Here is a 207942-nt window from a genome sequence, read left to right as displayed (position 1 = left end):
CGGCGTCGTGGCCAAGATCGTCGAGTAATCGATCGGTCTCAGCGACTAGCTGACTAAGCGAAGGCCCCGGAGAGCGATCTCCGGGGCCTTTTGCTATTGGTGGCCGGAGGGGGCAGGTCCCCGGCATTACCACACCTTAAGGTGACCCCATCGGCGCCAGCCCGTAGCCTGCTCGTGGCCTCGACCGGAGGCTTGCGGGCGGACCTTCCATGCTGCATCGACGCGACCTCTTGCTGGCCGGCGCCGGTCTGGCCCTGGCGCCCGGCGCGGCCCTGGCCGCCAAGCCCCTGGGCGCCGCCAACCCGATCGTCGACGCCTTCGTCAAGGACCAGGGCTTCAACGGCGTGGTGATGCTGGGCAAGGCCGGTAAGCCGACCTATGCCCGAGCGTTCGGCATGGCCGACCTCGAGGCGGCGCGGCCGGCGACCGTGGACACGGTCTACGGGATCGCCTCGATCTCCAAATGGCTGACCTCGACCACGGTGCTGAAGCTGGTCGAGGCCGGCAAGCTGTCGCTGGACGCACCGATCACGACCTATCTGGTGGACTATCGCGCCGACACCGGCGCCAAGGTCACGCTGCGCCGGCTGCTGTCCAATTCCAGCGGCGTGCCCAATGGCTTCATCGCCGCCGCCAAGACCGATCCCGGCGTGCTGACCCGCGACCTGCCGGCCGCCGAGGCGGTCAGGCGATATTGCCAGGGCGACCTGGCCTTCGAGCCCGGCGCCCGTTTCGACTACGCGATGACCAACTGGATCATGGTGGTGGCGGCGATCGAGGCGGTGACCGGCCAAACCTACCAGGACGCCATGCGGGCGACTGCCCTGGACCCGCTGGGCCTGAAGACCACCGACGCCAGCCAGGCGACGGCGACCTCGCCGCGCCTGGCGGCCGGCTACGCCAGCGTCGCCCCGCCCGTCCGGCGGCCCAATACGCGCCTGTCGTTCACCAACGCCGGCGGCGGTTACTTCAGCACGGCCTCGGACCTGCTGAAGGCCGCGCACCAGATCTTCGACACCAACTTCCTGGCCCCGGCTTCGCAAACGGCGCTGCGAACCATCGAGGTCGCCAGCGACAGCTACGCCCTGGGCGGGCGCATCCGCACCCTGTGGGTGGACGGCAAGCCCTGTCCGGCCGGCTGGGAGACGGGCAACACCGCCGGCTACCGTTCGGTGCTGGGCCACCGCTTCGACGCCCGGACCAGCGTGGTGATCCTCAATAACACCAGCCTGTCGCAGAAGACCCTGGACCTGTTCGCTGACCAGCTGTTCGGCGCGGTCACACCGGCCTAGGCCGGTTCCCGGCCTGGCGAGAACACGTTATCCTGAGCGCGAAATCGGGGGTGACCTGTTGATCCGCGCAAAGCCTATCGTCCTGTCCCTGGCGGTCGCCACGCTCGCGGCCTGCCAGCGCACGCCCGACCCGCCGGCGTCGATCAGCCCGCCGCCGGGCCTGGGCGACCGTGTTCGGGTGCTGAGCGCCGACGCCATGGTGATCGACGGCCAGCACGTGCGCCTGGCCAACGCCTATGCGCCGCAGGGCATTCCCGACGCCCGCTGCTGGGCCGAGGCCACCGCGGCCCAGACCACCCTGGCCTGGGTGCGGGCCAAGGTCAAAGACGCCCGCGACATCGCCGTCGAGCCCGGGACTGGCTTCGACGAGTTCCACCGCCAGCTGGCGGTCGTCAAGCTGGACGGCGTCGACCTGGGCCAGGAGATGTACGAGAACGGCCTGGCCGCGCGCCGCACCGACGGCCTGAACGGCCGCTTCGCCTGGTGCGAGCCGATCAGCGGCAAGGCCCCCGGCGCGCCGACGGTCAATTCGTTGCTGGATTAGGGGCGGGGCTCCATCATCGGAACGCCCCGCCGATCCTTTCGCCCTGAAATCCGTTGTCATCCCGGAAGCCTCGCAGAGGCTGTCCGGGATCCAGGGGCCGGCGCAATGCGGTGGTCCTGGGTCCCGGCCTTCCGCTTCGCTACAGCCGGGATGACACCGAAGGAGGGGGCATCAACTCAGGTGCGGCCGCCCCTACAGCCGGTCCACCGGCGACAGCGTCGCTCCTTTCGCCTCGCGCGGGGTGGTCATGCGCGAGAGCTTGGGGGTCAACCAGCGCTCGATGTCGTCGACGATCTCGTAGACCACCGGCACCAGCACCAGCGACAGCACCGTCGAGGTGATCAGGCCGCCGATCACCGCCACGGCCATCGGCTGGCGGAATTCCGAGCCGGTGCCGATGCCCAGGGCCGTGGGCAGCATGCCGGCCATCATCGCCAGGGTGGTCATGATGATCGGCCGGGCCCGCTCGTGACAGGCATCGAGGATGGCGTCGCGCTGGCTCATGCCGGCCCGTTCCTGCTCGATCGCGTACTCGACCAGCAGGATCGAGTTCTTGGCCGCCAGGCCCATCAGCATCAGGAAGCCGATCAGCGACGGCATCGACAGCGACTGGCCGGTGACCAGCAGGGCGAAGAACGCCCCGCCGATCGCCAGCGGCAGGGCCGACAGGATGGTGATCGGCTTGAAGAAGCTGCGAAACAGCAGCACCAGCACGCCGAACACCAGGCCGACCGCCGAGAGCAGGGCGACGGCGAAGCCGGTGAACAGCTCGACGAACGCCTCCTGGTCGCCGGCCGTGGCCGGGCCGACGCCGGGCGGCAGGGCCTTCATGGTCGGTAGCTTGGCCACGTCGCTCATCGCCTGGCCCAGCTGGGCGCCGTTGGCCAGGTCGGCCTCGATGGTCACCTGCCGCTTGCGGGCGAAGCGGTCGATCTTGGCTGGACCGGCCTGGAACGACAGGTCCGCGACCGTGTCGAGTCGGGTCGTGCCGCCGCTGACCGTGGGGACGCGCAGGGCGCCCAGGGCGTCGAGGTCGGCGCGGGTCTCGGCCGGCAGGCGCACGCGGATCGGGATCCGTCGCTCGCCCTGGGTCATCTTGGCGACGTTGGCGTCGATGTCGCCGACCGTGGCCACGCGGGCGATGGCGGCGATGTCGGCGGCGCTGACGCCCAGGCGGGCGGCCTCGTCGGGCTTGGGTCGGATGACGATCTCCGGACCGCTGGGCGGCGAGGAGGGGCGCGGGTCGGCCACCGTGTCCAGTTTCTGCATCTCCCGCTCGATGCGGGCGGCGGTGCGCTCCAGCAGCGGGCCATTGTCGGAGATCAGGATGGTCTGGACCTCGGACGTGCCCCAGTCCCCCAGCAGGTTCACGCGGGCGTCGGGGATGTCGTGCAGGTCGTTGCGCACCGCCTGCTTGATCTCGGTCACGGTCAGGTCGCGCTTGCCGTTCAGCACGATGGTGATGGTGGCGTCACGCAGGTCCGCCCCGCTCTGGCCGCCCCAGCCGCTGCCGATGTTCGAGCCCACCTGGGCGAAGACGTGGGCGGTTTCGGGGCGCTTGCGGAACATGGCGGTCACCGACTGGACGGTGCGCTCCATGTCGGCCGTGGTCGCCCCGGGCGGACCCTGGACCTTCAGGTAGTAGTAGTTGGCGTTGCCGGCCGGTTGGAAGGCCGTGGGAATGAACTTCGCCAGGGCGAACGAGCCGATCAGGATCAGGGTGCCGATGACGATGCTGAGGAACCGGTGATCCAGCGACCAGTCCAGCACGCCGCGATAGAAGCCCTTGAAATCGCGCCGCGGGTGCGGGTCCTTGGACGGCTTGAGGAAATAGGCGGCCAGCAGCGGCGTCAGCAGGCGGGCGACCACCAGCGAGAACAGCACGGCCACGGCGACGGTCAGGCCGAATTCCTTGAAGAACTGGCCGGGCGTGCCGGGCATGTAGGACACCGGCACGAACACCGCCACGATGGTGAAGGTGGTGGCCACGACCGCCAGGCCGATGGAGTCCGCGCCCTCCATCGCCGCATGGAACGGTCTTTGCCCCCGCGAGACGCGTTTCTCGATGTTCTCGATCTCGACCACGGCGTCGTCGACCAGGATGCCGATGACCAGGGTCAGGGCCAGCAGGGTCACGACGTTCAGCGAGAAGCCCATGACCGCCATGAAGGCGAAGGTGGGGATCAGCGACACGGGCATGGCGATGGCGGTGATCAGGGTGGCGCGCCATTCGCGCAGGAACAGGAACACCACCAGCGAGGCCAGCAGCATGCCTTCCAGCAGGGTGTGCTCGGTGGCCGCGAAGCTGGCGCGGGTCTCGTCGACGGTCGAGAAGATCTTCACGAAGGTCACGCCCGGCTGCTTGGCCTGCAGGGCGTCGACGGCTTTCTTGACGTTGTCCTCGACGGCGACGTCGCTGGAGTCGCGGGTCTTCATCACCTGGAAGGCGACCACGGGCTTGCCGTCCAGACGGGCGAAGCCGCGCTCTTCCTCGGCGCCCTGGCCGACCTGGGCCACGTCGGTCAGCTTGACGTAGCGGCCGCCGGCCATCGGGATGGTGATGGCGCGCAACTGCTCGACCGTGGTGGCCGCGCCCAGCACGCGCAGGGTCTGCTCGCGGCCGCCGATCTTGGCGCGGCCGCCGGGAGCGTCGACGCTGAAGCTGGCCAGGGCCTGGTTCAGCTGCGGGGCGGTGACGCCGAAGCTGGCCATGCGGTCGGGGTCGATGATGACGTTGATCTCGCGGTCGACGCCGCCGACCCGGGCCACCTGGGCCACGCCCTTCTCGCCCTGCAGGGCGCGGGTGACCGTGTCGTCGATGAACCACGACAGCTCGGTGGCGCTCATGTTGGGGGCCGAGACGGCGTAGGTGATGATCGGGGCGCTGGTGATCTCCAGGCGCTGGACGATCGGCTCGTCGACCTCGCGGGGCAGGATGGCGCGGGTCTGGTCGACCTTGGAGCGCACCTCGTCGGTGACCTTCTGCAGGTCCTCGCCGAGGTTGAACTCGATCGTGGTGGTCGAGGCGCCCTGGACCACTGACGAGCGGATGGTCTTGACGTTGGAGATGCTGGCCACCGCGTCCTCGATCGGGCGGGTGACCTGGGTCTCCATCTCGCCGGGCGCGGCGCCGCTCTGGGTGACCGTCACGGTCACGGCGGGGAATTCGACATTGGGGAACTGCTTGATGGGCAGGCCCATGTAGCAGCCGATGCCGGCGATGATCAGGGCGATGAACAGGACCGCGACGGGGATCGGGTTCTTGATCGCCCAGGCGGAGATGCGCAGTTCGCCAGTCTTGTGTTCGCCAGTCTTGTGTTCACTAGCCATCAGCGGGCCGCCTGCTGGGTCGTGGCGGCGGGGCGGATCACGTCACCGTCGGTGACGAACGAGGCGCCGCCCAGCACGACGCGGGTTCCGGCCGGCGGACCCTGGACCAGCTGGGCCCAGCCGCCGCCCTTCTGGCCGATCTTCACCGGCGTCTGGTGGGCGCGGTTGTTGCTGTCGACGGTCATCACATACAGGCCGTCGGCCTCGTAGCGGATGGCGGTTTCCGGAATGGCGGTCACCGCCGCGCCCGAGGCGCCGAAGGTGGCGCGGCCAAAGCCGCCGGGGCGCAGGTCCGGGCGGACCGGCAGGCGCACCCGCACCCGGCCCAGGCGGCTGTTGCTGTCGACCCGCGGGCTGACCAGGCGCACCACGCCCGACACCGACTGGCCGCCGGGCAGGCTGACCTGGACCGGTTGGCCGGCGCGGACGCCGGCCAAGTCGGCCTCGTTGACCTCGGCGTCCAGCTCGACCAGGCCGTCGCGGGCGATGGTGAACCAGGGCGTGGTCCCGCCGCCGGCGATCTGGCCAGGCTGGACGCCGCGCTGCAGCACTCGGCCGCTGACCGGGGCGGTGATGGTCATCCGCGAGACCCGGGTGCGCAGCTCGTTCAGCGCCGCCTCCTGGGCCTTGGCCTGGTAGCGGCGGGTCTCGATCTGCTCCTGGCTGAGCACGCCCTGGCCGTCCAGGCCGGCGACCCGCTTGGCCTCGGCCTGGGCCTGGGCGGTCAGGGCCGCCTGCTGCTCGACCTGGGCCCGCAGCAGGGTGGAGTCCAGCTGGGCCAGGGGCTGGCCGGCCCGCACCCAGTCGCCCTCGTCGGCATAGAGCCGGGCCACGCGGTAGCCGCTGAGCTCGGAGCCGACGGCGGCCTCCTCGCGCGAGACCAGCTGGCCCGAGGCCTCGACCCCGCCGCCCAGCGGCCGGGTCTCGACGGAGCCGACGCTGACGGCGCGGGCCTGGGCGGCGGCCGGGGCCTTCTCTGCGGGCTTGTCCTTCTTGTCGCCGCAGCCGGCCAGGCCGGTCGAGGCGATCAGGATCATGGCGGCGAGCGCGGTGCGGGTCGTCATGGGGGAGGGTCTCATTTCGAGGAAACTTGCGTCGGGGTCATGGACGTCGGCGACCAGCCGCCGCCCAGCGCCTTGTAGGTCTGTACCGCGTGCAGCAGGGCGTCGGTCCGGGCGCCGGTCAGGGCCGAGCGCGAGGCGCGCCAGGACTGCTCGGCCTGCAGGGTGGTGGTCAGGTCGATCAGGCCCAGGCCATAGCCCTTGCGGTTGGCCTCGTAGGCCCGCTGGGCCCGGGCCTCGCCGGCGGTCAGCAGGTCGACGCGGCGCTGGTCGGCGGCCAGCTGCAGCATGGCGTTCTCGGCCTCGCCATAGGCGGTCTGCACCGTCTTCTCCAGGGCGATGGCGGCCTGGCGGGTGCGGGCGTCCTGGGCGTCGATGTCGGCCAGCAGGGCCGGGATGTTCAGCACCGGGATCGAGACGTTGGCCCCGAGCGTCCAGGTGGACGTGCTGGTCGAACTCTTGCCGCTGCCGCCGCCGAAGCTGGGCGACACGCTCTTGGACAACCCCACGCCCGGCGTGATGTTGAAGGTCGGCAGCAGGGCCAGCTCATTGACCTTGAGCGTCTTGGAGGCCGAGGCCAGGCGGGCCTGGGCCTCGCGCACGTCCGGTCGCCGGCCCAGCAGGTCGCCGGGGATGGTGGCCGGCACGGGCGGGGCCAGGTCCAGCCGGGCGTCGACCGGCAGGGCGGCCAGCGGATCCACGCCGCGTCCGACCAGGATCAGCAGGCTGCGGCGCGCCGCGCCCAACTGGGCTTCCAGGTTGGCGGCGCGAGCCTGGGTGTCGGCCAGGTCGGCCTCGGCGCGGTCGGCCTCGGAGGTGGCGATCAGGCCGGCGTTGGCCTTCTTGACCGCGAAGTCGCGCAACGACGTGTTGATGCGCTCGGTCTGGCGGGCGTCGTCCAGCTGCACGGCCAGGCCGCGCGCCTCGAAATAGGACTGGGCGACATTGGCGGCCAGCGAGGCGCGGGCCCCCTCATAGGCGAAGCGGGCGGCGGCGAAGTCGTTGTTGACCACGCCCAGGCCGGCGCGCTTGCGGCCGAACAGGTCCAGCTCCCAGCTGACGTCGAAGTTGGCGTTGTAGCTGTCGCTGTCGCCGCCTCGGGTGAAGGGAATGCCGCCCGGCGGAACGGTCTGGCTGAGGATTTCCGTGTGGGTGCGGCCGGCGTTGCCGGTCAGGGGCGTGTTCGGGATCCAGATCTGGCGTATCTGGCCGCGGCGGACGGCGCGGGCCTCGTCCAGCACCGCGGCGGCGGTGCGGGCGTCGGGCGCCTTTTCCAGCGCCGTCTCGATCAGGCTGGTCAGCTGCGGGTCGTTGAAGCTGGCCCACCAGCGGTCGAGGTCGGCCTGGGCCGCGCCGGCGGGCGCCTCGTAGGCGGCGGGCAGGCGGGTGTCGGGCGTCGGGCGCGGGGTGTTCATGCAGCCGGCCGCGGCCAGGCCAGCCAGGCCCAGGGCCAGGCCCAGCGCCGGGGTTGAGGCCCCGGATCGGAATGGCCGAGGGCGCCTGCGCTCTCCGGTCATGATTTCACTCATCAACAATCACCTGCGGGCGCGACCGGGGGAGGCGGTCGGAACTATTTCAACAATGGGGTGGAGGCGGCGAGGCCGTCGGAAGGCCGGCGACGGTCGCGTAGACCTCGACGACCTGGTCCAGAAAGCGTTCGATGACTTGGCGCTCGGCCGGCGACAGGTCGGCGATGACCCCGTCCAGCCCGTTCATCATTGGCGCCAGTTGCGTGAAGGCCCGATCGAGCGAGGCCGCCACCGGCACCACGCAGATCTTGCGCCGGTCGTTGGTCCGCCGCTCCCGGGCGACATGTCCGGCCCGCTCCAGGCGGTCGACGATCTGGGTGGCGGCGGCGGTCGTCACCTTCAGATGGCCGGCCAGCTGGCCCGGCGTCATCGGCCCGTTGACCAGCAGGTGCTCCAGCGCCGCCATGTCGGTGACGTTCACGCCCAGGTTCTCGCCGATCTTGCGGCCGATCTGGCGGGTCAGCATCGAGATGGTCTTCAGGCGCTGGCCGATCGGATCGCGGGGCGTGTGCGATCCGCGCCAGGGTCCTTGTCTGGGTGGGGGATCGCTGTCCGTCATGGTTGTAGGTCATATTGCTAAGATATTTAATAGTCAAATTGCTTAGCGATATCGGCGAGACTTTTGCTACGCCTGTCCGGCGCTCGCTCGTCAGGACCCTCATCGCCCAACCCCCAAGACCGAAGGCCGTCCACCTTCGCGAGTGACCGGCGTTCGCTCAATTGGGGACGAGGGCGGCGGAATTAAAGGGCGGGACGTCATCGCGATTTTTCCTCCCGCCAGCGATTGAGGGCGCGAGCTTCCAGACGCCCGCGCTTCGGCCTTCCTGAGGATGACGAACCAGGATCGGGCTTTGCGACATGGGCGCGGCGATTATTTCGCCGGCACTAGAAGAAGGATGAGTCGGCGACCGCTTGCCCCCTACGGACCGCTTCGCGGTCGTCTTCCCCCATAGGGGGAAGAGCGCTCCGCCCCCTGTGGGGGCGGACAGACCGCGTAGCGGTCAGGTGGGGGCAAGTGTTAGCCGCCCTAGCTCGAAAACAACCCCGTCAGCAGCGGCCGGGCGAACAGCCTGGCGGCGTCCTCGCGTTCCAGGCCGGGAACCCAGACGCCCAGCGAGGCGGCGGCGTTGAGCATCGAATTGATCATATGCGCGGCGATCATCGGGTCCACCGCCCGGACCGAGCCCTCGGCCACGCCGTCGGAGATGATCGCTGCGAAGCGCTCGGAACCGCGGTTGTAGCCCTGGGCCATCTCGTGGCGGATCTCGATCGGCAGGGCCCCCATCGACGAGGCGCGCAGCAGCGGGCCGTGGTCCGACAGCTGGTAGGCGACCAGGGCGGCCGTCGCCGCCGACAGCTGCTCCCAGCTGTTCCCGGTCAGGGCGCGGGCGTCGGCCTGGGCCTTGCGGGTGACGGCGAAGGTGCGCTCAAAGCACTCGACCACCAGGGCGTCCTTGTCCTCGTGGTGGTGGTAGAACGAGCCCTTGGTGACGTTCAGCTGGGCCGAGATGTCCTCGACCGAGGCGCCGCGATAGCCGCGCTGATTGATCAGCCGGGTGGCGGCGACCAGGAAGGTCTCGCGCCATTCCTGGCCGTCGGGCGACCGCGGCGTCGGGTCGGGCAGAGCCAGCGGCGCCCAGGCGTCGGCCCCCGCGCCCTTCGGGGCCAGGCCGTTGACCAGGATGTCGTACATCTTGTCGCGCACACGGCCGTAGTCATCGACGTCGTAGCGGCGCAGCCACGAGCCCGACCAGAACACCTGCTCCAGCAGCAGGTGGGTGCGGGCGTTGCGGTCGCGCTTGTCCAGGTGGTCGAACTCGGGGCCTTCGAAGAAGCCCCGCACCCGGCGGAACAGGTCGTTGAACGCGCCCTGCACCGAACCGCGCAGGGGCTCCTTCAGGGCCCGCATCTCGGTGAAGCTGGTCAGGGGCGCGGCCTCGCCCAGGCGCACCCGGCGGTTCAGGTCCAGGTGGAGATCGAGGAACGCCAGCAGGCGGCTGGATGCGTCCGGCGCCTTGGCCGCCTCGCCGACCAGGGCGTCGAAGCGCTCCACGCCGCGCATGAAGCAGGCGGCCGCCAGGTCGTCCTTCTTGCGGTAATAGTAGGTGACGCTGGTGGTGATCAGCCCCACCTTGGCGGCGACGTCGGCCAGGGTCATGCCCTTGACGCCCTGGCGGTTCAGGATGGCCGTGGCCGCGGCGAGGATCGCCTCCTTCTTCCTGGCGTACCGCTCGGTGGCGGGGCTCGCGATCCGGCCGTCGTCCATGTGTCGCCCCCTTGTTCGCGGCCGCGCACGGTTCTCTTGGACCCGTGGGTCCAGATTTAGGAAGCCCGGCCTTGACCACAAGGCGCGCGACCCGCTTCGGCGCCGCTTTGGTGAACCTGGAATCTTGCAGTCGTGTTGCGGGATTGAGGCGACGAGGTGGTTCGAAGCCCCGGGACGCCCGGGCGGTGGCATTGTCCTCGACGTCGCGCGTTCCCGCCGGCTCGCCGCGCAAGGGCTTGCCCATCCCTGTTCCCTAGTTTTCAATCGATATGCGCTGATCGGCCAAGGGATGCGTCGCGTCCCTTCGGTCAGCGCCAAGAACAGCACGCCGGCCCGCGGAGAGGCCGCAGGAGGGATACCGTCTTGAGCACGCCTGAAGCCGTGGGTCTGTCGTCCGAGCGCCTGAAGCGCATCGACGCCTTCATCCAGGACCGCTACGTCGCGCCCGGCAGGCTGCCCTGCGCCCTGGTGCAGGTGTGGCGTCGCGGCCAATTGGCCCACACGACGGTCCTGGGCGCGGCGGACAAGGAACGCGGGCTGCCGCTGCAGGCCGACAGCCTGTTTCGCATCTATTCGATGACCAAGCCGATCACCTCGATCGCCTTCATGATGCTGGTCGAGGAGGGCAAGGTCGCGCTGGACGATCCGGTGCACCGGTTCATCCCGTCGTGGAAGACGCTGGGCGTGTTCCAGGCCGGCGTGGCGGGCGCCTTCCTGACCCAGCCGGTCGACCAGCCGATGCGGGTGATCGATCTGCTGCGCCATACCGCCGGCCTGACCTACGGCTTCCAGCAGCGCAGCAATGTCGACGCCGCCTATCGCAAGCTGAAGCTGGACGGGGTCGATAGCGACGGCGGGCTGGAAGCCTTCGTCGAGACCCTGGGGACCGTGCCGCTGGAGTTCTCGCCGGGCGAGGCCTGGAACTATTCGGTGGCCACCGACGTGCTGGGCTACCTGGTGCAGGTGATCTCGGGCCAGCCGTTCGACGCGTTCCTGAAGGCGCGGATCTTCGACCCGCTGAAGATGGTCGACACCGGCTTCTTCGTGCCCGAGGGCCAGCACCATCGCTTCACGGCCTGCTACACCCTGAACCCCAAGGGCGAGGTGGTGCTGCAGGACGATCCGGCCGCCAGCCCCTACCTGTCCGACCCGTCGGTGAAGTCCGGCGGCGGCGGCCTGGTCTCGACCGCCGACGACTACATGCGGTTCTGCCGCATGCTGCTGAACGGAGGCGAGCTGGACGGGGCGCGGATCGTCAGCCCCAAGACCCTGAAGCTGATGACCATGAACCATCTGCCGGGCGGGCGGGAGCTGACGGAGATGTCCCGGTCGCTGTTCAGCGAGACGGTGTTCGAGGGCTTGGGCTTCGGTCTGGGCTTCGCCATGACCGTGGACCAGGCGCGGACCCGGAACCTGGGGTCGCTGGGCGAATACTTCTGGGGCGGCATGGCCTCGACCGCCTTCTGGGTCGATCCGGTCGAGGACCTGGCGGTGGTGTTCATGACCCAGCTGATCCCGTCCTCGGCCTATCCGATCCGGCGCGAGCTGCGGACTCTGGTCTATGCGGCGCTGACGGAGAGCGCGGCCTAGGAGCGGGTTAGGCGGCGAGATCCGCCGGCGTGACGGATAGCCGGAGGCCAAGCGCGGTCAGGACCTTCAGCACCGTTTCGAACTGCGGGTTCGCCTCTTCCCTAAGGGCCTTGTAGAGGCTCTCCCGTCCGAGCCCGGACGCCTCGGCGATGTCGGTCATGCCCCTCGCACGCGCCAAAACGCCGAGTGCATGTTGAATATAGCCGGCGTTGCCGGTCTCAAGGGCGTCGCCCAGGAACGCCGCCGCGCCTTCAGGGCCCTCGATATAGGCGGCGGCGTCAAATGGCTTGGTTCGGGTTTTCATGAGGATATCTCCGGTTGGAAGACGGCTGGCGTCCGCCGGCATTCGCGTTACAGGCAAGCGCTAGAGGCCCCTTGCCAAGGCCTTGGCCTTTTCGATGTCCCGCGACTGCGAACCCTTGTCGCCGTCGTATCCCGCAGGATACGGGCGATCGCAAGCGAGATGTATCTGGTTGGATACGTTTCTAGTTTCGCGACGCGGTTTTCGAATTTCGATGGAGCCGGCGCCAATCGCGGGGTCTGGACTTCAGCGCCGGCTCGTGCAGGTTTTACTTCAAACAACCGTTCAAACGCCACATCGGCAAAAGAAACAGGGATGGAAGCGCCATGGCCGCGATCAACACCGTCACGGACTTCTCGGTCGAAGGCGACATCGGCGTCGTCACGCTGAACTCGCCGCCGGTCAACGCCCTTTCGGCGGCCGTGCGCGAGGGGCTGAAGGGCGCCTTCGAGCAGGCGATCGCCGACCCGGCGGTCAAGGCCATCGTGCTGATCTGCGAAGGCAAGACCTTCATCGCCGGCGCCGACATCACCGAGTTCGGCAAGGCCATGACCGGGCCCTCGCTGCAGGACGTGCAGAACACCATCGAAAATTCCCCCAAGCCGGTGGTCGCCGCGATCCACGGCACGGTGCTGGGCGGCGGGCTGGAGGTGGCGCTGGTGGCGCACTATCGCGTCGCCGTCCCGTCGGCCAAGGCCGGCCTGCCGGAGGTGAACATCGGCCTGCTGCCCGGGGCCGGCGGCACCCAGCGCCTGCCGCGCGTCGTCGGCGTCGAGAAGGCACTGGAAATGGTCACCACCGGCCAGCACGTGCCGGCCAAGGCCGCCCTGGCCATGGGCCTGTTCGACAGCCTGGTCGAGGAGGGCGCCCTGCGCGACGGGGCCATCGCCTTCGCCCGCGTGGTGCTGGCCGACGACAAGCCCCTGACCCGCATCCGAGACCAGAACGCCAAGGTAGAGGCCGCGCGCGGCAAGCCCGAGATCTTCGCCGAATTCCGCAAGGCCAACGCCCGCAAGTTCCGCGGCTTCCTGGCTCCCGAGAACAACATCCAGTGCATCGAGGCGGCGGTGAACCTGCCGTTCGACGAGGGGCTGAAGGAAGAGCGGCGGCTGTTCATGGAGCTGATGACCGGCAGCCAGTCGGCCGCCCAGCGCCATGTGTTCTTCGCCGAGCGCCAAGCCGCCAAGATCCCCGACGTGCCCGACGACACCCCGATCCTGCCGGTCAGGAAGGTGGGCGTCATCGGGGCCGGCACCATGGGCGGCGGCATCGCGATGAACTTCCTCAACGCCGGCGTGCCGGTGACGATCATCGAGGCCAAGCAGGAGAACCTGGAGCGCGGCGTCGGGGTGATCCGCAAGAACTACGAGAACACCGCCAAGAAGGGCCGCCTGACCCAGGACGACCTCGAAAAGCGCATGGCGCTGCTGACCCCGTCGATGAACCTGGAGGACCTGGCCGACTGCGACCTGATCATCGAGGCGGTGTTCGAACTGATGGAGATCAAGCAGGAGGTGTTCGGCAAGCTGGACAAGATCGCCAAGCCCGGCGCGATCCTGGCCTCCAACACCTCGTATCTCGACATCGACGTGATCGCCGCCTCGACCTCGCGGCCGGAAAGCGTGATCGGCCTGCACTTCTTCTCGCCGGCCAATGTGATGAAGCTGCTGGAGATCGTGCGCGGCGAGAAGACCGACAAGTCGGTGATCGCCACCTCGATGCAGATCGGCAAGAAGATCGGCAAGGTCGCGGTGCTGGTCGGCAACTGCCACGGCTTCGTCGGCAACCGCATGCTGGCCCAGCGCCAGCGCGAGGCCCAGAAGCTGATCCTGGAAGGCGCCATGCCCTGGGACGTCGATCGCGTGCTCTACGACTTCGGCCTGCCGATGGGGCCGTTCGCGATGAGCGACTTGGCGGGTCTCGACATCGGCTGGGACCCGGCCAAGGCCGCCTCGTCCACCATCCGTGAAGTGCTGTGCGAGATGGACCGCCGCGGCCAGAAGAACGGCAAGGGCTTCTACGACTACGACGAGAACCGCGTCGCCAAGCCCTCGGCCGAGGTGGAGAAGGTCATTCTCGACTTCGCCGAGAAGCGCCAGATCCAGCGGCGCCAGATCAGCGACCAGGAGATCCTGGAGCGTTGCCTGTACCCGATGGTCAACGAGGGGGCCAGGATCCTGGAGGAGGGCAAGGCGATCCGGGCGTCGGACATCGATACGGTGTGGATCAACGGCTATGGTTGGCCGGTCTATACCGGCGGCCCGATGTTCTGGGGCGAACTGGTGGGGCTGGACAAGATCCTGGCCCGGATGAAGGAATTCCAGGCCGACCTCGGCGAGGACTTCAAGCCCTCGGCCCTGCTGGAGCGGCTGGTGGCCGAGGGCAAGGGGTTCAAGGACGCTTGATCGCGCCCTGGGCTTTTCCCGTTGTCATCCCGGGCGAAGCGTAGCGAAGACCCGGGATCCAGGGGCCGTGCGCACCGCCCCTGGATCCCGGACAGCCTCTGCGAGGCTTCCGGGATGACAATTTTTGCGTGATGCGGAAGTAATCGCCATGACCTCGATCCAATCCATGATGACCGCCGACTACGGCGTGATGGGCGACATCCTGCGGCTGCGGGCGGCGGAATCCCCCGACCAACCCGCCGTGATCATGGAAACCGGCGAGGCGGTGACCTACGCCCAGTTCGACGCCCTGGCCGACCGGGTCGCCGCCGCCCTGCAGCGCGACGGGATCAAGCCGGGCGAGGCCGTCGCGGTCTGCGCCCTGTCGTCGATCCCCTACGCGGCGTTGTTCCTGGGCGCCCTGCGGGCCGGCGTCGCCGTCGCGCCCCTGGCCCCGTCGTCAACGCCCGAGGCCATCGCCGGCATGGTCGCCGACTGCGGAGCGCGGCTGGTCTTCATGGACGCCGGTGTGGCCGAGGCCCAGAAGGCCGCACCGATCGCCGTGCGCGGCATCGCCCTGGACGGCGCCGACTTCGCCGAGGCCTTCGACGCCTGGCTGGCCCCGGTCGGCGCGATCCCGACCGCCGTGGCGATCGCCCCCGACGACCCGTTCAACATCATCTATTCCAGCGGCACCACCGGCGCGCCCAAGGGCATCGTCCAGTCGCACGGCATGCGCTGGAAGCACGTGTTCCGCGGCGACGCGGTCGGCTACGGCCCCGAGGCCGTCACCCTGCTGTCGACCCCGCTCTATTCCAACACCACCCTGGTCTGCTTCTTCCCCACCCTGGCCGGCGGCGGGACCGTGGTGCTGATGAAGAAGTTCGACGCCGGCAAGTATCTCGAGCTGGCCCAGAAGCACCGCATGACCCACACCATGCTGGTGCCGGTGCAGTACCGCCGGCTGATGGACCGGCCCGACTTCGGCGACTTCGACCTGTCGTCGACCCAGCTGAAGTTCTGCACCAGCGCCCCGTTCGCCGCCGAGCTGAAGGCCCAGGTGCTGGCGCGCTGGCCCGGCGGGCTGGTCGAGTATTTCGGCATGACCGAGGGCGGCGGGACCTGCATCCTGATGGCCCACGAGCATCCGGACAAGCTGCACACGGTGGGCCGCCCCGCGCCCGGCCACGACATCCGGCTGATCGACGAGGACGGCGTGCAGGTCGGTCCCGGCGTGGTCGGCGAGATCGTCGGCCGCTCGGCGGGCATGATGAACGGCTATCACGGCCAGCCGGGGAAGACCGCCGAGGCGACCTGGATCTCGCCCGAGGGCCTGAGCTTCATCCGCACCGGTGACGTCGGCCGGTTCGACGAGGACGGCTTCCTGACCCTGATGGATCGCAAGAAGGACATGATCATCAGCGGCGGCTTCAACATCTATCCCAGCGACATCGAGGCCCAGATCGTCCAGCACCCCGACGTGGTCGAGGCGGCGGTGGTCGGCGTGCCGTCCGACGCCTGGGGCGAATCGCCGGTGGCCTTCGTGGCGGTGAAGCCCGCAAGCGCCGGAGACGGGCGAATTGACGCGGACGAGTTGAGGATGTGGGTCAATGCTCGCCTTGGTAAGACCCAGCGGCTGGTCGACCTGAAACTGGTGGAATCCCTGCCCCGCAGCCATATCGGCAAGGTCCTGAAGCGCGAGCTGCGCGACGGTTGGACGGCTTCTGCCTAGGTCGAAGATTCCGGCCACATTTTTGCCGCGACGGCGCGCCGCATCCAGGGCCCCCGAGTCACTCGATACGTTTGCTTAACCATAACGGCGCCGTTGCGTGACGGGGCCGGATTGTTCGGAAGCGACGTCTGATGCAAGCCCTCCCCAAAGTGTCGCCGGAAGTCCGCAAGCAGGCCACGGTCGAGGCGGCCCTGGCCGCGGCCGGCGTTCCCCTGGACTTCGCCGCCGTGGAGAAGGTGCTGCGACAGGGCCTGGCCTCGGGCCTGGACGCCCGGCTGGCCGACCGCTTCGACCGCCCCACCGCCGTCCGCGCCGTCTCCACCCGCGTCGCCGCCCTGACCGCCGCCCTGCTCGCCTCCGGCGTCCGCCGCGGCGGCGTCTGCATCGTCCCGGCCCTGGCCTCGGCCGCCACCCTGGAAGCCATCGCCGCCGCCGGCCTGCGGCCCTGGCTGGTCGACGTGGATCCCTGCAGCTGGATGTTCGACCCGGCCCACCTGCGCGAGCGGCTCGGCGAGGCTCCGCCGCCGATCGAGGCCATCGTCCCCACCTGCGCCTTCGGCCGCGCCCCGGACATGACCGCCTGGGCCGCCTTCCAGCGCGAGACCGGCCTGCCGATCGTGGTCGACGCCACCGACGGCTTCGACGTGATCATGGAGGCCCCGGTCCCGGTGATCGTCGGCCTGCCCAGCGGGCGTGGGGTGTTCGTGGCCAGCCAGGACGCCGACTTCATCGCCCGATTGGACGCTCCGGCCTTCGTCGGCGACGCCGGGCTCGAGGGCTGGTCGGGCCAGCGCCTGCGCCTGGCCACCGCGGCCCAGCGCCTGCGCATGCTGCTGCTGGGCGCCCGGATCGGCTTCCAGCCGGGCTGGGGGATGAGCTGGGTGTCCGACGCCTGGGTCGTCAGCTTGCCGCAAGGATCCGCCCCGCTCGTCGCCGCGCGTCTGGCCGAGATGGGCTACGCCACCAACCCGGTCGGCCCGGGAATCGTCATCCGCGACCAGACCCCGGTCGCCGATCGCCTGGCTCAGTCGGTGCTGAGCTTGCCGTTCCATGCCGATCTCGGCATCGCCGAACTGGACGAGCTGGCGGAAGCGGTGAGGAAAGCGCTGTAATCACCTTCTCCCAGAGGGAGAAGGAGGGGCCCGCCGCGAAGCGGTGGGAGGATGAGGGGTTACACCCTACCCAATTTCACTCAGCGCCCTGCCGGCGCGCCGGCGGACGTCCAAACCCCTCACCCTCCCATCGCGATGCGATGGGCCCCTCCCTCTCCCTTTGGGAGAGGGTTCAAGCATGGTCAGTGCGCCGCCACATAGGCGTCGATCGCCGCCACCCGCCGGGCCTTCTCCGCCTCGTCCAGGAACGAGCCGTTGAAGCTGTTCCTGGCCAGGACGGCCAGCTCGTCGCGGGACAGGTCCAGGGCCTGGGCCGTCTGGACGTAGTTCTCCAGCAGGTAGCCGCCGAAATAGGCCGGGTCGTCGGAATTGACCGTGGCCTTCAGGCCCAGCTTCAGCATGCGCTTCAGCGGATGGTCCTTCAGGTCGGACACGCCGCACAGCTTCAGGTTCGACAGCGGGCAGACGGTCAGGGTCGTGCCGTCCTGCACCAGGCGGGCGGTCAGGCAGTCGTCCTCCAGGGCCCGGTTGCCGTGGTCGATGCGGTCGACGGCCAGGATGTCGACCGCCTCCCAGACATAGGCCGGCGGACCTTCCTCGCCGGCATGGGCCACGATCTTCAGGCCCAGGTCGCGCGCGGCCTGCATCACCCGGGCGAACTTGGCGGGCGGGTGGCCGACCTCCGAGGAGTCCAGGCCCACCCCGGCGATCCGGTCGAGATAGGGCTTGGCCTGCTCCAGGGTGGCGAAGGCCGACGCCTCGTCCAGGTGGCGCAGGAAGCAGAGGATCAGCTTGGACGTCACGCCCAGGGTGGCTTGCGCCTCTTCCATGCCCGCCGTCAGCCCGTCGATCACCGTGCCGAACGCCACGCCGCGGTCGGTGTGGGTCTGGGGGTCGAAGAAGATCTCGGCGTGGGTCCCGCCGTCGGCGGCCAGGCGGCGGAAATAGGCCAGGGCCAGGTCCTTGAAGTCGGCCGCCGTCTGCAGCACGCCCGCGCCCTGGTAATAGATGTCCAGGAAGTCCTGCAGGTTGGAGAAGGCGTAGGCGGCGCGGATCTCGTCGACCGTCTTGAACGGCAGGGTCACGCCGTTGCGCGCGGCCAGCTCGAACATCAGCTCGGGCTCGAGGCTGCCCTCGATGTGCATATGCAGCTCGGCCTTGGGCAGGCCGCGGACGAAGGTTTCGAGGGCGGTGTCGGTCATGATGACGTTATGAGCGCTGAGGGTGGTGGGATTCAACAGGGATCGTGCGGTGAACACTTGCCCCCACCTGACCGCTCCGCGGTCTGTCCGCCCCCATAGAGGGCGGAGCGCTCTTCCCCCTCTGGGGGAAGACGACCGCGAAGCGGTCCGTAGGGGGCAGGTGAGCGCGCATCGAACATGCTAGAAGCCGCTCCGTGACGTCCGAAAACCCGCCCATCCCCATCGAAGACCTTGGCCCCGACATCGGCTTCGCCGAGGCCCAGGCCGCCGCCCTGTATGGCCGCGACTACCGCCAGGCGCTGGCCAGCGACGACGGCTTCCAGCGGCTGGACGCTGTGGAGCGGCTGGCCCGCGCCCGCGCGGCGCTGTCGGTCCAGGAAGTCGCGGTGATGGACATGGCCGCCGGCCGGGGCCACGCCCTGGCCGAGATCGTCCGGCTAACCGGTCGCGAGACGGCCTTCGTCGAAGCCCTGGTCCTGGGCGCCTGCGCCAAGCTGGCGGCGCACTACGAGGCGGGTGAGGCCGACGACGAGGTCGGGCCGGGACCGCTACGGCTGCCGGGGCCTTTTCTGTAGGCGCCAGCGCGAGAGGCGGGGACACACACTCACTCCCCTCGCTTTACCAGTACGGTTGAAGCATGGGGTGAGTGTGTGTCCCCATCGTTACCCCGAACCGCTCACGACATCGGCGGGGCCGGCGGCGGGGGTTCGGGCAGGGGGGTGAATTCCTGGTCGTCCAGGTCGGGCAGCTTCATGCGCTGGGCCCACCAGTCGGCCTTGGCCTGTTCGATGCGGTCCTTGGACGAATGGACGAAATTCCACTCGATGAAGCGCGGCCCGACCGGCTCGCCGCCCAGCAGCATGACGGTCGAGGGCTCCAGCGCCTCGAAGGTGATCGTCTCGCCCGGCTTGAACACCGCCATCTGGCCGGCGTGCAGCACCTGGCCGGCGGCCTCGACCTTGCCGACCGCAACATAGGCGGCGCGCTCGGGATATTCGGCCGGCAAGCCGGCCTTGGCCCCCGCCGCCATCTCCCAGTGCACGTAGAACAGCGGCGAGAACACCGGCACCTTGGCCGAGGCGCCGAACGCCTTGCCCGCCACCAGGGCGGCCTTCAACCCCCCGTCCTCATAGACCGGCATCTCGTCGCGCGAATGATGAGAGAAGCTGGGGGCGATCTCCTCCTGGCCGTCGGGCAGGGCCACCCAGGCCTGGATGCCGTGCATGGGGCCGCCATATTCGCGCAGGTGCTCGAAGCGTTCGGAGTGGGTGATGCCGCTGCCGGCGGTCATCCAGTTGACCTCGCCGGGGCGGATCTCGACCTGCGAGCCGACGCTGTCGCGGTGGGTGATCTCGCCCTCGAACAGGTAGGTCAGGGTCGACAGGCCGATGTGCGGGTGCGGGCGCACGTCGACCGTGCGCGGGAAGCCGGGCTCGAACGCCACGGGCCCCATGTGGTCGAAGAAGGTGAAGGGCCCCACCATCCGCCGGCTGTGGAACGGCAGCACGCGGCCCACCTCGAAACCGCCGAGATCCTTGCGGCGCTGGTCGATGACGAGGTCGATCATGGGGAGGGCTCCGGGAGGCTGGAGCCCTTAGTGTGCAGGGGTTGGCGAGCGGATTCTAGAACAAATGCCTCCCCCCGTGGGGCAGGGGTATCGCATATGGATTCGTCCTATCGAGAGCCCGCGTTGGATCGAGGCAAGCTCTACCAAAAGGCGAACAAAACGAATCCAAACAGACTCACGAGCCTGCCTTTTTGGTCTCGATTGGACGCACGGCTCAGGCCGTCCACCTTTCGTTCTTCATATGCGATAGCCCTGCCCACAGGGGGAGGCTCTAGAAAAGATCTAGCCCAGCGGGCTCACATACGGGCTGACCAGGCCCAGCGGCACGGCCGTGGAGTTCTTGACGCCGCGGATGACGATGCGGCTCTCGATATTGCTGACCAGGCCCAACGACAGCAGCTTGTCGCGCAGGAACTCGTCGAAGGCGCGCATGTCGCGGGTGACGATTCGCAGCTCGTAGTCGGCCGCGCCGGTTACTGTGGCGCACTGCACGACCTCGGCCCACTTGGCGACCGCCTGCTCGAAGACCTCAAGGTTTTCCTTGGTTGGCAGCGACAGCTTGGCGGTGCAGTAGACCTCGAAGCCCAGGCCCAGCTTTTCGCGGTCCAGGATCGTGACGCGGCGCTGGATGACGCCCGCGTCTTCCAGCCGTTTGATCCGCCGCCAGCACGGGCTGGACGACAGGCCGACTCGCTCGGCGATCTCGGCGACGGACAGTCCGGCGTCGTGTTGGATGAGATCGAGGATCTTGGCATCCACAGCGTCGAGTTGTTCGGACAAGAATTCCTCCCCCCAGAGGGTGATTGGCGCGTTGATCGTGCGCAAAGCGGCCTTGAGTCGGGCACACCTTGGGCAAACAATTTCCCCGTTTCTATAAGATATTGCTGAGCGGGCGAGAAGACCCGGGAGGAATTTTTTTGCTATGCGGCACTCGGAAGTCACGCTCGACGACAAATATCTACTCGAAAATGGTCGCGCGTTCATCACCGGCGTGCAGGCGCTGATCCGCGTCCTCCTTGATCGAAAGCGCCTGGACACCCGGGCCGGGCTCAATACGGCGGGCTTCCTGTCCGGCTACCGCGGCTCGCCCCTGGGGGGGCTGGACCAGCAGGCCGCGCGCCTGTCCAAGCTGCTCACCGCCCATGACGTGGTTTTCAAGGAAGGCCTGAACGAGGACCTGGCCGCCACCGCCGTCTGGGGCAGCCAGCAGGCCAACCTGTTCCCGGGCGCGACCCACGACGGGGTGTTCGGCATGTGGTACGGCAAGGCGCCGGGCGTGGATCGTACCGGCGACGTCTTCAAGCACGCCAATTTCGCCGGCAGCTTCCCGACCGGCGGCGTGCTGGCGGTGGCCGGCGACGACCACGCCTGCAAGAGCTCGACCCTGCCGTCGCAGTCCGAATTCGCCTTCCAGGACTTCGAGATGCCCGTGCTGTCGCCGGCCGATGTGCAGGAAGTGCTCGACTACGGCCTGATGGGCATTTCGATGTCGCGGTTCAGCGGCCTGTGGACCGGCATGATCGCCCTGGCCGACACCATGGACAGCGGCGTGACCATCGACGTCTCGCTCGACCGCCACAGGATCGTCGTCCCCGACAACTTCCCCATGCCGCCCGGCGGCTTGGGCATCCGGCTGAAGGACCAGCCGATGGAGAAGGAGCGCCGGCTCCGTCTGCACAAGATCCCCGCCGCCCTGGCCTTCGCCCGGGCCAATGGCATCGACCGGGTGGTGCTGGGCGCCCACTCGGTGCGGGTCGGCAAGGCGCGCCTGGGCATCGTCTGCCAGGGCCAGGCCTACAAGGACGTGCTGGAAGCCTTCACCGCCATGGGCATGAGCCTGGAGGAGGCCGCCGACCTGGGGGTGTCGATCTATAAGGTCGGCATGCCCTGGCCGCTGGAGCCCCTGGGCATCCGCGCCTTCGCCGCGGGCCTGGAGACCCTGATGGTCATCGAGCACAAGCGCGGGCTGATCGAGCCTCAGGCGCGCGCGGCGCTCTATGACCTTCCCGCCCACGCCAGGCCCCGGATCATCGGCAAGCTGGACGAGCACGGCCATCCGCTGCTGTCGGAACTGGGCTCGCTGTCGGTGGCCGAGATCGCCCTGGCCATCTACGACCGCCTGCCGGACGGCCCGCACATGGAACGGGCCCAGGCCTATCTGAACCGCGTCTCGGCCGCCGGCGTCGCCGCCGTCAGCCTGGCCGCCGACCAGCAGCGCAAGCCGTTCTTCTGCTCGGGCTGCCCGCACAACACCTCGACCAAGCTGCCCGAGGGCAGCCGGGCCCTGGCCGGCATCGGCTGCCACTACATGGCCGGCTTCAACGACCCGATGACCGACCTCAACACCCACATGGGCGGCGAGGGCCTGACCTGGGTGGGCGCGGCGCCGTTCACCACCGAGAAGCACGTCTTCCAGAACCTGGGCGACGGCACCTACAATCACTCCGGCTCGCTGGCGATCCGGGCCGCCATCGCGGCCGGGGCCAACATCACCTACAAGCTGCTGTTCAACGACGCCGTAGCCATGACCGGTGGTCAGCGGGCCGAGAGCGGCTTCACCCCGGCCCAGATCACCCGCCAGCTGGCCAGCGAAGGCGTCGCCCGCACGGTGATCGTCGTCGACGAGCTGGAGCGCTACCAGGGCGTCACCGACCTGGCCCCCGGCGTCGACGTCTTCCCGCGCTCGGAACTGATGAGCGTGCAGAAGATGCTGCGCGACACCCCCGGCACGACGGTGCTGCTCTATGACCAGACCTGCGCCACCGAAAAGCGCCGCCGCCGCAAGCGCGGGACCCTGGCCAAGGCGACCAAGCGGGTGTTCATCAACCCGCTGGTCTGCGAGGGCTGCGGCGACTGCTCGATCAAGTCCAACTGCGTGTCGGTCGAGCCGCTGAACACCGAGTTCGGCCGCAAGCGCAAGATCAACCAGTCGACCTGCAACCAGGATTACAGCTGCGTCGACGGCTTCTGCCCGTCGTTCATCACCCTGGAGGGCGCGGAGAACACGAAGGCCAAGAAGGCCCCGGCCCTAACCGCCGACTCCACGCCCCTGCCGATGTTCGACGACTTCCACGGCGTGCGCCGGATCATCTTCACCGGGGTCGGCGGCACCGGGGTGACCACCGTAGCCTCGATCTTGGCCATGGCCGCCCATGTCGATGGCCGGGCCGGCAGCGTGGTCGACATGACCGGCCTGGCCCAGAAGGGCGGGGCGGTGTTCAGTCACGTCAAGATCGGCGAGACCGAGGAGACGGTGGTCGGCGGCCGCGTGCCCGCCGCCAGCGCCGACGTTCTGATCGCCTGCGACATGCTGGTGGCTGCTTCGCCGGAAGGCCTGTCGCTGTACGCCAAGGACCGCACCGCCGCGTTCGGCAACAGCGACTTCGCCCCGACCGCCGACTTCGTCACCAGCCGCGACATCCGCTTCGACAGCGGGGCCATGGCCCGGCGGATCAAGGGCGCGACCAAGTCGTTCGACGCCTGCCCGGCCCAGCACCTGGCCGAGAGCCAGTTCGGCGACGCCATCTTCGCCAACATGATCATGGTCGGCTTCGCATGGCAGCGCGGGGTGATCCCACTGTCCAGCCGCGCGGTCTATCGGGCCATCAAGCTGAACGGCGTCGACTACGAGTCCAACCTGGCCGCCTTCGAGCTGGGCCGCCGGGTGGCGCACGATCCAGCCTCGATGGGGCCGCGCGACGTGGACGTGCCGACGCCCGAGACCATGCCGCTGGCCGACCTGATCGCCAAGCGCACCGCCGACCTGGTCGCCTACCAGAACGAGGCCTACGCCAAGCGTTACGCGGCCAGGATCGAGAAGGTCGCCCTGGCCGAGGCGGCGAACGGCGGCGGGGAGACCCTGACCCGCGCGGCGGCGGTGAACCTCTACAAGCTGATGGCCTACAAGGACGAGTACGAGGTCGCCCGACTCTATACCGACGGACGGTTCGCGGCCGAGCTGGCTGGGACCTTCAAGGGCGGCAAGGCCAAGGTCTGGCTGGCCCCGCCGATCCTCGCCCCCAAGGACAAGGACGGCCGGCCGCGCAAGATGGCGTTTGGCGGCTGGATGCTGGACTACGCCTTCCCGCTGATGGCGAAGATGAAGGGCCTGCGCGGCGGCCCGCTGGACGTGTTCGGACGCACCGAGGAGCGCCGCATGGAGCGCGGCCTGGTCGCCGACTACGAGATCACCCTGGACCGCCTGGCCGGCGGCCTGACGCCCGAGCGCCTGGCCCTGGCGGCGCGCATCGCGTCGATCCCGCAGGAGATCCGCGGCTACGGCCACGTCAAGGACGCCTCGGTGGTCAAGGCCAAGGCCGAGGCCGCGACCCTGTGGAGCCAATGGGCGGGGTGAAGACTGGCGCGCCCTGGGCTTCGTGATAGGCTCTGGGCATGAACAAGCCGGTCCATCCAGCCCCGGTCGCCGTGACCCTTTCGCCCGAAGACGCCTTCGATCTTCAGGCGCGGGTCGAGCGCGGCGAATTCTCGTCGTTGGAGGAGGCTGTCGCCGCTGAATTGGCCGAACTGAACTACCGGCGCGCCTCTGAGATCATGGGCGGTTCTGAAAAGCTGGAAAGCTTTCTCGATGAGCTGGAAGCCGAGGCGATCGATCCCGAAGACTGCGTCGATGCGGAGACGTTCTTCGCGGAGATGCTGGCGGACCTCAAGGCGCGCGCCGAGGCCGCCGGAGAGTGAGTCGAAAGCTGGTCGTGACACCGCGCGCGGTGCGCGACCTGAACGGCATCCGCGATCATATCGCGGCGGACAGTCCACGCGCGGCCGAGCGGTTCGTATCGGCCTTGCGAGCCGATCTGGACAAGCTGGTTCCGTTTCCTTTCATGGCCCAGGCGGTAGGCAGCCATCCGCGCTTTCGTCGTCTGCCCTATGGAGCCTATGTCATCTTCTATGAGGTGACCGACAGCGAGATTCTGATCCGCGCGGTCGAGCATTCGGCGACCCTCAAATGACTCAAGAGTTCGATTTCGACGCGGTCGTGGTCGGGGCCGGAGCCGTGGGCCTGGCCTGCGGCTACGCCCTGTCCCGGCGCGGTCTGATCGTCGCCGTGCTGGAGGGCGAGGGCCATATCGGCCAGGGCGTGTCGTCGCGCAATTCCGAGGTGATCCACGGCGGGCTCTATTACCCGACCGGCTCGCTGAAGGCGCGGTTCTGCGTCCGGGGCCGGCGGCTGCTGTATGCGTTCCTCGACAAGCACCACGTCGACTACAAGAAGTGCGGCAAGCTGGTCGTGGCCACCAACGTGGGTGAGATCCCGCAGCTGGAGGCTATCTACGAACAAGCCCTGGCCAACGAGGTCGAGCGCATGGAGCACCTGACCGGGGCCCAGGCCCGGGCGCTGGAGCCCGGCCTCAACGCCCACACCGCCCTGCTGTCGCCGGAAAGCGGCGTGTTCGCCAGCCACGACTACATGCTGGCCCTGCAGGGCGAGATCGAGGCGGCCGGCGGGGCGGTGGTGGTCGACACCCCGTTCGAGGGCGCCACGCCCCGGACCGGCGGCGGCTTCACGGTGCGGATCGGCGGGGTCGAGCCCGCCAGCCTCTCGAGCCGCCTGCTGGTCACCGCGCCCGGCCTGTCGGCCCAGGCCGTGGCTGCGACCATCGACGGCTTCCCCGCCGACCAGATCCCCGCCGCCCACTATGGCAAGGGCGTCTATTTCCGGCTGGCGGCCAAGGCGCCGTTCCAGCGCCTGATCTATCCGCCGCCGATCCATGGGGCCCTGGGCACCCACTATCGCAACGATCTGGGCGGCCAGGCGGTGTTCGGCCCCGACCTGGAATATGTCCCGGCCCCCGACTATTCGGTCGACCCGGCCAAGGCCGCCGCCTTCGCCGACTATATCCGCAAGTTCTGGCCGGACGTGCCGGCCGACCGGCTGGTTCCCGACTATGCCGGGATCCGCCCCAAGATCCACGGTCCGGACGAGCCGCAGCCCGACTTCCAGCTGCGCGGCGCCGACAGCCACGACCTGGAGGGGCTGATGGCGCTGTTCGGCATCGAGAGCCCGGGCCTGACCAGCTCGCTGGCGATCGGCGAAGATGTCGCGCGGCGCCTGACCGCGTAAGGGCTTGCCACCAACTTGCCACCAACTGGCGTCTCGCGCGTTGCCGTCTTGGCTTTTCAGGAGGGCGCCATGCTGGACGACTTCATCGACAGACTGATTTCGCGGTTGATGGCCGGGGCGGGCCTGATCATGGCCGCGGCGATCGCCGCCGTGGCCGGGGCGATGGCGGTGTTCGCCTTCCTGGCCCAGTGGGTCGGCTCGGCCTGGGCCTACGCCATCGTCGCGGTCGTGGCCGCGGTGGTCGTGGCCGTCTGGGCCCTGCTGCAGAAGCAGCACCTGGCCCGCACCCGCCAGCCGCCGCTGGACAAGCGCGTGCTGGCCCTGATGCAGGAGCATCCCACCGCCTCGTTCATGGCCGGCATGGCCGCCGCCACCCTGCTGAAGGGCAAGCCCTCGCTGGCAGCGAGCCTGTGGGAGGCTAGGAAGGGCAAGCCGAAGTAGCGGTTTTCTACTCTTGCCCCCACCTGACCGCTTCGCGGTCTGTCCGCCCCCATAGGGGGCGGAGCCTTCGCTTTAGGCTCTTCCCCCTCTGGGGGAAGACGGCCGAAGGCCCGTAGGGGGCAAGTTCCCCGGACTATCCCTTTTTCGGCGTCAGCTTCAGCACCCGCCCGTCATCCTCGTCGGTCACCAGGTACAGCGCCCCGTCCGGGCCGACCTTCACGTCGCGGATGCGGAAGCCCAGCTCCGACAGCAGGCGCTCCTCGCCGACCACCTGGTGGTCCTTGACGGTCAGCCGCACCAGGTAGCCCTTGAGGCCGCCGACGAACAGGCTGCCCTTCCAGGCCGGGAACAGGCCGCCGTCATAGAACGCCAGGCCCGAGGGGGCGATCACCGGGTCCCAGTAGTAGATCGGCTGCTCCAGGCCCTGACGCTGGGTGATCCCCTCGCCGATCGGCTTGCCCGAATATTCCTCGCCATAGGTGATGGTCGGCCAGCCATAGTCCTTGCCGGCCTTGGGGGTGTTGATCTCGTCGCCGCCCTTGGCGCCGTGCTCGACGGTCCACAGCTCGCCGGTCCAGGGATTGATCGTCGCGCCCTGGACGTTGCGGTGGCCCTTGGACCAGATCTCCGGCTTGGCCTGCGGATTGCCGACATAGGGATTGTCGGCCGGGATCGAGCCGTCGGGCCTGATCCGGATCACCTTGCCCAGGGCCGCGTCCAGGTTCTGGGCCTGCATCCGGCCAGGAAGGATCGAGCGCTCGCCGGTGGTGACGAACAGCGCCCCGTCACGCGCGAAGGCCAGGCGGCCGCCGAAGTGCAGGGGCGAATCCATCGTCGGCATCTGCCGCCAGATCACCTGGACGTTCTCCAGCCGGGGCGCCGCGCCCAGCACCAACTTGCCGCGCGCCGCGGTGGTGCCGTTGCCGCCGTCGCGCGGCTCGGCATAGGTCCAGTAGACCAGGCCGTTCTTGGCGTAGTCGGGGTCCAGCGCCACGTCCAGCAGGCCGCCCTGACCCTCGGCGAACACCGGCGGCAGGCCGGCGACGGCGGGCGACAGCTTGCCGTCGGCCCCCAGGATCCGCAGCCGGCCGGCCCGCTCGGTGACCAGCTTGGCCCCGCCCGGCAGGAAGGCCAGGCTCCAGGGGTGGTCCAGGCCCGTGGCCAGGGTCTCGACCTGGTAGGCCACGCCCAGCTTCTCCTCCGGAGCCCGGGTCTGCAGCGGGAAGGCCGGCTTCTGGTCGGGGGCGTTGGGCGGGCCGGTCTCGACCGGCGGGTTCGGCAGGGCCTGCACGGTGTTGGCGGGACCGCACGCCGACAGGACCAGCGCGGCGAGGGCGAGAGGACGAAGACGCATGGGGGACTGTCCGATTGGGGGAGGGGGACTGGCGTCGAGGTTGTCATCGCAACGCCCCGTTGTCATCCGCCCTTCGGCCGCGCCGGATGACGGCGAAGGGCGAGCGTTGACTTGCGCAGCGCCCCAAACCAAGGTCCGCCCTCGCCAGCCCCGGCGTCTTTCGCGGAGCCCGCCTTGACCGCCATCCTGCACGCCATGTTGGGCAAGGGCCTGGGCGGCCTGGAGCAGGTGTTCCTCGACTACCAGCCGATCCTGGAAGCCTACGCCGCCACGCGGGGCGGGGCGGCCACGGGCCTGGTGCGGGCCGGCGGCCAGGTCGCGGTCCAGCAGGCCGGCCGCGTCCCGCCGCTGGCGACCATGCCGGCCTTTACCGACTGGGATCCGCTCACCCTGGGCGCCGCCCGGGCGATCGTCCGGACCACGGCGCCCGACCTGATCCTCAGCCACGGCCAGCGACCGGCCCGCCTGCTGGCCAGGGTCGCCCCGCCGGGGGCCTTGCTGGCGGTCTGCGTGCACAAGCCGGCCTTCGACGTCGAGACGACACGCACCCATTTTGGTCGCACCCACTATGTCTGCGTCGGCCAGCACCTGGCCGAACTGGCGGCGGCGCGCGGCGTCCCGGCCGAGCGGGTGCACTTCGTGCCCAACGCCGTGAAGCCGCCGACGGTTCTGGCGACGCCGTTCTCCAGGACCGGCCTTCCGCCGCGCATCGTCGCCGCCGGCCGCCTGCATCCCAAGAAGGGCTTCGACGTCCTGGTCGCCGCCCTGGCCCTGCTGCGCGACGGGTGGGAGGGTTTCGGGGGCCAGGCCTTCGATTGCGAGATCGCCGGCGAGGGCGACGAGCGCGGCCGGCTGGAAGGGCTGATCGCCCAGCACGGCCTACAGGATCGCGTGCGCCTGGCCGGCTGGCGCGACGACGTCCCGGCCTTCCTGGCGACCGGCGACGTCTTCGCCTTCCCTTCGTACCAGGAGGGCTTTCCGCTGGTGCTGCTGGAGGCCATGGCCGTCGGCCTGCCGGTGGTGTCCAGCGCAATCGCCGGGCCGGTGGAGCTGATCGCCGACGGCGTCGATGGCGCCCTGGTCCCGCCCGGCGACCCCGCCGCCCTGGCCCGGGCGCTGGCCGGCCTGGTCGCGACGCCGCAAAAGGCGGTGGCCCTGGGCGTCGCCGCCCGCGCCAAGGTGCTGGCCGAATACGGCCCCGCCAGCCTGCAGCGGCGTCTGGACGCGGTGCTCGATCGGATGCTCGGACGGGCTTGAAGCCGCCCCCGCTTTGCGCTTATAAGCCCGCCTCCGCTTCGTGCGGCTGGGTAGCTCAGATGGTTAGAGCGGTGGATTCATAACCCACAGGTCGGCGGTTCGATCCCGCCCCCAGCCACCACCTCGGTCCCCACATCGGGAACCGGCGATGTCCTTGCCTTCCATGAACTGGGTCAAGCGACCATGCAGGGGCAGGCTAGAGCGGATATCCTGGCGATGCCGATGGTTCATCTCGCCATATTCCAGCGAGCTGCGGTGACGGTGAAGGGGCTCTTCAAAGAGCGCCCACATGGCCCGGCAATATGGGGTTCCTCAAGAGCGGCTCGATCAACAACAGGGTCGATCTGATCGCCAGAAATGCGCGCCATGGGTTCATTGTCCCTTCTTACTCAACCATATAGATTGCTCACGCAAGCGGCGCCGCTGCCCGCTCTTTTCGGGATTTCAGATGAAACGCCTGAATTTAATTCTCGGCCTTGCGTTCGTCCTCCCGACTTCCGTTTTTGCGACGCCGAGTGAAAGTCTTCCGGCTAAGTCGCATGAATTGGTGACGCCAATTCGGTTTCAGTTGGAATGCGATGCAAGTTCATATGGAGAAGGTTCTTGCCCTACGCCTAGAAATAGGTGCCGCAGGACCTGCGAAGTAATTTATTATATTGATACAGATCTTTGTAACGCTAAAGAAGGCGCCGCTGTAAAGGCAGTTTGCTGGGCAAGAGCGGCGACGCACCTTGGAAATTGTTACGCTGACTGCAACCAATATCCTTACTGATTTTTCTTTGGTGTTTCGATGACAAGTAATGCCTTGCGATTTGAATTTGTCGCCGTACGCAAGGATGGCGGTGGTCGCGAAGCCATGGTCGTGAAAATCGAGGCGCCGCTTATAAACGAGCGGGGCGCTTTCGAATCTCTGGTGACGCTGGAGGGGTGCGGCGACTGGTCGATCAAGGCCTATGGCGTGCATGCCTTTCAATGTATCGAAAATGCGATTGCGGTCGCCAAGGTGGGCCTGCTCGCCCGCGAGGATACTTGGCGGTTCGAGGACGCCGATGGCAACGAAATGCCCTTTTCCTACGAAGGGTAGAGGTTCCGGACCTCACTGCCCCGTCAGGGCCGTTTGCCAAGGCCTGGCCCATGGCCCTGGCGCCAGGCTGACGCCAGGGCGCGCCGATTTTTCCCAGCCCCCTGTCGGATCCCCCCGCCCTCGATCGTCCTCCGTACGATCAAGGCGCCCATCCCATGCTCTATGCCATTCTCTGCTACAATTTCGAGGACGTGGTCGGCGCCTGGAGTCCGGCCGAGGACGCCGCGGTGATGGCCCGGCTGGGGGCGGTCGAGGCCGGCCTGGCCGCCGCCGAGCGGATGGGGGCGGCGGCTCGCCTGCTGCCGACCACAGCCGCCGTCACCCTGCGCAAGGGCCGTGAGCTGATGGTGATCGACGGTCCCTTCGCCGAGACCAAGGAGCAGCTGCTGGGCTTCTATGTCGTCGACTGCGCGGACCTGGAGGCGGCCATCGCCGTGGCCCGCGACCTGGCCGTGGCCAATCCCGACCGGGGCGCCTATGAAATCCGGCCGCTGGCCGTCTATCGTCCGGGCAGCCTGGCCGGCGCGCCGAGTCAGGTTCGCGGGCGCCAAGCCCATGTCAGGGGAGCCGGGGCATGACCATCGCCAATATCGACGCGGCCTGGATCGACGCCGCCCTGACCGCCGCGCGGCCCCAGGCCGTGGCGGCCCTGCTGCGCTATTTCCGCGACCTGGACACCGCCGAGGAGGCGTTCCAGGACGCCTGCCTGCGGGCCCTGAAGGCCTGGCCCAAGAACGGCCCGCCGCGCGACCCGACCGCCTGGCTGATCCTGGTCGGCCGCAACGCCGCCCTGGACGGGGTGCGCAAGCAGAGCAAGTCCTCGCCCCTGCCGCCGGAGGAGCTGATCTCCGACCTGGAGGACGCCGAGGCGACCCTGGTCGACCGGCTGGACGGCGAGCACTATCGCGACGACGTGCTGCGGCTGCTGTTCATCTGCTGCCATCCGGACCTGCCGGCCACCCAGCAGGTGGCCGTGGCCCTGCGCATCGTCTCAGGTCTCTCGGTGCGCCAGATCGCCCGCGCCTTCCTGGTCGGCGAGTCGGCGATGGAGCAGCGGATCACCCGCGCCAAGGCCCGGATCGGGGCGGCCGACGTGCCGTTCGGCGCGCCCGGCGTCGAGGAGCGCGCCGAGCGCCTGAACGCCGTGGCGGCCATGGTCTATCTGGTCTTCAACGAGGGCTATTCGGCCGGCGGCCAGGAACTGCTGACCCGCGGCGCTCTGTGCGACGAGGCCATTCGCCTGGCCCGCCTGCTGCTGCGCCTGTTCCCCGGCGAGCCGGAGGTCATGGGCCTAACCGCCCTGCTGTTGCTGCAGCACGCCCGCGCCCCGGCCCGGTTCGACGCCGAGGGGGCGGTGGTGCTGCTGGAAGACCAGGACCGCTCGCTCTGGAACGGCCGGATGATCGCCGAGGGCCTGGCCCTGATCGACAAGGCCGTGCGCCACCGCCGACCCGGCCCCTACCTGGTCCAGGCCGCCATCGCCGCCGAGCACGACCGCGCCGAGCGTCCCGAGGACACCAACTGGGCGCGGATCGACCTGCTGTACGGCGACCTGGAACAGCTGGCGCCGTCGCCGGTGGTCACCCTGAACCGCGCTGTGGCGGTGGCGAAGGTCGCCGGGCCCGAGGCGGCCCTGGAGATGATCGAGCCCCTGGCCCCCAAGCTGTCGGGCTATTTCCACTTCTTCGGCCTGCGCGGCGGGCTGTTGCTGCAGCTGGGGCGGCGGGACGAGGCGCGCGTCGCCTTCGACCAGGCTATCGCCCTGGCCAACACCGCCGCCGAAGCCGCCCACATCCGCCTGCACCTGGACCGGCTGATGAAGGAGAGCGTCGGCGGCTGATTTCCGCGAAAAAAGTTCGCGGCCCGTGTCGGGAAGGCGATGCGACGTTCGTCCTTTGGGCTGAAGAGGAGAGAACGACCATGACCGACGCTCAACAACAGATGCCTCCGCTGCCCGCCGTCTCTGGCGGTATCGCGCCCTACCTAGTTCCGCCCAACGCCACCCAGGCGGCGGACTTCTACCTCAAGGCGTTCGGCGCCGAGGACGTCTATCGCATCCCGCCGGACGAGCAGGGCCGGACGATGCACATCCACCTGCGGATCAACGGCAACTCGCTGATGCTGTGCGACGCCTATCCCGAGCACGGCTACGCCTACGAGAAGCCCGCCGGCTTCACCCTGCACCTGCAGGTCGACGACGTGGACAAATGGTTCGAGCGGGCCGTGGCGGCCGGCTGCGAGGTGGTGCTGCCCGTGCAGCTGATGTTCTGGGGCGACCGCTACGGCCAGGTTCGCGACCCCTACGGCTTCCTGTGGTCGATCGCCACCACGCCCAAGGCCTGAACCGGAGGACGGGCCGCTCGGCCGGCCCGTCCCTATCGAGAGAGGGGACAACCATGCTCAAGATCGTCGCCATCATCGCCGTGGTCGTCGTCGTCGCGATCGTCGCCCTGCTGGGCTACGCCGCGACCAAGCCCGACCATTTCCGCATCGCACGCTCCACCGTGATCAAGGCGCCGCCGGAGCGGATCTACGCCCTGCTCGACGACTTCCATGCCTGGGGCGCCTGGTCGCCCTACGAGAAGCTGGACCCCGCCATGACCCGTACCTATGGCGGTCCGGCCAGCGGCCTGGGGTCGACCTACGCCTGGAGCGGCGACGGCAAGGCCGGGGCCGGACGCATGGAGATCGTCGAAGCCGCCGCGCCGTCGAAGCTAGTGATCGACCTGAACTTCACCAAGCCGTTCCAGTCGCGCAGCAAGACGATCTTCACCCTGGTCCCCGAAGGCGGCGCCACCCGCGTCACCTGGGCCATGGAAGGGCCTTCGCCCTTCCTGTTCAGGGTGATGGACGTGATCTTCAACATGGACAAGACGGCCGGCAAGGACTTCGAAACCGGCCTGGCCAGCCTGAAGGCGCAGGCCGAGAAATAAGGGCTCCCTGGCGGAGGCTCAGGCCTCCGCCAGGATCAGCACCATCACCCCGTCGGCCGCGCCGTCGCGCAGGATCGGGGCCAAGGACAACTCGATCGGGCGTTCGTCGCCGGCCCGGACCAGCAGGGCCGTCTCGACCCGCGTCGGCGGGCCGCCCTGCAGGACCTTTTCCAGCGCCTGGGTCAGGGCGCGGCGGTCGGACGGTCGGACGATGTCGGTCAGCCGGCAGTCCAGCAGTTCGGCGCTGGAAAATCCCGCCAGGCGCAGGAAGTCCTCGTCCATCTCGGCCAGCACGCCGCGGACGTTCAGCCGCGCCACCGCCAGGCGGGGCAGGGCGGTGGTCGCCGTCTGCATGGCCCGCGCGTGGCGCAGGCGGCTGCGCAGGCTGTGCTCCTCGGTGCGGTTGGCGAACAGGGCCGCGACGCCACCCGGATAGGGAAAGACGCGCACCCCGTAACAGCGACCGGGCTGAACCGTGGAATCGGCCTCGAACTCGACAGCCTCGCCGGTGCGCAGCACCCGCCGCATCTGCTCGGCGATCACCGCCTGGGTGGGCAAGGGGAACAGGTCGCTCCAGGCGGCCCCGACCAGCTGGCCGGCGCTGCGGCCGGCCAGGGCCTCGAACACCGGATTGACCTTGGTGACGCGCAGCGTCGGATCCAGCGCGATGAAGCCCTCGGCCATCTGTTCGAGCAGGGCCTCGCGGCTGGTCTCGGCGACATGGCCTTCCAGGCTTCCGCCCGTCGTCGGCAGGTTGTTCCAGCTGGCGTAGCGGTCCGCCGACAGCAACACCACGCGCGGGCGGCCGTGGTGGGTGATGATGACGGGACCGGTCAGGGCGACGTCCTGCCACTGGCCGAAATTGCGGCTGACTTCGCCGGCCGTGGCGTGCGTGGCGGGAGAGTCGTTGGTCATGGCCGCCCCAGAAAATACGGAGAATCAGTCATCTCCGTCTTGCCCGTGAATCCGCTTGACCGAGATGCTCTAGTCCTTGCCAAGCTACCATCGTGGCGGTTGAGCGACAATCGATGGCGACATCCTTCAGGCGAGACAGGCTGTCGCCGTAAAATACGTATTTTACGTACTATGCGGATAAACCTGGCTGCATCCAAGCCGGGACGATCCTACTCGCGCAATCTTCGCGAGAAGGAATCGAGCGATGAGGAAGACTAGCGAAACGATCGTGAGCGTTCGGCGCCTAGGACGCGACCAGTCCGGCGCGACCGCAGTGGAGTTCGCCTTCCTGGCCCCCGTGCTGATCTTCATCCTGATGGGGATCATCAGCTATGGCGGCTATTTCTGGATATCGCACTCGGTTCAGCAACTGGCCAACGACGCCGCCCGGGCGGCGATCCCGGGAACCACGACCGTCGAACGGATCAGCCTGGCCAAGGCCGCCGTCGCCGCCAGCGCCAGCGACGCCGAACTGATCCCGGCCAAGGTGTCGACCGAGGTGATCGACAGCGGCGGCCGCTTGACCGTGGCGGTGTCCTACGACGCCGCCCAGTCCATCGCCTTCGCGGTGCGCGGGGTGACCCCCATGCCGTCGGACCAGATCCGCCGCCGCGCGTCGGTGCAGCTCGGAGGCTATTGAAGTCCGATGGGCGGGTTTCGAGCTCGACGTCCGGTCATGCGCGGGGGCGGCGGCGCCTTCGGCCGGGATCGCCGGGGCGGAGTCGCGGTGATCACCGCCATGTTCCTGCCCGTGGCGCTGGCCCTGGCCGCCCTGGCCGTCGACATGGGCTGGATCTATCTGCAGACCCGACGGTTGCAGGGCGTCGCCGACCTGGCGGCGATCTCGGCGGCCAACGACATCGCCCGCGCCCAGCTCGCCGCCAACGCGACCGTGGCGGCCAACGGCGAGGGCTGGCGCACGCCGCCCCAGGCGACCCTGACCCTGGGACGCTACACCGCCGACGCGGCGATCCCGGTAAAGCAGCGCTTCCAGCCGACCGCCCTTGATCCGGACGCCGTCCGGGTCTCGGTCGCCAGCGAAGCCGAGCTGTTCTTCGGCGCCGCGATACTGGGCCGGCCATCGGTCCCGATCCGTCGCGAGGCCACGGCCGCCCGGGCCGACCTGGCCAGTTTCTCGATCGGCTCGCGTCTGGCCAGCCTGCACGGCGGCGTGGCCAATACCCTGCTCGGCGACCTGACCGGCAGCCAGGTCAACCTGTCGGTGATGGACTACGACGCCCTGGCCGACGCCGACGTCAGCCTGTTCAGCTATCTCGACGCGGTCTCCACGCGCCTGCACCTGACCGGGCCGACCTACGACCAGGTCTTGCAGACCAAACTGACGACCGGACAGGCGCTGCAGGCCCTGGCCGACGTGCTGTCGACCAAGGGCGACACCAAGGCCGCCTCGGCGACACGGACGCTGGCCATCTCGGCCGGCGACCGGACGTCCGCCCATCTGGAGGCCGTGGCCGCGCTGGGACCGTACGGCGGTCAAGACCACGTGTCCGGCGGCTCGGCGGCCACCGTGGCGGTGAGCGCCATGGATCTGGCCCAGATGGTGCTCCAGGCCGGCCAGGGCCATCGGCAGGTCAAGCTGGACCTCGGCGCCAGCGTGCCGGGCCTGGCCGACACCGACGTCTGGCTGGCGATCGGCGAGCCGATGAACAACGCGCCCTACATGACCGTCACCCGCGATCAGACGGTGATCGTGCGCACCAGCCAGGCGCGGCTCTATGTCGACGCCAAGCTGCTCGGATCGGGCGTGCTGGGCGGCGTGGCCCAGGTGCATCTGCCGGTGCTGGTCGAGCTGGCGTCCGGCGAGGCGCGGCTCAAGGAGATCGACTGCGGGCGCAAGGCCGCCACGCTGGAGGTCAAGCCCAGCATCGGGTCGCTGAAGATCGGCGACATCGACCTGGCCGCGCTGGACGACTTCAAGCGGCCGCTGACCGTGGCCTCCTCGCAGCTGGTCAAGGCCCCCCTGTTCGGGGTGAGCGGCAAGTCCGACGTCGCGCTTGGCGGCGCGTCCTGGCAGGCGGTGTCGTTCACCGACGCGGAGATCAAGGCCGGCGCGGTCAAGACCGTGAAGACCAACGACACCCTGGCCGCGGCGACCGCTTCGCTGCTGGCCAATCTCGCCCTGGACGTCAACTTCGTCGGCCTGATCCATATCGGACTGAGCGACGTGGTGATCCTGGCCGCCCTGAAGCCGCTGCTGGCGGCGGCGGCCGCTCCGCTGGACGGGGTGATCACCTCCGTTACCGATGTCCTGGGGATCGGCCTCGGCGAGGCCGACGTCCGGGTCAACGGCCTGAGATGCGGCGTCGCCGCCCTGGTCGCCTGATGGCTCCTCCCAACGGATTCAACGCACATGTCTGGAGTGAAAAGATGAGCGCCCTCGACTGGCCCGGCCTGGAATCGCTGGAGTTCGACGCCCCCCAGCGCGCGTTCGGCCGCAAGGGCGAGGCGCCGGCCCAGCTGCCGGAGAACCCGTTGCTGCACGCCCCGGCGCCGCCGCTGGACATCCGCGCGCGGCTGCACGCGATCTGCGCCCTCTACGCCCACACCCGCACCCAGGCCCAGCGCCTGGCCCTGCTGGAGCAGCTGGAGGACATGGCCCTGGAGGCCGCCCACCTGCTGGCCGTGGACCTGCTGCGCAACGGCTGGCGGCCGGATTGAGGCTCAGCAGTCGAGGAACTTCACGTCCGAGGCGGCGTAGCGCATGTCGCTAGGGGTGAAGAGGCTGGACAGGCCCAGCAGGGCGGGCCGGCCAGGCATGCTGAACACCGGCAGGTTGGCCAGATAATAGCTCATCCGTCCCTTGGCCCGGTAGCGGCGCACGAAGGCCTCGCGGTCCAGCAGGTCGCCGATGGTCTCGAGCAGGGGGCTGTTGAGGAACACCCCGCCGCGCGCCGCGAACAGCAGGGCCATGTCGCCGGCGAAGCCGCCCAGCAGGCCGCTGAAGATCGAGATCGCCTCGCGCGCCTTGGCCTCGCCAGCCCGCGCCAGGTCTATGATAACGTTGTCATTTTCCGGCACGACAAGAGGGTCCCCGTCGCCGACCAGGGCGCAGTGGATGTCGCTGAGGCCTTCCTTGGACAGCAGACGCTCGGCCGAGACCTCGCCGTGGCGAGCGCGAACGGCCGAGAAGATCGGGGCCTCGCGGGCCTCCACGGGGCAGAAATCCATGTGGCCGCCTTCGCTGGGCACGGCCAGCCAGCCTTCGCCGCGCAGCGGGGCCAGGCCGGCCACGCCCAGGCCGATGTCGGGACCGAGCACGGCGATGGCTCCGGTGCGGGCGGCCTTGCCGGGGTGGATCACCCCCAGTTGCGCCTCCGGGACCTTGGGCGCGCCCATGGCGCAGGCGGTGAAGTCGTTGACCAGATAGACCCGGGGCGTGCGCAGCACGTGTCGCAACCAGGTCAGCGACAGGGTCATGCCGGTGCTGGTCAGGGTGACGGCGCCGTCGATCTCCGGGCCGGCGGCGCTGACCGCCGCGCCCACCAGCTCGTCCGCGCCCAGCTCGGCCAGCACGGACTTGAGGCCGGCCTCCAGTTCCAGCGGGGTGGAGCTGGGCAGGACGCGGTGCTCGCCGGGCGCATCGCCAGGGCGGGCCAGGGCGATGATCAGGTCGCGTCCCGTCACGTCGGCCAACAGCGCCACGCCATGGGTCATCGGGCAGTCCTTTTCGTTTCCTCGGTCGGCCGGTCTTCGCCAGCCGCGCGGATCGTAAGATCAAGCGGTTACCGGCTAAATAACCGTGTCCGCCCAAGGTTCCCCGCGAGGCGGGGGATAAGTCGGGCCCGGGACGTGGTCAGCGGCAAATAAACCTTTCCATTGCACCGCCGATTAACGTCGCCGCGCGTTGTTACGGTCATGTCCAAGTTTGGTTCGGGCGGACCTTTGGACCGGCGCGCCGGTCCCCGTGTCGCGATGCAAAATCCCGGGAAGGTGCTCTGCGGCGCCTTCGCGTGGGACTGCATCGTGCGCGACCAGTCCGATGCGGGTCTGCGCATCCAGATGCTGTCCAGCGCCACGCCGCCAAGCAGCGTCCAACTGGTCGATCTGGCCAGCGGCTACGCCCATGACGCGCGGGTGGTCTGGCAGAAGGACCGCGAGTTCGGCCTGAAGATCATCCGGAGCCACGACCTGCGCGGCCTGGCCCCGGCCGCCCTCCAGACGGCCAAGCGCATCTGGCAGGCCGGCCAGGGTCGGGTGTCGGCCGGCTAGGCGCGGCTCGCGAAGGCGAGATGCACCTATAGGTGTGTTATCAAATATTCTTCCGTTAGTTGACTCGCGCCATTGGGCTGAGCAACCTTCGAGACGACCATTTCTGGTCGCGCCGATGTCGCGCGTGGGTCGCGGTCGGTTTGGAAGTGCGCGCCGGGAGGACAAGCCATGTCTACGCCGCAGACCACCCAGATCTACGTCACCAACACCACCGACGGGACCGCGTCGATCTCCCTGTGGCACGAGAACTCCGACTATGGGACCGAGACCGCGTCGTGGACCGCCGCGCCGGGCCAGACCGTCGGGCCGCTGACCGCGCACTTCAACACCGGCTTCGAATCGTGGACCGTCCTCGATTACTGGGCCTGCGAGATCAATGTGACCAGCGGCTCGACGCCGGGCCTCTACGAGAGCAGCGGCGTGCTGGAATACAGCGACTGGAAGGAATGCCAGCTGCAGGGCGCCGACGCCGGCCAGGACCTGACCTTCACGGTCAACACCCAGACCTTCGTCATCAACCTGGATTCCGGCGGGACTTCCACGCCGATGAACCCGGTCGATCGGGTGAGCGCCCAGGCCTATGTGACCAACAACACCGACGGCAATGCGATCATCACCCTGTGGCACGAGAACAGCACCGACGGGACCCAGTGCAGTCAGCCCCTGGCCGCCGCGCCAGGCCAGACCGTCGGGCCGCTGACCGTCTATTTCCGCCTGGGCCTCGACGTGGCGATGGTGCTCGACTACTGGGCCGTGAAACTGGTCGTGCAGGACGGCTCCAACCCCGGCGTCTACCAGAACCAGGGCTCGACGCTGTATCCCCTGTGGAAAGAGTGCCAGCTGCAGTCGGCGGACGCGGCCCAGACCCTGACCTTCGCGGTCGACACCAACATGTTCAGGATCAATCTGCCGTCGGGCGGAACCACCGCCGGCATGACCCGGACGGGCCCCTATGCGGCGGTCGACAACGTCTTCGTGCTGATGCTGGAGAACCACTCGTTCGACAACATGTTCGCGCTGTCGGGCATTCCCGGCATCACGGCGGCCACCACCGCCGACACCAACAGCTATGGCGGCACGCCCCACGCCGTCGGCTCGCCGGCTCCGGCGGCCATGCCGACCGATCCCGGTCACGAGTTCGCCGACGTGGTCGAGCAGCTGTGCGGCCAAGGCGCGACCCACACGCCCTGGCAGCCCTACAACACGCCGATCACCAACAGCGGCTTCGTCGCCAACTACGCCACGACGACGACCGAGATCACCTCCGGCAACCCCAGCCTGCCGACGGCGCCGGAGTATGGCGACGTCATGCTGTGCTTCGACACGCCGATCCAGCTGCCGGTGATCTACCAGCTGGCCACCACCTTCGCCCTCTGCGACCACTGGCACGCCTCGATCCCCGGCCCGACCTGGCCCAACCGGTTCTTCGTCCACGGGGCCTCGTCGGCGGGCTGGGCGGACTCGCCCGGCGGCGGCCAGATCGGCAAGTGGATCGCGCCGTTGGGCGGCGGCTTCGCCTATCCCAGCGGCTACTCGCTCTTCGACAAGGTCGCGGCCAACGGCCAGCAGTGGCGCATCTATGTCGACTCGAACGGCCCGGTGGCCGGCGGCGTGCCCCAGGTCGGAGCGCTGAAAGGCATCGTCTGGAAGGTCGACACCCACGGGTTCGGATCCCTCGCCGCCGACGTCCAGGGGCCCTATCCCTACGCCTACACCTTCATCGAGCCCAACTACGGCGACGTGCTGAGCGGCAATTACGAGGGCGGGTCCTCGCAGCACCCGATGGACTCGATGGCCGGCGGCGAGGCCCTGATCAAGGCCACGTACGAGGCGATCCGCAATTCGCCGCTCTGGGACCGCAGCCTGCTGATCGTCACCTATGACGAGCACGGCGGCTTCTACGACTCCGTCGCGCCCACGGCCGCCCCGCCACCGGACGACGGCAGCCCCCAGGACCTGTCGATCAACGCCGGCGGCTTCCTGTTCGACATCTACGGCGCTCGGGTGCCGGCGGTGATCGTCTCGCCGCTGATCCCGCAGGGCGTGGTCGACAGCACGACCTACGACCACGCCTCGGTCTCGGCCACCCTGCAGGCGCTGTTCGGCACCTCGTGGATGACCCAGCGCGACAGGACCGCCGCCAACGTCCTGCCGCTGCTGTCGCTGGCCAGCCCACGCACGGACTGTCCGACGGTGCTGAACAATCCCGCCAGCCTGGCCGCGTCCGCCGCTGTCGCCGCGGTGTCGCCGGACACGCCCCTGCCGCGGACCGGCAACGCCCAGGGCGCCTTGCAGATCCTGGCCAAGACCGACATGCAGTTGACGCGCGGCGATCCGGCCGAGACCGCGGCGATCCAGGCCCGGGTCGCGGCGATCACCACCGTGGGCCAGGCCCAGGCCTATGCGAACGAGGTGACGGCCAGGGCCAAGGTGGCTGGGGCCAGCCGCAACGCGCCGCCGCCGCGTCCGTCGACCTGAGAAGGCGGCGCTTCAAAAACGTTCGGGCCCCGGCGAAGGATCACCGGGGCCCGAGCGGACACGTTACTAGGGCTCGTCGCCGGATCAGGCGGCGGCGCTCTCCGCGCGAGAGGCTTCTTCAGCCATGGCGCGGACCAGGTCGAGAACCTGGCGGCGGACACGGCCGCGACCGATCTTGGGGAACACCTCGGCCAGTTCCAGGCCCTCGGGCGTGGTCAGGAACTCCTGCACGATGCGCTCGGCCTGCAGGCCGACCTCGTCGCCGTCCGAACCGTCCATCGGGTCGGCCAGGCCGTCGAAGAAGAACGATACCGGGACTTGCAGGGTCTTGGCGATCTCGTAGAGCTTGGACGCGCTGACGCGATTGGCGCCACGCTCGTACTTCTGCACCTGCTGGAACGTCAGGCCCAGGGAGTCGGCCAGTTGTTCCTGGCTGACACCCAGCAGCTTGCGACGCATCCGGACACGGCCACCGACGTGGAGATCGACGGGGTTAGGGCGTCGGCCCTCGGTTTCTTCGCTCAAGTTTCGCCTCCAAAGGTTGTCCAGTCACTATGCCACGTCCGAGGCGTTCGTGGAACGCTGCGGCGGCGAAGCGCGGCGTTAGGTCGCTGAGGTTTAGCTTGTTAACCTCAGCTGGCGCTAACGCAGGGACGTACACGCCTAGATCACGGCGATTTCCAGGCGAAAATATTTCGGCAACGCTTCATTTTTCGGACGCGAATCGTTCCGGAGACGGAATGGAATCGGCGCCGGCCTGGATCCGGCGGACCCCGCGGGCGGCGTTCTACCTTAACCAAGGCGCGATCGATCGCGTCCGACGGCCCATCGCCTTGCCACCGGGCCCCGTTGGGCGGAACATCGCCCCATGACAGCGCATGATCGGACCGCCAAGGACCCGGACGGACGCTACCGCAGCTTTGCGGCGTTCTACCCGTTCTACCTGACCGAGCACGTCAACCGCACCAGCCGGCGGCTGCACGTGATCGGCACGACCCTGGTCATCGCGGCCGTGGCCTGTGGCTTCCTGGTCGACTGGCGGTTCCTCGTCGCCGCGCCGCTGGTCGGCTACGGCTTCGCCTGGGTGGGGCATTTCGTGTTCGAGAAGAACCGGCCGGCCACGTTCAAGTACCCGCTCTACAGCCTGGCGGGCGATTTTCGGCTGTGGTTCGAGGTAGTGACGGGCAAGCGGCCGTTCTGAGGTTCGGCGGCTTCGCTTTTGCGATGTTGCGCCGCAGCAAAGCCCGGTTCATGATCGTTGGTAATTAAGAACGACAGGACGGGAAGCGCAGGATGACCTCCAAGCCGTTCCAGCACGCGCCCGACGCGCCCTGGATCTTCCGCACCTATGCGGGTCATTCCACGGCGCAGAAGTCCAACGCGCTCTACCGGGCCAACCTGGCCAAGGGCCAGACCGGCCTATCCGTCGCCTTCGACCTGCCCACCCAGACCGGCTACGACGCCGACCACATCCTGGCGCGCGGCGAGGTCGGCAAGGTCGGCGTGCCGATCGCCCACCTGGGCGACATGCGTCAGCTGTTCGACCATATCTCGCTGGAGCAGTCCAACACCTCGATGACCATCAACGCCCCGGCCGCCTGGCTGCTGGCGCTGTACGTGGCCCTGGCCGACGAGCAGGGGGCCGACCGCAAGCTCTTGCAAGGCACCACCCAGAACGATCTGATCAAGGAGTATCTGAGCCGCGGCACCTACATCTTCCCGCCCGGCCCCAGCCTGCGGCTGATCGGCGACATGATCGCCTGGTGCTACATCGAGGTTCCTAAATGGAACCCGATGAACGTCTGCAGCTACCACCTGCAGGAGGCCGGGGCGACGCCCGAGCAGGAGCTGGCCTTCGCCCTGGCCACGGCGATCAGCGTGCTCGACACCGTCAAGGCTGGCGGCCAGGTTCCCGACCAGGACTTCGAGATCGTCGCCTCGCGGATCAGCTTCTTCGTCAACGCCGGCGTGCGGTTCGTCACCGAGCTGTGCAAGATGCGCAGCTTTACGCGCCTGTGGGACCAGATCCTGCTGGAGCGCTACGGCGTCCAGGACGCGAAGGCCCGCCGCTTCCGCTACGGCGTGCAGGTCAACAGCCTGGGCCTGACCGAGCAGCAGCCCGAGAACAACGTCTACCGCATCCTGATCGAGGCCCTGGCGGTCACCCTCAGCAAGGACGCCCGCTGCCGGGCCCTGCAGCTGCCAGCCTGGAACGAGGCCCTGGGCCTGCCCCGCCCGTTCGACCAGCAGTGGTCGCTGCGGCTGCAGCAGGTGCTGGCCTACGAGACCGACCTGCTGGAATACGAAGACCTGTTCGACGGCTCGCACGTGGTCGAGGCCAAGGTCGCCGAGCTGTCGAAGGGGGCGCTGGAGCAACTGGCCCTGATCGACGCGATGGGCGGGGCTCCGAACGCCATCGACTACATGAAGGGCGAACTGGTCGGCTCCAACGCCCGGCGAGTGCGCTCGGTCGAGACCGGCGACCTGACCGTGGTCGGGGTCAACCGCTGGACCGACAGCGAGGATTCGCCGCTGGCGGCCGGCGGCAAGGCGATCGAGACGGTCGACCCGCTGCTGGAGGCCGGCGTCGTCGAGCGGCTGAAGGCCTGGCGCGCGGCCCGCGACCCCGCCGCCGCCGAGGCCGCCCTGGCGGATCTGAAGGCGGCCGCCGCCGATGGCCGAAATATTATGGAACCCTCGATTACAGCCGCCAAGGCGGGCGTCACCACCGGCGAGTGGGCCGGCGCCCTACGCGCGGTGTTCGGCGAATATCGCGGCCCGACCGGCGTGGCTGTCGTGGTCTCGACCGGCGAGGCCGAGGATGTCGAGGCGGTGAAGAAGGAGGTCGAGCGGGTCTCGGAAATGCTGGGCCGCACCCTGACCTACCTCGTCGGCAAGCCGGGCCTGGACGGCCACTCCAACGGCGCCGAGCAGATCGCCACCCGGGCCCGGGCCTGCGGCATGGACGTGATCTACGACGGCATCCGCTCGACCCCCGAGGAGATCGTCCGCCGCGCCAAGGAGGGCCGGGCTCACGTCGTGGGCCTGTCGATCCTGTCGGGCTCGCACCTGGACCTGGTGCAGGACGTCATCCGCGTGATGCGCGCCGAAGGCCTGGGCCACATCCCGGTCGTGGCCGGCGGCATCATCCCCGACGGCGACGCCTTGATCCTCAAGCAGATGGGCGTGGCGCGGATCTATACGCCCAAGGATTTCAGGATCACCGAGATCATGGGGGATGTGGTGAGGTTAGTGGAGCAGGCGGTGGTGGCGGGCCGCGAACAGGACGTTCGCGGACTTCGCGACCAGTTGGAATGGGAGGGCGACCTCGACAGATGAGTGGCTGGCGCTGACTATGCGCCAGCGCCGTTAAGCTCTTTGAGGCGAGACTCGATGTGTTCGCTTAACTGATAAATATGCGTCAGTTCTGGTAGCAGATGGCGTTGCTCATCTTTACCAACGAAGGTGCCCAAATATTTCGTGGTGATGCCGTTAAAATGCATGCGGGCAATGGTCTTACGGTTGTTGTCGTCGAGCAATATCGCGCAATAGGATTTCGCATCGCGAATGATCACCCGTTTTGGATCAACGAATTTTGACGCTATCGCCTGAATGATGTGGAAACCGGAGATCTCTTCAGGCGTGGTGATTACACCATCTTCATTCGGTTCCTCCTCCGAGCCATCAGGCTCGAGAGTTGACGGGTTTGACGCATTCAGCGCGGATGAGAGGCGATCGTTGACGAGCTCGCGAATAATCGTCGAGATCGACGACGCGATCATCTTGGTAAAGCTATCTTTGATCGCTGGCGTGAGTCGGCCTTCGTGAACGCGACTGGCAAGCATTCTTACGAAGTCCTCCGAAGGCTCGGCGAACTCCTTTTCGATTTCCTTGCGAAGTAGGGACTGGAGCTTGAGGTTACCTGCTTCCTGAACAATTTTGTCGATATCGAATGTGGCCTTCGCAAATTTCTCCAGCGTCTTGACGTCTGTTCCTTTCACACCATCGAGGCTGAAAGTGAAGAACGGCTTGTCGTCCATCTTGTTGGGGCGCTCGACGTCGGAATAGAACTGATAGACGACGCCATTCGTCAGGACAGCCAGTCGAGCGTCGGTGACGCTGAAATAGCGAAACAACTGGCCGGCGTGGTTGATATTGAGCTCGACCGTTGACGGCTTGCATTCAATCAGGATCGACACCTTGCCTTCGCTGCAGATGGCGTAATCGACCTTTTCGCCCTTCTTGGTCCCAACGTCGGCGGTGAATTCGGGAACGACTTCGCTCGGATTGAAAACGTCATAGCCGAGCGATTGGAGGAACGGCATCACGAGGGCGGTCTTTGCCGCCTCTTCCGTCAAAAGCACTTCGCGATGTTCCAGCGCGCGCTTCTGTAGCTCCAAGATGCGGGTCGCAAGATCCATGGAACGGTCCCCCTTGTTTTATGGCCAAGCTATCTAAACCCGAGGGTCGTCACGGATGCAACCTTCCGCGCGAGTGATTGTCCGCAAAACAATTATAAGGGGCGGTGCTCCGCCTGCGCGGCCTTCGTGCTATAGTCTATCTCATGACCCTCGACGAAGCCCTCGCCAAGCTGCGCGCGGCCAAGCCGCTGTTGGACCGCTACGGCGTCCGGCGGGTCGGCGTGTTCGGCTCGACGGCGCGGGGCGAGGCGGGGCCCGATAGCGACGTGGACGTGCTGGTGGAGTTTGACCCGGCGCGCGTTCCCGGTTGGGAATATTTTGCGCTGGGCGATGAACTGGCCCTGGTTATGCAGCGGGCGGTCGATGTCGTGACGCCCAAATCGCTGCCGCGTCTGATGCGCGAGACGGTCCTTCGGGAAGTCGTCTATGCCTAAGGCTCAGCGCGAGGCCGCGCTGCTGCTGGCGGATATCGACAAGGCTATTGGCCGCATTCGGCTTTACATCGCGGGAATGGACGCCCGGGCGTTCGAAGCCTCGTTCATCACGTTCGATGCGACCGTGATGAACCTACAGGTCATCGGCGAATCGGTCGCTAAGTTGCCTGAGACGTTGAAGACGGCCGTGGCCGAACCGCCGCCCTGGGGCCAGATTGTGGCCGTGCGAAATCTCGTTTCGCACGGCTATCCCGACATTGATCCAGACGTGATCTGGACGATCGTCACGACCCGGCTGGAAGAATTGGAACTCGCCATTGGCAAGATGACGGCTGCTCTGGAAGCGGGAAGCGTTTAAAGTATCGCCCGGAAAAGTGGACGCCGGTTTTCCGCAAAAGGGATGCGAAAACAAAAGTCTATAGCAAGGGCGCCATTCCTATATCGCGCGGCTTGCCCTCAGCCCCGCCCCAGCCGCCACGCCGCCACCAGGCCCGCCAGCGCCAGCGGGATGAACGCTGCGAACAGCCACAGGCCGTGCGCCAGGCCGCCGGCCGGTGTGACGCCGTGCGCGAAGCCCAGGGCGTTGGCCAGGGCGCCGGCCGCCGCCGCGCCGGTGGCGCCGCCGATCAACTGGGTGGTGGGCACGGCGGCCGAGGCCAGGGGCTGCTCCTCAAGCGGCGCGCCGCCGATCACCCGCTTGGCCAGGAACGCCCAACAGATCCCAAAGCCGCCGCCCAGCAGCACCATCGACAGGGTGATCCCGACCAGGCCGCCGCGCACCATCTCATAGGCCCCCCACGTCACGCCGGCCGCGATGACCAGGGCGCCGACGCGGATCGCCAAGCCCTCATGCCGGGGCTTCAGCCCCGCGACCACGAACGATAAGGCGGTCCAGCCGGCCGCGATGCCGCCGATCACATAGCCGCTGAGCAGGGGGTCAGCGCCGTGCAGCACCTGGATGAAGGTCGGGCCGTAGACCGAGAAGCCGACCGTGGCGGCCTCGCAGAAGAAGATCACCATCAGGCCAAGGCCGGTGGCGGTGGCCAGGTCGCCGGCGGCGCGCGGCAGCAGGCGGTCGCCGGTGCGGGCGTTGACCGCCAGCATGGCGGCCATGGCCAAGGTCCCGAACGCCGCGCACAGGGCCGCCGCCAGTCCGCCCGGCACGACGCCGGCGGCGGCGATCAGGGTCACGCCCACGGTCAGCAGGGCCAGCTGCCGTCCGGGGATGCGCCCGCCCTCGGGCGCCTTCGGCGCGGCCGGCACCATGACCAGCACCGCGCCGACGAAGATCACGGCCTGAACCACGAAGAACCAGAACGCCCCGCGCCAGAAGCCCGCTTCGGCGAACAGCCCGCCGCACAGCGGGCCCAGCAAGGTGGCCGCGCCCCAGACCCCGGCGATCGCGCCATAGACCCGCGGCCACAGGCTTTCCGGGAACATGGCGCTGATCGCCACGTAGCACAGCGAGACGATCGCCCCCGCGCCCAGGCCCTGGACCAGCCGTCCGGCCACGAAGACCAGGAAGTCCGGCGCCGCCGCGCCCATGGCGCAGCCAATGGCGTAGACCACGCCGGCCAAGGCGGTGGCGCGTCGCAGGCCGAAGCGGATCGACAGCTTGCCCGCGCAGGCCCCCGCCAGGATCGAGCCCAGCAGGAAGGCGGCGATCGACCAGCCGAAATACTGCCAGCCGCCGATCTCGCGCGCCACGCTGGGCATGATCGTCACGGTCACCAGGGTGTCGGCGGCGTTCAGCCAGATGCCCAGGCACAGCAGGGCGAAGCGCGGGGCCAGTTCGGCGTTCAGCAGGCCGCGCCAGCTGTTCGAGGGGGTCATGGGCGTCTCCAGCGACGCGCTAGATGCCCGCTCGCGCCGAACAAGCCAAGCTTTGCGGCTGAACTTCGTCGCCGCCGCGCCGTTGGGTGAGGGTGAAACTGGTCCTGCGCGCGCTCTCTCCCGAAGTCCTGTCGCTGGCTGGCCTGGCCGGCTTCCTGCTGGACCTGCTGCTGGCCGGTTTGCTGGTCTTCGCCCTGGTCGATCGCCTGGCGCCGCCGCAGGACCTGCCGTGGAAGCCGTTCTCGCTGGACCAGCCGATCGGCCTGGCCACGGCCGGCAAGCTGGCGCGGATCGGCGCCGACCCCGTCGCCTGCCGCGCCGCCCTACGCGAGGGCGGGGTGCGATTCGCCGAGGGCGAGACACGCGAGACCGGCTTCTGCTCGACGCGAAACACCGTGCGGTCGGCTGGCCGTCTGGTCCCCGCCGCGCCGGTCATGACCTGTCCGCTGGCCCTGGGCTACGCGCTGTGGGAGCGCCAGGTGCTGGTCCCGGCGGCGCGCGAGATCATGCGCAGCCGGCTGACGCGGGTCGACCACTACGGAACCTATGCCTGCCGCACGATCTATGGCCGGCCGGGCGAGCGGCCCAGCGCCCATGCCCGCGCCGCCGCCCTGGACGTGGCCGGCTTCCGCTTCGCGGACGGCCGGCGGGCCACGGTGGCGGCGGACTTCCGCGCCGACGACGCCGAGGGCCGCTTCGTCCAGGCGGCGCGCCACGGCGCCTGCCGGGTGTTCGGGACGGTCCTCGGTCCGGACTACAACGCCGCCCACCGCGACCATTTCCACCTGGAAGAGGGTGGTTGGAACAAGTGCGCGTAGGACGGGGACAGGCGCATGCGCCTGTCCCCAGTCGATGCTCAGAACGTCTTGGCGACCTCGGCCAACTGGTCGGTGGCGATGCCCCAGCCTTGGTGGAAGCCCATCTGCTCGTGGGTTTGGCGGTCCTCGACCGTCCAGTGGCGGACGGTGGCGGTGTAGCGGGTCGTGCCGTCGCCCAGATCCTCGAACTCGATAGTCACGACCATGAACGGCTTCTGCGATGGGACCCAGGCCGAGGTGAAGGCGTCGGTGAACACCAGTCGCTTGTTCGGCACGACCTCGAGATAGACGCCGGTGTTAGGCATCTCCTCGCCGTTGGGGCCCTTCATGACGATCAGGCTGGAACCGCCGGGCCGGGTGTCCATCTCGGCGTGGGAGACGGTCCAGGGCTTGGGGCAGAACCATTCGTGCAGCCGCTCGGGCGTGGTCCAGCACTTGAACAGCTTGTCGGCCGGCGCGTCGATGATGCGGGTCAGGACCAGGTCGCGGTCGGCGAGGGAAGCGGGGGCGGTCATGGCGTTTGTCTCCGGTTTCGGTTCGTTGCCCCGAGGACGGCCCCGCGAGGGGCGATCCGACAACGCCGGAGAAATTTTGTCGGCGCGGAGGCCGCGTCGGCGAAAGTCTCGCCGCAAGGGATCAGGCCTGGCCCGTCCCTGGCCGGTGGGAGCAGGATTGCGCCGCTGGCCCGCACTTGGCGCGTCGGAGGGCGGCGTCGACATGGTGGACGAGTACGCCGGGGCGCAGCTCGGTGTTCGCGCTGGTCGCCATGCCGACCGCCGCTCCCGCGATCCTGAGCGCCAGGTCATCGATCTCGAACGGCGCTTCCAGGGCGCGGACCAGTCGCTGGGCGGGATATCTGGCGGCCTGGGCGCAGTCGAGGCGGGGCAGCACGACGGCGAACTCGTCGCCGCCCAGGCGGGCGACCATCTCGTCCTCTCGCGCCACCGATCGCAGGCGTTCGGCGACCATGCACAGCAGCCGATCGCCGACCGCACGGCCGTGGGTTTCGTTGATCGGCGTGAACCGCTTCAGGTCGATCAGCAGCAGGCCGGTGACCTCGTCGCCGGTCTTGCGCGTCTGCAGGGACTGGCCCAGGAATTCAAGCATCCGATCGCGGTTGGCCAGGCCGGTCAGCGGGTCTCGCGTCTCCAGCTGGGCGAGGCGCTGCTCGGCCGCTTGCCGCCGATCCGACTCGGCGCGCAGTTCGAAGGCCTTGAGGATCGCGAGCCCGGCCAGGACGACAACCGCCAGCAGCGACGCCGCGGCGTCAATTCGCCAGCCCGCGAGGCCGTGGCTGAAAGCTCTCTCGACCACCCCGAACTGGATGCAGACCTCGAGAGTCAGAAAGCTGGCGCAGACCACGACACCCGCGGTCTGAAGGCGATTAAATAAATTGTCCTTACCTAAAGTTCTCATCATGGCTATCATTTACCATTGTCGCGAATGTGCGATGGCAGGGATAATGAATATCCGTCTGTACTTAACATTACATGGCCTATCCGCAGCGACTAGTGTGGTGCAGCAATAGGTCGCAGAGCGCGCCCCGGCTTGACGCGCGCGCGTGGCGACAGCACTGTGCCGCAAATTCAAACAAATGTTTTATGGAGCGCGCCATGACCACCCTCTTCGACCTCGCCGGCAAGGTGGCGATCATCACCGGCAGCTCGCGCGGCATCGGCAAGGCCATCGCCCAGCGTCTGGCCGAGCACGGCGCCAAGGTGGTGATCTCCTCGCGCAAGGCCGCGCCCTGCGACGAGGTCGCCGCGGAGATCAACGCCCGCCATGGCGAGGGGGCGGCCATCGCGGTCCCGGCCAACATCGCCTCCAAGGAGGACCTGCAGCGCCTGGTCGACGAGACGCGCAAGGCGTTCGGCAAGGTCGACATCTGCGTCTGCAACGCCGCGTCCAACCCCTATTACGGCCCGCTGGCCGGCATCGCCGACGACCAGTTCCGCAAGATCCTGGACAACAACATCATCAGCAATCACTGGCTGATCGGCATGGTCGCGCCGGAGATGCGCGCGCGGAAGGACGGCTCGATCATCATCGTCAGCTCGATCGGCGGCCTGCGCGGCAACGCCGTGATCGGAGCCTACAACATCTCCAAGGCCGCCGACTTCCAGCTGGCCCGCAACCTGGCCCACGAGTTCGGCCCCGACAACGTGCGGGTCAACTGCATCGCGCCGGGCCTGATCAAGACCGACTTCGCCAAGGCGCTGTGGGACGATCCCGAGACCCTGGAGCGCTCGACCCGGGGGGTGCCGCTGCGCCGGATCGGCGAGCCCGACGAACTGGCCGGGGCGGCGGTCTACCTGGCCTCGCGGGCGGGCAGCTTCATGACCGGACAAGCCCTGGTGGTGGACGGCGGCGCCACCATCTAGGCGGCGGTGAAAAGTCGGCGGGACGACCTGAAAAGTAGGATGATTTTCCCCAACGCTGCTCTTTCGCGACGGAACGTCGCGTCACGCCGATCTTAACTTTGAATACAGGCCCTTTCCCGTACCGTACCGATGTTCACCGGGAAACCACGGCTTGCGGCGCTACGTCCTGTTCCTCGCGGCGATCGCGACCCTGTTGGCCGGTCCCGGCGGCGCAGCCTTCGCGCGCTCGCCGCAGTCGGCCAAGCTGGATGCCCTCTATCGCGAGATCCGGCGCGACGAGATCCAGCCGCCGGCGCGCGAGAACGACGACATCGAGCGGGTCGGGCGGCGGGCGCTGAAGCAGCACGGCGACAAGCGCCTCTACGGCCTGTGGTCGGTGCTCTATGCCTACAAGAGCAACCAGGTCCAGCCGCAGTTCGACGACTGGTCCCGCCGCGTGCGCCGCCTGGCCGAGGAAGATCACGACGCTGAGCTGGCGACCCTGGTGGACCTGCTGCAGATGGCCTACCGCCACGAGTCCGGCGGCTTTCGCACCTTCACCGACGCCGACTGGAGCCGGTTCCTCGACCGGTCGGGCCCCGATATCCGGATGATGGCGGCGGTCGAGCGCATCCGCAGCCTGGGCCGCTCGGGCCAGTGGGCGGACGCCTCGCGCCTGGCCGCCGAGGCCACGGGCCAGCTGGAGCGCCGCGGCGCCATCGCCCGGCCATTGCTGGCCGAGCTCCATCAGGTCCACTCCTACACCCTGTCCTACATCGGCGATAAGGAAGGCGCGCTGGATCACATGAGCCAGGCCGCCCGCCTGGACGAGGGCAACGCCTTCTACATGCGCAAGGTCGAGCGCATCTACGACATCGCCTACACCGCCGCCGAGGTGGGCGAACTGGACGCCGCCGAGCACTTCGCCAGCGTGCACCACAACATGACCCAGGCGGCCGGCGACCCTGACCTGAAGACCTGGGACCGCTATCTGTGCGCCCGCATCGCCAGCGACCGGCACGCCCCCGACCGGGTGTTGCGCTGCCTGGCGGACGGCGACTTCGAGATCGCCCATCCGACCAACCGCCTGACCGGCCTCAGCCTGCGCCTGCGCGCCCAGGCCCGCGCCGAGCTGGGCGACGCCGCCGCCGCCCGGGCCGACCTGGAAGCGCTGCGCGCCGTGCCGGTCGACAGGCTGGAGCGCGACCCCCAGGCCGAACTGCTGCTCAGCGCCTATATCGCCCTGGCCGAGCATCGCGGCGAGGACGCCTTCCGCATGCTCGACCAGTGGCGCCGGCAGGACCACGAGAAGACCCAGGCGGCCCTGTCGCGCAACGGCGCCCAGATGGCCTCGGCGCTGGAGACCGAGCTGAAGTCCAAGCGCGACGAAAGCAAGCGTCTGACCGCCGAGGTCGAGCTGAACCGTCGCCTGGCCCACGCCTCGATCGTCATCGCCATGCTGCTGGGCGTGCTGGTGCTGGGCGGGGTGGCCTGGGGGGTCTATCTGCGCCGGGCCTCGGAGCGGCTGAAGGAGGCCCGCGGCCGCGCCGAGGCGGCCAACGAGGCCAAGTCCGCCTTCCTGGCCGTGATGAGTCACGAGCTGCGCACGCCGCTGAACGGCATGCTGGGCATGGCCCAGGCCCTGCGCACGGAGCGCCTCGATACCCGCCAGCGCGAGCAGGTCGAGCTGATGATCGACAGCGGCGACACCCTGCTGGTGCTGCTCAACGACATCCTGGACCTGTCGAAGATCGAGGCCGGCAAGCTGGAGATCGCCCCGACCGCCGGCGACCTGGTCGGTGTCTGCGCTCGCCTGGTGGGCGGCTATCAGCCCACGGCCCGGGAGAAGGGGGTCGAGCTGACCTTCACCGTGGCCGGCGAGCCGCCGCCGATGCTGCTGTTCGACGCCGTGCGCGTGCGCCAGTGCCTGGCCAACCTGCTGTCCAACGCCCTGAAGTTCACAGTGGTCGGCCGGGTCGACGTGACCCTGGCCTGGCGGCCCGACCCGCAGACCGGACGCACGGCGGTGAGCCTGACGGTGCGGGACACCGGCATCGGCATGAGCCAGGCCACCCTGTCCAAGCTGTTCGGCGCCTTCACCCAGGCCGACGCCTCGACCACCCGCACCTTCGGCGGCACCGGCCTGGGCCTGAACATCACCCGTCGCCTGGCCGAGCTGATGGACGGCGAGATCCTGGTCGACAGCCGTGAGGGCCGGGGCTCGACCTTCACCCTCGGCTTCCAGGTCGATGTCGCAGCCGCCTCGGCGACCGACGGCGCGACCCCGGCCTTCGGCTCCGCCAACGAGGACGAGCCGACGCTCTCGCCCCTGCAGGGCCGCCGCGTGCTGGTCGTCGACGACCACCCGGTCAATCGCAGGGTCATCAAGCTGTTCCTGGCCCCGTTCGACTGCGACCTGGTCGAGGTCGAGAACGGCCGCGAGGCCCTGGACGCGCTGGAGGCCGAGCCCTTCGACCTGGTGCTGATGGACGTCAACATGCCGGTGATGGACGGGCTGGAGGCCACGCGCCGCCTGCGCCGCGATCCGCGCTGGGCCAACCTGCCGGTGATCGCCCTGACCGCCGACGTCATGCGCACCCAGATCGACACCTGCCTTGAAGCGGGCATGGACGCCCACATCGCCAAGCCGATCGACCTGCGCGACCTGCTGTCGGTGCTGGTCCAGGTGTTGGACAAACGGGGCCCGGCGCCGGCGGCGGGCGAGAGCGTCCAGGCGCTCTAAGCCGGCAGCTCCGCCTTTTCCGTGATCCCGAACAGCGCCCGCATCTGGTGGCGCCGGTCCAGCAGGTCCTCCAGCGTGTATTTGTCGAGCACCGCGATGAACGCCGCCGTCGCCTCGTTCAGTGCGCGGGGCAGGGTGCAGGCCGGGGCGATCACGCAGCCGGCGCAATCGACCAACTGGAAACCCTCCTCGGTCTGGCGCACCACCTGGCCGACGACGATCTGGTCGGCGGGGCGGGCCAGGGCGACGCCGCCGCCCCGGCCGCGCACGGTGCGCACGAAGCCGGCCTTGCCCAGGTCCTGCACCACCTTCATCAGGTGGTTCTGCGAGATCCCGTACAGGATCGCGATCTCGCCGATCGAGGCCAGGCCGTCGTCGCCGCGCGCCGCTAGGTGCAGCAGCACGCGCATCGCATAGTCGGTGTAGCGCGTCAGGCGCATCGATCTTCCGGGCCGGTCTTAAGGGTGACTACGTAAAACCAGCATTCTGATTGCATGTTTTGGTGGCGGCTTATAGATGCATTTTCAACGCATCAATTAGGCCTTCGCCATGGACCCGAGCCAAACCGCCGAGATCGAAGCCGCCTTGCCGGCCCTGCTGGAACGCTTCTACGCCCGGGTGCGGGCCGACGCCGAGCTCGGCCCGGTGTTTAACGAGGCGGTCGGGGACTGGGACCACCATCTGGGCACGTTGGCCGACTTCTGGTCGTCGGTGATGCTGACCAGCGGCCGCTACAAGGGCGATCCGATGGCCGTCCATCTCAGGCACGCCGCCCGCATCCCGTCCGAGATGTTCGGCCGCTGGCTGGCGCTCTGGACCGAGACGACCGCCGAGATGATGTCGCCGCCGGTCGCCGCGGTCATGCAAGCCAAGGCCGCGCGGATTGCCCAGAGCCTGGACGCGGCCCTCCACTTCCACCTGCCCGAAGTGGCGACCCCTCGACCGACGACGTCCTAGCGCCCTCCGAACCAGACCGACAAACCCAAACAAGGAGAGAGACAATGGCGACTGTGCTCAGCGCGGAAACGATCGCGCGCGTCAAGGCCACGGTTCCGGCCCTGGCCGAACACGGCGAGAAGATCACCCTGGCGATGTACGCCCGGCTGTTCCAGGACGCCCACATCAAGGCCTTGTTCAACCACGCCAACCAGAGCACCGGCGCCCAGCCCAAGGCCCTGGCCGGCGCGGTGCTGGCCTACGCCCAGAACATCGACAACCTGGGCGCCGTGCTGCCGGTGGTCGAGCGCATCGCCCAGAAGCATGTCGGCTACCACATCCTGGCCGAGCATTATCCGTTCGTGGCCAACGCCCTGCTGGGCGCGATCAAGGAGGTGCTGGGCGAGGCGGCGACCGACGAGATCCTGGCCGCCTGGGGCGAGGCCTACTGGTTCCTCGCCGACATCCTGATCGGCCGCGAGGCGGCGGTCCGCGCCGAGATCGAAGCCGTCGACGGCGGCTGGACCGGCTGGCGCGACTTCGTGGTCGCCGAGAAGATCCGCGAGAGCGCGGTGATCACCTCGTTCGTGCTGCGTCCCCGGGACGGCGGGCCGGTGATCCCGCACAAGCCAGGCCAGTACCTGACCTTCCGCCTCGACCTGCCCGGCCAGCCTGGTGAAAAGCGCAACTACACCATCTCGGCCGGTCCGAACGGCCAGAGCTACCGCATCTCGGTCAAGCGCGAGGACCTGGGCGCGGCCTCGCGGTTCCTGCACGACCAGATCCAGGTCGGCGACATGCTGCAAGCCACCCCGCCGGCCGGCGACTTCTTCCTGGCCGACCAGCCCGCCCGGCCCGTCGTGCTGCTCAGCGGCGGCGTCGGCCTGACGCCGATGGTCAGCATGCTCGAGCACATCGCCCAGGCCCACCCGGAACTGGAGGCCCACTTCGTGCACGGCGCGCTCAACAGCGATGTCCACGCGCTGGACGGCCATGTCCGGACCCTGGCCAAGGACCATGGCGGGGTGAGCGTCACCACCTTCTACAGCGCGCCGCTGGCGGGCGACCAAGCCGGCCGGACCCACGATATCGACGGGTTCGTCTCGATCGACTGGCTGAAAGCCAACACGCCGTTCGCCCAGGCCGACTTCTACCTGTGCGGCCCGACGCCGTTCCTGAAGGTCTTCGTCCAGGGCCTGGCCGCCGCGGGCGTGCCGGCCGACCGGATCCACTACGAAGTGTTTGGCCCGACGGCGGAGGCGCTGGCGGCCTGAAAGATCCTCCCCCTGTGGGGGAGGTGTCGCCCGGAGGGCGACGGAGGGGGGAGTGATCGGCAGGTCGCCAGATCCTGGATCGGCGATCCAACACCTCCCCCCACCGATCGCTACGCGATCACCTCCCCCACAGGGGGAGGAGGTCTATGGACGACCGATTCCCCGCGCCTACCCCCGCGCCCGGGCCAGCCGCGCCACCGCCTCGTCCAGCGTCTCGTCCGCCTTGGCGAAGCACAGGCGCAGGATGTGGCGCACCGGGTCTTCGGCGTAGAACGCCGAGACCGGGATGCTGGCCACGCCGTGGTCGCGCACGGCGCGCAGGGCGAAGGTCCGGTCGTCCTCGTCGACGCCCGAGGCCGCCAGGTCGACATTGAGGAAATAGGTGCCGCCGCTGTCGAGCACCACGAAGCCGGCCTGGCGCAGACCCGCCGCCAGCCGGTCGCGGGAGCGCTGCAGGCCCGCGGGCATGGCCTCGAACCAGTCGCCGGGCTGCTCCAGTCCGTAGGCCACCGCCTCCTGCAGGTTGGGCGGGGTGGTGAAGGTCAGGAACTGGTGGGCGCCGGCCAGGGCCTTGGTCAGGGCGGGGGCGGCGCAAAGGAAGCCGACCTTCCACCCCGTCATGCCGAACATCTTCCCCGCCGAGCCGATCTTGACCGTGCGCTCGCGCATGCCGGGATAGCCGATCAGCGGCCGATGCTTCCGGCCGTCGAACACCACGGCCTCCCAGACCTCGTCGCAGACGGCGATCGCGTCGTGCTTGACGCAGAACTGCGCGAGCAGGGCCAGGTCCTCGTCGGGCGTGACGACGCCGGCCGGATTGAGCGGGGTGTTCAGCACCACCATCCGCGTCCGGTCGCTGAACGCCGCCTCCAGCATGGCGCGGTCGAACCGCCAGTGCGGCGGCGCCAGGCGCACCAGCTTCGGCACGCCGCCGGCTCGCTTCACCATCGGCAGGTAGGCGTCGTACAGCGGCTGGAACAGCACCACCTCGTCGCCCGGCGAGATCAGGCTGAGGAAGGCCGCCGCCAGGGCCTCGGTGGCGCCGGAGGTGACGACAATCTCGCTTTCCCAGTCCAGGTCCAGGCCCTGGGTGCGCGCATAGTGCGCCGCCGCGGCCTGGCGCAGGGCGGGCAGGCCGCGCATCGGCGGATACTGGTTCGTGCCGGTGATCAGCGCCTCGCCGGCCTTGCGACGCAGGGCCATCGGTCCGGCGTCGTCGGGAAAGCCCTGGCCCAGGTTGATCGCCCCGGCCTGGCGCGCCAGGCCGCTCATCTCCTCGAAGATCGTGGTGGGCAGGTCGGCATAGACCGGGTGAACCATGGCGCGGGGACTCCTCCAGGCCTTGCCTAGCATAGGTCGCGTGGTGATAGCTTCGGGTCATGCCGATCGTCGACGCGGAACGATTTCTGAAGGCGGAGCTTCCTCTGAAGTGACCGACAGCGCCGTCCCCGCTCCGCCGCCTTCGCCGCCCTGGACGTGGTCGCACGGGCTGGCCTACGGCGCGGTGTCGATGCTGCTGGGCCTGACCCAGGGGCTGGGCGCCAACCTGATCAACAACAACCTGCCCTGGATCCAGGGCTCGCTTGGCGCCTACACCAACGAGTCGGCCTGGCTGTCGATCGCCTACACCGCCGCCAACGCCACGATCGGCCTGCTGGCGGTGAAGTTCCGCTTCCAGTACGGGCTGCGGCTGTTCGCCGACATCGGGCTGGGGTTGTTCATCGTGATCGGCCTGGCCCACCTGCTGAGCAACGACCTGCGCTCGGCCGTCGCCGTGCGGGCCGCCGCCGGCATGGCGGCCTCGGCCCTCTCGACCCTGACCCTGCTCTACATGGTCGAGGCCGCGCCGCCCGAACGACGCATCGTCGGCCTCGCCCTGGGCATAGGCTGGGCCCAGCTGGCCCTGCCTCTGTCACGGCTGGTGTCCTCGGACCTGCTCGACACCGGCCAGTGGCACGGACTGTACCTGGCCGAGATCGGGCTCAGCATCGTCTGCCTGTCGGCCGTCAACCTGCTGCGCCTGCCGCCGATCCCGCGCGTGCAGATGTTCGAGTGGCGCGATTTTCTAACCTTCGCCCTGTTCGCGCCGGGCATCGCCCTGCTGTGCGTGGTGCTGGGGCAGGGGCGCTATGCGTGGTGGTTCGACACGGCCTGGATCGGGTGGTGCCTGGCCGCCGCCATCGTGCTGCTGGTCGCCGCGGCCCTGGTCGAGCTGCATCGCAAAAAGCCGCTGATACACCTGCGCTGGCTGACCAGCGCCGACCTGCTGCGCCTGCTGGTCATCATCCTGCTGTTCCGCATCGTGCTGTCCGAGCAGGGCGTGGGCGCGTTCGGCCTGCTGCAGACCCTGGGGATGAACAACGACCAGCTTGTGGGGCTGTCGTGGGTGATGTTCTTCGCCACTTTGGCCGGCATGGTCATCGTCGCCTTCACGATCAATCCCGAACACGTCAGCACCCCGGCCCTGATCGCCCTGCTGATGGTCGCCGCCGCCGCCTGGCTGGACAGCCGGTCGACCAGCCTGACCCGGCCCGAGCAGATGTATCTGAGCCAGGGGATGATCGCCTTCGCCGGGGCGCTGTTCCTGCCCGCCGCCCTGCTGGCCGGATTCCCGCGCGCCATCCGGATGGGCCAGGAATATATCGTCAGCTTCATCGTGCTGTTCTCGACCGGCCAGGTGATCGGGGCCCTGGGCGGCTCGGCCTTTCTCGGCACGCTGATGACCATCCGCGAGCGGGTGCATTCCGACGCCATCGTCAGCCGGCTGAGCCTGACCGATCCGCAGGTGGCCCTGCGCGTCAGGCAACTGTCGGGTTCGTACGCCGGGGTGCTCACCGATCCGGCCTTGCGCGGCGGCGAGGGCGCGGCCCTGCTGGCCCAGCAGGCAACGCGCGAGGCCACGGTGCTGGCCTATGACGACGTGTTCGCCACTGTGGCCGTGATGGCGCTGCTGGTCTTCGCCTACCTGTTGTTCCTGCGCGTCCGGACCGACCTGCGCCAGCGGCGCGCGGTCCGCCTGACGCCCGTGGAGGCCGCCTGATGTCCGATCCCCAAGCCCCGCCGCCGCCTCAAGCCCCTCCGGCGCCGCCAAAGCGCCTGTGGTCGCGCGCCGCCATTCCGGTGATCGTCGCCGGGATCGGCGGGGTGTTGCTGGTGCTGTACGCCTGGAAGCTGCCGCCGTTCACCGGCACGGTGCAGAGCACCGAGAACGCCTATGTCCGCGGCTACGTCACCCTGCTGGCCCCCAAGGTCGACGGCTATGTGACGGCGGTGGCGGTCAAGGACTTCCAGGCCGTGAAAGCCGGCCAGGCGCTGGTCCAGATCGACGACCGCATCTATCGCCAGAGGCTGGCCCAGGCGCAGGCCAGCGTGCAATCGGCCCAGGCGGCGCTCGACGCCAACCTCCAGGCCCAGACCAGCAACGCCGCCCAGATCCGCTTGGCGCAGGCCCAGGCCAGCAGCAGCCAGGCGGCCCTGGCCAAGACCCAGGTCGACCTGCGGCGGGCCGAGCCGCTGCTGGCCCAGGGCTGGCTGGCCCCGAGCCAGCGCGACGTGCTGCAGGTGGCCCAGCGCCAGGCCACGGCCGGCGTCGCCCAGGCCCATGCCAATATCGACATCGCCCGTCAGGCCCTGGCCACGACCAAGGTCAACCGCGAGGGGCTGGAGGCGACCCTGGCCAACGCCCGAGCCGCTGTCGAGCTGGCCCGCATCGACCTGGCCAACACCACCATCCGCGCGCCGGAGGACGGGGTGGTGGGCGAGGTTGGGGTAAAGCTGGGCCAATACGTCGCCGTCGGGACCCAGCTGATGGGCATCGTGCCGCGCCAGACCTGGGTGACGGCCAACTTCAAGGAGACCCAGACCGCCCGGATCCGCGTTGGCCAGCCGGCGGTGGTCCAGGTCGACGCCCTGGGCGGGCTGAAGCTGCGCGGCCATGTCGAGCGGCTGGGACCGGCCACCGGCTCGGAGTTCGCGGTGATCAAGCCCGACAACGCCACGGGCAACTTCACCAAGGTGGTCCAGCGCCTGCCGACCCGCATCGCGCTGGATCCAAACCAGGACGGCGTCGCCCGCCTGCGCCCGGGCATGAGCGTGGTGGCCCGGGTCGACACCGCGCGCTAGCTGGCAACCAACCGCGTTCTGGTGCATTTTCCACAACAACCTTGGCTGTCAGGAAACAACGACATGAACGGTGTGGGCTTCATCGGCGCGATCATCATCGGCATCTTCGCCGGCTGGATCGCCGAACAGATCATGGGCCGCAACCACGGCCTGATCACCAACCTGATCGTCGGCCTGGTCGGCGCGCTGATCGGCGCGTTCCTGGCCAGCATGCTAGGCATCCACTTCATGGGCTGGATCGGCAGCCTGATCATCTCGACGATCGGCGCGATCGTGCTGCTGTTCCTTCTCGGCCTGTTCAAGGGCCGCAACCGGGTTTGAAGAAGCCCTTTTAGTCTGTCATCCCGGGCGTAGCGAAGCGAAGACCCGGGACCGCCGGAAGCTCTGAGTTCACGCCTCGGTCCCGGATCGGCGCGCTGCGCGCTTGTCCGGGATGACAATCGCTTGTGTATGCCTGGCCTCAGCCCGTCGCCGCGGAGCCTTCCACCGCCCCGTCCGCCGGCCCGCGTCGCAGCCGTTGGGCGGTGTTCTCCAGCAGGTAGCCGGGAATGTCGGCGATCGGCATGGGCCGGCCGAACAGATAGCCTTGGAAGTGGTCGCAGCGCATGTCCTCGAGGATCGAGGCCTGCTCGGCGGTCTCCACGCCTTCGGCGGTGACTTCCAGGTTCAGCGTGCGGCCCAGCAGGGTGATGGTGCGCAGGATGTCGGCGATGGCCGGGTTGCCCGACATCTCGGCCACGAAGGTGCGGTCGATCTTGATCTTGTCGAACGGGAACCGCCACAGATAGGCCAGGCTGGAATAGCCGGTGCCGAAGTCGTCCATGGCGATGCGCACCCCCAGGTCCTTCAGGGCCCGTAGCTGGTCCAGGGTGCCGGCGGTGTCGCGCAGCAGCAGGCCCTCGGTGATCTCCAGCTCCAGCCGAGAGGGCGCCAGGCCCGACTCGCGCAGGGCCGCCCGGACCTGGTCGACCAGGTCGCCAGCGGCGAACTGGTTGGGCGACAGGTTCACCGCCACCTTCAGCGGCGCGGGCCAGGCGGCGGCCTGGCGGCAGGCCTCGTGCAGCACCCACTCGCCGATCTTGCAGATCAGGCCCCATTGCTCGGCGCATTCGATGAAGTCGTCGGGCCCGACCACACCGCGGCGCGGATGTTGCCAGCGCAGCAGGGCCTCGAAGCCGGTGATCTCGTGGCCCTTGGCGCCGATCAGCGGCTGGAAGAACAGCTTCAGCTCGTCGTTCTTCAGGGCCGAGCGCAGGTCGATCTCCAGGGCCCGGCGCTCCTGGGCCCAGACGTCCATGGTCGCCTCGAAGAACCGGTAGGCGCCGCGCCCGTCGCCCTTGGCGCGGTAGAGGGCCAGGTCGGCGTTCTTCAGCAGGGTGTCGGCGTCGGCGTCGGCGGCGTCGGCGGGGGCGACGGCGATGCCGACGCTGGCCCCGATCGACACGTGGTGGTCGTTCAGGGCGTAGGGCAGGGACAGGGCGTCGACGATGGCCTGAGCCAGGGCGCCCAGGGCGGACGCTTCCAGGTCGCCTTGGACGACCACGGCGAACTCGTCGCCGCCCAGGCGGGTGACGATTCCGGCCTCGCCGACGCAGGCGCGCAGGCGGCGGGCCGCCTCGACCAGCAGGGCGTCGCCGATCGGATGGCCCAGGCTGTCGTTGACGCCCTTGAAGTGGTCCAGGTCCAGGCACAGGACCGCGCAGCCGTCCGTCCGGCCCTTGGCGTCCCAGGCGCCGCCCAGGGCCTGCAGGAACGACAGGCGGTTGGGCAGGCCGGTCAGCACGTCGTAGTGGGCCAGGCGGGTGATGCGTTCCTGATCCCTGCGGGCCTGGGTGATGTCGGCGCCGACGCCGCGGAAGCCGGCGAAGACCCCGTCCAGGTCGTGGATCGGCTTGGCGGTCAGCGCCCACCAGTGGACCTCGCCGGCGACCGTCACCGAAACCACCACGTCGCGGAAGGCCTTCTGGTCGGCCAGCAGGCCCGGGAGGGTGGCGGCCAGGCCTTCGGGCGCCTCGGCCATCCTGGCGTCCAGCCCGCCGACCACCCGGCCGAGCAGGTCTTCGCGCGAAACCCCCGCCGCCTCGGCCATGCGCTCGGAGACATAGGTCAGGGCGCCGTTCGCGTCGACTTCCCACAGCCAGTCGCTGGAGCCTTCCTCGAAGTCGCTGAGCAGCAGGCTGACGACCTGCTTCTGGCGCTCCAGCTCGTCGCCGGCCACCAGGCGGTCGACGAACACCTTGGCGTGCGACAGGCACGACAGGCCCACGACCAGGTAGCAGAAGATCAGGAGCCCGGCCAAGGCCAGCAGGATGGGGTCGTGGCTGGTCAGCAGCACCAGCAGCGAGCCGACGACCAGCGGCGTGGTGTAGGCCAGGGCGGCCATCGGCAGGGTCAGCAGGGCGAAGCTGCCGGTGCCGATCATGCCGGCCGTCAGGGCGACGATCAGCATGCTCATCTGGGTGCTGGCGTCGCGCAGGGCCAGGTAGGGCAGCACGCCCCAGAGGGCGCCCAGCAGGCCGGTCTGCATCGCCACGCGCCGCGCGCCGCGGGCCGAGACGGTGTTCTTGGCGCTCTTGCGACGGCGAGCCGACAGCCAGCCGTACAGGCCCAGCACGGCGTAGGCGGTCACCACGCCGGCCCAGACCAGCAGGGTGAACCGGTGCGGACCGCCCAGGCCGGCCAGGAACACCAGCTGGGCGTTGACGATATTGGCGGCCATCATCACCGGCGTCAGGCGCTGGATGCTGGCCAGTTGCTCGAAACGGACGCGGCCGGCGATGGCCTCGGGCGCGGCGGGCAGGTGGCGCGACAGCAGCGCGGCGGCTCGCGACGAGATCCTCGAAAAGGCGGAAGTCTGGCGCACGGCGCGATCCTGCAGTCCCAGGACGCTCGGCATCCCCCGCGCGCAAGATACCGCTGGTTCCTGAAACGCCGGTTAATCCCAGGTGCGGGGAAAGGCATGAAAAAGCCCGCCATCCGGGAAGGATGGCGGGCCCTTGATCGTCCGACCGCGGATGGCTCCGAGCCGACTATTCTTCCTTGACGCGACGCTTGCGGAACGACGGGTTCAGGATCTGCTTGCGCAGGCGGATGCTCTTCGGAGTCACCTCGACCAGCTCGTCTTCCTCGATATAGGCGATGGCCTGTTCGAGGGTCATGCGACGCGGCGGGGTCAGGCGGATCGACTCGTCCTTGCCCGAGGCGCGGACGTTGGTCAGCTGCTTGGCCTTCATCGGATTGACGTCGAGGTCGTCCTGACGGGCGTTCTCGCCGATGATCATGCCCAGATAGCACTTCTCGTTGGCGCCGACGAACATGGTGCCGCGCTCTTCCAGGTTCCACAGCGCGTAGGCCGCGGTTTCACCGTCGGAGTTGCTGATCAGCACGCCCTTGCGCTGCTGGTCGATCGCGCCCTTGTAGGGCTCGTAGTGGCTGAACACGCGGTTCAGCACGCCCGAACCGCGGGTGTCGGTCAGGAACTCGCCCTGATAGCCGATCAGCGAGCGCGAGGGGGCGACCAGCTGGAGACGGGTCTTGCCCGCGCCCGACGGGCCCATGTCCTTCAGCTCGGCCTTCCGGAGCGACAGCTTCTCGATGACGATGCCCGAATATTCGTCGTCGACGTCGATCATGACGTCTTCCATCGGCTCCAGGCGCTTGCCGGTTTCCGGGTCGGTCTGGAACACCACGCGCGGACGGCTGATCGACACCTCGAAGCCTTCGCGGCGCATGTTCTCGATCAGCACGCCCAGCTGCAGTTCGCCGCGGCCCGACACTTCATAGGCGTCGCCCTCGCTGGTCTCGGTGACCTTGATGGCCACGTTCGATTCGGCTTCCTTCAGCAGGCGGTCGCGGATCACGCGGCTCTGGACCTTGTCGCCTTCCTTGCCGGCCAGCGGGCTGTCGTTGACCGAGACGGTCATCGAGATGGTCGGCGGATCGATCGGCTGGGCCGGCAGGGCCTCGGTCACGTCCAGGGCGCACAGGGTGTCGGCCACGGTGGCCTTGGACATGCCGGCGATGGCGACGATGTCACCGGCCTCGGCGCCTTCGTCGACCGGCGAACGCTTCAGGCCGCGGAAGGCCAGCACCTTGGTGATGCGGCCGCGCTCGATTTCCTTGCCGTCGCGGTCCAGGGCGTGGATGGCCATGCCGGGAACGGCCTTGCCGCTCTCGATGCGGCCGGTCAGCAGGCGGCCCAGGAACGGATCGCTTTCGATCAGCACGTTCAGGATCTGGAACGGCTCGTCCTTCTTGGCGATCTGCTTGGGTTCCGGCACGTGGCGGACGATCAGGTCGAACAGTGGGGCCAGATTGTCGTTGGGCACGTTCATGTCCAACGTCGCCCAACCGGCGCGGCCCGAGGCGTAGATGTGCGGGAAGTCCAGCTGCTCGTCCGTGGCGCCGATGGCGGCGAACAGGTCGAAGGCGGCGTTGTGGACCTTGTCCGGGTCGGCGTGGGCGCGGTCGACCTTGTTGATGCAGAGGATCGGCTTGAGGCCCATCTTCAGCGCCTTGGTCAGCACGAACTTGGTTTGCGGCATGACGCCTTCCTCGGCGTCGACCAGCAGGACACAGCCGTCCACCATGCCCAGGATGCGTTCGACCTCGCCGCCGAAATCGGCGTGGCCGGGGGTGTCGATGATGTTGATGCGGGTTTCGCCCGCCTCACCGTGCCACAGCACGCTGGTGCACTTGGCCAGGATGGTGATCCCGCGCTCGCGCTCCTGGTCGTTGGAGTCCATGGCGCGCTCGGTGGTCGCCTCGTTGGCGCGGAACACGCCCGACTGGGCCAGCAGCTGATCGACGAGGGTGGTCTTGCCATGATCGACGTGCGCGATGATGGCGATGTTTCGCATGGACATGGAGAAGGCGAACTTTCGGGAGGAACAGATGAGGTTTGACGCTGCGCGCGTCAGGCGCGCGGCTTTTACGCGACTGCGCGACGTTTATCCACCCCACCCTTAAGCGACAGATCGGCCCGGAAACCGGTGTCAGCTCCAAACCCCTTAATTTTATGGGGTTTGCGAAAGTTGCGGATGGATGTCGTTTCTTCGGCAACTAATTGTGCACTGCAGCATTGATCGATAAATCGGCCAAGCTTGGAGAGCGGCGTTCTCTGGCCCTTGTGTTACAAAGGGTTTCAGTCGGTGAGCGCAAAAAAAAGACAGCGGTGTCTGTCGATTTTGCTTGATGCATTTCGCAGTGCACCCTATAAACGACCTGTGAGGCGGCGCTGCCGCCTCTGCCCTTCCTGGGCGTTTCCTCCCTAATGAACTGCCCGGCTTTCGAGCCGGGCTTTTTTTTGGCCCGCGCGCGGGGCATGATTTCCGGCGACCCTTCCACAAGCGTCCATTATCCCCGGACTTGTTCCGAGGACCCCTGTTTCGCGGGCGAAGAAGGCTGATCCGTGGCGCGGCGAGCGGGTGGGGGCTAGAGCAGTTCGGCCCAATCCGTCTCGACCAGTCGCGCCGTCGTCGATTCGACGTCCGCCTTCAGCCGCGCCAGGCCCTCGGTCGGCTCGCGGGTCGTCTCGTTCATGTAGAGCGCCCGGTTGATCTCGACCTGGATGGCATGGGTCCGCCGCGCCGGGCGGCCATAGTGCTCTGTGGTGTAGCCGCCGGCGTAGGGGGCGTTGCGGGCCACGCGATAGCCCAGCCCCTCCAGGGTCTTTTCCATCAGCGCGGTCAGCTTGGGGCCGCAGGCCGCGCCGAAGCGGTCGCCCAGGACGATGTCGCACGGACCGCCGCCACGGGCCCGATGGCCGCGGGCCGCGGCGGCCGGCATCGAGTGCCAGTCGACCAGGATGGCCAGGCCATGGGCGTTGCGGGCCTGGGCCAGCAGGCGGTCCAGGGCGTCGTGATAGGGCCGGTGCGCGCTGTCGATTCGGACCTTGGCCTCGGCGAAGGTCAGCTTGCGGGCGTAGATCGGCCGGCCCTCGCCGGCCACCCGGGCGATGGCGCCCAGCCCCGCCGCCACCCGCGCCGTGCGGCCCTGGGCGAAGTCGGGCAGGGCGTCCTCGAACATCGCCGGGTCCAGCTCCCAGGCGTCGCGGTTGAGGTCGATATAGGCCCGGGCCAACCGGGCGCGGATCACGCTGACGCCCAGGGCGGGCGCGCCGCCGATCAGGTCGTCGACGAACGCGTCCTCCGAGCCGCGCAGGTCCTGGGCGGTCAGCCGGGCGGCGGCCATCATGTCGGGCGGATAGAGGCGTCCGGAATGGGGCGAGGCGAACACCAGCGGCGTCGGCGGCGGTTCGCCTTCCGCCTGGGCGCGCGCCACCTCGAAGGCCGGCGAGAAGCCGTGCTCCGCCGTCGCCGGCGTTTCCGAAGCGATCGGCTCCCATGCGGTCATGGGCTTATTGTCGCGGCCTGGCGGTTCCGGGTCAAACGCTGACGGTCCAGGTTATAATGAGGATCGGGCGAGCGCGGGACTTTAGCTGTGGACAGCGCGGGTCCGGTTCATCCGCGATTTACCGTCTTTCACTAGATTCTCACTTTCCAATTCCGCCTGTCGCCTGGAAACTGACCGCATGGCCCGCATCCTCCTCGCCGAAGACGACGACTCCCTCCGCGGGTTCCTGGCTCGGGCGCTCGAGCGCGCCGGCTTCGAGGTTACGGCCTGCGCCGACGGCGAAGAGGCCGTCCAGCATCTGGACACACCCTGGGACCTGCTGCTGACCGACATCGTCATGCCCGGCATGGACGGCATCGAGGTGGCCCGCCAGGCCGCCGCTCGCGACCCCTCCCTGCGGATCATGTTCATCACCGGCTTCGCCGCCGTGGCCCTGTCGGCCCAGGACCGCGCGCCGGCCGGCGCCAAGGTGCTGTCCAAGCCGGTGCACCTGCGCGACCTCGTCTCCGAGGTCGAGAAGATGATGGCCGCCTAATTTTTTCGAAGGCCCCCGAAAGGCGGGTTGCGCGACGGCCAAGCCGCCGCTATACCCCCACACCTTCCCGCCCGGGACGCTTTTCGAAGCGCTTCCAGGCCGCTTTGGCGGACGCGTAGCTCAGCGGGAGAGCACTACGTTGACATCGTAGGGGTCACAGGTTCAATCCCTGTCGCGTCCACCATTCCTTTTCAAAGACTTAGTCAGACCAGAAATCCGAAATCGGCGGATTTCCTCCGGATTGATGGATTTCGACCGCCGCATTCCGCAGCGCTCCCCCCTTGGATAGATCATTCCCAGGCCGCCGGACGGGCCCCGTACACCTGATCGATTGTCAGGGACGAGGCCGACCGCCGGCGGCCGGGGCAGGCGGGTTCAGCGGAAGACTGGGGTTGAGCCCGACGGGGTTCGGCGATCGCCCGCCTCGGCCAAGGCGCGGCCCAGCTCGTCGATCCGGCTTTCACCACGCATCAGGGCTTCGGCCGAGGTGTGGACCGAGTAGTAGCCCATGTGCAGCTCATGCGGATGGGGCGCGGCCGAGCCCAGGACGAAGACCGCGTCGTCGTTCCCCAGCGCCGAGAGGGTGATCGCGTCCTGCGAAGGGGCGAACACGGCCATGTCGCCGGCGGACAGCGCCTGGGACGCCTGCAGCCCGCCGCTGGCCATGGCCAGCCAGGCGGCCTGGTGCCCGGCCGGCGGCGTGTACGACCAGGTCTCGCCCGGCGCCAGCCTGACGAGCAGGTAGTTGACGCCATCCGGCGCCCGGACAGGGCTGCTGACGCCCTCGTACTGGCCAAGGATCACATGGGCCGGTCCGGCGGCGGCCATGCCTTCGGCCTGGATGTATTGGCTCTCGGGCGGCGCGTTCTCCGTCTCGGGCGGAAGCGCGATCCACAGCTGAAAGCCCTGGATCCGCGCGGAGGCGCCGGCCGACAGTTCCTTGCCATGCCAGACCCCGCCGCCGGCCCGCATCCATTCGACGCCGCCGTAGCCGATCGTCCCTTGCCCGGCGTCCGGGTCGTCGAAACGAAGGTCGCCCTGAGTGAGGACCGTGATGGTGGCGATGCCCGAATGGGGATGGATGCCCATGCCTTCGGCCATCATCCGGGGATCGGCTTCGAACAGGTCGAGGAAGACGAACGGCTTGAGCGTCTGGCCAAGGTCGCCGGGGCTCATCAGCCGGGTGATCGGTCCGTGCCCCTGTCCCCGCGTCCGATGCTGGATCGGACGCGGGCGAGCCGGAGTCGCCGTCAGGGTTTGGGAAGCTGTTGCGAATGACATGCTCATCTCCATTCAATGAGGTTCGACGGGTCTTAGCGTCCGGCCCAGGCGACGAGGTTGCCTGCATAGTCCTTGAGAATGGTCCGGGCCTTGTCGGCGACCGGCGACTCCCAGTCCCGGAACAGCTCGGTGACGATAGCGATCGCCGTATTTGGGGCCGCGCCCGCGTTCGTCAGCCGTTCGACGGCGGTGCGATGCGCCAGCTGGGACATCCCGCCCACGGCGTCCACGACGAAGGTGGCGTCGTAGCCGTCCGCCATCGCCTCGAGCACGGGGAAGGCCAGGCAGATTTCCGTGTAGAGCGCGCCGAAGATCAGCTTCTTGCGACCGGTTGCTTCCACGGCCGCCCGGAAGGCGTCGTCTTCCCAGGCGTTCATGGACGTGCGGTCGATGGCGGTGACGCCCGGCAGCTCGTCGACGATCGATTGGCGCGTCGGATGGTTGACCCCGTACTTCACGCCGACCGTCGACAGGATCACCGGAATGTCGAACGCCTTGGCCGCCTTGATCAGGAGGCGAACGTTCAAATCGATCAGATCCGAAGAGGTCTCGGAACGGATGTTGGCGAACATTTCAGGCTGATAGTCGATCAGAACGAGGGCGACGTCTTCGTGCTTGAAGAGTCCTTGGGGCTTGCTCATCAGAGTTCTCCTTGTGTGCGGAGCCTGATTGCCCCGACCGATGGAGAGAACTTGTCGTTGCGCAGGATGACACGATAGTCTCGCGAACGAGGTATCACTGTCGCGAAAAGTGGAACGCCAGCCATGTTCGACCTGGAAGATCTCGTCACCTTCGTCGAAGTGGCCGACGCGGGCGGCGTGACGGCTGGGGCCAGGCGGCTGGGCCTTCCGAAGTCGATCGTCAGCCGCCGCCTGAAGCGGCTGGAGGCCGCCCTCGACGCGGAGCTTCTCACGCGGACGACGCGCGGCGCGGCGCTGACGGAGGCCGGCGCGACCTTTCGCCAGCACGCCGCCCGCGTCGTCGCCGAGATCGAGGCGGCCAGGGACGCGGTCGCGCCGGAAGGCCAGTTGGCGGGGCGTTTGCGGATCGCCGCGCCGCTCACCCTGGGACCCACGCACTTCGCGCCGGTGCTGGCCCAGCTCGCAAGCCGGCATCCCAAGCTTCATGTGCACACATCCTACAGCGACCGCTTCGTGGATCTGGTCGGCGAGGGGTTCGACGCGGCGATTCGGGTCGGCTACCTGACCGACTCCAACCTGCTTGCCCGCCGCATCGCCCCGCTGCGGGGACGCTGTGTCGCCAGTCCGGACTACATCGCCCGCCATGGCGCGCCCGAAACGCCTGACGCCCTGGCCGACCACGAATGCCTGATGCAGGGCACGGAGGCGTGGCGGTTCGTGAGCGGCGGACAGATCCTTTCCATTCGTCCCCAGGGACGTTTCAAGGCCGACAACGGCGTCGCCCTGGCCGCCGCCGCGCTCGAGGGCCTGGGCGTCGCGGCCCTGCCGGATTTCCTGATCACGGACGCGATCGCCTCGGGCGCCCTCGTCACGGTGCTGGAGGCCTTCCCCTCGCCGCCGGCCGGCATCTACCTTGTTCGACCGCCGAGCGATTTCCAGACCCGCAAGGTGCGCATGCTGGGGGATGTCCTGACCGAGTGCTTCCAGAGCCAGGCGCGGGACGCGTCGGATCCCTCCGAAAGCATTCGACCCTAGGCAAGAACACCGCCTCCACGCCCTCGTCCGCCTATGGCGACGACCGAGGTTGGACAGCGTCTGCGTCAGACGCTAGCTTTCGACAACCCTGGGGAGGCGGCCTGATGCGGTACACGGACCTCGTCGTCGGCATGAACGATTTCGACGAAGGGATCGCCCTATGAAGACCTGGCTCGCGCAAGCGGCGACCGCGTCCTGCCTGGCGGTCTTTCTCCTGGCCCATCCCGCGCCAAGCTTCGGACAGGCGGCGCCCGCGGCGATCCCGCAGTCGCGCGACGGAAGCCATGACTTCGATTGGGAGATCGGAAGCTGGACAACCCAACTTCGGTATCTTCCCGAACCGCTGACCGGATCGACGCGGTGGGTCGACTATAGCGGCGTCAGCGAGGTCCGGGCGGTCCTGGGCGGGCGCGCCAACCTCGTCGAGCTTTCGGTCAAGGGCGCCTCCGGCCAGATCGAGGGCGTGTCGCTGCGGCTCTACAATCCCAAGGCGCGGCAGTGGACGCTCAACTTCGCGAGCGTCCGTAGCGGGCTCCTGACGCCACCGGTCAGCGGCGGGTTCGACGAGAAGGGGCGGGGAACCTTCTATGGCGTCGATACCGTCAACGACCGCACGGTGCTTGTCCGCTTCCTGATCCTGGACGTGACGCCGAACTCCGCGCGCTTCGAACAGGCCTTTTCGGCCGATGGCGGCGCCACCTGGGAAACCAACTGGATCGCCACCGACACCCGGCGCTGACGGACGGGTCTCGAGTCTGGCCTGCTCAGGTCAGCCAGTACCGGCCGCCGCGGGCCATGAAACCCTCGCGGACCAGGCGCCAGAGGCCGACGGCCAGCTTCCAAAGCATGATCTCGACCTCGCTTCGAGACGCCACGCTGCGGGGCGCAACAGACGGGGACAAACCTTGGCGTGGCGTTGGGTCCGAGGGACGCCTGAACGGCGCGCGATGCGGCGCCTGCGGGGCGAAGGGCCTGGTTTTTCGGCAGTTCGACCTTGGCTGGGCGGGCTGGCCGCCCATTGTCAGTATTACGATTGCGGCAACTCGTAATATGCAGAACGCTCGTCTCAGCGAATTCGGAGGGAGCCGCTGATGAGTGTCCTGTTCACCCGCAAGCGTTTCATGGCGGCCATGGTCGCATCCTGCCTGGCCCTGGCCTCGTGCGGACCCAAGCCCGCCGAGAAGGCGCCCGCCGCGCCGGCCGCCGCGGCCAAGACCAGCTACAAGATCGGCTGGACCATCTATGCCGGCTGGATGCCCTGGGCCTACGCCCAGCAGTCGGGGATCGTGAAGAAGTGGGCCGACAAGTACGGCGTCGACATCCAGCTGGTGCAGATCAACGACTACGTCGAGTCCCTGAACCAGTTCTCGGCCGGCAAGCTGGACGGCGTCACCGCCACCAACATGGACGCCCTGACCGTGCCCGCCGCCGCGGGCAAGGACACCACGGTCCTGATGATCGGCGACTACTCCAACGGCAATGACGGGGTGATCCTGAAGAACGGCGCGACCCTGGCCGACATCAAGGGCCGGCCGGTCAACCTGGTCGAGCTGTCGGTCTCGCACTACCTGCTGGCCCGCGCCCTGGAGACCGCCGGCCTGAAGATGGCCGACGTCAAGACGGTCAACACCTCCGACGCCGACATCGTCGCCGCCTACAACGCGGCAGACACCAAGGCGCTGGTGACCTGGAACCCGCAGCTGTCCGAAGTGAAGAAGGCGCCGGGCGCGACCGAGGTGTTCGACAGCTCCAAGATCCCCGGCGAGATCCTCGACGGCCTGATGGTCAGCACCGACGCCCTGAAGGCCAATCCCAACCTGGGCAAGGCCCTGACCGGCATCTGGTACGAGACCCTGGCCCTGACCGTCGCCCAGACGCCCGAGGGCAAGGCGGCGCGCGAGGCGATGGCCAAGCTGTCGGGCTCGGATCTGGCCAGCTTCGAGAGCCAGCTGAAGACGACCTACCTCTATGCCGACCCCAAGGCGGCCCTGGCGGCGACGGTTAGCCCGGGCCTGGTCACGGCCAACGACCGTGTCCGCAAGTTCAGCTTCAGCATGGGCCTGTTCGGCCAGAGCGCGAAATCGGTGGACGACATCGGCATCAGCTTCCCGGGCGGCAAGACCCTGGGCGACCCGGCCAATGTGAAGCTACGCTTCGACCCGACCTATGTGCAGCAGGCCGCCGACGGCAAGCTGTAGGCCGTATCGACCCTAGGCCGCGCGTGGTCCTCGTCCTTCGACAAGCTCAGGATGAGGACCATTTGCAGCCCCGCAGTAAATCTCATCCTGAGCTTGTCGAAGGACGAGGTTTTCGACCCGGAACTTCAGGGACAAGGACCCGATCTCCCCCATGCGCCGCCTGCTGAACGTCAGACCAAGAGGCGGGCTTAGCGCGCTGCTGGGCCTGCTGCCCCTGTTGGCGGTGGCGCTGGTCTATCTGATGGCCTCGCAGGCCCGCCACGCCGAGAACCCCCGCGACAAGCTGCTGCCGACCCCGACCGCCATGGTCGAAGCCGTGCAGCTGATGGCCAGGGTCGACCCGCTGACTGGCGACGCGCCGCTGGTGGTCGACACCGTCGCCAGCCTGAAGCGCATCGGCGTCGCCCTGGTGATCGCGACTGGAACGACCCTGGTCCTGGGGCTGGGGTTGGGCCTGCTGCCGCTGCTCAGGGCCAAGTTCGGGCCCCTGGTGGCGGCTATCGCGGTGGTGCCGCCGATCGCCGTGCTGCCGATCCTGTTCATCGCCTTCGGCCTGGGCGAAACCGCCAAGATCGCCCTGATCGTCATCGGCGTCACGCCGGTGATGGTCCGCGACCTGGCCGCCCACGTGGCCGCAATCCCCGAGGAGCAACTGGTCAAGGCCCAGACCTTGGGCTCCAGCACCTGGCAGTTGGCCCTGCGCGTGGCGCTGCCCCAGGCCATGCCTCGGCTGATCGACAGCCTGCGCCTGTCGCTGTGCCCGGCCTGGGTCTACCTGATCTCGGCCGAGGCGATCGCCGCCGATGTCGGCCTGGGCTACCGGATCTTCCTGGTCCGCCGGTACATGTCGATGGACATCATCCTGCCCTACGTCCTCTGGATCTCGATCCTGGCCGTGGCGATGGACGTGGCGCTGAAGCTCGTCAGCCGCCGGGCCTATCCCTGGGCCCATCCGGCGAAAGGGCGCTGAGATGGACCTCCTGACCTTCCGCAACGTGTGGGTGGAGTATGGCGACAAGGTCGTGCTCGAGAACGTCGACCTGTCGATCAAGCAGGGCAGCTTCGTCTCCATCGTCGGCCCGTCCGGGGCGGGCAAGAGCACCTTCCTGCGCCTGGCCCTGGGCCAGGAGGCGCCGACCAAGGGCGCGATCGACCTGGACGGCCGCAAGCTGCGCGCCGAGCCAGGACCGGACCGCGGCGTGGTATTCCAGAAATATTCGGTGTTCCCGCACCTGAGCGCCCGCGACAACGTGATCTTCGGTCTCGACTGCGAAGGCTCGCCGTTGCTGGGACGACTGTCGGGCGCCAGGCGCCGCGCGGCGGCCGAGCAGGCCGACCGGATGCTGGCCGCCGTCGGCCTGGGCGACAGCGGCGACGTCTATCCAGCCCAGATGTCGGGCGGCATGCAGCAGCGCCTGGCCATCGCCCAAGCCCTGGTCAAGAAGCCGCGCATCCTGCTGCTGGACGAGCCGTTCGGCGCCCTGGATCCCGGCGTGCGCCTGGACATGCACGAGCTGATCACCGGCCTTTGGCGCGAGCATGGCCTGACCATCATGATGGTCACCCACGACATCAAGGAGGCCTTCAAGCTGGGCACCCGCGTCCTGGCCTTCGACAAGCGCCGGCGCGACCCGCAGGCCCCGCACCGCTACGGCTCGACGGCGGTCTACGACTTCCCACTGGACAAGCCCGGGGCGGTGGGGCCGGAGGCGCTGGCGGGGTTGGGCGGCTAGAGCATCGCGCGGAAAAGTGGATGCCGGTTTTCCGCGAAAGCGATGCGAAAACAAAAATCTAGAGCAAACCGCGCGATTTTTATATCACGCGGTTTGCTCTAGGCGACCTGAGCGCTGGCCGCGGCCATCTGGGCCTCGAATTCCGGATTGGCCGGAAGCTTCAAGAGTTCATGGGGTTCGTTGCGGTCGTTGGCCGTCTTCAGATAACGGGCGCCCGTGCGGCTGGTCAGGGCCTCGACCTTCACCTCGACCCCGTCGCGCATCACGAAGAACCGGCGCTGACCCGCCTCGGCCAGCTTGACCGCCTGCCGGATCGTCAGCGACCAGGGCTCCGGCGTATCGCCGCCGACATGGGAAATCCGCTCGTAGGTGGTGTGGCGTCCGTTCTGGGCGATCCAGGTGATTTCGGCGTGCTTGGGCATCGTAGTTTCCGGGTCCGGGCAGGGCGCGCGGCGAGACCCGGCTACGCGACGGTCGCGTGGTCGGAACGTCGAGACGATTGTCTGCTGTGCATGGGCGCCAAGTTCGGCGCGTGGGCAATCCTAGCAGGTTTCCCGCGATTCCGGGGAAAAATGCTTGGAAGTCCCGTCCGTTAGCCCGCCAGCGAGGCGATATAGGCCCGCCAGCCGCCCAGCTCGGTGATGTCCGTCGCGCCGTTCAGGGCGCGGGGCTCGGCGACGAAACCCTTTACCGAGGTCCCGTCCTCCAGGGTCACCGTGCCGATGGCAAGGGGGGCGGGAACCTCGGCGGTGAAGCTGCCGAAGGCCTCGAAGTCCAGCTCATAGACCTCGACCAGGATCGCGCTTCCGCCGTCTCCGACATGGACCAGGGCGGGCTTGGGCGGGGTGGTCTCGGCCATGGCGTAGAGCCTGTAGGCCGGCGCGGTCCGGGTCGCGGCGACCAGCCGGGCCTCGCGCGAGGTCAACTGCCAGTGCAGCGGCATGCCGGCCAGGTGGGCGCCGACCACGGCCAGCTTCACGCCGGACTTGCGGGGCGTCAGGTCGAGCGGGGGCATGTCGGCCATGGGGAAGGTCTCCAGGTAACGCTCGGCCAGGGCCAGCAGCGCGCGGTCGGCGAAGGCCGGCCCGATCAGGGTGACGCCGAAGCCCGTGCCGCTCTCGCGGAAGCCGGCCGGGACTGCGAGGGCGCTCATGTCGAGCAGGTTCACGAAATTGGTGTAGAGGCCGAGATTGGCGTTCAGCGCGATCGGCTCGGCCAGCACCTCCTTCAGGCGATAGATGGTCGGGGCGGTGGGCAGCAGCATCACCTCCACCGCCTCCCAGATCGGCTCGGCCGACCGGCGATAGGCCTCCAGGGCGTAGAGGCCGTTGAAGGTCTCGACGCCGGTCACCGCCAGGCCGCCCTGGACAATGGCCCGCACGGTCGGATGGATCGCGCCGGGCGCATCGCGCAGCAGGGCCTCGACGGCCGCCGTGCGCTCGGCCACCCACGGGCCGCTGTAGAGCAGCTTGGCGCAGTCCAGCAGGGGGGCGATGTCGATCTCGACGGGCGTTCCGCCGGCCGCGGTCATGCGGTCGATGGCGGCGGCGTAGAGGGCGGCCGATTGTTCGTCGCCGAGGAACAGGCGCTGGTCGGGAAACGGGATCCCGAAGCGAACCCCCCTCCGGCCCTCCAGGCCACCTCCCCCAGAGGGGGAGGATCTAGCGCCGCCCAGATGCTCCCCCTCTGGGGGAGCTGTCGCGAAGCGACTGAGGGGGTTTTCCGATGCTCGCCGCGAATAGTCGTCCTCCGCGTCAAACCCCGTCAGCACCTCGTCCACCAGCGCCGCTCCGGCCAGGTCGGCGGCGAACACGCTGACGCAGTCCAGCGAGCGGCAGGCGGGGACCACGCCGCGCGTGCTCCAGCGGCCCTTGCTGGGCTTGAGCCCGATCAGGTGGTTGAAGGCGGCCGGCACCCGGCCCGAGCCGGCGGTGTCGGTGCCCAGGGCGAACGCCACGAGGCCCGCCGCCACGGCCACCGCCGAGCCGGAGCTGGAGCCGCCGCTGACATAGGCCTGGTTGAACACGCACAGCGGCGCGCCATAGGGGCTGCGGACTCCGACCAGGCCGGTGGCGAACTGGTCGAGGTTGGTCTTGCCGATCAGCACCGCCCCGGCCTCGACCAGCCGCTCGACCACGGTCGCCGACCGATCGGGCGTGTAGGCGAAGGCCGGGCAGGCGGCGCTGGTCGGCAGGTCGACGACGTCGATATTGTCCTTCACCGCGAACGGGACCCCGGCCAGGGGCAGGAGCTCGCCGGCCGCGACCCTGGCCTCGACGGCCCGGGCTTGGGCCAGCACCGCCTCGGGCGGCAGGCGCAGGATCCAGGCTTGGGGCTGGACCAGGTCGTAGGCGGCGACGGCGTCGAGCGCCCCTTGCGCGACGGCGACCGCGCTGGCTCCGTCGTTGACGGCCTCGGCGATGGCGGTGACCGACAGGCGCTGGAAATCGCTCATGCGGCAGCGTCCCCAAGACTGGGCAGGTCCGGGGCGATGGCCACGATCGGCGCGCCGGCGGCGATGGCCTGGCCGGGCTGGGCGTAGACGGCGATGACGAGCCCGGCCGTCGGGCTGTTGACGTCGCACTCGGCCTTCATGGCCTCGATCACCGCGATCACCGCGCCGGCCGCGACCCGTTGGCCGGGCTCGACCAGCACCTTCCAGACATTGCCGCCCAGCGGGGCCTCGACCAGGTCGCTGCCCTCGGGCGCGACGATCGCGACGGTCTCGCCGGCGTCGCCGGCGACGCTGGACAGGGCCTCGACCCGGGCGAATTCGCCCTTGGCCTCCCAGTCGGCGCGCTCGGCGTCGAAGGCGGCCTGGCGGGTGGACTGGAAGGCCTCGATGCTGTCGGCGTTGTCGGCCAGCATCTTGCGATAGTCCGAGAGCCGGAAGGTCTCCTGGTCGATGCGGATCTGGCGACGGCCCAGCGGGAAGTCGCGACGCCATTCGACCAGTTCATCGGCGCTGACCGGGAAGAAGCGGATCTGGTCGAAGAACCTTAAGAGCCAGGGCTTGCCATCGGTGAAGGCCTCGGTCTGCCGCCAGGTGTTCCACACCTGGATGGTGCGCCCGAACAGTTGGTAGCCGCCAGGCCCCTCCATGCCGTAGATGCACATATAGGCGCCGCCGATGCCGACCACGTTGGGCGGAGTCCAGGTGCGGGCCGGATTATATTTGGTGGTGACCAGCCGGTGGCGCGGATCGACCGGCGTGGCGACCGGCGCGCCCAGATAGACGTCGCCCAGGCCCATCACCAGGTAGCGGGCGTCGAAGACGATCCGCTGGACGTCGTCGATGCTGGCCAGGCCGTTGACCCGACGGATGAACTCGATGTTGTCGGGGCACCAGGGCGCGTCGTCGCGGACCGCCTGCATGTACTTGTCGATGGTCTGTCTGATTGCCGGGTCGTTCCAGCTCAGCGGCAGGTGGATCACGCGCGAGGGGATCTCGAAGTCGTCCAGCCCGCCCAGCCGTTCCTCGGCCGCGACCAGCACGGCCAGCAGGTCGGCCTGGGTGAGGCGGCGGCTGTCATAGTGGACCTGCAGCGAGCGGATGCCGGGCGTCAGGTCGATGACGCCGGGCAGGGCCAGGGCTTGAAGATCGAGCAGCAGGGCGTGGATGCGCAGCCGCAGCTCCAGGTCCAGCACGATCGGGCCGTACTCGACCAGCAGGTGCTGGTCGCCCTGGCGGCGGTAGGTGACGCGGGGGCGGTGGCCGTCGGCGGGGAGTTCGGCCAGGATGGGGCCGTCCCCCTCCATCGGCTTCGCCGCCACCTCCCCCAGAGGGGGAGGATCTTGCCGGGCCGTCAGTTGCTCCCCCTCTGGGGGAGCTGTCGCGGAGCGACTGAGGGGGCTCACCGCGCCGAGCAAAGCTTCCTGTTTGGAAAGAGCCAAGGCCGCCGCCGCGTCGTCCACGACCGCGAACCGCACGGTGTCCCCCGGCGCCAGCTGTCCGGCCTTCCAGAGGTCGGCCTGGATGATCACGAACGGGCAGACGAAGCCGCCCAGGGACGGGCCGTCCGGGCCCAGGATGATCGGCATGTCGCCGGTGAAGTCGACCGCCCCGACGGCGTAGGCGTTGTCGTGGATGTTGGACGGGTGCAGCCCCGCCTCGCCGCCGTCGCGGCGGGCCCATTGCGGCTTGGGGCCCACCAGGCGCACGCCGGTGCGATTGGAGTTGTAGTGGACCTTCCAGTCCGTCCCGCCGATCATCGCGACATCGGCGGAGGTGAAGAAGTCGGGCGCGCCGTGCGGGCCGGGCAGGACGCGGATGGTCCAGGCCTTGGTCGTGGCCGGGCGAAGGGCAGAGGGCAGGGGCGCGGTCGGGGACAGGCACATGTGCCTGTCCCCATCGGAGGCCAACCGCAGCACGTCGCCGGCCGTCAGGTTGCGGCCGGCATGACCGCCGAAGCCGCCGAGGGTGAAGGTCGAGCGGCTGCCCAGATAGGCCGGCACGTCCAGTCCGCCCTGGAACAGCAGATAGCCGCGCAGGCCGGCCCCGACCACGCGGCCGATCTTCAGCACCTGGCCCGGCGCGACGGCGAACGGCGCGTAGGCCGGGGCCGCAACGCCATCGAGCTTGGCGTCGAAGGTCGCTCCGGTCAGGCAGACCACGGCGGCGCGGTTGAACTTCAGCGTCGGGCCGAGGGCTGTGATCTCAAGCCCGGCCGCGTCGTCGCCATTGCCCAGCAGGCGGTTGCCCAGCCGGAAGGCCAGGTCGTCCATCGGCCCCGACGGCGGCACCCCGACGTCCCAGTAGCCTTGCCGCCCCGGCCAGTCCTGGACGGTGGTGGCAGGGCCGCCGCTGAGTACCTGAATGGTGTCCGGCGTCCAGGCCACGGTCTCGAGGGCCCGGGTCGAGACCTGGCCGGTGACGAAGGGCGGGCTGCGGACCACGGCCCGCAGCCAGTCGAGATTGGTCTCGATCCCCGCCAGGCGGGTGTCGTCCAGCGCCGCCTGCAGGGCCGTCACCGCCGCCGGGCGGTCCGGCGCGGTGACGATCAGCTTGGCCAGCAGCGGGTCGTAGAAGGCGCTGACCTCGGTCCCGTCGACCACCCAGCCGTCGGCGCGGACGCCTTCAGGGAAGCGCACCTGGGTCAGCACGCCGGAACTGGGCCGATAGTCTTGGGCCGGGTCCTCGGCATAGAGCCGCACCTGGATCGAGGCGCCCTTGGGCTCGGGCGGCGGGGTGTCGAGGAAGGCGAAGTCGCCGGCCGCCCCGCGCACCATCCATTCGACCAGGTCGACGCCCGTCACCTGCTCGGTGACGCCGTGCTCGACCTGCAGGCGGGTGTTGACCTCCAGGAAGAAGAAGTCGTCGCGCTCGGCGTCGTAGAGGAACTCCACCGTGCCGGCCGAGCGGTAGTTGGCGGCCGAGGCCAGGCGCGTGGCCGCCTCCAGCAGGGCCGTACGGGTGGCGGCGGGCAGGCCGGGGGCGGGGGTTTCCTCGACGACCTTCTGGTTGCGCCGCTGCAGCGAGCAGTCGCGTTCGCCCAGGGCCACGACCCTGCCGGCCCCGTCGCCGAACACCTGCACCTCGACATGGCGGGCCTGGCGCACATAGCGCTCCAGGAACACGCCGCCGTCGCTGAAATTGCCCGTCGCCAACCGCTGGACGGCGGCGAAGGCCTCGGCCACGGCTTCGGCGGTCTCGCAGACCCGCATGCCGATGCCGCCGCCGCCGGCCGTGGCCTTCAGGATGACCGGAAAGCCGATGCGCTCGGCCGCTTCCAAGGCGGCGGCCGGATCGACCAGCAGATCGGTGCCCGGCGCCAGCGGCACGCCATGGCCCTGGGCCAGGTCTCGCGCGGTGTGCTTGAGGCCGAAGGCGCGGATGTTGTCGGCGGTCGGGCCGATGAAGGCGACGCCGGCCGCTTCGCAAGCCTCGGCGAAGCTCGCGTTCTCGCTGAGGAAGCCATAGCCCGGATGGATCGCCTGGGCGCCCGTCGCCTTGGCCGCGGCCAGGATCAGGTCGCCGCGCAGATAGCTGTCGGCGGCCGGGGCCGGACCGATCCGCACCGCCTCGTCGGCCAGGCTGACGTGCAGCGAACCGGCGTCGGCGTCGCTGAACACCGCCACGGACTTCACGCCCATCGCCTTCAGCGTGCGGATGATCCGGCAGGCGATGGCGCCGCGGTTGGCGATCAGGACCTTGTCGAAAGGGACCTTGTCGAGCATGGGGGCGGCCCTATTCCGTAACGATCATGCGCACGGGCGTCGGGTTGAAGCCGTTGCAGGGGTTGTTGATCTGCGGGCAGTTGGACACCACCACCACCACGTCCATCTCGGCCCGCAGGTCGACGTGGAGGCCGGGCGCCGAGATGCCGTCGACGATGCCCAGGGCCCCGTCGGCCTCGACCGGCACGTTCATGAACCAGTTGACGTTGCCGACCATGTCGCGCTTGCCGCGGCCGTGGCGGGCGTTGGCGATCAGGAAGTTCTCGACGCAGGCGTGCTGGGCCTTGGTGTGGTGGCCATAGCGCAGGGTGTTGCTCTCGCACGAGCAGGCCCCGCCGATGGTGTCGTGATAGGCGACGGCGGTGGCGGTCACGGTCATCATGGCCGCGCCCTCGTTGGACAACAGCACCGAGCCCTCGCGCAGGAAGATGTTGCCCTGGGCCGCGATGGTGTCCTGGGCGCTGTAGCGCTCGGCGTCGTCGGCGGCGCTGTAGGCCAGGAAGTCGACGGCCTGGTTGCCCTCCAGGTCGACGATCCGCAGGGTCTGGCCGGCGTTGATCCTATGCAGCCAGGGCGCGCGGGCTGGCACGACCTCGTCATGGACGACGGTTCCGGCCAACGGGGGCGGGGCGTGGGTCATGGCGCTCACCGACGGTAATAGTCTTCGACGTTGAGGAAGGCGCGCAGGCCCTCCGGCGTCGCGTTGCGGATCGGGTCGGCCTCCGGCGTGACGGGCCCGCGCCAGGCGGTGGCCCGCAGCGGGGTGACGGCGTAGGCCGGGCGCGGGTCGAGCACGTGCGGGCAGTTGGCCAGCACGACGATCAGGTCCATCTCGGCCCGCAGGGTGACGAACCGGCCGGGCGGATAGGGACCGACATCGAGCACCGTCTCGCCGCCCTGGGCGATCCGCACGTCCTTGAACAGGTTCAAGCAGGGATGGATGTCCTTGCGGCCCAGGCCGAACTTGGCCGCGCCCAGCGAGAAGCGGTCACGGGCGTTGGGATGGGCGCCGTGATTGAAGCCGTCGCCGTACTTGCGGGCGTTGCTGGCCTGGTTGGAGGCGCCGCAGAAGGCGTCGTGGGTTCCGGCCGTGTCCTCGACCAGGCTGGCCAGCACCCGGCCCATGTCCGACAACAAGAGCCGGCCTTGGCCCAGATAGCCGTTCCACTGCACCTTCAGGGTGTCGGCGATGTTCAGTCGCTCGACCGGGCGCTCGGCGTTGAACAGCAGCAGCGACGGGCTCGCGTCGCCGTCCAGGTCGGTCAGGCGCAACCGGGTCCCACGCGCGATCTGGCGGCTGGCGTAGCCGCCCGGCGCGATGGTCTCGTCCCAGACCACGTCCTGCGCCGCGACGCCAGCCGGCAGGTCGACCGCCGCCGTGGCCGGGACGGTCGGCATGGCTTCGGCCCGAGTTCCGGCCTGGGCCCGGGCGTGGGCCTGGGCGGCGTAGGGATCGGCGGTCTGGCTCATCAGGCCGGTTCTCCGTCTTCGCCATGGAAGTGCAGCGGCGGCAGCAGGGCGGTGGTGGTGACCAGCTTGATCTGCTGCACGCCCCGCACCTTGCGCAGGTCGTCGCACAGCTGCTGCAGGCGCTCGAACGGACCCTGGACCAGAAGCACCTCCATGGCCTGGTCGTCCTCCAGGAAGACGTTCTGGGCCGAGATCACTTCCTTGACGTAGCCGAGCTGGGTCTGGGCCAGGGCGTGGCGCACCCGTCCGCTTTCGGCGCGATAGATCAGGGTGATGGTGCCGGCCAAAACGGCTTCCGGACGCTCGGCGCTGTGCTCGGCCAGCTCGTGGCGGATCAGTTCGGCGATCATCTGCGAGCGGCTGGGCAGGCCGCGTTCGGCGACCATGGCGTCGAGCTGCGCCATCAGCTCGGCCGGCAGGCTGATGCTCAGGCGGGCAAGGGTGGAGGGGAGCGTATCCATGAAGACCATCCCATCGTCGATATTACGAAGGATGCAATGTGTAATACTGGGCGCGGCGCGGGTCGATGCGAGGCGCCTCTGTTTTGGGCGCGGTGCGACCGATCGTTGCGCACCCGGGGGCGCGATGATTCCCAGGATCGGAGTTTCCCGCTTTCGCGAGGCGTCGGGGGTTGAAGATCTGCCGACGACTTGGGAGAACGCTGCTATTCTTCCGCGGACGACGCCGGGTTCCCGGGCGTTGCGTCGCTTTTCCGACGAAATGGCGCGAATGTGGCGCCTTAGCCACACCTGATTTTGCTACTGGCGCGTTTGTCGTCGTGAGGTCACTCCCAAGCTGGCTTCAAGACATTCACGTAGAGGGTTACATCATGAAAATCCGGTTGCTGGCTGGTGTCGCGACGTTGGCGCTCTGCGCCGCGTCAGGCGCCTCCGCCCAAAGCGCATTGAGCGGATGGTACGTCGCCGGCGACGTCGGGTACCATACGACCGACGGCGTCAAGGCTTCGTCGTCCACGGGGGCTTCGGACTGGACGTTCTCCGCCAAGGACGACTGGGCCGCCTTTGGCCGTATCGGCTACAAGCTGACCCCGAACTGGCGCGTCGAGGGTGAATACGGCTATCGCTCGGGCGACATCGAAAGCGTCCGGGGTTCGGGCGGCGATCCCCAGCCGATCGGCCTCTGCACCGCCGGCATCGAGCGCACCGCCGCGGCCCCGACCTGCGGCAAGCCGAACGGCGACCTGAAGGCCACGACCCTGATGGCCAACGTCATCTATGACTTCATGCCCGATTCCAGCTGGCGTCCATTCATCGGCGCCGGCGTCGGTACGGCCTGGGTCCACAACAAGGTCTATGGCCAGCTGTCGGGCGTCCCGGCCGGCGCCGCCCAGTTCCAGAACACCAGCTTCGACGACGTCGACCAGGCCCTGGCCTACCAGGGCATCCTGGGCATCGCCTGGGACTTCGCCCCGAACTGGTCGCTGGACCTGACGGGCCGCTACCTGCAGACCGACGACCTGCAGTGGGGTTCGGTGACGACCAATGTCGGCGGCCCGGGCCACTTCGGCGCGGTGACCGACGTCGGCACCTACGAAGGCAAGTACAAGGACACGTCGCTGACGCTGGGCGTCCGCTACACCTTCGGCTCGCCGCCGCCTCCGCCGCCCCCGCCGCCTCCGCCGCCCCCGCCGCCGCCGCCGCCGGAACCGCCGCCCCCGCCGCCCCCGCCGCCAGCGGCTCCGGCCTACGAGGCGCGTGAGTTCGTGGTCTACTTCCCGTTCGATCAGTACGTGCTGACGCCGGAAGCCCAGTCCGTGGTCTCGCAAGCGGCCGACTACGCCAAGGGCGGCAATGCGACGAAGATCACCGTGGTCGGCCACACCGACACCTCGGGGTCTCCGAAGTATAACGCCAAGCTGTCCGAGCGCCGCGCCAAGGCCGTCGCCGACGCTCTGGTCGGCGCCGGCGTCCAGGCCACCACCCTGGCGGTGGACTGGAAGGGCGAAAGCGAACCGGCCGTCGCCACCGGCGATGGTGTGAAGGAACCGCTGAACCGCCGTTCCACGATCTCGATCAACTTCTAAAGATCGCGATCACGACGAAGATGGAGGGCCCGGCGGCGACGCCGGGCCCTTTTTCTTTCGCTTCCCGCGCAGACAGGGGAAGCGGCGCGCCATCGTCCCAAAAGAAAGACGCCCCCGACGGTGTCGAGAGCGTCATCGTCCGGAAAGCCCGAGAGGGCGTCGGGCGCCGGTCAGGCCGACATTCTGCGGCGTCGGCTCCAGTGGCGAAAGTTCGCGGCGAGCCTTGGATCTGCGGCGAAGACCTCGCGGGTTGGGAGCGCTCCAACTCGGCCGACTATACCGCCCCGGAGCCCTCGGCGCGCGACGAAAATCGTGAGGGCTCGACCAGGTCCGACAAGGGGCGAGGCAAGGGAGACGGCAGGGCGAGGATCCGCGCCGCCAAGTGCTCGGCCAGCAGCGGCGCCAGGCAGAAGCCGCGTCCGCCCAGGCCGCCCAGCACGAACAGCCCGCCCGGAACGCCCGGGACCGCGCCGGCCAGCGGCAGGTGGTCGGCCGTGGCGGCGCGCACGGCGGCCCGGCCCCGCAACGGCGCGTCGGCCAGTCGGGCGGCCAGGGCGGGCAGCCCCTTCGCCAGGGCCTGCAGGTTGCGGCGATCGCCGGTCTTCCGGGTGTCGGTCTCGACCACGCCGCGATCATGGGTGGCCCCGAACAGCACGCCGTCCCGCGTGGGAATGGCGTAGGCGCCGAAGACGGCGGGAGCGGGCGCCGGGCGCTCGGTCCAGGTCGCCTGGCCGCGCACCGGGCGGACCGGGGCGGCGGGCCACAGCCGGGCCTGGTCCGCCCCGCCGGCCAGCACCACGGCGTCGACCTGGGCCAGCAGGCGGTCGTCCGGATCGTACAGCCGCCAGCTTCCGTCCTCGCGCGCCAGCCGGGCGACCCGCGCGAGGGTCGCCGGACCGCGCCAGGCCTCGATCACGCGCTCGGGCTCCACGATCAGGGCGTCGACCATGTCCAGGGCGGGAGCGGCGACCGGTTCGTCGAGTCGGGCGGCGGCGAGATCGGCGTCGCGCAAGGTCATCGCACCCGGCTCGAACAGGTCCTGGGCGGCGACGGCGGCATGGCGCTCGCCATCGCGCGGCGCGACCGCCAGCTTCAGCACGCCGCGGGCGATCACCGCCTCGGGCAGGCCGGCATAGAGGGCGACGGCGCGGGCGAACGTCTGGGCGGCCAGGGCGGCGCGTGGGCCGCCGCCGGCGTCCAGGGCCGGGGTGACCAGGGCGGCGGGGTTGCCCGAGGCCGGCGCGACGCCCTCGTCGAACACCGCCACGTCCAGGCCCTCGGCCCGGGCGGCCCGGGCCATGGCGGCGCCGGCGATTCCGCCGCCGATCACCGCCAGGCGGCGCGGGCGAACGGACGCGGGAGGCTCGCCCGGAAGGATCGCCTCCAATCGCTCCTTCTTGCGACCGAAGCCGGGGCGCTTGTCGACCTGGAAGCCGGCGGCGGCCAGGCCGCGCCGCACCGCGCCGGCCACGGTGAAGGTGGCGGCGCGCGCGCCCGGGGCGCTGCGGGCGGCCACGGCGGCCAGGACCTCCTCGCGCCACATGGCCGGGTTCAGGGCCGGCGAGAAGCCGTCCAGGAACCAGGCGTCGGCCGCGCCGTCCCAGGCGGCCAGGGCGTCCTCGACCTCCATCACCGCCAGGTCGAGGGTCGCGTCGAAGCCGGGCAGGTCGACCCGGTGAAAGCCGCGCGCCCGGCCGGGCCAGTGGTCGAGCAGCACGCCGGCCGCCTCGCCCAACTCCGGCCAGACGGCCAGGGCCCGCGCCGCCTCGTCGCGGGTGATCGGATGGGCCTCGATCGAGAAGACGTGCAGGCGCTGGCCGGGGCTCTTCTCGCGCCGCCACAGGTCCAGCAGGGCGGCGATGTTCAGGCCGGTGCCGAAGCCGAGCTCGCCGACCACGAAGCGGTCGCGCCCCCGCCAGGCGGTGGGCAGGTCGCAGCCGGCCAGGAACACCGCGCGGGTCTCGGCCAGGCCGTCGGCGCTGGAGAAATAGACGTCGCCGTACAGCGCCGACTGCGGCAGGCCGTCGTCGCGCCAGACGAGGGGCGAGATCGAAGAGCCGGGGGACGGGGCGGGATCGCTCATGCGCCGCTTATAGGACCGCGACGTCCCATAGAAGAAGGGCCGCCCTCGCGGACGGCCCTTCCGATCGCTTCGAGGCGAGCAGCCTTAGTGGGCGGCCGGCTCGGTCTTCTTTTCGGTGGTGGTCGTGGTGGTGGTCGTACCGGGCGCCTCGGCGGCGGTCGTCGCATCCTGGGCGGCCGGGGCCGCGGCGGCGTCGGCGGCGGCCTTGTTGGCGTCGGTGGCGGCGGTGGCGGCGTTCGCCGCCGCGTCCGTGGCCGTGCTGGCCGAGGCGGCGGCTTCCTGGGCCTTCTGGGCCGAGGCGTCCGCCGACTCTTCGGCCTTCTTGCCGCAGGCGGCCAGCGACAGGGCCGAGACGGCCATGCCTGCGATCAGGATCGAGCGGAGAATCTTGGTGGTCATAGGGACTTCCCTTGCGACTGCTTGTCTGGCGACTACGGTCCGGCTGGGCCGTGTCACCCGGTCACAGAACATCAGTTCCATGGCAGGGGCAAGACAATTGTTCACGGATCCGTGATCACTCCGTGATCGTCCGTGTCAGCCTTCGGCGGGGATGGCCTGCAGGGCTTCTTCCAGCTCAAGGAAGCTGGGCTGGGCCTCGCTCGGCACGTTGCCGCGGCCGATCTCGACGCTGATCTGGGCGGCGTTGCCGTGCAGGTGGGCGACCAGCACCGACTGGATGATCTTGTAGAACGAGCCCTCCTCGTCGACCACGGCCGTCAGGCGCGTGGAGAACGGGCCGACCAGGCCATAGGCCAGGAACACCCCGAGGAAGGTGCCGACCAGCGCCCCGCCGATCATCGCCCCCAGCACGGCCGGCGGCTCGGTGATCGAGCCCATGGTCTTGATGACCCCGAGCACGGCGGCGACGATGCCCAGGGCGGGCAGGGCGTCGGCCAGGCTCTGCAGGGCGTGGGCCGGGGCCAGGCCTTCGTGATGGTGCTTTTCGAGCTGCTTCTCCATCGCGTCCTCGACCTGGTGGGGATCCTCCAGGTTCATGGTCATCATCCGCAGGGTGTCGCAGATGAAGTCGACGGCGAAGTGATCCTTGGTGATCTTCGGGTAGCGCTGGAAGATCGAGCTGTCGTTGGGCTTTTCGATATGGCTTTCCAGCGCGATGACGCCCTTGGACTTCATGGTCTTGGTCAGCAGGAACAGCAGGCTGAGCAGGTCGCGGTAGTCGGAGGTCTTCCATTTGGGGCCGGCGAAGATCTTGCCGAAGCCGGCGCCGGTGGCCTTGATCACCGTCATCGAGTTGGAGATCAGGAACGAGGCGATGCCCGCGCCCAGGATGCACATCAGCTCGTGCGGGGCGGCCTCGATGATCACGTCCATCTTGCCGCCGGACATGATGAAGCTGCCGAACACGAGGCCGAACAGCAGGACGATGCCGATGATCTGGAACATGACGTGGAGAGCCCCGGGTAACTTGCGTCGCGATCATCGCGGTTAATGCTTAATCCAAGGTGAGCGCGGGTTTGCGGCCCTGTTGCGCCTTTCGCCGCACCCGCCTAACAGATGTTTGACGCCGAAGGCCGGAACCAACCGGCCAAGCGCGCCGGAGGGGAAGCATGAGCGCCGCCAGCCCGGATGTCCGCCTGGACGACAAGGCCAAGGGCCGGGCCTTCGCCATCCTGTTCGCCGTCCTGCTGTCCAGCGCCGCGGGCAACACCGCCCTGCAGACCGTGCTGCCGGCCATCGGTCGCCAGGTCGGCATCCCCGACGTGCTGATCAGCTCGATCTTCTCGCTGTCGGCCCTGCTGTGGGGCGTGATGTCGCCAGTCTGGGCGCGGATGTCCGACAAGCGCGGCCGCAAGCCGATGGTGGTCCTGGGCATGGCGGGCTTCGCGGTGTCGATGCTGGGCTTCGGCTTCTTCATCCTGATGGGGCTGAAGGGGCTGATGGTCCCGCTGGCGGTGTTCGCTGGGGCGGCCCTGTCGCGGGCCATCTTCGGCCTGGTCGGCAGCGCCTCGAACCCCGCGGCCCAGGCCTATGTCGCCGACCGCACGGCGCCGGCCGACCGCACCAACGCCCTGGCCACCATGGCCTCGGCCAGCGGCCTGGGCACGATCCTGGGTCCGGCGGTCGCGCCGTTCCTGGTCTTTCCGCTGCTGACCCTGTCGGGGCCGATGTTCTCGTTCGCATTGATCGCCGGCGTGGTGCTGGTGCTGGTGCTGCGCGGCCTGCCCGAGCGTCCCGAGGAGATTCCCGACCGCGAGGCCGGCGCCTCCGCCAGGCCCAGGGCCCGGGTGCGCTGGAACGACCGGCGGATCATGCCCTTCGTCGTCTACGGCTTCCTGCTGGCCAGCGCCCAGACGGTGAACCAGCAGACCCTGGGCTTCATGGTCATCGACAAGCTGAACATCTCGCCAGCCAAGGCGGCCGCCTTCGCCGGGGTGGCGATGATGGCCGGGGCGGTGGCCAGCCTGCTGGCCCAGTGGGGCCTGATCCGCATGCTGCGCCTGGCGCCGCGCCAGCTGCTGTGGCTGGGCGCGGGCTGCGCGGTGCTGGGCAACCTGATCGTCGCCTTCTCGCCCGACTACCACACCCTGGTGGTCGGCTTCGCCCTCTGCAGCCTGGGCTACGGCTTCGCCCGGCCCGGCTTCACGGCCGGCGCCTCGCTGTCGGTGGGCCACGAGGAGCAGGGGGCGGTGGCCGGCGCGATCAGCGCCATCAACGGCGCCTCGGTGATCATCGCCCCGGTGCTGGGCGTGGCGCTCTACAAGTGGGCCCATCCGTCGCCCTACCTGATGAACGTCGCGGTGCTGGCCGGCCTGGTGGCCTACGCCCTGATCGACCCGGTCATGCGCCGGGTCGGCGAGGCCGCGGCCCCTCGCGAGGCCCGCGACGAGGCCCAGGTGGTGGACGCCAGCTCGATCGACGCCACGGGGCCGCATTGAGGGCAGGCCTGCCGCGGGCTATACCGGCCACGACCGGATGGCGCCGCAGGGTTCCAGCCCCGACGCCGTCCGTCGGATCGCGGTGGACGTCACCGTCCGCTAGCTGATCCCCGCCTGGGCTTTCAGCCGGGCCACCATGTCGGACGACAGGTAGCCGTCGGCGGGCAGCTTGCGGTCGGCCTGCCAGGCGCGCAGGGCCTTGCGCGTGCCGGCCCCGACCACCCCGTCCGCCGGGCCAGGGTCAAAGCCCAAACGACCAAGAGCGATCTGGGCGGCCATGCGGTCGGCCAGGCTCAGCGGGGTCTCGACCGGCCAGGCGGCGACCAGCGGCCCGCCGCCCGCGAACCGGTCGGCCAGCAGGCCGATCCCCAGGGCGTAGGACGTGGAGTTGTTGTAGGTGCGGATCGCGAAGTGATTGGGCAGGGCCAGGAAGGCCGGGCCCGACCAGCCGGCCGGCAGGATCAGGCCGGCGGGCGAGGCGGCGTCGGCCGGGGTCCAGGGCAGGCCGTCGGCCCGCTTGACGCCCTTGGCTTCCCACCAAGAGGGGACCTCGCGCGGGCCCTCGGCCAGACCGTAGTCGAAGCCGGCCGGCAGGATCACCTCCTTGGCCCAGCCGACGCCGGGCTTCCAGCCGCCCTTCTTCAGCAGGTTGGCGGCCGAAGCCAGGCTGTCGCTGTCGCTGCCCCAGATGTCGCGCCGGCCGTCGCCGTCGAAGTCGACGGCGGTCGACAGGTAGTTGGACGGCAGGAACTGGGTCTGGCCCATGGCCCCCGCCCATGAGCCCTTGAGCTGGGCGCGGGTGTCCTCGCCCGAGGCGATGATCTTCAGGGCGGCGATCAGCTCGCCCTCGGCCCAGGCCCGGCGCCGGCCGTCGGCGGCCAGGCTGGCCATCGAGCGCACGACGTCGAAATTGCCCTGGATCTTGCCGAACGCCGATTCCATGGCCCAGACGGCCAGCAGGATGTCGCGCGGCACGCCGTAGCGGGCCTCGATGGCCGGCAGGAAGGTCAGGCTCTGGCGCTTGTCGCGGCCCACGGCCACGCGGTCGTCGCTGATCACGCCCTTGATATAGTCGCCGACCGGCTTGGAGAATTCGGGCTGGCGGCCGTCCAGCGAGATCACCTTGGGGTCGGGCGTCACGCCATCCAACTCGCGGTCAAGCAACTGCTGGGTCAGGCCGGCGGCCAGGGCCTTCTGCTTGAAGGCGGCCAGCCAGGCGTCGAAGCCGACGGCCTGGCCCGAGGCGGCCGGGTCGGCGCTGGGCGCGGCCGGGACGGGCGGCGGCACGCGCGGCGGAGCAGGCGGAGCGACCGACGGCGCCAAGGGGGCGTTGGTCGAGGTGTCGGCGCAACCGGCCAGCAGCAGAACGAGGAAAACGCGTCTATCCATGAGAGCAGGCTACCGGGGTTCGTGACGGGGCTGCAATCACAAGGGCGACAGAGCGGTTAAGTTCCGCCGGGCCACGCTTGAGCTGTGGAGCTTTCCTGCCGTTCCGACGCGCGGAGGCGTCTTGAGGCCAAGCCGCGCATTGACTCCGGCGGTTGTCCTGCTTATACGCACGCCCTCCGAAACATCCCGGATGTTCCTTTCGCCCTCATGGCGGCCGCGAACCTCTCCGCTGAGTATAGAGACGGTCATGAAGGTTCGTAGCTCGCTGAAGTCGCTGAAGTCGCGTCACCGCGACTGCAAGATGGTCCGCCGCAAGGGCGTCATCTACATCATCAACAAGACCGACCCGCGCTTCAAAGCCAAGCAAGGCTGATGACGCCCGCACGGCCTCCCAGGGCGCTGCTCTGGGACGTCGGCAACGTCATCGTGCGCTGGAACCCGCGCACGCTCTACGCGAAGATCTTCAAGGAACCGGCCGATCTCGACCGGTTCCTTTCGCATGTCGGGACCATGGACTGGCACGCGGCGACGGATCGCGGCGTAACCTTCGCCGACAACATCGCCGCCCTGAGCGCGAAGCATCCCCACCACGCCGAGCACATCGCCGCCTGGTGGGACCGCTGGGATGAGATGTTCTCCGGAACGATCGCCGAGACCGAATCGGTCATCGAGGACCTGGCCGCGCGCGGCGTCCCGCAGTTCGGCCTGACCAACATGTCCCACGAGACCTGGGACGGCGTACGGGCCAGGAGCCCGGCCTTTCGCCATTTCCGCGACACGGTCGTCTCGGGCCACGAGCGGGTGATCAAGCCCGAGGCGCGGATCTACCAGATCGCCCTGGAGCGCACCGGCCTGGAGCCGGCCGACCTGCTGTTCGTCGACGACAGCCTGGCCAATGTCGAGGCCGCGGCCGCCCTGGGCTTCCATGTGCACCATTTCACCGACCCGGCGGCGTTGCGGCCGGTGATCGAGAAGCACGGCTTGCTCTAGGCGCGCCGACGCCTAAGTAGCCCTCATCCTGAGCGTGTCGAAGGACGAGGGCGCCTGGCGCGGTGCGTCCGCCTCGTCCTTCGACAAGCTCAGGATGGGGCGGAGGATTGGCTCCGCGTGAGCCTTTTCGGAGTCACCCCATGCACATCGGTTTCATCGGCCTGGGCGCCATGGGCAAGGCCATGGTCGGGAACCTGCTGGAGAAGGGCCATGCCGTGACGGTCTGGAACCGCTCGCCAGGACCGGCCGCCGAACTGGCGGCCCAGGGCGCCAGGGTCGCCGCCACCGTCGAGGAAACCCTCAAGGCCGACATCGTCCTGTCGATCCTGGCCCATGACCAGGCGATCCGCGACGTCCTGCTGGAGGCCCTGCCGAGGGCCCGGCCGGGCCTGGTCCACGTCAATCTCGCCACCATCTCCACCGCCTTCGCGCGCGAATTGGCGGACCGGCACGCGGAGCTTGGCCTGGGTTATGTGGCCGCGCCGGTGTTCGGTCGGCCGCCGGTGGCGCGGGCGGGCGGGCTGAACCTGCTGGCGGCCGGCACGCCCGACGCCGTCGCCGCGGCCCTGCCGGTGCTGGAGGCGCTGGCCGCCAAGGTCTGGCCGATGGGCGAGGACCCGGTCCGCGCCAATGCCGTCAAGATCGCCGGCAACCTGATGATCGTCGCGGCCGTCGAGGCCATGGGCGAGGCCACGGCCCTGGGCGCGGCCCACGGCGTGCCGGCGGCCGACCTGCTGGAGGTGCTGACCAGCACCATCTTCGCCGCCCCGATCTACAAGATCTACGGCGGCATGATCGCCGAGGGGCGCTACCACCCGCCGGGCTTCGCCGCAGACCTGGCGCTGAAGGACGTCCGGCTGGCCCAGGCGGCTGGCGACGAGAAGGGCCTGGCCCTGCCGCTGGCCGACCTGGTCGAGAACGGCCTTGAGGCGCTGCTGGCGGGCGAGGGCGAAACCCCCGACCTGGCCGCCCTGGCCGAAGTGTCGCGCGGACGTGTGGAAGGGCGCTGAATCCAGCTTCCACTCGCGGCCCGTTGCCACTAGGTTCCGCGCCTCCCGTTTCCCGCCTCGCGAGACATTTCATGGCCGACGACGCCGCCCCGCACGCCGACGTGCTCAACTCCACCGCCCAAGGCCAGCTGAAGAGCATCATCGACCGGGTCGAACGCCTGGAAGTCGAGAAGACCGAGATCGCCGAGCAGATCAAGGAGGTCTACGCCGAGGCCAAGGGCAACGGCTTCGACGTCAAGATCCTGCGCAAGGTGGTCCGCCTGCGCAAGACCGACCGCGCCAAGCGCCAGGAAGAGGACGCGATCCTGGACCTGTACCTGTCGGCCATCGGCGAGATCTGATTACCGGCTGGGGACGCTCGCATGCGAGCGTCCCCAATCGTTGAACCTGGCGTTTTTCCGCGTGCGTCCCGCCGCCGACGCCCGCTAGTCTGCGGCCATGCGCGCCAAGAAGCCGCCCGATCCCAGAGCCCAGGCCCGCAAGGCCGCTCTCAACGCGCTCAAGCGCGCCCAGCGCACGGCCGACAAGGCCGGGATCCAGTTGTCGGAGTGGGAAGGCGAGTTCCTGGGCTCGGTCGCTCAGCGCATCGAGACCTACGGCCGCGCGTTCGGCGACCCCGAAAAGGGCGGCGCCGGTCAGGCCATGTCGGTCAACCAGACCATCAAGCTCAAGGAGATCGCCGCCAAGGCCAAGGGCGAGCGCAAGCCGATGTCGCGCGGCAAGGGCTTCGGGCGGCGCGGACGGGCGCCTGAAGTCGTGGCCGAAGACGACGACTAAAGACGGCTGTCATCCCGGACAAGGCCGAAGGCCGCCGATCCGGGACCGCCGGAAGCGCCGAGTTCACGCGTCGGTCCCGGATCTTCGCGCTGCGCGCTCGTCCGGGATGACAGACCCGTTTGGGGGCAGGCGCCCCTACGACGCTTCCTTCAGATCCACATCGATGCCCTGTTCGCGGACCTTGCGGTAAAGGGTCGAGCGGCCGATGCCCAGGCGGCGGGCCACCTCCGACATGTGGCCGGCATAGACCTCGATGGCGTGCTGGATCAGGTCGCGCTCGATCTCCTCCAGCGTCCGCAGGTGGCCGCGGTCGTCGAGGATGCGGACCGGCGACTCCGGGGCCGGCGTACGGGCCATGGCCGCGTGGGCGGCCTGCAGCACGGTCGGCAGGTCGGGCTGGACGGCGGCCGGGGTCATGGCTTCCGGAGGCGGCGCGACGATCCCCGAAATGGCCGGAAAGTCGTAGGGCTGCAGATAGGGCGCGTCGGCCAGGATGATGGCGCGATAGACCGCGTTCTCCAGCTGGCGGACGTTGCCCGGCCAGTCGAAGCCGGCGAGAATCTTCAGGGTCTCCGGCGCGGCGCCGACCACCCGCTTGCCTTCCTCGACGTTGAAGCGACGGACGAAGGCCTCGACCAGGGCCGGAATGTCCTCGCGGCGCTCGCGCAGGGACGGGGCCTCGATCGGGAAGACGTTCAGGCGGTAATAGAGGTCCTCGCGGAACCGGCCCTGCGACACGGCGTGGGCGACGTCGCGGTTGGTGGCCGAGACGATGCGCACGTCCACCTTCTGCGAGCGCTTGGAGCCGATCGGGTCGATCTCGCCTTCCTGCAGGGCGCGCAGCAGCTTGACCTGCATGTCCAACGGCAGTTCGCCGACCTCGTCCAGGAACAGGGTGCCGCCGTCGGCCTCCTTGAACTTGCCCAGGTGCTTGTCGGTGGCGCCGGTGAAGCTGCCCTTCTCGTGGCCGAACAGGATCGACTCGACCAGGTTTTCCGGAATGGCCCCGCAGTTGACCGCCACGAAGGGCTTTCCGGCCCGCTCGGAGCCGCCGTGCACGGCGCGGGCGATCAGCTCCTTGCCGACCCCGCTCTCGCCGGTGATCAGGATGGGAATGGAGCTCTTGGCCGCCCGCTCGCCCATGCGCTTGACCAGGCTCATGGCCGGCGAGGTTCCGATCAGGTCGGCGAAGGTGGTGCGGTTGCCGGCACGCTTGGTCAGGCGCTCGACCTCGCCCTTCAGGTCGCCCATCGACAGGGCGTTGCGGATCGAGACGGTGATCCGCTCGGGGGAAGCCGGCTTGATGAAGAAATCGGTGGCGCCGGCCTGCATGGCCTTGACCACGGTGTCGACGCCGCCGCTCGCCGTCAGGACGATCACGGGCTGCGCATAGCCGCGCGCCCGCATCTCCTTCAGGGTGTCCTGGCCCGACAGGCCCGGCATCACCAGGTCCAGCAGCACGACGTCCACGGGCGCGCCGCTGGCCAGGTGGGCCATGGCCGCGTCGCCGTTCTCGGCGTGCGAGACCGAGAAGCCTTCGCGCTCGAGGACGGCCTGGATCAGCCGCCGTTGAGTCGGGTCGTCGTCGACGACGAGAACCGTCTTGGTCATTTGCAGACACCCGTTAGAACCGGCCGCGTCCGACATGGGACAAGGCTCTTGTTGGTTCAGAGTGATACAGGCGCGGGGTAAAGACCGGGTTTCGGAGACGTGAGTCAGGGGTTAACGATCGCCCTTAACGGGGTGTGACGATCCGTCGTCTCAGCCCGCGATCCTGCCTGGCGGGACGCGGCGAACTGCGCCGCCGTTCTGACTGACCAGGCGCGCGTCGATCCGGGTCTCGCCCTCGCGACCGACATGGCAGACGCCGACGAAGCGGCTCTTGCGCTGGGTCTTCTTCTCGATCGTGACGGCCTCGAACCTGACGTCCATGACGCCGGCCGGGTCGCCGTCGGAATCCATGTGGGTGATGTCGATGCCGTCCAACGGTCCGATGTTGAACTTCTCCTTCAGCCGCTCGGTGCAACTGTGGAACACCACGGCGCTGCGGAGCGTCTGGGCCAGCCAGCCCATCGGCTGGGGCTTGTCGGTCGCCATCGCGGATGGCGCGGCGACCAGGCTCACGGCCAGGGCGACGGAAGCGGCGATCCTGATCATCGATGCGCCCCTCGTCCCCGGTTCCTCTACGGCGGCCCTCGCCGACCGGCGGTATCCTAAGGCGCGACTCGCCGCCGCGCCCTTTAAATCGCGGTAATGCGGCGAGCCGCCCTCGCGACGGAAAGCCCACGGCGACGATTGCGCGCGTCTTTCGGCGGGGCCATATCCCTTGGCCATGAACGCGCCCTTCAAGACCGAAACCCTGCCCGAGTGGAACCTCGCCGACCTCTATGCCGGTCGCGACGATCCGAGGATCGAGACCGACTTGGCCGCCGCCAAGGCCGCCAATGACGAACTGGCCTCGCTGGAGGGGCTGTTCCTCCAGGCCCGCGGCGAGCCCGAGCGCCTAGGCGTGCTGCTGGATCGCGGAATCCGGCTGTACGAGCAGGCGACCAATGGCCTGTGGGGCGTGGGGGCCTATGCGGGCCTGGCCGCCTCGACCGCCCGCGACGACCCGGCCTGGGCCAAGTTCGAGGCCGACCTTCGGGCCCGCTCGTCCGCCATCGCCGCCGAGAGCCTGTTCTTCTCGCTGGAGCTGAACCAGCTTGAGGACGGCGAGCTGGAGGCGGCGCTGAAGGCCTACCCGGCCGCGGCCCGCTGGGTTCCCTGGCTGCGCCGCCTGCGCCTGTCGCGTCCGCACGAACTGACGCCCGACCTGGAGCGCTACATCGTCGACCGCGGTCCGGCCGTCAGCAACTGGGTGCGGCTGTATGACGAGACGCTGGCCAAGCTCCAAGCCAAGGTCGGCGATGAGACCCTGACCCTGCCCGAGGCCCTGAACCGCCTGTCCGACCCCGACGGCAAGCGCCGCAAGGCCGCCGCCGACGGCCTGGCCAAGGCGCTGGAGGACCGCGCCTCGACCCAAGGGCTGGTGCTCAACACCCTGGCCTTCGAAAAGCAGGTCGAGGATCGCTGGCGTCGGTTCGACAGCCCCGCCCAGTCGCGCCACCTGGCCAACGAGGTCGACGCCGACGCGGTCGACGTCCTGGAACAGGCGGTGGTCGAGGCCTATCCGCGCCTGTCGCACCGCTACTACGCCCTGAAGGCCAAGGTCATGGGCCGCGAGACCCTCGACTACTGGGACCGCAACGCTCCGCTGACCGCCGCTGCGCCGCGCACCTATGACTGGACCCAGGCCAAGGCCGTGGTGCTGGACAGCTTCCAGGCCCTGGCCCCGAAGTTCGCCGATACCGCCCGGACCTTCTTCGACCGGCCGTGGATCGACGCCCGTCCTCGGGCCGGCAAGCAGTCGGGCGCCTATTCGCATCCGGTCACCGCCGAGCGGCACCCCTATGTGTTCATGAACTACATGGGCGAGCGGCGCGACGTGCTGACCCTGGCCCATGAGCTGGGCCACGCCGTGCACCAGACCCTGTGCGCGCCGCTGGGCACTTTGCTGGCCGACACTCCCCTGACCCTGGCGGAGACCGCCTCGATCTTCGGCGAAGGCCTGGTGTTCGACCGCCTGCTGGCCGAGGCGACGCCCAAGGATCGCATGGGGCTGCTGGCCGGCAAGATCGAGGACGGGCTCAACACCGTGGTTCGCCAGATCGCCTTCCACCGGTTCGAGCGACGCTTCCACGAGGCCCGCAAGGACGGCGAGCTTTCGCCCGACCAGATCGGCCGGCTGTGGGTCGAGGTGATGGCCGAGAGCCTGGGTCCGGCCGTGACCCTGAACGAAGGCTACGAGCACTACTGGGCCTATGTCAGCCACTTCGTGCACGCGCCGTTCTATGTCTACGCCTACGCGTTCGGCGACCTGCTGGTGCGGGGTCTGATGGAGAAGCGCCGCGAGGACCCGGAGACCTTCGCCCCGCTCTACGAGGACCTGCTGGCGGCCGGCGGAACCCGCACCTATGTCGAGGCCCTCAAGCCCTTCGGCCTGAACCCGCGCGAAAAGGCGTTCTGGGCCGCGGGCTGCGCCCAGCTGGAGCGCCTGGTGGACGAATTCGAAGCCCTCGTGTGATCGGAACCTAAATGCCCACCAAGGAACGTCTGGCGGAGTTCATCGCCACCGTCGAACGCAACGAGCATGTCGAGGCGATCGAGCGTTTCTACGCGCCGCACGCCTCGATGCAGGAGAACAACGCCCCGCCGCGCGTGGGTCGCGACGTCCTGGTCGCGCACGAGGCGGCCGCCCTGGCGCGGTTGTCGAAGATGGACACCCAGCCGGCGGTCATGGTGCTGCATGACGGCGACACTGTCGTCATCCAGTGGGTGTTCCTGATGACCAACAAGGCCGGCGAGACGCTTCGGTTCGAGGAGCTGACCCACCAGGTCTGGGAGGGCGACAGGATCGTTCGTGAGCGCTTCTTCTACGACTCCCGGCAGTTCGGCTAGGCGATGGCTGACGATCCGCGCGATCCCTCGAAAGACCCCGAACGCAATCGCCTGGCCGGCCGCATGTCGCGCTTCGCCAGGGTCGGGGCGGGCCTGTCCGGCGCGGCGGTCAGCTACGGCGCCAACAGCCTGTTCGGCGGCGACAGCGCCGACGCCCGCAACGCCAAGGCGCTGAAGGCGGCCCTGGGCGGCCTGAAGGGTCCGCTGATGAAGGCGGCCCAGATGTTCGCCACGGTGCCGGACCTATTGCCGCCGGAGTTCGCCGCCGAACTGGCCGAACTGCAGACCAACGCCCCGGCCATGGGCTGGCCGTTCGTCCGCCGTCGGATGGCCGCCGAGCTGGGGCCGGACTGGGCCGGCCGGTTCCGGAGCTTCGAGCACGAGGCCGCCGCCGCCGCCTCCCTGGGCCAGGTGCACCGCGCCGTCGCCCCGGACGGCCGCGCCCTGGCGGTCAAGCTGCAGTATCCGGACATGCAGAGCGCGGTCGAAAGCGACCTGGGCCAGCTGCGCGCCCTGATCGGCCTGTTCAAGCGAATGGACGGCTCGATTGACCCGACCGAGATGATCGTCGAGGTCGGCGACCGGCTGCGCGAGGAGCTGGACTACGAGCGCGAGGCCAGGCTGATGGCCGTCTATGGCGGCTTCTTCACCGGCCGCGACGACATCCGTGTGCCCGAGCCGGTCGCGGCGCTGTCGACCCGGCGCCTGCTCAGCATGACCTGGCTGGAGGGGCGGGGCCTGCTGGCTTTCAAGGACGCGCCCCAGGAGACCCGCGACCGCATCGCCGCCCTGCTGTTCGAGGCCTGGTGGAGCCCGATGACGCACCTGGGGATCATCCACGGCGATCCGCACCTGGGCAACTACACCTTCGGCGGCCCCGAGGGTAGCGACGGCGCGTCGCATCTGAACCTGCTGGATTTCGGCTGCATCCGCATCTTCCCGCCGAAGTTCGTAGGCGGCGTGGTGCGGCTGTATCGCGCGCTCTCGAACGATGACCGGGCCGAGCAGGTCGAGGCCTATCGCAGTTGGGGCTTCGCCAACCTCAATGACGACCTTGTCGACGTGCTGAACGTCTGGGCCAGGTTCATCTACGGTCCCTTGCTTGACGACCGGGTGCGCAGCGTCGCCGACGATGTGCCGCCTGGCGAATACGGCCGCCGCGAAGCCCTCAAGGTGCGCCAGGCCCTGAAGGCGAAGGGCCCGGTGCTGATCCCCCGCGAGTTCGTGTTCATGGACCGCGCCGCCATCGGCCTGGGCGCGGCCTTCCTGCACCTGGGCGCCCGGCATAACTGGAGGGCGCTGTTCGAGCGCTCGCTGGAGGGGTTCTCGGAAGAGGGCCTGGCCCAGCGGCAGGCGGCGGTGCTCAGCGCGGCGGGGGTGGCGTGATCTCCTCCCCCGTGAAACGGGGGAGGTGGCCGCGAAGCGGTCGGAGGGGGCGTCCGGCCGCCGCACGACGCTCCCTCAATCACCACGACGCCCCCTCCGTCACGATGCGTATTCGCATCGCGCCACCTCCCCCGCTTTGCGGGTGAGGAGAAGGAACCCGGACATGACCCCTCGCACCCTCAAGCGCCTCCATCCCGCCCAGCGCGACGACATCGGCGACTTGACCACCCGGCGGCCATTACCCGGGCCGGCGATCGCGCAGCTGGATCCGTTCCTGTTCCTCAACCACCACGGCCCTCAGGTCTATCCGCCCGACAATCGCGGCCTGCCGTTCGGACCGCACCCGCATCGCGGCTTCGAGACCGTGACCTTCATCCTGGAGGGCGAGCTTTCGCACCTCGACAGCGGCGGCCACGAAAGCGTCATCGGGCCGGGCGGCGTGCAGTGGATGACCGCCGGCCGCGGCCTGGTGCATGCCGAGCTGTCGCCGGCCAGTTTCAAGCAGGCGGGCGGACCGCTGGAGATCCTGCAGCTGTGGGTCAACCTGCCGGGTCGGCTGAAGATGACCGATCCGAACTATCTGGGCCTGCAAGCTGACGCGATCCCCAAGGTCGAGGCCGATGGCGCGACAATCGAGGTGATCTCCGGCGCGGTCGACGGCGTGGTCGGGCCGTTCCCGTCGCTGATCGGCATCGAGATGAGCGTCGTGCGCCTGGCGCCGGGCGGGGCGGTGACCCTGCCGGTGGCCACAGGGCGGGCGGTGTTCCTGTATGTGGTGTCCGGCGAGATCGTCGTCGGCGGCCAGGCGGCCCCGCGCTGGAACCTGGTCGAGCTAAACGACGACGGCGACGCGGTGGCGTTCGACTCGCTCGCCGGGGCGGTGGCCCTGCTGGGTCACGCCCAGCCGATCGGCGAGCCGGTCTTCGCCCACGGCCCGTTCGTGATGAACACCCGCGAGGAGATCGTCCAGGCGATCGACGACTACAACGCGGGGAAGTTCGGGGCGGTGGCGGGGTAGGGGGACGCCCCCTCCGTCACGATGCGTATTCGCATCGCGCCACCTCCCCCGCGTTGCGGGGGAGGAGAGTCCGGCGCAACCTTCTCCTCCCCCGTGAAACGGGGGAGGTGGCGGCGAAGCCGACGGAGGGGGCGTCCCCGCGACCTACTCCCGATACTCCGCTAGCAAACCCTCCAGCCGCCGCTGTTCCGGCTTCAGCACCCGGAAGAACCTCAGCGCGTTCCAGCCGACGCTGGCGCCCAGGGCGACGCCGAACGCCAGCAGCATCTGGCCCATGTCGCGGTCGGTGGTCTTGCCGACCTGGTTCAGCTGGACCACGGCGACCAGCAGGGGGACCAGGAACACCGGCAGGCTCATCCAGAAGATCCGGTAGTTGACCCGCGCCCGGCGGTTGGCGGCCAGCAGGGCCTCCAGCGCCTGGCGCACCGGCGACCCGTCGCCCGGGGGGCGCCGGGCTCGCAAGGCGGCGACCGCCACCGCCGCCAGCATCGCCCAGCAGACGCCCAGCATGGCCAGGGCGCCCCACTCGCGGCCAAGATCGGTCTGGCCGATCAGGATCGAGCGCGCGGCGATGGCGGTGAACAGGGTCATGGCCGCGACGGGGATGGCGAACAGCAGGATCTCGCCGCGGCGGCGGGCTTTCAGCGCGTGCATCAGTTGCTCCATCAGATAGGCCTGGGCCTGTTGGTCGGGGGTGTTGGCCTGGGACCGCCAGGCCTGTTCGAGACGCTCAAACTCCATCGGCGCGCTCCTCCACGAGGTCCGAGAGCCGTCGGCGGATTCGGCTGAGCCGGGCGCCGACATTGGTTTCGCTGAGACCGTGCACGCACGCGATCTCGGCGTAGAGCTGGCCGTCCAGCGACAGCAGGACCAGCGAGCGGTCCAGCGGCGGCAGGGTGCGGATGGCGTCGTAGAGCCGGTCCAGCAGGCCGGCCTCCGGCGTATCGTCCGCCTCCAGCCGCAGGGCCATCTCGGCCTCGATCGCCTCGCGCCGCCGGCGACGACGGGTCTCGCCGCGCTTCCAGGTCAGGGCGGTGTTGTGGGCGACGCGGTAGACGAAGGTGGTGTCGGCGCTGTCGCCGCGAAAGCGCGGGCGGGCCCGCCAGACCGCCAGCATCAGCTCCTGCATCAGGTCGTGCTGGTCGGCCGGCTCGGCGAAGGCGCGGGCCGTTCGGCGCAGCGCGCCCAGGTGCGGCGCCAGCCACGCCGCGAAAGCCTCGTCCTCCTGTCGTCCAGCGCCCATGGTCCGCCCCGTTTTCGAAAGGTTAGACGCCGGCGGCCGCCCCGTCCTTACACGGACTGCGGCGACGTCGTCCCAGGCTTCCCCAGCGTCGCGCTTGCCAGGCTTCAAACGCTCGTTAGACTTTGCCCATGTCCGACGATCTCACCGACGCCCAGGCCGCGGCCCTTCCCGAGGGCTACAGCCTGCTCAACTGGTCGCGCGGCTTTGGCCGGCAGATCGGGCCGCTGTACGAGCAGCGCGCCGGGCCGGGCGAGGCGACCCTGGGCTTCCGGGTCGAGGAGCACCACACCAACGGCCTGGGCAATTGCCACGGCGGCATGCTGATGAGCTTCGCCGACATGGCCTGGGGACGGATCATCTCGCTGCGGAAGTCCTACAGTTGGGTCACGGTGCGGCTGAACTGCGATTTCCTGTCGGGAGCCCAGCTCGGCGATTTCGTCGAGGGAGAGGGTGAACTGATCGTCGAGCAGGACCTGGTGTTCACCGTGCGCGGCCGCATCTGGACCGGCGAGCGGACCCTGATGACCGGCACGGGGATCTTCAAGGCCCTGGCCCCGCGCGCGCCGCGTCCAGGCGAGACCGCCTACACGGAAAAGGCCTGAGCCATGGCCGACGACCAACCCGCGCCCGCCTCGCTGCTCGGCCCGTTCCTGGGCGAGCGACCGCCGGCTCCGGCCTGGTTCGAGGCGGGGATCGCCATCGCCCCCGAGCGCTCGCGCATCCTCGTCGAGGGCGCGGAGATCGAGCTGCTGACCTGGGGCGAGGTCGGCAAGCCGGGCCTGCTGTTCCTGCACGGCAACGGCGCCCACGCCGACTGGTGGAGCTTCATCGCGCCGTTCTTCGCGAACGACTGGCGGGTGGCGGCGATCTCGTGGTCGGGCATGGGAGAGTCGGACTGGCGGCCGGCCTATTCGGCCCAGCTGTTCGCGGCCGAGGTCTTCGCCGCCGTCGAGGCCGCGCAGCTGGACGCGGGCGGGGTGAAGCCGATCCTGGTCGGCCACTCGTTCGGCGGCTTTCCCACCCTCTACTGCGGCGTCGAGCACGCCGACCGGCTGCGCGGGATCGTCATGGTCGACAGTAGCATCCAGCCGCCGGAAAAGCGCTGGCGCGGCCCGCCCCCGCGCCCAGACGCCGCCAATCGGGTCTATCCGACCCTGGAGGCGGCGCTGAGCCGCTTCCGCCTGGCTCCGCCGCAGGGCTGCGAGAACCTCTACATCGCCGACCACATCGCCCGGGGCTCGCTGAAAGAGGTCGAGGGCGGCTGGACCTGGAAGTTCGATCCTGCCATCTGGCAGCGGTTTTCGATGCCGGACCTGGGCCTGTTGCTGCCGCGCATCGCCTGTCCCGCGGCCCTGATGTGGGGCGAGCGCTCGGCCCTGATGCATGCCGAGACCCTGGACTACATGGTCGGCGAGATGCCCGACGACGTCCTGCGCGTGCCGATCCCCGATGCCGACCACCACGTGATGGTCGACCAGCCGCTGGCCTTCGTGGCGGGGCTGAGGGAGCTGCTGGCGGGGTGGGGGTAGGGAGCCTCTGCGGTTCCAATAGATAACCGTCATTCCGGGCCTTGTGCCCGGAACCCCTGGTTCAGCCGACGGTGCGCCGCCTTGGCGCGCTGGCGCGCCACATTCCTACACGTGCGGCGGATAGAGGGGTTCCGGGCACAAGGCCCGGAATGACGGTTGAAAGGGGAGGGCGAGATGACAACCTCGCAAGCGCCCGCTAAGCCCGTCTCATGACCGCCCAGCAACCCGGCCCCGTCCTCGTCTACGCGCCCGATCGCGGCATCGGCGACCTGATGTGGCACCTGCCGACCTTCCGGGCCATCGCCGCGACCACGCCCGAGGGGCAGGTGGTGCTGGCCGCCCGGCCGTCCAGCCGCGCCGCCGAGGTGCTGGCCGTCGAGCCGACGATCAGCCGCGTGGTCTATGCCCGGCATTTCTCGGGACCGCTGAAGGGCGTGCGGGAGGTTCTCGACTTCTGGCGTATCTGCCGCGCGGTGAAGCCCCGCGCCGTGTGGATCCTGGAGAAGATCGGCCGCCCGGCCCAGGCCGCCTGGCTGGCCGGCGTGCCCGAGCGGCGCGGTTTCGGCCTGGGTCACAAGAGCCAGGAGCAATGGCTGCAAGGCCCATTCCTGCCCAAGGCCATGAGGCCCAACCATCGGCTGGACAAGCTGGCCGCCTTCGAGGCCCTGCACGGCCTGAAGGTCGACAGCCGCGAGCCGGGCCTCAAGCTTGACGAGCGGGCTGTCAAGGCCATCAAGGCGCGGTTCGGCGACCTGCCCGGTCCCTGGCTGGTGCTGGGCGTCGGGGCCAGCGAACCGGCCCGCACCTGGCCTGCCGAGCGTTTCGCCGCCGTCTCGCAAGGCCTGGCCGACCTGTTCCCGACCGTGTTCTGGCTGGGCGGACCCAACGACGCGCCTCGCCTGAAGCCGACGCTCGAGGCCCTGCCGCCCGGCCGCGACGTCCTGGCCTGCGACCTGCCGCTGGACCAGGCCGCCGCCCTGATCGCCCTGTCGGCCGGGTTCCTGGGCAACGACTCCGGACCGCTGAACGTCGCCGCCTCGGTCGGCCGCCCAGCGATCGGCCTGATGGGCACCAGCCCCGTGCCGGCCTATTCGCGCTGGCTGTCCCGGCTCGACGGCGGAGAAGGGCGGATCGCCGATATTTCGGTCGACCAGGCCGTCAGCGCTGTTCGAACGCGGTTCATCGACGAGGCCTGGACCAACCGCGACATCCCGGCCGCTTGAGCCGACGGCTCGCACGTTGTAAGCGGCGGGGCGTTTTTTAATTCCACCTAGGAAACTGACATGGCCGGCGACTACCAACGCGGTGAAATGGACATCCACGAACAGTCCGCGACCTTCGAAGCCTTCGGCAAGATGACCAAGTGGGGCTCGCTGGCGATCGCCAGCCTGCTGCTGACCATCACCCTGTGGTTCTGCACCTCGGCCGGCTTCATCGGCGGCGTGATCCCGGGAATCGTGCTGGCTGTCCTCGGCGTCGTGTTCCTGCGCGAAAAGCCCGCCTCGGCCCACTGACACCGGTAGACATCGGTATTTTTTTGCCCCTAACGCGAGCGTAAGGCTCGACATCGGGCAAGAACATCCCCTAGAGAGACGCGCAAGCTCGTCGGAGCAAGCAGCGTTCCTGGGAGGGGTATGCCGATGGCCGTTATCGCCGTCACGAAAGAGACCCGCGGTGGTGAAACCCGGGTCGCGGCCACGCCCGAGACCGTCAAGAAGCTGGCCGCGGCCGGCTGGTCGGTCGTGGTCGAGGCTGGGGCGGGGATCGCGGCCTCGTATCCGGACGCCGACTACGAGGCGGCCGGCGCCAAGCTGGCCAAGACGGCGAAAGAGGCCCTGAAGGACGCCGACGTCCTGTTCAAGGTCCGCGCCCCCGAAGCCGCCGAGATCGCGGCCCTGAAAAAGGGCGCGATCGTCGCCGCCGCGCTCAATCCGCACCAGGACAAGGACACGCTGAACGCCCTGGCCAAGGCCGGCGCCAGCGGCGTGGCCATGGAGTTCATCCCGCGCATCACCCGGGCCCAGGTGATGGACATGCTGTCCTCCCAGGCCAACCTCGCCGGCTACCGCGCCGTGATCGAGGCCGCCGAGGCCTATGGCAAGGCCCTGCCGATGATGATGACCGCCGCCGGCACCGTCGCCGCGGCCAAGGTGTTCATCATGGGCGTGGGCGTGGCCGGCCTGCAGGCCATCGCCACCGCCCGCCGCCTGGGCGCGGTGGTCACCGCCACCGACGTGCGTCCCGCCACCAAGGAACAGGTCGAGTCCCTGGGCGCCAAGTTCCTGGCCGTCGAGGACGAGGAGTTCAAGAACGCCCAGACCGCCGGCGGCTACGCCAAGGAAATGTCGAAGGAATACCAGGCCAAGCAGGCCGAGCTGGTCTCCTCGCATATCGCCAAGCAGGACATCGTCATCACCACGGCCCTGATCCCCGGCCGCCCAGCCCCCAAGCTGGTCAGCGCCGAGCAGGTGGCGTCGATGAAGCCGGGTTCCGTGCTGGTCGACCTGGCCATCGAAGCCGGCGGCAACGTGGTCGGCGGCAAGCTGGGCGAGACGGCGGTCACGGCCAACGGCGTCAAGATCCTGGGCATCCCCAACCTGCCCGGCCGCATCGCCACCGACGCCAGCGCGCTCTACGCCCGCAACCTGTTCGCCCTGTCGGGCCTGTTCCTCAACAAGGAAGGCGCCTTCGCCCCCGACTTCGAGGACGAGATCCTCAAGGCGGCCCTGGTCACCCAGGGCGGGGCCGTGGTGCATCCGTCGCTGCTGGCCGGCTAATTCATTGCGTGAAACCTCGTGCTTCGACAGGCTCAGCATGAGGTTTCAGGGCAAGGGCGGTTCATTCCGCCCTCATCCTGAGCTTGTCGAAGGACGAGGGCGGTCGCACCGCGCTCAAGAGAGGGATTGAGATGGAAGCCGTCGACCCCACCGTGTTCCGCCTGGCGATCTTCGTGCTCGCCATCTTCGTGGGCTACTACGTCGTCTGGAGCGTGACGCCCGCCCTGCACACCCCGCTGATGGCCGTGACCAACGCCATCTCGTCGGTGATCATCGTCGGCGCCCTGCTGGCCGCCGCCGCGCACGGCGCCCATGCCGACCTGGACGGCGGCACGGTCGCCGCCTCGACCTGGATCTCCAAGGGCGCCGGCGCCATCGCCGCCGCCTTCGCCGCGGTCAACATCTTCGGCGGCTTCCTGGTCACCAACCGGATGCTGGCGATGTACAAGAAGAAAGAGAAGAAATAGGCGGGCGGCGCCCGGGGCCTCATCCGATGGACCTTATCTGGTACATCCTGCCGTTCGCGCTCTATGTCGCCGGCGGCCTGCTGTCGATGGTGCTAAGCGGCGCGATCGTCGGGGGACGGCTGTCTCGCTCGTGGGTCGCCAAAGCGGCGCCGCGTCTGCTGGTCGTGGGTTTGGTGGTGCTGCTCCTGGCGCCCACACCGCCGCCGGTCGCGGCCGCAGTGCTCGGCTACGCCGGCTTGGCGGTCTTCGGGATGGGATGGCTTCTCAAGGGACGGGTCGCGGCGATCGTTCAGGTCGCCGGCGTGCTTATGCTGCTGGCCGCGCGCCTCTGGACCGTCTGGTTCGTCGATGGGCGTGACGAAGTGCTTCGCTGGGGAATGATCTTTGGAGGGCTCTGGGCCGGGGGGCTGCTCATCTACGCCATCGCCGCCTGGTTCGAACGCCGGGCCGATGCTCGCGCAGGCGAGGGCGCCTGAGCATGTTCAGCGCGATCAAGAAAATCGCCAACCGGTCCGACAGCCTTCGGCGCATCGCGCTGGAGCGGTGGTGGGACGAGCTGCGCGCCTCGCCCCGGGCCCGTGAGCCTGGGCGGCTGATCGCCCATGGCCGCAAGACCTACAGTCAGAACGACGAGGACGGCATCGTCCTGGAGATCTTCAACCGCATCGGCGAGGGCGACCGGCGGTTCATCGAGTTCGGCGTCCAGGCCGGGGTGGAGTGCAACACGGCTCTCTTGCTGATGGCCGGCTGGAGCGGCCTGTGGCTGGACGGCTCGGACAAGTATGTCGAGGCCGCCAAGGGCCACCACGCCGTGGCGGTGGGGCAGGGGCGGCTGACCGTCCAGAAGGCCTTCGTCACGGCCGAGAACATCGACGCCCTGCTGGGCCCCTGGGCCGGCGGGACCGTCGACCAGCCGGCCAGCGTCGACTTGCTGTCGATCGACATCGACGGCAACGACTACTGGATCTGGCAGGCGATCACCGCCGTGCGCCCGCGCGTCGTGATCATCGAATACAACGCCGCCTATCCGCCGCCCGTCGCCTTCGTCGCGCAGTACAAGGCCGACAGGGTCTGGGATGGCGGCAATTATCACAGCGCCAGCCTGACCAGCCTGGAGGTCCTGGGCCGCGCCAAGGGCTACGCCCTGGTCGGCTGCAATCTGTCGGGCGCCAACGCCTTCTTCGTGCGCGAGGACGAACTGGCCGGGCCCGATGGCCAGGCCCGCTTCGCCGCGCCCTACACGGCGGCCAACCACTACGAGCCGTCGCGCTACGACCTCTCCGGCCTGCCTTCGGGCCATCCGCCACGGTTCGGCGTCAACGCCGCGCCACAGCTTTCCTCGTCGCCGCTCTTGGGGGCCAAGACCTGACATGAACGCCAATCTCGCCGCCATCCTCTACATCGTGTCTGGGGTGCTGTTCATCCTGGCCCTGCGCGGGCTGTCCAGCCCGGTGACCAGCCAGGCGGGCAACCGCAACGGCATGATCGGCATGGGCATCGCCGTGCTGACCACCCTGGCCACGCTCTGGAAGCAGGGCGCGCTGGACCCCGTGACCATCGGCCTGATCCTGGGCGGCATCGCGGTTGGCGGCACGGTGGGGGCGGTGATCGCCCGCAAGGTGGCCATGACCTCGATGCCGCAGCTGGTGGCGGCGTTCCACAGCCTGGTCGGCATGGCCGCCTGCCTGGTGGCCGTGGCGGCGATCTACACCCCGGCGGCCTACGGCATCCTGGGCGCTGACGGCCAGGTGCACCTCAACAGCCTGATCGAGCTGTCGCTGGGCCTGGCCATCGGCGCGATCACCTTCACCGGCTCGGTCATCGCCTTCGCCAAGCTGAACGGCAACATGGGCGGCGCGCCGATCCTGCTGCCGGCCCGCCACCTGATCAACATCGTCATCGCCCTGGCCATCGTCGCCCTGGTGGTGGTGCTGGTGGTCAGCGGCGGCCACGCGATCTGGGCCTTCTGGGGGATCTTCGCCCTGGCCCTGCTGATCGGCGTCACCCTGATCATCCCGATCGGCGGCGCGGACATGCCGGTCGTGGTCTCGATGCTGAACAGCTATTCGGGCTGGGCCGCCGCGGCCCTGGGCTTCACGCTGGAGAACACCACCCTGATCATCACCGGAGCCCTGGTCGGCAGCTCGGGCGCGATCCTGTCCTACATCATGTGCAAGGGCATGAACCGCAGCTTCATCTCGGTGATCCTGGGCGGTTTCGGCGCGACCGACGCGGCGGCCGGTCCGGCCGGCAAGGTCGAGACCCGTCCGGTCAAGCAGGGCTCGGCCGACGACGCGGCCTTCATCATGAAGAACGCCAGCAAGGTGATCATCGTCCCCGGCTACGGCATGGCCGTGTCGCAAGCCCAGCACGCCCTGCGCGAAATGGCCGACAAGCTGAAGGAAGAGGGCGTGGAGGTGAAGTACGCCATCCATCCCGTCGCCGGCCGCATGCCGGGCCACATGAACGTGCTGCTGGCGGAAGCCAACGTCCCCTATGACGAGGTGTTCGAGCTGGAGGACATCAACAGCGAGTTCTCGACCGCCGACGTGGCCTTCGTGATCGGCGCCAACGACGTCACCAATCCGGCCGCCAAGACCGATCCGCAGAGCCCGATCTTCGGCATGCCGATCCTGGACGTCGAGAAGGCCCGCACCGTACTGTTCATCAAGCGCGGCATGAGCAGCGGCTACGCCGGCGTCGAGAACGAGCTGTTCTTCCGCGACAACACCATGATGCTGTTCGGCGACGCCAAGAAGATGGTCGAGGGGATCGTCAAGGGGCTGTGAGGCGGCCAGGGGCGGGTTCGTCGCTGTCCCAAGGCGATCCAAACTAGCTCCGCCATTCCGAGCCTTGCGCCCGGAACCCCTCTATCCGTCGCAGGTGCGGAGGGGGCGCGCCATGGCGCCTCAAATGCGCGGCGGCGTGTTCTCGAAAAGAAGAAGCTCCGGACGGGACCCCGTCCGGAGCTTTGCTTTTTGACGGGTCGCAGCGGTCGTGCGGGTCTCAGCGGCTGGCGAGCGCGACGGCGTTGGCGCGCGACGCGCTCCTCAGGCTTTGGCGCTGATCCTTGGACAGTTGCGACATGACTTGCTGGCGGACGGCGACCTTGCAGCCGGCCATGGTGAACGCGCCATTCGGATTGCCGCGCGCCATGTCGTGGCAGACGTCTTCGGCCGTGGCGTTGATGCGGGCGGCGAACTTGGCGGCGTCGGCGGGGGTCGCCAGGTTCAGGCCGACGAACGAGATGCGGGCGGTCGATGCGGCGGGGGCTTGGGTCAGGCCCGGGGTCGGAACGGCGGTCAGGGCCAGGGCGGAGGCGATGGTCAGGCTGATGATGAACTCGCGCATTGGAGTTGTCCCTCGATTTGGCGCTTGTTTCTCCCGGCGTCAAAGGGCGTACTCTTGTATCACTGCAAATACTCATCACATTTCATTCATGACAAAGAATTTATGGAAAGATAATATTAAGTATTATAGATGATATGGGAGGTTTTGCGTATCGATCATATATAGCTGTAACTTATAAATAGCTAAATTTCGTCGCCTTTATGGTGGCGCTTGGCGCTGAAAAAGCCCCAGAACGTTTCCGTCCGGGACTTTTTCTTTTGGCGCGTCATGCGGTCGCTCAGCGGGCGGCGACGGCGATCGGGTTGGCGCGAGCGGCCATCCGCAAACCCTGGCGTTGGGTCGAGGACAGTTGTGAGGCGACCTGTTTGCGAGCGGCGATCTTGCAGCCGGCGATCGTGAAGTCGCCGCTGGGATTGGTGCGGGCCATGTCGCCGCAGACGCGGTCGGCGGCGGCGTCGACGCGGATGGCGAATTCGGCGGCATGGGCCGGGTTGGAGAGGTTCAGGCCGACCAGCGACACGGTGGCCCTGTGGTTTTCGGCGTGGGCGGCCTGCAGCAGGCCCAGGGCGGGCACGGCGGCCAGGGTGACGGTGGCCACGGCGGCCAGGCTGGTCATGAACTTGCGCATTGGAGTTGTCCCTTCTGAAGAGGCGCTGTCGCGCCGATGGTCGGTGGGTTAGCGGCTGGCCACTTGCGTGGAAGACAGGGCGGCCGAACGGCGCAGGTCGGCGCGATGCATCGCGCCGAGCTGGCGGCGGACGTCCTGCCGGACCTGGGCCAGGCAGTCGGCTTCGCGAATGTTCGAGCGCATGTTTTGGCCGCTGACTTGGCGGCACAGCGCCTTGCCCTGGGTGTCGACGCGGGTCTTGAAGGTGGCGGCCTGGGCAGGATCGGCGAGGTCCAGGTCGCCGAACGGGATGCGGACGGTCGGCTCGGCGGCGTGGGCGGCTTGCAGCAGGCCCAGGGCGGGCACGGCGGCCAGGGTGACGGTGGCCACGGCGGCCAGGCTGGTCATGAACTTGCGCATTTGAATTGTCCCTCTGTCTAGGCGCGTCCCTGCGCCCCATGTCCAAAGGTGTATTCTCGATTTCTTGGGAATACTCGTTACGTCTCATTCATGACGTGTAATTAAAGAAGTGGACCAAAGGTAATGTTCTGAATTTGCTGTAATGCACCGACGGTGATCCGCCTGCTGAGCTTTGGTCATGCTTGGCGAATGGTTAAGGTGCGCCGCCTTTTCGCCGCATGAGCGCGTCATAGAGCCGGCCTTCATCATCCCGAAAGGTCGCCTGTGGGATGGAGACGCGCTTCGGCGCGGTCACCTCGGGTCGACCGACCGTCTGTGAGGATCGCTCTTGGCGTCACGAGTCCTGGCCGCAACCGCGTCCCCCTATTCCCTGGCCGCCTTCGCCGCGGTGGGCGGGGCCATCGTGGTCTGGGGCATGGTCAACGCCGTCACGGCCATCGGCGCGATGAGCGCCGACCTGGACAAGCCCGCGCCGGCTCCCGCGGTCGCGCCCGTCACGGCGCCCGAGCCGCCGCCGCCTCCGCCGCCCGCCTTCGTGTTCGACGCCCCGTTGCCGGGCCATGTGGTCAACTCGCCGTTCGGCCTGCGCCAGATGCCGTGGGAAGAGAACGGCCGCCTGCACGAGGGCGTCGATATCGCCGCTCCGGCCGGCGCGCCCGTGCATGTCGCCACCGACGGCGTCATCACGAAGAGCGGCGTCAGCGGGACCTACGGCCGGTTCGTCGAGGTGGCCCACAAGGACGGCTTCCGCACCCTGTACGCCCATCTGGGCCGCGACGCGGGCCTCAAGCGCGGGACCTATGTCAAGCGCGGGACGACCGTGGCCTATGTCGGAAGCAGCGGCCGCTCGACCGGCTCGCACCTGCACTTCGAACTGCGCAACAAGGCCGGCAAGCCACTGAACCCGGCGCTGTTCATGGGCAAGACCTTCGCCGAGAAGGACGACCTGCCGCTGAAGGCGGCCGCCAAGGTCGGGCGCAAGGTGCGCCTGGCCCAGGTGTCGCGATGGCCGGAAGGCGTGAAGGCCCAGATGGCGGAAAAGGCGACGGCGAACGGCGACGGCGTGATCACCCGCGTCAAGGGCGGCCGCATCCGTACGCGGATCAACGTCGTCGACGGCTAAGGCCTGCGCAGGTCGAACCCCTGCATCGAATTTGGACGGCGCCGTCACGCGACGGACATGGTCGCTCGTCTAGAGTGGCCGAATGCTCAAGTTCATCGGACGCGTCGTTGCCGGATTCGCTCTTCTTTTCGTTTCGTTCGTCGCCGTGGGCGGCCTGATGTCGGCGGCCAGCCACCCCGTGCCGCGGGGCCGCATGGTCGACATCGGCGAGGGGCGGCAACTGCGGCTGGTCTGCGAAGGGCCGTCCCAAGGCGGGACCGGCGAGCGGCCGCTGGTGTGGCTGGAGGCGGGCGCCTTCGGCTTCGCCGCTGACTGGGGCGCGACCCAGGAGGCCCTGAGCGCCGCCGGCTGGCGGTCTTGCGCCTATGACCGGGCCGGCATGGGCTTCTCGCCGCCGGGACCCGCGCCGCGCGACGGCCTGGCCATCGTCTCCGACTTCGAGAAGCTGGTCGCCGCCTCGGGCGAGAAGGGGCCGTTCATCCTGGTCGGCCATTCGATGGCCGGCCTCCGCCTGCGCGAATACGCCGGACGCAATCCGGGCCAGGTGGCGGGGCTGGTGCTGGTCGACGCGTCCACGGGCGACGCGGCTGAAACCGAGAGTTTCAAGCCGTTCGTCAAGGCGTTCACCGCGGCGTCACGCTGGGCGGCGCGCGGCGCCTCGATCGGGCTGTTCAAGCCGCTGGCCCATACCAGCCTGGGCGACAAGATCGGCCTGCCGCCGGCCGCCCAGGCCGAGAAGCGCTGGGCCTTCGCCAATGGCCGCCACAACCGCACCGCCGCCGCCGAGGTGGCCCTGTGGCCCGAGGCGGCGCAGCAAGCGGCCGCCGGACCGGCCTACGATCCCGACTGGCCGGTGGCCGTGGTCACGGCCGGACCGGTCAAGGGTCGCGAGCGGCGCAAGGCGATGCAGGCCGCTCCAGCCGAGCGGTCCAGGCACGGCTATGTGGACCACGTGGAGGCCGCCAGCCACACGCGGCTGCTGGGCGAGCCGTTCGCCGGGCACATCGTCAAGGCGGTGGAATTCGTGGCGGGTAAATAGGTCCTCCCCCCGTGGGGGAGGTGTCGGCGAAGCCGACGGTTGGGGGGAGTGATGCGGTCTTAGCCTCATCCGGGATCCATACCCCAAGACTCCCCCCACCGGCCTTCGGCCGCCTCCCCCACAGGGGGAGGAATAAACAAAGCCCGCGTGGATCGCTCCACGCGGGCTTGTGTGTCCAGAGACCTGGAAGCGTCGCTTAACGCGCGCCGACCGGCTTCTTCGGCATCGGGATCAGGCCTTCGCGCTGGGCGCGCTTGCGCGCCAGCTTGCGGGCGCGGCGGACAGCTTCGGCCTTTTGACGGGCGCGCTTTTCCGACGGCTTCTCATAGTGCACGTGCCGCTTCATTTCGCGGAACGAGCCTTCGCGTTGCATCTTCTTCTTCAGGGCCTTGAGCGCCTGATCGACGTTGTTGTCGCGGACGAAAATCTGGACCAGGGGTCTCTCTCCATTCGACGGCCCGACCATCTTCCCGAGTCCCTCTCAGGGGCCGGGCGGGCGAACAAAACCTGATAAGCCCGGAAAGGGATCTCCCGGGCGACGAGGGGCGGCTGATAGCAGAGGCGGCGGCCTCTGTCCATGGCGACGCGGCCTAAAGTCCCGTGTAGACTCGGATTCATGAGCGACAAAGACGCCGAGGCGGCCAGCTGGGCCGAGACGACCGAGCAGCGGGTGCTGGACGAGGCCCTGCGCCTGGCGCCGCGCCTGGGGTGGAACGCCGGGCTGGTCCGGGCCGCGGCCGCCGCGGCGGGCCTCAACGCCGGCGAGGCGCAACTCCTGCTGCCGCAAGGCCCGCGCGACCTGGCCGCCCTGCTGTCGCGCCGCCACGACAAGGCCGCCGTGGCCGCTCTGAACGCCCAGGATCCGCCGCCGGCCAAGATCCGCGACAAGATCCGCTGCGCCGTCGTCGCCCGCCTGGACGCCGCCCAGGGCGACGCCGAGGCCCTGCGCAAGCTGGCGGCCTTCCTGGCCTTCCCCACCCACCTGCCGCTGGCCCTGACCCTGGTCTGGGAAGGCGCCGACGTCCTGTGGCGCTGGGCCGGCGACACGGCCACCGACGAGAATCACTATTCCAAGCGCGCGATCCTGTCGGGGATCCTGGTCTCGACCCTGGCGGTCGACATGGCGTCCGGCCGCGAGCCGGCGCTCAAACACCTGGACGGCCGCATCGACAACGTCATGGCCTTCGAGAAGTGGAAGGCCGGGATCAAGCCGATGAATCTGGCGGCCGAGGTGGCCGGGGCCCTGGCGCGGATGCGGTACGGGCGGGGCTAGTCCTGAAGCCCCTCCCCCTGTGGGGGAGGTGTCGGCGAAGCCGACGGAGGGGGGAGGAATCGGCCGCTATCGGACCTCCGATCCTCGATCCTAAAACTCCCCCCACCGATCGCTGCGCGATCGCCTCCCCCCACAGGGGGAGGGTCTATTGGCGCAAGCCTTCCAGCGCCCGATCCACCGCCGCCATCGCGTGCAGCGTCGTGGTGTCGAACACCGGCACAGGGCTGTCGGCCTGGCCGATCAGCAGCATGATCTCGGTGCAGCCCAGGATGATCCCCTGCGCCCCGCGTTCGACCAGCCGCCGGATCACTGCCCGATAGACCTCGCGCGAGGCGTCCAGCACCTGGCCGGCCACCAGCTCGCGATAGATGATGTCGTGCACCGCCTTGCGGTCCTCCGCGTCGGGGATCAGCACCTCCAGGCCGAACCGCGCCTCCAGGCGGCCGCGATAGAAGTCCTGCTCCATGGTGAAGGCCGTGCCCAGCAGGCCGACCTTCGTCAGGCCCGCCGCTTGGATCGCCGCCGCCGTGGGATCGGCGATGTGCAGCAGGGGGATGTCCACCGCCGCCTCGATGGCCCCGGCGCAGCGGTGCATGGTGTTGGTGCACAGGACCAGGACGTCGGCGCCGCCCTTCTCGAGCGTGCGGGCCGCCTCAGCCATCTCGCCGGCCAGGGCGTCCCAGTCGCCGGCGTGCTGCAGCGCCTCGATCCGGGCGAAGTCGAATGACCACATCAGGGTGCGGGCCGACGCCACCCCGCCCAGACGGTCGCGGACCCCCTCGTTGATCAGGCGATAGTACTGGATCGAGCTTTCCCAGCTCATGCCGCCGATCAGGCCAATCAGCGCTTGTTCGGCCATGTCCGTCTCCGCCAAGACCGTCACACCGACGGCGCGTCTTTCCGCTAGGCTGTGGACGCCAAGCTCACAAGACAAAAGCCCAGGAGGCGCGCCATGGACACCGTGATCCACAATCCCACCGACGGGATCTACGCCGCGACCGACGACTATGTGCACGCCATCGAAGTGCGCGATCCGGCCCGAATGCTGTTCGTGGCCGGGACCATGGGGCTGGACGCCGACGGCGTGGCAGGAACCGGCCTGGACCACCAGCTGGAGCTGGTCTGGTCGAACCTGCGCGCCATCCTGGCCAGCGCCGGCATGACCGTCGACAACATCGTGCGCCTGACCAGCTACCTGCGCGATCCGGCCTATGTCGAGGCCAACGGCGCGGCGCGGGTGAAGGCCCTGGGCGACCGGCGCATCCCGACTACGGCGATCATCGTCCAGACCCTGGCCGACGACTGGCTGGTCGAGCTGGAGATCATCGCGATGGCGTGAGGGGGCTGGTTCGCCCTCGCGTTTTCCTCCTCCACACCGCCGTCCCGGGCCTTGCGCCCGGGACCCCTGGTTCAGCCGACGGTGAAGTACAATGGCGCGCTAGCGCGCCACGCCTCCGCACCTGCGGCGGAGAGAGGGTTTCCGGGCATAAGGCCCGGAATGACGATCGAAAGGAAAGCGGCAGCCCTCCGGTCCAGCGCGGGACCTTATTTGCCCGAAGGAAAGCTCACCACGGCGTTGTCGACGGGGAATTTTCGCCGATGGACAGTTGGATTCTGGTTTCCTGGCGCCCAGGCCTGCCCCGCAAGCATCTCGCCAGGATTGGTTGCTACGCCAACCTGGGTGAACGCCTCCAGTTCATAGGGAATACCCTCGGCAGCGATATGAACGGGGCGGTCCACCAACTGGAAGTGAAGATGGGGCGTCATGGCGTTCCCCGAATTGCCGAGCCGGGCCAAGACGTCTCCCGCCCTGACCTTGTCTCCGAGCCGCACCCTCAAGCTCCCTGGCTGGAGGTGATCATAGACCGCATAGCGCCCATGGCCGAGATCGAGGATCAGGGCGTTACCGGGAATGGTTTCCGGCGTCATCGACGCCGCGCGCTTCTGATTGAGGCCGGCGTTGTCGGGGATGCCATCCTTGCGGCCGACGATCCGGCCGTCGCCCACCGCCAGCACCTCGGCCCCGTAACCGTAGAAGTTGGCGTTGACGCCTGGCTCGCCGTGGAACAGGCGACCCTCCGGGCCGAGCCGCACCCAGTCGATGGCGAAGCGCGACGAGATCCACGTCCTGCCGTCCACAGTGCTCAGGGCGCGGCGATGGTTGGGGCTGGACAGTCCGAAGGCGGCGACCCAGCCCGACCCGCTCACCGGCGGATGCAGGACGAGAGGCGCTTCCTGTACGACGGTCACGACCGGGCCTTCCACCATCTCGGCGACGTCGGCCGAGGCTGAGGCCGAGAGGCGATGGCGAAGCTGCTTCGGCGGCAACGCTCCCGCAGGCAAGACCAGATCCAGGAAGACCATGACAACGCGACCGGCGCCGACAACCCGCGTCTCGATGGCCGGATCGGCCGGCCCGATCGGCATGAGCAGCTTGTCCAGGTCGTCGCCGAAGTAGGAGGCGATGGCGCCGCTGTCGCCAAGCACCTCAAGTTTTGTCAGCTCGATCGGCTTCGCGCCGAAATTGGTGACGCGAAGCTCATAGAGCAGATGAAGCCGTCCATTCGCCGTCAGCGATTGAGGCGACGGCCCGGCGATGACGTCGAGAGGAATCGGAAGCGCCAAAGCGGGTTGGGCGTGCAGGCGTGCTGGACCGAGCAGGGCCAGGATCACGACAAGGAGCAGGCGCTTTTGCATCTCCACAGGGACATCGACGCGGCATGATCGGTCAAGGCTGAAAATGACAACTGTCATTTCCGAAAGGGCGTAGATCCGCCCCGCGCCCCTAGTCCTTCAACCCCCGCAGCCTGTTCACATGCCCCATCTTCCGCCCCGGCCGGGCTTCGCCCTTGCCGTAGAGGTGGATGCGGGTCTCGGGTTCGGCCGCCAGCTTGGCCCAGGCGTCGACCTCGGGGCCCAGCAGGTTGGTCATCTCGACATGGGCGCGCGGGGCGGTGGGGCCCAGGGGCCAGCCGGCGACGGCGCGGATGTGCTGCTCGAACTGGTCGACCTCGCAGCCGTCCTGGGTCCAGTGGCCGGTGTTGTGCACCCGGGGGGCGAACTCGTTGACCAGCAGCTTGCCATCGGCCAACTCGAACAGCTCCACCCCGATGACGCCGACATATTCCAGGGCGGTCAGGATCCTGGCGGCGATGGCCTCAGCCTGGTCGCGGGTGGCGCTCGAGACCTTGGCTGGGGCGCTGGTGCGGCGCAGGACGCCGCCCTCGTGGTGGTTGTCCGACAGCGGATAGCAGGCGATCTCGCCGTCCCGACCGCGGGCGGCGATCACCGACAGCTCGCGCACGAAGTCGGCGGGGGCCTCGAGGATGGCCGGCTGCTGGCCGATCTTGTCGAAGCTGGCTGGGGCGTCGGCGGGGCGCTGGACCCAGGCCTGGCCCTTGCCGTCATAGCCCTCGCGGCGGGTCTTCAGCAGCGACGGGGCGCCGATCCTGGCCACGGCGGCGGCCAGGTCATCGGCGGTCTCGACGGCGGCGAAGGCGACGGTCGGGACGCCGATCTCGGCCAGGAAGCTCTTTTCCACCACCCGGTCCTGGGCGGCGGCCAGGGCCTTGGCGCCGGGGGCGACGAGCACGCCCTGGGCGGTCAGCTCGGCGACCGTGTCGGCCGGCACGTTCTCGAACTCGTAGGTGACGACGTCGCAGACCTCGGCCAGGCGTCTCAGCGCCCAGCGGTCGTCATAGGGGGCGACGATCTGGCGGGCGGCTACGCGGCCGGCCGGACTGTTCTCCTCGGGATCGAGGATCACCACGTCAAAGCCCAGGCGGGCGGCGGCCAGGGCTAGCATGCGCCCCAGCTGTCCCCCGCCGAGGATGCCGATCGTGGAGCCAGGGGCCAGGGGAGCGGCGGGGGGGTGGGTCATCAGTCTTCGACGCTTTCGACGACGCTGTCGGTCTGTTCGGCCCGAAAGGCGGCCAGGCGGCCGGCCAGGGCCTCGTCCGAGATCGCCAGGATCTGGGCGGCCAGCAGGCCGGCGTTCCTGGCCCCCGCCTCGCCGATCGCCAGGGTGGCGACCGGAACGCCGCCGGGCATCTGGACGATGGACAGCAGCGAATCCAGGCCGTTCAGGGCCTTGGACTGCACCGGCACGCCCAGCACCGGCAGGATGGTCATCGAGGCGACCATGCCCGGCAGGTGGGCCGCGCCGCCCGCGCCGGCGATGATCACCTTGTAGCCGGCGGCCTGGGCGGTGGCGGAGAACGCGACCAGGCGCTGCGGCGTGCGGTGGGCGGAAACCACCTTGGCCTCGTAAGCGACGCCCAGGGCGTCCAGCGCCTCGGCCGCCTTCTTCATCGTCGGCCAGTCCGAGCGGCTGCCCATGACGATCGCCACGGGGGGGGCGACAGGTGGCGTGGCGGTGGGCATCGGCGACGATTTCCCTAGAGGCGGCGGTGGAACGCCCCTCAAAGGTTTTGGCGCGCTCCGTGACCTGACGGCCGTGAATCGCGGGCCTTATAGCCCCTGGCGTCAAAGCGCCAAAGCCCGTTCTCACCGAATGAACCTAGGGAAAAGCCCAGGGGATCCGAAGGGATAGGCCAAACCCGCGACGCCGCGACACAGGGGTGTCGCCATTGTCATGGTTAATGAAAGAACGCAGAAATGCTGGAGCTTCATCGCAAGTGATTCCCCCTGTGGTTCCCGGCCTCCCATGAAGATCACCAGCGCCCGCACCGAATCCTTCTCGGCCATCCGCCGCCGAGCCCTGACCGAGGCGGCCGGACCGGCCGTCGCGCGGGCCGTGGTCGCCGCCGACACGGCCGGGTTCCTGGGCCTGTCGGAGGCCGACCTGAGCCCGCAGGTGCAGGCGGCGCTGAAGACCCTGATGGTCGAGATCGACGACCTGCGCAACGAGGTCGCCCGACTGAAGTTCAAGCTGGGCGAGGCCCAGGGCCTGGCCGACCTGGACGTGCTGGCCCCGGTGCTGAACCGCCGGGCCTTCCTGCGCGAGATCAAGCGGGTGGCCGCCTTCGCCCAGCGCTACGGCTCGCCCGCCAGCCTGGTGTTCTTCGACCTCGACGGCTTCAAGGCCGTCAACGACCGCTTCGGCCACGCGGCCGGCGACCAGGCCCTCAAGGCCGTGGCCGAGCGCCTGCAGGCCCATGTCCGCGAAACCGACGTGGTGGGCCGGATCGGCGGCGACGAGTTCGCCGTGCTGCTGGTCCAGGCCGACCAGCAGACCGCCGCCTCCAAGGCCGAGACCCTGGCCGCCGCCGTGCGCGACATGCCCGTGCAGGTGGGCGAGTGGTCGGTGCCGCTGCGCATCTCCTGGGGCGTGCGCGAGATCGAGCCGGGCGCCGACCCCGAAGCCGCCCTGGCCGAGGCCGACGCGGCGATGTTCCTGAAGAAGCGGGTGCGCAAGGAAGCGTAAGGGCGCATCGGCGTTCAAACGCCTTGCGTGGTCCTCGTCCTTCGACAGGCTCGGGACGAGGACCATCTCCATTCGCGGGCAGTAGAAAAACCTCATCCTGAGCTTTCGAAGGGCGAGGTTTTCGTCAGGGCGAGAGCGCGCTATCTCCCTCACAAAAGAGGAGCCCGCCCATGTCCAAGTCACACCGCTACGCCACGACCCTGACCTGGACGGGCAATACCGGCGAGGGCACGGCCAGCTATCGGTCCTACGAGCGGGCCTATGAGGTCGCCGCCGAGGGCAAGCCGACGCTGCTGGGCTCGTCCGATCCCAGCTTCCGGGGCGATCCGGCGCGCTGGAATCCCGAGGAGCTGCTGCTGGCCTCGATCTCCTCGTGTCACCAGCTCTGGTACCTGCACCTGTGCGCGGTGAACGGCGTGGTAGTCACCGCCTATCGCGACGAAGCCACGGCGGTGATGGTCGAGGACGAGACCGGCGGCGGCCGGTTCGAGAGCGCGACCTTGCGGCCCCAGGTGACGATCGCGGCGGGCTCGGACCCGGCCAAGGCCCTGGCCCTGCACCACGAAGCCAACGCCAAGTGCTTCGTGGCCAATTCGCTGAACTTCCCGGTGGGGCACGAGGCGAACGTCGAGGTGGCGCCAGCCTAAGCCGCGGCCGCCTCGGACCTGGCGGCCAGCAACGTCTCCACCAAGTCGTCGACCCGCGCCTCGGCCGCGGCGATCGAGGCGGCCAGGCGGGCGTCGGCGAACTCGTCGTACTCGATCGCGGCCTCGTGGACGTCGGTCACGCCCAGATAGCCGAGCGGGGTGCGCAGGGCGGCCTCCAGGTGGTTGGCGTGGGCCAGCCGTCCGCCGGGGGTGTAGCCGTGGTCGCCGCGCGAGGACAGGATCACCAGCGTCTTGCCCATCGCGTCTAGCATCGGCCAGTAGGGCTCGCCCTCCCGAGTGCGGTCGAAGCCGAAGGTGCGGCCGACCCGGACGATATTGTCGAGCCAGGCCTTCAGCTGGGCGGGCGGACCAAAATTATACATCGGCGCGCCCAGCACGATCACGTCGGCGGCCAGCACTTCGTCGACCAGGCGGTCGCTTTCGGCCAGGGCCTCGGCCATCCAGGCCTCGCGGCGCTCGGGCGGGGTGAAGGCGGCGTGGATCCAGTCGCCGGTCACTGGCGAGGGTGGGGCGGCGCCGACGTCGCGATAGATCACCGGATCGGCGGGACGCGCGGCCCGCCAGCGGTCGACAAAGCGCCCGGTCAGGCGGCGGCTGTGCGAGCCGCGGGCGTCACGGTCGGACCGTCCGGAGCGGGCGCTGGAATCGATGTGGAGCAGGGTGGTCATGCGAGATATCCTAGGGCTTGGATGAACTGGTCTCATCCGATCGGCGTCGATGCGTGGATCGCGCTCTTGACGCGCCGCCACAAACGCGAAATCCACAGGCGACAGATGAGGTGAGATCATCCATGCGCCGCCTGCCGCCGCTCTCGGCCCTACGCGCCTTCGAGGCCGCCGCGCGCCGACTCAGTTTCCGCCTGGCGGCCGAGGAGCTGGCGGTCACGCCCACGGCGGTCAGCCACCAGGTGCGCCAACTGGAGACGCACCTGGGCCAGCCGCTGTTCGTGCGCGGCGTTCGCAGCGTCAGCCTGACGACCGCCGGGGCGCGGCTTTTCCCGGTCCTCATGGACGGCCTGGACGCCTTTGAACGGGCGGTCGCCGGTCTGCGCGTGGAGAGCGGTCGGCGGGTGGTGACCCTGTCGACGACCATGGCCTTCGCGGCCCGACGTCTGGCCGGCCGGGTGGAGGCGTTCCGCGCCGCCAATCCCGATCTGGACCTGCGCCTGCTGGCCACCGACGACCCGGTCGACCTGAGGGCGGGCGAGGCCGACGCGGCCGTCCGGTACGGGCTAGGGCCTTGGCCCGGCCTGGTCTCCGAACCCCTGGTCGACGACCGCTTCGCCCCGGTGTGCAGTCCGCGTCTCGGCCTGGCCGATCCCGAGGATCTGGCCGCCCACACCCTGATCCATGCCGAATGGCGCCATCCCGGCCCCGACGCTCCGACTTGGCGGCTGTGGGCCAGGCAGGCGGGAAGAACCGATATGGACGTCGAGGCGGGTCCGCGCTTCACCGACGACAGTCACGCCATCCAGGCGGCGATGGCGGGGCAGGGCGTGGTGCTGACCAGCCTGACGCTCGTGGCCGAGGAACTGGCCGGCGGCCTGCTGGTCCAGCCGTTCGGACCGGTGTTGGCCGGACGGCGGTTCGAGCTGGTCTATCCGCCCGCCGCGCGCGACGGCCAGGCCGTGAGCGCCCTGCGGCGGTGGTTGGCCGAGGTGCTGAGCTAGGCGATGATGTCCGGCATCAGCTGGTCTTCCAGCCGCACGATCTCGTCCTTCAGCGCCAGCTTTCGGCGCTTGAGGCGGGCGATCTGCAGCATGTCGGGCTGGGGGCGCTCCTCGAGGGCCGTGACCGCGTCGCCGAGGTCCTGGTGCTCCTCGCGCAGGATCGCCAGACGCCGCTCGAGGGCGATGTCGCTGTCGTCTGAAGCGTCGTCGTCGTTCATGGACGCTCTTCCTGCTGGGACCCGGGGGCGGTGATAGATAGCAAAGCCTGACAGGGGGTAAAGGCCCTCGTCAAACCCCGCCGGCCAAGGCGTCGGAAAGGGCGCGCAGGGCGGCTTCGCGCGGCGGATCGCCGGACGCCCGGGCGGCCTCCAGCAAGGTGTCGAACACGTCCAGCGCCGGACCCGGCGCGCCGCTGAGCGCTTCCAGGCTTTCCATCAGCACCTTCTCGCCGTGCAGCTCGACGTCCTTGACCGCGTTGCGGAAGTCCTCGCGCGCGCCGTCGTCGATCCCGGGCCAGGCCGGCTTGATCGCGCGGCGGATGGCGCGCAGGGGCGAGCCGACCTCGGCGTCCCAGCGCTTGACCAGCCGGGCGGCGGCCTGAACGTCAGCGGCGCGGCCCTCGCTGGCCCGCCAGGCGGCCCACAGCAGATAGGGCACGTTCTGGCCGTGCCCGTCCTGCAGCGCCAGGCACGCGCCTGCGACAGACTGTCGCGCATAGACCTCCAGGGCCCACTGCCAAAGCCGCATCTCGGTTAACCCCCCAAGGCCCTTCAGGCCTCTCCAGCGATCGTCGCCAGGTCCTCGCCCCAGCGCTTGACCGGTCGCCAGGACAGGCCGAACAGGTCGAGCGCGCGGCCCACCGACTGGTCGACCATCTCGGCGATCGACTGCGGCTTGGCGTAGAACGCGGGAAGCGGCGGGGCGATCACCGCGCCCATCTCTGCCAGCTTGGTCAGGGTGCGCAGGTGGCCCAGGTGCAGGGGCGTCTCGCGCACCATCAGCACCAGCGGCCGGCGCTCCTTCAGCGTCACGTCGGCGGCGCGGGTCAGCAGGGACGAGGTGACGCCGGTGGCGATCTCGCTCATCGAGCGGACCGAGCACGGCGCGATGATCATGCCCAATGTCCGATATGAGCCCGACGCGATCGCCGCCCCAATGTCGCCCACGCGATGGACAACGTCCGCCTTCTCATTGACCTGGGCGATGGAAAGTTGGGTCTCCTGCGCCAGGGTCAGGGCGGCCGACTTGGACAGGACCAGGTGGCTCTCGACGCCCAGTTCGCGGCAGGCGTCCAGGGCCCGCAAACCGTAGACAACCCCCGACGCGCCTGAGATTCCGACGACCAGGCGAGGTTTTTCCGACAAGGCCAGCGGGTCCGACATGGTGAATTTTCGTCCGTCTTGGGAGCAAGCTGCGCCAGGTCAAGCGCCGCCGATTGCAATCATATGTGATCTGACAGCTTCGAACAGCGGGTGTTGACTTGCGCCTCCACCAGCAAGGAGCCGACAGCCATGGCCATCGAATCCCGTATCCGCGAGCTAGGGTCCCGTCACGAGAACCTCGACCGCACGATCCAGGAGGAGACCAGTCGACCCGTCAGCGACAGCACCCGTCTCCGGGAGCTGAAGCGGCAGAAGCTCAGGCTCAAGGAGGAGATCGAAGGCCTCAGGGCTCGACTTCACTAGCCCCCTCTGGCCATCGCCGATAGCGGGGATGGCCGCCCGAGGAGGCCGAAAACAGAAAGGCCCGCTCCGTGCAGACGGCGCGGGCCTTTTGCTGTCGCGGACATTGGCGGACGGGGACAGGCGCATGCGCCTGTCCCCAATCCAGTCCGATCCAATCAATCCTCGTCGTCTTCGTCCTCGTCCGGGACGTAGGTCGATTTGCCGAACACGTCCTCGGCCTTGGGCTCGATGCGGCCCTTGCGGATCGCGGCCTCTTCCTCGTCGTGGTCTTCCGGCAGGGCGCTGGTTTCCGACGCCGGACGCAGGGTCGGGTCTTCCGGCAGGATGCCCTTCTTCAGGTCGTCCTTGGCCTTCTTCTCGGCGGCCTTCTTGACCAGGGCGTCCAGCTCCAGCTGGCCGACCAGGCCCAGGGTCACCGGATCGACCGGCTTGATGTTGGCCGCGTTCCAGTGGGTGCGGGCCCGGACCTGCTCGATGGTCGACTTGGTGGTGCCCAGCAGCTTGGAGATCTGCGCGTCGGTCACTTCGGGGTGGTGGCGCAGGAACCAGGCGATGGCGTCCGGGCGGTCCTGGCGGCGCGACACCGGGGTGTAGCGCGGGGCCTTCTTCTGCGGCTTCAGCAGTTCGGCGTGGCGGCTGACCTGGGCCTTCATGCGGTACTTGTCGTTGGCCTGGGCCTTGTCCAGCTCTTCGCGAGTCAGCTGGCCGTTGCCCATCGGATCGGCGCCTCGAATGTCGCGCGCGACCTCGCCGTCGGCGATGCCGCTGACTTCCAGCGGGTGCAGGCCACAGAAATCGGCGATCTGCTCAAAGGTCAGCGACGTGTTTTCCACGAGCCAGACGGCCGTCGCCTTGGGCATCAGGATGTCGGACATGCGGTCCTCCAGAAATGACGGCGCCCGGCCTTGCGGCCGGGCGGGGTGTTCAGCCTGGAGCTATAATGCGGTTCTTGCGGAAAGGGAACGGGGATCGAAAGGACGGACGCGGGTCCGCCCTTTCAAGATCGGCGCGCCCACGTCAGAAGTCGTATTGCAGCCGCGCGCCGAAGATCGTCGCCGCCGACGTCGACAGGCGGATATTGCGTCCCTGCGACATCCGCAAACCGCCGAAGGCTTGAAGGCCGTAGTCGCTTGACAGCCAGACATAGTCTTGGCGGTCCACCGACAGGCGCGCGCTCCAGCCTTGGGTGAAGTCGTATTCCATCCAGCCGCCCAGTCCCGCCATCGACTTGGACTGGCTCAAGGCTTTGGTCGGCCCAGAAGCATCGAACATGTCGAGATTGATCCACTGAACGCCGTAGCGCGCGGCGAGGCCCCAATGCAGGCCCGTGGCGACCGGAACCTCTCCCTCGACCGAAAGCAGGCCGCTCAGGCGCGCCGTGGGACCGGATCCCTCGTTGTGACGAGAGAGGAAGAGCGGAGGAGACGCCGGCCGATTGAGACGGCGGCCCTCCATGGTCTCGTCTTCGGCATAGGACCACCATCCGCCGGCGACTTCCAGACCAGGGACGATCCTCAGAGCGCCGATGGGCGTCTCCAGCGGCAAGGCGCGCGCGACGCCAAACACGCCTTCGGTCCTGGCGGTGCGCTGGCTCAGGAAGTTGCTTGAAACCGTACTCAGCAGGGTGTCGGCATTGAAGACGACGTCGCCCTTGACCGTTTGCTCCAGCACGATTGGATTGGCGATCACGGCGGTCTTTCTGCCATAGTCGTCGCAAACGATGCGGCCCCCATCCCGATGGCCGGCCAAACAAGCGCCCAGCACGGAGTCTCCATCGCGCGCGAAGCCGCCGTTCGCATAGGTCATGGATCCCTTCATATGAAAGATCTCGCTCGAGACCTCGCCGGAGAAGCGCCAGCCGGGCGCGTTCCAGCCCTCGACGGCATAGGCCATGGAAATCGCGTAGCGGTTTGACCATTTTTCCAGCCGCATCGTCGGGCCGGCGGTCACCGAGTTCGACAGCCAGGTGAAGCTCCCTTCCTGGAGTTCGGTCGGGATCGGCGCCGCCAGCGTGGCCGCCACATTGAGATCGGTCGATGTCGGATCGTTGTAAACGGCGTCCACGACATCGCCGTAGACGCCCTTCAGGTTTCGGGTGTCGAACCGCTCGCGTCGCGAGTCGTCGATATCGGCGACGCCGGCGCTGACGCTCATCCGCAAGCGTCGCGGCTTGGCGATGGGCGGCGGCGCGGTCGTGGCGTCCGCCGCGGCGTAGGTCGTCGGCGGAACGGGTGCGGGCGCCGGGGAGGTCGCGGCGATCCGCAGGTCTGCTTGGCAGGCGGCCAGCTCCCGGGCATTGGTCAGGCGCATGCGCTCGGCCTCGGCGCGCAGCTGCTTGTAGACGGCCCATTCGGCGTCGCCAGCCGGTCCGATGCTCCCGGACTTGGCGGCCTGGGTGACTTTTTCGGTCGCGGACTTCATGGCCACGAACGCTTGGTCTTCCAGACGATCGACCGCGGCTTGTCGCATGGTGGCGTCGCAACCGTCACCGGCCGACGCCGTGGCGAGCGCCAGCGCGAGTGGAAACAATATGGCCATGAATTCCCCCAACTCAACTCAAGATGCTTTTAGCCAAAGGTTCGGCCACTATCCAGCATGGGAGTTCGAAGGCCTTCGGCGTCAGCGTCGGCGGTCCGTCAGGGTTTTCAACACCGCCGCATCGGCCGGCGCGGCGCTCTTCACGTCGTTGTCGAAGTAGTTGAACACCGTCCGGCCCGCCTTGGCCTGCTGGCCGATCCACTTGGCCCAGGCCTCCAGCTCGGCGTCGGAATAGCGCCCGTGATAATGCCCGCCCGGTCCGTGGCCGCGCACATAGGCGAAGTCGGCGGTGGCCAGCCAGGGCGATGGGGCGTCGTGGTGGTCGGAGACGCAGAAGGCCACGCCGTGGTCGCGCAGGATGGCGTGGACCGCTTCGTCGTACCAACTGGCGTGGCGAAACTCGACGGTGACCCGTTCGCCCCTCGGCAGCCAGGACAGGAACCGCTTCAGCCGCTCGTCGTCGCGGTGGAGCATGGGCGGCAGCTGAACCAGGGCCGGGCCACGCTTGTCGCCCAGCGGCTTCATCCGCCGGAACACCAGGTCGACGCTGTCCTGGCAGTCCTTGAGCTTCTTGTTGTGGGTGATGTAGCGCGAGACTTTCCAGGCGAAGAGAAAGTCCTCGGGCGCCTGCGCGGCCCAGGCCGCCACCGCCTTCTCGGACGGCAGGCGATAGAAGCTGCCGTTGATCTCGGTGGTGTCGAACCGGGTCGTGTAATAGGCCAGCCGGTCCTTCAGCTTCACCGTCTCGGGATAGAACGGTCCCTTCCAGTCGTCATAGGTCCAGCCGGAACAGCCGATGCGGGGGCGGGGATGGGGCATGCATCGTGAACGCCGGGATCGCGGGCGGGTTCAGCCTCAAGGCACGCGCCGCGCCTAGGCCAGCAGCACCACCTTGCCCACGTGCTCGCCCGTCTCGAGATGGGCGTGGGCCTTGGCCGCCTCCTCCAGGGGGAAGGTCGCGTCGATCACCGGCTTGAGTTTGCCGGCCGCGATCCAGGGCCAGACGACGCGCTCGATCTCGGCCGCCAGCCGGGCCTTCTCGTCGGCCGAGCGGGGGCGCAGGGTCGAGCCGGTCAGCACGGCGCGCTTCTGCATCAGGGCCATCACCGGCACCTCCAGCACCGGCCCGGCCAGGGCGGCGATGTAGACGATGCGCCCGCCGGTATTGAGCGCGTCGAGGTTCTTGTCGAAATAGCTGGCCCCGACCATGTCCAGCACCACGTCGACCCCGCCGGCCGCCTTGGCGACCTCGGCGAAGTCCTCGACCTTGGCGTCGACGGCGATGTCGGCCCCCAGCGCCAGGGCCTGGGTCCTCTTGTCGGCCCCGCGGCCGGTGGCGATCACCCGCGCGCCGTGCGCCTTGGCCATGGCGATCGCCGTTGTCCCGATACCGGACGTCCCGCCATGAATCAGCAGCGTCTCGCCAACCTTGAGCGCGCCATGTTCGAACACGTTGGCGAACACCGTGAACACCGTCTCGGGCAAGGCGGCGGCGTGGGCGAAGTCAAACCCGTCCGGAAGAGGCAGGGCGTGGCGGGCGTCGACCACGGCATATTGGGCGTAGCCGCCGCCGCCCAGCAGGGCGCAGACCTTGTCGCCGGCCTTCCAGCGTCCCGCGCCGATGACCACCTCGCCGGCGACCTCCAGGCCCAGGGTGGTCGGGGCGCCGGGCGGCGGCGGGTAGAAACCCAGGCGCTGCAGCAGGTCCGGACGGTTCACCCCCGCCGCCCGCACGCGGACCAGGATCTGGCCGGGCCCCGGTCGCGGACGCGCCACGGTCTCGGGACGAAGGGCGTCGGCCGGCCCCTTGCCGCCCTCGATGGCGATGGCGGTCATGGTCTCGGACATCGGGTCGGACATGGGGCGGAACATCCCGTGAGGCTTGCGTCCCGCCCTTGGTAGGCGTCAGATGGAGGATCGAAAAGGGGTCGAGCAAAGGGAGACCGATCCGATGATCGAAGAACCGGTCGAGCCGCGGGCCTTCCGTGGCGATGCGCTCAACGCCACCACGCACGAGGACCTGGACACCTATGGCGTGGCGGAACTGGAAGAGCGGATCGAGGCGCTGGAAGCGGAGATCGCCCGCACCCGCGCCCAGCTCAGCAAGAAAAAGGCGGGGCGCGACGCGGCCAATGCGCTGTTTGGTCGCCTCGACTAACGATCGGTTTACGCTACAGGCGGAGTCTCGGACCCGCCTGACTCGGAATATCGAGACTCGACATCGAGCTCGAAACGGACCTGGGGGCGGGGCGGTCGCGAAACGGGACGATCATGTCTGGCACGGGGGTTGCAGTCCTCCTGTTCGGCGAGACCGTCTCGCGGCCTTTCGAAGGGGCATTGAGTAGCTATGACCGAGTTGAACGTGGCCGCGGCCCCCTGGCGTGCTGGCGTGATCCAGGACTTCGCTCGCTCCGAGCTCTTCGACCGGACGTTCGAGGAAGGCATGACGCTGGTCGAGGAGACCGCCGCCTATCTCGACGGGGCCGGCCGTCACGACAGCAAGATCCTCTCGCGAAACGCGGCCCTGGCCTATGCCAGCGAAAGCATGCGGCTGACGACCCGCCTGATGCAGGTGGCCTCGTGGCTGCTGGTCCAGCGCGCGGTCAAGGAAGGCGAGATGGAGGCTCAGGCCGCCTGCGCCGAGAACTATCGCCTCGGCCTGGAAGCCGGCGAACCCGCCCCCGTCGAGGATCTGCCCTTCGGCCTGGTCAACCTGCTGCAGCGTTCCGAGCGGCTCTATGAGCGCGTTCGCCACCTGGACAAGCGTATGTACCTGGAGGCCGCCGCCGACGAGGAAGCCCCCCGCCCGGTCCAGGCCCAGTTCGACCGCCTGACCGCGGCGTTCGGGGTGGCGTAGATTCACCCTCTCCCAGAGGGAGCGGGAGGGGCCCATCGCTTGCGATGGGAGGGTGAGGGGTTACAGCGTCGGACGGCGCGCCGAATCTATCCCACCAAAATTAGAAAAACCCGGTGAGGGCGTAACCCCTCACCCTCCCACGCCTGTCGGCGCGGGCCCCGCCCTCTCCCGCTGGGAGGGGGTGTCGTCAAGCGCTCATGCCATGATCAAAACGGAAAAGGCCGGCCCGCGAACGCGGAACCGGCCTTTCGTCGCCCTTACGGCGAGAAGCGTGGAACGCTTACTTCTTGGCAGTGAAGCCGGCGAACTTGGCGTTGAAGCGCGAGACGCGGCCGCCGCGGTCGAGCATCTGGCTGTTGCCGCCGGTCCAGGCCGGGTGCACGCGCGGATCGATGTCCAGCGCCAGCGTCGCGCCTTCTTTGCCGTAGGTCGAACGGGTCTGATAGGTCGAACCGTCGGTCAGGGTGACGGTGATGAAGTGATAGTCGGGGTGAATGTCTTGTTTCATCGGGCGATCCAACCGACTTGAGGCGGCGTAAATGTGGGCGGGCGCCAAACCTTGCGGGTGGCTCTCGGAGACGCGCGGCTATAAAGAAAGCGCGCGAATTTGGCAAGGGACAGTTGATGGGCGACGTGAACGCGGGCGAGATTTCGGCCGAGGGCAGGCCGAGCGCGGGCGCGGAGCTGGTGCAGAACCTGGCCGAGGCGGCCAATCGCCGTCCACGCCGCAAGGACATCCGTCCGCTGGCCCACCTGCTGCCGTTCGTGCGCCGCCATGTCGGCGACGCCCTGGCCGCCGGCTTCTTCCTGCTGTTCTCGACCGGCGCGACGCTTGGGCTGACAGGCGCCTTCAAGGGCGTGATCGACAAGGGCTTCAGCAAGGGCTCGGGCGACGCGGTCAACAGCGCCTTTATCGGCCTGGCGGCGGTTGCGCTGCTGCTGGCCGTGGCCACGGCCCTGCGATTCTTCTTCGTCACCCGCCTGGGCGAGCGCGTGGTCGCCGACCTGCGCCGTGCGCTGTATGGCCACACCCTGAAGCTGGACCCGGCCTTCTTCCTCAAGACCCGCACCGGCGAGGTCCTGTCGCGGATGACGACCGACATCACCATCGTCGAGCAACTGGTGGGGACCAGCGTCTCGGTCGCCCTGCGCAATATTCTCAGCCTGATCGGCGGCCTGGGCTACATGGCCGTGGTCAGCCCGAAGCTGGCGGGCTTCATCGTGCTGATGGTGCCGGTGATCCTGGCGCCGATCTTTCTGCTGGGCCGCAACGTGCGCAAGCTGTCGGTGAACGCCCAGGACAAGTTCGCCGACGCCGTGGGCTACGCCGGCGAGAGTCTCGACGCCCTGGACACCGTTCAGGCCTTCGGGCGCGAGGGCGCGGCCGACGCCAGGTTCGGCGGCGCCGTCGAGGCGGCCTATAAGGCCTCGGTCCGGCGGATCAACGCCCGGGCCGGCATGACGGCGGTGGTCATGGCCCTGGCGTTCGGCGGCGTCACCCTGCTGCTTTGGGTCGGCGCGCACCTGGTGCTGTCGGGCGAGATGACGGCCGGCACCCTGGCCCAGTTCGCGCTGCTGGCCATTTTCGCCGCCGGCTCGGTCGGCGCCCTGGGCGAGGTCTGGGGCGACGTGCAGAAGGCGGCCGGGGCCATGGAGCGGATCTCCGACCTGCTCAATTCCGAGCCCGGCATCGCCGCGCCGGAAAAACCGCGGACGCTGCCCGTCCCGGCCCGGGGCGCCATCGCCTTCGAGGGCGTGACCTTCGCCTATCCCGGTCGCCCGGACCTGGCGGCCCTGAAGGGCTTCGACCTGGTCGTGAAGCCGGGCGAGACCGTCGCCCTGGTCGGCCCCTCCGGCGCGGGCAAGAGCACCGTGCTGCGGCTGCTGCTCCGGTTCTACGACCCACAGGCGGGCGTGGTGACGCTGGACGGCGTCGACCTGCGGGCCGCCGACCCCGCCGAGGTGCGCGACCGCATGGCCCTGGTGGCCCAGGACAGCCCGCTGTTCTCCGGCTCGGCCCTGGACAATATCCGCTTCGGCCGCGCGGACGCCACGGACGAGGAGGCCCGCGCGGCCGCCGACGCGGCCCAGGCCACGCCGTTCATCAACGCCCTGCCGCAGGGCTTCGACACCCCGGTCGGCGAACGGGCCAAGACCCTGTCGGGCGGCCAGCGCCAGCGCCTGGCCATCGCCCGCGCCCTGGTCCGCAACGCCCCGATCCTGCTGCTGGACGAAGCCACCAGCGCCCTGGACGCCGAGAACGAGCGCCTGGTCCAGAAGGCCCTGCACGACGCCATGAGCCAGCGCACGACCCTGGTCATCGCCCACCGCCTGGCCACCGTGCTGAAGGCCGACCGCATCGTGGTCATGGAGGACGGCCGCGTCGTGGAGCAGGGCACCCACGCCGAACTCTCGGCCCAGGGCGGCCTCTACGCCAAGCTGGCGCGGCTGCAGTTCGGGGTGGAGGCGGCGTAGGGCCGGATTGACCCGATGGGCGCAACCCTCGATGGTACGTTGAAGCTTTCGAGGGGCGTTTCGTGATCGACTATGTACGTATGATCAATCCAGCGACGTCGCTGGCGACCGAGGACGAAGCCACGACGGCGGCGCGGGCGGGCGCTCTGGGCGCATTCCTGATGGCAGTCCTGGGATTTGTCGCGTCCGTGGCCATGCTGCTCGACGTGGACGGCTATCTGGCCAAGATGCGTCATGTCATGACGGCGATGTACGGAGAGAAGAGCGAGCTCGTTCAGATGAGCTTGTCGACCCTGACGCCGCAGCTTGTCTATATCTCAGCCGCCTGGGGCGTGGCGTTGAGCCTAGGGATCGTGATCCTGGGCGTGGTTCAATGGAAGAAGCCCAACCTGGTCATTCCCCTGGTGCTCAGGCTGTTCACGGCCTACGGCCTGCTCATGCTGCTCTTGGGTCTGATGCGCGCCAATCCGGCGGCGGCGGCCATGGAGATCCCCCTGTGGCGCAACGCCCTTGCGGTGTTGATCGATCTGGCGTGCCTGGTGCTGTTCTGGACCGGCTTCCGGGGCGGCAAGCGTCTGAACGACCTGCGGCGCGCGGCGGCGACCTAGGGCTCCGCCTTCGCCGCCGCCGTCGCGGCGGGCAAGGCCCCACGCCGAACTCTCGGCCCAGGACGGCCTCTACGCCCAGCTGGCGCGGCTGCAGTTCGGGGTGGAAGCGGCGTAGATGAAGACGGGGACAGGCGCATGCGCCTGTCCCCAACCGCTAAGCCGCCGCGCGACCCTCGACCGCCTCCAGATCCACCCCCAGCCGCTCTCTCAGCTCCTCGCGCCCCAGCGTTGTCAGCCGCGCCGCGCGACTGCCGGCGACGGTCTCGATCCAGCCTAGGGCGACCAGGCGGCTGAGCAGGGTCACGCCCAGCGGGCCGGCCAGGTGATGGCGGCGCTCGGTCCAGTCCAGGCACTGGCGGGCCACGCCGCGCTTGGAGCGCAGCGCGTCCAGGTCCAGGCCCAGGTCCTCGAACCAGGCGCGGCCGGCGGACGGGATCTCGTAGAGCTTGCCCTCGACGGGACGGATCGCGCCGCGCGCGACCAGGGCGTCGGTCACGGCTATGCCCAGCCGACCGGCCAGGTGGCCGTAGCAGCAGCGGCCGTCGCGCAGGGCCCGGGCCTGGGGCGAGCGGGGCTGCTCCAGCGAGCGGACCGGCGCGGCCAGCACGGCCAGGGCTTCCAGCGCGTGGGCGACCTCGGCGTTGGCCAGGCGGTAGTAGCGGTGGCGGCCCTCGCGCTCGACACTGACCAGTCCGCCATCGACGAGTTTGGTCAGGTGGTTGCTGGCCGCCTGGGCGGTCAGGCCGGCCGCCCAGGCCAGGGCGCCGGCCGGATGGGCGCGGCCGTCCTGCAGGGCCTGCAGCATGGCCGCCCGGCCGGGATCGCCGATCAGGGCGGCGGGGGAGGCGATATTGGCTTCCATGGCGCGGAATATAGGCCCATGGCGAGGCGAATGCTTCAGGCTTCGATGTAACATCCGGCCGCCGTCTCGGCGAAGATCGCGCCATGACCCGAGTCGCCCTGCCGCCCCGCCTGCCGCTGATCCTGGCCGCCGCCAGCTTCGGCTTCTCGATCGTCCAGCTGGACGTGACCATCGTTAACGTCGCCCTGGACGCCATCGGCCGCGAGTTCGGCGCCCCGACCGCCAGCCTGCAATGGGTGGTCGACGCCTATACCCTGCTGCTGGCGGCGCTGCTGCTGTCGGCCGGGGCCCTGGGCGACCGGTTCGGGCCGCGCCGGGCCTTCCTGGCGGGACTGGTGCTGTTCGCCGTGTCGTCGGCGGCCTGCGGCCTGGCGCGGGACGCGCTGCAGCTGGTCCTGGCCCGGGCCATCCAGGGCGCGGCCGCGGCCCTGCTGGTGCCGCCCTCGCTGGCCCTGATCACCCACGCCGCGGCCGGCGACGATCGGGCGCGGGCCTGGGCCGTGGGCTGGTGGACGGCGGCCGGCGGGGTGTCGATCGCCGCCGGACCAGTGATCGGCGGCCTGCTGATCGGCGCCCTGGGCTGGCGCTGGGTGTTCCTGGTCAACCTGCCGCTCTGCCTGCTGGGCGCGGCCCTGACCCTGGCCTTCGTCCCCGAGGTCCCGCCGCGCGAGAAGCGACCGCTGGACTTGCCCGGCCAGGTCCTGGGCTTCGTCGCCCTGGCCTGCCTGGTGGGGGCGGTGATCGAGGGCGGGCATCGCGGCTGGGACGACGCACTGGTGCTGGCCGCCCTGGTCGCCGGCCTGGCCACGGCGGCGGCCTTCCTGGCGGTCGAGATGCGCAGCGCGCATCCGGCGGTCCCCTTGGAGGTGTTCCGCAGCCGCATGGTCTGGTCGACGGTGGTCATCGGGGTCGGCGTCAACTTCACCTATTACGGGGTGATCTTCGTGCTGGGCCTCTTTCTTCAGCGCTCCGCGGGTTACAGCGTGCTGCAAGCGGGCCTGGCTTTCCTGCCGCTGACCGCGACCTTCATCGTCTCCAACCTGCTGAGCGGGCGGGTCGCCCAGCGGTTCGGCTCGGCGCGGACCATGGCGGGCGGGGTGCTGGTGGCGGCGGTCGGCTACGCCCTGACCAGCCGGCTGACGGCGCACAGCCCCTTCTGGTCGATGATCCCCGGCTTCCTGCTGATCCCGGCCGGCATGGGCATGGCGGTGCCGGCCATGACCAGCGCTTTGCTGGCCAGCGTCGACCGCCACCTGTCGGGCACGGCCTCGGGCGTGCTGAACGCCTGCCGGCAGGCGGCGGGCGCGGCCGGGGTGGCGGTGATGGGGACCCTGGCGGCCGGCGGGCCCGACCGGATCGCCGCCGGCCTGCGGATCTCCGGCCTTGTCGCGGCGGCGGTGCTGCTGGGCGCCGCCTGGGTGGCCTGGCGCAGCGACCGGCGCCGGGATCCCAGTGTCGGCCAACCGACGGCAACCGAATGAAATCCCGCCTGTTTTCGCCATCGGAGGTGGAATCGACCGCTTTTTCGGCGGATGGGAGGTCAGGTTCCCGCACCGCGGCTTGAAACCTCGCCAGCCATGAGGTCTGTTGCGCCTTGGCTGTGATCGCGGTCGGGAAGGAACACGGGCATGGTGAACACCCGTGACCAGGGGCTCGCCGTCGGGACGTCCGCGCCGGGCGAGATGCGCGAGCGGATCGACAGGTTCGACTGGGCGACGACGCCGCTCGGACCGCGCGCCGCCTGGTCGCCCAGCCTGACGTTCGCCGTCGACATGATCGTCGCCAGCCGGTTTCCCAGCGCCCTGCGCTGGGGCCCCGAGCTGGTGCTGATGTATAACGACGCCTATGCGCCCATGCTGGGCGAGCGCCATCCCCGCGTGCTGGGCAAGACGTTCGCCGAGGCACCGCCGTCCTCGGCCGCCGAGTCCGAGGCGCCCGAACGGGCGATCCTCGCCGGGGCCAGCGGCGGCGCGATCATCGAGGAACTGCCGCTTTCGACGGCGCACCCCGACGGTGCGATCACCGACGGCTACTTCACGATCCGCCTCAGTCCGATGCCCGACGCCGCCGCGCCGTCGGGCGTGGGCGGGGTGCTGATCGCCCTGACCGACGTCACGCGAAAGGTGCGCACCGAGCAGGCCCTGGAGGCCGCCGAGGCCGACCTGCGCATCGCCGTGGACGCCGCGGGCCTGGGCCGTTGGGACCACAATCCCCAGACCGGCGAGCGCTTCTGGGACAAACGCTGCCGCGAGATCTACGGCCTGCCGCAGGGCCCGCTCGAAAGCCCGCTCGACGCCTTCGAACGCCTGGTCCATCCCGACGACCTGCCGGCCCTGGTGGACGCCGTGCGGATCGCCATGGACCCGGCCAGCGACAACACGATCAACCGCGAATACCGGATCCGGCGCGGCGACGACGGCGCGACGCGCTGGATCGAGACCTTCGGCCAGGCCTTTTTTCACGAGGGCCGGTGCGTGCGCTTCGTCGGCGTGGTCTCCGACGTCACCGAGCGCAAGGAGGCCGAGGCCGACCAGGCCCTGCGCGAGGCGACCATGGCCCTGGCCTTGGACGCGGGCAATGTCGGCACGTGGGACTTCGATGTCCGCAAGCGTCAGCTGCGCTGGTCGGACCGCGGCTACGACATGTTCGGCATCACGCCGGGCGCAGAGGTCGGACTGGACGACTTCTACGCCGCCATGCACCCCGAGGACCGCGAGGCCACGCGCGAGGTCCTGCAGGCGGCGATGGACCCGGTGCTGCGCGCCGACATCGACGTCGAATATCGCACGATCGGTCGCGACGACGGCCTGGAGCGCTGGATCTCGGCCAAGGGGCGGGGCTTCTTCGACGAGAACGGCGCGCCGACACGCGTGGTCGGGGCCACGGTCGACATCACCGAGCGCAAGCGGGCCGAGCTGCACCTTCGGCTGCTGGTCAACGAGCTGAATCACCGGGTCAAGAACTCGCTGGCCACGATCCAGGCCATCGCCGCCCAGACCTTCCACGCCGCGCGCTCGCTGCCCCAGGCCCAGGAAGCGTTCACGGCCCGCATCGTCGCCCTGGCCGAGGCCCACGACCTGCTGACCCGCGAGAACTGGGAGGGCGCCGACCTGCTGGATCTGTTGTCCCGGCTGGAAGTGCTGCACGGCGGGTCCGAGCGGTTCGCGGTCGTCGGCCCGCCGGTGCGGCTGTCGCCGCGCATGGCCCTGTCGCTGTCGATGGTGCTGCACGAGCTGGCGACCAACGCGGTCAAGTACGGGGCGCTATCGACGCCGCGCGGCCATGTGCGGATCGCCTGGACCGTGGTTCCGGGACCCGCCCACGCTCGCCTGGCGCTGACCTGGACCGAGACCGGCGGCCCGCCGGTGCGGCCGCCGACCCGGCGGGGCTTCGGCTCGCGGCTGATCGAGCGCGGCCTGGCGGCGGAACTGTCGGGCGAGGCGCGGATCGATTTCGAACCCGAAGGGGTGGTGTGCCGGATCGAGGCGGCGCTGGACGGGTAGGGCGGATCAGGAATCGACCGGCGTCGGCGCCTTGGCGTTGCCGGACTTCAAAGCGCCGATCACGACGGCGACCAGGGCCATCACCGCCACCGGGACCAGGGCCAGCAGCCAGACCAGCACGATCAGGGCCAGTTGCAGGACGCTGGTCGCCACCACCAAGGCCTTGGATTCCTTGCGGTGTTCTCGCGGTTTCCGGTCGCGGGGCGTCGCGGGCGCGGCGGGCATGGTGCTCTCGAATTCTCTGTGCCCGACCCGACACAGATCCTAGCGGCGCCCCCTTCCGGCGGAAATCGGGTAAAACCCTGAACGCGCGCTTTACCGTGTTCGCAGGTTGCGGGCGATCTGGGCGTCGCTGCGCCGCAGGCTCAGCAGGGCCGCGCCGGCCAGGCCCAGGGGGATCAGGGCCCACGGCCAGAAGCCGGCCACGGCGATCCCCGTCGCCCCCGCCAGCAGGGCCGAGACCAGCATCTCGGCGATGGTGGCCATCCACGAGGCGCCGCCGCGCCGCTTGAAGTCCGACCGCTTGCCCGGCCGCTGGTGCCAGATGTTGATGAGGCCGCTGCTCCAGGCGGCCAGGGCCGCGCCCAGGGCGGTCCAGGCCCCGGCGGCCGGCGCGAACCAGGTCAGGACGGCGACCGGCAGGACCAGGAACAGCGCCACGGGGATCAGGGCGGCGGCCAGCTTGGCGCGACGCAGGGCGCGCGTGCGGGCCGGCGACACGGCCAGCAGGTCGGGCGCCTCCTCGGCCGACAGGGTGATCCAGGCCAGGCTGCCGGCCACCTGTCCCGCCAGGAACGCCACCACCCCGGCCCCGCCCGCCAGGGCCGCCTCGGCCCCGTGGGCGGCGTTGCGGCTAAGCACCAGGGCCGTGGGGATCAGGTACAGCACCCGCAGCAGCACCTGCGACAGCAGGGCCGCATCGCGGCCGATCAGCAGCAGCTCCTTGCGCAGGGTGGCCAGGAACGGCCCGGCGGCGAAGGCCCGGCGGGCGTCGCCGCGCGTCGCCCGGGCCGGCCGCGCGGCGGTCTTGCCCTGGGTGGCGGCCGCGGCGTCCGAGAACCGCCGGCCCAGGGCCAGGGCGGCCAGGGCGAACAGCGCCGCCGACCCGGCCAGCAGGGCCAGCAGCGGCAGGGGCTGGCCCAGCATGGCCCGCAGCGGCAGGCTCATCAGCGGCCCGGGCCGCAGCCGGCCCTCCTGGGCCTGGCGCGTGATCTCGGCGAACAGGCTGCTGCTCTTCTGGGCGCCCAGGATGGTGCGGGTCTGGCTGACCAGGAAGAAGGCCGCCCCGACCAGGGCCGCCATCACCTGGGCCACGGTGCGGGTGCGACGCGGGCCGATCAGGGCGAACAGGGCCATGGCCAGCAGCAGGCCGACGGCGGTCGAGGCCAGGGCCAGGGCGCCCAGCACTCCGAACACCCCGATCCAGCCCGGATGGCCCCAGATCACCGACGGCAGCAGCAGCGGCGTGACGCCCAGCAGGAAGATGGTGATCACCCCGCCCGCCACGCCCAGCGAACGCACGAACAGCACCTTGGCCGGCCCGATCGGCGAGGAGAACAGCAGGTCCAGGTCGCCGCGCTCGTACAGGGCCTCGCTGGAGGCGCTCAGGGTCTGGGACAGCATCAGGGTGAAGACCACCGCGACGCCCAGGGCCGCCAGGCTGATCGAGATTGGGGTGATCGGGATCTGGACGTCGTGCAGGCCCAGCGCCGCCAACACGCCGCCGGCCAGCAGCATGGCGGCCACGACCACCAGGCTGACCAGGCCCCGCGCGCCCTTGCCGGCCCGGCCGGCGCGGAAGTTGCGCCAGTACAGCCGCATCTCGTGGGTCAGCAGCCAGGGGATCGAGCCGGGCGCGGCCTGGGTCACGGGGCGTCCCCGCTGGCCGTCAACTGCAAGAAGACGTCCTCCAGGCTGGACCCAACCTGGCCCTCTCCGGCCTGGCCGCGCAGGGCGTCCAGCGTGCCCTCGGCCAGCAGGCGACCGCCGGCGATGATGCCGATGCGGTCAGCCATCCGCTCGGCCACCTCCAGGATGTGGGTGGTCAGAATCACCGTGCCGCCGGCGTCGACGCGCTCCTGCAGCATGTCCTTGACCAGGCGGGCGGCGGCGGCGTCCAGGCCGGTCAGCGGCTCGTCCAGGATCAGCAGGCGCGGGTCGTGGATCAGGGCCCCGGCCAGGGCCACCTTCTGCTTCATGCCGCGCGAGAAGCCTTCGCAGCGGGTGCGGGCCTCGGCCGTCAGGCCCAGCTTGGCCAGGAGGTCCTCGGCCCGGGCCTTGGCGGCCCTGGGCTCGACGTTCCACAGGCCGGCGACGAACTCCAGATATTCCAGCGGCGTCAGCCGGTCATAGACCATGGCCTCGTCCGGGGCCCAGGCGGTGACGGCCTTGGCGGCGGCCGGGTCGGCCAGGGCGTCGACGCCGAAGATGCTGATCGCGCCCTTGTCGGGCTTGGTCAGGCCGGCGACCATCCGCAGGGTGGTGGTCTTGCCCGCCCCGTTCGGCCCCAGCAGGGCGTAGAGCTCGCCGGCGTGGACGGTGAGGTCCAGGTCCATGACCGCCGGCTTGGTGAAGGTCTTGTCGAGGCCGCGGACGATCAGAGCTTCGGTCAAGTCGGGCCCCTAAGAGATGTCGCCGCATGTGACCGTGATTGGCCGCGGGGTTCAAGCGGCTGGGTTCCTTGCCCCCCCGACGGACCGGCTCATCCAAACCCTCCCCCTGTGGGGGAGGCGATCGTGCAGCGATCGGTGGGGGGAGTTTTAAGGTCGAAGATCCAGGATCTGGCCATCGGCCGATCACTCCCCCCTCCGTCGGCTTTGCCGACACCTCCCCCACAGGGGGAGGATCTTGGACGCACGGATACGCCGCCTCACGCTGTCACCCGCTGATCTATCGGAAAGGGACGCGGAGCGCCGGCGTCCGCGGCCGCGCCCCGAAACCCGCCCTCAGTTCAACCGGCCGTCCGGTTCCAGCTCGAACGCGGCGTCCAGGGTCACCTCGTCCACCACCTCGCCCTTCAGGGCCGCGTCCAGCACCTCGCCCAGGGAACTCCAGACGAAGGCCAGCTGTTCCAGCACGGCGGGCAGGCGGTCGGGGTCGAAGCCGGGATAGAGGTCGGCGACCAGCCACAGGCCGGTCAGCACGTCGAAGCCGAACCGGCAGCCGATCAGGCGGAACTGGACGCGGGCGATGGTCTCGAACAGGGCGTCCAGGCTGCGGGCCTGGTCGAGGTCGGCCTGGTCGAACACCTGGCAGCGGACCTGCAGCCAGTCGTCCTCGGGGAACAGGTAGAAGGCCCCGCCGTCCTCGGACCCGGAGACCTCCAGGCCGCGGTCGATCTCGGCGACGACATAGCCGGCCTCGCGGCAGGCGTCGCCAATGTCGTGGAGGTTGATGGGGAGAGTTTGCACTACAAAGCCATTCCTTCGAGCATAGATCTAATCGTACGCAGTTCTTCTTGCGCAGGCTGATCTCCAGCTTGGCCAAGCGCCACCAATGCCTCAATCTCGGGGAGCAAACTTGGGCGCTCAATCGGCCTCCCGCGCCCCTTGCCGGAACCTGAATTTTTGCGGGCGAGCGATGCTTTTTGCCGATCAACCCTTCCGATAATTTCAAAAAGGCGATCCGAGAAACTTAGAGATGCCGGATCTAGACGCGATACTGCGACCTCCAACGGCACTCCATCGACAAGACCAAACTGAGCAATGCGCGAGCCCAAGATGCCGACGTCGCAAAACTTCCATAAGTAGACGAAATGGCCGTTCGAAACCTATCGATCGTAGGTTCTAGCCATGCATTGAGTGGCGTCCGTGTTTCGATCTTCCTCGCATAAGCGACCTGTACAATCCGTCGATAGATCGCTGTAGGACCCGCGTTCCGGAACTCACTGATGGATTCCGAAAAGAGTTTGTCGGAAAGAAGCATGCGCTAGCTCCGATAATCTCCGTTGATCGCCACGTACTGCTTGGTCAGGTCGCAGGTCCAGACCGTGGCCGAGCCCTTGCCGACCCCCACGTCGACCGACACCTCGAACTCGGCGCGCTTGACGTACTGGCTCATCGCCGCCTCGTCATATTCCGCCGAGACCAGGCCGTCGCGGGCGGCGTAGAGATCGCCGAACCGGACGCTGATCTTCTCGCGATTGACCGGCTCGTCGGCCCGGCCCACGGCCATGACGATGCGGCCCCAGTTGGCGTCCTCGCCGGCGAAGGCGGTCTTGACTAGCGGGCTCTCGGCGATGGTGCGGGCGATCTTGCGGGCCGACAACGGGCTCTCGGCGCCGTTGACGGTGATCTTGACGAACTTGCTGGCCCCCTCGCCGTCGCGCACCAGCTGCAGGGCCAGGTCCAGCAGCACCGCCTCCAGCTTCTCGCGGAAGTCGGCCAGGCGGCGGTCGCCGGCCCGGTGGATCTTGGGGGCGCCGGATTTGCCGGTGGCGAACAGCAGCAAGGTGTCGTTGGTCGAGCGGTCGCCGTCCACCGTCACGCAGTTGAAGGTGGTGCGGGTATAGAGGCTGACCAGGGTCTGCAGCGCCGCCGGGGCGATGGCCGCGTCGGTGGCCACGAAGGCCAGCATGGTGGCCATGTCGGGCGCGATCATGCCCGAGCCCTTGCAGACGCCGGCGATCCGCACCTCCTGGCCATCGATCGTCGCCGTGGCGTAGGCGCCCTTCGGGAAGGTGTCGGTGGTCATGATCGCCGAGGCCGCGCCGGCCCAGGCGTCCTCGGTGAAGCGGGTCTCCACCTCGCGCAGGTTCGAGATGATCTTGCTGTCGTCCAGGATCACGCCGATCACGCCGGTCGAGGCCATCATCACGTCGCGCTGGCGGCAGTCGAAGCGCTTGCCGACGGCGGTGGCCACCCGGCGGACCGCGTCGGCCCCGGGCTTGCCGGTGAAGCTGTTGGCGCAGCCGGCGTTGACCACCAGGGCGCGGACGTCCTCGCCCTTGCTGGCGGCCAGCTGGCGCTTGCACCAGTCGACCGGGGCCGAGCCGACCCCGTGGCGGGTGAAGACCCCGGCCGCCGAAGTCCCCTCGGCGAAGCGCATCAGCAGCAGGTCCTCGCGGGCGTGCTTGTAGAATCCGGCGCGGCCGGTGGCGATCTCGACCCCGGCGATCGGCGGGATGGTCGGAAACGGCACGGCCAGGGGCGAGACGGCCAGGCCCGGCTTGCCCGGGGCGCCCGCGGCGGCGGGGGCGACGGCCGGCTTGGCGGCCTGGACCGCTTCGGGCGAGCCGGTGTTGGCGTCCTTCTGGGCCCGGCGCAGGCCGGCGCGCTTGAGGGCGGCGGTCAGCGGGTCGACCAGGGCCCGCTCCAGGGTCTGGCCGACGCTGGCGCCGACCTGGCCGACGATCTCGGCCGGGGTCGGGGCGCTGGCGGCCGCCGGGGTCTTGGCGGGCTTGGCGGCGGTCTTGGCCGCGGTCTTCGGCGCTGGCTTGGGAGTCTTGGTCATTTCTTGGCCGGAGCTTGAGCGGGGGCGGAGGCCGGCGGGGCGGCGTCGAGGTCGGAGGAGGGGGCCTGGTCGGCCGCGCCGAGCGGGGCCGAGGCCGGCTCCTGAGGCGCGCCGGGCACGGCCTGCGGCTTGCTGGCCAGCATCTCGACCTTGGCCCCGCCGCGCAGCTTCTCCAGCAGGTCGCGGACCTGGTCATAGGTCAGGAAGCGGACGATCTGCGGCCGGGCGGCCTCCAGGGTGATCGGTTCCTCCAGGCGTTTGTCTTCGACGCGCAGCACGGCCCAGCCGCCCTCGGTCTGGAAGGGGCCGACCAGGGCGCCCTTCTGGGCGTCCTTCAGGGCCACGGCGTAGGCGGGCGGCATGACGTCGACGGTGAAATAGCCCAGGTCGCCGCCGTTGAAGCGGGTGGCCGGATCGGTCGAGCGCTCCATGGCCAGGGCGTCGAACGAGGCGCCGGCGGTCAGCAGCTTCTTGACGGCCTCGGCGTCGGCCTGGCTGCCGACCAGGATCTGGCGGGCGCGGATCTCCTCGCTGCGCTTGGACAGCTTCTGCTGCTCGGCGTAGAGGCCGCGGATGGCGTTCTCGTTGACCGCCTTCTCGACGACGTTCTCGACCAGCATGTCGCCGAGGATGCGCTCGCGCGCCGCGGCCAGGCGGCGCTGGGCCACCGGGTCCTTGTCCAGCTTCTGCTTGAGGGCCTCGGCGGCCAGCAGCTTCTGATCGACCACCTCGTCCAGGCGCTGGCGGAACAGGTCCGAGCCGATGTCCAGCGGCTCGCCCTCGCTGATCAGCCCCTGGGCCACGGCCTCGCGCTTGACGTCGCTGGCCCACACGGTGTGGCCGTCGACCCGGGCGACGGCGGTGTCGCCGGGCTCGGGCGGCCGCTCGTCGGCCTTGTCACGGCCGCAGGCGGCGACCAGCAGGGACAGGACCAGGACGGCGACGAGGCCGTGAACGCGGGACTTGGTCATATTCATAAGGGGTCCGGCTGACTCTCATTGAGCGCTCTAGCGCGGTTTATCGCCAAGAGGAAACAGCTTCGCGATCTTGTTCGCGCGCGGCCTAAGAAGACCCCTCTCTCTTTGAGAGAGGGAGGGGGCCCGCCGCGAAGCGGTGGGAGGGTGAGAGGTTTCACCGCTGGCCGGAAACCCCTAACGGATTCCGCCGCCAAGGATCTGATTACTCTCTAGATGTCCGCAGATGTCCGCCGAACAGCCGCGTCTCATTCGGTGAGAGTGTAACCTCTCACCCTCCCATGGCTTCGCCATGGGCCCCTCCCTCTCTCCAGGAGAGAGGGATCTTCAGGCGCGACAGCCCCCGCCTCGCGTTGACACCCGGTGGGCCGGTGCTTAAGTCTCCGCGCGCGTACAGGACGTGGAGTTTCCGCGCGCTTCGACGCCTCGAATTTACCGTAGTGAAGGCCTTCAAGCCCTAGCGCCGGCCTCACAGACACCCGCTCCGGAACCTTCCCTTCATGCTCGGCTTCGCCAAAAAGTTCTTCGGCTCTTCCAACGAACGCAAGGTCAAGGCGATGTCCGCCCAGGTGGCGAGGATCAACGCCCTGGAGCCGGAATACGCCGCGCTGTCCGACGAGGCCCTGCGGGCCAAGACCGACGAGTTCAAGGCCCGCCTGGCCAAGGGCGAGACCTTGGACAGCCTGCTGCCCGAAGCCTTCGCCGTGGTCCGCGAAGCCAGCAAGCGCGTGCTGGGCATGCGCCACTTCGACGTCCAGATGGTGGGCGGCATGGTCCTGCACACCGGCGGGATCTCGGAAATGCGCACCGGCGAGGGCAAGACCCTGGTCGCCACCCTGCCCACCTATCTCAACGCGCTGGAAGGCAAGGGCGTCCACGTCATCACCGTGAACGACTACCTAGCCAAGCGCGACGCCGAGTGGATGGGCCAGATCCACAACTTCCTGGGCCTGTCGTACGGGGTGATCGTCAACGGCCTCAGCCAGGGCGAGCGACAGCGCGCCTACCGCAGCGACATCACCTACGGCACCAACAACGAGTTCGGCTTCGACTATCTGCGCGACAACCTCGTCTACAGCGTCGAGGAAATGGTCCAGCGCGGCCACCATTACGTGATCGTCGACGAGGTCGACTCGATCCTGATCGACGAGGCCCGCACGCCGCTGATCATCTCGGGCCCGACCGAGGACCGCAGCGAGTTCTACAAGACCATCGACGTCCTGGTGAAGGAGCTCATCAAGGACAAGACCAACTACGACCACGACGAGAAGCAGAAGCAGGTCATCCTCACCGAGGATGGCCAGGAGCGGATCGAGGAAATCCTGATGTCGGGCGGCCACCTGGCCGAGGACACCGCCGGCCTCTACGACGCCGCCAACATCTCGGTCGTGCACCACGTCAACCAGGCCCTGCGCGCCAACATCCTCTACACGCTGGACAAGGACTACATCGTCAAGGACGGCGAGGTGATCCTGATCGACGAGTTCACCGGCCGCATGATGACCGGCCGCCGCCTGTCCGAGGGCCTGCACCAGGCCATCGAGGCCAAGGAAGGCGCCAACATCCAGCCCGAGAACCAGACCCTGGCCTCGGTGACCATCCAGAACTACTTCCGCCTCTACAAGAAGCTGTCGGGCATGACCGGCACCGCGGCGACCGAGGCCCAGGAATTCGACGACATCTACAAGATGACCGTCAGCGAGATCCCGACCAACCGCCCGGTGATGCGCATCGACGACGACGACGAGGTCTATCGCACCGAGCGCGAGAAGAATGAGTCGATCCTCAAGCAGATCGCCGACTGCCACGCCCGCGGCCAGCCGATCCTGGTCGGCACCGTGTCGATCGAGAAGTCCGAAGAGCTGTCCAGGCTGCTGTCGACCTATGCCTGGGAATGGGAAGGCAAGAAGCGCAAGGGCATCCCGCACCAGGTGCTGAACGCCCGCTTCCACGAGCAGGAAGCCGGCATCGTCGCCGACGCCGGCGTGCCCGGGGCGGTGACCATCGCCACGAACATGGCCGGCCGCGGCACCGACATCCAGCTGGGCGGCAACCTCGACATGCGCCTGGCCAACTGGCGCCAGCAGCAGAAGGGCCTGGGGATCACCCCGACCCACGAGGACGAGCTGGCCCAGAAGGCCGAGCTGGAAACCGAGATCGGCGAAGCCAAGGCCAAGGCCCTGGCCGCCGGCGGCCTGTTCGTGCTGGGCACCGAGCGACACGAGAGCCGCCGCATCGACAACCAGCTGCGCGGCCGTACGGGTCGTCAAGGCGACCCGGGCCGTTCGAAGTTCTTCCTGTCGTGCGAGGACGACCTGCTGCGGATCTTCGCCGGCGAGCGCCTGGACGCGATCATGCGCACTTTCGGCGTCCAGGAAGGCGAGGCGATCACCCACAAGTGGCTGAACAACGCCATCGCCACCGCCCAGAAGCGCGTCGAGCAGCGCAACTACGAGATCCGCAAGAACCTCCTGAAGTACGACGACGTCGTCAACGACCAACGCAAGGCCGTGTTCGAGCAGCGCCAGGAGTTCATGGAGGCCACCGACCTCTCGGAGATCATCACCGAGATGCGTCATGACGTGATCGACGACTTCGTCGCCCGCTACATGCCGCCCAAGGCCTATGCCGAGCAGTGGGACATCGAGGGGCTGGACGAGCGCGTCCAGGCGATCCTGGGCCTGACCTTGCCGCTGAAGGAGTGGGCCGCCGAGGAAGGCTTCGGCGACGAGGAGATGCGCGAGCGCCTGGTTAAGGCGGCCGACGCCTACGCCGCCGAGCGCGAGGTGATCATCACCCCCGAGCAGATGCGCTCGGTGGAGAAGAACTTCCTGCTGCAGATGATCGATCTGCAGTGGCGCGAGCACCTGATGCACCTGGACCACCTGCGCAACGTCATCGGCCTGCGCGGCTATGGCCAGCGCGACCCGCTGAACGAGTACAAGACCGAGGCCTTCTCGCTGTTCGAGAAGCTGCTGGGCGACCTGCGCACCAACACCACCCGCTGGCTGATGACGGTCGAGATCGCCTATGCCGAGCCCGAGCCGCTGCACACGCCCGAGGGCCTGATCCAGGTGCACCTGGATCCGTTGAGCGGCGAGAACGTCGCCACGGCCGGCGCCCTGCCCGAGGGCCTGTCGCCCGAGCAGCGCGAGGCCCTGCCGGTCTCGGTCCTGCCGGAAGGCTGGGAATTCACAGCCCGCAACGGCGCCTGCCCCTGCGGCTCGGGCAAGAAGTTCAAGCACTGCCACGGGGCGCTGGTTTAAGGCCTGAGCGTCTGGTGATTATGGAAACGCCCGCCCTGGGAGACTGGGGCGGGCGTTTTTGCTTTCATATGCAGCGGGACGCCCCCTCCGTCACGATGCGTATCCGCATCGCGCCACCTCCCCCGCTTTGCGGGTGAGGAGGATCGGGTCTTTCTCCTCCGCCGTGCAACGGGGGAGGTGGCCGCGAAGCGGACGGAGGGGGCGTCCGGCCGCTATTCCACCAGCGCCGCGCGCAGCGCCTGAACCTGGCGGTTGAGGGCGTCCAGCTGGTCCAGGGTCATGGCCGACCTGGCCAGCAGGGTCTCGCCCAGGCAGTCGCACTGGTTCAGCAGGGCGCGCCCGGCGTCGGTCAGGCTCACCTGGACCTGGCGCTCGTCCACTGTGCCGCGCCGGCGGGCGACCAGGCCGGCCTGCTCCAGGCGCTTGACCAGCGGGGTGATCGTGCTGGACTCCAGCGCCAGCCGCTGGGCGATCGCGCCCACCGTCGCGCCGCCGTCGGCCTCTCCCAGCACGTTCAGCACCAGGTACTGCGGATAGGTGATCCCCATCGCGTCCAGCATCGGCTTGTAGGTGCGGGTGATCGCCATGCTGGCGGCGTACAGGCTGAAGCAGATCTGGTTGTCCAGCGGAATGGGCACGACGGGGATCCTCATGGCGCAAGCGGGCCTGCCAACTTCATACCACGAAAAATGATATCGCGATAAAGATTATGCTGGACAGGTCGTCGCGGGCGCCTTAGCCATATCGTTATCGCGATAATGAATATTGCCGTAACGATCCAGAGAGACACGAAGATGAGCCAGTCGATCCAGCAAGCCTCGCGCCGCACCATGATGACCGCTAGCCTGGGCCTGGCCGCCGCCGCGGCCGCCGCCCCGTTCTCCGCCGCCGCCCAGGGCCGCCCCGCCGCCGCCAAGGGCGTTTCCGCCGCCACGGGCGCCGCCAAGTCGACCGCCGGCAGCGGCTTCGTCACCGTCCAGGACGGGACTCAGATCTTCTACAAGGACTGGGGTCCCAAGACCGCCCAGCCGATCGTCTTCCACCATGGCTGGCCGCTGAGCAGCGACGACTGGGACGCCCAGATGTTGTTCTTCCTGGGCCAGGGCTATCGCGTCATCGCCCATGACCGTCGCGGCCATGGCCGCTCCACCCAGACCGACACCGGCAACGAGATGGACACCTACGCCGCCGACGTCGTCGCCCTGGCCCGCCATCTGGACCTGAAGAACGCCATCCATGTGGGCCACTCCACCGGCGGCGGCGAGGCCATCCACTACGCCGCCCGGGCCGACGCCGGCCGGGTGGCCAAGGTGGTGCTGGTGGGCGCGGTGCCGCCGATCATGCTGAAGACGGCGGCCAATCCCGGCGGCCTGCCCAAGGAGGTCTTCGACGGTTTCCGCGCGGCCCTGGCCGCCAATCGCGCCCAGTTCTTCCACGATGTCGCGGCCGGCCCGTTCTACGGCTACAACCGCCCGGGCGCGAAGGTCTCGCCGGCCACGGTCGAGAACTGGTGGCGCCAGGGCATGATGGGTGGAGCCAAGGCCCACTACGACTGCATCACCGCCTTCTCGGAAACCGACTTCACCGACGACCTCAGGGCCGTCGACCTGCCGGTGCTGGTGATGCATGGCGAGGATGACCAGATCGTGCCGATCGCCGACAGCGCCCTGCTGAGCGTCAAGCTGCTGAAGAACGGCGTGCTGAAGACCTATCCGGGCCTGCCGCATGGCATGGCCACGACCCACCCCGAGCTGATCAACAAGGACCTGCTGGCCTTCTTCAAGGCGTAGGGGTTCCAAGTCCGACGCGTGATCCTCGTCCTTCGACGGGCTCAGGATGAGGACCATGTGCAGGCGCAGTAGAAAACCTCATCCTGAGCCTGTCGAAGGACGAGGTTTTCGCTTCCACTGAATCAGAAACGCCCGCCCCGGGAGACCGGAGCGGGCGTTTTGCTGTCGTGGCGTGGCCGGACGCCCCCTCCGTCACGATGCGTATTCGCATCGCGCCACCTCCCCCGCGATGCGGGTGAGGAGGAAGCGGGCCCGTTCTCCTCCCCCGTGTAACGGGGGAGGTGGCGGCGAAGCCGACGGAGGGGGCGTCAGGCCGCGATCACGTCCTTAGTCGATCGGGTTCCAGCGTTCCGACGGGGCGGCCGCGCGCTTGGGGCCGCGGAAGTCGTTGCCGCCCGAGCGGGCCTGGCCCTGGGCTTGCGCCTGGCCTTGGCCGGCGCCCTGACCGCCGCCGTTGCGGCCGCGACCCTGCTGGCCGCCCGGCTTGCCCTGGCCCTGGCCAGCGCCCTTGTTGGGACGGTTACGCTGGCGGCGCAGTTCGGACGGGACGTTGTTGCGCGGGTCGGCGCGGCGTGGATCGACGTACTTTTCCGGCGGGGCCAGCTTGTCGGCCACGGCCGCGGCGGCCGCCAGGCCCTTGTCGTTGCGACGGTCGAAGGTCGGGATCGTCTGGCGGGTGGCCTTCTGGATGTCCTTCAGCAGCGGACGTTCGTCATCGGCGCAGAAGCTGATGGCGATGCCGTCCTTGCCCTTGCGGGCGGTGCGGCCGATCCGGTGGACATAGGCCTCCGGCACGTTGGGCAGCTCGTAGTTGAACACGTGGCTGATGTCGTTGACGTCGATGCCGCGGGCGGCGATGTCGGTGGCGATCAACGCCTTGACCTGGCCGGCCTTGAACGAGGCCAGGGCCCGTTCGCGCTGGCCTTGCGTCTTGTCGCCGTGGATGGCGGCGCTCTCGATGCCGCTGGCGACCAGGTACTTGGCCACCCGATCGGCGCCGCGCTTGGTGCGGGTGAAGACGATGGCGCGCTCGACGCTCTTGTCGGCCAGCAGTTCGGCCAGCAGGGGGCGCTTGCGCTGGGCCTCGATGAAGATCAGCGACTGGTCGATGCGCTCGACCGTGGTGGCCTGCGGGGTGATCGACACCTGGGCCGGGTTCTTCAGCAGCTCGCCGGCCAGCTTGCCGATCTCGCTGGGCATGGTGGCCGAGAAGAACAGGTTCTGGCGTTCCTTGGGCAGCTGGCTGGCGATCTTGCGGATCGGCACCACGAAGCCCAGGTCCAGCATCTGGTCGGCTTCGTCGAGCACGAAGATCTCGACGCCGTTCAGGTGGGCGCTCTTTTCGCCCAGGTGGTCCATCAGTCGGCCCGGGGTGGCCACGACCACGTCGACGCCGGCCGCCAGGGCCTTCATCTGCGGGCCGTACTTCACACCGCCGAAGATGGTGGCGACGGTCAGGCCCATGTGCTTGCCGTAGTCGCGGAAGCTTTCGGCGATCTGGGTGGCGAGTTCGCGGGTGGGGGACAGGACCAGGCAGCGGAAGCCGCGGCGCGGGGCCGGCTTCTTGTCTTCGGCCAGGCGGTGCAGGATCGGCAGGGCGAAGGCGGCGGTCTTGCCGGTGCCGGTCTGGGCGATTCCCAGCAGGTCGCGGCCCGACAGCACCAGCGGAATGGCTTGCGCCTGGATCGGGGTGGGCGTGGTGTAGCCCTTGTCGGTCAGCGCCTTGAGAAGCGGTTTGGCGAGGCCGAGATCGGTGAATTGAGTCAAGTCAGAAGCTTTCGTGCAGCCGCGAGACGGCGCATGCGATCCTCGCACGGCTCGCCTGGCGGCGGGTCGGTGGGGAGCGCCCCGCGTGACACGGGCGGTCTGATGAGAAGCTTTCGGTGCGCTCGACAGGCTGGACCCGGAAGGGTCCCTCACGCGGCTGGAGCGCCGATAACGCCAGATGGCGTGAGGCCTATGTCGTTTATTGCAGGTGCGAAGTCAAGAGCCGAGCTGGCGCGAGCCCTTTTGACGCAAGCGGTTTCGGAGACCCGCGCCGGAGCGCGGGTCTCCGAGGGGATCAGAACTTCCAGTTCAAGCCGACCAGGAGCGCCTGGCGGCCGCCGTCGCCGAACTCGCCGGCATAGGTGGCCGACGCGGTCAGGCCGGGGGCCAGGTCGTAGCCGACGCCGGCGCCGGCCGTGGCCAGGGTCCCGTCACGATCCAGTCCGCCGACGCGGATCGGCGTGGCCAGGCTGGCCAGGGCGCCGGACGCGGTGGTGTCGCCGCCGTCGGCCGTGGCGCGGAAGCCCAGCGAGGCGAACGGGTGAAGGCGCGCGCCCGCCGTTTGGCCGCCCAGCACCTCGACCTGGCCGTCGACGAACCAGGTCGACGACTTGTCTTCCTGGACCGTGAGGGCGAAGGCCCCGCCGCCGCGTTCGACGAAGCCGTCGCGCGTGGCCCGGACGTAGCTGGCGCCCAGGCGCGGCCGCACCGCCCAGTCGGCGTTCAGCCGGGCGCGGTAGGCCAGGTTGACGTCGGCGATCCAGCTCTTGAGCTTGTAGTCGCCGCTCGCCGTGGACCCGCCGGGGGCGGCGCGCCGGGTGTCGACGTCGGCGCCGTCATGGGCGGCCATGGCCCCCAGCTGAAAGCCGCCGATCCGGACCTGTCCCTGGACGCCGACTGCGAAGCTGTCGGTCTGGGTGCGCACGTCCAGGTCGCGGATCCGCTGGCGGCCGTTCAGATAGCCAACGAAGACCCCCGCCCAGGCCGAGTCGACGCCGTAGCCGACGCCGGCCAGGCCGCCCTGGGTGTCGATCTTGCCCTTGGCCACGCCGAGGCCGGCGTCGCCGTCCAGGGTGCGGCGGCTGGCGATCGCCTGGCCGAAGCCGAACAGGCCCGGCGCCTCGGGGGCGAAGCGGGCCTGGGCGCGCGACGCGTCGACGATCGTCAGGCCGTCCTCGAGCGCCAGCTGGGCGGCCGAGGCGTAGGCCTGGGGCGTGACCCGGGCCAGGGCGCGCGGGTCGCTCTTGCTGGTGGCCGGATCGACCAGGGCCGGGAAGGCGGCGATCAGCGGGGCGCCGACCTTGTCCGCGACCAGGGCGGTGTTCAGCGTGCCGATCAGGCTCGAGACCTGGGCGGAGAAGCCGGTGTCGGTGGTGAACAGGCCGACGGCCTGCAGACGCGTGGCCGACTGCGCGATGTGCAGGTTCAGCCCTTGAGCGCCGTCGATGGTCGAGAACGCGCCGACGATCCCGCCGCCGGCGGTGATCAGGTCCAGGCGGCGGCCCGGCGTCAGGGCCGCGGCGCCGACCAGCTTCAGGGTCGAACCCTGGGCGATGGTCACCGTGCCCGACACCACAAGCTGGTCGCTGACGGTCGGGGTGATTTCGAACAGCGCGGTCGAGCCCGCCGCCAGGGCGACGTCGCCCGTCACCGTCATCGTGCCCGGCGAAGCCCCCGGGCTCAGCGTCCCGGCCACGGCGATATTGCCGGTCACCGCGCCAGCCGAGCCGAAGGTCGCGCCTTGGGCCACGACGATATTCGACGCGGTCAGGCGCGAGCCAGCCAGGCCGATCAGGCGTCCGTTGCGGACCTGGATCGTGTCGAAGCCGTAGTCGCCCGCCACGCTGACCACGCCCGATTGCAGGTCCAGCGTCTCGAAGCCGGTGAAGGGCGTGGAACCCAGCGCGGTCGGCGCCGCGTCCGTGCCGCCCAGCGCCAGGGCCAGCGTATCGAAGCCGCTTCCGCCGTTGGCCGAGCCGGCGAACGTCCCGCCGGTGGTCAGGCGCAGGGTGTCGTCGCCGGCCCCCAGGTCCAGGGCGCCGGAGAACGCGCCGCCCACCGCCATGGTGTTGGCGCCGCTGCCCAGGCTCAGGTTGTCGGCGTTCAGGCTCGAACCGGCCGCCACGGTCAGATTCTGGCTGTTGGTGAGCAGGTGGTCGAACTTGGCCGCGCCGCCCGTGAAGTTCAGCGCGCCCGTGCCGGTGACCTGCAGGGTCTCGAACTGCTGAAGTTGGTCGCCACGCAGCGAAAGGTCGGCGATCAGGTCGATGTCGACCCTGTCGCTGCCCGCCCCGCCCAGGACCGTACCGATCAGTTGGCTGCCTGCGGCCAGCTGGAACACGTCGTCGCCGGCGCCCAGGTCGACCGTGCCGTCCAGCTTGCCGCCTGGCAGGATCGACAGCGTCTGGCCGGCCCCGCCTTCGAAGGTCGTGGTTTCGCCGGCCGCGCCGAGCACGCCGGAGACGGCCATCTGGCCGCCGTCCAGGGCGATGGTCTCGAAGCCGCTCAGCGAACCGCTGACGGTCACGGGCGCGGCCGCCGTGAAGCGGACCCTGTCGATCCCCGCGCCGCCCCTGTAGGCGCCGGCGAGTTGGGTGAACTCGACCTGCAGATTGTCGGCCCCGCCGCCCAGGTTGACCTGGGCGATGTCGGCGTCGATGTGGACGGCTTCATCCTGGTCGCCGCCCGAGAGGCGGCCCACGGTGTGGGATCTGGCGGTCAGATAGGCGTTGGCGCCAGCCAGGCTGATGGAGTCCCAGTCCTGGTCGAGCGCCAGGGTCAGGTTGCCCAGTCCGGTCACGCCCAGGTTCTCGAAGCCGCTGCGGAGATGCGGGCCGTTGCTGTCGCCGGCCAGCTCGAGGATGTAGGTGTCGCTTCCGTCGCCGCCGTCGATCGCGCCGCCGACGGTCGAGCCCCAGCCTTCGGTATAGGTGTCGTCCCCCGCGCCGAGCTGGACGGCGCCGCCGATCGAGCCGTGGTTGACCACGGTGTCGACGCCGTCGCCCAGGGCGGCCCCGCCCGAGATCGAGCCGTCGACCGTGAGGTGCTCGGACCCCGCGCCGCCGGCGAAGGTGACGGCGCCGGTGGTGGTCGCGCTGTCGCCGGCCAGGACGACCGCCGAGCTGTCTTCCAGGACGATCGGACCTGTCCCGAAGGCGCCGACATAGTTGAGGCTGCCGCCGCCGATCTGCTTGAAGCTCTCGAAGTTCACGAACTGCGCGGTCGAGATCGCGCCGCCGCCGGTGGAGTCGATGACCAGGGTGTCCAGGCCGTAGCCGCCGTCCACCGCGCCGTTCATCGTGCCGCCCACCCACTGGACGAACGTGTCGTTGCCGTCGCCCAGGGTGACGTCGCCGTTGATCGTGCCGTAATTCTCGATCCGGTCCTCGCCCCAACGGACGTCGACGCCGCCATTGATGACGCCCTCGTTGTGTACGGTCATGGCCGTGTAGTAGGTGCTGGAGATGGCCTTTCCGGTGGTGCTGGTGATCTCGCCGCCCGCCGCGTTGGTCACGGTCATGGCCAGGCCGAAGTCGGCGTGGATCGCATCCGAGCCCGTGCTCTTGATCACGCCGCTGTTGTTGATCGTGAACGGTCCCATGGGCGAGGGATAGTCGTAGGTCGTCTGGAACGCATAGCCGCCTGTCGCGATGGTCCCGCTGTTGTCGAGGGTCGCGACGTTCTTGACGCCCACCGCCGGCGCGCCGCCGACGGCCTGGGTGATGCTGCCGGTATTGGTGAGGGACATTGCCCCGTTCACGCCGACCACGCCGCTCAGGGTGATCGAGCCGGAATTGGTCACCGAGGCGCCGCCGAAGATGGCGCTCACCGTGTAGAAGGGGCTGGCCGGGCCGCTGGCCGAGATGGCGCCGACGTTTTCGAACGTCGCCTGATCGTGCAGCGCGATGGCGTTGTTCGTCGAGCCGCTGGATGGATAGGCGCCGGCCTGGGTGTAGGTGATCGCGCCGCGGCTGATGATCGACTGCGGACCCCGGGTGTCCCAGACTTGGCCGTAGTCACCCCAGAGGGCGATGGCGTTGGACCAATTGGTGGTGATGTCCGCCGTCAGGTCCAGCGAGCCCTCGCCCGTGAGATTGAGCGTGGAGTTCAGCGCGCGGGCGGCCGTCACCTTGGCGTTGGCGGCGTTCTGCAACACCAGGCCCAGAGCTTCGAACCCGGCGGGCAGATCCACGGTGGTCGTGGTGTCGGCGCCAATGCGCAGGACTAGGCGGTCAATGCCTTCTCCGGCGTCGACCACGCCCGTGACGCCGGTGAAGCGTCCGTCCACGAACCGGCTCAGATCGGTGACGAAGACGTCGTCGCCCGCGCCAAGCTTGAGGTTCCCGTTCAGCATTCCGCCGTCGTCCGTGAAGGCGTCGCGTGAGGGGAAGGCCGAGTTGCCGATGAAGTCGATGTCGCCGTTGATCACCCCTGCGTTGGCGACGCGATTGCCACCTCCGAAGGTTCCATTGGAGGTGATGGCGACCGGCCCGGAGATGGTCCCGCCCACGAGGTTTTCAAGGCTGGAATAGTACATCTCCACGCCGGCGCCGGCGCCCGTCGCCTTGATCGAGCCGCTGTTGGTCACGGCGCCGTAGAACACGCTCACACCGAAGGTCGCGCCCTCGATCGAGCCGGTGTTCACAAACTCGTTGCCGTACGATCCCCCCTGGCTGACGCCCGTGGTCTGGGAGCGAATGGCGCCGTTGTTCTGGAAGAGGCCGTTCGACGATACGCCCAGTCCTTCGGCGGTGATGACGCCGTTGTTGATGAAAAAGTTTTGCCCGGGATTCCAGATCAGCAGCCCTTTGCCGCCGTTGATCGCCGCAATGTCGCCGTTGTTGGTAAAGGCGGTGGGGCCATCGACGGCCAGGGCGAAGTTCAGCGAGGCGTAGTAGTAGGGCGGCTGGTAGTTCGGGTCGTAGGTGAAGTTGATAGCGCCGTTGTTGACGAACTCGATCTGCGCGCCGGTGTTGAAGCCGGTGAGAAGCTGAAGGCCCTGGCCGGTGGTGGTGAGATTGGCGTTGGAGACGACCCGGCCCTTGCCCGTGAAGACCACGTCGTTGAGGGAGTCGATACCGAACGTCGCGGTCGCATCGTTGCTCAGGCGAACCTGGTACTTCTGGAAGTTGGTCGGCAGGACGACGCGTCCTTTCAGGCCGTCCAGCACGGTGTCCTGCGCTAGGTCGAACACCAGGGTATTGGTTCCGCCGCCACCGTCGATCGTTCCGGTGACGCCCAGGGCGCGGCCGTTGGCGAGGTCCAGGCTGGCGATCAGCGTGTCGTCCATGGAGCCGAGCAGCAGGTCGCCGACGATGGTTCCACCGACATTGTCGACCAGATTGTTCGAATAGTAGATCGGTCCGGTGTTCACGATCGAGCCGATGATGGTCCCGCGGTTCCAGATCGCCTGGGATCCCGCCATCTGGATGGCGATCGGGCCCCCGGACGAGATCACGCCGCCGATCTCGTTCCTGACCGATAGGGCAAGGGGCGCGCTGACCGCCGGCCCCGCCCCCAGGTTGGTGATCAGGCCGGTGTTGACGATGTATCCGCCGGTCTGGGCCAAGTCGATGGTCGCGGCCGCGCCGTTCGACTGGATCACGCCGCTGTTGTCGACGCCGCCGGCGTAGGGCCGGCCGTTCGTCGGGCCGCTTCGGTAGGCGCTGTCGCTTCCGCCGTCGATCAAGCCGGCGTTGGCCAGCGTGCCGACCGCCGCGTTGATGCCGCCGATGAAACCGCCCTGGCGGTTGGTGACCGTCTGGAAGCCGGCATAGTCGCCGGCGACCAGGGCCGGACCGGTTGTCGACCGGATCTGGCCGGCGTTGTCGAGCGTGATAGCCGCGTTGGCCCAGGCGCTCCCGGCGCGAGCCTGGATCGCCGTCGCCCCCACGATTTCACCCGCCGCGCCGACGGTGAGATCGAGGTTGACGTTGTTGTAGGCCGCCGCGCCGGGCAGGCCGTCGAGGAAGACGCCCGTGGTCGCGCCGCCGTCGATCCGCCCATCGACGGTCAATGTATGGCTTGAGCCATACTGAAAGGTCGGGTCGAGCGTCGCGAGATAGGCCGCCGTGTCGTCGGCGCCAGGCGTCAGCACCGCGCCGGCCGTGACGTTGGTGGTGCTGGAACGGGCGACGGTCAGCCCGTCGCTGTTGACGCCGGAACAGGTGAGGATGACGTCGGCCCACAGCGGCGCCGAATTGAGGCAGTCGGCGAACGCCGCGCTTCCCATTCCCATCGTCAACGCCAAAACGCTGCAGCCCAACCAACGCTTGCGCTTGGCGCGCGCGAAACCACCCAACTCGACCACTGGAAACGCCCCCGAAAACACCACCTAGAGGAGCGGTTCTAGCTTTGCCGTGGCGAGGCGTCGAGTGTTGGTTTCGTGCAGAGGTTGCGCAGGTTCAGGGCGCCTCGAAAAACCGCTCCACCTGCGCGCCCCAGCCGTAGGTTGCGCTATTGAGCTGGTCGCGGTCGTAGGCCGGGACCTCCTTGAAGCGGTCCCTGGTCAGGTCGGCGACATAGGCCTGGTCCTTGTCGTCCCAGGTCAGCAGGCGCCAGGGCAGGGGGCGGAACTTGCCGCCGGCCGCGAACAGGCCCGTGGGCTCGACGGCGACATAGCGGACGATGCCGGCGTCGCGGTCGATGAACAGCTCGCGGATCACGCCCAGCTTGTGGCCGCCGGCGTCCTTGATCTTCAGCCCGACCAGGGTGGCGCTCTTGGCCAGGCGATCGTCGACGCTCATCGGGGTCTCCTTGATTGTCCGGGGATCAAACGCGGCCGCGGCGCGGATTGATCCACAAGGGACTACGACCATGGCGGGGTTTGCCGCCGTCGCGGAGCGGGCTATGCCTGTTACCGCTACCGTCATTGACGCGACCCAAGACGTAGAGGCGGAACCGGGAGAGAGGCATGAACGGCAAGATCCGGGCCCTGCGCTGGTGGATGATCGGCCTGGTGATGTTGGGCGCGGTGCTCAACTACCTGACCCGCAGCACCCTGGGCGTGGCGGCCCCCGCCGTGCTGGCCGACCTGCACATCGGCCCCAAGGAATATTCCTGGATCACCGGGGCCTTCCAGCTGGGCGTCATGCTGCAGCCCCTGTGCGGCTACGTGCTGGATTCCATCGGCCTGAAGCTGGGTTTCGCCCTGTTCGCCACCGCCTGGTCGCTGATCACCATGGCCCATGGCCTGGCCGGCAACTGGCAGGCGCTGCTGGGGCTGCGCGGGGCCCTGGGCGTGGCCGAGGGCTGCGCCCATCCGGCCGGCATGAAGGCGGTGTCGACCTGGTTCCCGGCCCGGGAGCGCGGCCTGGCGGGCGGGGTCTACAACATCGGCGCCTCGATGGGCTCGGTGCTGGCGCCGCCGCTGGTGGCCTGGTCGATCCTGGTCTGGAACTGGCGGGCGGCCTTCGTCGTGGCCGGGGTGCTGGGCCTGGCCTGGGTGGCGCTGTGGCTCCTGGCCTATGAGTCCCCCGACAAGCACAAGGGCCTGTCCGACGCCGAGCGCGACCTGATCGCCGCCGGCCAGGAGGCCCACCTGGAGGACGCCGGGACCCGGCCCTCGCTGCTGAGCCTGCTGGGCCGCCGCAACTTCTGGGGCATCGCCCTGCCCAGGTTCCTGGCCGACCCGACCTGGGGCACGCTGTCGTTCTGGATCCCGCTGTACCTGACCACGGTCCGGCATTTCGACCTGAAGCAGATCGCCCTGTTCGCCTGGCTGCCGTTCGTGGCCGCCGACATCGGCTGCCTGTTCGGCCCGGCCGTGGTGCTGTTCCTGCAAAGGCGCGGGATCAGCCTGGTCAACGCCCGGCGCGGGGCCTTCACCCTGGGGGCGGTGCTGATGACCGGCATGATGTTCGTCGGTCGGGTCGAGAGCCCCTACATCGCGATCGCCCTGCTGTGCCTGGGCGGCTTCGCTCATCAGACCCTGTCGGTGACGGTGATCACCATGTCGTCGGACCTGTTCCGCCGCAACGAGGTGGCGACCGTGGCCGGCCTGGCCGGGTTCTTCGCCAATCTGGGGGTGCTGGTCTTCTCGCTGCTGATCGGCGGCCTGGTGGCCACGGTGGGCTACGACCCGTTCTTCGTCGCCCTGGGCGTGCTGGACCTGGCCGGCGCGGCCCTGCTGTGGATCCTGGTCCGTGATCCGGCTAACACCTCGACCGCCAAGCCCGTCACCGTTCCCGCCCTGTAGAGCCATGCCGCAAGACACGATCCCCAATCCGATCCTGAGGGGTTTCAACCCCGACCCGTCGATCGTCCGCGTCGGCGAGGACTACTATGTCGCCACCTCGACCTTCGAATGGTTCCCGGGCGTGCAGATCCACCATTCGCGCGACCTTGTGAACTGGCGGCTGCTGACCCGGCCCCTGACCCGGCCCAGCCAGCTGAACATGCTGGGCGCGCCCGACGGCTGCGGGCTGTGGGCGCCGTGCCTGACCCACGCCGACGGCCGGTTCTGGCTGATCTACACCGACGTCAAGCGCTACGGCCGCACCACGGTTGGGGGAGCGTCGGGCGCGTCCCTGCGCGACTTCCACAACTACCTGGTCACAGCCGACGACATCGAGGGGCCGTGGTCGGATCCGGTCTATCTCAACAGCAGCGGCTTCGACCCGTCGCTGTTCCATGACGACGACGGCCGCAAGTGGCTGCTGAACCAGCTGTGGGACCACCGGCCCGGCCGCGACCGTTTCGCGGGCATCGTCGCCCAGGAATACGACGCCTTCGCCGCCAGGCTGGTCGGTGAGCGCAAGCTGATCTTCCCGGGCACGGCCCTGGGCCTGACCGAGGCCCCGCACCTCTACAAGCGCGACGGCTGGTACCACCTGATCACAGCCGAGGGCGGCACGGGCTTCGGCCACGCTGTGACCATGGCCCGCTCACGGACGCTGGAGGGGCCCTACGACCTGCACCCCGACGGCCCGGTGCTGACCGCCCGCGACCGGCCGCACGCGGCGCTGCAGCGGGCCGGCCACGCGGACCTGGTCGAGACCCCCGACGGAACGACCTGGATGGCCTATCTGTGCGGCCGGCCCCTGCCCAATCGCGGCCGTTGCGTGCTGGGCCGCGAGACGGCGATCCAGCCGATGGCCTGGGGCGAGGACGGCTGGCTGCGCACCCGCGACGGCTCGGGCGACCCGGAGCTGGCCCCGCCGTCGCCGGGCCTGCCGCTGGCGCCCTGGCCGGCCGCCCCGGCCTGGGAGGACTTCGACGCGCCCGCCCTGCCGATCGACTTCCAGTGGCTGCGCTCGCCGTTCCCGGACGAGCTGTTCAGCCTGACGGCGCGTCCGGGCTGGCTGCGGCTGTTCGGCCGCGAGACCATCGGCAGCCAGCATCGCCAGGCCCTGGTCGCCCGCCGCCAGCAGGCGTTCTGCTACAGCGCCCGCACGGTGCTGGACTTCGCGCCCGAGCATTTCCAGCAGGCGGCGGGGCTGGTCTGTTATTACGGGGCCAGCAAGTTCCACTACCTGTTCGTGTCGCGCGACGACGAGCACGGCCGCTGCCTGCAGGTGATGTCGGCCCTGCCCGACAGCCCCCAGGCCGACGCCTTCACCGCCCCGATCCCGCTACCCGACCAGGGGCCGGTCCACCTGCGGGTCGAGGTCGATTTCGAGCGCCTGCGCTTCGCCTACAGCCTGGGCGGAGAGCGGTGGACCTGGCTGCCCCAGGTGTTCGACGCCTCGATCCTGTCGGACGAGGCCACCGCTCCCGGCGCGCCCAACTTCACCGGCGCCTTCGTCGGCATGGCCTGCCAGGACCTGTCGGGCGCGATGCGGCCGGCCGACTTCGACGGGTTCGGCTATGTGGAGCGGGAGTATCGGGCGACGGTGGGGTAGCGCCAAGGCAAGCCCGCGCCAGAACCCCTCTCTCAAAGAGAGAGGGATTCAAGGTTGCCAACCGTCGCCGGCTGTTCGACTAACGCGCCCATGACCAAGCCCACCGTCCTCGTCGCCGCCGCCGCCCTGATCGATGTCGACGGCCGGGTGCTGATCTGCCAGCGGCCCAAGGGCAAGCAACTGGCCGGCCTGTGGGAGTTTCCCGGCGGCAAGGTCGAGCCCGGCGAGACGCCCGAACAGTGCCTGATCCGCGAGCTGCACGAGGAACTGGACATCAAGGTCGCCCAGGCCTGCCTGGCGCCGTTCGTCTTCGCCTCGCACAGTTACGAGTCGTTCCACCTGCTGATGCCGCTTTACCTGCTGCGGCGCTGGGAGGGACGGGTGACCGCCAAGGAGCACGAGGCGCTGAAGTGGGTGAAGCCGGACCAACTGGCGGACTATCCGATGCCGCCGGCCGACCTGCCGTTGATCGCCTGGCTGCGCGACCTGCTGTGAGGCGGCCCTAGCCGCCCGCCTTGTCGCCCGCCGACTGCTCCACCGAACCCAGGGCGTCGGCCAGCCGCATCTTGGCCGAGCCGGGGCGCAGGGGCTTTTGCTGGCGCTCGTGCGGGGCCCAGCCCGTCACCGTGATGATCTCGAACGTGGCCGGCACCCGGCCGTCGGGCTCGGCGAACCGCTGCTGGTAGATCTCCATCGCCCGCAGCAGCACCCGGCGGCCCAGCGGCTTGCGCGAGCGGTCGATCAGCACGCTGGTCTCGCCCATGGCCCGCAGGTCCTTGAGCAGGGCGATCGGGTGGGCGTAGCGCACCTTGACGCGGTCCTTGTCGGCCACCGGCAGGGCGAAGCCGGCCCGCTGCAGCAGGCCGGCGGCGTCCACCGTGTCGGCGAACGGCGAGACGCGCGGGAAGGCGCCGCCGGTGATCTCGTCCTCGGCCGCCAGCAGGGCCTGGCGCAGCTCGGTCAGGGTGGCCCCGCCGAACAGGGCCCCGACGAACAGGCCGTCCGGCTTCAGCGCGCGGCGGATCTGGATCAGGGCCCCGACCAGGTCGTTGGTCCAGTGCAGGGCCAGGGTCGAGACGGCCAGGTCGAGGGTCTCGTCGCCGAACGGCAGGCGTTCCTCGTCCGCGACAACGCGCACGCCCTCGCGACCGCTCAGCATGCCCTCCGACAGGTCGGTCTGGATCAGCAGGCCGATCTTGGCGCGGGCGTCGCTGCTCTCCAGGGCCTTCGAGAAAGCGCCGTTTCGGCTTCCGAGATCGACCGCGACGGGAAACTCCCGCAGGATCGCCTCCAGGCGCAGCACGGCGTCCTCGGCGGCGCGGGCCTTGAGAAAACCGGCGGCGTCGAAGCCGGGGGCGGCGCGGTCGAGGCGGGCGCGCAGCAGGGCGCGGTCGAAGAGCAGGGGGGCGTTCGTCATGTCCGCGCAAGATGGGGCTTTCCGCGCGCCATGGAAAGCTCTGGGGAGGCCGCCGGCCCGCGTCACGGCGTTCGCCCAAGGGATGCTGGACCTGATCCTGCCGCCGCGCGCCTTCGACGGCGGGGCGGCCCTGACCTCGGGCCTGTCCGCCGACGCCTGGAGCCGCATCACCTTCCTGGACGGCCCGGTCTGCGACGGCTGCGGCGCGCCGTTCGCCTACGACGCCGGCGAGGCCCGCTGCGCCCTGTGCCAGGCCAAGCCCCGCGCCTTCGCCCGGGCGCGGGCCGCCTGCCTCTATGACGAGCACTCGCGCGACCTGATCCTAAAGCTCAAGCACGCCGACCGCACCGACCTGTCGGGCCTGTTCGCCCGCTGGCTGTCGCGCTGCGCCGCCGACCTGCTGGAGGAAGCCGACGCGGTGCTCCCCGTGCCCATGCACCGCTCGCGCCTGCGCAAGCGCCGCTACAACCAGGCCGCCGAGATCGCCCGGCCGTTGTGCGCCCTGGCCGGACGGGCCTACCTGGCCGACACCCTGGTGCGTCGGCGCGACACCGACAGCCAGGGCGGCAAGTCGGCCGACGGCCGCCGCCGCAACGTCGCCGCCGCCTTCGCCGTGCCCGAAGCCCGCCGCTGGCGGGTGATCGGCCGCAAGGTGCTGCTGATCGACGACGTCCTGACCACCGGGGCGACGGCCGAGGGTTGCGCGCGGGCGTTATTGGCCGCCGGCGCCGCCCAGGTGACACTCGCCGTCGTCGCGCGCGTTACAGAAATGCAAGCGCGTCCTATATGAGGACCGGAAACGACTTCTGTTACGGATTCCCCATGGCCAAGGTCACCATCTACACCCGTCCGTTCTGCGGCTACTGCGCCCGGGCCCTAAAGCTGCTCAACGACAAGGGCGCCGACTTCACCGAGATCGAGGCGGGCATGGATCCGTCGCTGCGCAAGGAGATGATGGACCGTTCGGGCCGCACCACCTTCCCGCAGATCTTCGTCGGCGAGCAGCATATCGGCGGCTGCGACGACATGTTCGCCCTGGAGCGCGAGGGCAAGCTGGACCCGCTGCTGGCCGCATGAGCCCTCTTCGAGTCGGCCTGATCCAGACCCGCACCCCCGCGACCCATGAAGCGGCGCTGGCCCATGTCGCGCCGATGGTGCGCGAGGCGGCGGCCCAGGGCGCCCAGTTCATCCTGACGCCCGAATGCACCAACGTGCTGCAGAAGGACCGGGCCAAGCTGCTGCCGACCCTGGTTTCGCTGGAAGACGACATCGTGGTGCGCGGCCTGCGCGACCTGGCCCGCGAGCTGGGCGTCTGGATCGACGTCGGCTCGGCCCTGGTGAAGCGGGAAGACGGCAAGGCCGCCAACCGCCAGGCGGTGATCGACCCCACGGGCGCGATCGTCGCCACCTACGACAAGCTGCACATGTTCGACGTCGACCTGCCCACCGGCGAGACGGCGCGGGAATCGGCGACCTACGAGCCCGGCGAGCGCGCCATGGTGGTCGAGACGCCCCTGGGGACCTTCGGCCTGACGATCTGCTACGACATGCGCTTCCCGGCCCTGCACCGGGCCCTGGCGCTGGGCGGGGCCAAGATCCTGACCGTTCCGGCCGCCTTCACCCGCCCGACCGGCGAGGCGCACTGGGACATCCTGCTGCGGGCCCGGGCCATCGAGACGGGCTCGTTCGTGATCGCGGCGGCCCAGGGCGGCTTCCACCAGGACGGCCGCGGCACCTGGGGCCGTTCGATCGTCGTGGGGCCGTGGGGCGAGGTGATCGGGAAACTTGACCACGACGAGCCGGGCGTGTTGATCGCCGACCTCGACCTCGCGGCCGCCGACAAGGCCCGTGCGGCGATCCCGGCCCTGAAGAACGCCCGTGCTTTCACGGGTCCCTGACCCCATATATCCAAGATGATCAAGTACGCGCTCGCCTGCGACCACGACCACGCCTTCGAGGGCTGGTTCGGCTCGTCGTCCGACTATGACGACCAGGCCGCGCGCGGGCTGCTGGAATGCCCGCTGTGCGCCTCGAAGACGGTGCGCAAGCAGATCATGGCTCCCGCCGTGGCCGGGACCAAGGCCCGGAAGGCGGCCCCCGAGCCCAGCGCCCAGATGCGCGAGATGATGATGACCGCCATGGGCGAGGTCCGCCGCCAGGTCGAGGAGAATTTCGACTATGTCGGCGATCGCTTCGCCAAGGAGGCGCGCGACATCCACGACGGCAAGTCCGAGGACCGCGGCATCTACGGCGAGGCCTCACCCAAAGAGGTCAAGGCGCTGATCGAGGACGGCGTCCAGGTCGCGCCCCTGCCGCCGGCCGCGCCGAAGAAGACGGACGTGAACTGAGGCGGGCGGCGGGGACCGCCAACGCTGAAAAAGCTGTCATCCCGGACAAGCTCGGCGCAGCCGAGCGCTGATCCGGGACCGCCGCAAGCTCAGAGTTCACGCCCCGGTCCCGGATCTTCGCGCTGCGCGCTCGTCCGGGATGACAACCGCTTTCGGTCCTGGCTAAGCGGTGGCCTCGTTGCGGCGGCAGCCAGGACTAATCGACGTTCAAGGTCCTGCGTGGTCCTCGTCCTTCGACAAGCTCAGGATGAGGACCATTCATAGGCCCAGCAGTAAGAAAACCTCATCCTGAGCTTGTCGAAGGACGAGGTTTTCGGCCCCCCGGACGAATAGCGATCCGCCTTAGGCCGCCGCCATCCCCTTCAGCACCTTGTCCAGGGTCAGCGGATAGTCGCGGATCCGCACGCCGCAGGCGTTGTAGACGGCGTTGGCCACGGCCGCGCCGACGCCGCAGATGCCCAGCTCGCCCACGCCCTTAGCCTTCATCGGCGAGGACTTGTCGTCGACCTCGTCGAGGAAGAACACGTCCTGGTGCGGGATGTCGGCGTGGACCGGCACCTGGTACTCGGCCATGTCGTGGTTGACGAAATAGCCGAAGCCCGGATCGATCACGGCCTCCTCCATCAGCGCCGCGCCCACGCCCATGGTCATGGCCCCGATCACCTGGCTGCGGGCCGACTTGGGATTGAGGATGCGGCCGGCGGCGAAGGCGCCGCTCATCCGCCGCACGCGGATCTCGCCGGTGTCCGCGTCGACCCCGACCTCGGCGAAGTGGGCGCCGAAGGTGGACTGGGCGAATTTCTCGCCCAGGTCGCCGAACTCGATGCTGTCCTCGGCCGACAGGCCGCTGGGGCCCGCAATCCTGGCCAGGGACAGGCTCTTGCGGCTCTGCTTGACCTTGCCGTTCTCGAACACCGCCGTCGCCGGATCGAGGCCGGCCTTCAGCGCCACCGCCTCGCGCAGCTTGACGCAGGCTGCGTAGACGCCCGAGGTCGAGCTGTTGCCGCCCCATTGGCCGCCTGAGCCGGCCGAGACCGGGAAGCTGGAATCGCCCAGCAGCACCACGACCTTGTCGATCGGCACGCCCATCATCTCGGCGGCGGTCTGGGCGATGATCGTGTAGCTGCCGGTGCCGATGTCGGTCATGTCGGTGGCCACGGTCACCACGCCCCTGGCGTCGACCCCGACCCGGGCGGCGGACTTCATGGTCAGGTTGTTGCGGAACGCCGCCGCCATGCCCATCCCGACCAGCCAGCGGCCGTCGCGGACCTGGCCGGGCGTCGGGTTGCGCCGGTCCCAGCCGAAGCGCTCGGCCCCGATCCGCAGGCAGCCGACCAGGTTGCGGTGCGAGAACGGCCGTTCGGGGCCGGCCTCCGGGTCGAACTGCACGTCGTTGCGGATGCGCAGCTCGACCGGGTCCAGCTTCAGCCGCTCGGCCAGCTCGTCCATGGCGATCTCGAGGGCCAGCATGCCGGGGGCCTCGCCGGGGGCGCGCATGGCGTTGCCCTCTGGCAGGTCCAGCACCGCCAGCCGATGGGCGGTCATCCGGTCCTTGCCGCCGTAGAGCAGCCGGGTCTGGTTGGCCGCGGTCTCCGGGCCGCCGCCGGGCAGGTCGCCCGACCAGCTCTCGTGGCCGATGGCCAGGATCTTGCCGTCGCGGTCGGCGCCGATGCGGATCCGCTGGATGGTCGCCGGTCGGTGGGTGGTGTTGTTGAACACCTGCGGCCGCGCCAGGGCCACCTTGACCGGACGCCCGCCGATGGCCCGCGAGCCCAGGGCCGCCATCACCGCGTCGCTGCGCACCCACAGCTTGCCGCCGAACCCACCGCCGATATAGGGCGACATCACGTGGATGTTCTCCTTGGGAATCAGCAGGGTCTCGCTCATGTCGCGGACGGCCCAGTCGATCATCTGGTTGGAGGTCCACAGGGTCAGCTTGTCGCCGGTCCAGGCGGCGATGGTGGCGTGCGGCTCCATCATCGCGTGGCACTGGTCGGGGGTGGTGTAGGTCTGGTCCAGCCTGACCGGCGCCCTGGCGAAACCCTTGGCGAAGTCGCCGGTCGCGGTGTCGGCCGGGGAGAAGTCGTCCTTGGGCTTGACCGCCGAGGCCTTGGCGGCGGCCAGGTCGTAGCGGCCCTTGGCCTTGGTGTAGTCGACCCTGATCAGCCTGGCGGCCGAGCGGGCCTGTTCGAAGGTCTCGGCCACCACCACGGCCACGGCCTGGTCGAAGTGCTGCACCTCGGGGCCAGCCAGCAGCCGGGCGGTGATCGCCTTGGCCTTGCCCAGCTTGCCGGCGTTCTCGTAGGTGACCACGGCCAGCACGCCGGGCGCGCGGCGGGCTGCGGACGTGTCGATGCGGTCGATCCGGCCCTTGGCGATGGCGGCGCCCAGGATGCAGCCGTAGGCGGCGTCGGGGGCGACGTCGTGACGCTCGTAGGCGTAGGGCGCCTTGCCGGTGGTCTTCAGCTTGCCGTCGATGCGGTCGTGCGGCTGGCCGACCACCTTCAGGCGGTCGATCGGGTTGGTGGCGGCGGGCGTGTCGAACTTCATGGGATCAGGCCCTCGCCGAGCGGAAGACGGCGTCGAGCGTCCGCTCGACCAGGGTGGTCTTGAAGGCGTTCTGCGGGGTGGTCCGAGCCCCGGCCAGCACCGCCCCGGCCACGGCGCGCGCGCCCTGGCCGATCCGCTGCTCGGCGGCCTCGACCCGCCAGGGCTTGTGGGCCAGTCCGCCGAAGGCCAGCCGCCCGGTCCCGTCCGGCTGCAGCACCGCCGCCACCGACACCAGGGCGAAGGCGTAGGACGCCCGGTCGCGGACCTTGCGGTAGACGTGGGTCCCGCCCGGCGGTCGGGGCAGGGTCACCGCCGTGATCAGCTCGCCGAGCTCCAGCGTGGTCTCGATGTGCGGCGAGGATCCCGGCAGGGTGTGGAAGTCGGCGATCGGAATGGCGCGCGTGGTCCCGTGGGCGTTCACCGTCTCGACCTGGGCGTCCAGCACCCGCATGGCCACGGCCATGTCGCTGGGATGGGTGGCGATGCAGTGCTCGCTGGTCCCGACGATGGCCAGGTTGCGGTTGAAGCCGCCCAGGGCCGAGCAGCCGGAGCCGGGCTCGCGTTTGTTGCAGGGCTTGGTGGTGTCGTAGAAATACGGGCACCGAGTCCGCTGCAGCAGGTTGCCGGCGGTGGTGGCCTTGTTGCGCAGCTGGCCCGAGGCGCCGGCCAGCAGGGCGCGGCTCAGCACGCCGTAGTCGCGGCGCACGCGGGCGTCGGCGGCCAGGTCGGTGTTGCGCACCAGGGCCCCGATCCGCAGGCCGCCGTCCGGCGTCGCCTCGATCCGGTCCAGGCCCAGGCGGTTGACGTCGACCAGATGGGCCGCCGTCTCGATCTGCAGCTTCATCAGGTCCAGCAGGTTGGTGCCGCCGGCGATGAACTTGGCGCCGGGCGTGCGGGCGACCGCGGCGGCGGCTTCGGCCGGCGTGGCGGCGCGCTCGTAGGTGAAGGCCTTCATGCCTTGCCTCCCGCGCCCTGGCCGGCGACGTCCTGAATGGCCTCGATGATGTTGGAATAGGCGCCGCAGCGGCAGATGTTGCCGCTCATCCGTTCGCGCAGCTCGTCGACCGTGGCCTGGGGCGCGGCCTCGAGGCTGGCGCTGACGTGGCTGGGGATCCCGGCCTTGATCTCGCCCAGCATCGCCACGGCCGAGCAGATCTGGCCGGGGGTGCAGTAGCCGCACTGGTAGCCGTCGTGGCGGACGAAGGCGGCCTGCATCGGGTGCAGGCGGTCGGGCGTGCCCAGGCCCTCGATCGTGGTGATCTCGTCGCCGTCGTGCATGACGGCCAGGCTCAGGCAGCTGTTGATCCGCCGGCCGTCGACGATGACCGTGCAGGCCCCGCACTGGCCGTGGTCGCAGCCCTTCTTGGTGCCGGTCAGCTTCCAGTGCTCGCGCAGGGCGTCCAGCAGGGTGGTGCGGTTGTCCAGGTCGAGCCGATGGGGCTGGCCGTTGACCTTCAGCGTCACGGGCGAGGTCGGGGGCGGGCCTTCGGGGGGCATGGCGGTCTCCTGGGCCGAGAGCGGTCCGCCGGTCAGTGTCGCCGTGGCGACCCCGGCCGCGAGCACCCCTCGGCGCGAGACCGGGAAGATCGCCTGCTTGTCCATGCTGTCCCTCGCGCGCTGTTCAGCTCAAAATGCGCGAGATGGGGGGAAGGATGCGAAGCGGCGACCCCGAGGACGCGGTTCGGCGCGATCGAGCAAGAAATCCGCGAGGATCAGGCAAGACAAAGGGGCGCCGACTTGGTCGACGCCCCTTCGTTCATCCTGACGCCCGGTCGATGAGACCGGAACGGACCGCCTAGTAGCGGCGGTACTCGTAGTGGCAGTTCTTCTTCTTGGAGTTCTTCTTGGCGATCTGGTTGCCGGCGACCGCGCCCAGCGCGCCGCCCAGCAGGGCGCCTTCGGTCTTGTTGCCGTGACCCGCGACGACCGCGCCGAGCGTGCCGCCGCCGAGGGCGCCGACCACGGTCCCCTTGTTGCGAGCGCTCTTGGTGCTCTTGCACACCCAGACCTTGTGGGTGCGCGTCTGGGCTTCGGCGGCCGTGACGGCCACCGTGGACGCCGTGAAGCCGAGGGCGACGACGACGGCGAGAGTTTTCAGATGGGCGCGCATGGCGACCTCCCTGGTTTGTTGGCGATCCTTGAGCACTCAATAACGCTCAAGCTTCGAATGAGTTCGATCATTGTCGGAAATACGACCTGAACGGGGGATGAAGCGGCGCCGACCGCGCCGTTCATCCCCGTTCTTCCGCTAGCCCTGGATGCGATAGCGGCCTTCGCTGTCGGGGCAGACCCGGACATAGCGGGTCTCGACGCGGCCGTTGTAGTCGGTGTCGGCCGGGGCCAGGCGGCAGCGGCGGCTGTAGTTGCTGTAGGCCGTGCCGGAGCTGGCGCGATAGCGGCTGCTTTCGCGGTAGGGGACCGTCTCGTCATAGGTCCAGTACTGGCCGTCGGTGTCGCAGCGGTTCTTCGACGAGGCGTTGCCGATGCTGGCCCCGACCCCGGCCCCGACCAGGGCGCCCAGCACAGTGCCTTCCGGCTTGGCGTTGCGCGCGGCCAGGTTGGACCCGGCCACGGCCCCGACCAGAGCCCCGATCACGCCGCCGGCCGCGGCGTTCTTCCGGGCGTCCACCCGGCACGGGGCGTTATACGAGACGTCGTCGCCGTAGCGGCCGGCGTAGGGCGCGCCGTAGCGCGTGGCGTAGTCGGGATAGCGGCGGTCATAGGCGCCCGAGCCGTAGCGGCGGTCGTAGTCGGCGCGGGCCCGCTCGTAGTCGGCCCGGTCGCGGTCGTACTGGGCGCGCTGGCTCAGATAGTCGCTGCTGCGGGAGCTGTAGACCTGGCCGCCGTCGCTGAAGCGCCGCGCCTGGTCGGGATAGCGGCGGTCATAGGCGCCGTAGCCGTTGCGGCGGTCATAGTCGCGGCGGGTGTCCTCGTAGATCTGGCGGTCGTGGTCGAGGGTCGCCTGCTCGGCGTAATCGTCCGGACGGCCGGAATAACGGTCGGAATAGCGGGGGCTGTCGAAGCGCGTGGCGTATTGCGGATAGCGGCGGTCATAGGCGCCGGCGCCGTAGCGGCGGTCATAGTCGGCCTTGTCGCTAAGGTACTTGGTGCGGTCGCGGTCGTAGTCGCGCTGCTGCTGCTGGTAGTCGGCGCTCTGGGCGTCATAGACGGCGCGCTGGTCGCCATAGGCGTCAAGGCGCTGCTGGTAGGCCGCGTCGGCCGACTGGGCGAAGGCTGGCGCAGCCGTGCTCAGGGCGACGGCCGAGGCCATCAGCCACACGGTGGTTTTCGAAATCATGATGCTCTCTCCGTTCGGACGAACGGATCGACGTTCGGCCCCCGAAGCGAGCCGCCAATCCTTGTGGGATGTCCCTTGCAAGTATGAAGGCGCGGCGGCGGTACAGGTTCCGTCAGGCGCCCGGCGTGGCCTTCACCCAGGGGTTTCCGCGCTCGTGGCGCTGGCGATAGGCGAAGGCGACGATCTTCCAGGCCCCGTCGATCCTTCGGAAACCGTGCTCGTAGACACCCCAGGTCTCCCACAGCGGGTCGCCGTTTCCCTCCAGCCGGTTCCAGGCGTAGCCGTGCGAGATCATCGTCGCGGCGTCGCCCTCGACCGTAACCTGGTGATTGGTGCGCAGATGCAGGCTGGTCTTGGACGGGGCGAGGTTGGCTTTCCAGCCCTCGACCAGGGCGTCGGCCGGAATGATCGCGGCGGGCTGGCCGGTCAGGCTGGAGAAATCCGCCGTCACCTGGTCGGCGAAGAAGCTTCGCGCCCTGGCCCAGTCCTTGTCGTCGACGGCGTTGTCGAGGCCGTCGGCCAGGCGGATCAGGGTTTGCTCCAGCAACAGGCGGTCCAGGTCCATGGCGCGGCTCATTCCTTGGTCACGGTCATCATGTAGTTGATATCGACGTCGGCCGAGCGGCTCCAGCGGCCGGTCAGCGGGTTGTAGGCGACGCCGAATGGGCCGTGCATGACCACCGGCTCGCCGGCCAGGAAGGCGCGCAACTCGTCGGGCTTGAGGAACTGCTTCCAGTCGTGGGTGCCGGGCGGCACCCAGCGCAGCACGTATTCGGCCCCGATCTTGGCCAGGGCCAGGGCCTTGAGCGTGCGATTGAGGGTGGCGACGATCATCAGCCCGCCGGGCGCCAGCAGCCGCGCGCAGGTGCGCAGGAACTCGCCCGGATCGGCCACGTGCTCGATGACCTCCATGGTCAGCACCACGTCGAACGGCCCCGCGCCCTCGGCCAGCAGCTGTTCGGCGGTGGCGGGACGGTAGCCGATCTCCAGCCCCTGTTCGGCGGCGTGGGCGGCGGCGGTCTTGATGTTGTTCTCCGAGGCGTCGATGGCGGTGACGTCGAAGCCCAGCCGGGCCATCGGCTCGCTCAGCAGGCCGCCGCCGCAGCCGATGTCCAGCAGCTTCAGCCCCTCGAACGGCGCGCGGGCGTTGCCGTCGCGGTCGAACCGCGCCAGGGCCTGCTCCCTGATGAAACCCAGCCGGCAGGGATTGAACACGTGCAGCGGGGCGAACTTGCCGCGTGGGTCCCACCATTCGGCCGCGATGGCCGAGAACCGCGCCACGTCGGCGGGGTCGATGCTCCAGGAGGGGGGGGCGGTCTGAGTCATGGTTCGCGTATCAGCACGACTTCGACTGGAAGGTCCAGATCGGTCCAGGCTCAATGTGACCGCGGTGGTCCCAACTGCGCGGCGATGCGGCTCCGCAAGGGCGCGAACTGTGGCGGCAGGCGGCTCAACAGAAGGCGCTCGAGGCTGAACGAGGGGTCGTCGAACACCCCGTGCGGGGTGCGGACATAGCCCTTGTAGACCCGGCGCGTTCCCGACCGGTCGGTGCAGACGAATCCCCGATAGCCGAGGGGCGGCGGGTCGAGCGCGGCGGGCGTGGGTGACAGCCGGCCTTGCAGCTTCAGGAATTCTCGGTGATCGCGCTCGTCGAGCCGCCAGCGCGGGTTGGGCCTGCCGCTGAACAGGTCGAGCTCGACGAGCATTGGAAACCGTTCAGTTGATGACGACGGACTTGCCAGCGTAGAAATAGTCGCAGAAATCCGTGTAGCCGCCTCTGTTGCAGGTCTCCGGATTCGTGATCAGCACGTTGCTGTTGTCAACGTTTCGCGCCGCCGTCGAGCCGGGTTTGTGGCCCCAGAAGCCGCCCCGCTGATGCCGATACCAGTGGTAGTCCCAACCCGGATCGATCACGAGCGCCATCAAGCGTCGCGGCCATTCGCTCTGGGGCAAGCAGTCACAACGCTTCTTCAGGCCGTCCGCCATCGCGGCGACCGTGACGGTGTTGCACGCCATGACGCCGGTCTGGGCGCCGTGCGCGCGGCCAGGCTGGGCGAAGGTGTTGGTGCGCCAGTTGCGGGCGTAGTTGTAGCAGTTGTTGTAGGGCTGGGTCGCGGCGTTGTTCCAGAAGGCCGGATTGTACTGGCTGACCTCGTACTGGCACTGTGCGCACTTGGTGTCGTCGATCGTGGTCCGCAACGGGTTCGACGGCGGCGGCGGCGGCGGCGGTCCGGGCTGGGGCGGGTCCTTGAAGAAGCGGTCCAGGCGCTCAAGGGCCAGGTCGCGCAGCTTTCGGTCCAAGGGCGTGATCTGGTGCTCCAGCAGCTTGACCTCCGAACGCAGGGGCATGCTCTCGATGAAGAGCTGCGCCAGGGTGTGGGCGGCCACTGGATCCCCGGCCGCGGTCGAACCCAGGGCGAATTTCTTGGGCACGCCGCGGCGGATCGGCTCGTCGTCGGCGAACAGCTCCAGCTTCACTTCGCGGTAGCCCAGGCCGTTGAAGCCCGCACCCGGTTTGGCCACGGCGTTTGGGCGCTCGGCGACCTGGGCCAGCAGCTTGTTGGCGATTTCGGTCTCGGTGATGAACCAGACCGGGTTGGGGCGGCCTGAAAACAGGTCGATTTCAATGCGTAGCAACGTCCGTCCTCCTCGTTGTTCGGGGGGCCACAAACAGGCAAGCGACATTGATGGGGGTAATTTTCACAAGCTATGCGAGTGTAAATTAATAATACACGCATTACAATTGTGAAAGGCGATCGGACCGTTCGCCATCGCTGATCGTGGCGCGACGGGAAGCCGCGACGAAAAAGACGGCGCCGCGACATTGCCGTTGCGCCCCAGCGCCGCTAGAAGACCGCGGCTTGCGCCACGGCGGTGGTTCGTCCGTCCTCGGCGCAAGAATTGACCTTAGGTTTTGACGGGGTAGGGCGTGTCACGTCTGGTGATGAAGTTCGGCGGCACTTCGGTGGCCGACCTGGAGCGCATCCGCCGGGTGGCGCGCCTGGTCGCGGCCGAAGTAGCCACGGGCAAGCAGGTGGCGGTGGTGGTCTCGGCCATGTCGGGCAAGACCAACGAACTGGTGGCCTGGACCGACGGCTCGGGCCGCGCGGCGCAAGGGCTGCCGGAGTCGGACGACGAGTACGACGCCGTCGTCGCCTCGGGCGAGCAGGTGACCGCCGGCCTGCTGGCCATGACCCTGCGCAATATGGGCTTGAACGCCCGCTCGTTCCTGGGCTGGCAGGTGCCGATCCTGACCGACGACGCCCACGGCCGGGCCCGCATCGAGGACATTCCGCCGGCCAATCTTGAGGCCTGTTTCGCGGCCGGCCAGATCGCGGTGATCGCCGGCTTCCAGGGCGTGACCTCCGACCAGCGCATCACCACCCTGGGCCGGGGCGGCTCGGACACCAGCGCCGTGGCCATCGCCGCGGCGGTGAAGGGCGACTGCGACATCTATACCGACGTCGACGGCGTCTACACGACCGATCCCCGGATCGAGAGCAAGGCCCGCAAGCTGGCCAAGATCTCCTACGAGGAAATGCTGGAAATGGCCTCGCTGGGGGCCAAGGTGCTGCAGACCCGCTCGGTCGAGATGGCCATGGCCCATCGCGTCCCGGTGCGGGTGCTGTCGAGTTTCGTCGAGCCGGGCGAAGCCCCGGGCCAAGGTACGATCGTCTGCGACGAGGAAGAAATCATGGAAAAGCGCATCGTCTCGGGCGTCGCCTATAGCCGCGACGAGGCCAAGATCACCCTGCTGGGCCTGCCCGACCATCCGGGCGTGTCGTCGCAGATCTTCGGCCGGCTGGCCGAGGCCAACGTCAATGTCGACATGATCGTGCAGTCGCGCGCCCGCAGCGCCGACACCGCCAACATGGAGTTCACGGTCGGCAAGCGCGACGCCGTCCGCGCCGTCGAGATCGTCCGCAAGGCCCAGGCCGAGATCGGCTTCGAGGACGTGGCGGTCAACGAGGACGTCGCCAAGGTGTCGGTGATCGGGGTCGGCATGCGCAGCCACGCCGGCGTCGCCCAGTCGATGTTCCAGGCCCTGGCCGAGAAGAACATCAACATCCAGGTCATCTCGACCTCGGAGATCAAGATCAGCGTGCTGATCGACGCAGCCTATACCGAGCTGGCGGTGCGGGCCCTGCACGCGGCGTACGGGTTGGATCAGCTGTAGGATTTCTGGCGGAGGGAGGCCCCCTCCGTCACGTCGCTGCTAGCGACGCGCCACCTCCCCCGCTTTGCGGGTGAGGAGAAGGTCGGCGCGGTTTCCTCCTCACCCGTGAAACGGGGGAGGTGGCGCGATGCGGATACGCATCGTGACGGAGGGGGCGTCCCATCGTTAGCTAAACGTCGCGTTCTGACGGTATGAAGGGCCTCGAATCCCTTCCAGGAGCCTCCATGTCGGTCTTCCATTTCGATCCCGAGAAGAAGTCCGTCACCTTCGAGGGCGAGGCCGGGCTGGAGCTGCTGTACGACCTGCTGCTGCGCGCCAAGTTCGGCGACGGCTACGAAAAGCCCTTGCTGGTCAGCCCGTGGCTGGCCTCGCTGCTGCGCAAGCTGGACAAGGCCCTGCCCGACGACGGCCAGTGGTTTCCCGAGCAGCCCGGCCGGCCGATCTTCGACGAGGACGACCTGTTGGCCATGGGCGACGCGGTGATCGAGGAGGGTCACACCGTCGGCTGGTGGACCATGACCGAGCCCGAGAAGCGCGCCTATCTGCGCGAGGTGATCGCCGCCCCGCATCCCCTGACCGACGCCGAGGTCGAGTTCATCGAGGCCGACATCGACGCGGCGGTCGAGCAGGCCAAGCAACTGGTCGAGGCGATCGGCGAGCCGCTGGCCCTGCCGGGGCACGGCTGACAACGAGGAGAGGGCGGCGATGGATCATGGACTGAACGGCCGTCCCGCCCAGCTTTCCCTTCGCCGCTACGGCGCCGACGGCGACGCCCACGCCCATGACGACTTCGATCAGATCGTCCTGCCGCGGCGGGGCGTGTTGGAGATGGAGATCGACGGGCGCGGCGGCCGGGTCCAGGCCGGCCAGGCGGCGCTGGTGCGTTGCGGAACCCGCCACGCCTTCGCCGCCGACGGCGACAACCTGTTCGTGGTGGCCAATATCGGCGCGGACCTGATCGCCCCGTTCGAGACCCTTCGCGACCGCGCCTTCCTGCCGGTCAACGCCCCGGTGCGAGGCCTGCTGGATTTCGTCTGCGGCGACGCGGCGCGGCAGGTCGAGGACGAGGTGGCGGCCCTGTGGGCGCCGTTGCTGCTGCGGGCCCTGGCGGCCGGCGGTCCGGAACCGGATCCGCGCCTGGCCCGCGCCGCCGCCCTGATCGAGCGCGACTTCGCCCGGCCGCTGAGCGTCGGCGAGCTGGCGGCCGAAGCGGGCATGAGCCGGAGCCGGTTCTTCGCCGGCTTCGCGGCGGCGTTCGGCCGCTCGCCGCACGCCCAGCTGGCCGACACCCGCCTGCGCGCGGCCCAGCGCCTGCTGTCGGACACCCGCCTGTCGATCGCCGAGATCGCCGCGCGCACCGGCCATGCCGACCAGAGCGCCCTGACACGGGCGATGAAGACGCGCCTGGGCGTGACCCCGGCGAGGTGGCGGCGCGGCGCGCGCGGCTGATTTTTTCGGGAATTTTCGGACCCGATGTCGAAATCGCGCCCCCTGGCGCGACTTCTCCTCGAAGGCCCCGCGGGGGGCCTCGTGACGAGGAGCTGGATGATGATCACGATCAGTGCTTTCCGCTGGGTGCCGCCTTTCGCCCAAGGCATCGTGCGCGACCTGCGGGTGCGTTGGGCCCTGGAGGAGGCCGGCATTCCGTACCGGACCCGCCTGCTGGAGCAGGGCGAGCAGGGGACGGCAGCCTATCGCGAGATGCAGCCGTTCGGCCAGGTGCCCTACCTGCAGGACGGCGACTTCTTGATGTTCGAGAGCGGGGCCATCGTGCTGCACATCGCCGACCGCTCGCCGGCCCTGGCGCCGTCCGACCCGCAGGCGCGACTGCGCATGCACACCTGGCTGATCGCGGCGCTCAACTCGGTCGAGCCGGCCATCCAGAACCTGACCACCATCGACCTGTTCCACGCCGACGAAGCCTGGGCCAAGGCGCGCCGGCCGGCGGCCGAGGTCTTCGCGATCTCGCGGCTGGACGCCGTGGCCGCCTGGCTGGAGGGCCGCGAGTACCTGTCGGACGACCGGTTCACCGCCGCCGACCTGATGATGACCACCGTGCTGCGCTTCCCGCGCCAGACCAACCTGGTGACCTCCAACCCGGTGCTGGACGCCTATGTCCGCCGCTGCGAGGCGCGGCCGGCGTTCCAGCGGGCTCTGGCGGCGCAGATGGCGACCTACCAGGAGGCCGAGGCCGTTCAGGCGGTGGCCTGATCCGGTCAGCCCCAGAACGTGTCATCCCGGATCGGCGCGCTTCGCGCTTGTCCGGGATGACACTGTCTTGTCGAGCCTGCGACCGGGGCGCTTCCCGGTGCAGTTCGAGAGTCCCCGCCCAACCTCCGGGAGCTTTCGCCAAGCCTCCCGCGCCGGGCTCTGCTAACCCGTTCGTATGGATCACCGGCGGCGTCTTCTGATCGGACTTCTCTGCGGCCTGGTCGCGGGCGCGTTCTGGGGCGGGGTGTTCCTGGCGCCCAAGCTGCTGGCCGCCTTCACGCCGCTGCAGATGACCGCCGGGCGCTATGTCTGCTACGGCCTGGCCTCGGCCGTCCTGCTGGCGCCCGCCGGGCGCGGGGTGATGGCACGCCTGACCTTGGCCGACTGGCGCGACCTGGCCGGCCTGAGCCTGCTGGGCAACATCGTCTACTATGTCTGCCTGGCGGTGTCGGTGCAGATCGCCGGCGTGGCCCCGGCCTCGCTGATCATCGGCCTCCTGCCCGTGACCATCACCCTGGTCGGCGCGAAACCTGGAGAAGGCGTGGCCCTGCGCCGACTGGCCGCGCCGCTGCTGCTGGTCGCCGCCGGGGTGGTCTGCATCAATGTCGCCGCCTTCCAGACCGCCGGAGACGTCGGCGTCGGGCGGCTGGTCCTGGGCCTGCTGGCCGCGGTTGGGGCTCTGACGGTCTGGACCGTCTACGCCGTCTGGAACGCCCGCCGCCTGGCCGCGACCCCACGCTTCAACAGCCACGAATGGTCGCTGCTGACCGGCGTGGTCACCGGCCTGCTGTCGCTGCTGCTGGTGATCCCGGCCTTCCTCGGCGGCGCGCCGCACCTCGCGGCGGGGTGGGCCCTGTTCTGGGGCGTCAGCCTGGCGGTCGCCCTGGGCGCCTCGGTGATCGGCAACGGCCTGTGGAACGCCGCCAGCCGCCTGCTGCCGCTCAGCCTGTCGGGCCAGCTGATCGTCTTCGAGACCCTGTTCGCCCTGCTGTACGGCTTCCTGCACGACGCCCGCTGGCCGCTGCCGCTGGAGGTCGCCGCCATCGTCCTGATGCTGGCCGGGGTGCTGTGGTCGGTGCACCTGCACCGGCCCGACGAGAGCGGCGCCCACTGATGGGGACAAGCGCATGCGCCCGTCCCCAGCCAGGGGCGTTCCCCAAACATGACCGCCACCTGAACATCGCCGTTCAGATCGGGTTCAAGGCCAGAATGCGACAAAGGTCCCAACAGCGCCGCACCGGACTTCTTCCGGCCTGACGCTCTCAAGGAGCAACGCCATGAAGACCTTTGGTAAGTTCACGAAGATCGCCGTCGCCGCGGCCGTGACCGGCGCCCTCGTTCTGCCCGCCTCGGCCGCCTTCGCCGGCGACCGCAACAACAAGACCGAGCGCGCCATCCTCGGCGCCGTGATCGGCGGCATCGCCGGCGCGGCCCTGTCGGACGGCGACCGAGGCGGCATCGCCATCGGCGCCGTCGCCGGCGCCGCCTTGGGCGCCTCGACCGGCCATGGCGACCGCTACGACCGCGACCATCGCTATTCCAGCGGCTATCGCGACAGCCGCTACGGCTACGGGTCCAGCTACAACAGCGGCTACGGCTACAACAGCGGCTATGGCCGCTCGGGCTACGACAACGGCTACGGCCGCTCGGGCTACGACGGCCGCGACCGCCGCGGCGACCGCTACAACACCGGCTACCGCTATGGCGGCCGGGACGGCGGCGGCCGATACGACGGCTATTACGGCCAGCGCCGCTAACGGCGTCCGCGCCTGAACGCTCCGGCGCCGTCCCTTCGGGGGCGGCGTCTTTTTTCGTGCGCGAACCACGATTAGGCCGCGAGCGAACGCTGTGCTGGCCGCGAAATCTGCTATAGCCCGGCTGAGGGCGATGCGGCTTCTTAACCTTCGACGCGTTCTGTCGGGACCAGCCGCATCGGACCATGGGGAGTGCGCGGGCAGACATGGCGGCGTCCGGGATCGCTGTTCGGGGACCACGCAGTCTGCTTCGGCAGATTCGCGAGGCCATGGCCGGAGGCGGGCCCGCCCAGGCCAAGCTCGACATGGTGGTGCGCACCATCGCCATCTCGATGGTCGCCGAGGTCTGCTCGATCTATCTGCGCCGCGCCTCGGGCGACCTGGAGCTGTTCGCCACCGAGGGCCTGTCGCGCGACGCCGTCCACGTCACCCGGCTGAAGCCCGGCGAGGGCCTGGTCGGCGAGACCATGCGCCTGGGCCGGCCGCTGAACCTGTCGGACGCCGCCAGCCACCCGTCGTTCTCGTACCGGCCGGAAACCGGCGAAGACCCTTACCATGCCTTCCTGGCCGTGCCGCTGCTGCGCGGCGGCCGCACGATCGGCGTCCTGGTCGTCCAGAACCGCACCGAGCGGGTCTATGACGAGGAAGAGGTCGAGGACCTGCAGATCATCGCCATGGTGCTGGCCGAGATGGTCAGCTCCAGCGAGCTCCTGGGTCTGGCCGAGCTCAAGGACGTCGAGATCGCGCCCCACAAGCCCGAGCGGCTGAAGGGCGCGCGCTTCGCCGAGGGGCTGGCCTATGGCGTGGCCGTGCTGCACGAGCAGCCGGTGGCCCCCGAGCAGCTGCTGTCCGACGACGCCCTGGCCGAGGAGGCCCGGCTGAAATGGGCGGTCGAGGCGCTGCAGACCCAGATCGACGAGATGCTGGAGGGCCAGCACGGCCTGGTCGGCGCCTCGTACGAGGTGCTCGAGACCTACAGGATGTTCGCCCACGACCGGGGCTGGAACCGGTCGCTGCAGGAGGCCGTGCGCTCGGGCCTGACCGCCGAGGCCGCGGTCGAGCGCGTCCGCTCCGAGCACCGCGCCCGCCTGGGCCAGGCTCGCGACCCCTATCTGCGCGAACGCCTGCACGACCTCGAGGACCTCAACGACCGGCTGCTGCGCCACCTGTCGGGCGACGTCCACATGGTGCGGGTGCTGCCTGAGAACGCGATCCTGATCGCCCGGAACCTGGGTCCGGCCGACCTGCTGGAATACGACCGCACCAAGCTCAAGGGCATCCTGCTGGAGGAAGGTTCGGCCGCCAGCCACGCCGGCATCGTCGCCCGGGCGTTGGACATCCCCTGCGTCGGCCGCCTGGCCGGCCTGCGCGACCGGGTCAGCGAGGGCGACCCCGTCGTGGTCGACGCCGAGACCGCCGAGGCCTGGCTGCGGCCGCGCGCCGACGTGGTCAAGTCGCTGCAGGCCCGGATGGAGGTCCGCGCCCAGCGCAAGGCCGAGTTCGCCCGGATCCGCGACACGCCGGCCGTGACCAAGGACGGCGACAAGGTCACCCTGCTGATGAACGCCGGCCTGGCCGTCGACCTGGACATCCTGGGCGAGACCGGGGCCGAGGGCATCGGCCTGTTCCGCACCGAGTTCCAGTTCATGGTCGCCGAGGAGATGCCCCGGCTGGAGGCCCAGACGGCGCTCTACGAGAAGGTGCTGGAGGCCGCCGACGGCATGCCGGTGACCTTCCGCACCCTGGACCTGGGCGGTGACAAGCTGCTGCCGTACATGGAGCTGGAGCGCGAGGACAATCCGGCCCTGGGCTGGCGCGCCATCCGCATGGGCCTGGACCGACCAGCCCTGCTGCGCATGCAGATCCGCGCCCTGATCAAGGCCGCGCGCGGCCGGCCGCTGCGGATCATGTTCCCGCTGGTGGCCAATGTGGACGAGTTCCGCGCCGCCCGCGCCTTCGTCGACCAGGAGGTCGCCTGGGCCCTGAAGCGCGGCCGGCCCGAACCGGCACGCCTGGACGTCGGGGCGATGATCGAGGCGCCGTCGCTGCTGTGGCATCTCGACGCGCTTTTGCCGATGACCGACTTCGTTTCGGTCGGCACCAACGACCTGATGCAGTATTTGTTCGCCGCCGATCGCGGCAATCCAAGGGTTTCGGACCGCTACGATCCGCTGTCCCCGGCCGCCCTGCGGGCGCTGAAGACTATCCAGCAGGCCTGCGCCGACACCGGCACGCCGGTCTCGGTTTGCGGCGAGATGGCGGGGCGTCCGTTGGAGGCTTTCGCCTTGCTGGCCTTGGGTTTCGACGGGTTGTCGATGCCGCCGGCCGGCATCGGGCCCGTCAAGCAGATGGTGCTGTCCTGCGATCGCGAGGCCGCCCGGCGCAATGTCGAGGCCCTGCTGAAGACCTCGGCCGGATCGCTGCGCGGCGAGATCGAAACCCTGGCGCGCAAGCTCTACGTTGCTATCTAGACACGGCGCGGATTAACCAAGCGCGACCTTATAGTTTATTGAATCCCGCGACTTACTTTGATATCGACCATAAAGTATTAACAATTCCCGGTCAGTCTGGCCGGGATAGCGCGTCGGGCTCGTCCTCCCGGTGGGGCGAACATCTCCGGCGACGCGAATTTGGGGTCTCATGGCAGCCATGCCGCTGGATACGGGCAGGGTTTCGCACTTGCAGCTGGTCGCCGACGGCGAGCCCGAGGACGCGCCGATGGCCGCCCATCCGCCCTCCGTCGATGACGGCCCCGACATCGGTTCGGCCTTGCGCGCCGCCCGCGAATTTCGTGGTCTGTCGCTGCAGGACGTGGCCGACGCCACTCGCATCCGCCAGGGCTATATCGAGGCGCTGGAAGGCCTGCGCCTGGACGAGCTGCCCTCGCGCCCGTTCACCATCGGCTATGTGAAGTCCTACGCCAAGGTGCTGGGCCTGGACGGCGACGCCGCCGTGGCCCGCTTCAAGCTGGACGCCCCTGAGGACAGCGAGCCGCTGCGCGCGCCGGTCGGCGTGCGCCACGAGCGTGATCCGCGCCTGGGACTGATCCTGGCGCTGGGCGTGCTGGTCGTGGCCGCCATCGTGCTGTGGAACGTCGCCCAGCGGGCCATCGCCAAGGACACGCCGCCGGCCCTGGTGGCCCCGGCCCAGGCGACCTCCGTCGTCGCCGCGCCGGGCGCCGTTCCGGTCGACCCCAACGCCGCGCCGGGTTCGGTGTCGCTGGGCGCGCCCCTGCCGGCCCCGGTCGAGTCGACCACGCCCGAGCCCTACAAGACCCCCGGCCTCGACGACGCCGCCGCCAACGGCGGTTCGGCCGACGCGGTCAGCGCCGCCTCCAAGGCCCGCGCGGCCGAAACGGCCAAGAGCGGCGTAGACGTCAGCCAGGTGCTCAATGTCGGCGCGCCGTTCCGGGCCAAGGGTGCGGTCTATGGCGCGGCCCAGGCCGAGGCCTCGGGCCTGGTCCTGCAGGCGCGCAAGCCCGCCTCGCTGACCGTGCACGACGCGGCCGGCGCGATCTACTTCACCCGCTGGATGGCGGCCGGCGAGGCGTTCCGCGCCCCGCGCAACGGCGGCCTGATCGCCGAGGTCTCCGACCCGGCGGCCTTCGAGGTCTACAACGGCGGCGCCCTGACCAGCCGCATGCCCGGCCCGACGGCGTCGCTGGGCAAGCTGACGGTCGCGCCAGCGGCTCCGGTCGCGGCTCAACCGTCGAAGCCGCAGGGTTGACAACGGTCGGGGACATGCCCTTGGGCGTGACCCCATTCGCGTCCAAGGTTCTTCACGGCTCGCGCGCTGCCTGCTGACGAGGACACGCCCGAGGGCATGTCCCCGGTCAATTCTAGCTCCGTCGCCCACCCGATTTCGCGAACAGCAGGTCCGACCAGTTCCATCGGCTCGATCCCAGGGCCAGGCGCGGCGCGCCGGGGCCGTCGCTGAGCGAGATCAGCACCAAGCCCCGCATCGGATCGTCGCGGCAGGCCTTGGGGGCGAAGGCCACCTCCAGCATGATCAGCTCGCGCACGCCGGCCAGGCCCTTGCCCTCCTGGCCCGGGCTCTGCACCCAGTCGCCGTTCCAGACCAGCACCGCCTTGCCCCGGGCCGCCGCCTCGGGGTGGACCTGGGCCAAGGCGGCGCGCACCCGCGGGTTCTTGCGCAGGGCGTCCTGCAGCAGCCGGACCATGTCGCAGCCGCCGCCGCCCGGGCCGTTCCCGGCGCCGCCGGCCCCCGATCCGCTGCCGGCGGTGGCCGCGCCGATCAGGTCGGCCTCGCCCAACTCGGCCACCACCTGGGGAACGGGGGCGGGCTTGGCGGGCAGCGGCTCGACCTGGGGCGGCGGGACCAGGCGCGGCGGGCGGACGGGCAGCCTGGGCGGCGAGACCTTGGCCGGCGCGGGATCGCCGGCCGGTTCGGGCGCCAGCTTCGGCGGCTCGGGCGGCGGAGGCGGCGGCGGTTCGTAGAGGGCGACGGAGATCGGCTCGGGTTCGGGCGCCATCGGCGGCTGGACCCGCACCGCCAGCAGGGCCAGCAGCAGGGCGCCGTGGGCCGCGACGCTGAACAGGCCGGCGACCAGGCCGTCCGCCTTCGCCCGCCGGCGGGGACGCGGCGTCGGGACCAGGGGGTCGTAGGCCTGCGGTCGCCCGCTCATCGAAACTCCGCTTTTTCGGCGCATTGGGGCGTCTGTGGGACCGTCCAGAGACCACCCGCCCGCGTCAGGATCGTGGCGCCCGCGACATTTCCGTGATCCCCTTGGGTTCCGCCGCCAAACGCCCTAGATTGGCGGCATGGCCGCAGACCACACCCACCTCCGCCCCTGGCGCTCGATCGAGCGCCGGCAATCGCGCAAGATCCGCGTCGGCAATGTCGAGGTCGGCGGCGACGCGCCGATCTCGGTCCAGTCGATGACCAACACCCTGACCAGCGACGCGGCCGCGACGCTGGAGCAGATCCGCCAACTGGAGGAGGCCGGCGCCGACATCGTCCGCGTCAGCTGCCCCGACACCGACTCGACGGCGGCCTTCAAGACCATCGCCCGCGAGAGCAAGGTGCCGCTCGTGGCCGACATCCACTTCCACTACAAGCGCGGCATCGAGGCGGCCCAGGCCGGCGCAGCCTGCCTGCGGATCAATCCGGGGAATATCGGCAGCCCCGACCGGGTGCGCGACGTGATCCAGGCGGCCCGCGACCACGGCTGCTCGATGCGGATCGGCGTCAACGCCGGCTCGCTGGAGCGGGAACTGCTGGAAAAGTACGGCGAGCCGTGCCCCGACGCCATGGTCGAGAGCGCGCTCAACCACGCCCGCATCCTGCAGGACCACGACTTCCACGAGTTCAAGATCAGCGTGAAGGCGTCGGACCCGTTCATGACGGTGGCGGCCTATTACCAGCTGGCCGAGCGCATCGACTGCCCGCTGCACCTGGGCGTCACCGAGGCCGGGGCCCTGCGCACCGGAACGGTCAAGTCGTCGATCGGCATCGGCTCGATGCTGTGGGCCGGCATCGGCGACACCATCCGGGTGTCGCTGGCCGCCGATCCGGTCGAGGAGATCAAGGTCGGCTTCGATATCCTCAAGTCGCTGGGCCTGCGCCACCGCGGCGTCAACATCATCGCCTGCCCGTCCTGCGCTCGCCAGGGCTTCAACGTCATCAAGACGGTGGAGGCCCTGGAAGAGCGCCTGGCTCATATTTCTCAGCCCATGTCGCTGTCGATCATCGGCTGCGTGGTCAACGGCCCCGGCGAGGCGCTGATGACCGACCTGGGCTTCACCGGCGGCGGGGCCGGTTCGGGCATGGTCTACATGGCCGGCAAGCCCGACCACAAGCAGTCCAACGACGGCATGATCGACCACATCGTCGAGCTGGTCGAACAGCGCGCGGCCCAGCTGAAGGCGGCGGCCGAGGCGGATGCGATCGCGGCGGAATAGGCTTCACCGCAAGCTTGACTTTAGGTGGCATGATCGGAAATGTCCCAACCACGGCGATCATCGCCGTCGTGTTTTGGGGGCTTTCAAATGAGAATTCTGGCTATCGTCGCCTTGGCCGCGGCCGTGACGGCTTGCGCCACGACCGAGGAGACGGTTCCCGTCGGCTACGTTCCGGCGCCGGCCAGCGCCCAGCCGGGCGCCGAGGCGATCCAGGTCACCGTCACCGCCGTCGACGCCCGCACCACCAACCGCGCCCGCATCTCCACCAAGATGAACGGTTACGGCATGGAGATGGCCCCCATCCGCTCGAAGGAGGAGGTTGCCGATATCGTCCGTGACGCCCTGAGCGCCGAGTTCAAGCAGCGCGGCTACAAGCTGGCGGCGGGCGGTCCCAAGGTCGAAGCCAAGGTCGCGACCTTCTACAGCCAGTACGGCGTCGGCATCCTGGCGGGCAAGGCGGTCGCCACGGCCGATCTGACCGTGACAGTGACCTCACCGTCGGGCGCCGAGGTCTATAAGCGGGTGCTGAACGGCAAGTCCGAGAAGTCGGTGCAGATCTTCAACGGCAAGAACGCGGCCGCGGCGCTGAGCGCGGCCCTGGCCGACGACTTCAAGACCTTGTTCGCCGACGAGGCCTTCACCAAGGCGCTGGCGGCGCAATAGCGCGGGTAGAACGCAAAAGGGGCGCGGCGGGCTTTCGCCTCCGCGCCCTTTCCTTGTCGGTCGCCGCCTAAGGCGCGTCTCTTAGCGGGCGATGAAGGCGCGCTTGCAGATTTCAGCGCCGAAGCCCGATGACATCTGGCCCTCGGCGTCGGCCATGGCCGCCGCGGCGATCAGGCCGCCGCCGCCGGTCGAGCGGTCGATCTCATAATCGGCCACCACCTTGTCGGTGGCCGGATCGATCAGCTGGGCCACGCCCTTGATCTTGTTGGACGAGCCCACCAGGATCGTCATACCGGCGTTGGCCTTCTTGAAATCGGTGATGTTGACCTTCAGCAGCAGGGGCTGGGCGCCCTTGGCGCAGGTCGCCAGCTTTTCGGAGACGTTCTTCTTGAACGTGGTCTCGAACTGCGGACCGGCGCCGGCGGGCGTGTTGACCGTGATATCCTTGACGAAGGCGTTCTTCGAGATGTCCGAGGAGATCTGGGCGATGGTGTCGCCGCCCGAATTGGTGACGCAGCCGGCGGTCGCCGCGGCCATGGCGGTGACGAGGAAAATGCGACGCATAACAGCTCCAACGAGATAGACCGGCTGAAACTGCTTCAGCCCCCGGGACGGACCATAGCAAAGCTTAAGGTTGCGACGGAAGCGCTGATTGCACCTGAGGCAAACTCAACGTGCGCGAGGGCTAGCCGAGCGACGTCTGGATCGGCACGCCGCCCTTGATGGCCAGGGTCACCGGCGTGCGCTCGGCCACGTCGGCCAGCCGGGCCAACTGCGCCTCGTCCAGCGGCCCCGCCGGGACCAGCACGCGCTCGATCCGGGGCGGGGTCTCGCCACCGTGGTAATGCAGCCGCACCTCCAGGGCCTCCAGCGGCCATTGCTTGTGCTCGGCGTACATCTTCAAGGTCATGGCCGTGCAGGCGCCCAGGGCCGAGAGCAGCAGGTCGAACGGCGCGGGCCCGACATCGGCGCCGCCATTGCGCTCGGGCTCGTCGGCCGTCAGGGCGTGGCGGCCGGTGGTGATGGTGGTGGCGTAGTGGGCATCGCTGATGCGGGCGGTGGCGGTCGCCATGGCGGCTCCTCGTGGTTCTTGAAGCGAATCCTGCGGCGATGGTGTCAGGCGCCCTCGCGCCGGCGGCTAGAACAAATCGGCGGAAACCTCAGATCACCGCCCGCGACCGCTCGTCCGCGCCCGTCAACGCCGCGGCGACCACCCGCAGGCCCCGCTCCAGTTCGGCCCGATCCCGCGTCGCGCCCAGGCAGAGGCGCACGCCGCTCTCCAGGCCCGGCTCGACGATCGGCGCGGCGGGCGGGGTGACCTCGACGCCGCCGCGCAGGGCCCGGCCGGCCAAGCGCTCGGCGGCCAGTTCGTCCATCGGCAGCCAGACGTGCGGGCTGAAGGCCGAGGCCGGCGGCTCTATGGCCGCGCCGAGGATCGTGCGGGCCAGAGCCAGGCGCTGGCCCATCTCGTCGCGGATCTCGCCGGCGATCAGGTCGGCCGCGCCGTCCTCGATCCACTGGCTGGCGATCAGGGCGCCGAAGTTGGGCGGGGCGTAGAACTGGGCGCGCACGGCGTGGACGACGCGCTCGAACAGGTCGCCGAGCGGGGCCAGCAGGAAGCCGACCCTCAGGCCGGGCGACAGCGACTTGGAGACGCCGGAGACGTGGATCGTCCGCTCGGGCGCCAGTTCGACCAGGGCGGGCAGGGGATCGCCGCCGAAGATCGAATAGATGCCGTCTTCGATGATCCACAGGTCGCGCCGACGCGCCACCGCCACGATATCCGCCCGGCGCGCGGCGCCCATGATCCGGCCGGTGGGGTTTTGCAGGGTGGGCAGCAGGAACACCGCCTTGGCGCCGTTCGCCGCCGCGCGGTCCAGGGCCTCGGGCAGCAGGCCTTCCCCGTCCATGGCCACGCCCGTCAACCGATAGCCGGCATGGCTGGCCAGCACCCGGGCGCCGGGGAAGGTAGCGGCCTCGCACAGCACCTCGTCGCCGGGCCGGCACAGGGCGGCCAGGGCCAGGCTCAGGGCCTGCTGGGCCCCGGCGCAGCAGATCACCTGCCGCCAGTCGGCGCGCTCGACGCCGGCCGTGCGCGACAGCCAGGTCGCGAAGGCCCGGCGGTGCGCGTCCAGTCCTGTCGAGGGGGCGTAGGCCAGATTGTCGAGCAGGTCGGGCCGGCGCTGCAACCGGGCCAGGGTCTGGACGATCCGCGCGCCGGCGGCCCCGACCGGGGCGATGTTCTGGGAGAGATTGATCGGCCCGGGATCCTCGGTCGCCAGGCCCGGACCCTGGCCGAGCGAGCTGCGCACGAAGCTGCCGCGCCCGACATGGGCCTGCACCAACCCGGCCTTCTCGGCCTCGACATAGGCCCGGGTGACCGTGCCCAGGCCCAGGCCCAGGCGGTGGGCCAGGTCGCGCTGCGGCGGCAGGCGGGCGCCGTCGCTGAGGACCCCCGAGGCGATGTCCTGCCGCAGGGCGTCCAGCAGGCGCTCGTACAGGGGCGCCTGGCCCGGAGGCAGGGTCGGGGTCCAGCCGGCCATCGGCGATCTCCAAAATTGTCACTGATGCAATATACGCTTTGACTCAAGATGCAATCGGCAAGATGACCATGACATTCCGCTCCGGTTCCCGCCGTCGCCCCGGGGACCGGCGTTTTCGAGGAGTGTCCGCCATGACCGCCCAGCTGCTGCTCGCCTTCGTCCTGTTCGCCTTCGCCACCGCCGGCACGCCCGGCCCCAACAACATGATGCTGCTGGCCTCGGGGGCGAATTTCGGCTTCCGCCGCACGGTGCTGCATATCCTGGGGATCAGCGTCGGCCTGGGTGTGATGGTCGCGGCCATGGGCCTGGGCCTGGGCGGCGTCTTCAAGGCCTGGCCGGTGCTGCACGAGGTGCTGCGCTGGGTCGGCGGCGGCTACATGCTGTGGCTGGCCTGGAAGATCGCGACGACCAGGACCGTCGCGGACAAGGGGGCCGGCGCCCGGCCGATGACCTTCCTGCAGGCCGCCGCCTTCCAGTGGGTCAATCCCAAGGCCTGGGCCATGGCCCTGACCGCCGCCACCACCTACACCCCCGAGGGCTCGACGATCGGGGTGTTCTTCGTGGCCGGGACCTTCATGCTGGTCGGCGCGCCGTGCAGCGCCGCCTGGGCGGGCTTTGGCCAGGGCATGCGGCGGTTCCTGGACCGGCCGCCGGTGCTGCGGGCCTTCAACCTGACCATGGCGGCCCTGCTGGTCGTCTCGCTCTACCCGCTGGTGGTCGAGACCCGGCCGGCCGGGGCCTCGCGGGAAGCGCCGCGCCTGCTGGCCGACCTGCCGCCGACGCCGCGCTGGTCGTCGCGGGGGTAGGGCAGCGCCAATGAGCGCCTAACACTTGGAGAGCTGTCAGCGGCTTGTAATCCGTTGTCATCCCGGAAGCCTCGCAGAGGCTGTCCGGGACCCAGGGGACTGGGTAGGAGCGGTGCGGCTCACCTGGATCCCGGCTCTCCGCTTCGCTGCGGCCGGGATGACAACCCTGGGGGGCTTCAATTGGTCCGGACCCCAGGCGCATTACCGAACCTTAAGTGGCCCGGCGCCGTCGGTTGGGGTCTGGTGGGGCTGCCGAAATCCGGAGCCCTCCATGTCCCTCGCCGTCCGTTCCGTCCTGCTCGCCGGGCTTCTCCTGGCGGGAAGCGCCGTCGCCGCCGCAGCCGCGGCCGCCGTCACCCCCGTGCCGGTCGGCCAGCCGCTGGCCCGCTTCGCCAACCTCAAGCCCGGCGCGCACCGCTACCTGCGCTTCAGGCAGGTCGGCGACACCATCCGCGTCGCCGACGTCTGGACCCGGGAGGTCCGCTTCGAGGACCAGGACGGCCAGCGCCGCCTGCACATCGTCCAGCACTGGGACGGGGTCGGCGCCACGCCGTCCGACCGCCAGCTGGACAGCTGGTTCGAGGTCGGCACCTTCAGGCCCCTGACCCATGTCCGCCGTTCGGAGAAGGACGGCGTGGCCAAGGTCGAGGGCTACGCCTTCCAGCCCGACCGGATCGTTGGCCTGAAGGACCTCCCGGACAACGCGGCCAAGGACTATGACGTCGCCTCGCCCCAGCCGAGCTTCAACTTCGAGACCGACATGGAGTTCCTCCAGGCCCTGCCGCTGGCCAAGGGCTACGAGGCCAGCATCGTCTTCCACCATCCGGGCGGCGGCCCGCCGGCGGCCTATCTGTTCAAGGTGGCGGGGTCGGAGGTGCTGGACCTGCCGGGCGGCGGCAAGGTCGACTGTTGGCTGGTGACTGCCGACTACAACCACCCCGAGGCGCCGGTGACCCGCTTCTGGTTCGCCAAGAGCGGGCAGGTGATGATCAAGCAGATCTCGCCCCTGCCGGACGGGTCGGGGGTGATGGGCAAGACCCTGCTGTACTGAGGTTTGCGTGTGTCCGGACGGGGACAGGCGCACGCGCCTGTCCCCGATCCACAGCGCGGGGCTTGCTTGAAAGCGCGCGTCGGCCCCAGATCGGGTCTCCACACGAGGTCTCTGCTCATGCGTCCGCTGCTTCTCGCCGCCCTGATCGCCCCAATGGCCGTTTGGGCCGCGACGCCTGCCCTGGCCCAGGACCTGAAGGTCACGGTCCAGGGGCGCGACTCCGTCACCCTGACACCGGCCGACCTGAAGGCCTTGCCGCGCGCCAAGGCGACGTTCACGGCCCACGGCAAACAGATCACCTACGAAGGCGCGCTGCTGAACGCCGCCCTCAAGCAGGCCGGGGTCGTGTCGGGCGACCGGCTGATGGGGCGCTACCTGAACCAGGTGGTGATGGCCAAGGGTTCGGACGGCTTCACCGCGACCTATTCCCTGGGTGAGACCGACCCGATCTACCGGACCAATCCGGTGATCATCGCCGACCGCAAGGACGGCCAGCCGCTGGACGCCAAGGAAGGGCCCTACCGCCTGGTGGTCGACGGCGACCTGCGCCCGGGACGCTCCGTGCGGCAGGTGGTGTCGGTCGAGGTGAAGGCGGTTCCTTGAGGGAGGCGGAGCACCTGATCGTTGTCATCCCGGAAGCCTCGCAGAGGCTGTCCGGGACCCAGGGGACTGGACTGGCGCTTTGCGGTTCACCTGGGTCCCGGACAAGCGCTGCGCGCTTTCCGGGATGACAACACCGAGGGACTTGGTTGCGACCTATCCGCCCACCGGCCCCAGGTAATCCAGCTTTCCGATCTGCACGCCCTTGTGGCGCAGGATGTCGTAGGCGGTGACCACGTGGAAGAAGAAGTTCGGCAGGGCGAAGCCGAACAGGTAGTCCTCGCCGGTGAAGGTCAGGGCGCCGCCCGGCAGCTTCAGTTCCACGGTCCGGTCCTCGCTGCCCTCGAAGGCCGCGGCGTCGACGCTCTGGATATAGGCCAGGGTGTCGGCCACGCGCTTGTGGAGCTGGGCGAAGCTGGTCTCCTCGTCGGGCATGGCGGGCGCCTCGACGCCGGTCAGCCGGGACACCGCGCCCTTGGAGGCGTCGGAGGCGCGCTGCACCTGGCCGGCCAGCGGCAGCATGTCGTCGGTCAGGCGGGCGGCGACCAGGGTGTCGGGATCCAGGCCCTGGGCCTTGGCGTGGGCCTCGCCCTTCTCGAGCAGGGTGGCCAGCACCTTGAGGGCGCGGACGAAGACGGGGACCGAGGCGCGGTGCATCGACAGGGGCATGGCAGGCTCCGAAAGGCGGGCGCGGCGCGGGGGATGTTTCGCCGCCCCCGGCAGATAGGGGCGCAAGGCGCAGCTTTACAGGTCCGCCCGCCAAGGGGTGACGCGAGGCGCTCGGAGCGGTAGAGAGACCGCCCGTTCCTCCACAGCGTGACGTTCCCCCTTGCGACTGCCCCAGGCCCGCCTCGACCAAGTTCTCGACCGCTTCCGCGAAGTCGAAGCCCGAATGGGCGCGGCGACGGACGGCGCCGAGATCGTCAAGCTCTCCAAGGAGCACGCCGAGCTGCGCCCGGTGGCCGAGGCCGTCGAGGCCCTGGCCAAGCTGAGCGCCGAGCGCGCCGACCTCGAGGAGATGGCCGGCGACCCGGAGATGGCGGCCATGGTCGCCGACGAGATCCGGGCCCTGGACGAGAAGCTGCCGGTCATGGAGCGCGAGCTGGCCCTGATGCTGGCCCCGCGCGACAAGGACGAGAACGCTTCGGCCATCCTCGAAGTCCGGGCCGGCACGGGCGGCGACGAGGCGGCCCTGTTCGCCGGCGACCTGTTCCGCATGTACCAGCGCTACGCCCAGCTGCAGGGCTGGAAGGTCGAGGTCGACAGCGTCTCCGAGGGCGAGATGGGCGGCTACAAGGAAATCATCGCCTCGGTCACCGGCGACGGCGTGTTCGGCCGCTGGAAGTTCGAGAGCGGCGTGCACCGCGTCCAGCGCGTGCCGGCCACCGAGGCGCAGGGCCGCATCCACACCTCGGCCGCCACCGTCGCGGTGCTGCCCGAGGCCGAGGACGTCGAGATCGAGATCAACGACAGCGACCTGCGGATCGACACCTACCGCTCGTCCGGGGCCGGCGGCCAGCACGTCAACAAGACCGACTCGGCCGTGCGCATCACCCACCTGCCGACCGGCGTGGTGGTGACCAGCTCGGAAAAGAGCCAGCACCAGAACCGCGCCCGGGCGATGAAGAACCTGAAGGCGCGGCTCTACGACATGCAGCGCGAGGCGCTGGACACCGCCCGCTCGGACGCCCGCAAGAGCCAGGTCGGCAGCGGCGACCGCTCCGAACGCATCCGCACCTACAACTTCCCGCAGGGCCGGGTCACCGACCACCGCATCAACCTGACGGTCTACAACCTGCCCAAGGTGATGGAGGGCGACGCCCTGGACGACATCATCAAGCCGCTGATCGCCGAGGACCAGGCCGCGCGCCTCGCCAGCCTGGAAGAGGGCGGGTTCTAGCCGGACCGCCGTCCCGATCGGCGGTGGCCGGGCGTTCGCGCCGGTCCCGTTGACGCTTCACTTTCCACACTGAGTTCAAAGCCCAGCGCGACGGGCTTTGGGCGCGCGCGTGCACGCCCCGCGGCGGGCGATCGTTCGATCCGCCACGTTCATTTCGGCGAGGCAATACGCGCAATCTCTCGACACGAAACCAAAATCTCGGCTATCGTCCCGTTTAACGGGAACGCATCCCACAATATGAAATTCCGATCGTGACTGGAACCGTTCGGGCCGAACGTCACGCCACGGCAAAGAATCCGGGAAGAAACCATGATGAAGTCGATCAGAACGCGCCTTTGGCTCGGCGGCTCCAGCGCCGCCCTGACCGCCGCCCTGCTGTCAGTCCCGGCCGCCGCTCTGGCCCAGGCGACGCCGACCGCCCAGGCCCCCGCCGCGCCGGCTTCGGCCGATCAGGTCGAGGAGATCGTGGTCACCGGCATCCGCGCCTCGCTGCGCAGCGCCCAGGACGTCAAGCGCACCTCGCTGCAGGTGGTCGACTCCATCTCGGCCCAGGACATCGGCACGTTCCCCGACAAGAATCTGTCGGAGTCGCTGCAGCGAGTCACCGGCGTGCAGATCAGCCGTCAGGACGGTGAAGGCCGCGGCGTCAGCATCCGCGGCGCCGATCCCAGCCTCAACCGGGTCGAGATCAACGGCTCCTCGGCCCTGTCGCTGACCGTGGGCGGCACCGACCGCGCCGTCGACTTCCGAGACATCCCCGTCGAGTTCGTCTCGCGCCTGGAAGTGGTCAAGTCGCCGACCGCCGACATGACCGAAGGCGGTATCGGCGGCACCGTGCGGGTCATCACCCGTCGGCCGTTCGACAGTCGCAAGCCCTTCATCGCCGGCTCGGCCCAGGGCGTCTATTCCAACCTGGCGAAGGAATACGATCCCAAGTTCGCGCTGATCGGCAGCAAGCTGTTCCTCAACGACACCCTGGGCGTGCTGCTGTCGGGCACCTGGGAGAAGCGCCACCTCAACAGCAACACCGCCCGCACCACGGGCTGGGTGACCCGCGCCCCGACCGCCGCCGGCACGCCCGGCGCGACCCCGGGCCGCAGCTCCGACGTCAATGGCGACGGCGTGCTGGACTGGATCCCCGACATCCCCCGCCTGATGGTCGATCGTCGCGACACCGAGCGCAAGGCGTTCAGCGGCGTCGTCGAATGGCGGCCGACTGACCATTTCAAGATGTATCTGGACGGCACCTACGCCACCGCCACCGAACAGGTGAACAGCACCTATCTGCAGCTCAGCGGCACCTCGGGCCTGATCGACTACGCCAACAGCAAGGTCGGGGCCGACAACACCGTCAGCCACGTCGAGACCACCAGCAGCACCGCCTTCCCGATCGACCTGACCTATCGCAACATCCTCGGCGACCTGACCCGCACCCAGTACGCCACCGTGCTGGGCGGCGAGTGGAAGGGTGAGCAGTTCACAGTTGACGCCCGCCTCGACTACTCCAACGCCAAGGTCCAGAACAACGAGATCAACGCCACGGCCACCGTGTTCGGCGTGCCGCGGGCCATCGTCGATTACACCGGCGGCGGCGCCCCGAAGTTCTCGTTCCCCGGCCTCGACACCAATACCGGCCAGGGCGTCAACCGCCTCGACGCGGTGTTCAATCCGCGCACCAACAAGGCCGACGAGCTGGGCGCCCAGCTGAACGTGCAGTACCGGCCCGACATCTCGTGGCTGACCTCGCTGAAGGCCGGCGTCAACGGCCGCAAGTTCTCGACCGACCAGGTGCTGTACCAGCGCACCACCCGCCTGAACTGCCGCGGCGACGCCAGCAGCGCGGCGGTGGTGGCGGTGGCCACCTCCTGCGCCACCATTTCCGGCATCATCGACTCCACCTCGGTCGACAACAGCAGCGGCTTCTTCCGCACCGGCGACCTGGGCTATTCCGGCGGCGTGCAGTCGTGGAACGACAACACCCTGGCCACCTACAACGCCGCCCTGACGGCGGCGGGGCTGACCAACGACGTCCACGGGGTCAATCCCAACCGCGGCACCGCCCAGACCGCCGGCGGCGTTGGCAGCTTCCAGGCCTTCCTCGACACCTGGTCGGTCAAGGAAAAGACCAACAGCGCCTACGCCCAGGCCAATTTCGAGTTCGCCGACTTCATCGTGCCGGTGACCGGCACCCTGGGCGTGCGGGTGATCGACACCAAGACCACCTCGACCGGCTTCAACCGCGTCCAGACGGGCACGGCCACCGCGCCGATCGTCAACTTCGTCTCGGCCTCGCAGGACGGCGGCTACACCAAGACCCTGCCGTCGCTGAACCTGCGCTTCGAATTCATCCCCGACGTGCTGATCGGCCGGGCCACGGCCAGCAAGGTGATGGCGCGCGCCGCCCCCAGCCAGCTGGCCCTGCGCCGCTCCGTCAACGACACCAACTTCACCATTTCGCTGGGCAATCCCGACCTCAAGCCGTTCGAGGCCACCTCCTATGACGCCGGTCTGGAGTGGTACATCAACAAGGACAGCTTCCTGTCGGCGACCTATTTCCGCAAGGAGATCTCGTCCTTCGTCACCACCTCGGTGACCAAGGAAACGCTCAACAACGCCGAGTACACCGTAACCCAGCCGATCAACGGCACCGACGCGGTGACCATCAACGGCCTCGAACTGGGCGGCCAATACGCCTTCAGCTTCCTGCCGGCGCCGTTCAACGGCCTCGGCGTGCTGGCCAATTTCAGCTACCAGAAGGACCAGGGCTACAAGGGGGTCAATCTGATCACCCAGGAGATCCTGCCGTTCCCCGGCCTGTCGCGGAAGAGCTACAACGCCTCGGTCTATTACGAGAACGACAAGGTCAGCCTGCGCGCCTCCTATAACTGGCGCGACCACTGGCTGATCAATGCCGTCGGCCGCGACAACCTGCCTGAGTTCAACAAGGCCTTCGGCTCGCTGGACGCCTCGGCCAGCTACAACATCAGCGACAACTTCACGATCTTCGTCGAGGGCGTGAATCTCACCGACCAGGTTCGCGTCGAGTACAACGCCGCTGCCCGCCAGAGCGCCGTCGAGACCTACGGCTCGCGCTACTTCTTCGGCGTGCGGGCCAAGTTCTAGGCGACGGCGCGGCCTCGGATCGAGGCGCGCCTGGTGGAGCGACGTGGTCCCCCGGGGACGGGCCGCGTCGCTCAAACCGGCCCCTTTCGATGCGAAGGGGTCCTCTTCTGCAAACGCGTGGCTTGCTCATGACCCGAACGCCGTTTGGCGAGACCTTCCGTTTCAATGTCTGGGGCGACGAGGCCAGCGACGGCCTGGGCTTCACCCTGGCCGATCCGGCGGCGCCGCGCCTGGACCTGGAGATCGCGGCCGTCGAGCGGGCCCAGGTCCTGGCCTTCGCGCCGGAGGTTCCGAACGGCGGGGCGATGTTGGTCCTGGCCGGCGGCGGCTACACCCAGCTGATGGCCGGCAAGGAAGGGGTGGAGGTGGCCCTGTGGCTGAATGGTTTGGGCTACCACGCCTTCGTCCTGGTCCACCGCTTCCCCGACCCAGCTGGCGGCTCGCAGGCGCCGGTCGACGATGCGATCGAGGCCATGCGCCTGATCCGCGCCCGCGCGCCCGGCCTAGGCGTCGACGTCGATCGGGTGGGTGCCCTGGGGCTGTCGTCCGGCGGTCATCTGGCCGCCTGCCTGGCGACCGCCTATCCCGACGCCTGGACCGCGCCGGCCTCGGCGGCGCCGGAGCAGAGCGCGCGGCCGGACGCGCTGATCGTCGGCTACGGGCCGATCTCGACCAACGCCGCGGGACGGGCCGTGGTCGCCGACAAGCCGCCCCTGGAGCCGGCGCAGAAACAGGCATTGTACGAGGCCCTGCAGCCGGACGCGGGACTGATGGTCGATCCGCCGCCCGCTTTCATCGTCTACGCCGCCGACGATCCCGTCGTGCCGGTCGAGAACGGCCTGCGCCTGCAACGCGCCTGGCTGGATCGCGGCGGCCACGCCGAACTGCACGTCTTCGCCCACGCCCCGCACGGCTTCGCCCTGCGCACGCCGCAACTGCCAGTCGGCGCCTGGCCGACGCTGTGCGCCCGCTGGCTGGAGGCTGTGGGGGTTTAGGGTCTGTGGACAGCTGACGGTCTTGAGCCGAATTCCTCGTCCTTCGACAAGCTCAGGATGAGGAATTCTACTCAACCGCCCTACCAGTAGCCCTCATCCTGAGCCTGTCGAAGGACGAGGGCGGCGCCTCGGCGCCTAACGGTCCACAGACCCTAGAGCGTCTTTTCCAAGACCACGAACGACAGCTCACGCTGCGGCTTGCCGAACCGTTCGCCGACCGGGAACGGCTTGGTCTCGCCGGTCAGGACGTAGCCCCGGCGCTGGTACCAGGCGATCAGGGTGTCGCGCAGGTGGACGACGGTCATGCGCACCCGCTTGGCGCCGCGACCCTGGGCGTAGGCCTCGCCGTGGGCCAGCAGGGTCCGACCCAGCTGGCGGTCCTGCAGGTCGGGGCGGATGGTCAGCATGCCCAGGTACCAGGCGCCTGCGACCTCGCCGTCCGGCTCGATCCAGACGCAGCCCAGCAGCGGGCCGCCGTCCTCGTCGCGCAGGGTCAGCAACACCGCGTCGGGCGCGTCGGCCAGGTCCTGCCTTAGGCTCTCCAGGTCGATGCGCTGGCCGTCGATATAGCCGGCCTCGGTGGTCCACCCGGCCTGGGCGCCCTGGCCGCGATAGGCGGAATTGACCAGGGCCACGATGGCGGGGAAGTCGTTTTCGGCGGCGGGGGCGAAGATCATGCCGCACATTTAGGGGCGGGGACAGCCTTCGCCAAGGCTCAGCTGGACGGCGCGTCCGGCGGGCGCCTGGTCTTGCTCCAACCGGTGGCGTGACCCCAGTAGCGACCGGACACCCGCTTGACCGCGCCCGCCTCGCGCTGGAGGAACTCCCAGGGGTGGAAGGCCAGGCCCACCGTGTCGGCCATGGCCGCGCCGCGCTCGCCCATCGGCTTTTCCGGACCGGTGGTGGAGTCGATGGCGGTCTGGTGCTCGATCTCGGCGTTCAGCTCGGCCCCGACCAGCACGGTCATGATCGAGAACCACATCCAGACCATGAAGGCGATCACCGCCCCCAGCGGGCCGTAGGTGGCGTCGTAGTGGGCCACGCGGTTGACATAGACCGAAAACACCAGCGATCCGCCCAGCCAGGCCGCCGCCCCGAACACCGCGCCCCAGATCACCCAGCGCCAGCGGGGCCGGGCGCGGCAGGGGGCGAAGCGGTACAGCATGGCGAAGGCGAAGGCGGTCACGCCCAGCACGATCAGCCAGCGCAGCGGGATCCAGAACGCCGCCGCCGAGCTCAGCCCCACCCGTTCCAGCACCACCGGCGCGGCGATCAGCACGCCGGCCAGCACCACCGCGTACAGCAGGGCGCAGAAGGTGAAGGCGTAGGTCCAGGCCGTCTTGGTGACGAAATTGCGCTTCTCGTCCTCGTCATAGGCGATGTTCAGCCCGTCGAAGAGCGCCTTCATGCTGGCGTTGGCCGACCAGAGCGACAGCAGCAGGCTGAGCATGAAGGCCACGCCCAGCTTGGTCTGTTCCTGGCTGGCCAGGCGCAGCATCTGCTCGCCGATGATGTTGACGACGCTGGCGGGGAAGACGCTGGACATCTCCTGTAGCTGTTTCTCGACCGCCCCGACGTCGGCGAACAGGCCGTACAGCGAGACGAAGGCGCCGATGGCCGGGAAGATGGCCAGCAGGGTGTAGAAGGTCACGCCCCCGGCCACGGCGGGCAGGCGGTCGACGCTGATCTCGCGGAACGTGCGCCATAGGATGTCGCGCCAGCCCAGGACGGGAATGCGGTGCGGATGCCGGGCCGCCCGGCCGCGCATCGGCTCGGCCCGGTCAAAGTCATGGGGCGGCATGGCCCGGTCCTCGGACAGGCCGGGCGGATGGTCCAGCGGCGTCTCGTTCGGCGCGTGGCCGGAACGGGGCTTGGGCAGGACGAAGGGGACCAGGGCCAGCAGGGCGATCCAGGGCGCCAGATGATAGGGGCGCGAGGCGATCCACGACCGAATCGGGCGTCGCGGAACGGTGTCTGTCATGGGCTGGCCCTCCGCTGGGGGAACACGTCCGGCCCGGCTCCGTTCCGCGCGGTCAGGCTTCACCTTGCCAAGCTCCGAGTCATCGACGACCTTGCGCGTCATGCAAGCCCAGGTCGTCAGCCTCTATCGCCACCCCGTCAAGGGGTTCACGCCCGAACGCCTGGACCGGGCCGAGCTGGTCGCGGGCCGGTGCTTTCCCTACGACCGCCTCTACGCGGTCGAGGACGGGCCCAGCGGCTTCGATGCCGAAGCGCCCGCCCACATCCCGAAGATGAAGTTCACTGTGCTGGCCAAGATCCCGACCGTGGCCAAGGCGCGGACGGCCTATGACGAGACGACCGGGATTTTCAGCGCCAAGGCCGAAGGTCTGCCCGACTTCTCCGGCGACCTGCGCGGCGACGAAGGGCGGCGCGGGTTCGAGACCTGGCTGGCGACGTTGCTGGACGGCGAGATCAAGGGGCCCCTGCGGGTGATCGCCGGGCCGGGCGACTACAGGTTCATGGACAGCCGCAGCGGCTATGTCTCCGTCGTCAACCTGGCCAGCGTCCGCGACCTGGCCGACAGGCTGGGCCGGCCGGTCGATCCCCTGCGCTTCCGCGCCAACCTCTATGTCGAGGGCTGGCCGGCCTGGGTCGAGAACGACTGGACCGGACGAACGATAAGGGTGGGCGAGGCGAGGGCCGAGGTGCTCAAGCCGATCGTCCGCTGCGCCGCCACCCACGTCGACCCGGTCACAGCCGAGCGCGACATCGAGCTGGTGAAGGCCCTGTTCGATCACTACGGCCACATGTTCTGCGGCGTCTACCTGAAGGTGGAGGAGGGCGGGGCGGTGCGCGAGGGGGACGGGGTGGAGTTGGCTTAGTGCTCTGACAATGCGCGCGTGGCGTCCATGTTCTGATGCAGCACGCGGACGATCATGACCACGCCGTCTTGAAGGCGATAGAGGATCATGTGTGAGCCGACAGGTCGCCTTCTATAAGCCGGAAGGTCTTCGAGCACAGCTCCAATGGACGGGCGTTCCGCCACCAGTTCTATAGCGGTCCGTATATCGTGAAGATAGGTTGCGCCTCGCCTGGCGCCCCACTGGCCGCGCGAATAGTCCCAGATGTTGTCGATGTCACGACGGGCTTTGTGTGAAAGCCGGTAGGCCTTCACTCCGATACACCTTCGCTCTGGAGCTTTTCCGCGATGAAGGCGTCGAAATCGAAGTCCTCGATAAAGCCGCTTTCCTCGCCTTCGATCAATGCAGCGCGTAGAGCCGCCAATCGTGCTTCTCGCTCCTCCAGCAACCGCAGTCCTGCCCGTACGACTTCGCTGGCTGAGCCATAGCGGCCGTCGCTGATCTGGCCTTCAATGAAGGTCTGAAAATGGTCGCCTAGGCTGATAGAGGTGTTCTTGCTCATCGTATCCTCCGACTAGCAGAGTACCAAAAATTGGTACCCGTCTCAATATCGCCCTGTCGCTTCTGACGCGCTAAGGAGCCGCCCATGACCCTGACCCTCGTCAAAGCCTGGAACGCCGCCAAGGATCGTCTGAAGACCGTTCAGATCGACCAGCCGGCCATCGACGCCCGCCTGCTGCTGGAAGTGGCCGCCGACGTCACTCGCACCGACATCATCACCGATCCCTATCGGGTGCTGACCGAAGCCCAGATGGCGACGCTGGACGATTTCCTGAACCGCCGCGCCCGCCGCGAGCCGGTCAGCCACATCATCGGCCGCAAGGGGTTCTGGAAGATCCTGCTGCAGGTCAACAAGCACGTCCTGACCCCGCGCCCCGAGACCGAGGTGATCGTCGACGAGGTGCTCAAGGCCTTCCCCGAGCAGATGCCGTTCAACATGCTGGACCTGGGCGTCGGTTCGGGCACGATCCTGCTGGCGGTGCTGGCCGAGCGCCCGGCCGCCAAGGGGCTGGGCGTCGACGTCTCCGAAGAGGCCCTGGCCGTGGCCCGCGAGAACGCCGCCAACCTGGACCTCGCCGGCCGGACAGCCCTGCTGCGCGGCGACTGGACCAACGGCCTGGGCGACGACAGCTTCGACCTGGTGGTCTCCAACCCGCCCTACATCGCCACCCACGTCATCGAGACCCTGGAGCCGGAGGTCCGTGACCACGAGCCGCGCCTGGCCCTGGACGGCGGCCCCGACGGCCTGGACGCCTATCGCTTCCTGGCCGGCGAGATCCTGCGGGTGCTCAAGCCCGGCGCGATGTTCGCCGTCGAGATCGGCTACGACCAGTCGCAGGCAGTCGAGGACCTGTTCAGGCAGGCCGGCGCCCAGAACGTGCGGACCATCAAGGATCTGTCCGTCAACGACCGCGTTGTCACCGGTACGAAATAGAGGCGGAAGCCTCCGCTCGAAAAATCCCTTGGAAACCCTGGCGTGAGGCGGTAGACGAATAACGTCTCCTTCCAAAACGCCGGGTGACGGGAACAGCGGTCGTCTCGATGACCGTAAGACTCCCCCGGCAGGCGCGAACGGCCGAACAGGCTGATCGCCGCGCCCGAACCGGGCGGAGGCTCTACGGAAACCAGCGTCTCTAGAACATCGAAGGCAGACCCTAACCGGGTTCACCCCGCTCCAGAGGCCAAACACCGGACGCGCAGATCGCCGCCGGACAGGTTCAGAAGAGAAGATGAGAGATTTCAAGGGCATGAAGCGCCAGCGCGGCCGCAACAATCGCGGCGGCACGGGTAGCGGCGGCAAGCCTCAGCAGCACAACGCCAACCGGGCCTTCGATTCGAACGGCCCCGAAGGCGTCAAGGTGCGCGGCGCGGCCCAGAGCGTCTACGAGAAGTACCAGCAGCTGGCCCGCGACGCGACGTCGTCCGGCGACCGGGTCCTGGCCGAGAACTACCTGCAGCACGCCGAGCACTATTTCCGCGTCCTGCGCGCCATCCAGCCGAATCGGCCGGTCAGCGACATCATCGGCAAGGACGCCTATTCGGCCTACGAGATCGACTTCGAGGCCGAGCCCGAGGAACAGTCCGAAACCCCCGAGGCGACCCAGGCCGAGGCTCCGGCCGACGGCGGCGACGGCGAAGGCCAGGGCGGCGAACAGCGCCGCGACCGGTTCGAGAACCGTCCCCGCGACGATCGCGCCAGAGACGGGCAACGCGACGACCGTCCGCGTGACAACAACCAGAACCGCGACCGCTTCGAGGGCCAGCAAGGCCAGGGCCAGAGCCGCCGCGACCGCTGGCGCGACCGTGACGACCGTCCGCGTGATGGGCAGCGCGACGATCGTCCTCGTGACGATCGGCCCCGTGATGACCGTCCTCGCGAAGATCGCCCGCGGGACGACCGTCCGCGCGATGACCGGCCTCGTGAAGAGCGCGCGCCGCGGGAGGACCGCTTCCGCGATGACCGTCCGCGTGAGGACCGTCCCCGCGAGGAGCGGGTTCGAGAGGAGCGTCCCGCCGCTGTCGAAGCGACCGAGGCCGCGCCGAGCGAAGGCCGCCGCGAGCGTCCGCGCCGCGAACGGGCGCCGCGCGACCGCGATCCGATGGCCGTGATCGAGCCCCAGGCCACGCCGCTGACCAGCGAGGCTCCGGCCTCGCCGCTGCTGCGCGGCCAGGACGGCGACGTCAGCCACGCCCCGGCCTTCCTCGGCCGTAAGTCGACCCGGTCCGAGGCTCCGGCCGAAGCCGCGCCCGTCGCGCCCACCGCCGACGAGGGCGAGGCCCCGGCCAAGCCCAAGCGCCGCCGCGCCCCGCGCAGCTTCGAAAGCGCCACGCCGGGGTCGGAAGAGGCGTAACGTCTTCTGGTCGCCCGGCGCGCTGGGCGGCCGCCTCTTCGCTTTCAGCCGTCATCCCGGGCCTCGCGCCCGGGATTTCCGCGTGGACGCGATCCAGCGTTAATTGGCCGGTTCGGCGGGATGATCCGGCGCGCTTGAAGAGAGGGGCGCTTTGCTCTTCAGGCCCAGCCGTTCCCGGATCCGCTTGGCAAGATTCATAGTCTCCGGGGCCGTCATGCCGCCGGCGATCTGCAGGCTGGATCCCGTGATCGGCTCCGTCAGAAGGGGATCCGACAGCAGGACGCCGCCCAGGCAGATCGGCAGTCGATCGCCTACCCGCCCATCCTGCAGCGCCACGAAACGCGCCTGGCCCCGGTCGCTCAGGTCGATCTGGACCAGCGGCATGCCCAGGTCGCTGAACTGCGTCTCGACCTCCGTCACATCGCCCGGCCCGAAGGTTTCGCCGGCGATCGAAAAGGCGCCGCCGGCCGGGCAGCGCGTCTCGCCGGCTGCGGCGGCCTGATCCTTGTCCTGCGCAAGGGCCGGTACGTCGATCGCGCCAACCCCGAAGGCTGACAGCGTGATCAGCGCCGCGGACGCGACGAGCCTGACGACCACCATCAGGCGGGAGGCTGCAACTGGCCGTCGTACTCGCATCCGATCAGCGTCTTGCCCGGAAACGCCGGATTGGTCGTGATCTTCAGGGACGAGCGGTTCTTGAAGCGAAATCCCGTTTCGGCGTCCACCCGGGTCGAGTCATCGACCAGGCGTTCGCCCATGAAGCGTCCGGTCCCTGGAAGAACGTTGGTGACGCCCTGCTGCGCGCCGAGCGCGGTCGCGTCCGCAAGGTCGAGCACCGCCAGCATCGCGGAACCCTTGAAGGCCACGGTGCTGGTGGTCTGGCCGAACACGTTGAGCGGCTTGGGCAGGCGATAGGCCGAGAACAACGGGCTCGGGGGCGGCAGCCTGACCCAGCCGCGCGCCTTGGCGCCGCCCGGGCTGTCGTCATCGCTGAACGACATCGAAAACCCGACATAGTGGCCGCCGTCGATCTTGCAGGCCAGGATGTCGGCGATGTCGACCGTGGCCGCGTCGAACGGCGCGGTCTCCGCGGCGTGGGCGATTGCGACCGAGCACGACGCCAGTACAGCAAGCGCCGCCATAGACTTGATCCGCATGGTCCATCTCCTGTTCGGCGTTCGGCTTTGGGCCCCTGATAGCCGACAATCGGGCCTTGGCAACGCAAGGATCGCCATCGGCGGCGGTGCGGACCGATAGAGGTCCCGATCTACGTCGCCCATTGCGCTGGGCGGCGAACCCCGCCTAGCTTCCTTCCACACCTTAGGGGGCGACCATGCGCGGCAAGACTAAGAGCTTTCTCCTGACGGCGGCCGCCCTGTCGGCCCTGGCCGCGACGTCGGCCAAGGCCCAGGACTCGGGCGAGACGGCCTTCCGCGGCCTCTACAAGGAGCTGGTCGAGATCAACACCACAGCGTCCCAGGGCAGCTGCACGGCGGCGGCCCAGGCCATGGGCGCGCGGCTGAAGGCGGCGGGCTTTGCCGACAGCGACGTGCGCGTGGTGTTCCCCGACGAGCATCCCAAGGCCGGCGCCCTGCTGGCCACCCTGCATGGCAAGGACCCCAAGGCCGGCGCCATCCTGCTGCTGGCCCATATCGATGTGGTCGAGGCCAAGCGCGAGGACTGGGCGCGCGATCCGTTCAAGCTGGTCGAAGAGGACGGCTACTTCTACGCCCGGGGAGCCAGCGACGATAAAGCCATGGCGGCGATCTTCACCGACAGTCTGGTGCGCTACAGGCAGGAGGGCTTCAAGCCCAGGCGCGACCTCAAGCTGGCCCTGACCTGCGGCGAGGAGGGCGGCCAGTTCAACAGCGTGCCGTGGCTGCTGGAGAAGTATCCCGAGGCCATGAAGGCCGACTTCGCGCTGAACGAGGGCGACGACAGCCAGCTGGACGAAAAGGGCCAGCCCCGGCTGCTGGGCATCCAGGTCGGCGAGAAGGTCTACATGGACTACAATCTCGAAGTGACCAACGCCGGCGGCCACTCCTCGCGGCCGGTCAAGGACAACGCGATCTACCACCTGGCCAATGGCCTGGCGCGGCTGGGCGCCTACGACTTCCCGATCGCCCTGAACGACGCCACCAAGGGCTATTACGAGCAGAGCGCCAGGATCGAGCCCGACGCCGAAGTGGCCGCCGCCATGCGGGCCATGGTCAAGGACCCCAGCGACGCCGCGGCCGCCGCCATCCTGGCCCGCGACCCGGGCCGCAACAGCATGATGCGCACCACCTGCGTGGCCACCATGGTCGAGGCCGGCCACGCGCCCAACGCCCTGCCGCAGCGGGCCAAGGCCAACGTCAACTGCCGCATCCTGCCGGGCAACGATCCGAAGGTCATCCGCGACCAGCTGGAGCAGATCGTCGCCGACCCGGCCATCAAGATCACCCTGGCCGCCGACCCAGATCCGGTCAGCCCGCCGCCGCCGCTGACGCCCCGGATCATGGCCCCGGCCACCAAGGTCGCGAGCAAGATCTGGCCGGGCGTGCCGTTCATCCCCGCCATGCTGACCGGCGCTACCGACGGCCGCTTCACCAACGCCGCCGGCGTGCCGACCTACGGCCTGTCGGGCCTGATGGCCGGCGTCGACGGCGACCACATCCACGGCCTGAACGAGCGCATCCAGGTCAAGGCGCTGATGAACGGCCGCCAGTTCCTCTACGAGGTGGTCAAGCTGTACGCGGACGGGAAGTAGCGCGCCGGCGCCGCTCTCGCGCAAGACAAGTCTCTAGGTGGTTCGCAACTACAGGGTTAGGGTTGTGGTTCGCAGGGGGCGGACTCGATCATGACCGAACTCGAAGAAGGTCAACACCGCGCAAAAACCGTTTCCCAGCCTTCGGGAGAGGTCGAGGCGCGATATCGGGCCATTGTCGACACCGCGGTCGACGCCATCGTGGTGATCGATGAGGTCGGGCGGGTCGAGGCCTTCAATCCCGCCGCCGAGCGATTGTTCGGGCATGCGGCCGAGGAGGTGGTCGGGCGCAACATCCGCATCCTGATGCCCGAGCCCTACCACAAGGAGCACGACGGCTATCTGGACCGGTACCGCGAAACGGGCGAACGTAGGATCATCGGTATCGGCCGCGAGGTCTCGGGGTTGCGGCGCGACGGCTCGACCTTTCCGCTGGAGCTGTCGATCGCCGAATGGCGCGAGGACGGAAAGCGCTTCTTCACCGGGGTGATGCGCGACATCACCGAACGCAAGCGGGCCGAGGAGCTGCAGCGCCTGCTGGTCAACGAGCTGAACCACCGCGTCAAGAACACCCTGGCGACGGTGCAGTCGGTCGCGGGCCAGACGCTGCGCAACGCCAACGACCTGGACGGGGCGCGCGACTCGCTGACCACGCGGCTGTTGGCGTTAGCGCGGGCCCATGACATCCTGACCCTCGAGAGCTGGGAAGGCGCGGAGCTGCGCGATGTGGTCGCCTCGCTGACCGCCTCGCACGGCGATCCGGAGCGGTTCACGGTGGACGGTCCCGCGTTCCGTCTGGCGCCCAAGGTGGCCTTGTCGCTTTCCCTGGCCTTGCATGAGCTGATGACCAACGCCACCAAGTACGGCGCGTTGTCCAATCAGGCCGGACACGTGATCCTGAGTTGGGCGCGGGTCAACGAAGCCGATGTTGAAAGACTGGATCTGCGGTGGGAGGAAATCGATGGCCCCATGGTCGCCACGCCAAGCCGCCAGGGCTTTGGCAGTCGTCTCATCACCGGAGGACTGGCGCGGGAACTCGGCGGTGAGGTGCGGCTCGAATATCCGCCGACGGGAGTTGTCTGCACGATCAGTTCCGCCCTCGCCAAGCCCGGGCAGCCTACCCGCTTCATCCGAGGCGCCGTCTGAGTCGCTTCGGGTTCTGGTGGTCGAGGACGAACTGTTCGTCGCCATGCTGGTCGAGGACATGCTGGGCGACCTGGGCTGCACCATCGTCGGCCTGGCCTCGTCGGCGGCCGAGGCCGAGAGCGCCGCCCGCACGGCGGTCATCGATTTCGCGTTGCTGGACGTCAATCTCGACGGCGAGACCTCGTTCGCCGCCGCCGACATCCTGCGCGACCGCAAGATCCCGTTCGTCTTCATCACCGGTTATGGCGAACAGGGCGTGCGCGGCGATCTGCGCGATGCGCCCGTGCTCTCCAAGCCCATAGATCCGCGACATCTGGCCCGGGCGGTCGGCGCGATCGAGCGGGACTAAGGCCGCCGCCCTACCGCGCGATGGACAATCGGCGCCACGATCCTTCACTGTCCCGCGCCAAGGTCACCCGTCTCTCGCCGGAGTTTCGATTTGCGTTCCGCTCTCCTGGTCCTCGCCGCGTTCACGCTTTCGGCCTGCGCCTACAATCCCGAACTGGGCCGCCAGCAGATGACCATCGTCAACGACGCCAGCCTGGCCCAGGCCGGCGAGCAGGCGTGGAGCCAGGCGCTGGCCCAGAGCACGGTCAGCCGCGACCGGGCCGCCAACGCCCGGGTGCGCGCCGTCGGCCAGCGGGTGGTCGACGCCGCCGGCCTGGGCCAGCGGCCCTGGGACTACGCGGTGTTCGAGGACGCCGCCCCCAACGCCTTCGTCCTGCCTGGCGGCCATGTGGGCGTGACGACGGGCCTGCTGAAACTGGTCGACAACGACGACCAGCTGGCCGCGGTGATCGGCCACGAGGCCGGCCACGTGGTCGCCCGCCACGCCGCCGAGCGCCAGTCGCAAAACCTGACCTCCAGCCTGGTGCTGGGCGTGCTGGGCGCGGCGGCTGGCTCGTCCGATGCGGCCCGGGCGATCTCCAGCTATGGCGGGGCGGGCGCCAAGTACGGCTTCCTGCTGCCGTTCTCGCGCAAGCAGGAGCTGGAGGCCGACCGCCTGGGCGTCGACTTCATGCAGCGGGCCGGCTACCGCCCGCGCGAGGCGGTGATCCTGTGGCGGCACATGCAGGCCAGCGGCGGCCCCAACACCCCGCAGTTCGCCTCGACCCACCCGTCGGACGCCGCCCGGATCCAGGCGCTGGAAGCCTATATCGCCCAGCGGGGGTGGTGAACCGATCCTCCTCACCCGCAAAGCGGGGGAGGGCTATCGCCCATAGCCAACCACGGTTGTCATCCCGGACGAGCGCGCGGCGCGAAGATCCGGGACCGACGCGTGAACGCAAGCGCTTCCGGCGGTCCCGGATCGGCGGCCCTCCGGGCCTTGTCCGGGATGACAGGCTCGGGGCCGCGGACTTACGAGACCGCCCTGACTTGGCCGGCGAGAAGAGGAGCGCAGGTTCCGGCCAGGCGGTCCTTGTGTGGCGGATCGGCCACACTACATCCCCGTGGGACGGGTTGCGCTTGATCAAGGCGACCCGGCTCAATCCGCCTGAACTGGGGATATCATGAAGATCGACCTTTATTCCGACCGCGCCAAGCAGGCCGTGCAATCGGCCCAGAGCCTGGCCCTGGCCCGGGGCCACCAGCAGCTTGGCCCCGAACACCTGCTCAAGGTCCTGCTCGAGGAGAAGGACGGCCTGAGCCGCGCCCTGATCCAGAGCGCCGGCGGCCGGCCCGACGCGGCCGACGCGGCGACCGACGCCCTGCTGGCCAAGACGCCGCGTGTCGACGGGGCCGGCGGCCAGCTCTACATGAAGCCCGACACCGCCCGGGTGTTCAGCGCGGCCGAGGAGGGCGCGAAGAAGGCCGGCGACGCCTTCGTCACCACCGAGCGCCTGCTGATCGCCATCGCCAAGGAAGGCGGTGACGCGGCCAAGATCCTGAAGGACGCCGGGGCCTCGGCCCAGGGCCTGGAGACCGCCGCCGCCGCCGTCCGCAAGGGCCGCACCGCCGATAGCGCCAGCGCCGAGGAAGGTTATGACGCCCTCAAGCGTTACGCCCGCGACCTGACGGCGGCGGCCCGCGACGGCAAGATCGACCCGGTGATCGGCCGCGACGAGGAAATCCGCCGCACCATCCAGGTGCTCAGCCGCCGCACCAAGAACAATCCGGTGCTGATCGGCGAGCCCGGGGTCGGCAAGACCGCCATCGTCGAGGGCCTGGCCCAGCGGATCGTCAACGGCGATGTGCCTGAGAGCCTGAAGGACAAGAAGCTGCTGTCGCTCGACATGGGCAGCCTGATCGCCGGCGCGAAATATCGCGGCGAGTTCGAGGAGCGGCTGAAGGCCGTGCTCGGCGAGGTCACCGCCGCCGAGGGTTCGATCATCCTGTTCATCGACGAGATGCACACCCTGGTCGGGGCCGGCAAGAGCGACGGGGCCATGGACGCCTCCAATCTGCTGAAGCCCGCCCTGGCGCGCGGCGAGTTGCACTGCGTCGGCGCCACCACCCTGGACGAGTACCGCAAGCACGTCGAGAAGGACGCGGCCCTGGCCCGTCGCTTCCAGCCGGTGTTCGTCAGCGAGCCGACGGTGGAGGACACCGTCTCGATCCTGCGCGGCCTGAAGGAGAAGTACGAGGTGCACCACGGGGTGCGGATCTCGGACTCCGCCATCGTCGCCGCGGCCACCCTCAGCAACCGCTACATCGCCGACCGCTTCCTGCCCGACAAGGCCATCGACCTGGTCGACGAGGCCGCCAGCCGCGTGCGGATGCAGATCGACTCCAAGCCCGAGGAGCTCGACGAGATCGACCGCCGCCTGGTGCAGCTGAAGATCGAGCGCGAGGCCCTGAGCAAGGAGACCGACGCGGCCTCCAAGCAGCGGCTGGAAAACCTTGAGACCGAGATCGACGACCTGCAGTTCCGCTCCGATGAGATGACCGCCCGCTGGAAGGCGGAGAAGGACAAGGTCGGCGGCGCCGCCCAGGCTCGCGAGGCCCTGGACCGCCTGCGCGCCGACCTGGCGACCGCCCAGCGGGCCGGCGACTTCGCCCGGGCCGGCCAGATCCAGTACGGCGAGATCCCGGCCCTGGAACGCCGCCTGGCGGAAGCCGAGGCCGGCGAGAGCGGCGCGGGAGCCCAGAAGGCTCTGACGCCCGAGGTCGTCGACGCCGAGCAGATCGCCGCGGTGGTCAGCCGCTGGACCGGGGTGCCGGTCGAGAAGATGCTGGAGGGCGAGCGCGAGAAGCTGCTGGCGATGGAGGACGCCCTGCGCGGCCGCGTCGTCGGCCAGGACGAGGCGCTGGAGGCGGTGTCCGATGCGGTCCGGCGGGCTCGGGCCGGCCTGCACGACCCGTCCAAGCCGATCGGCAGCTTCCTGTTCCTGGGCCCGACGGGCGTGGGCAAGACCGAGCTGACCAAGGCCCTGGCCGAGTTCATGTTCGCCGACGAGCACGCCATCACCCGCATGGACATGTCGGAATACATGGAGAAGCACTCGGTCAGCCGGATGATCGGCGCGCCTCCCGGTTATGTCGGCTACGACGAAGGCGGGGCCCTGACCGAGGCCGTGCGCCGGCGTCCGTACCAGGTGCTGCTGTTCGACGAGATCGAGAAGGCCCACCCGGACGTCTTCAACGTGTTGCTGCAGGTGCTGGACGACGGTCGCCTCACGGACGGGCAAGGCCGGACGGTCGATTTCAGGAACACCCTGATCATCATGACCTCCAACCTCGGTTCGGAATTCCTGGCCGGGCAGGAGGACGGTGACGACGTCGAGGCCGTGCGGCCGATGGTGATGAACACGGTGCGCGGCCACTTCCGCCCCGAGTTCCTCAACCGGATCGACGAGATCATCCTGTTCAAGCGCCTGTCCCGTGCGAACATGGGCGACATCGTCCGCATCCAGCTGCAGCGGGTCGAAAAGATGCTGGCCGAGCACCGCATGACCGTGGCGCTCGACGCCGAGGCCCTGCAGTGGCTGGCCGACAAGGGCTACGACCCGGTCTATGGCGCGCGCCCGCTCAAGCGGGTGATCCAGAAGGACCTGATCGACCCGATCGCCCGCAAGCTGCTGGCCGGCGACCTGGAGGACGGCGGGGTGATCGCGGTCGGCGCCGGGCCCGACGGCCTGGCGATCGGCAAGGCGACGTTGCAGTAAATTCCAGCTCAACCGAATCCTTGGCGGGCGCGTCCGACGGGCGCGCCCGCTTTTGTGTCTGGCGGAGACGGGAAAAGCGGTCCAGGATGGTCGCTCAACCTCAGCATATTACAAATATTTATTGGGAACCTTTGTTCAGGTTCCGCGTACGCGCGCGCTATTTAAGAGCGGACGGGCCATCTTCTCTGCAATGGCCAAGTCTGTCCAGAACAGGCCCAGAATTCGCCTCTTTCGAATGTCGATTTTGACCTGACGAAGCGCCGCCGCTGGGGTGTGGGACGGCTCAGCTTGGCGCTCGGTGTTGAAACAGAAGGCGGAAGGGTGTGCCATGATTAGCATGAACTACAAGATGATGATGGTGAGCGCTCTGGTGGCCGGCGGACTGTCGGTCAGCGGCTGCGCGACCAAGGGGTATGTCAACGATCAGGTCGGCGTGGTGAGCACGCGCGTCGACGGGACCGAGACCAAGCTGGCCGAGGTCGACCGGACCAGCCAGGAAGCGCTGAA

Annotated in this window: 196 protein-coding genes, 2 tRNA genes and 2 pseudogenes (1 of these 200 running past the window's edge); 112 read left to right on the top strand and 88 right to left on the bottom strand. The window is 69.1% G+C overall.

Features of this window, described 5'->3' with window-relative positions; genetic code table 11:
• Positions 1-209 precede the first annotated feature (209 nt).
• Positions 210-1292 (top strand): serine hydrolase domain-containing protein, encoded by a 1083-nt coding sequence (locus J2X41_RS12265; RefSeq protein ID WP_310082166.1) that lies wholly within the window; start codon positions 210-212, stop codon positions 1290-1292.
• A 58-nt stretch (positions 1293-1350) separates the two neighbouring features.
• Positions 1351-1836, top strand: a complete 486-nt coding sequence (locus J2X41_RS12260; RefSeq protein ID WP_310082164.1) for a nuclease — start codon at positions 1351-1353, stop codon at positions 1834-1836.
• Positions 1837-2028: 192 nt separating this feature from the next.
• Here the strand turns inward: J2X41_RS12260 and J2X41_RS12255 are convergent, their stop codons facing one another.
• The 5 genes from J2X41_RS12255 to J2X41_RS12235 all read right to left on the bottom strand — a co-directional run bounded on the left by J2X41_RS12255 (position 2029) and on the right by J2X41_RS12235 (position 10022).
• Entirely contained in the window at positions 2029-5166 is a 3138-nt protein-coding gene (locus J2X41_RS12255; protein WP_310082162.1) for an efflux RND transporter permease subunit, read from the bottom strand.
• Complete coding sequence (locus tag J2X41_RS12250; protein ID WP_310082160.1) at positions 5166-6245, bottom strand: efflux RND transporter periplasmic adaptor subunit; 1080 nt, start codon at positions 6243-6245, stop codon at positions 5166-5168. Before J2X41_RS12250 ends, J2X41_RS12255 begins: the two co-directional genes overlap by 1 nt.
• On the bottom strand, positions 6242-7744 hold the full coding sequence (locus J2X41_RS12245; protein ID WP_310082158.1) for a TolC family protein: 1503 nt from the start codon (positions 7742-7744) through the stop codon (positions 6242-6244). The genes J2X41_RS12250 and J2X41_RS12245 overlap by 4 nt, the downstream gene beginning before the upstream one ends.
• Before the next feature lie 58 nt (positions 7745-7802).
• Positions 7803-8315, bottom strand: coding sequence for a MarR family winged helix-turn-helix transcriptional regulator (locus J2X41_RS12240; protein WP_310082157.1), 513 nt, complete (start codon positions 8313-8315; stop codon positions 7803-7805).
• Positions 8316-8783: 468 nt separating this feature from the next.
• Positions 8784-10022: a TetR/AcrR family transcriptional regulator gene (locus J2X41_RS12235; RefSeq protein ID WP_310082156.1), complete on the bottom strand. Its 1239-nt coding sequence runs from the start codon at positions 10020-10022 to the stop codon at positions 8784-8786.
• Between the two features lie 363 nt (positions 10023-10385).
• Here J2X41_RS12235 and J2X41_RS12230 point away from each other — a divergent pair, with 363 nt between their 5' ends.
• Entirely contained in the window at positions 10386-11612 is a 1227-nt protein-coding gene (locus J2X41_RS12230; protein WP_310082155.1) for a serine hydrolase domain-containing protein, read from the top strand.
• 7 nt (positions 11613-11619) lie between these two features.
• On the opposite strand, the gene J2X41_RS12225 is transcribed toward J2X41_RS12230, so the two are convergent.
• On the bottom strand, positions 11620-11916 hold the full coding sequence (locus J2X41_RS12225; protein ID WP_310082154.1) for an addiction module antidote protein: 297 nt from the start codon (positions 11914-11916) through the stop codon (positions 11620-11622).
• 323 nt (positions 11917-12239) lie between these two features.
• Here J2X41_RS12225 and J2X41_RS12220 point away from each other — a divergent pair, with 323 nt between their 5' ends.
• The 3 genes from J2X41_RS12220 (at position 12240) to J2X41_RS12210 (ending at position 17141) form a co-directional block, all read left to right on the top strand.
• Complete coding sequence (locus J2X41_RS12220; RefSeq protein WP_310082152.1) at positions 12240-14318, top strand: 3-hydroxyacyl-CoA dehydrogenase NAD-binding domain-containing protein; 2079 nt, start codon at positions 12240-12242, stop codon at positions 14316-14318.
• A gap of 148 nt (positions 14319-14466) precedes the next feature.
• The gene (locus J2X41_RS12215; RefSeq protein WP_310082151.1) at positions 14467-16029 is read left to right on the top strand and encodes a class I adenylate-forming enzyme family protein; all 1563 of its coding nucleotides are present in this window, start codon (positions 14467-14469) and stop codon (positions 16027-16029) included.
• Positions 16030-16160: 131 nt separating this feature from the next.
• On the top strand, positions 16161-17141 hold the full coding sequence (locus J2X41_RS12210; RefSeq protein ID WP_310082150.1) for a DegT/DnrJ/EryC1/StrS family aminotransferase: 981 nt from the start codon (positions 16161-16163) through the stop codon (positions 17139-17141).
• 182 nt (positions 17142-17323) lie between these two features.
• Here J2X41_RS12210 and J2X41_RS12205 read toward each other — a convergent pair whose 3' ends face one another.
• Positions 17324-18343: an adenosine deaminase gene (locus tag J2X41_RS12205; protein WP_310082148.1), complete on the bottom strand. Its 1020-nt coding sequence runs from the start codon at positions 18341-18343 to the stop codon at positions 17324-17326.
• A gap of 194 nt (positions 18344-18537) precedes the next feature.
• On the opposite strand from J2X41_RS12205, the gene J2X41_RS12200 reads away from it, so the two are divergent.
• A complete protein-coding gene (locus J2X41_RS12200; RefSeq protein ID WP_310082146.1) occupies positions 18538-18918 on the top strand; it encodes a hypothetical protein in 381 nt (126 codons plus the stop codon).
• A gap of 101 nt (positions 18919-19019) precedes the next feature.
• Here the strand turns inward: J2X41_RS12200 and J2X41_RS12195 are convergent, their stop codons facing one another.
• Both J2X41_RS12195 and J2X41_RS12190 read right to left on the bottom strand, forming a co-directional pair.
• Positions 19020-19910, bottom strand: coding sequence for a pirin family protein (locus tag J2X41_RS12195; protein WP_310082144.1), 891 nt, complete (start codon positions 19908-19910; stop codon positions 19020-19022).
• A gap of 282 nt (positions 19911-20192) precedes the next feature.
• A complete protein-coding gene (locus tag J2X41_RS12190) occupies positions 20193-20690 on the bottom strand; it encodes an Lrp/AsnC family transcriptional regulator (protein ID WP_029589380.1) in 498 nt (165 codons plus the stop codon).
• Positions 20691-20832: 142 nt separating this feature from the next.
• On the opposite strand from J2X41_RS12190, the gene J2X41_RS12185 reads away from it, so the two are divergent.
• The 5 genes from J2X41_RS12185 to J2X41_RS12165 all read left to right on the top strand — a co-directional run bounded on the left by J2X41_RS12185 (position 20833) and on the right by J2X41_RS12165 (position 26430).
• Positions 20833-24264 (top strand): indolepyruvate ferredoxin oxidoreductase family protein, encoded by a 3432-nt coding sequence (locus tag J2X41_RS12185; protein WP_310082142.1) that lies wholly within the window; start codon positions 20833-20835, stop codon positions 24262-24264.
• 38 nt (positions 24265-24302) lie between these two features.
• On the top strand, positions 24303-24605 hold the full coding sequence (locus J2X41_RS12180) for a hypothetical protein (RefSeq protein WP_310082140.1): 303 nt from the start codon (positions 24303-24305) through the stop codon (positions 24603-24605).
• Positions 24602-24877: a type II toxin-antitoxin system RelE/ParE family toxin gene (locus tag J2X41_RS12175; RefSeq protein WP_310082138.1), complete on the top strand. Its 276-nt coding sequence runs from the start codon at positions 24602-24604 to the stop codon at positions 24875-24877. Before J2X41_RS12180 ends, J2X41_RS12175 begins: the two co-directional genes overlap by 4 nt.
• Positions 24874-25989 carry an NAD(P)/FAD-dependent oxidoreductase gene (locus tag J2X41_RS12170; RefSeq protein ID WP_310082137.1) on the top strand — a complete coding sequence of 372 codons (1116 nt, stop codon included), beginning with the start codon at positions 24874-24876 and terminating at the stop codon, positions 25987-25989. Before J2X41_RS12175 ends, J2X41_RS12170 begins: the two co-directional genes overlap by 4 nt.
• A 69-nt stretch (positions 25990-26058) precedes the next feature.
• On the top strand, positions 26059-26430 hold the full coding sequence (locus J2X41_RS12165; protein WP_310082136.1) for a hypothetical protein: 372 nt from the start codon (positions 26059-26061) through the stop codon (positions 26428-26430).
• A 133-nt stretch (positions 26431-26563) separates the two neighbouring features.
• On the opposite strand, the gene J2X41_RS12160 is transcribed toward J2X41_RS12165, so the two are convergent.
• Positions 26564-27784, bottom strand: a complete 1221-nt coding sequence (locus J2X41_RS12160) for a PQQ-dependent sugar dehydrogenase (protein WP_310082135.1) — start codon at positions 27782-27784, stop codon at positions 26564-26566.
• Between the two features lie 174 nt (positions 27785-27958).
• Here J2X41_RS12160 and J2X41_RS12155 point away from each other — a divergent pair, with 174 nt between their 5' ends.
• The 7 genes from J2X41_RS12155 (at position 27959) to J2X41_RS12125 (ending at position 33058) form a co-directional block, all read left to right on the top strand.
• On the top strand, positions 27959-29041 hold the full coding sequence (locus J2X41_RS12155) for a glycosyltransferase (RefSeq protein ID WP_310082134.1): 1083 nt from the start codon (positions 27959-27961) through the stop codon (positions 29039-29041).
• 44 nt (positions 29042-29085) lie between these two features.
• Positions 29086-29162: transfer RNA gene (locus J2X41_RS12150), tRNA-Met, on the top strand.
• A gap of 669 nt (positions 29163-29831) precedes the next feature.
• The gene (locus tag J2X41_RS12145; RefSeq protein ID WP_310082133.1) at positions 29832-30125 is read left to right on the top strand and encodes a hypothetical protein; all 294 of its coding nucleotides are present in this window, start codon (positions 29832-29834) and stop codon (positions 30123-30125) included.
• Between the two features lie 155 nt (positions 30126-30280).
• Complete coding sequence (locus J2X41_RS12140) at positions 30281-30703, top strand: YciI family protein (RefSeq protein WP_310082132.1); 423 nt, start codon at positions 30281-30283, stop codon at positions 30701-30703.
• On the top strand, positions 30700-31965 hold the full coding sequence (locus tag J2X41_RS12135) for an RNA polymerase sigma factor (protein WP_310082131.1): 1266 nt from the start codon (positions 30700-30702) through the stop codon (positions 31963-31965). The genes J2X41_RS12140 and J2X41_RS12135 overlap by 4 nt, the downstream gene beginning before the upstream one ends.
• A gap of 80 nt (positions 31966-32045) precedes the next feature.
• Positions 32046-32468, top strand: a complete 423-nt coding sequence (locus tag J2X41_RS12130) for a VOC family protein (RefSeq protein WP_310082130.1) — start codon at positions 32046-32048, stop codon at positions 32466-32468.
• 53 nt (positions 32469-32521) lie between these two features.
• A complete protein-coding gene (locus tag J2X41_RS12125) occupies positions 32522-33058 on the top strand; it encodes an SRPBCC family protein (protein WP_310082128.1) in 537 nt (178 codons plus the stop codon).
• An 18-nt stretch (positions 33059-33076) separates the two neighbouring features.
• Here J2X41_RS12125 and J2X41_RS12120 read toward each other — a convergent pair whose 3' ends face one another.
• Positions 33077-33973, bottom strand: a complete 897-nt coding sequence (locus tag J2X41_RS12120; RefSeq protein WP_310082127.1) for a PAS domain-containing protein — start codon at positions 33971-33973, stop codon at positions 33077-33079.
• A gap of 268 nt (positions 33974-34241) precedes the next feature.
• Between J2X41_RS12120 and J2X41_RS12115 the strand changes: the two genes are divergently transcribed.
• From J2X41_RS12115 to J2X41_RS12105, 3 genes are read left to right on the top strand one after another with little or no spacing between them, the layout of a single operon-like run.
• Positions 34242-34652 (top strand): pilus assembly protein, encoded by a 411-nt coding sequence (locus tag J2X41_RS12115; RefSeq protein ID WP_310082126.1) that lies wholly within the window; start codon positions 34242-34244, stop codon positions 34650-34652.
• A gap of 36 nt (positions 34653-34688) precedes the next feature.
• Positions 34689-36356 (top strand): pilus assembly protein TadG-related protein, encoded by a 1668-nt coding sequence (locus J2X41_RS12110; RefSeq protein WP_310082124.1) that lies wholly within the window; start codon positions 34689-34691, stop codon positions 36354-36356.
• A 44-nt stretch (positions 36357-36400) separates the two neighbouring features.
• Positions 36401-36691, top strand: a complete 291-nt coding sequence (locus J2X41_RS12105) for a hypothetical protein (protein WP_310082122.1) — start codon at positions 36401-36403, stop codon at positions 36689-36691.
• A 3-nt stretch (positions 36692-36694) separates the two neighbouring features.
• On the opposite strand, the gene J2X41_RS12100 is transcribed toward J2X41_RS12105, so the two are convergent.
• Entirely contained in the window at positions 36695-37687 is a 993-nt protein-coding gene (locus J2X41_RS12100; RefSeq protein WP_310082120.1) for a glucokinase, read from the bottom strand.
• Positions 37688-37888: 201 nt separating this feature from the next.
• On the opposite strand from J2X41_RS12100, the gene J2X41_RS12095 reads away from it, so the two are divergent.
• Both J2X41_RS12095 and J2X41_RS12090 read left to right on the top strand, forming a co-directional pair.
• On the top strand, positions 37889-38242 hold the full coding sequence (locus tag J2X41_RS12095) for a PilZ domain-containing protein (protein ID WP_310082117.1): 354 nt from the start codon (positions 37889-37891) through the stop codon (positions 38240-38242).
• 168 nt (positions 38243-38410) lie between these two features.
• On the top strand, positions 38411-40720 hold the full coding sequence (locus J2X41_RS12090) for an alkaline phosphatase family protein (RefSeq protein ID WP_310082116.1): 2310 nt from the start codon (positions 38411-38413) through the stop codon (positions 40718-40720).
• An 84-nt stretch (positions 40721-40804) separates the two neighbouring features.
• Here J2X41_RS12090 and J2X41_RS12085 read toward each other — a convergent pair whose 3' ends face one another.
• On the bottom strand, positions 40805-41245 hold the full coding sequence (locus J2X41_RS12085; protein WP_310082113.1) for a helix-turn-helix domain-containing protein: 441 nt from the start codon (positions 41243-41245) through the stop codon (positions 40805-40807).
• A gap of 343 nt (positions 41246-41588) precedes the next feature.
• Here J2X41_RS12085 and J2X41_RS12080 point away from each other — a divergent pair, with 343 nt between their 5' ends.
• Together J2X41_RS12080 and J2X41_RS12075 are read left to right on the top strand one after the other, a co-directional pair.
• Complete coding sequence (locus J2X41_RS12080) at positions 41589-41921, top strand: Mpo1-like protein (protein ID WP_310082111.1); 333 nt, start codon at positions 41589-41591, stop codon at positions 41919-41921.
• 92 nt (positions 41922-42013) lie between these two features.
• Positions 42014-43978 (top strand): annotated as a pseudogene (locus tag J2X41_RS12075) (methylmalonyl-CoA mutase family protein); the annotation flags it as partial.
• A 95-nt stretch (positions 43979-44073) separates the two neighbouring features.
• On the opposite strand, the gene J2X41_RS12070 reads toward J2X41_RS12075, so the two are convergent.
• Entirely contained in the window at positions 44074-45141 is a 1068-nt protein-coding gene (locus tag J2X41_RS12070; RefSeq protein WP_310082109.1) for a type I restriction endonuclease, read from the bottom strand.
• Positions 45142-45284: 143 nt separating this feature from the next.
• On the opposite strand from J2X41_RS12070, the gene J2X41_RS12065 reads away from it, so the two are divergent.
• Together J2X41_RS12065 and J2X41_RS12060 are read left to right on the top strand one after the other, a co-directional pair.
• Complete coding sequence (locus J2X41_RS12065; protein WP_310082108.1) at positions 45285-45575, top strand: nucleotidyltransferase family protein; 291 nt, start codon at positions 45285-45287, stop codon at positions 45573-45575.
• Entirely contained in the window at positions 45568-45933 is a 366-nt protein-coding gene (locus J2X41_RS12060) for a HepT-like ribonuclease domain-containing protein (protein WP_310082106.1), read from the top strand. Before J2X41_RS12065 ends, J2X41_RS12060 begins: the two co-directional genes overlap by 8 nt.
• 98 nt (positions 45934-46031) lie before the next feature.
• On the opposite strand, the gene J2X41_RS12055 is transcribed toward J2X41_RS12060, so the two are convergent.
• Entirely contained in the window at positions 46032-47408 is a 1377-nt protein-coding gene (locus J2X41_RS12055; protein ID WP_310082104.1) for an MFS transporter, read from the bottom strand.
• A gap of 92 nt (positions 47409-47500) precedes the next feature.
• On the opposite strand from J2X41_RS12055, the gene J2X41_RS12050 reads away from it, so the two are divergent.
• Positions 47501-48226, top strand: a complete 726-nt coding sequence (locus J2X41_RS12050) for an extensin family protein (RefSeq protein WP_310082103.1) — start codon at positions 47501-47503, stop codon at positions 48224-48226.
• 38 nt (positions 48227-48264) lie between these two features.
• On the opposite strand, the gene J2X41_RS12045 is transcribed toward J2X41_RS12050, so the two are convergent.
• Together J2X41_RS12045 and J2X41_RS12040 are read right to left on the bottom strand one after the other, a co-directional pair.
• Entirely contained in the window at positions 48265-48741 is a 477-nt protein-coding gene (locus tag J2X41_RS12045) for an SRPBCC family protein (protein WP_310082102.1), read from the bottom strand.
• Positions 48742-48862: 121 nt separating this feature from the next.
• Positions 48863-49588 carry a GGDEF domain-containing protein gene (locus J2X41_RS12040; RefSeq protein ID WP_310082101.1) on the bottom strand — a complete coding sequence of 242 codons (726 nt, stop codon included), beginning with the start codon at positions 49586-49588 and terminating at the stop codon, positions 48863-48865.
• A gap of 251 nt (positions 49589-49839) precedes the next feature.
• Here J2X41_RS12040 and J2X41_RS12035 point away from each other — a divergent pair, with 251 nt between their 5' ends.
• Complete coding sequence (locus J2X41_RS12035; protein ID WP_310082100.1) at positions 49840-50607, top strand: SDR family oxidoreductase; 768 nt, start codon at positions 49840-49842, stop codon at positions 50605-50607.
• A 151-nt stretch (positions 50608-50758) separates the two neighbouring features.
• Entirely contained in the window at positions 50759-53329 is a 2571-nt protein-coding gene (locus J2X41_RS12030) for a response regulator (RefSeq protein WP_310082099.1), read from the top strand.
• Here the strand turns inward: J2X41_RS12030 and J2X41_RS12025 are convergent.
• Positions 53326-53769: an Rrf2 family transcriptional regulator gene (locus J2X41_RS12025; protein WP_310082098.1), complete on the bottom strand. Its 444-nt coding sequence runs from the start codon at positions 53767-53769 to the stop codon at positions 53326-53328. The two genes, J2X41_RS12030 and J2X41_RS12025, sit on opposite strands and share 4 nt — an antisense overlap.
• A gap of 109 nt (positions 53770-53878) precedes the next feature.
• On the opposite strand from J2X41_RS12025, the gene J2X41_RS12020 reads away from it, so the two are divergent.
• Together J2X41_RS12020 and hmpA are read left to right on the top strand one after the other, a co-directional pair.
• Positions 53879-54286: a group III truncated hemoglobin gene (locus J2X41_RS12020; protein WP_310082097.1), complete on the top strand. Its 408-nt coding sequence runs from the start codon at positions 53879-53881 to the stop codon at positions 54284-54286.
• Positions 54287-54330: 44 nt separating this feature from the next.
• A complete protein-coding gene (gene hmpA, locus J2X41_RS12015; RefSeq protein ID WP_310082096.1) occupies positions 54331-55539 on the top strand; it encodes an NO-inducible flavohemoprotein in 1209 nt (402 codons plus the stop codon).
• Positions 55540-55707: 168 nt separating this feature from the next.
• Here hmpA and J2X41_RS12010 read toward each other — a convergent pair whose 3' ends face one another.
• On the bottom strand, positions 55708-56859 hold the full coding sequence (locus J2X41_RS12010) for an aminotransferase (RefSeq protein ID WP_310082095.1): 1152 nt from the start codon (positions 56857-56859) through the stop codon (positions 55708-55710).
• Between the two features lie 109 nt (positions 56860-56968).
• On the opposite strand from J2X41_RS12010, the gene J2X41_RS12005 reads away from it, so the two are divergent.
• The 3 genes from J2X41_RS12005 to J2X41_RS11995 all read left to right on the top strand — a co-directional run bounded on the left by J2X41_RS12005 (position 56969) and on the right by J2X41_RS11995 (position 59982).
• Complete coding sequence (locus J2X41_RS12005; RefSeq protein WP_310082093.1) at positions 56969-58579, top strand: transporter; 1611 nt, start codon at positions 56969-56971, stop codon at positions 58577-58579.
• Positions 58579-59661, top strand: coding sequence for an HlyD family secretion protein (locus tag J2X41_RS12000; RefSeq protein WP_310082091.1), 1083 nt, complete (start codon positions 58579-58581; stop codon positions 59659-59661). The genes J2X41_RS12005 and J2X41_RS12000 overlap by 1 nt, the downstream gene beginning before the upstream one ends.
• A gap of 63 nt (positions 59662-59724) precedes the next feature.
• Positions 59725-59982, top strand: coding sequence for a GlsB/YeaQ/YmgE family stress response membrane protein (locus J2X41_RS11995; protein ID WP_310082090.1), 258 nt, complete (start codon positions 59725-59727; stop codon positions 59980-59982).
• A 139-nt stretch (positions 59983-60121) separates the two neighbouring features.
• Here J2X41_RS11995 and J2X41_RS11990 read toward each other — a convergent pair whose 3' ends face one another.
• The 3 genes from J2X41_RS11990 to J2X41_RS11980 all read right to left on the bottom strand — a co-directional run bounded on the left by J2X41_RS11990 (position 60122) and on the right by J2X41_RS11980 (position 66015).
• Complete coding sequence (locus J2X41_RS11990; RefSeq protein WP_310082089.1) at positions 60122-62524, bottom strand: EAL domain-containing protein; 2403 nt, start codon at positions 62522-62524, stop codon at positions 60122-60124.
• A gap of 166 nt (positions 62525-62690) precedes the next feature.
• Entirely contained in the window at positions 62691-64526 is a 1836-nt protein-coding gene (gene typA / locus J2X41_RS11985; RefSeq protein ID WP_028040642.1) for a translational GTPase TypA, read from the bottom strand.
• A gap of 568 nt (positions 64527-65094) precedes the next feature.
• Positions 65095-66015: an N-formylglutamate amidohydrolase gene (locus J2X41_RS11980; RefSeq protein ID WP_310082087.1), complete on the bottom strand. Its 921-nt coding sequence runs from the start codon at positions 66013-66015 to the stop codon at positions 65095-65097.
• 178 nt (positions 66016-66193) lie between these two features.
• Between J2X41_RS11980 and cpdR the strand changes: the two genes are divergently transcribed.
• Complete coding sequence (gene cpdR / locus J2X41_RS11975) at positions 66194-66550, top strand: cell cycle two-component system response regulator CpdR (protein ID WP_012284930.1); 357 nt, start codon at positions 66194-66196, stop codon at positions 66548-66550.
• Between the two features lie 109 nt (positions 66551-66659).
• Positions 66660-66734 (top strand) — tRNA-Val (locus J2X41_RS11970).
• 191 nt (positions 66735-66925) lie between these two features.
• Here J2X41_RS11970 and J2X41_RS11965 read toward each other — a convergent pair.
• Entirely contained in the window at positions 66926-67831 is a 906-nt protein-coding gene (locus J2X41_RS11965) for a pirin family protein (protein WP_310082086.1), read from the bottom strand.
• A 32-nt stretch (positions 67832-67863) separates the two neighbouring features.
• Entirely contained in the window at positions 67864-68472 is a 609-nt protein-coding gene (locus J2X41_RS11960) for an isochorismatase family protein (protein ID WP_310082084.1), read from the bottom strand.
• Between the two features lie 123 nt (positions 68473-68595).
• Between J2X41_RS11960 and J2X41_RS11955 the strand changes: the two genes are divergently transcribed.
• From J2X41_RS11955 to J2X41_RS11930, 5 genes are all read left to right on the top strand, one after another.
• Positions 68596-69507 (top strand): LysR family transcriptional regulator, encoded by a 912-nt coding sequence (locus J2X41_RS11955; RefSeq protein WP_310082083.1) that lies wholly within the window; start codon positions 68596-68598, stop codon positions 69505-69507.
• Between the two features lie 160 nt (positions 69508-69667).
• Entirely contained in the window at positions 69668-70246 is a 579-nt protein-coding gene (locus J2X41_RS11950) for a hypothetical protein (protein WP_310082082.1), read from the top strand.
• 352 nt (positions 70247-70598) lie between these two features.
• Positions 70599-71705, top strand: a complete 1107-nt coding sequence (locus J2X41_RS11945; RefSeq protein WP_310082081.1) for a putative urea ABC transporter substrate-binding protein — start codon at positions 70599-70601, stop codon at positions 71703-71705.
• Positions 71706-71856: 151 nt separating this feature from the next.
• Complete coding sequence (locus J2X41_RS11935) at positions 71857-72675, top strand: ABC transporter permease subunit (protein WP_310082079.1); 819 nt, start codon at positions 71857-71859, stop codon at positions 72673-72675.
• A 1-nt stretch (position 72676) separates the two neighbouring features.
• Positions 72677-73438, top strand: a complete 762-nt coding sequence (locus J2X41_RS11930) for an ABC transporter ATP-binding protein (RefSeq protein WP_310082077.1) — start codon at positions 72677-72679, stop codon at positions 73436-73438.
• A gap of 98 nt (positions 73439-73536) precedes the next feature.
• Here the strand turns inward: J2X41_RS11930 and J2X41_RS11925 are convergent, their stop codons facing one another.
• The 6 genes from J2X41_RS11925 to J2X41_RS11900 form a co-directional block, all read right to left on the bottom strand.
• Positions 73537-73860, bottom strand: coding sequence for a DUF3892 domain-containing protein (locus J2X41_RS11925; RefSeq protein WP_310082076.1), 324 nt, complete (start codon positions 73858-73860; stop codon positions 73537-73539).
• A 170-nt stretch (positions 73861-74030) separates the two neighbouring features.
• Complete coding sequence (locus tag J2X41_RS11920) at positions 74031-75893, bottom strand: allophanate hydrolase (RefSeq protein WP_310082075.1); 1863 nt, start codon at positions 75891-75893, stop codon at positions 74031-74033.
• The gene (uca, locus tag J2X41_RS11915) at positions 75890-79615 is read right to left on the bottom strand and encodes an urea carboxylase (RefSeq protein ID WP_310082074.1); all 3726 of its coding nucleotides are present in this window, start codon (positions 79613-79615) and stop codon (positions 75890-75892) included. The genes J2X41_RS11920 and uca overlap by 4 nt, the downstream gene beginning before the upstream one ends.
• A 10-nt stretch (positions 79616-79625) precedes the next feature.
• Complete coding sequence (locus J2X41_RS11910) at positions 79626-80255, bottom strand: urea amidolyase associated protein UAAP2 (RefSeq protein WP_310082073.1); 630 nt, start codon at positions 80253-80255, stop codon at positions 79626-79628.
• Positions 80256-80260: 5 nt separating this feature from the next.
• On the bottom strand, positions 80261-81085 hold the full coding sequence (locus tag J2X41_RS11905; protein WP_310082071.1) for an urea amidolyase associated protein UAAP1: 825 nt from the start codon (positions 81083-81085) through the stop codon (positions 80261-80263).
• On the bottom strand, positions 81085-81546 hold the full coding sequence (locus tag J2X41_RS11900; RefSeq protein WP_404979933.1) for a CopG family ribbon-helix-helix protein: 462 nt from the start codon (positions 81544-81546) through the stop codon (positions 81085-81087). The genes J2X41_RS11905 and J2X41_RS11900 overlap by 1 nt, the downstream gene beginning before the upstream one ends.
• Before the next feature lie 368 nt (positions 81547-81914).
• On the opposite strand from J2X41_RS11900, the gene J2X41_RS11895 reads away from it, so the two are divergent.
• Entirely contained in the window at positions 81915-83129 is a 1215-nt protein-coding gene (locus J2X41_RS11895; RefSeq protein ID WP_310082068.1) for an OmpA family protein, read from the top strand.
• A 274-nt stretch (positions 83130-83403) separates the two neighbouring features.
• Here the strand turns inward: J2X41_RS11895 and mnmD are convergent, their stop codons facing one another.
• From mnmD to motA, 3 genes are all read right to left on the bottom strand, one after another.
• A complete protein-coding gene (gene mnmD, locus J2X41_RS11890) occupies positions 83404-85212 on the bottom strand; it encodes a tRNA (5-methylaminomethyl-2-thiouridine)(34)-methyltransferase MnmD (RefSeq protein ID WP_310082067.1) in 1809 nt (602 codons plus the stop codon).
• 84 nt (positions 85213-85296) lie between these two features.
• Entirely contained in the window at positions 85297-85611 is a 315-nt protein-coding gene (locus J2X41_RS11885) for a hypothetical protein (RefSeq protein ID WP_310082066.1), read from the bottom strand.
• 135 nt (positions 85612-85746) lie between these two features.
• Positions 85747-86616, bottom strand: a complete 870-nt coding sequence (gene motA / locus J2X41_RS11880; RefSeq protein ID WP_310082065.1) for a flagellar motor stator protein MotA — start codon at positions 86614-86616, stop codon at positions 85747-85749.
• A gap of 164 nt (positions 86617-86780) precedes the next feature.
• On the opposite strand from motA, the gene J2X41_RS11875 reads away from it, so the two are divergent.
• Positions 86781-88109 carry an MFS transporter gene (locus tag J2X41_RS11875; protein WP_310082064.1) on the top strand — a complete coding sequence of 443 codons (1329 nt, stop codon included), beginning with the start codon at positions 86781-86783 and terminating at the stop codon, positions 88107-88109.
• Between the two features lie 99 nt (positions 88110-88208).
• On the opposite strand, the gene J2X41_RS11870 is transcribed toward J2X41_RS11875, so the two are convergent.
• A complete protein-coding gene (locus tag J2X41_RS11870; protein WP_310082063.1) occupies positions 88209-89498 on the bottom strand; it encodes a lytic murein transglycosylase in 1290 nt (429 codons plus the stop codon).
• Positions 89499-89745: 247 nt separating this feature from the next.
• Between J2X41_RS11870 and ykgO the strand changes: the two genes are divergently transcribed.
• The 5 genes from ykgO to J2X41_RS11845 all read left to right on the top strand — a co-directional run bounded on the left by ykgO (position 89746) and on the right by J2X41_RS11845 (position 92275).
• The gene (gene ykgO / locus J2X41_RS11865) at positions 89746-89871 is read left to right on the top strand and encodes a type B 50S ribosomal protein L36 (protein WP_018061125.1); all 126 of its coding nucleotides are present in this window, start codon (positions 89746-89748) and stop codon (positions 89869-89871) included.
• A complete protein-coding gene (locus J2X41_RS11860) occupies positions 89871-90488 on the top strand; it encodes an HAD family phosphatase (protein ID WP_310082062.1) in 618 nt (205 codons plus the stop codon). Before ykgO ends, J2X41_RS11860 begins: the two co-directional genes overlap by 1 nt.
• A 140-nt stretch (positions 90489-90628) precedes the next feature.
• On the top strand, positions 90629-91498 hold the full coding sequence (locus tag J2X41_RS11855; RefSeq protein WP_310082061.1) for an NAD(P)-dependent oxidoreductase: 870 nt from the start codon (positions 90629-90631) through the stop codon (positions 91496-91498).
• Positions 91499-91569: 71 nt separating this feature from the next.
• Positions 91570-91839, top strand: coding sequence for a DUF2312 domain-containing protein (locus tag J2X41_RS11850; protein WP_018112952.1), 270 nt, complete (start codon positions 91570-91572; stop codon positions 91837-91839).
• Between the two features lie 97 nt (positions 91840-91936).
• Entirely contained in the window at positions 91937-92275 is a 339-nt protein-coding gene (locus tag J2X41_RS11845; RefSeq protein ID WP_310082060.1) for a hypothetical protein, read from the top strand.
• 135 nt (positions 92276-92410) lie between these two features.
• Here the strand turns inward: J2X41_RS11845 and J2X41_RS11840 are convergent, their stop codons facing one another.
• Positions 92411-93886 (bottom strand): sigma-54 dependent transcriptional regulator, encoded by a 1476-nt coding sequence (locus J2X41_RS11840; RefSeq protein WP_310082059.1) that lies wholly within the window; start codon positions 93884-93886, stop codon positions 92411-92413.
• Between the two features lie 150 nt (positions 93887-94036).
• Positions 94037-94432, bottom strand: coding sequence for a hypothetical protein (locus J2X41_RS11835; RefSeq protein ID WP_310082058.1), 396 nt, complete (start codon positions 94430-94432; stop codon positions 94037-94039).
• Positions 94433-94607: 175 nt separating this feature from the next.
• Here J2X41_RS11835 and J2X41_RS11830 point away from each other — a divergent pair, with 175 nt between their 5' ends.
• The 4 genes from J2X41_RS11830 (at position 94608) to J2X41_RS11810 (ending at position 99176) form a co-directional block, all read left to right on the top strand.
• Positions 94608-96398, top strand: coding sequence for a M3 family oligoendopeptidase (locus J2X41_RS11830; protein WP_310082056.1), 1791 nt, complete (start codon positions 94608-94610; stop codon positions 96396-96398).
• Between the two features lie 11 nt (positions 96399-96409).
• On the top strand, positions 96410-96772 hold the full coding sequence (locus J2X41_RS11825) for a nuclear transport factor 2 family protein (RefSeq protein WP_310082054.1): 363 nt from the start codon (positions 96410-96412) through the stop codon (positions 96770-96772).
• 3 nt (positions 96773-96775) lie between these two features.
• Positions 96776-98158, top strand: a complete 1383-nt coding sequence (locus J2X41_RS11820; RefSeq protein ID WP_310082053.1) for an AarF/UbiB family protein — start codon at positions 96776-96778, stop codon at positions 98156-98158.
• 163 nt (positions 98159-98321) lie between these two features.
• Positions 98322-99176, top strand: coding sequence for a pirin family protein (locus J2X41_RS11810; RefSeq protein WP_310082177.1), 855 nt, complete (start codon positions 98322-98324; stop codon positions 99174-99176).
• A gap of 144 nt (positions 99177-99320) precedes the next feature.
• Here the strand turns inward: J2X41_RS11810 and J2X41_RS11805 are convergent, their stop codons facing one another.
• Both J2X41_RS11805 and J2X41_RS11800 read right to left on the bottom strand, forming a co-directional pair.
• The gene (locus J2X41_RS11805; protein WP_310082052.1) at positions 99321-99917 is read right to left on the bottom strand and encodes a hypothetical protein; all 597 of its coding nucleotides are present in this window, start codon (positions 99915-99917) and stop codon (positions 99321-99323) included.
• Entirely contained in the window at positions 99907-100419 is a 513-nt protein-coding gene (locus J2X41_RS11800) for an RNA polymerase sigma factor (RefSeq protein ID WP_310082051.1), read from the bottom strand. The genes J2X41_RS11805 and J2X41_RS11800 overlap by 11 nt, the downstream gene beginning before the upstream one ends.
• Positions 100420-100547: 128 nt before the next feature.
• Here J2X41_RS11800 and J2X41_RS11795 point away from each other — a divergent pair, with 128 nt between their 5' ends.
• The 9 genes from J2X41_RS11795 to J2X41_RS11755 all read left to right on the top strand — a co-directional run bounded on the left by J2X41_RS11795 (position 100548) and on the right by J2X41_RS11755 (position 107981).
• Positions 100548-101021, top strand: coding sequence for a PaaI family thioesterase (locus tag J2X41_RS11795; RefSeq protein ID WP_310082050.1), 474 nt, complete (start codon positions 100548-100550; stop codon positions 101019-101021).
• A gap of 3 nt (positions 101022-101024) precedes the next feature.
• The gene (locus J2X41_RS11790) at positions 101025-101948 is read left to right on the top strand and encodes an alpha/beta hydrolase (RefSeq protein WP_310082049.1); all 924 of its coding nucleotides are present in this window, start codon (positions 101025-101027) and stop codon (positions 101946-101948) included.
• 209 nt (positions 101949-102157) lie between these two features.
• Complete coding sequence (locus J2X41_RS11785; protein WP_310082048.1) at positions 102158-103171, top strand: glycosyltransferase family 9 protein; 1014 nt, start codon at positions 102158-102160, stop codon at positions 103169-103171.
• A 60-nt stretch (positions 103172-103231) separates the two neighbouring features.
• The gene (locus tag J2X41_RS11780; RefSeq protein ID WP_310082047.1) at positions 103232-103462 is read left to right on the top strand and encodes an aa3-type cytochrome c oxidase subunit IV; all 231 of its coding nucleotides are present in this window, start codon (positions 103232-103234) and stop codon (positions 103460-103462) included.
• 120 nt (positions 103463-103582) lie between these two features.
• Positions 103583-104725, top strand: coding sequence for a Re/Si-specific NAD(P)(+) transhydrogenase subunit alpha (locus tag J2X41_RS11775; RefSeq protein WP_310082046.1), 1143 nt, complete (start codon positions 103583-103585; stop codon positions 104723-104725).
• 131 nt (positions 104726-104856) lie between these two features.
• Positions 104857-105192 carry a proton-translocating transhydrogenase family protein gene (locus tag J2X41_RS11770; RefSeq protein ID WP_310032239.1) on the top strand — a complete coding sequence of 112 codons (336 nt, stop codon included), beginning with the start codon at positions 104857-104859 and terminating at the stop codon, positions 105190-105192.
• Between the two features lie 26 nt (positions 105193-105218).
• Positions 105219-105668, top strand: coding sequence for a hypothetical protein (locus J2X41_RS11765; RefSeq protein ID WP_310082045.1), 450 nt, complete (start codon positions 105219-105221; stop codon positions 105666-105668).
• A gap of 2 nt (positions 105669-105670) precedes the next feature.
• Positions 105671-106561: a hypothetical protein gene (locus J2X41_RS11760; RefSeq protein ID WP_310082044.1), complete on the top strand. Its 891-nt coding sequence runs from the start codon at positions 105671-105673 to the stop codon at positions 106559-106561.
• A gap of 1 nt (position 106562) precedes the next feature.
• A complete protein-coding gene (locus J2X41_RS11755; protein ID WP_310082043.1) occupies positions 106563-107981 on the top strand; it encodes an NAD(P)(+) transhydrogenase (Re/Si-specific) subunit beta in 1419 nt (472 codons plus the stop codon).
• Positions 107982-108198: 217 nt separating this feature from the next.
• On the opposite strand, the gene J2X41_RS11750 is transcribed toward J2X41_RS11755, so the two are convergent.
• The 3 genes from J2X41_RS11750 to J2X41_RS11740 form a co-directional block, all read right to left on the bottom strand.
• Complete coding sequence (locus J2X41_RS11750; RefSeq protein ID WP_310082042.1) at positions 108199-108543, bottom strand: UrcA family protein; 345 nt, start codon at positions 108541-108543, stop codon at positions 108199-108201.
• A gap of 277 nt (positions 108544-108820) precedes the next feature.
• Positions 108821-109171: a UrcA family protein gene (locus J2X41_RS11745; RefSeq protein WP_310082040.1), complete on the bottom strand. Its 351-nt coding sequence runs from the start codon at positions 109169-109171 to the stop codon at positions 108821-108823.
• A gap of 48 nt (positions 109172-109219) precedes the next feature.
• A complete protein-coding gene (locus J2X41_RS11740) occupies positions 109220-109570 on the bottom strand; it encodes a UrcA family protein (RefSeq protein ID WP_310082038.1) in 351 nt (116 codons plus the stop codon).
• A 328-nt stretch (positions 109571-109898) separates the two neighbouring features.
• On the opposite strand from J2X41_RS11740, the gene J2X41_RS11735 reads away from it, so the two are divergent.
• Positions 109899-110693: a M23 family metallopeptidase gene (locus J2X41_RS11735; RefSeq protein ID WP_310082036.1), complete on the top strand. Its 795-nt coding sequence runs from the start codon at positions 109899-109901 to the stop codon at positions 110691-110693.
• Positions 110694-110775: 82 nt separating this feature from the next.
• Positions 110776-111732 carry an alpha/beta fold hydrolase gene (locus J2X41_RS11730; RefSeq protein ID WP_310082035.1) on the top strand — a complete coding sequence of 319 codons (957 nt, stop codon included), beginning with the start codon at positions 110776-110778 and terminating at the stop codon, positions 111730-111732.
• A gap of 196 nt (positions 111733-111928) precedes the next feature.
• Here the strand turns inward: J2X41_RS11730 and rpsU are convergent, their stop codons facing one another.
• Positions 111929-112168 (bottom strand): 30S ribosomal protein S21, encoded by a 240-nt coding sequence (rpsU, locus tag J2X41_RS11725; RefSeq protein WP_085953736.1) that lies wholly within the window; start codon positions 112166-112168, stop codon positions 111929-111931.
• Between the two features lie 180 nt (positions 112169-112348).
• On the opposite strand from rpsU, the gene J2X41_RS11720 reads away from it, so the two are divergent.
• Positions 112349-113005, top strand: a complete 657-nt coding sequence (locus J2X41_RS11720) for a COQ9 family protein (RefSeq protein WP_310082034.1) — start codon at positions 112349-112351, stop codon at positions 113003-113005.
• A gap of 145 nt (positions 113006-113150) precedes the next feature.
• Here J2X41_RS11720 and J2X41_RS11715 read toward each other — a convergent pair whose 3' ends face one another.
• Positions 113151-113864 carry an aspartate/glutamate racemase family protein gene (locus J2X41_RS11715; RefSeq protein ID WP_310082032.1) on the bottom strand — a complete coding sequence of 238 codons (714 nt, stop codon included), beginning with the start codon at positions 113862-113864 and terminating at the stop codon, positions 113151-113153.
• A 93-nt stretch (positions 113865-113957) separates the two neighbouring features.
• Between J2X41_RS11715 and J2X41_RS11710 the strand changes: the two genes are divergently transcribed.
• A complete protein-coding gene (locus J2X41_RS11710) occupies positions 113958-114344 on the top strand; it encodes a RidA family protein (protein ID WP_310082031.1) in 387 nt (128 codons plus the stop codon).
• A gap of 206 nt (positions 114345-114550) precedes the next feature.
• Here J2X41_RS11710 and J2X41_RS11705 read toward each other — a convergent pair whose 3' ends face one another.
• From J2X41_RS11705 to purE, 3 genes are all read right to left on the bottom strand, one after another.
• Positions 114551-115702 carry a M23 family metallopeptidase gene (locus J2X41_RS11705; RefSeq protein ID WP_310082028.1) on the bottom strand — a complete coding sequence of 384 codons (1152 nt, stop codon included), beginning with the start codon at positions 115700-115702 and terminating at the stop codon, positions 114551-114553.
• Positions 115703-115790: 88 nt separating this feature from the next.
• A complete protein-coding gene (locus J2X41_RS11700; protein WP_310082027.1) occupies positions 115791-116885 on the bottom strand; it encodes a 5-(carboxyamino)imidazole ribonucleotide synthase in 1095 nt (364 codons plus the stop codon).
• Positions 116885-117388, bottom strand: a complete 504-nt coding sequence (purE, locus tag J2X41_RS11695) for a 5-(carboxyamino)imidazole ribonucleotide mutase (RefSeq protein ID WP_310082026.1) — start codon at positions 117386-117388, stop codon at positions 116885-116887. The genes J2X41_RS11700 and purE overlap by 1 nt, the downstream gene beginning before the upstream one ends.
• Before the next feature lie 283 nt (positions 117389-117671).
• Between purE and J2X41_RS11690 the strand changes: the two genes are divergently transcribed.
• Positions 117672-118391: a GGDEF domain-containing protein gene (locus tag J2X41_RS11690; RefSeq protein ID WP_310082024.1), complete on the top strand. Its 720-nt coding sequence runs from the start codon at positions 117672-117674 to the stop codon at positions 118389-118391.
• A gap of 170 nt (positions 118392-118561) precedes the next feature.
• Positions 118562-119038, top strand: a complete 477-nt coding sequence (locus J2X41_RS11685) for an OsmC family protein (protein WP_310082022.1) — start codon at positions 118562-118564, stop codon at positions 119036-119038.
• Here J2X41_RS11685 and J2X41_RS11680 read toward each other — a convergent pair.
• A complete protein-coding gene (locus J2X41_RS11680; RefSeq protein WP_310082020.1) occupies positions 119035-119727 on the bottom strand; it encodes an NAD(P)H-dependent oxidoreductase in 693 nt (230 codons plus the stop codon). The two genes, J2X41_RS11685 and J2X41_RS11680, sit on opposite strands and share 4 nt — an antisense overlap.
• A gap of 122 nt (positions 119728-119849) precedes the next feature.
• Between J2X41_RS11680 and J2X41_RS11675 the strand changes: the two genes are divergently transcribed.
• A complete protein-coding gene (locus tag J2X41_RS11675) occupies positions 119850-120728 on the top strand; it encodes a LysR substrate-binding domain-containing protein (protein WP_310082018.1) in 879 nt (292 codons plus the stop codon).
• On the opposite strand, the gene J2X41_RS11670 is transcribed toward J2X41_RS11675, so the two are convergent.
• The 3 genes from J2X41_RS11670 to J2X41_RS11660 all read right to left on the bottom strand — a co-directional run bounded on the left by J2X41_RS11670 (position 120725) and on the right by J2X41_RS11660 (position 122110).
• Complete coding sequence (locus J2X41_RS11670; RefSeq protein ID WP_310082017.1) at positions 120725-120946, bottom strand: DUF465 domain-containing protein; 222 nt, start codon at positions 120944-120946, stop codon at positions 120725-120727. The two genes, J2X41_RS11675 and J2X41_RS11670, sit on opposite strands and share 4 nt — an antisense overlap.
• A 70-nt stretch (positions 120947-121016) precedes the next feature.
• Complete coding sequence (locus J2X41_RS11665) at positions 121017-121475, bottom strand: TIGR02444 family protein (protein WP_310082015.1); 459 nt, start codon at positions 121473-121475, stop codon at positions 121017-121019.
• 23 nt (positions 121476-121498) lie between these two features.
• Positions 121499-122110, bottom strand: a complete 612-nt coding sequence (locus J2X41_RS11660) for a UbiX family flavin prenyltransferase (RefSeq protein WP_310082013.1) — start codon at positions 122108-122110, stop codon at positions 121499-121501.
• A gap of 129 nt (positions 122111-122239) precedes the next feature.
• Between J2X41_RS11660 and J2X41_RS11655 the strand changes: the two genes are divergently transcribed.
• Entirely contained in the window at positions 122240-122413 is a 174-nt protein-coding gene (locus tag J2X41_RS11655) for a YdcH family protein (protein ID WP_035084766.1), read from the top strand.
• 155 nt (positions 122414-122568) lie between these two features.
• Here the strand turns inward: J2X41_RS11655 and J2X41_RS11650 are convergent, their stop codons facing one another.
• The 4 genes from J2X41_RS11650 to J2X41_RS11635 form a co-directional block, all read right to left on the bottom strand.
• Entirely contained in the window at positions 122569-123288 is a 720-nt protein-coding gene (locus J2X41_RS11650; RefSeq protein ID WP_310082011.1) for a cell cycle transcriptional regulator TrcR, read from the bottom strand.
• A gap of 142 nt (positions 123289-123430) precedes the next feature.
• Entirely contained in the window at positions 123431-124951 is a 1521-nt protein-coding gene (locus J2X41_RS11645) for a hypothetical protein (protein WP_310082009.1), read from the bottom strand.
• 81 nt (positions 124952-125032) lie between these two features.
• Positions 125033-125770 carry a DUF72 domain-containing protein gene (locus J2X41_RS11640; RefSeq protein WP_310082008.1) on the bottom strand — a complete coding sequence of 246 codons (738 nt, stop codon included), beginning with the start codon at positions 125768-125770 and terminating at the stop codon, positions 125033-125035.
• A 54-nt stretch (positions 125771-125824) separates the two neighbouring features.
• Positions 125825-126799, bottom strand: coding sequence for an NAD(P)H-quinone oxidoreductase (locus tag J2X41_RS11635; protein WP_310082175.1), 975 nt, complete (start codon positions 126797-126799; stop codon positions 125825-125827).
• A gap of 103 nt (positions 126800-126902) precedes the next feature.
• Here J2X41_RS11635 and J2X41_RS11630 point away from each other — a divergent pair, with 103 nt between their 5' ends.
• Both J2X41_RS11630 and J2X41_RS11625 read left to right on the top strand, forming a co-directional pair.
• Complete coding sequence (locus J2X41_RS11630; RefSeq protein WP_056751782.1) at positions 126903-127109, top strand: DUF1192 domain-containing protein; 207 nt, start codon at positions 126903-126905, stop codon at positions 127107-127109.
• Between the two features lie 189 nt (positions 127110-127298).
• Complete coding sequence (locus tag J2X41_RS11625; protein ID WP_310082006.1) at positions 127299-127808, top strand: DUF1465 family protein; 510 nt, start codon at positions 127299-127301, stop codon at positions 127806-127808.
• A 280-nt stretch (positions 127809-128088) separates the two neighbouring features.
• Here J2X41_RS11625 and rpmE read toward each other — a convergent pair whose 3' ends face one another.
• Positions 128089-128316 carry a 50S ribosomal protein L31 gene (gene rpmE / locus J2X41_RS11620; RefSeq protein ID WP_310082005.1) on the bottom strand — a complete coding sequence of 76 codons (228 nt, stop codon included), beginning with the start codon at positions 128314-128316 and terminating at the stop codon, positions 128089-128091.
• 113 nt (positions 128317-128429) lie between these two features.
• On the opposite strand from rpmE, the gene J2X41_RS11615 reads away from it, so the two are divergent.
• From J2X41_RS11615 to J2X41_RS25300, 3 genes and pseudogenes are all read left to right on the top strand, one after another.
• Complete coding sequence (locus J2X41_RS11615) at positions 128430-130283, top strand: ABC transporter transmembrane domain-containing protein (protein WP_310082003.1); 1854 nt, start codon at positions 128430-128432, stop codon at positions 130281-130283.
• Positions 130284-130345: 62 nt separating this feature from the next.
• Entirely contained in the window at positions 130346-130891 is a 546-nt protein-coding gene (locus J2X41_RS11610) for a hypothetical protein (protein ID WP_310082001.1), read from the top strand.
• A 40-nt stretch (positions 130892-130931) separates the two neighbouring features.
• A pseudogene (locus tag J2X41_RS25300) lies at positions 130932-131006 on the top strand (hypothetical protein); the annotation flags it as partial.
• 39 nt (positions 131007-131045) lie between these two features.
• Here J2X41_RS25300 and J2X41_RS11605 read toward each other — a convergent pair.
• Positions 131046-131753, bottom strand: a complete 708-nt coding sequence (locus tag J2X41_RS11605; RefSeq protein ID WP_310081999.1) for a winged helix-turn-helix domain-containing protein — start codon at positions 131751-131753, stop codon at positions 131046-131048.
• 83 nt (positions 131754-131836) lie between these two features.
• Between J2X41_RS11605 and J2X41_RS11600 the strand changes: the two genes are divergently transcribed.
• Positions 131837-133234 carry an MFS transporter gene (locus J2X41_RS11600; protein WP_310081998.1) on the top strand — a complete coding sequence of 466 codons (1398 nt, stop codon included), beginning with the start codon at positions 131837-131839 and terminating at the stop codon, positions 133232-133234.
• Positions 133235-133381: 147 nt separating this feature from the next.
• Positions 133382-135256, top strand: a complete 1875-nt coding sequence (locus J2X41_RS11595) for a PAS domain-containing protein (RefSeq protein WP_310081997.1) — start codon at positions 133382-133384, stop codon at positions 135254-135256.
• Between the two features lie 6 nt (positions 135257-135262).
• Here the strand turns inward: J2X41_RS11595 and J2X41_RS11590 are convergent, their stop codons facing one another.
• From J2X41_RS11590 to J2X41_RS11565, 6 genes are all read right to left on the bottom strand, one after another.
• Positions 135263-135481 (bottom strand): hypothetical protein, encoded by a 219-nt coding sequence (locus J2X41_RS11590; protein ID WP_310081995.1) that lies wholly within the window; start codon positions 135479-135481, stop codon positions 135263-135265.
• 90 nt (positions 135482-135571) lie between these two features.
• Entirely contained in the window at positions 135572-137125 is a 1554-nt protein-coding gene (locus J2X41_RS11585) for a hypothetical protein (RefSeq protein ID WP_310081993.1), read from the bottom strand.
• Positions 137122-137868 carry an ABC transporter ATP-binding protein gene (locus J2X41_RS11580; protein WP_404979931.1) on the bottom strand — a complete coding sequence of 249 codons (747 nt, stop codon included), beginning with the start codon at positions 137866-137868 and terminating at the stop codon, positions 137122-137124. Before J2X41_RS11580 ends, J2X41_RS11585 begins: the two co-directional genes overlap by 4 nt.
• 333 nt (positions 137869-138201) lie before the next feature.
• Entirely contained in the window at positions 138202-138666 is a 465-nt protein-coding gene (locus tag J2X41_RS11575) for a hypothetical protein (protein ID WP_310081991.1), read from the bottom strand.
• 517 nt (positions 138667-139183) lie between these two features.
• On the bottom strand, positions 139184-140707 hold the full coding sequence (argJ, locus tag J2X41_RS11570; RefSeq protein WP_310081989.1) for a bifunctional glutamate N-acetyltransferase/amino-acid acetyltransferase ArgJ: 1524 nt from the start codon (positions 140705-140707) through the stop codon (positions 139184-139186).
• Positions 140704-141684 (bottom strand): peptidylprolyl isomerase, encoded by a 981-nt coding sequence (locus J2X41_RS11565; RefSeq protein WP_310081988.1) that lies wholly within the window; start codon positions 141682-141684, stop codon positions 140704-140706. Before J2X41_RS11565 ends, argJ begins: the two co-directional genes overlap by 4 nt.
• 497 nt (positions 141685-142181) lie before the next feature.
• Here J2X41_RS11565 and secA point away from each other — a divergent pair, with 497 nt between their 5' ends.
• Positions 142182-144947 carry a preprotein translocase subunit SecA gene (secA, locus tag J2X41_RS11560; RefSeq protein WP_310081986.1) on the top strand — a complete coding sequence of 922 codons (2766 nt, stop codon included), beginning with the start codon at positions 142182-142184 and terminating at the stop codon, positions 144945-144947.
• Between the two features lie 212 nt (positions 144948-145159).
• Here secA and J2X41_RS11555 read toward each other — a convergent pair whose 3' ends face one another.
• Positions 145160-145585: a MarR family transcriptional regulator gene (locus J2X41_RS11555; RefSeq protein ID WP_310081984.1), complete on the bottom strand. Its 426-nt coding sequence runs from the start codon at positions 145583-145585 to the stop codon at positions 145160-145162.
• Between the two features lie 156 nt (positions 145586-145741).
• Here J2X41_RS11555 and J2X41_RS11550 point away from each other — a divergent pair, with 156 nt between their 5' ends.
• Entirely contained in the window at positions 145742-146737 is a 996-nt protein-coding gene (locus J2X41_RS11550; RefSeq protein ID WP_310081982.1) for an alpha/beta hydrolase, read from the top strand.
• A gap of 327 nt (positions 146738-147064) precedes the next feature.
• Here the strand turns inward: J2X41_RS11550 and J2X41_RS11545 are convergent, their stop codons facing one another.
• From J2X41_RS11545 to J2X41_RS11535, 3 genes are all read right to left on the bottom strand, one after another.
• Positions 147065-148504: a DEAD/DEAH box helicase gene (locus tag J2X41_RS11545; protein WP_310081980.1), complete on the bottom strand. Its 1440-nt coding sequence runs from the start codon at positions 148502-148504 to the stop codon at positions 147065-147067.
• Between the two features lie 295 nt (positions 148505-148799).
• The gene (locus tag J2X41_RS11540; RefSeq protein ID WP_310081978.1) at positions 148800-154742 is read right to left on the bottom strand and encodes an autotransporter outer membrane beta-barrel domain-containing protein; all 5943 of its coding nucleotides are present in this window, start codon (positions 154740-154742) and stop codon (positions 148800-148802) included.
• A 166-nt stretch (positions 154743-154908) separates the two neighbouring features.
• Positions 154909-155250: a PRC-barrel domain-containing protein gene (locus tag J2X41_RS11535; RefSeq protein ID WP_310081976.1), complete on the bottom strand. Its 342-nt coding sequence runs from the start codon at positions 155248-155250 to the stop codon at positions 154909-154911.
• A 167-nt stretch (positions 155251-155417) separates the two neighbouring features.
• Between J2X41_RS11535 and J2X41_RS11530 the strand changes: the two genes are divergently transcribed.
• The 3 genes from J2X41_RS11530 to mutT all read left to right on the top strand — a co-directional run bounded on the left by J2X41_RS11530 (position 155418) and on the right by mutT (position 158841).
• Positions 155418-156701, top strand: a complete 1284-nt coding sequence (locus J2X41_RS11530; RefSeq protein WP_310081974.1) for an MFS transporter — start codon at positions 155418-155420, stop codon at positions 156699-156701.
• A gap of 4 nt (positions 156702-156705) precedes the next feature.
• Positions 156706-158346 (top strand): glycoside hydrolase family 43 protein, encoded by a 1641-nt coding sequence (locus J2X41_RS11525; RefSeq protein ID WP_310081972.1) that lies wholly within the window; start codon positions 156706-156708, stop codon positions 158344-158346.
• A gap of 90 nt (positions 158347-158436) precedes the next feature.
• The gene (gene mutT / locus J2X41_RS11520; protein ID WP_310081971.1) at positions 158437-158841 is read left to right on the top strand and encodes an 8-oxo-dGTP diphosphatase MutT; all 405 of its coding nucleotides are present in this window, start codon (positions 158437-158439) and stop codon (positions 158839-158841) included.
• Positions 158842-158848: 7 nt separating this feature from the next.
• On the opposite strand, the gene J2X41_RS11515 is transcribed toward mutT, so the two are convergent.
• Positions 158849-159763 carry a methyltransferase domain-containing protein gene (locus J2X41_RS11515; protein ID WP_310081970.1) on the bottom strand — a complete coding sequence of 305 codons (915 nt, stop codon included), beginning with the start codon at positions 159761-159763 and terminating at the stop codon, positions 158849-158851.
• Here J2X41_RS11515 and J2X41_RS11510 point away from each other — a divergent pair.
• From J2X41_RS11510 to J2X41_RS11495, 4 genes are read left to right on the top strand one after another with little or no spacing between them, the layout of a single operon-like run.
• Entirely contained in the window at positions 159762-160553 is a 792-nt protein-coding gene (locus J2X41_RS11510; RefSeq protein WP_310081968.1) for a ComF family protein, read from the top strand. The two genes, J2X41_RS11515 and J2X41_RS11510, sit on opposite strands and share 2 nt — an antisense overlap.
• A gap of 32 nt (positions 160554-160585) precedes the next feature.
• Positions 160586-160840, top strand: coding sequence for a glutaredoxin 3 (grxC, locus tag J2X41_RS11505; protein ID WP_310081966.1), 255 nt, complete (start codon positions 160586-160588; stop codon positions 160838-160840).
• Positions 160837-161661, top strand: coding sequence for a carbon-nitrogen hydrolase family protein (locus tag J2X41_RS11500; RefSeq protein WP_310081965.1), 825 nt, complete (start codon positions 160837-160839; stop codon positions 161659-161661). The genes grxC and J2X41_RS11500 overlap by 4 nt, the downstream gene beginning before the upstream one ends.
• Before the next feature lie 15 nt (positions 161662-161676).
• Positions 161677-162111 (top strand): DUF1178 family protein, encoded by a 435-nt coding sequence (locus tag J2X41_RS11495; RefSeq protein ID WP_310081963.1) that lies wholly within the window; start codon positions 161677-161679, stop codon positions 162109-162111.
• A gap of 342 nt (positions 162112-162453) precedes the next feature.
• Here J2X41_RS11495 and paoC read toward each other — a convergent pair whose 3' ends face one another.
• The 9 genes from paoC to J2X41_RS11450 all read right to left on the bottom strand — a co-directional run bounded on the left by paoC (position 162454) and on the right by J2X41_RS11450 (position 170596).
• The gene (paoC, locus tag J2X41_RS11490; protein WP_310081961.1) at positions 162454-164661 is read right to left on the bottom strand and encodes an aldehyde oxidoreductase molybdenum-binding subunit PaoC; all 2208 of its coding nucleotides are present in this window, start codon (positions 164659-164661) and stop codon (positions 162454-162456) included.
• A gap of 4 nt (positions 164662-164665) precedes the next feature.
• On the bottom strand, positions 164666-165616 hold the full coding sequence (locus J2X41_RS11485) for a xanthine dehydrogenase family protein subunit M (protein WP_310081960.1): 951 nt from the start codon (positions 165614-165616) through the stop codon (positions 164666-164668).
• Entirely contained in the window at positions 165613-166263 is a 651-nt protein-coding gene (gene paoA / locus J2X41_RS11480; protein WP_310081959.1) for an aldehyde dehydrogenase iron-sulfur subunit PaoA, read from the bottom strand. The genes J2X41_RS11485 and paoA overlap by 4 nt, the downstream gene beginning before the upstream one ends.
• A gap of 193 nt (positions 166264-166456) precedes the next feature.
• Entirely contained in the window at positions 166457-166771 is a 315-nt protein-coding gene (locus J2X41_RS11475; protein WP_310081957.1) for a glycine zipper 2TM domain-containing protein, read from the bottom strand.
• A gap of 138 nt (positions 166772-166909) precedes the next feature.
• Complete coding sequence (locus tag J2X41_RS11470; protein ID WP_310081955.1) at positions 166910-167959, bottom strand: glycine zipper 2TM domain-containing protein; 1050 nt, start codon at positions 167957-167959, stop codon at positions 166910-166912.
• Positions 167960-168071: 112 nt separating this feature from the next.
• Positions 168072-168536 carry a nuclear transport factor 2 family protein gene (locus J2X41_RS11465; RefSeq protein WP_310081954.1) on the bottom strand — a complete coding sequence of 155 codons (465 nt, stop codon included), beginning with the start codon at positions 168534-168536 and terminating at the stop codon, positions 168072-168074.
• Positions 168533-169285, bottom strand: a complete 753-nt coding sequence (ubiG, locus tag J2X41_RS11460) for a bifunctional 2-polyprenyl-6-hydroxyphenol methylase/3-demethylubiquinol 3-O-methyltransferase UbiG (RefSeq protein WP_310081952.1) — start codon at positions 169283-169285, stop codon at positions 168533-168535. Before ubiG ends, J2X41_RS11465 begins: the two co-directional genes overlap by 4 nt.
• A gap of 50 nt (positions 169286-169335) precedes the next feature.
• The gene (locus J2X41_RS11455) at positions 169336-169665 is read right to left on the bottom strand and encodes a hypothetical protein (RefSeq protein WP_310081950.1); all 330 of its coding nucleotides are present in this window, start codon (positions 169663-169665) and stop codon (positions 169336-169338) included.
• A 10-nt stretch (positions 169666-169675) separates the two neighbouring features.
• Entirely contained in the window at positions 169676-170596 is a 921-nt protein-coding gene (locus tag J2X41_RS11450) for a hypothetical protein (protein ID WP_310081949.1), read from the bottom strand.
• 292 nt (positions 170597-170888) lie between these two features.
• Here J2X41_RS11450 and J2X41_RS11445 point away from each other — a divergent pair, with 292 nt between their 5' ends.
• Complete coding sequence (locus J2X41_RS11445) at positions 170889-172136, top strand: aspartate kinase (RefSeq protein ID WP_310081947.1); 1248 nt, start codon at positions 170889-170891, stop codon at positions 172134-172136.
• A gap of 28 nt (positions 172137-172164) precedes the next feature.
• Here J2X41_RS11445 and J2X41_RS25295 read toward each other — a convergent pair whose 3' ends face one another.
• Positions 172165-172299 carry a hypothetical protein gene (locus J2X41_RS25295; protein WP_404979929.1) on the bottom strand — a complete coding sequence of 45 codons (135 nt, stop codon included), beginning with the start codon at positions 172297-172299 and terminating at the stop codon, positions 172165-172167.
• A 61-nt stretch (positions 172300-172360) separates the two neighbouring features.
• Between J2X41_RS25295 and J2X41_RS11440 the strand changes: the two genes are divergently transcribed.
• From J2X41_RS11440 to J2X41_RS11410, 7 genes are all read left to right on the top strand, one after another.
• Positions 172361-172822, top strand: coding sequence for a hypothetical protein (locus J2X41_RS11440; protein WP_310081946.1), 462 nt, complete (start codon positions 172361-172363; stop codon positions 172820-172822).
• Positions 172823-172841: 19 nt separating this feature from the next.
• Complete coding sequence (locus tag J2X41_RS11435) at positions 172842-173585, top strand: AraC family transcriptional regulator (RefSeq protein WP_310081944.1); 744 nt, start codon at positions 172842-172844, stop codon at positions 173583-173585.
• A gap of 99 nt (positions 173586-173684) precedes the next feature.
• The gene (locus J2X41_RS11430) at positions 173685-174347 is read left to right on the top strand and encodes a glutathione S-transferase family protein (protein ID WP_310081943.1); all 663 of its coding nucleotides are present in this window, start codon (positions 173685-173687) and stop codon (positions 174345-174347) included.
• A gap of 175 nt (positions 174348-174522) precedes the next feature.
• The gene (locus J2X41_RS11425; protein ID WP_310081941.1) at positions 174523-175461 is read left to right on the top strand and encodes a DMT family transporter; all 939 of its coding nucleotides are present in this window, start codon (positions 174523-174525) and stop codon (positions 175459-175461) included.
• Positions 175462-175624: 163 nt separating this feature from the next.
• Positions 175625-176104 carry a glycine zipper 2TM domain-containing protein gene (locus J2X41_RS11420; RefSeq protein WP_310081939.1) on the top strand — a complete coding sequence of 160 codons (480 nt, stop codon included), beginning with the start codon at positions 175625-175627 and terminating at the stop codon, positions 176102-176104.
• A 203-nt stretch (positions 176105-176307) separates the two neighbouring features.
• A complete protein-coding gene (ptsP, locus tag J2X41_RS11415; protein WP_310081937.1) occupies positions 176308-178572 on the top strand; it encodes a phosphoenolpyruvate--protein phosphotransferase in 2265 nt (754 codons plus the stop codon).
• 169 nt (positions 178573-178741) lie between these two features.
• A complete protein-coding gene (locus tag J2X41_RS11410; RefSeq protein ID WP_310081936.1) occupies positions 178742-179827 on the top strand; it encodes a helix-turn-helix domain-containing protein in 1086 nt (361 codons plus the stop codon).
• Positions 179828-179939: 112 nt separating this feature from the next.
• On the opposite strand, the gene J2X41_RS11405 is transcribed toward J2X41_RS11410, so the two are convergent.
• The gene (locus J2X41_RS11405) at positions 179940-180746 is read right to left on the bottom strand and encodes a hypothetical protein (RefSeq protein WP_310081935.1); all 807 of its coding nucleotides are present in this window, start codon (positions 180744-180746) and stop codon (positions 179940-179942) included.
• A gap of 136 nt (positions 180747-180882) precedes the next feature.
• Between J2X41_RS11405 and ispG the strand changes: the two genes are divergently transcribed.
• Together ispG and J2X41_RS11395 are read left to right on the top strand one after the other, a co-directional pair.
• Positions 180883-182022: a flavodoxin-dependent (E)-4-hydroxy-3-methylbut-2-enyl-diphosphate synthase gene (gene ispG, locus J2X41_RS11400; RefSeq protein WP_310081933.1), complete on the top strand. Its 1140-nt coding sequence runs from the start codon at positions 180883-180885 to the stop codon at positions 182020-182022.
• 87 nt (positions 182023-182109) lie between these two features.
• A complete protein-coding gene (locus J2X41_RS11395; protein ID WP_310081932.1) occupies positions 182110-182685 on the top strand; it encodes a YajG family lipoprotein in 576 nt (191 codons plus the stop codon).
• 81 nt (positions 182686-182766) lie between these two features.
• Here J2X41_RS11395 and J2X41_RS11390 read toward each other — a convergent pair whose 3' ends face one another.
• The 3 genes from J2X41_RS11390 to J2X41_RS11380 all read right to left on the bottom strand — a co-directional run bounded on the left by J2X41_RS11390 (position 182767) and on the right by J2X41_RS11380 (position 185228).
• Positions 182767-183249, bottom strand: a complete 483-nt coding sequence (locus J2X41_RS11390; protein ID WP_310081931.1) for a hypothetical protein — start codon at positions 183247-183249, stop codon at positions 182767-182769.
• A gap of 121 nt (positions 183250-183370) precedes the next feature.
• Positions 183371-183757 (bottom strand): OsmC family protein, encoded by a 387-nt coding sequence (locus J2X41_RS11385; RefSeq protein WP_310081930.1) that lies wholly within the window; start codon positions 183755-183757, stop codon positions 183371-183373.
• A gap of 88 nt (positions 183758-183845) precedes the next feature.
• The gene (locus J2X41_RS11380; protein ID WP_310081929.1) at positions 183846-185228 is read right to left on the bottom strand and encodes a PLP-dependent aminotransferase family protein; all 1383 of its coding nucleotides are present in this window, start codon (positions 185226-185228) and stop codon (positions 183846-183848) included.
• Between the two features lie 131 nt (positions 185229-185359).
• Here J2X41_RS11380 and J2X41_RS11375 point away from each other — a divergent pair, with 131 nt between their 5' ends.
• The 3 genes from J2X41_RS11375 (at position 185360) to J2X41_RS11365 (ending at position 187688) form a co-directional block, all read left to right on the top strand.
• Positions 185360-186034, top strand: a complete 675-nt coding sequence (locus J2X41_RS11375) for a LysE family translocator (RefSeq protein ID WP_310081928.1) — start codon at positions 185360-185362, stop codon at positions 186032-186034.
• A 271-nt stretch (positions 186035-186305) separates the two neighbouring features.
• Entirely contained in the window at positions 186306-187085 is a 780-nt protein-coding gene (locus J2X41_RS11370; protein ID WP_310081927.1) for a hypothetical protein, read from the top strand.
• Between the two features lie 117 nt (positions 187086-187202).
• A complete protein-coding gene (locus J2X41_RS11365) occupies positions 187203-187688 on the top strand; it encodes a molybdopterin-dependent oxidoreductase (RefSeq protein WP_310081926.1) in 486 nt (161 codons plus the stop codon).
• A 153-nt stretch (positions 187689-187841) separates the two neighbouring features.
• Here the strand turns inward: J2X41_RS11365 and J2X41_RS11360 are convergent, their stop codons facing one another.
• The gene (locus tag J2X41_RS11360; protein WP_310081925.1) at positions 187842-188354 is read right to left on the bottom strand and encodes a DUF1993 domain-containing protein; all 513 of its coding nucleotides are present in this window, start codon (positions 188352-188354) and stop codon (positions 187842-187844) included.
• A gap of 160 nt (positions 188355-188514) precedes the next feature.
• Here J2X41_RS11360 and prfA point away from each other — a divergent pair, with 160 nt between their 5' ends.
• The 3 genes from prfA to J2X41_RS11345 all read left to right on the top strand — a co-directional run bounded on the left by prfA (position 188515) and on the right by J2X41_RS11345 (position 193703).
• Entirely contained in the window at positions 188515-189585 is a 1071-nt protein-coding gene (gene prfA, locus J2X41_RS11355; protein ID WP_310081924.1) for a peptide chain release factor 1, read from the top strand.
• Positions 189586-189894: 309 nt separating this feature from the next.
• Positions 189895-192708: a TonB-dependent receptor gene (locus tag J2X41_RS11350; RefSeq protein WP_310081922.1), complete on the top strand. Its 2814-nt coding sequence runs from the start codon at positions 189895-189897 to the stop codon at positions 192706-192708.
• A 128-nt stretch (positions 192709-192836) separates the two neighbouring features.
• Complete coding sequence (locus J2X41_RS11345) at positions 192837-193703, top strand: alpha/beta hydrolase (RefSeq protein WP_310081921.1); 867 nt, start codon at positions 192837-192839, stop codon at positions 193701-193703.
• A 152-nt stretch (positions 193704-193855) separates the two neighbouring features.
• Here the strand turns inward: J2X41_RS11345 and J2X41_RS11340 are convergent, their stop codons facing one another.
• Positions 193856-194380 (bottom strand): GNAT family N-acetyltransferase, encoded by a 525-nt coding sequence (locus J2X41_RS11340; RefSeq protein WP_310081920.1) that lies wholly within the window; start codon positions 194378-194380, stop codon positions 193856-193858.
• Between the two features lie 38 nt (positions 194381-194418).
• Positions 194419-195684, bottom strand: coding sequence for a YihY/virulence factor BrkB family protein (locus J2X41_RS11335; protein ID WP_310081919.1), 1266 nt, complete (start codon positions 195682-195684; stop codon positions 194419-194421).
• A 100-nt stretch (positions 195685-195784) separates the two neighbouring features.
• On the opposite strand from J2X41_RS11335, the gene J2X41_RS11330 reads away from it, so the two are divergent.
• Positions 195785-196546 carry an MOSC domain-containing protein gene (locus J2X41_RS11330; RefSeq protein ID WP_310081918.1) on the top strand — a complete coding sequence of 254 codons (762 nt, stop codon included), beginning with the start codon at positions 195785-195787 and terminating at the stop codon, positions 196544-196546.
• On the opposite strand, the gene J2X41_RS11325 is transcribed toward J2X41_RS11330, so the two are convergent.
• Both J2X41_RS11325 and J2X41_RS11320 read right to left on the bottom strand, forming a co-directional pair.
• The gene (locus tag J2X41_RS11325) at positions 196543-196839 is read right to left on the bottom strand and encodes a type II toxin-antitoxin system RelE/ParE family toxin (protein ID WP_310081916.1); all 297 of its coding nucleotides are present in this window, start codon (positions 196837-196839) and stop codon (positions 196543-196545) included. The genes J2X41_RS11330 and J2X41_RS11325 overlap by 4 nt on opposite strands.
• Entirely contained in the window at positions 196836-197087 is a 252-nt protein-coding gene (locus tag J2X41_RS11320; RefSeq protein ID WP_310081914.1) for a type II toxin-antitoxin system ParD family antitoxin, read from the bottom strand. Before J2X41_RS11320 ends, J2X41_RS11325 begins: the two co-directional genes overlap by 4 nt.
• A gap of 84 nt (positions 197088-197171) precedes the next feature.
• On the opposite strand from J2X41_RS11320, the gene prmC reads away from it, so the two are divergent.
• Complete coding sequence (gene prmC / locus J2X41_RS11315) at positions 197172-198020, top strand: peptide chain release factor N(5)-glutamine methyltransferase (protein WP_310081912.1); 849 nt, start codon at positions 197172-197174, stop codon at positions 198018-198020.
• Positions 198021-198315: 295 nt separating this feature from the next.
• Positions 198316-199437 (top strand): DUF4167 domain-containing protein, encoded by a 1122-nt coding sequence (locus tag J2X41_RS11310; RefSeq protein ID WP_310081910.1) that lies wholly within the window; start codon positions 198316-198318, stop codon positions 199435-199437.
• A gap of 99 nt (positions 199438-199536) precedes the next feature.
• On the opposite strand, the gene J2X41_RS11305 is transcribed toward J2X41_RS11310, so the two are convergent.
• Together J2X41_RS11305 and J2X41_RS11300 are read right to left on the bottom strand one after the other, a co-directional pair.
• Positions 199537-200037: a SecDF P1 head subdomain-containing protein gene (locus J2X41_RS11305; protein WP_310081909.1), complete on the bottom strand. Its 501-nt coding sequence runs from the start codon at positions 200035-200037 to the stop codon at positions 199537-199539.
• A complete protein-coding gene (locus tag J2X41_RS11300) occupies positions 200037-200594 on the bottom strand; it encodes a hypothetical protein (RefSeq protein ID WP_310081908.1) in 558 nt (185 codons plus the stop codon). The genes J2X41_RS11305 and J2X41_RS11300 overlap by 1 nt, the downstream gene beginning before the upstream one ends.
• Before the next feature lie 176 nt (positions 200595-200770).
• On the opposite strand from J2X41_RS11300, the gene J2X41_RS11295 reads away from it, so the two are divergent.
• The 6 genes from J2X41_RS11295 to J2X41_RS11270 form a co-directional block, all read left to right on the top strand.
• Complete coding sequence (locus J2X41_RS11295; RefSeq protein ID WP_310081907.1) at positions 200771-202186, top strand: M20/M25/M40 family metallo-hydrolase; 1416 nt, start codon at positions 200771-200773, stop codon at positions 202184-202186.
• A gap of 90 nt (positions 202187-202276) precedes the next feature.
• Positions 202277-203329, top strand: coding sequence for a PAS domain S-box protein (locus J2X41_RS11290; RefSeq protein WP_310081906.1), 1053 nt, complete (start codon positions 202277-202279; stop codon positions 203327-203329).
• Positions 203330-203345: 16 nt separating this feature from the next.
• Positions 203346-203678, top strand: a complete 333-nt coding sequence (locus J2X41_RS11285; RefSeq protein ID WP_310081904.1) for a response regulator — start codon at positions 203346-203348, stop codon at positions 203676-203678.
• A gap of 90 nt (positions 203679-203768) precedes the next feature.
• Positions 203769-204506 carry a M48 family metallopeptidase gene (locus tag J2X41_RS11280; protein ID WP_310081902.1) on the top strand — a complete coding sequence of 246 codons (738 nt, stop codon included), beginning with the start codon at positions 203769-203771 and terminating at the stop codon, positions 204504-204506.
• Between the two features lie 334 nt (positions 204507-204840).
• The gene (gene clpB, locus J2X41_RS11275) at positions 204841-207435 is read left to right on the top strand and encodes an ATP-dependent chaperone ClpB (protein WP_310081901.1); all 2595 of its coding nucleotides are present in this window, start codon (positions 204841-204843) and stop codon (positions 207433-207435) included.
• Between the two features lie 328 nt (positions 207436-207763).
• A protein-coding gene (locus J2X41_RS11270) for an OmpA family protein (RefSeq protein ID WP_310081900.1) crosses the window boundary here: on the top strand, positions 207764-207942 show its 5' portion. Its footprint extends 391 nt past the window's final position; only the first 179 of its 570 coding nucleotides appear in the window; the start codon lies at positions 207764-207766; the stop codon falls past the right edge of the window.

This window comes from Caulobacter sp. BE254, from assembly GCF_031457295.1.
Classification (GTDB): Bacteria; Pseudomonadota; Alphaproteobacteria; order Caulobacterales; family Caulobacteraceae; genus Caulobacter.
Note: the sequence above shows the minus strand (reverse complement) of the source record. Positions and strands in the feature narration are given on the sequence as shown.

Coding starts and splice junctions, on each gene's coding strand:
- J2X41_RS12055 (WP_310082104.1), bottom strand. CDS start 47,408: ATGACCCCCTCGAACAGCTGGCGCGGCCTGCTGAACGCCGAACTGGCC.
- J2X41_RS11720 (WP_310082034.1), top strand. CDS start 112,349: ATGAGCGACAAAGACGCCGAGGCGGCCAGCTGGGCCGAGACGACCGAG.
- J2X41_RS11750 (WP_310082042.1), bottom strand. CDS start 108,543: ATGCGCGAGTTCATCATCAGCCTGACCATCGCCTCCGCCCTGGCCCTG.
- J2X41_RS11755 (WP_310082043.1), top strand. CDS start 106,563: ATGAACGCCAATCTCGCCGCCATCCTCTACATCGTGTCTGGGGTGCTG.
- J2X41_RS11685 (WP_310082022.1), top strand. CDS start 118,562: ATGTCCAAGTCACACCGCTACGCCACGACCCTGACCTGGACGGGCAAT.
- mnmD (WP_310082067.1), bottom strand. CDS start 85,212: ATGAGCGATCCCGCCCCGTCCCCCGGCTCTTCGATCTCGCCCCTCGTC.
- J2X41_RS11715 (WP_310082032.1), bottom strand. CDS start 113,864: ATGGCCGAACAAGCGCTGATTGGCCTGATCGGCGGCATGAGCTGGGAA.
- J2X41_RS11305 (WP_310081909.1), bottom strand. CDS start 200,037: ATGGTGGTCGTCAGGCTCGTCGCGTCCGCGGCGCTGATCACGCTGTCA.
- J2X41_RS11995 (WP_310082090.1), top strand. CDS start 59,725: ATGAACGGTGTGGGCTTCATCGGCGCGATCATCATCGGCATCTTCGCC.
- J2X41_RS11855 (WP_310082061.1), top strand. CDS start 90,629: ATGCACATCGGTTTCATCGGCCTGGGCGCCATGGGCAAGGCCATGGTC.
- J2X41_RS11980 (WP_310082087.1), bottom strand. CDS start 66,015: ATGACCGCATGGGAGCCGATCGCTTCGGAAACGCCGGCGACGGCGGAG.
- J2X41_RS12240 (WP_310082157.1), bottom strand. CDS start 8,315: ATGACGGACAGCGATCCCCCACCCAGACAAGGACCCTGGCGCGGATCG.
- J2X41_RS12130 (WP_310082130.1), top strand. CDS start 32,046: ATGACCGACGCTCAACAACAGATGCCTCCGCTGCCCGCCGTCTCTGGC.
- J2X41_RS11630 (WP_056751782.1), top strand. CDS start 126,903: ATGATCGAAGAACCGGTCGAGCCGCGGGCCTTCCGTGGCGATGCGCTC.
- J2X41_RS11765 (WP_310082045.1), top strand. CDS start 105,219: ATGGACCTTATCTGGTACATCCTGCCGTTCGCGCTCTATGTCGCCGGC.
- J2X41_RS11825 (WP_310082054.1), top strand. CDS start 96,410: ATGCCCACCAAGGAACGTCTGGCGGAGTTCATCGCCACCGTCGAACGC.
- hmpA (WP_310082096.1), top strand. CDS start 54,331: ATGGCGACTGTGCTCAGCGCGGAAACGATCGCGCGCGTCAAGGCCACG.
- J2X41_RS11550 (WP_310081982.1), top strand. CDS start 145,742: ATGAGCCAGTCGATCCAGCAAGCCTCGCGCCGCACCATGATGACCGCT.
- J2X41_RS12140 (WP_310082132.1), top strand. CDS start 30,281: ATGCTCTATGCCATTCTCTGCTACAATTTCGAGGACGTGGTCGGCGCC.
- J2X41_RS11665 (WP_310082015.1), bottom strand. CDS start 121,475: ATGCGGCTTTGGCAGTGGGCCCTGGAGGTCTATGCGCGACAGTCTGTC.
- J2X41_RS12250 (WP_310082160.1), bottom strand. CDS start 6,245: ATGAGACCCTCCCCCATGACGACCCGCACCGCGCTCGCCGCCATGATC.
- J2X41_RS11425 (WP_310081941.1), top strand. CDS start 174,523: ATGGATCACCGGCGGCGTCTTCTGATCGGACTTCTCTGCGGCCTGGTC.
- J2X41_RS11805 (WP_310082052.1), bottom strand. CDS start 99,917: ATGGAGTTTGAGCGTCTCGAACAGGCCTGGCGGTCCCAGGCCAACACC.
- ptsP (WP_310081937.1), top strand. CDS start 176,308: ATGGCGGCGTCCGGGATCGCTGTTCGGGGACCACGCAGTCTGCTTCGG.
- J2X41_RS11390 (WP_310081931.1), bottom strand. CDS start 183,249: ATGCGTCGCATTTTCCTCGTCACCGCCATGGCCGCGGCGACCGCCGGC.
- J2X41_RS11540 (WP_310081978.1), bottom strand. CDS start 154,742: ATGGGAATGGGAAGCGCGGCGTTCGCCGACTGCCTCAATTCGGCGCCG.
- mutT (WP_310081971.1), top strand. CDS start 158,437: ATGACCAAGCCCACCGTCCTCGTCGCCGCCGCCGCCCTGATCGATGTC.
- J2X41_RS12180 (WP_310082140.1), top strand. CDS start 24,303: ATGAACAAGCCGGTCCATCCAGCCCCGGTCGCCGTGACCCTTTCGCCC.
- J2X41_RS12010 (WP_310082095.1), bottom strand. CDS start 56,859: ATGGTTCACCCGGTCTATGCCGACCTGCCCACCACGATCTTCGAGGAG.
- J2X41_RS11455 (WP_310081950.1), bottom strand. CDS start 169,665: ATGCTCGTCGAGCTCGACCTGTTCAGCGGCAGGCCCAACCCGCGCTGG.
- J2X41_RS11775 (WP_310082046.1), top strand. CDS start 103,583: ATGCCGATGGCCGTTATCGCCGTCACGAAAGAGACCCGCGGTGGTGAA.
- J2X41_RS12025 (WP_310082098.1), bottom strand. CDS start 53,769: ATGCGCCTGACGCGCTACACCGACTATGCGATGCGCGTGCTGCTGCAC.
- J2X41_RS11500 (WP_310081965.1), top strand. CDS start 160,837: ATGAGCCCTCTTCGAGTCGGCCTGATCCAGACCCGCACCCCCGCGACC.
- J2X41_RS12125 (WP_310082128.1), top strand. CDS start 32,522: ATGCTCAAGATCGTCGCCATCATCGCCGTGGTCGTCGTCGTCGCGATC.
- J2X41_RS11960 (WP_310082084.1), bottom strand. CDS start 68,472: ATGAGCAAGCCCCAAGGACTCTTCAAGCACGAAGACGTCGCCCTCGTT.
- J2X41_RS11345 (WP_310081921.1), top strand. CDS start 192,837: ATGACCCGAACGCCGTTTGGCGAGACCTTCCGTTTCAATGTCTGGGGC.
- J2X41_RS11395 (WP_310081932.1), top strand. CDS start 182,110: ATGAGAATTCTGGCTATCGTCGCCTTGGCCGCGGCCGTGACGGCTTGC.
- J2X41_RS11790 (WP_310082049.1), top strand. CDS start 101,025: ATGGCCGACGACCAACCCGCGCCCGCCTCGCTGCTCGGCCCGTTCCTG.
- J2X41_RS11510 (WP_310081968.1), top strand. CDS start 159,762: ATGTCCGCGCAAGATGGGGCTTTCCGCGCGCCATGGAAAGCTCTGGGG.
- J2X41_RS11565 (WP_310081988.1), bottom strand. CDS start 141,684: ATGAATATGACCAAGTCCCGCGTTCACGGCCTCGTCGCCGTCCTGGTC.
- J2X41_RS11655 (WP_035084766.1), top strand. CDS start 122,240: ATGGCCATCGAATCCCGTATCCGCGAGCTAGGGTCCCGTCACGAGAAC.
- J2X41_RS12195 (WP_310082144.1), bottom strand. CDS start 19,910: ATGATCGACCTCGTCATCGACCAGCGCCGCAAGGATCTCGGCGGTTTC.
- J2X41_RS11515 (WP_310081970.1), bottom strand. CDS start 159,763: ATGACGAACGCCCCCCTGCTCTTCGACCGCGCCCTGCTGCGCGCCCGC.
- J2X41_RS11640 (WP_310082008.1), bottom strand. CDS start 125,770: ATGCCCCATCCCCGCCCCCGCATCGGCTGTTCCGGCTGGACCTATGAC.
- J2X41_RS11945 (WP_310082081.1), top strand. CDS start 70,599: ATGAGTGTCCTGTTCACCCGCAAGCGTTTCATGGCGGCCATGGTCGCA.
- J2X41_RS12265 (WP_310082166.1), top strand. CDS start 210: ATGCTGCATCGACGCGACCTCTTGCTGGCCGGCGCCGGTCTGGCCCTG.
- grxC (WP_310081966.1), top strand. CDS start 160,586: ATGGCCAAGGTCACCATCTACACCCGTCCGTTCTGCGGCTACTGCGCC.
- J2X41_RS11320 (WP_310081914.1), bottom strand. CDS start 197,087: ATGAGCAAGAACACCTCTATCAGCCTAGGCGACCATTTTCAGACCTTC.
- J2X41_RS11925 (WP_310082076.1), bottom strand. CDS start 73,860: ATGCCCAAGCACGCCGAAATCACCTGGATCGCCCAGAACGGACGCCAC.
- J2X41_RS11605 (WP_310081999.1), bottom strand. CDS start 131,753: ATGGAAGCCAATATCGCCTCCCCCGCCGCCCTGATCGGCGATCCCGGC.
- J2X41_RS12210 (WP_310082150.1), top strand. CDS start 16,161: ATGCAAGCCCTCCCCAAAGTGTCGCCGGAAGTCCGCAAGCAGGCCACG.
- J2X41_RS12095 (WP_310082117.1), top strand. CDS start 37,889: ATGTCCAAGTTTGGTTCGGGCGGACCTTTGGACCGGCGCGCCGGTCCC.
- J2X41_RS11920 (WP_310082075.1), bottom strand. CDS start 75,893: ATGAGCGATTTCCAGCGCCTGTCGGTCACCGCCATCGCCGAGGCCGTC.
- uca (WP_310082074.1), bottom strand. CDS start 79,615: ATGCTCGACAAGGTCCCTTTCGACAAGGTCCTGATCGCCAACCGCGGC.
- motA (WP_310082065.1), bottom strand. CDS start 86,616: ATGTTCCAGATCATCGGCATCGTCCTGCTGTTCGGCCTCGTGTTCGGC.
- purE (WP_310082026.1), bottom strand. CDS start 117,388: ATGCCCACCGCCACGCCACCTGTCGCCCCCCCCGTGGCGATCGTCATG.
- J2X41_RS11525 (WP_310081972.1), top strand. CDS start 156,706: ATGCCGCAAGACACGATCCCCAATCCGATCCTGAGGGGTTTCAACCCC.
- J2X41_RS12135 (WP_310082131.1), top strand. CDS start 30,700: ATGACCATCGCCAATATCGACGCGGCCTGGATCGACGCCGCCCTGACC.
- J2X41_RS11935 (WP_310082079.1), top strand. CDS start 71,857: ATGCGCCGCCTGCTGAACGTCAGACCAAGAGGCGGGCTTAGCGCGCTG.
- J2X41_RS11900 (WP_404979933.1), bottom strand. CDS start 81,546: ATGGATACGCTCCCCTCCACCCTTGCCCGCCTGAGCATCAGCCTGCCG.
- J2X41_RS11760 (WP_310082044.1), top strand. CDS start 105,671: ATGTTCAGCGCGATCAAGAAAATCGCCAACCGGTCCGACAGCCTTCGG.
- J2X41_RS11965 (WP_310082086.1), bottom strand. CDS start 67,831: ATGTCATTCGCAACAGCTTCCCAAACCCTGACGGCGACTCCGGCTCGC.
- J2X41_RS11905 (WP_310082071.1), bottom strand. CDS start 81,085: ATGAGCCAGACCGCCGATCCCTACGCCGCCCAGGCCCACGCCCGGGCC.
- J2X41_RS25295 (WP_404979929.1), bottom strand. CDS start 172,299: ATGGGACGCCCCCTCCGTCACGATGCGTATCCGCATCGCGCCACCTCC.
- J2X41_RS11835 (WP_310082058.1), bottom strand. CDS start 94,432: ATGATCAGGATCGCCGCTTCCGTCGCCCTGGCCGTGAGCCTGGTCGCC.
- J2X41_RS11845 (WP_310082060.1), top strand. CDS start 91,937: ATGCGCGCCAAGAAGCCGCCCGATCCCAGAGCCCAGGCCCGCAAGGCC.
- ubiG (WP_310081952.1), bottom strand. CDS start 169,285: ATGACTCAGACCGCCCCCCCCTCCTGGAGCATCGACCCCGCCGACGTG.
- J2X41_RS11365 (WP_310081926.1), top strand. CDS start 187,203: ATGCGTCCGCTGCTTCTCGCCGCCCTGATCGCCCCAATGGCCGTTTGG.
- J2X41_RS11625 (WP_310082006.1), top strand. CDS start 127,299: ATGACCGAGTTGAACGTGGCCGCGGCCCCCTGGCGTGCTGGCGTGATC.
- J2X41_RS11405 (WP_310081935.1), bottom strand. CDS start 180,746: ATGAGCGGGCGACCGCAGGCCTACGACCCCCTGGTCCCGACGCCGCGT.
- J2X41_RS11430 (WP_310081943.1), top strand. CDS start 173,685: ATGATCACGATCAGTGCTTTCCGCTGGGTGCCGCCTTTCGCCCAAGGC.
- J2X41_RS12220 (WP_310082152.1), top strand. CDS start 12,240: ATGGCCGCGATCAACACCGTCACGGACTTCTCGGTCGAAGGCGACATC.
- clpB (WP_310081901.1), top strand. CDS start 204,841: ATGAAGATCGACCTTTATTCCGACCGCGCCAAGCAGGCCGTGCAATCG.
- J2X41_RS11650 (WP_310082011.1), bottom strand. CDS start 123,288: ATGTCCGACATCCTGATGCCCAAGGCGACGGCCGTCTGGCTCGTGGAA.
- J2X41_RS11375 (WP_310081928.1), top strand. CDS start 185,360: ATGACCGCCCAGCTGCTGCTCGCCTTCGTCCTGTTCGCCTTCGCCACC.
- J2X41_RS12160 (WP_310082135.1), bottom strand. CDS start 27,784: ATGCGTCTTCGTCCTCTCGCCCTCGCCGCGCTGGTCCTGTCGGCGTGC.
- J2X41_RS12035 (WP_310082100.1), top strand. CDS start 49,840: ATGACCACCCTCTTCGACCTCGCCGGCAAGGTGGCGATCATCACCGGC.
- J2X41_RS11475 (WP_310081957.1), bottom strand. CDS start 166,771: ATGCGCGCCCATCTGAAAACTCTCGCCGTCGTCGTCGCCCTCGGCTTC.
- J2X41_RS11885 (WP_310082066.1), bottom strand. CDS start 85,611: ATGACCACCAAGATTCTCCGCTCGATCCTGATCGCAGGCATGGCCGTC.
- J2X41_RS11370 (WP_310081927.1), top strand. CDS start 186,306: ATGTCCCTCGCCGTCCGTTCCGTCCTGCTCGCCGGGCTTCTCCTGGCG.
- J2X41_RS11820 (WP_310082053.1), top strand. CDS start 96,776: ATGGCTGACGATCCGCGCGATCCCTCGAAAGACCCCGAACGCAATCGC.
- J2X41_RS12205 (WP_310082148.1), bottom strand. CDS start 18,343: ATGACCGACACCGCCCTCGAAACCTTCGTCCGCGGCCTGCCCAAGGCC.
- J2X41_RS11590 (WP_310081995.1), bottom strand. CDS start 135,481: ATGCCCGCCGCGCCCGCGACGCCCCGCGACCGGAAACCGCGAGAACAC.
- J2X41_RS12145 (WP_310082133.1), top strand. CDS start 29,832: ATGACAAGTAATGCCTTGCGATTTGAATTTGTCGCCGTACGCAAGGAT.
- J2X41_RS12165 (WP_310082136.1), top strand. CDS start 26,059: ATGCTGGACGACTTCATCGACAGACTGATTTCGCGGTTGATGGCCGGG.
- J2X41_RS11710 (WP_310082031.1), top strand. CDS start 113,958: ATGGACACCGTGATCCACAATCCCACCGACGGGATCTACGCCGCGACC.
- argJ (WP_310081989.1), bottom strand. CDS start 140,707: ATGACCAAGACTCCCAAGCCAGCGCCGAAGACCGCGGCCAAGACCGCC.
- J2X41_RS11675 (WP_310082018.1), top strand. CDS start 119,850: ATGCGCCGCCTGCCGCCGCTCTCGGCCCTACGCGCCTTCGAGGCCGCC.
- J2X41_RS12045 (WP_310082102.1), bottom strand. CDS start 48,741: ATGACCGCCCCCGCTTCCCTCGCCGACCGCGACCTGGTCCTGACCCGC.
- J2X41_RS12065 (WP_310082108.1), top strand. CDS start 45,285: ATGACCCTCGACGAAGCCCTCGCCAAGCTGCGCGCGGCCAAGCCGCTG.
- J2X41_RS12020 (WP_310082097.1), top strand. CDS start 53,879: ATGGACCCGAGCCAAACCGCCGAGATCGAAGCCGCCTTGCCGGCCCTG.
- J2X41_RS11420 (WP_310081939.1), top strand. CDS start 175,625: ATGAAGACCTTTGGTAAGTTCACGAAGATCGCCGTCGCCGCGGCCGTG.
- J2X41_RS11595 (WP_310081997.1), top strand. CDS start 133,382: ATGGTGAACACCCGTGACCAGGGGCTCGCCGTCGGGACGTCCGCGCCG.
- J2X41_RS12100 (WP_310082120.1), bottom strand. CDS start 37,687: ATGACCCATGGCGTGGCGCTGTTGGCCGACGTGACGGGACGCGACCTG.
- J2X41_RS11360 (WP_310081925.1), bottom strand. CDS start 188,354: ATGCCCCTGTCGATGCACCGCGCCTCGGTCCCCGTCTTCGTCCGCGCC.
- J2X41_RS11745 (WP_310082040.1), bottom strand. CDS start 109,171: ATGCGCAAGTTCATGACCAGCCTGGCCGCCGTGGCCACCGTCACCCTG.
- J2X41_RS11770 (WP_310032239.1), top strand. CDS start 104,857: ATGGAAGCCGTCGACCCCACCGTGTTCCGCCTGGCGATCTTCGTGCTC.
- ispG (WP_310081933.1), top strand. CDS start 180,883: ATGGCCGCAGACCACACCCACCTCCGCCCCTGGCGCTCGATCGAGCGC.
- J2X41_RS12185 (WP_310082142.1), top strand. CDS start 20,833: ATGCGGCACTCGGAAGTCACGCTCGACGACAAATATCTACTCGAAAAT.
- J2X41_RS11850 (WP_018112952.1), top strand. CDS start 91,570: ATGGCCGACGACGCCGCCCCGCACGCCGACGTGCTCAACTCCACCGCC.
- J2X41_RS11410 (WP_310081936.1), top strand. CDS start 178,742: ATGGCAGCCATGCCGCTGGATACGGGCAGGGTTTCGCACTTGCAGCTG.
- rpmE (WP_310082005.1), bottom strand. CDS start 128,316: ATGAAACAAGACATTCACCCCGACTATCACTTCATCACCGTCACCCTG.
- J2X41_RS12225 (WP_310082154.1), bottom strand. CDS start 11,916: ATGAAAACCCGAACCAAGCCATTTGACGCCGCCGCCTATATCGAGGGC.
- J2X41_RS11810 (WP_310082177.1), top strand. CDS start 98,322: ATGACCCCTCGCACCCTCAAGCGCCTCCATCCCGCCCAGCGCGACGAC.
- J2X41_RS11340 (WP_310081920.1), bottom strand. CDS start 194,380: ATGATCTTCGCCCCCGCCGCCGAAAACGACTTCCCCGCCATCGTGGCC.
- J2X41_RS11465 (WP_310081954.1), bottom strand. CDS start 168,536: ATGAGCCGCGCCATGGACCTGGACCGCCTGTTGCTGGAGCAAACCCTG.
- J2X41_RS11785 (WP_310082048.1), top strand. CDS start 102,158: ATGACCGCCCAGCAACCCGGCCCCGTCCTCGTCTACGCGCCCGATCGC.
- J2X41_RS11645 (WP_310082009.1), bottom strand. CDS start 124,951: ATGGCCATATTGTTTCCACTCGCGCTGGCGCTCGCCACGGCGTCGGCC.
- J2X41_RS12110 (WP_310082124.1), top strand. CDS start 34,689: ATGCGCGGGGGCGGCGGCGCCTTCGGCCGGGATCGCCGGGGCGGAGTC.
- J2X41_RS11840 (WP_310082059.1), bottom strand. CDS start 93,886: ATGACCAAGACGGTTCTCGTCGTCGACGACGACCCGACTCAACGGCGG.
- J2X41_RS12105 (WP_310082122.1), top strand. CDS start 36,401: ATGAGCGCCCTCGACTGGCCCGGCCTGGAATCGCTGGAGTTCGACGCC.
- J2X41_RS12000 (WP_310082091.1), top strand. CDS start 58,579: ATGTCCGATCCCCAAGCCCCGCCGCCGCCTCAAGCCCCTCCGGCGCCG.
- J2X41_RS11780 (WP_310082047.1), top strand. CDS start 103,232: ATGGCCGGCGACTACCAACGCGGTGAAATGGACATCCACGAACAGTCC.
- J2X41_RS11700 (WP_310082027.1), bottom strand. CDS start 116,885: ATGACCCACCCCCCCGCCGCTCCCCTGGCCCCTGGCTCCACGATCGGC.
- prmC (WP_310081912.1), top strand. CDS start 197,172: ATGACCCTGACCCTCGTCAAAGCCTGGAACGCCGCCAAGGATCGTCTG.
- J2X41_RS11535 (WP_310081976.1), bottom strand. CDS start 155,250: ATGAGCGTCGACGATCGCCTGGCCAAGAGCGCCACCCTGGTCGGGCTG.
- J2X41_RS11300 (WP_310081908.1), bottom strand. CDS start 200,594: ATGCGGATCAAGTCTATGGCGGCGCTTGCTGTACTGGCGTCGTGCTCG.
- J2X41_RS12170 (WP_310082137.1), top strand. CDS start 24,874: ATGACTCAAGAGTTCGATTTCGACGCGGTCGTGGTCGGGGCCGGAGCC.
- J2X41_RS11635 (WP_310082175.1), bottom strand. CDS start 126,799: ATGTCCGAGACCATGACCGCCATCGCCATCGAGGGCGGCAAGGGGCCG.
- J2X41_RS11830 (WP_310082056.1), top strand. CDS start 94,608: ATGAACGCGCCCTTCAAGACCGAAACCCTGCCCGAGTGGAACCTCGCC.
- paoA (WP_310081959.1), bottom strand. CDS start 166,263: ATGGACAAGCAGGCGATCTTCCCGGTCTCGCGCCGAGGGGTGCTCGCG.
- J2X41_RS11330 (WP_310081918.1), top strand. CDS start 195,785: ATGCAAGCCCAGGTCGTCAGCCTCTATCGCCACCCCGTCAAGGGGTTC.
- J2X41_RS11800 (WP_310082051.1), bottom strand. CDS start 100,419: ATGGGCGCTGGACGACAGGAGGACGAGGCTTTCGCGGCGTGGCTGGCG.
- J2X41_RS11870 (WP_310082063.1), bottom strand. CDS start 89,498: ATGGATAGACGCGTTTTCCTCGTTCTGCTGCTGGCCGGTTGCGCCGAC.
- J2X41_RS11705 (WP_310082028.1), bottom strand. CDS start 115,702: ATGCAAAAGCGCCTGCTCCTTGTCGTGATCCTGGCCCTGCTCGGTCCA.
- J2X41_RS12060 (WP_310082106.1), top strand. CDS start 45,568: ATGCCTAAGGCTCAGCGCGAGGCCGCGCTGCTGCTGGCGGATATCGAC.
- J2X41_RS11730 (WP_310082035.1), top strand. CDS start 110,776: ATGCTCAAGTTCATCGGACGCGTCGTTGCCGGATTCGCTCTTCTTTTC.
- J2X41_RS12080 (WP_310082111.1), top strand. CDS start 41,589: ATGACAGCGCATGATCGGACCGCCAAGGACCCGGACGGACGCTACCGC.
- J2X41_RS12245 (WP_310082158.1), bottom strand. CDS start 7,744: ATGACCGGAGAGCGCAGGCGCCCTCGGCCATTCCGATCCGGGGCCTCA.
- J2X41_RS11875 (WP_310082064.1), top strand. CDS start 86,781: ATGAGCGCCGCCAGCCCGGATGTCCGCCTGGACGACAAGGCCAAGGGC.
- J2X41_RS11670 (WP_310082017.1), bottom strand. CDS start 120,946: ATGAACGACGACGACGCTTCAGACGACAGCGACATCGCCCTCGAGCGG.
- J2X41_RS12120 (WP_310082127.1), bottom strand. CDS start 33,973: ATGACCAACGACTCTCCCGCCACGCACGCCACGGCCGGCGAAGTCAGC.
- J2X41_RS11930 (WP_310082077.1), top strand. CDS start 72,677: ATGGACCTCCTGACCTTCCGCAACGTGTGGGTGGAGTATGGCGACAAG.
- cpdR (WP_012284930.1), top strand. CDS start 66,194: ATGGCCCGCATCCTCCTCGCCGAAGACGACGACTCCCTCCGCGGGTTC.
- typA (WP_028040642.1), bottom strand. CDS start 64,526: ATGTCCATGCGAAACATCGCCATCATCGCGCACGTCGATCATGGCAAG.
- J2X41_RS11660 (WP_310082013.1), bottom strand. CDS start 122,110: ATGTCGGACCCGCTGGCCTTGTCGGAAAAACCTCGCCTGGTCGTCGGA.
- J2X41_RS12090 (WP_310082116.1), top strand. CDS start 38,411: ATGTCTACGCCGCAGACCACCCAGATCTACGTCACCAACACCACCGAC.
- J2X41_RS11295 (WP_310081907.1), top strand. CDS start 200,771: ATGCGCGGCAAGACTAAGAGCTTTCTCCTGACGGCGGCCGCCCTGTCG.
- J2X41_RS11955 (WP_310082083.1), top strand. CDS start 68,596: ATGTTCGACCTGGAAGATCTCGTCACCTTCGTCGAAGTGGCCGACGCG.
- J2X41_RS11310 (WP_310081910.1), top strand. CDS start 198,316: ATGAGAGATTTCAAGGGCATGAAGCGCCAGCGCGGCCGCAACAATCGC.
- J2X41_RS11680 (WP_310082020.1), bottom strand. CDS start 119,727: ATGACCACCCTGCTCCACATCGATTCCAGCGCCCGCTCCGGACGGTCC.
- J2X41_RS11495 (WP_310081963.1), top strand. CDS start 161,677: ATGATCAAGTACGCGCTCGCCTGCGACCACGACCACGCCTTCGAGGGC.
- J2X41_RS11795 (WP_310082050.1), top strand. CDS start 100,548: ATGTCCGACGATCTCACCGACGCCCAGGCCGCGGCCCTTCCCGAGGGC.
- J2X41_RS11470 (WP_310081955.1), bottom strand. CDS start 167,959: ATGATTTCGAAAACCACCGTGTGGCTGATGGCCTCGGCCGTCGCCCTG.
- J2X41_RS11335 (WP_310081919.1), bottom strand. CDS start 195,684: ATGACAGACACCGTTCCGCGACGCCCGATTCGGTCGTGGATCGCCTCG.
- J2X41_RS11440 (WP_310081946.1), top strand. CDS start 172,361: ATGTCGGTCTTCCATTTCGATCCCGAGAAGAAGTCCGTCACCTTCGAG.
- J2X41_RS11530 (WP_310081974.1), top strand. CDS start 155,418: ATGAACGGCAAGATCCGGGCCCTGCGCTGGTGGATGATCGGCCTGGTG.
- J2X41_RS11690 (WP_310082024.1), top strand. CDS start 117,672: ATGAAGATCACCAGCGCCCGCACCGAATCCTTCTCGGCCATCCGCCGC.
- J2X41_RS11600 (WP_310081998.1), top strand. CDS start 131,837: ATGACCCGAGTCGCCCTGCCGCCCCGCCTGCCGCTGATCCTGGCCGCC.
- J2X41_RS12070 (WP_310082109.1), bottom strand. CDS start 45,141: ATGGATCTTGCGACCCGCATCTTGGAGCTACAGAAGCGCGCGCTGGAA.
- secA (WP_310081986.1), top strand. CDS start 142,182: ATGCTCGGCTTCGCCAAAAAGTTCTTCGGCTCTTCCAACGAACGCAAG.
- J2X41_RS11290 (WP_310081906.1), top strand. CDS start 202,277: ATGACCGAACTCGAAGAAGGTCAACACCGCGCAAAAACCGTTTCCCAG.
- J2X41_RS12235 (WP_310082156.1), bottom strand. CDS start 10,022: ATGGACGACGGCCGGATCGCGAGCCCCGCCACCGAGCGGTACGCCAGG.
- J2X41_RS11950 (WP_310082082.1), top strand. CDS start 69,668: ATGAAGACCTGGCTCGCGCAAGCGGCGACCGCGTCCTGCCTGGCGGTC.
- ykgO (WP_018061125.1), top strand. CDS start 89,746: ATGAAGGTTCGTAGCTCGCTGAAGTCGCTGAAGTCGCGTCACCGCGAC.
- J2X41_RS11895 (WP_310082068.1), top strand. CDS start 81,915: ATGAAAATCCGGTTGCTGGCTGGTGTCGCGACGTTGGCGCTCTGCGCC.
- J2X41_RS11385 (WP_310081930.1), bottom strand. CDS start 183,757: ATGGCGACCGCCACCGCCCGCATCAGCGATGCCCACTACGCCACCACC.
- J2X41_RS12255 (WP_310082162.1), bottom strand. CDS start 5,166: ATGGCTAGTGAACACAAGACTGGCGAACACAAGACTGGCGAACTGCGC.
- J2X41_RS11380 (WP_310081929.1), bottom strand. CDS start 185,228: ATGGCCGGCTGGACCCCGACCCTGCCTCCGGGCCAGGCGCCCCTGTAC.
- J2X41_RS11860 (WP_310082062.1), top strand. CDS start 89,871: ATGACGCCCGCACGGCCTCCCAGGGCGCTGCTCTGGGACGTCGGCAAC.
- J2X41_RS11350 (WP_310081922.1), top strand. CDS start 189,895: ATGATGAAGTCGATCAGAACGCGCCTTTGGCTCGGCGGCTCCAGCGCC.
- J2X41_RS11740 (WP_310082038.1), bottom strand. CDS start 109,570: ATGCGCAAGTTCATGACCAGCCTGGCCGCCGTGGCCACCGTCACCCTG.
- J2X41_RS11485 (WP_310081960.1), bottom strand. CDS start 165,616: ATGAAGGCCTTCACCTACGAGCGCGCCGCCACGCCGGCCGAAGCCGCC.
- paoC (WP_310081961.1), bottom strand. CDS start 164,661: ATGAAGTTCGACACGCCCGCCGCCACCAACCCGATCGACCGCCTGAAG.
- J2X41_RS11910 (WP_310082073.1), bottom strand. CDS start 80,255: ATGACCCACGCCCCGCCCCCGTTGGCCGGAACCGTCGTCCATGACGAG.
- J2X41_RS12215 (WP_310082151.1), top strand. CDS start 14,467: ATGACCTCGATCCAATCCATGATGACCGCCGACTACGGCGTGATGGGC.
- J2X41_RS11435 (WP_310081944.1), top strand. CDS start 172,842: ATGGATCATGGACTGAACGGCCGTCCCGCCCAGCTTTCCCTTCGCCGC.